211 protein-coding genes, 1 tRNA gene and 2 riboswitches (2 of these 214 only partly in view) are annotated in these 230,686 nt (G+C 50.0%); of the genes, 101 read left to right on the top strand and 111 right to left on the bottom strand.

Features of this window, described 5'->3' with window-relative positions; all coding sequences use genetic code 11:
* The 7 genes from ubiB to tatC all read left to right on the top strand — a co-directional run.
* Positions 1-183 carry the 3' end of a ubiquinone biosynthesis regulatory protein kinase UbiB gene (gene ubiB / locus MK185_14200; GenBank protein ID MCH2041776.1) on the top strand. It extends 1,470 nt beyond the left edge of the window, so the window shows 183 of its 1,653 coding nt (coding positions 1,471-1,653); its start codon lies beyond the left edge, outside the window; its stop codon occupies positions 181-183.
* Between the two features lie 167 nt (positions 184-350).
* Entirely contained in the window at positions 351-731 is a 381-nt protein-coding gene (gene hisI, locus MK185_14205; GenBank protein MCH2041777.1) for a phosphoribosyl-AMP cyclohydrolase, read from the top strand.
* Positions 732-773: 42 nt separating this feature from the next.
* Positions 774-1,109, top strand: coding sequence for a phosphoribosyl-ATP diphosphatase (locus tag MK185_14210; GenBank protein ID MCH2041778.1), 336 nt, complete (start codon positions 774-776; stop codon positions 1,107-1,109).
* 14 nt (positions 1,110-1,123) lie between these two features.
* Positions 1,124-1,465: a histidine triad nucleotide-binding protein gene (locus MK185_14215; protein MCH2041779.1), complete on the top strand. Its 342-nt coding sequence runs from the start codon at positions 1,124-1,126 to the stop codon at positions 1,463-1,465.
* 45 nt (positions 1,466-1,510) lie between these two features.
* Positions 1,511-1,786, top strand: a complete 276-nt coding sequence (gene tatA / locus MK185_14220) for a Sec-independent protein translocase subunit TatA (GenBank protein MCH2041780.1) — start codon at positions 1,511-1,513, stop codon at positions 1,784-1,786.
* Positions 1,786-2,097 carry a Sec-independent protein translocase protein TatB gene (tatB, locus tag MK185_14225; protein MCH2041781.1) on the top strand — a complete coding sequence of 104 codons (312 nt, stop codon included), beginning with the start codon at positions 1,786-1,788 and terminating at the stop codon, positions 2,095-2,097. Before tatA ends, tatB begins: the two co-directional genes overlap by 1 nt.
* Positions 2,094-2,849 carry a twin-arginine translocase subunit TatC gene (gene tatC / locus MK185_14230; GenBank protein ID MCH2041782.1) on the top strand — a complete coding sequence of 252 codons (756 nt, stop codon included), beginning with the start codon at positions 2,094-2,096 and terminating at the stop codon, positions 2,847-2,849. The genes tatB and tatC overlap by 4 nt, the downstream gene beginning before the upstream one ends.
* Positions 2,850-2,939: 90 nt before the next feature.
* Here tatC and MK185_14235 read toward each other — a convergent pair whose 3' ends face one another.
* Together MK185_14235 and polA are read right to left on the bottom strand one after the other, a co-directional pair.
* Positions 2,940-3,950, bottom strand: coding sequence for a patatin-like phospholipase family protein (locus MK185_14235; GenBank protein ID MCH2041783.1), 1,011 nt, complete (start codon positions 3,948-3,950; stop codon positions 2,940-2,942).
* Positions 3,951-3,974: 24 nt separating this feature from the next.
* On the bottom strand, positions 3,975-6,761 hold the full coding sequence (gene polA / locus MK185_14240) for a DNA polymerase I (GenBank protein MCH2041784.1): 2,787 nt from the start codon (positions 6,759-6,761) through the stop codon (positions 3,975-3,977).
* A gap of 99 nt (positions 6,762-6,860) precedes the next feature.
* Between polA and MK185_14245 the strand changes: the two genes are divergently transcribed.
* Both MK185_14245 and MK185_14250 read left to right on the top strand, forming a co-directional pair.
* Entirely contained in the window at positions 6,861-7,145 is a 285-nt protein-coding gene (locus MK185_14245; protein ID MCH2041785.1) for a DUF2782 domain-containing protein, read from the top strand.
* A gap of 65 nt (positions 7,146-7,210) precedes the next feature.
* Entirely contained in the window at positions 7,211-8,149 is a 939-nt protein-coding gene (locus MK185_14250) for a homoserine kinase (protein MCH2041786.1), read from the top strand.
* Positions 8,150-8,242: 93 nt separating this feature from the next.
* On the opposite strand, the gene MK185_14255 is transcribed toward MK185_14250, so the two are convergent.
* Positions 8,243-8,644 carry a c-type cytochrome gene (locus tag MK185_14255; protein MCH2041787.1) on the bottom strand — a complete coding sequence of 134 codons (402 nt, stop codon included), beginning with the start codon at positions 8,642-8,644 and terminating at the stop codon, positions 8,243-8,245.
* 241 nt (positions 8,645-8,885) lie between these two features.
* On the opposite strand from MK185_14255, the gene MK185_14260 reads away from it, so the two are divergent.
* Positions 8,886-9,998, top strand: coding sequence for a transglycosylase SLT domain-containing protein (locus MK185_14260; GenBank protein MCH2041788.1), 1,113 nt, complete (start codon positions 8,886-8,888; stop codon positions 9,996-9,998).
* Here the strand turns inward: MK185_14260 and MK185_14265 are convergent.
* Positions 9,995-10,741 carry an ABC transporter substrate-binding protein gene (locus tag MK185_14265; GenBank protein MCH2041789.1) on the bottom strand — a complete coding sequence of 249 codons (747 nt, stop codon included), beginning with the start codon at positions 10,739-10,741 and terminating at the stop codon, positions 9,995-9,997. The genes MK185_14260 and MK185_14265 overlap by 4 nt on opposite strands.
* Before the next feature lie 107 nt (positions 10,742-10,848).
* Between MK185_14265 and MK185_14270 the strand changes: the two genes are divergently transcribed.
* The 4 genes from MK185_14270 to MK185_14285 all read left to right on the top strand — a co-directional run bounded on the left by MK185_14270 (position 10,849) and on the right by MK185_14285 (position 13,989).
* Positions 10,849-11,028 (top strand): YnbE family lipoprotein, encoded by a 180-nt coding sequence (locus MK185_14270; protein MCH2041790.1) that lies wholly within the window; start codon positions 10,849-10,851, stop codon positions 11,026-11,028.
* A 22-nt stretch (positions 11,029-11,050) separates the two neighbouring features.
* Positions 11,051-11,371 (top strand): YdbL family protein, encoded by a 321-nt coding sequence (locus MK185_14275; GenBank protein MCH2041791.1) that lies wholly within the window; start codon positions 11,051-11,053, stop codon positions 11,369-11,371.
* Between the two features lie 11 nt (positions 11,372-11,382).
* Positions 11,383-11,979, top strand: a complete 597-nt coding sequence (locus tag MK185_14280) for a LemA family protein (protein ID MCH2041792.1) — start codon at positions 11,383-11,385, stop codon at positions 11,977-11,979.
* Positions 11,980-12,042: 63 nt separating this feature from the next.
* Positions 12,043-13,989, top strand: coding sequence for a M48 family metallopeptidase (locus MK185_14285; GenBank protein MCH2041793.1), 1,947 nt, complete (start codon positions 12,043-12,045; stop codon positions 13,987-13,989).
* A gap of 53 nt (positions 13,990-14,042) precedes the next feature.
* Here the strand turns inward: MK185_14285 and MK185_14290 are convergent, their stop codons facing one another.
* The gene (locus MK185_14290) at positions 14,043-15,803 is read right to left on the bottom strand and encodes an ATP-binding cassette domain-containing protein (GenBank protein MCH2041794.1); all 1,761 of its coding nucleotides are present in this window, start codon (positions 15,801-15,803) and stop codon (positions 14,043-14,045) included.
* Positions 15,804-16,013: 210 nt separating this feature from the next.
* On the bottom strand, positions 16,014-16,463 hold the full coding sequence (locus tag MK185_14295; GenBank protein MCH2041795.1) for a hypothetical protein: 450 nt from the start codon (positions 16,461-16,463) through the stop codon (positions 16,014-16,016).
* A gap of 89 nt (positions 16,464-16,552) precedes the next feature.
* Positions 16,553-16,732: riboswitch (molybdenum cofactor riboswitch) on the top strand.
* On the opposite strand from MK185_14295, the gene moaA reads away from it, so the two are divergent.
* The 6 genes from moaA (at position 16,724) to moaE (ending at position 20,288) form a co-directional block, all read left to right on the top strand.
* Positions 16,724-17,809, top strand: a complete 1,086-nt coding sequence (gene moaA / locus MK185_14300; protein MCH2041796.1) for a GTP 3',8-cyclase MoaA — start codon at positions 16,724-16,726, stop codon at positions 17,807-17,809. (Overlaps the previous riboswitch by 9 nt.)
* Positions 17,810-17,825: 16 nt before the next feature.
* Entirely contained in the window at positions 17,826-18,434 is a 609-nt protein-coding gene (locus tag MK185_14305) for a molybdenum cofactor guanylyltransferase (protein MCH2041797.1), read from the top strand.
* Positions 18,435-18,498: 64 nt separating this feature from the next.
* Positions 18,499-19,044, top strand: a complete 546-nt coding sequence (gene moaB / locus MK185_14310; GenBank protein ID MCH2041798.1) for a molybdenum cofactor biosynthesis protein B — start codon at positions 18,499-18,501, stop codon at positions 19,042-19,044.
* Between the two features lie 33 nt (positions 19,045-19,077).
* Positions 19,078-19,557 (top strand): cyclic pyranopterin monophosphate synthase MoaC, encoded by a 480-nt coding sequence (gene moaC / locus MK185_14315; protein ID MCH2041799.1) that lies wholly within the window; start codon positions 19,078-19,080, stop codon positions 19,555-19,557.
* A 15-nt stretch (positions 19,558-19,572) separates the two neighbouring features.
* On the top strand, positions 19,573-19,821 hold the full coding sequence (locus MK185_14320) for a MoaD/ThiS family protein (protein MCH2041800.1): 249 nt from the start codon (positions 19,573-19,575) through the stop codon (positions 19,819-19,821).
* 14 nt (positions 19,822-19,835) lie between these two features.
* The gene (gene moaE / locus MK185_14325) at positions 19,836-20,288 is read left to right on the top strand and encodes a molybdopterin synthase catalytic subunit MoaE (protein MCH2041801.1); all 453 of its coding nucleotides are present in this window, start codon (positions 19,836-19,838) and stop codon (positions 20,286-20,288) included.
* A gap of 28 nt (positions 20,289-20,316) precedes the next feature.
* Here the strand turns inward: moaE and MK185_14330 are convergent, their stop codons facing one another.
* The 3 genes from MK185_14330 to yihA all read right to left on the bottom strand — a co-directional run bounded on the left by MK185_14330 (position 20,317) and on the right by yihA (position 24,010).
* Entirely contained in the window at positions 20,317-21,105 is a 789-nt protein-coding gene (locus MK185_14330; GenBank protein MCH2041802.1) for a crotonase/enoyl-CoA hydratase family protein, read from the bottom strand.
* A 29-nt stretch (positions 21,106-21,134) separates the two neighbouring features.
* A complete protein-coding gene (locus MK185_14335) occupies positions 21,135-22,937 on the bottom strand; it encodes an acyl-CoA dehydrogenase (protein MCH2041803.1) in 1,803 nt (600 codons plus the stop codon).
* Positions 22,938-23,347: 410 nt separating this feature from the next.
* On the bottom strand, positions 23,348-24,010 hold the full coding sequence (gene yihA, locus MK185_14340; protein MCH2041804.1) for a ribosome biogenesis GTP-binding protein YihA/YsxC: 663 nt from the start codon (positions 24,008-24,010) through the stop codon (positions 23,348-23,350).
* A gap of 133 nt (positions 24,011-24,143) precedes the next feature.
* On the opposite strand from yihA, the gene MK185_14345 reads away from it, so the two are divergent.
* From MK185_14345 to MK185_14400, 12 genes are all read left to right on the top strand, one after another.
* Positions 24,144-24,443: a c-type cytochrome gene (locus MK185_14345; GenBank protein MCH2041805.1), complete on the top strand. Its 300-nt coding sequence runs from the start codon at positions 24,144-24,146 to the stop codon at positions 24,441-24,443.
* 30 nt (positions 24,444-24,473) lie between these two features.
* A complete protein-coding gene (locus MK185_14350) occupies positions 24,474-25,076 on the top strand; it encodes a cytochrome c4 (protein ID MCH2041806.1) in 603 nt (200 codons plus the stop codon).
* A 259-nt stretch (positions 25,077-25,335) separates the two neighbouring features.
* Positions 25,336-25,980 (top strand): thiol:disulfide interchange protein DsbA/DsbL, encoded by a 645-nt coding sequence (locus tag MK185_14355; GenBank protein ID MCH2041807.1) that lies wholly within the window; start codon positions 25,336-25,338, stop codon positions 25,978-25,980.
* Between the two features lie 3 nt (positions 25,981-25,983).
* Positions 25,984-26,778, top strand: a complete 795-nt coding sequence (locus tag MK185_14360; protein MCH2041808.1) for an endonuclease/exonuclease/phosphatase family protein — start codon at positions 25,984-25,986, stop codon at positions 26,776-26,778.
* A 75-nt stretch (positions 26,779-26,853) separates the two neighbouring features.
* Positions 26,854-28,509 carry a diguanylate cyclase gene (locus MK185_14365; GenBank protein ID MCH2041809.1) on the top strand — a complete coding sequence of 552 codons (1,656 nt, stop codon included), beginning with the start codon at positions 26,854-26,856 and terminating at the stop codon, positions 28,507-28,509.
* A 179-nt stretch (positions 28,510-28,688) separates the two neighbouring features.
* A complete protein-coding gene (locus MK185_14370) occupies positions 28,689-29,465 on the top strand; it encodes a DeoR family transcriptional regulator (GenBank protein ID MCH2041810.1) in 777 nt (258 codons plus the stop codon).
* Between the two features lie 25 nt (positions 29,466-29,490).
* A complete protein-coding gene (glmS, locus tag MK185_14375; protein ID MCH2041811.1) occupies positions 29,491-31,305 on the top strand; it encodes a glutamine--fructose-6-phosphate transaminase (isomerizing) in 1,815 nt (604 codons plus the stop codon).
* A gap of 74 nt (positions 31,306-31,379) precedes the next feature.
* Positions 31,380-32,048, top strand: a complete 669-nt coding sequence (locus MK185_14380; GenBank protein ID MCH2041812.1) for a hypothetical protein — start codon at positions 31,380-31,382, stop codon at positions 32,046-32,048.
* 122 nt (positions 32,049-32,170) lie between these two features.
* Complete coding sequence (hemC, locus tag MK185_14385) at positions 32,171-33,112, top strand: hydroxymethylbilane synthase (protein ID MCH2041813.1); 942 nt, start codon at positions 32,171-32,173, stop codon at positions 33,110-33,112.
* A gap of 3 nt (positions 33,113-33,115) precedes the next feature.
* The gene (locus MK185_14390) at positions 33,116-33,883 is read left to right on the top strand and encodes a uroporphyrinogen-III synthase (GenBank protein ID MCH2041814.1); all 768 of its coding nucleotides are present in this window, start codon (positions 33,116-33,118) and stop codon (positions 33,881-33,883) included.
* Positions 33,884-33,937: 54 nt separating this feature from the next.
* On the top strand, positions 33,938-35,065 hold the full coding sequence (locus MK185_14395) for a uroporphyrinogen-III C-methyltransferase (protein MCH2041815.1): 1,128 nt from the start codon (positions 33,938-33,940) through the stop codon (positions 35,063-35,065).
* Positions 35,062-36,243: a heme biosynthesis protein HemY gene (locus MK185_14400; protein ID MCH2041816.1), complete on the top strand. Its 1,182-nt coding sequence runs from the start codon at positions 35,062-35,064 to the stop codon at positions 36,241-36,243. The genes MK185_14395 and MK185_14400 overlap by 4 nt, the downstream gene beginning before the upstream one ends.
* A gap of 57 nt (positions 36,244-36,300) precedes the next feature.
* Here MK185_14400 and MK185_14405 read toward each other — a convergent pair whose 3' ends face one another.
* Positions 36,301-37,344 (bottom strand): 2Fe-2S iron-sulfur cluster-binding protein, encoded by a 1,044-nt coding sequence (locus MK185_14405; protein MCH2041817.1) that lies wholly within the window; start codon positions 37,342-37,344, stop codon positions 36,301-36,303.
* On the bottom strand, positions 37,341-38,807 hold the full coding sequence (gene ubiD / locus MK185_14410) for a 4-hydroxy-3-polyprenylbenzoate decarboxylase (GenBank protein MCH2041818.1): 1,467 nt from the start codon (positions 38,805-38,807) through the stop codon (positions 37,341-37,343). Before ubiD ends, MK185_14405 begins: the two co-directional genes overlap by 4 nt.
* A gap of 122 nt (positions 38,808-38,929) precedes the next feature.
* On the opposite strand from ubiD, the gene MK185_14415 reads away from it, so the two are divergent.
* From MK185_14415 to MK185_14430, 4 genes are all read left to right on the top strand, one after another.
* Positions 38,930-39,334 carry a DUF423 domain-containing protein gene (locus MK185_14415; protein MCH2041819.1) on the top strand — a complete coding sequence of 135 codons (405 nt, stop codon included), beginning with the start codon at positions 38,930-38,932 and terminating at the stop codon, positions 39,332-39,334.
* Positions 39,335-39,440: 106 nt separating this feature from the next.
* Positions 39,441-40,148, top strand: coding sequence for a tRNA (guanosine(46)-N7)-methyltransferase TrmB (gene trmB, locus MK185_14420; GenBank protein MCH2041820.1), 708 nt, complete (start codon positions 39,441-39,443; stop codon positions 40,146-40,148).
* A 45-nt stretch (positions 40,149-40,193) separates the two neighbouring features.
* The gene (locus MK185_14425; GenBank protein MCH2041821.1) at positions 40,194-40,487 is read left to right on the top strand and encodes a PA4642 family protein; all 294 of its coding nucleotides are present in this window, start codon (positions 40,194-40,196) and stop codon (positions 40,485-40,487) included.
* 467 nt (positions 40,488-40,954) lie between these two features.
* Positions 40,955-42,646 (top strand): methyl-accepting chemotaxis protein, encoded by a 1,692-nt coding sequence (locus tag MK185_14430; GenBank protein ID MCH2041822.1) that lies wholly within the window; start codon positions 40,955-40,957, stop codon positions 42,644-42,646.
* A gap of 8 nt (positions 42,647-42,654) precedes the next feature.
* On the opposite strand, the gene MK185_14435 is transcribed toward MK185_14430, so the two are convergent.
* Both MK185_14435 and MK185_14440 read right to left on the bottom strand, forming a co-directional pair.
* Complete coding sequence (locus MK185_14435) at positions 42,655-43,434, bottom strand: MipA/OmpV family protein (GenBank protein MCH2041823.1); 780 nt, start codon at positions 43,432-43,434, stop codon at positions 42,655-42,657.
* Positions 43,431-43,793 carry a potassium channel family protein gene (locus MK185_14440; protein ID MCH2041824.1) on the bottom strand — a complete coding sequence of 121 codons (363 nt, stop codon included), beginning with the start codon at positions 43,791-43,793 and terminating at the stop codon, positions 43,431-43,433. The genes MK185_14435 and MK185_14440 overlap by 4 nt, the downstream gene beginning before the upstream one ends.
* Positions 43,794-44,240: 447 nt before the next feature.
* Between MK185_14440 and MK185_14445 the strand changes: the two genes are divergently transcribed.
* A complete protein-coding gene (locus tag MK185_14445) occupies positions 44,241-49,724 on the top strand; it encodes a glutamate synthase-related protein (protein MCH2041825.1) in 5,484 nt (1,827 codons plus the stop codon).
* Positions 49,725-49,778: 54 nt separating this feature from the next.
* Positions 49,779-51,587: a sulfite reductase flavoprotein subunit alpha gene (locus MK185_14450; protein ID MCH2041826.1), complete on the top strand. Its 1,809-nt coding sequence runs from the start codon at positions 49,779-49,781 to the stop codon at positions 51,585-51,587.
* A 223-nt stretch (positions 51,588-51,810) separates the two neighbouring features.
* On the opposite strand, the gene MK185_14455 is transcribed toward MK185_14450, so the two are convergent.
* Positions 51,811-52,179: a hypothetical protein gene (locus MK185_14455; protein ID MCH2041827.1), complete on the bottom strand. Its 369-nt coding sequence runs from the start codon at positions 52,177-52,179 to the stop codon at positions 51,811-51,813.
* A 312-nt stretch (positions 52,180-52,491) separates the two neighbouring features.
* Between MK185_14455 and MK185_14460 the strand changes: the two genes are divergently transcribed.
* A complete protein-coding gene (locus MK185_14460; GenBank protein MCH2041828.1) occupies positions 52,492-56,037 on the top strand; it encodes a hypothetical protein in 3,546 nt (1,181 codons plus the stop codon).
* A gap of 75 nt (positions 56,038-56,112) precedes the next feature.
* On the opposite strand, the gene MK185_14465 is transcribed toward MK185_14460, so the two are convergent.
* The gene (locus MK185_14465; protein MCH2041829.1) at positions 56,113-56,451 is read right to left on the bottom strand and encodes a hypothetical protein; all 339 of its coding nucleotides are present in this window, start codon (positions 56,449-56,451) and stop codon (positions 56,113-56,115) included.
* A 385-nt stretch (positions 56,452-56,836) separates the two neighbouring features.
* Positions 56,837-58,744 carry an ATP-binding cassette domain-containing protein gene (locus MK185_14470; GenBank protein ID MCH2041830.1) on the bottom strand — a complete coding sequence of 636 codons (1,908 nt, stop codon included), beginning with the start codon at positions 58,742-58,744 and terminating at the stop codon, positions 56,837-56,839.
* A 31-nt stretch (positions 58,745-58,775) separates the two neighbouring features.
* Between MK185_14470 and MK185_14475 the strand changes: the two genes are divergently transcribed.
* Positions 58,776-59,312 (top strand): TIGR02444 family protein, encoded by a 537-nt coding sequence (locus MK185_14475; protein ID MCH2041831.1) that lies wholly within the window; start codon positions 58,776-58,778, stop codon positions 59,310-59,312.
* Between the two features lie 16 nt (positions 59,313-59,328).
* Here the strand turns inward: MK185_14475 and MK185_14480 are convergent, their stop codons facing one another.
* Together MK185_14480 and MK185_14485 are read right to left on the bottom strand one after the other, a co-directional pair.
* Positions 59,329-60,474, bottom strand: a complete 1,146-nt coding sequence (locus tag MK185_14480) for a hypothetical protein (protein MCH2041832.1) — start codon at positions 60,472-60,474, stop codon at positions 59,329-59,331.
* 79 nt (positions 60,475-60,553) lie between these two features.
* Complete coding sequence (locus tag MK185_14485; protein ID MCH2041833.1) at positions 60,554-61,309, bottom strand: ParA family protein; 756 nt, start codon at positions 61,307-61,309, stop codon at positions 60,554-60,556.
* Between the two features lie 117 nt (positions 61,310-61,426).
* On the opposite strand from MK185_14485, the gene MK185_14490 reads away from it, so the two are divergent.
* Entirely contained in the window at positions 61,427-61,864 is a 438-nt protein-coding gene (locus MK185_14490) for a DUF4124 domain-containing protein (GenBank protein ID MCH2041834.1), read from the top strand.
* A 4-nt stretch (positions 61,865-61,868) separates the two neighbouring features.
* Here the strand turns inward: MK185_14490 and MK185_14495 are convergent, their stop codons facing one another.
* The 3 genes from MK185_14495 to MK185_14505 all read right to left on the bottom strand — a co-directional run bounded on the left by MK185_14495 (position 61,869) and on the right by MK185_14505 (position 64,157).
* The gene (locus MK185_14495) at positions 61,869-62,825 is read right to left on the bottom strand and encodes a PQQ-binding-like beta-propeller repeat protein (protein MCH2041835.1); all 957 of its coding nucleotides are present in this window, start codon (positions 62,823-62,825) and stop codon (positions 61,869-61,871) included.
* Positions 62,826-62,911: 86 nt separating this feature from the next.
* Entirely contained in the window at positions 62,912-63,391 is a 480-nt protein-coding gene (locus MK185_14500) for an Rsd/AlgQ family anti-sigma factor (GenBank protein MCH2041836.1), read from the bottom strand.
* Between the two features lie 220 nt (positions 63,392-63,611).
* Positions 63,612-64,157 (bottom strand): disulfide bond formation protein B, encoded by a 546-nt coding sequence (locus tag MK185_14505; GenBank protein MCH2041837.1) that lies wholly within the window; start codon positions 64,155-64,157, stop codon positions 63,612-63,614.
* 153 nt (positions 64,158-64,310) lie between these two features.
* On the opposite strand from MK185_14505, the gene MK185_14510 reads away from it, so the two are divergent.
* Positions 64,311-64,712 carry a flagellar basal body-associated FliL family protein gene (locus tag MK185_14510; protein ID MCH2041838.1) on the top strand — a complete coding sequence of 134 codons (402 nt, stop codon included), beginning with the start codon at positions 64,311-64,313 and terminating at the stop codon, positions 64,710-64,712.
* A 60-nt stretch (positions 64,713-64,772) separates the two neighbouring features.
* Here the strand turns inward: MK185_14510 and gshA are convergent, their stop codons facing one another.
* The 7 genes from gshA to yrfG form a co-directional block, all read right to left on the bottom strand.
* Entirely contained in the window at positions 64,773-66,374 is a 1,602-nt protein-coding gene (gshA, locus tag MK185_14515) for a glutamate--cysteine ligase (GenBank protein ID MCH2041839.1), read from the bottom strand.
* Positions 66,375-66,547: 173 nt separating this feature from the next.
* The gene (locus tag MK185_14520; GenBank protein ID MCH2041840.1) at positions 66,548-68,914 is read right to left on the bottom strand and encodes an RNA-binding transcriptional accessory protein; all 2,367 of its coding nucleotides are present in this window, start codon (positions 68,912-68,914) and stop codon (positions 66,548-66,550) included.
* A 222-nt stretch (positions 68,915-69,136) separates the two neighbouring features.
* Positions 69,137-70,645 carry a hypothetical protein gene (locus MK185_14525; protein MCH2041841.1) on the bottom strand — a complete coding sequence of 503 codons (1,509 nt, stop codon included), beginning with the start codon at positions 70,643-70,645 and terminating at the stop codon, positions 69,137-69,139.
* Positions 70,646-70,847: 202 nt separating this feature from the next.
* The gene (locus MK185_14530) at positions 70,848-72,386 is read right to left on the bottom strand and encodes a phosphoenolpyruvate carboxykinase (protein ID MCH2041842.1); all 1,539 of its coding nucleotides are present in this window, start codon (positions 72,384-72,386) and stop codon (positions 70,848-70,850) included.
* Between the two features lie 329 nt (positions 72,387-72,715).
* Positions 72,716-73,561, bottom strand: a complete 846-nt coding sequence (gene hslO, locus MK185_14535) for an Hsp33 family molecular chaperone HslO (protein ID MCH2041843.1) — start codon at positions 73,559-73,561, stop codon at positions 72,716-72,718.
* 186 nt (positions 73,562-73,747) lie between these two features.
* Positions 73,748-74,152, bottom strand: coding sequence for a ribosome-associated heat shock protein Hsp15 (gene hslR / locus MK185_14540; protein ID MCH2041844.1), 405 nt, complete (start codon positions 74,150-74,152; stop codon positions 73,748-73,750).
* A 143-nt stretch (positions 74,153-74,295) separates the two neighbouring features.
* A complete protein-coding gene (gene yrfG / locus MK185_14545) occupies positions 74,296-74,952 on the bottom strand; it encodes a GMP/IMP nucleotidase (GenBank protein MCH2041845.1) in 657 nt (218 codons plus the stop codon).
* A gap of 43 nt (positions 74,953-74,995) precedes the next feature.
* Between yrfG and nudE the strand changes: the two genes are divergently transcribed.
* A complete protein-coding gene (gene nudE / locus MK185_14550; GenBank protein MCH2041846.1) occupies positions 74,996-75,559 on the top strand; it encodes an ADP compounds hydrolase NudE in 564 nt (187 codons plus the stop codon).
* A gap of 19 nt (positions 75,560-75,578) precedes the next feature.
* Here nudE and MK185_14555 read toward each other — a convergent pair whose 3' ends face one another.
* The 4 genes from MK185_14555 to MK185_14570 form a co-directional block, all read right to left on the bottom strand.
* The gene (locus MK185_14555; GenBank protein MCH2041847.1) at positions 75,579-78,029 is read right to left on the bottom strand and encodes an ATP-binding protein; all 2,451 of its coding nucleotides are present in this window, start codon (positions 78,027-78,029) and stop codon (positions 75,579-75,581) included.
* A gap of 45 nt (positions 78,030-78,074) precedes the next feature.
* Positions 78,075-78,758: an LrgB family protein gene (locus MK185_14560; protein ID MCH2041848.1), complete on the bottom strand. Its 684-nt coding sequence runs from the start codon at positions 78,756-78,758 to the stop codon at positions 78,075-78,077.
* Positions 78,758-79,096 carry a CidA/LrgA family protein gene (locus MK185_14565; protein MCH2041849.1) on the bottom strand — a complete coding sequence of 113 codons (339 nt, stop codon included), beginning with the start codon at positions 79,094-79,096 and terminating at the stop codon, positions 78,758-78,760. Before MK185_14565 ends, MK185_14560 begins: the two co-directional genes overlap by 1 nt.
* Before the next feature lie 51 nt (positions 79,097-79,147).
* Positions 79,148-79,232 (bottom strand) — tRNA-Leu (locus tag MK185_14570).
* Positions 79,233-79,356: 124 nt separating this feature from the next.
* Between MK185_14570 and MK185_14575 the strand changes: the two genes are divergently transcribed.
* The 5 genes from MK185_14575 (at position 79,357) to MK185_14595 (ending at position 84,336) form a co-directional block, all read left to right on the top strand.
* Complete coding sequence (locus MK185_14575; GenBank protein MCH2041850.1) at positions 79,357-80,379, top strand: AI-2E family transporter; 1,023 nt, start codon at positions 79,357-79,359, stop codon at positions 80,377-80,379.
* Positions 80,380-80,462: 83 nt separating this feature from the next.
* Positions 80,463-80,747 (top strand): lipoprotein, encoded by a 285-nt coding sequence (locus MK185_14580; protein ID MCH2041851.1) that lies wholly within the window; start codon positions 80,463-80,465, stop codon positions 80,745-80,747.
* A 128-nt stretch (positions 80,748-80,875) separates the two neighbouring features.
* On the top strand, positions 80,876-81,568 hold the full coding sequence (locus tag MK185_14585; GenBank protein MCH2041852.1) for a response regulator: 693 nt from the start codon (positions 80,876-80,878) through the stop codon (positions 81,566-81,568).
* 20 nt (positions 81,569-81,588) lie between these two features.
* Entirely contained in the window at positions 81,589-82,923 is a 1,335-nt protein-coding gene (locus MK185_14590; protein MCH2041853.1) for an ATP-binding protein, read from the top strand.
* Between the two features lie 150 nt (positions 82,924-83,073).
* Positions 83,074-84,336 (top strand): malate dehydrogenase, encoded by a 1,263-nt coding sequence (locus MK185_14595; protein ID MCH2041854.1) that lies wholly within the window; start codon positions 83,074-83,076, stop codon positions 84,334-84,336.
* A gap of 111 nt (positions 84,337-84,447) precedes the next feature.
* Here the strand turns inward: MK185_14595 and MK185_14600 are convergent, their stop codons facing one another.
* The 3 genes from MK185_14600 to prlC form a co-directional block, all read right to left on the bottom strand.
* On the bottom strand, positions 84,448-85,218 hold the full coding sequence (locus tag MK185_14600) for a transporter substrate-binding domain-containing protein (GenBank protein MCH2041855.1): 771 nt from the start codon (positions 85,216-85,218) through the stop codon (positions 84,448-84,450).
* 322 nt (positions 85,219-85,540) lie between these two features.
* Positions 85,541-85,831, bottom strand: coding sequence for a YheV family putative metal-binding protein (locus MK185_14605; GenBank protein ID MCH2041856.1), 291 nt, complete (start codon positions 85,829-85,831; stop codon positions 85,541-85,543).
* On the bottom strand, positions 85,831-87,897 hold the full coding sequence (gene prlC, locus MK185_14610) for an oligopeptidase A (protein ID MCH2041857.1): 2,067 nt from the start codon (positions 87,895-87,897) through the stop codon (positions 85,831-85,833). The genes MK185_14605 and prlC overlap by 1 nt, the downstream gene beginning before the upstream one ends.
* A gap of 121 nt (positions 87,898-88,018) precedes the next feature.
* Between prlC and MK185_14615 the strand changes: the two genes are divergently transcribed.
* Positions 88,019-88,579: a gamma carbonic anhydrase family protein gene (locus MK185_14615; protein ID MCH2041858.1), complete on the top strand. Its 561-nt coding sequence runs from the start codon at positions 88,019-88,021 to the stop codon at positions 88,577-88,579.
* 65 nt (positions 88,580-88,644) lie between these two features.
* On the opposite strand, the gene MK185_14620 is transcribed toward MK185_14615, so the two are convergent.
* Positions 88,645-89,424 carry a hypothetical protein gene (locus MK185_14620; protein MCH2041859.1) on the bottom strand — a complete coding sequence of 260 codons (780 nt, stop codon included), beginning with the start codon at positions 89,422-89,424 and terminating at the stop codon, positions 88,645-88,647.
* Between the two features lie 208 nt (positions 89,425-89,632).
* Here MK185_14620 and MK185_14625 point away from each other — a divergent pair, with 208 nt between their 5' ends.
* The 3 genes from MK185_14625 to MK185_14635 all read left to right on the top strand — a co-directional run bounded on the left by MK185_14625 (position 89,633) and on the right by MK185_14635 (position 93,908).
* Positions 89,633-90,355 (top strand): YebC/PmpR family DNA-binding transcriptional regulator, encoded by a 723-nt coding sequence (locus MK185_14625; GenBank protein ID MCH2041860.1) that lies wholly within the window; start codon positions 89,633-89,635, stop codon positions 90,353-90,355.
* Positions 90,356-90,583: 228 nt separating this feature from the next.
* Positions 90,584-92,227: a choice-of-anchor I family protein gene (locus MK185_14630; protein ID MCH2041861.1), complete on the top strand. Its 1,644-nt coding sequence runs from the start codon at positions 90,584-90,586 to the stop codon at positions 92,225-92,227.
* 292 nt (positions 92,228-92,519) lie between these two features.
* Entirely contained in the window at positions 92,520-93,908 is a 1,389-nt protein-coding gene (locus MK185_14635; protein ID MCH2041862.1) for a purine permease, read from the top strand.
* A gap of 65 nt (positions 93,909-93,973) precedes the next feature.
* On the opposite strand, the gene MK185_14640 is transcribed toward MK185_14635, so the two are convergent.
* Positions 93,974-94,705 (bottom strand): LytTR family DNA-binding domain-containing protein, encoded by a 732-nt coding sequence (locus MK185_14640; protein ID MCH2041863.1) that lies wholly within the window; start codon positions 94,703-94,705, stop codon positions 93,974-93,976.
* Positions 94,705-95,787 (bottom strand): histidine kinase, encoded by a 1,083-nt coding sequence (locus tag MK185_14645; GenBank protein MCH2041864.1) that lies wholly within the window; start codon positions 95,785-95,787, stop codon positions 94,705-94,707. The genes MK185_14640 and MK185_14645 overlap by 1 nt, the downstream gene beginning before the upstream one ends.
* Positions 95,788-95,974: 187 nt before the next feature.
* On the opposite strand from MK185_14645, the gene argH reads away from it, so the two are divergent.
* Positions 95,975-97,372, top strand: a complete 1,398-nt coding sequence (gene argH / locus MK185_14650) for an argininosuccinate lyase (protein MCH2041865.1) — start codon at positions 95,975-95,977, stop codon at positions 97,370-97,372.
* Positions 97,373-97,463: 91 nt separating this feature from the next.
* On the opposite strand, the gene MK185_14655 is transcribed toward argH, so the two are convergent.
* Positions 97,464-97,751, bottom strand: coding sequence for an FUSC family protein (locus MK185_14655; protein ID MCH2041866.1), 288 nt, complete (start codon positions 97,749-97,751; stop codon positions 97,464-97,466).
* 205 nt (positions 97,752-97,956) lie between these two features.
* Here MK185_14655 and MK185_14660 point away from each other — a divergent pair, with 205 nt between their 5' ends.
* Both MK185_14660 and MK185_14665 read left to right on the top strand, forming a co-directional pair.
* Entirely contained in the window at positions 97,957-98,886 is a 930-nt protein-coding gene (locus MK185_14660; GenBank protein MCH2041867.1) for a histone deacetylase, read from the top strand.
* Positions 98,887-99,018: 132 nt separating this feature from the next.
* Positions 99,019-100,167, top strand: a complete 1,149-nt coding sequence (locus MK185_14665) for a hypothetical protein (GenBank protein ID MCH2041868.1) — start codon at positions 99,019-99,021, stop codon at positions 100,165-100,167.
* Here MK185_14665 and MK185_14670 read toward each other — a convergent pair.
* Complete coding sequence (locus MK185_14670; GenBank protein MCH2041869.1) at positions 100,158-101,186, bottom strand: LysR family transcriptional regulator; 1,029 nt, start codon at positions 101,184-101,186, stop codon at positions 100,158-100,160. The genes MK185_14665 and MK185_14670 overlap by 10 nt on opposite strands.
* Before the next feature lie 49 nt (positions 101,187-101,235).
* On the opposite strand from MK185_14670, the gene MK185_14675 reads away from it, so the two are divergent.
* The 3 genes from MK185_14675 to MK185_14685 all read left to right on the top strand — a co-directional run bounded on the left by MK185_14675 (position 101,236) and on the right by MK185_14685 (position 103,979).
* A complete protein-coding gene (locus tag MK185_14675) occupies positions 101,236-101,964 on the top strand; it encodes a spondin domain-containing protein (protein MCH2041870.1) in 729 nt (242 codons plus the stop codon).
* 94 nt (positions 101,965-102,058) lie between these two features.
* Positions 102,059-102,928, top strand: coding sequence for a crotonase/enoyl-CoA hydratase family protein (locus MK185_14680; protein ID MCH2041871.1), 870 nt, complete (start codon positions 102,059-102,061; stop codon positions 102,926-102,928).
* Positions 102,929-103,043: 115 nt separating this feature from the next.
* Positions 103,044-103,979 carry an exopolyphosphatase gene (locus tag MK185_14685; GenBank protein MCH2041872.1) on the top strand — a complete coding sequence of 312 codons (936 nt, stop codon included), beginning with the start codon at positions 103,044-103,046 and terminating at the stop codon, positions 103,977-103,979.
* Between the two features lie 110 nt (positions 103,980-104,089).
* Here MK185_14685 and MK185_14690 read toward each other — a convergent pair whose 3' ends face one another.
* The 24 genes from MK185_14690 to MK185_14805 all read right to left on the bottom strand — a co-directional run bounded on the left by MK185_14690 (position 104,090) and on the right by MK185_14805 (position 127,086).
* The gene (locus MK185_14690) at positions 104,090-104,410 is read right to left on the bottom strand and encodes a hypothetical protein (GenBank protein ID MCH2041873.1); all 321 of its coding nucleotides are present in this window, start codon (positions 104,408-104,410) and stop codon (positions 104,090-104,092) included.
* A gap of 110 nt (positions 104,411-104,520) precedes the next feature.
* Entirely contained in the window at positions 104,521-104,949 is a 429-nt protein-coding gene (locus tag MK185_14695) for a F0F1 ATP synthase subunit epsilon (GenBank protein ID MCH2041874.1), read from the bottom strand.
* Positions 104,950-105,010: 61 nt separating this feature from the next.
* On the bottom strand, positions 105,011-106,405 hold the full coding sequence (gene atpD, locus MK185_14700; protein MCH2041875.1) for a F0F1 ATP synthase subunit beta: 1,395 nt from the start codon (positions 106,403-106,405) through the stop codon (positions 105,011-105,013).
* Positions 106,406-106,443: 38 nt separating this feature from the next.
* Positions 106,444-107,304, bottom strand: coding sequence for a F0F1 ATP synthase subunit gamma (gene atpG / locus MK185_14705; GenBank protein ID MCH2041876.1), 861 nt, complete (start codon positions 107,302-107,304; stop codon positions 106,444-106,446).
* Positions 107,305-107,367: 63 nt separating this feature from the next.
* Entirely contained in the window at positions 107,368-108,906 is a 1,539-nt protein-coding gene (gene atpA, locus MK185_14710; protein ID MCH2041877.1) for a F0F1 ATP synthase subunit alpha, read from the bottom strand.
* Between the two features lie 15 nt (positions 108,907-108,921).
* Positions 108,922-109,458 (bottom strand): F0F1 ATP synthase subunit delta, encoded by a 537-nt coding sequence (locus tag MK185_14715; GenBank protein ID MCH2041878.1) that lies wholly within the window; start codon positions 109,456-109,458, stop codon positions 108,922-108,924.
* Positions 109,459-109,470: 12 nt separating this feature from the next.
* On the bottom strand, positions 109,471-109,941 hold the full coding sequence (locus MK185_14720; GenBank protein ID MCH2041879.1) for a F0F1 ATP synthase subunit B: 471 nt from the start codon (positions 109,939-109,941) through the stop codon (positions 109,471-109,473).
* A gap of 64 nt (positions 109,942-110,005) precedes the next feature.
* Positions 110,006-110,239, bottom strand: coding sequence for a F0F1 ATP synthase subunit C (atpE, locus tag MK185_14725; GenBank protein MCH2041880.1), 234 nt, complete (start codon positions 110,237-110,239; stop codon positions 110,006-110,008).
* A gap of 66 nt (positions 110,240-110,305) precedes the next feature.
* A complete protein-coding gene (gene atpB, locus MK185_14730) occupies positions 110,306-111,169 on the bottom strand; it encodes a F0F1 ATP synthase subunit A (GenBank protein ID MCH2041881.1) in 864 nt (287 codons plus the stop codon).
* A gap of 23 nt (positions 111,170-111,192) precedes the next feature.
* Entirely contained in the window at positions 111,193-111,525 is a 333-nt protein-coding gene (locus MK185_14735; protein MCH2041882.1) for an ATP synthase subunit I, read from the bottom strand.
* A 499-nt stretch (positions 111,526-112,024) separates the two neighbouring features.
* Complete coding sequence (locus MK185_14740) at positions 112,025-112,987, bottom strand: ParB/RepB/Spo0J family partition protein (protein ID MCH2041883.1); 963 nt, start codon at positions 112,985-112,987, stop codon at positions 112,025-112,027.
* A gap of 20 nt (positions 112,988-113,007) precedes the next feature.
* A complete protein-coding gene (locus MK185_14745) occupies positions 113,008-113,772 on the bottom strand; it encodes a ParA family protein (GenBank protein MCH2041884.1) in 765 nt (254 codons plus the stop codon).
* A gap of 26 nt (positions 113,773-113,798) precedes the next feature.
* The gene (gene rsmG, locus MK185_14750) at positions 113,799-114,440 is read right to left on the bottom strand and encodes a 16S rRNA (guanine(527)-N(7))-methyltransferase RsmG (GenBank protein MCH2041885.1); all 642 of its coding nucleotides are present in this window, start codon (positions 114,438-114,440) and stop codon (positions 113,799-113,801) included.
* A 154-nt stretch (positions 114,441-114,594) separates the two neighbouring features.
* Positions 114,595-115,389, bottom strand: a complete 795-nt coding sequence (locus MK185_14755) for an enoyl-CoA hydratase-related protein (GenBank protein ID MCH2041886.1) — start codon at positions 115,387-115,389, stop codon at positions 114,595-114,597.
* Positions 115,382-117,427 carry an acetoacetate--CoA ligase gene (locus MK185_14760; GenBank protein ID MCH2041887.1) on the bottom strand — a complete coding sequence of 682 codons (2,046 nt, stop codon included), beginning with the start codon at positions 117,425-117,427 and terminating at the stop codon, positions 115,382-115,384. The genes MK185_14755 and MK185_14760 overlap by 8 nt, the downstream gene beginning before the upstream one ends.
* 6 nt (positions 117,428-117,433) lie before the next feature.
* A complete protein-coding gene (locus MK185_14765) occupies positions 117,434-118,375 on the bottom strand; it encodes a hydroxymethylglutaryl-CoA lyase (protein ID MCH2041888.1) in 942 nt (313 codons plus the stop codon).
* 300 nt (positions 118,376-118,675) lie between these two features.
* Complete coding sequence (locus MK185_14770) at positions 118,676-120,667, bottom strand: acetyl/propionyl/methylcrotonyl-CoA carboxylase subunit alpha (GenBank protein ID MCH2041889.1); 1,992 nt, start codon at positions 120,665-120,667, stop codon at positions 118,676-118,678.
* A gap of 1 nt (position 120,668) precedes the next feature.
* Positions 120,669-121,472, bottom strand: coding sequence for an enoyl-CoA hydratase-related protein (locus MK185_14775; GenBank protein MCH2041890.1), 804 nt, complete (start codon positions 121,470-121,472; stop codon positions 120,669-120,671).
* A gap of 12 nt (positions 121,473-121,484) precedes the next feature.
* A complete protein-coding gene (locus tag MK185_14780) occupies positions 121,485-123,125 on the bottom strand; it encodes a methylcrotonoyl-CoA carboxylase (protein ID MCH2041891.1) in 1,641 nt (546 codons plus the stop codon).
* A 30-nt stretch (positions 123,126-123,155) separates the two neighbouring features.
* Positions 123,156-124,319: an isovaleryl-CoA dehydrogenase gene (locus tag MK185_14785; GenBank protein MCH2041892.1), complete on the bottom strand. Its 1,164-nt coding sequence runs from the start codon at positions 124,317-124,319 to the stop codon at positions 123,156-123,158.
* 102 nt (positions 124,320-124,421) lie between these two features.
* The gene (locus MK185_14790) at positions 124,422-124,799 is read right to left on the bottom strand and encodes a MerR family DNA-binding transcriptional regulator (GenBank protein ID MCH2041893.1); all 378 of its coding nucleotides are present in this window, start codon (positions 124,797-124,799) and stop codon (positions 124,422-124,424) included.
* A gap of 159 nt (positions 124,800-124,958) precedes the next feature.
* Complete coding sequence (locus MK185_14795; GenBank protein MCH2041894.1) at positions 124,959-126,533, bottom strand: PepSY domain-containing protein; 1,575 nt, start codon at positions 126,531-126,533, stop codon at positions 124,959-124,961.
* 12 nt (positions 126,534-126,545) lie between these two features.
* Entirely contained in the window at positions 126,546-126,833 is a 288-nt protein-coding gene (locus MK185_14800; GenBank protein ID MCH2041895.1) for a hypothetical protein, read from the bottom strand.
* Positions 126,826-127,086 (bottom strand): hypothetical protein, encoded by a 261-nt coding sequence (locus MK185_14805; protein ID MCH2041896.1) that lies wholly within the window; start codon positions 127,084-127,086, stop codon positions 126,826-126,828. The genes MK185_14800 and MK185_14805 overlap by 8 nt, the downstream gene beginning before the upstream one ends.
* Positions 127,087-127,250: 164 nt before the next feature.
* On the opposite strand from MK185_14805, the gene MK185_14810 reads away from it, so the two are divergent.
* The gene (locus tag MK185_14810) at positions 127,251-128,153 is read left to right on the top strand and encodes an AraC family transcriptional regulator (protein ID MCH2041897.1); all 903 of its coding nucleotides are present in this window, start codon (positions 127,251-127,253) and stop codon (positions 128,151-128,153) included.
* Positions 128,154-128,270: 117 nt separating this feature from the next.
* On the top strand, positions 128,271-130,316 hold the full coding sequence (locus MK185_14815; GenBank protein ID MCH2041898.1) for a TonB-dependent receptor: 2,046 nt from the start codon (positions 128,271-128,273) through the stop codon (positions 130,314-130,316).
* A 58-nt stretch (positions 130,317-130,374) separates the two neighbouring features.
* On the opposite strand, the gene mnmG is transcribed toward MK185_14815, so the two are convergent.
* Positions 130,375-132,273, bottom strand: coding sequence for a tRNA uridine-5-carboxymethylaminomethyl(34) synthesis enzyme MnmG (mnmG, locus tag MK185_14820; GenBank protein MCH2041899.1), 1,899 nt, complete (start codon positions 132,271-132,273; stop codon positions 130,375-130,377).
* 366 nt (positions 132,274-132,639) lie between these two features.
* On the bottom strand, positions 132,640-133,500 hold the full coding sequence (locus MK185_14825) for a hypothetical protein (GenBank protein MCH2041900.1): 861 nt from the start codon (positions 133,498-133,500) through the stop codon (positions 132,640-132,642).
* A 313-nt stretch (positions 133,501-133,813) separates the two neighbouring features.
* Between MK185_14825 and MK185_14830 the strand changes: the two genes are divergently transcribed.
* Positions 133,814-134,656 carry a metal-dependent hydrolase gene (locus tag MK185_14830; GenBank protein MCH2041901.1) on the top strand — a complete coding sequence of 281 codons (843 nt, stop codon included), beginning with the start codon at positions 133,814-133,816 and terminating at the stop codon, positions 134,654-134,656.
* An 88-nt stretch (positions 134,657-134,744) separates the two neighbouring features.
* Here MK185_14830 and mnmE read toward each other — a convergent pair whose 3' ends face one another.
* The 5 genes from mnmE to rpmH form a co-directional block, all read right to left on the bottom strand.
* Positions 134,745-136,142, bottom strand: coding sequence for a tRNA uridine-5-carboxymethylaminomethyl(34) synthesis GTPase MnmE (gene mnmE, locus MK185_14835; protein ID MCH2041902.1), 1,398 nt, complete (start codon positions 136,140-136,142; stop codon positions 134,745-134,747).
* A gap of 282 nt (positions 136,143-136,424) precedes the next feature.
* Complete coding sequence (yidC, locus tag MK185_14840) at positions 136,425-138,137, bottom strand: membrane protein insertase YidC (GenBank protein MCH2041903.1); 1,713 nt, start codon at positions 138,135-138,137, stop codon at positions 136,425-136,427.
* A gap of 2 nt (positions 138,138-138,139) precedes the next feature.
* Positions 138,140-138,436 (bottom strand): membrane protein insertion efficiency factor YidD, encoded by a 297-nt coding sequence (yidD, locus tag MK185_14845; GenBank protein ID MCH2041904.1) that lies wholly within the window; start codon positions 138,434-138,436, stop codon positions 138,140-138,142.
* Positions 138,396-138,788, bottom strand: coding sequence for a ribonuclease P protein component (gene rnpA / locus MK185_14850; protein ID MCH2041905.1), 393 nt, complete (start codon positions 138,786-138,788; stop codon positions 138,396-138,398). Before rnpA ends, yidD begins: the two co-directional genes overlap by 41 nt.
* 30 nt (positions 138,789-138,818) lie before the next feature.
* Entirely contained in the window at positions 138,819-138,953 is a 135-nt protein-coding gene (gene rpmH / locus MK185_14855) for a 50S ribosomal protein L34 (protein MCH2041906.1), read from the bottom strand.
* 514 nt (positions 138,954-139,467) lie between these two features.
* On the opposite strand from rpmH, the gene dnaA reads away from it, so the two are divergent.
* The 4 genes from dnaA (at position 139,468) to gyrB (ending at position 146,041) form a co-directional block, all read left to right on the top strand.
* Positions 139,468-141,096, top strand: coding sequence for a chromosomal replication initiator protein DnaA (dnaA, locus tag MK185_14860; GenBank protein MCH2041907.1), 1,629 nt, complete (start codon positions 139,468-139,470; stop codon positions 141,094-141,096).
* 16 nt (positions 141,097-141,112) lie between these two features.
* A complete protein-coding gene (dnaN, locus tag MK185_14865; protein ID MCH2041908.1) occupies positions 141,113-142,213 on the top strand; it encodes a DNA polymerase III subunit beta in 1,101 nt (366 codons plus the stop codon).
* Positions 142,214-142,225: 12 nt separating this feature from the next.
* Positions 142,226-143,311, top strand: a complete 1,086-nt coding sequence (gene recF, locus MK185_14870) for a DNA replication/repair protein RecF (protein MCH2041909.1) — start codon at positions 142,226-142,228, stop codon at positions 143,309-143,311.
* Positions 143,312-143,614: 303 nt separating this feature from the next.
* Positions 143,615-146,041 carry a DNA topoisomerase (ATP-hydrolyzing) subunit B gene (gyrB, locus tag MK185_14875; protein MCH2041910.1) on the top strand — a complete coding sequence of 809 codons (2,427 nt, stop codon included), beginning with the start codon at positions 143,615-143,617 and terminating at the stop codon, positions 146,039-146,041.
* Positions 146,042-146,263: 222 nt separating this feature from the next.
* On the opposite strand, the gene MK185_14880 is transcribed toward gyrB, so the two are convergent.
* The 3 genes from MK185_14880 to MK185_14890 are packed head-to-tail and all read right to left on the bottom strand — an operon-like array spanning position 146,264 to position 150,392.
* Positions 146,264-148,933: a LuxR C-terminal-related transcriptional regulator gene (locus MK185_14880; GenBank protein ID MCH2041911.1), complete on the bottom strand. Its 2,670-nt coding sequence runs from the start codon at positions 148,931-148,933 to the stop codon at positions 146,264-146,266.
* Positions 148,934-148,984: 51 nt separating this feature from the next.
* The gene (locus tag MK185_14885; protein ID MCH2041912.1) at positions 148,985-149,152 is read right to left on the bottom strand and encodes a rubredoxin; all 168 of its coding nucleotides are present in this window, start codon (positions 149,150-149,152) and stop codon (positions 148,985-148,987) included.
* Between the two features lie 37 nt (positions 149,153-149,189).
* The gene (locus MK185_14890; protein MCH2041913.1) at positions 149,190-150,392 is read right to left on the bottom strand and encodes an alkane 1-monooxygenase; all 1,203 of its coding nucleotides are present in this window, start codon (positions 150,390-150,392) and stop codon (positions 149,190-149,192) included.
* Positions 150,393-150,727: 335 nt separating this feature from the next.
* Here MK185_14890 and MK185_14895 point away from each other — a divergent pair, with 335 nt between their 5' ends.
* A complete protein-coding gene (locus tag MK185_14895; protein ID MCH2041914.1) occupies positions 150,728-151,624 on the top strand; it encodes a hypothetical protein in 897 nt (298 codons plus the stop codon).
* Positions 151,625-151,697: 73 nt separating this feature from the next.
* Here MK185_14895 and MK185_14900 read toward each other — a convergent pair whose 3' ends face one another.
* Positions 151,698-154,706, bottom strand: coding sequence for a hypothetical protein (locus MK185_14900; protein MCH2041915.1), 3,009 nt, complete (start codon positions 154,704-154,706; stop codon positions 151,698-151,700).
* 446 nt (positions 154,707-155,152) lie between these two features.
* On the opposite strand from MK185_14900, the gene MK185_14905 reads away from it, so the two are divergent.
* Positions 155,153-155,857 carry a GGDEF domain-containing protein gene (locus MK185_14905; protein MCH2041916.1) on the top strand — a complete coding sequence of 235 codons (705 nt, stop codon included), beginning with the start codon at positions 155,153-155,155 and terminating at the stop codon, positions 155,855-155,857.
* A 185-nt stretch (positions 155,858-156,042) separates the two neighbouring features.
* On the top strand, positions 156,043-157,362 hold the full coding sequence (locus MK185_14910; GenBank protein MCH2041917.1) for a sodium:proton antiporter: 1,320 nt from the start codon (positions 156,043-156,045) through the stop codon (positions 157,360-157,362).
* Between the two features lie 87 nt (positions 157,363-157,449).
* Here the strand turns inward: MK185_14910 and MK185_14915 are convergent, their stop codons facing one another.
* Positions 157,450-158,064, bottom strand: coding sequence for a hypothetical protein (locus tag MK185_14915; protein ID MCH2041918.1), 615 nt, complete (start codon positions 158,062-158,064; stop codon positions 157,450-157,452).
* A gap of 197 nt (positions 158,065-158,261) precedes the next feature.
* Between MK185_14915 and MK185_14920 the strand changes: the two genes are divergently transcribed.
* The 3 genes from MK185_14920 (at position 158,262) to MK185_14930 (ending at position 160,962) form a co-directional block, all read left to right on the top strand.
* Complete coding sequence (locus MK185_14920; GenBank protein MCH2041919.1) at positions 158,262-158,801, top strand: TetR/AcrR family transcriptional regulator; 540 nt, start codon at positions 158,262-158,264, stop codon at positions 158,799-158,801.
* A 199-nt stretch (positions 158,802-159,000) separates the two neighbouring features.
* Entirely contained in the window at positions 159,001-159,972 is a 972-nt protein-coding gene (locus tag MK185_14925; GenBank protein MCH2041920.1) for a triacylglycerol lipase, read from the top strand.
* Positions 159,973-159,978: 6 nt separating this feature from the next.
* Positions 159,979-160,962 (top strand): hypothetical protein, encoded by a 984-nt coding sequence (locus MK185_14930; GenBank protein ID MCH2041921.1) that lies wholly within the window; start codon positions 159,979-159,981, stop codon positions 160,960-160,962.
* A gap of 45 nt (positions 160,963-161,007) precedes the next feature.
* Here the strand turns inward: MK185_14930 and MK185_14935 are convergent, their stop codons facing one another.
* The 7 genes from MK185_14935 to MK185_14965 form a co-directional block, all read right to left on the bottom strand.
* Positions 161,008-161,826 carry a 1-acyl-sn-glycerol-3-phosphate acyltransferase gene (locus tag MK185_14935; GenBank protein MCH2041922.1) on the bottom strand — a complete coding sequence of 273 codons (819 nt, stop codon included), beginning with the start codon at positions 161,824-161,826 and terminating at the stop codon, positions 161,008-161,010.
* A 188-nt stretch (positions 161,827-162,014) separates the two neighbouring features.
* On the bottom strand, positions 162,015-162,569 hold the full coding sequence (gmhB, locus tag MK185_14940) for a D-glycero-beta-D-manno-heptose 1,7-bisphosphate 7-phosphatase (protein ID MCH2041923.1): 555 nt from the start codon (positions 162,567-162,569) through the stop codon (positions 162,015-162,017).
* A gap of 91 nt (positions 162,570-162,660) precedes the next feature.
* Positions 162,661-164,217, bottom strand: coding sequence for a hypothetical protein (locus MK185_14945; GenBank protein ID MCH2041924.1), 1,557 nt, complete (start codon positions 164,215-164,217; stop codon positions 162,661-162,663).
* Between the two features lie 790 nt (positions 164,218-165,007).
* Complete coding sequence (gene glyS / locus MK185_14950) at positions 165,008-167,074, bottom strand: glycine--tRNA ligase subunit beta (GenBank protein MCH2041925.1); 2,067 nt, start codon at positions 167,072-167,074, stop codon at positions 165,008-165,010.
* Positions 167,075-167,087: 13 nt separating this feature from the next.
* Positions 167,088-168,101, bottom strand: a complete 1,014-nt coding sequence (glyQ, locus tag MK185_14955; GenBank protein MCH2041926.1) for a glycine--tRNA ligase subunit alpha — start codon at positions 168,099-168,101, stop codon at positions 167,088-167,090.
* Positions 168,102-168,273: 172 nt separating this feature from the next.
* Complete coding sequence (locus MK185_14960; protein ID MCH2041927.1) at positions 168,274-168,924, bottom strand: HAMP domain-containing histidine kinase; 651 nt, start codon at positions 168,922-168,924, stop codon at positions 168,274-168,276.
* Positions 168,921-170,558 carry a response regulator gene (locus MK185_14965; protein ID MCH2041928.1) on the bottom strand — a complete coding sequence of 546 codons (1,638 nt, stop codon included), beginning with the start codon at positions 170,556-170,558 and terminating at the stop codon, positions 168,921-168,923. Before MK185_14965 ends, MK185_14960 begins: the two co-directional genes overlap by 4 nt.
* A 157-nt stretch (positions 170,559-170,715) precedes the next feature.
* Between MK185_14965 and MK185_14970 the strand changes: the two genes are divergently transcribed.
* Positions 170,716-171,624, top strand: coding sequence for a lysophospholipid acyltransferase family protein (locus tag MK185_14970; protein ID MCH2041929.1), 909 nt, complete (start codon positions 170,716-170,718; stop codon positions 171,622-171,624).
* An 83-nt stretch (positions 171,625-171,707) separates the two neighbouring features.
* Here MK185_14970 and MK185_14975 read toward each other — a convergent pair whose 3' ends face one another.
* The 5 genes from MK185_14975 to def form a co-directional block, all read right to left on the bottom strand.
* Positions 171,708-173,156 (bottom strand): TrkH family potassium uptake protein, encoded by a 1,449-nt coding sequence (locus tag MK185_14975; GenBank protein MCH2041930.1) that lies wholly within the window; start codon positions 173,154-173,156, stop codon positions 171,708-171,710.
* A complete protein-coding gene (gene trkA, locus MK185_14980) occupies positions 173,156-174,529 on the bottom strand; it encodes a Trk system potassium transporter TrkA (GenBank protein MCH2041931.1) in 1,374 nt (457 codons plus the stop codon). Before trkA ends, MK185_14975 begins: the two co-directional genes overlap by 1 nt.
* Positions 174,530-174,599: 70 nt before the next feature.
* Positions 174,600-175,976: a 16S rRNA (cytosine(967)-C(5))-methyltransferase RsmB gene (gene rsmB / locus MK185_14985; protein MCH2041932.1), complete on the bottom strand. Its 1,377-nt coding sequence runs from the start codon at positions 175,974-175,976 to the stop codon at positions 174,600-174,602.
* Positions 175,973-176,923: a methionyl-tRNA formyltransferase gene (fmt, locus tag MK185_14990; protein ID MCH2041933.1), complete on the bottom strand. Its 951-nt coding sequence runs from the start codon at positions 176,921-176,923 to the stop codon at positions 175,973-175,975. The genes rsmB and fmt overlap by 4 nt, the downstream gene beginning before the upstream one ends.
* Before the next feature lie 27 nt (positions 176,924-176,950).
* A complete protein-coding gene (gene def, locus MK185_14995) occupies positions 176,951-177,466 on the bottom strand; it encodes a peptide deformylase (GenBank protein ID MCH2041934.1) in 516 nt (171 codons plus the stop codon).
* A 140-nt stretch (positions 177,467-177,606) separates the two neighbouring features.
* Here def and MK185_15000 point away from each other — a divergent pair, with 140 nt between their 5' ends.
* The 5 genes from MK185_15000 to aroE all read left to right on the top strand — a co-directional run bounded on the left by MK185_15000 (position 177,607) and on the right by aroE (position 182,390).
* Positions 177,607-178,659, top strand: coding sequence for a LysM peptidoglycan-binding domain-containing protein (locus MK185_15000; protein MCH2041935.1), 1,053 nt, complete (start codon positions 177,607-177,609; stop codon positions 178,657-178,659).
* Between the two features lie 11 nt (positions 178,660-178,670).
* A complete protein-coding gene (gene dprA / locus MK185_15005; GenBank protein ID MCH2041936.1) occupies positions 178,671-179,861 on the top strand; it encodes a DNA-processing protein DprA in 1,191 nt (396 codons plus the stop codon).
* A 123-nt stretch (positions 179,862-179,984) separates the two neighbouring features.
* Complete coding sequence (locus tag MK185_15010) at positions 179,985-180,572, top strand: L-threonylcarbamoyladenylate synthase (GenBank protein ID MCH2041937.1); 588 nt, start codon at positions 179,985-179,987, stop codon at positions 180,570-180,572.
* 9 nt (positions 180,573-180,581) lie between these two features.
* A complete protein-coding gene (gene hemF / locus MK185_15015; protein MCH2041938.1) occupies positions 180,582-181,532 on the top strand; it encodes an oxygen-dependent coproporphyrinogen oxidase in 951 nt (316 codons plus the stop codon).
* Between the two features lie 33 nt (positions 181,533-181,565).
* Positions 181,566-182,390, top strand: coding sequence for a shikimate dehydrogenase (gene aroE / locus MK185_15020; protein ID MCH2041939.1), 825 nt, complete (start codon positions 181,566-181,568; stop codon positions 182,388-182,390).
* A 306-nt stretch (positions 182,391-182,696) separates the two neighbouring features.
* Here aroE and glnA read toward each other — a convergent pair whose 3' ends face one another.
* Positions 182,697-184,103, bottom strand: a complete 1,407-nt coding sequence (gene glnA, locus MK185_15025) for a glutamate--ammonia ligase (GenBank protein MCH2041940.1) — start codon at positions 184,101-184,103, stop codon at positions 182,697-182,699.
* Between the two features lie 430 nt (positions 184,104-184,533).
* Here glnA and typA point away from each other — a divergent pair, with 430 nt between their 5' ends.
* The 4 genes from typA (at position 184,534) to MK185_15045 (ending at position 190,100) form a co-directional block, all read left to right on the top strand.
* Positions 184,534-186,342, top strand: a complete 1,809-nt coding sequence (gene typA, locus MK185_15030; protein ID MCH2041941.1) for a translational GTPase TypA — start codon at positions 184,534-184,536, stop codon at positions 186,340-186,342.
* A gap of 257 nt (positions 186,343-186,599) precedes the next feature.
* Entirely contained in the window at positions 186,600-188,318 is a 1,719-nt protein-coding gene (locus MK185_15035; GenBank protein ID MCH2041942.1) for a hypothetical protein, read from the top strand.
* 49 nt (positions 188,319-188,367) lie between these two features.
* A complete protein-coding gene (locus MK185_15040; GenBank protein ID MCH2041943.1) occupies positions 188,368-188,991 on the top strand; it encodes a penicillin-binding protein activator LpoB in 624 nt (207 codons plus the stop codon).
* Positions 188,992-189,020: 29 nt separating this feature from the next.
* Positions 189,021-190,100: an LPP20 family lipoprotein gene (locus MK185_15045; protein MCH2041944.1), complete on the top strand. Its 1,080-nt coding sequence runs from the start codon at positions 189,021-189,023 to the stop codon at positions 190,098-190,100.
* Positions 190,101-190,202: 102 nt separating this feature from the next.
* Here MK185_15045 and MK185_15050 read toward each other — a convergent pair whose 3' ends face one another.
* The 3 genes from MK185_15050 to MK185_15060 all read right to left on the bottom strand — a co-directional run bounded on the left by MK185_15050 (position 190,203) and on the right by MK185_15060 (position 192,636).
* The gene (locus MK185_15050; protein MCH2041945.1) at positions 190,203-191,369 is read right to left on the bottom strand and encodes a dipeptidase; all 1,167 of its coding nucleotides are present in this window, start codon (positions 191,367-191,369) and stop codon (positions 190,203-190,205) included.
* A 122-nt stretch (positions 191,370-191,491) separates the two neighbouring features.
* Complete coding sequence (locus MK185_15055) at positions 191,492-192,067, bottom strand: YceI family protein (protein ID MCH2041946.1); 576 nt, start codon at positions 192,065-192,067, stop codon at positions 191,492-191,494.
* Between the two features lie 23 nt (positions 192,068-192,090).
* Positions 192,091-192,636 carry a cytochrome b gene (locus MK185_15060; GenBank protein ID MCH2041947.1) on the bottom strand — a complete coding sequence of 182 codons (546 nt, stop codon included), beginning with the start codon at positions 192,634-192,636 and terminating at the stop codon, positions 192,091-192,093.
* A gap of 129 nt (positions 192,637-192,765) precedes the next feature.
* Between MK185_15060 and MK185_15065 the strand changes: the two genes are divergently transcribed.
* The gene (locus MK185_15065; GenBank protein ID MCH2041948.1) at positions 192,766-193,659 is read left to right on the top strand and encodes a LysR family transcriptional regulator; all 894 of its coding nucleotides are present in this window, start codon (positions 192,766-192,768) and stop codon (positions 193,657-193,659) included.
* Positions 193,660-193,931: 272 nt separating this feature from the next.
* Here the strand turns inward: MK185_15065 and MK185_15070 are convergent, their stop codons facing one another.
* Entirely contained in the window at positions 193,932-194,561 is a 630-nt protein-coding gene (locus tag MK185_15070; GenBank protein ID MCH2041949.1) for a hypothetical protein, read from the bottom strand.
* A 278-nt stretch (positions 194,562-194,839) separates the two neighbouring features.
* On the bottom strand, positions 194,840-196,204 hold the full coding sequence (locus MK185_15075) for an MATE family efflux transporter (protein MCH2041950.1): 1,365 nt from the start codon (positions 196,202-196,204) through the stop codon (positions 194,840-194,842).
* Between the two features lie 55 nt (positions 196,205-196,259).
* Here MK185_15075 and MK185_15080 point away from each other — a divergent pair, with 55 nt between their 5' ends.
* Positions 196,260-196,877, top strand: coding sequence for an SCO family protein (locus MK185_15080; GenBank protein MCH2041951.1), 618 nt, complete (start codon positions 196,260-196,262; stop codon positions 196,875-196,877).
* Here the strand turns inward: MK185_15080 and MK185_15085 are convergent.
* From MK185_15085 to MK185_15095, 3 genes are read right to left on the bottom strand one after another with little or no spacing between them, the layout of a single operon-like run.
* A complete protein-coding gene (locus MK185_15085) occupies positions 196,867-197,673 on the bottom strand; it encodes a metal ABC transporter permease (GenBank protein ID MCH2041952.1) in 807 nt (268 codons plus the stop codon). The genes MK185_15080 and MK185_15085 overlap by 11 nt on opposite strands.
* Positions 197,666-198,439, bottom strand: coding sequence for a zinc ABC transporter ATP-binding protein ZnuC (gene znuC, locus MK185_15090; GenBank protein MCH2041953.1), 774 nt, complete (start codon positions 198,437-198,439; stop codon positions 197,666-197,668). Before znuC ends, MK185_15085 begins: the two co-directional genes overlap by 8 nt.
* 11 nt (positions 198,440-198,450) lie before the next feature.
* Entirely contained in the window at positions 198,451-198,957 is a 507-nt protein-coding gene (locus MK185_15095; GenBank protein ID MCH2041954.1) for a transcriptional repressor, read from the bottom strand.
* A 23-nt stretch (positions 198,958-198,980) separates the two neighbouring features.
* Between MK185_15095 and MK185_15100 the strand changes: the two genes are divergently transcribed.
* The 4 genes from MK185_15100 (at position 198,981) to glmU (ending at position 203,738) form a co-directional block, all read left to right on the top strand.
* Positions 198,981-199,838: a zinc ABC transporter substrate-binding protein gene (locus tag MK185_15100; protein MCH2041955.1), complete on the top strand. Its 858-nt coding sequence runs from the start codon at positions 198,981-198,983 to the stop codon at positions 199,836-199,838.
* 126 nt (positions 199,839-199,964) lie between these two features.
* Entirely contained in the window at positions 199,965-201,254 is a 1,290-nt protein-coding gene (gene egtB, locus MK185_15105; GenBank protein ID MCH2041956.1) for an ergothioneine biosynthesis protein EgtB, read from the top strand.
* A 45-nt stretch (positions 201,255-201,299) separates the two neighbouring features.
* Positions 201,300-202,277 carry an L-histidine N(alpha)-methyltransferase gene (gene egtD, locus MK185_15110; GenBank protein ID MCH2041957.1) on the top strand — a complete coding sequence of 326 codons (978 nt, stop codon included), beginning with the start codon at positions 201,300-201,302 and terminating at the stop codon, positions 202,275-202,277.
* An 87-nt stretch (positions 202,278-202,364) separates the two neighbouring features.
* On the top strand, positions 202,365-203,738 hold the full coding sequence (glmU, locus tag MK185_15115) for a bifunctional UDP-N-acetylglucosamine diphosphorylase/glucosamine-1-phosphate N-acetyltransferase GlmU (GenBank protein MCH2041958.1): 1,374 nt from the start codon (positions 202,365-202,367) through the stop codon (positions 203,736-203,738).
* Between the two features lie 56 nt (positions 203,739-203,794).
* On the opposite strand, the gene MK185_15120 is transcribed toward glmU, so the two are convergent.
* The gene (locus MK185_15120) at positions 203,795-204,232 is read right to left on the bottom strand and encodes a hypothetical protein (protein MCH2041959.1); all 438 of its coding nucleotides are present in this window, start codon (positions 204,230-204,232) and stop codon (positions 203,795-203,797) included.
* Positions 204,232-205,500 carry a hypothetical protein gene (locus tag MK185_15125; protein MCH2041960.1) on the bottom strand — a complete coding sequence of 423 codons (1,269 nt, stop codon included), beginning with the start codon at positions 205,498-205,500 and terminating at the stop codon, positions 204,232-204,234. The genes MK185_15120 and MK185_15125 overlap by 1 nt, the downstream gene beginning before the upstream one ends.
* Positions 205,501-205,730: 230 nt before the next feature.
* Between MK185_15125 and MK185_15130 the strand changes: the two genes are divergently transcribed.
* Positions 205,731-207,824, top strand: coding sequence for an EAL domain-containing protein (locus tag MK185_15130; GenBank protein MCH2041961.1), 2,094 nt, complete (start codon positions 205,731-205,733; stop codon positions 207,822-207,824).
* A gap of 28 nt (positions 207,825-207,852) precedes the next feature.
* Here MK185_15130 and MK185_15135 read toward each other — a convergent pair whose 3' ends face one another.
* The 4 genes from MK185_15135 to htpX all read right to left on the bottom strand — a co-directional run bounded on the left by MK185_15135 (position 207,853) and on the right by htpX (position 210,504).
* Positions 207,853-208,197, bottom strand: a complete 345-nt coding sequence (locus tag MK185_15135; GenBank protein ID MCH2041962.1) for an AzlD domain-containing protein — start codon at positions 208,195-208,197, stop codon at positions 207,853-207,855.
* Positions 208,190-208,924 carry an AzlC family ABC transporter permease gene (locus tag MK185_15140; GenBank protein MCH2041963.1) on the bottom strand — a complete coding sequence of 245 codons (735 nt, stop codon included), beginning with the start codon at positions 208,922-208,924 and terminating at the stop codon, positions 208,190-208,192. The genes MK185_15135 and MK185_15140 overlap by 8 nt, the downstream gene beginning before the upstream one ends.
* Positions 208,924-209,451, bottom strand: a complete 528-nt coding sequence (locus tag MK185_15145; protein MCH2041964.1) for an XRE family transcriptional regulator — start codon at positions 209,449-209,451, stop codon at positions 208,924-208,926. The genes MK185_15140 and MK185_15145 overlap by 1 nt, the downstream gene beginning before the upstream one ends.
* Positions 209,452-209,607: 156 nt before the next feature.
* On the bottom strand, positions 209,608-210,504 hold the full coding sequence (gene htpX / locus MK185_15150) for a protease HtpX (GenBank protein MCH2041965.1): 897 nt from the start codon (positions 210,502-210,504) through the stop codon (positions 209,608-209,610).
* A gap of 322 nt (positions 210,505-210,826) precedes the next feature.
* On the opposite strand from htpX, the gene MK185_15155 reads away from it, so the two are divergent.
* The 9 genes from MK185_15155 to MK185_15195 all read left to right on the top strand — a co-directional run bounded on the left by MK185_15155 (position 210,827) and on the right by MK185_15195 (position 217,758).
* On the top strand, positions 210,827-211,264 hold the full coding sequence (locus MK185_15155; GenBank protein MCH2041966.1) for a tetratricopeptide repeat protein: 438 nt from the start codon (positions 210,827-210,829) through the stop codon (positions 211,262-211,264).
* Complete coding sequence (locus MK185_15160) at positions 211,248-211,460, top strand: hypothetical protein (protein ID MCH2041967.1); 213 nt, start codon at positions 211,248-211,250, stop codon at positions 211,458-211,460. Before MK185_15155 ends, MK185_15160 begins: the two co-directional genes overlap by 17 nt.
* Entirely contained in the window at positions 211,460-211,960 is a 501-nt protein-coding gene (gene sodN / locus MK185_15165; GenBank protein ID MCH2041968.1) for a superoxide dismutase, Ni, read from the top strand. Before MK185_15160 ends, sodN begins: the two co-directional genes overlap by 1 nt.
* A 39-nt stretch (positions 211,961-211,999) precedes the next feature.
* Positions 212,000-212,275, top strand: a complete 276-nt coding sequence (locus tag MK185_15170) for a S24/S26 family peptidase (protein MCH2041969.1) — start codon at positions 212,000-212,002, stop codon at positions 212,273-212,275.
* A gap of 42 nt (positions 212,276-212,317) precedes the next feature.
* Positions 212,318-212,470: riboswitch (TPP riboswitch) on the top strand.
* 91 nt (positions 212,471-212,561) lie between these two features.
* Positions 212,562-214,646 (top strand): TonB-dependent receptor, encoded by a 2,085-nt coding sequence (locus MK185_15175; protein ID MCH2041970.1) that lies wholly within the window; start codon positions 212,562-212,564, stop codon positions 214,644-214,646.
* Between the two features lie 102 nt (positions 214,647-214,748).
* Complete coding sequence (locus MK185_15180; GenBank protein ID MCH2041971.1) at positions 214,749-215,015, top strand: hypothetical protein; 267 nt, start codon at positions 214,749-214,751, stop codon at positions 215,013-215,015.
* 12 nt (positions 215,016-215,027) lie between these two features.
* Positions 215,028-215,654 (top strand): nicotinamide riboside transporter PnuC, encoded by a 627-nt coding sequence (gene pnuC / locus MK185_15185; protein ID MCH2041972.1) that lies wholly within the window; start codon positions 215,028-215,030, stop codon positions 215,652-215,654.
* 73 nt (positions 215,655-215,727) lie between these two features.
* Positions 215,728-216,609 carry a choline kinase family protein gene (locus MK185_15190; protein ID MCH2041973.1) on the top strand — a complete coding sequence of 294 codons (882 nt, stop codon included), beginning with the start codon at positions 215,728-215,730 and terminating at the stop codon, positions 216,607-216,609.
* A 78-nt stretch (positions 216,610-216,687) separates the two neighbouring features.
* Positions 216,688-217,758: a patatin-like phospholipase family protein gene (locus tag MK185_15195; protein MCH2041974.1), complete on the top strand. Its 1,071-nt coding sequence runs from the start codon at positions 216,688-216,690 to the stop codon at positions 217,756-217,758.
* A gap of 156 nt (positions 217,759-217,914) precedes the next feature.
* Here the strand turns inward: MK185_15195 and MK185_15200 are convergent, their stop codons facing one another.
* The 8 genes from MK185_15200 to argE form a co-directional block, all read right to left on the bottom strand.
* Positions 217,915-219,468: a chalcone isomerase family protein gene (locus MK185_15200; protein ID MCH2041975.1), complete on the bottom strand. Its 1,554-nt coding sequence runs from the start codon at positions 219,466-219,468 to the stop codon at positions 217,915-217,917.
* A gap of 5 nt (positions 219,469-219,473) precedes the next feature.
* Entirely contained in the window at positions 219,474-219,896 is a 423-nt protein-coding gene (locus tag MK185_15205; protein MCH2041976.1) for a phosphate ABC transporter substrate-binding protein, read from the bottom strand.
* A gap of 26 nt (positions 219,897-219,922) precedes the next feature.
* Complete coding sequence (locus MK185_15210; protein MCH2041977.1) at positions 219,923-221,185, bottom strand: hypothetical protein; 1,263 nt, start codon at positions 221,183-221,185, stop codon at positions 219,923-219,925.
* A gap of 200 nt (positions 221,186-221,385) precedes the next feature.
* A complete protein-coding gene (locus tag MK185_15215; GenBank protein MCH2041978.1) occupies positions 221,386-222,276 on the bottom strand; it encodes a bile acid:sodium symporter family protein in 891 nt (296 codons plus the stop codon).
* 341 nt (positions 222,277-222,617) lie between these two features.
* Entirely contained in the window at positions 222,618-222,770 is a 153-nt protein-coding gene (gene ykgO / locus MK185_15220) for a type B 50S ribosomal protein L36 (protein MCH2041979.1), read from the bottom strand.
* 166 nt (positions 222,771-222,936) lie between these two features.
* The gene (locus tag MK185_15225; protein ID MCH2041980.1) at positions 222,937-223,725 is read right to left on the bottom strand and encodes a spermidine synthase; all 789 of its coding nucleotides are present in this window, start codon (positions 223,723-223,725) and stop codon (positions 222,937-222,939) included.
* Positions 223,722-225,020: an amino-acid N-acetyltransferase gene (argA, locus tag MK185_15230; protein ID MCH2041981.1), complete on the bottom strand. Its 1,299-nt coding sequence runs from the start codon at positions 225,018-225,020 to the stop codon at positions 223,722-223,724. The genes MK185_15225 and argA overlap by 4 nt, the downstream gene beginning before the upstream one ends.
* Before the next feature lie 150 nt (positions 225,021-225,170).
* Positions 225,171-226,352, bottom strand: a complete 1,182-nt coding sequence (argE, locus tag MK185_15235) for an acetylornithine deacetylase (GenBank protein MCH2041982.1) — start codon at positions 226,350-226,352, stop codon at positions 225,171-225,173.
* Between the two features lie 227 nt (positions 226,353-226,579).
* Here argE and MK185_15240 point away from each other — a divergent pair, with 227 nt between their 5' ends.
* The 4 genes from MK185_15240 to MK185_15255 all read left to right on the top strand — a co-directional run.
* Positions 226,580-228,019, top strand: coding sequence for a CYTH domain-containing protein (locus tag MK185_15240; protein MCH2041983.1), 1,440 nt, complete (start codon positions 226,580-226,582; stop codon positions 228,017-228,019).
* Positions 228,020-228,058: 39 nt separating this feature from the next.
* Complete coding sequence (locus MK185_15245) at positions 228,059-229,822, top strand: GspE/PulE family protein (GenBank protein ID MCH2041984.1); 1,764 nt, start codon at positions 228,059-228,061, stop codon at positions 229,820-229,822.
* Between the two features lie 180 nt (positions 229,823-230,002).
* Positions 230,003-230,518 (top strand): hypothetical protein, encoded by a 516-nt coding sequence (locus MK185_15250; protein ID MCH2041985.1) that lies wholly within the window; start codon positions 230,003-230,005, stop codon positions 230,516-230,518.
* Positions 230,519-230,590: 72 nt separating this feature from the next.
* On the top strand, positions 230,591-230,686 hold the start of the coding sequence (locus tag MK185_15255; protein ID MCH2041986.1) for a GFA family protein. Its footprint extends 369 nt past the window's final position; 96 of the gene's 465 nt are visible here — the first part of the coding sequence; the start codon lies at positions 230,591-230,593; the stop codon falls past the right edge of the window.

The raw sequence follows: 230,686 nt of genomic DNA on the forward strand, positions 1-230,686 counted from the left end.
CTCACTCAGCTGCGACTCGAACTGGAAAAACAAAGTCAGAAAAAACGTCATCATATTCTTGGTGGGCTGACCACCGGCCTGGGGTTGTTCCTGTGGTGGCAAACTTATGTCCTCGGGCTTCCTGAAATAGCAGGTCTGAGCGTGGCCGGTGCAGGCCTGTTGTGGCTGCTGATTAAATCCTGATGCCATACTCGGCTTAGCCGCTTGATTGTTATTCCATCATGCTGGCAGATAACTTCCGCATTTGATCGCCTTGGGGTATCCTGCATCACCTGATTTTCCTCTTTTGCTACCCATAATTAGCAAAAGAGCCTGCCGTAGTCGCTGCAGTAACAGAGCAAGAGAACACAATGAGCAACTGGTTAGATGCTGTGAAATGGGATAGCGATGGTTTAGTGCCAGCAATCGCCCAGGATCATAAAAGTGGTCGCATTCTGATGATGGCCTGGATGAACCGCGAGGCGCTGGAGCTGAGCGCACAGGAAAACCGCGCGATTTACTATTCCCGCTCGCGCCAGAAGCTATGGCGTAAAGGCGAGGAGTCCGGCCATGTCCAACAACTGCATGAACTGCGCCTCGATTGTGATGCTGATGTCATTGTGATGCAGGTTGAACAGGTTGGTGGCATTGCCTGCCATACTGGCAGAGAAAGCTGTTTTTATCAGGTGTATGAAAACGGCCAGTGGATTGCCACCGAACCGGTGTTAAAAGACCCGAAAGATATTTATTAAGCTAGAACCAACATTCACTGAGTTAATGAAACTGAAACAGCTATGAGCGATATTCTCTCTGCTTTGGGCGATATTCTGGAAGAGCGCAAAGGCGCCTCCAAAGATTCCTCTTATGTAGCCAGCCTTTATCACAAAGGCTTGAACAAGATACTGGAAAAAGTCGGCGAAGAAGCCACTGAAACCATTCTGGCCGCTAAAGACGCAGAAATCAGCGGCGATAACAAAGATGTGATCTACGAAACCGCCGATTTGTGGTTTCATAGTCTGGTAGCACTGGCGAAGCTGGATGAGCGCCCGGAAGTGGTGCTCGAAGAACTGGCGCGTCGTTTTGATATTTCCGGGCTGGAAGAAAAAGCGTCCCGTACAGCAAAAGATTAAAACAGTGGATTCGTATGAGCTCACTCACCGATTGTTTGTTCTGTAGCATTGTTGCCGAAGAGATTCCGGCCAAGATTGTATATCAGGATGAACGATTGATGGCGTTTCACGATATTGCCCCAAAGGCAGAAACCCATTTATTGGTGATTCCGAAGCGCCATATTGAGAATCTGAACGACCTCAGCCACAGAGATGCGGAACTGATGTCACACCTGATGCTGAAAATACCTGAAATTGCAGCGCAGCAGGGGTTAACGGGTTTCCGTACTGTCACCAACACAGGTATTGAAGGTGGCCAGGAAGTCTTTCATATGCATTTTCATATTCTCGGCGGTAAACGCCTGCCGGGATTTTAAACGATTGAATAAACTCATCAGAGTAGAAAAATAAGAGGTAATCCCATGCTAAGTGGTATCAGCATCTGGCAACTGTTAATCGTTCTGGCCATCGTCATCATGATTTTCGGTACGAAAAAACTGCGTTCACTGGGTGGTGACTTAGGTGGTGCGGTCAAAGGCTTTAAGAAAGCCATGAATGATGAACCCGCCGAGAAAAAAGACGAAGAAGCAAAAAACCTGACCCACGAGAAAGGTGAAGCGCTGGAAAAAGACGCGGATTTTACGGAAAAAGCCGCTGAGAAGACTGCCGAAAAGAACGATAAGCAAGATAAAGCCTGATGTTCGACATTGGTTTTCTTGAGCTGATGGTGGTTGCCATCCTGGGCCTTCTGGTACTGGGACCGGAGCGACTGCCTAAAGCGGCACGCAGCCTCGGGCTGATGATTGGTAAAGTGCGTCGTACCATGAGCAACATCCAGGACGATCTGGAGCGCCACGCTCGTACCGAAGAGTTGCGGGAAAAACTGAAAGACCCGTATGCAACCTTTATGGACGACGATCAAACAGAAAAAATGGCTGCCAGTGCGACTGAGAGCAAAAACGAAGACGCCAGCGACCAGCCAGCTGCTAACGAATCCAAACCTTCATGAGCGATCAGGAACAACCCCTCGTTACCCATTTGGTGGAATTGCGTAACCGCCTGCTGAAATCTGTTTTAGTGGTGCTGACGCTATTTCTGGGTATGTTTTATTTTGCCAACGATCTGTATCTGATCCTGGTTGAACCACTATCGACACTGCTGCCTGACACGGGCAACATGATTGCAACCGGTGTTGCATCCCCCTTTTTAGTCCCCTTTAAAATGACGCTGGTACTGGCCGTTTTATTATCAATACCGTTTATTCTGTTTCAGATCTGGTCGTTTATCGCCCCGGGTCTGTATCAACATGAAAAGCGATTTGGAATTCCTTTACTGATTTCTTCAGTGATTTTGTTTTATGCCGGTATCGCTTTCGCTTATTACGTGGTGCTGCCACTGGTGTTTGGTTTCTTTACCGCCGCCGGACCGGAAGGTATTTCATTTCTGCCGGATATCACCAATATCCTCAACTTTATTCTCAAGATATTTTTTGCCTTTGGTATCGCTTTTGAAATTCCGATTGCGACCTTCCTGATGGTATTAACCGGTATGACGACGGTAAAGTCTCTGGGCGAAAAGCGTCCGTATATCTTCCTCGGCTGTTTTGTTGTCGGCATGCTGGTAACACCGCCGGATGTAATCTCCCAAACGGTACTGGCGCTGCCGATGTACTTATTATTTGAAATTGGCGTATTGTTCTCGCGTACTGTAAAGAGTCGGGGCGACGATGAAGGAGAAGAAGAGAACTCCATCGCACCGTAAGCTAATTTATGTACCGATGAATGTCGCTACTGAAAAAGCCCGCTCAGTTGTACTGCAGCGGGCTTTTTTGTGGTCCGTTCCAATAACGAGTCAGACATGGATCGGTTTACCGCTTACAGGATCAATATAATCCAGCGATGGCCCCTGATACTGATTCAGAATCAGTTGCACGGTTTGCTCACCATACTGGTCAAACCAGAACTTACCGAGGTCACGAATACGCTGAATATTCTCTGAAGTGACACAATCCATCGCCTGAACCGGTGGATTAGCTAAACCCGGTTGCTTCACCAGCTCACTGTTCACCCGGATATAATTACCCGGCTTGCACAAAGTTAACGCCTGATAAGCAGCAATACGCTGGTCAGATAATATATCGATAATCTGTCCCTTTAATGCCCACTGAATAGCACCCCACTTCTGAGACACTTTACCGTTTAATGGCTCGGTTAAATAACCGGTACCAATCGACAACACCCGTAAGTCATCAACGGCGGTCTGAAACCATCTTTTGGCTTCGGCAATGGCACACATGGTCGGGTTATTAGCAATCACACCACCATCAATGAGCCAGGCCTGCTGATTATTAATATTCAGCTCGGCGGTTGGGAAATACGTCGGCGCTGCTGACGTCGCATCAACAACCTGTCGGCATGACATCGAACGATGTGCTGCATTGGTCGATTTAATGACAAGCGGTTTACGGTTATGTATGCCGTAAGTCACCACCAGAGCCGCTTTATCTGACCTAACATCGCCTAAATAGGCATCACCCAATATCTGATTTAATACATCGAGTTTACCGGCGCGGGTATATTTGGGTCGTAGAATACCGGGAACAAAAGGCCAGCGACTGCTTTTTGAGAATAACGTCTGCGCCGTATGACCACCATGCAACTCATCAATTTCTTCCATGCTTTTGTCGGTCGTTGCCAATGCCAAAGCGATGGTGCCACCAGCGCTGGTACCAGCAAAAAAATCGACTTCATCGCGCAGGTTTCTTCCCTCACGTTTTAGTTCTTTCTCCACACGGGTTAAGAACTCAGTGGTGGCGGCCCCACGAACGCCACCACCGTCGAGGGATAAAATCAGTTTAGTCATGCTACCTTCCCTGGCCAACGTTAATTAATGCGCCTGATCCCAGTTATCACCAATACCCGCGTCAACCAATAGCGGCACTTTTATTTCGGCCGCTTCCTGCATTTTCTGCTGCAATTCTGCGGCAAAGGCATCAGCCTGATCCTCACGTACTTCGAGAATCAGTTCATCGTGTACCTGCATCAACATCCGCGCATCAAAACCGGATTCAGGCAACCAATCAGCCACTTGAATCATTGCACGTTTGATAATGTCCGCAGCGGTTCCCTGCATCGGTGCATTAATCGCGGTACGTTCTGCGTGCTGGCGACGAGGTGCATTTTTGGCACGAATATCCGGCAGATATAGACGGCGGCCAAAGATGGTTTCAACGTAGCCTTTTTCTTTCGCCGTTTCGCGGGTGTTATCCATATAGGCCTGTACCCCAGGGTAACGCTGAAAATACAGATTCACATAGTCCTGCGCCTCACCACGACCAATACCCAGTTGTTTCGCCAGACCAAAAGCCGACATGCCGTAAATTAAACCGAAGTTAATCGCCTTGGCACTGCGACGCTGGTTATCGGTAACGTCATCTTCACTGACACCAAACACTTCAGCAGCCGTTGCACGGTGAACATCGCGGTTTTCATTGAAGGCATTTAATAAACCTTCATCACCGGATAAATGCGCCATAATACGCAGTTCAACCTGGCTATAATCTGCAGCCACCAGCTTATAACCTTCAGGGGCAATAAATGCCTGACGGATACGACGGCCTTCTTCACTTTTAATCGGAATATTCTGCAGGTTAGGGTCCGTGGAAGATAACCGTCCGGTCGCGGCAACCGCCTGATGATACGACGTATGTACCCGGCCTGAGCGACTATTAACCATTAATGGCAGTTTATCGGTATAGGTGCTTTTTAATTTCGCCAGCCCACGGTGTTCGATAATAATTCGTGGCAGTTCAAATTCTTCCGCCAGCTCCACCAGCACTTCTTCTGCTGTAGACGGTGCACCTTTAGGCGTTTTTTTACGAACCGGTAATTCCAGTTTTTCGAACAGGATAACGCCCAGCTGTTTTGGTGACGCCAAATTAAATACTTCGCCCGCCACATCGTGGGCCTGCTGCTCCAGTTGCTGCAGTTTCTGTTCAACCTCAGCACTTTGCTGGTGTAATAAATCGCCGTCGATTAAAGCACCGGTTTCTTCCATACCAAACAATACCGGCATGGCACCCATTTCGATATCGGTGAATACCTTACTCAGTGATTCTTCTCGCTGCAGTTTCGGCCACAAGGTCTGGTGCAGGCGCAAAGTGATATCGGCATCTTCTGCCGCATAAGGGCCAGCCACATCGATATGAATCTGATTGAAGGTTTTTTGTTTCGCACCTTTACCAGCAACGTCTTCAAAACTGATGCATTTATGCCCCAGATACTTCAATGCCAGGCTATCCATATCATGACGGGTTGCGACAGAATTCAACACATAAGATTCTAGCTGAGTATCAAACGCGACGCCTTTAAGCTGAATATCGTAATTAGCCAATACGTGCATATCGTATTTCATATGCTGGCCAACTTTTTTCTGGTTCTTATCTTCGAGAATCGGTTTTAGCTGCGTCAATACTGCGGCACGATCCAGCTGCGTTTTACCTTCCGGCAGACAATCATCATCGTGCGCTAAGGGTACATATGCGGCTTTTCCTGCTTCCACAGCAAAAGACACACCCACAATTTCAGCGTCTTTATAATTTAGCGACGTGGTTTCGGTATCGAAGGCAAATAATTCAGACGCTTTCAGCGTTTCCAGCCAGCGATCGAGTTCAGCCTGGTCAAAAATAACGTCGTAGTCGCCTTCTATTTTTTCCGGCAACACATCGTCATCACCATCAACAGCAACAGAAGCGCCAGTCGAAGCAGCAGAGCCACTGGTAGACGATTTATCAGCACCACCACTGAGTTCAGCCGTCCAGGCTTTGAATTCGAAGTGTTGGAAGATTTCCAGTAGCTTGTCGTGATCAGCTGCAGTGGCAACCCATTCCTGCAATGGTTTTTCTAATTCCACATCACATTTAATGGTCGCTAATTGTTTGGATAGAAATGCCTGCTCTTTATGTTCCTCCAAACGTGGCGCCAGCGTTTTTGCACCACGGAAACTTAAGGTTTTAACCTCATCCAGATTGGCATAAACATCTTCCAGACTGCCTAAACCGGCAATCAGGCCAACGGCCGTTTTTTCGCCCACTTTCGGCACACCAGGAATGTTATCGACTTTATCGCCCATCAACGCCAGATAATCGATAATAAATTCCGGACCAATACCAAACTTCTCTTTCACACCTTCTACGTCCATAAACGTGTCGGTCATGGTATTAATCAGAGAGACGTGTTCGTTCACCAGCTGGGCCATATCTTTATCGCCGGTGGACACAATCACTTCTCGTTTCAATTCGGTTGCCTGGGCTGCCAGCGTGCCAATCACGTCATCCGCTTCCACGCCATCGACGATTAATAATGGTAAACCCATGGCGTGAATGATGTTGTGGATCGGTTCGATCTGCTCACGCAGCTCTTCCGGCATCGGCGGACGGTTGGCTTTATATTCGCCATACATATCATTACGAAACGTTTTGCCCTTGGCATCAAACACCACCACTACTTCAGACTCTGGATAGTCCTTCTGCAACCGTTTGATCATACTGATCACACCTTTAATGGCATTGGTATACAGACCTTTGGAATTGGTCAGCAGGGGAATCGCATGGAAGGCTCGGAACAGGTAAGAGGAACCATCAACAAGAATGACAGGCTGAGACATGATATTCATCAAATCCTTAGTTAGTCTTTTATCAGAACGTATCGAATTGGTGTAAACAGGCCCGGCAACGCGATACACTGGCATTAATTCAAATGCGAGTAGTCTACCATGACGTTTACCAAAACACTGGCGCTTGCCACCGCTTTGTACGCATCCCTGTTCAGCCTGAATGTCATGGCTGCAGACCAGGCCGGAGAAACCGTCACCATCCGTAATGATGGCGATAACACCTACTATGAGTTTCGGGTGAACGGTAAAGTCAGCGAGATTAAAGTGGTGCCTAAAATCGGTAAACCGTATTACCTGATTCCGACCCACGAAGAAGATGGCGACTTTATGCGCAAAGATAACCCGGAGATGCGGGTACCGAGCTGGGTCATCTTTCGCTGGTAATCCCCCGCTGGCAGCCGTATCTGACGACCCCTTGTTGGGGTGCTTAAATAACGAAGTTTTAAAATATGTCCGTATATACCCCACTCACTCAGCCACAGGTTGAAGCTTTTATGTCGGCTTTTACACTGGGTGAACTGCAAGGCTACCAAGGCATCGAAGCTGGCGTAGAAAATACCAACTTCTTTGTGAACACCTCACAAGGTGAGTTTGTACTTACTTTGTTCGAGCAACATCAATACGACGAAGTGCGTGAGTTGGTCACCCTGGCCCATCACCTCGGCCAGGCTGGCCTTCAGGTACCGGCACCGTTAGAGGATAAGCAAGGACAGTGGTTACATACGCTGGAAAATAAACCGGCCATCTTGTGTAAACGCCTGCCCGGAGAACACATCGAACAACCAACAGAAGCCCACTGCTATGCCATTGGCGCCGCTCTGGCTGAGTTGCACCTGGCGGCACAGAGTCTTGAGCAAAGCCGCCCGGATGATCACGGTCTGGAGTGGGCCAGCACGATGCTGGATGAACTGGCGGACGATTTATCGGCAGCAGAACAATCATTGCTCGCCGACGAAGTACAGTGGCAGCAGGCCCATCAGACTCAATGGCAAAGACTGCCAACAGGCTGGATCCATGGCGACCTGTTCCACGACAACGCTTTATTTGTTGCCGGCAGCGATCAGGTCGGCGCAATACTCGATCTGTATCACGCCAGTTCCGGTGCATTACTGATGGATCTTGCCATCATCGCTAACGACTGGTGCTGCGATAAACAAGGCAACTGGATCGGCGACAAACAACAGTCTTTGCTCGACGGCTACAGCTCAGTGCGGCCATTGACGGAAGCCGAGCTGGCAGGCTGGAATCAGGCGTTGCGCGCTGGCGCGCTGCGTTGGTGGGTCGGTCGTCTTGCTAATCGTCGTAAGCAACAGCGCTCTGGTGCGAAAATGACTGCGATCAAAGATCCTGGTGAATACCAGGCTAAGCTGGAAAAGCACCGTATCTGACGCGTCAGACATTAATCCGGAAGACACAAAAAAGCCGCGGCAAACTCATCAGTTGTCGCGGCTTTTTTGTATCAGGTACGTATCCGGAGCGAATTAACGACCAGACATAAACTTGATCGCTGCCATCAATTCATCATCGGAGCAATCAGCACAGTTACCCTTAGGTGGCATCGCATTGATCCCTTTGATTGCCAACGCCAGAGACTCATCAATACCTTTCGCCAGACGTTCATCCCACGCCGCTTTGTCGCCGTTTTTCGGCGCGCCCAGAATACCAGCGCCATGACACGCAGTACATGCGCCGTTGTATACTTCTTCACCAGAGCGAGGGCCTGAAGCGACCACTGCAGCGCCGCCACACTCAGCACCAATACACACTTCGCCAACTGGCTTGATGCGTTCACGAATCTTGTCGATCTGAGCCTCGGTGGTAGCGAAGGTTTGCGCCGCTACCAAAGCAGCTGCAGCCATAATCAAAGCTTTCAGTTGTTTCACGGAAGTGTCCTCTCATAAGCCGCTGACGGCCAACACATTTTTTTAATCGTAAGGTTAAAATCGCCGGGCATTATAACGGCATTTTGTAGGGGTTTAAATTCTGATCGGAGAGAAACCACGGATCAGACTCAAAAGATCGGGAATTTGTCGACAAATTCTGTAATTGGATCTGGAGCAAGTGGTCAGCTGTGGTTAAGCTGGGTCGGGCAAGATAGCGAAACCAGTTAACAGGGAAGTGCAGATGAAACGCCGTCAATTACTGAAATTATTGCCCACCGCCAGTGCCATCCTGGCTCTTCAACCCGCCTTAAGCCGGGCTGAGAGCGAATTTGAGCGTTACAAACGTCAGCAGCAGGCGGGAGTGGACAAAATTAAAAATGAATGGAAGCGATATCGCAAAAATTACCTGCTTGCGTACCGTGACTACAAGCGCAAAATTGGTGCTGTTTGGGCCGATCCGGAGCTGTCGAACCGAACCGAGTGGGTCGACTACAGTGATAACCTGAAAACCAAGCGGGTAATAGACTTCAAGAGCAATGAAATACGTATTTCGTTCGCTAATACCGAAAGCGCCAAAGTCAGTGAGGATGCCATTCGCAAAGAGTTTGACAAGGTGATTCGTGCCACCATCGGTGACTCGTATCAGCGCGATCCGGTATTGACGCAGACGACCGGGCAGAAAGCCCCGCAAGCGCCTCAGACGGTGAGCCAGATCAGTCAGGATCAGGCCCAGACATTACTTGCTAAAGCCAAGCGCCAGCAACAGAAAACCCGCAAAGGCGATGTTGTCATCGTCACCATCCCATTAAAAGCCGATGCCGTGCCTGAGCGAGCACGCGGTTATCTGCCAACCGTGAAACAAGCAGCCAATAAGTGGGGCGTACCAGTGCCACTGGTTCTGGCTATCATGCAAACAGAATCCTCTTTTAACCCAATGGCGCGCAGCCACATTCCAGCCTTTGGCCTGATGCAGATTGTACCCGCCAGCGCCGGGCGTGATGCCAGCAAACATGCGTATGGTAGGGAGCGCTTACTGTCGGGTCAGGAGCTGTTCCAACCACAAACCAATATTGAGCTGGGATGTGCCTATCTCAACCTGCTCGATAAACGCTACCTGAGAGCGGTGAAAGATCCACAAAGCCGCCTTTACTGCGCGATTGCTGCCTACAACACCGGTGCTGGTAATGTTGCCCGTGCGTTTACCGGCAACACCTCGGTCAGCTCAGCTGCAAAAAAGATTAACCTGATGACACCACCTCAGGTATACGCGCACCTGCGCAAAAATCTGAAATACGAAGAGGCTCGCAACTACCTCTACAAAGTCACCAAGGTAATGCCAACGTACCAGGCTTAAGGGCGTTCTGACGGTGTGATAAAGCGGTTAATAATGGCTTCATAATGGCCGGATTCATGCAGATACTTAAGCCCGGCATCGAAGTCGTCGCGCCAGTCAGCGCGAACAAAAGCAACCTTGTAATGCGAGGGTGGAAACAGCTCAAAGCGTTGCACATCCGCATCGGTTGCAATGCGGACTTCCTGCTGACGATAGTAGTTAAAGATATTTTTATCCATAACCACCAGATCGATTCGCCCGGCATACAGCATAACGACCTGCTTCGCCTGCAAGGCTATCTCCTGATATTGTGGATTGTCACGGGCCATCGCGGCAAAATCGGCACCAAGATATTTACGGGCGTTCTGAAACGCAAGAATCGAATACGGTGCCAAATCCTCAATCCCAAAGATAGGAAAAGAACGTGACTTGAGGCTAATTGCCTGATTCTGATAGGTAATATGGGGCTGGGAGTAGAACACACCGTCACGGATACCAGAGTCTTCATTGACCGTCATCGCTGCATCGGTAAGCCCCTGCTCCAACATCGACAATACCCGCCAGAAAGGCACGTACACCGGCACCAGTTCATGGCCACGGTAAGCCAGCGACTCACGGACAATTTCCAACTCAATACCAGTATCCTGATCAGCGATGACATAAGGCGGTAACGCCAGACCAATCACCATAGAGATCTTTTCCGCAACAGCCGCAAACGGCGCGCAAAGCATTGCCATCAACATCAGAGTAAGGAACCGTTTCACAGCGCTTTCCTCCCATTTGCGATAAAGAGTAAACTTCCTCCAGTGTAGCTTGCATTGGCCAACAGTGCGGTTAGAGTTATGCTATTCATTACAGGAAACTGACGCTTATGAAAGCATCTTTGCTTGCTCTGCTTCTGATTGCGCCGCTTAGCGCGTGCACATTAAAAGTGGCAGCCCCGGAAAAACCCATCACCATTAACCTGAATGTAAAAATAGAACATGAAGTTCGGGTTAAAGTCGAAAAAGATCTGGAAAACCTGTTTGAAGAAGACAGCGATCTGTTCTGATAGCAGCATAAGGAATCACATTATGAAAAAAGTCACGTTGTTGGTCACTGCGCTGTTGCTCTCTGTCAGCAGCTGGGCGCTGGATCTGTCTCAGGCAAAAAGTCAAAACCTGGTTGGCGAAAAATCCAACGGTTACCTGGGGTTAATCGTCAGCAGTAATACCGCGGCAGCCGCTCTGGTTACCGACATTAACCGCAAGCGCAAAGCCAAGTATCAAAGCATTGCCAACAAGCAGAACACCCAACTGGCTAAGATCGAAAAAATTGCCGGTGAAAAATTAACCGCAAAAGCCAAAGCTGCAGGCCAGGCTTTTCAGAACGCCAGCGGCAGCTGGACCAAATAAGGAGTTCTAACATGGATATGAATACCATCATTGTGCTGGTTGTCATTGCTCTGTTGATTGTTTATGTCATCGGTATCTACAACAAGCTGGTGACTCTGAAAAATCGTTATGAAAATGGCTTTTCACAGATCGAAGTACAACTAAAGCGTCGTTATGACCTGATCCCGAATCTGGTTGAAACCGCGAAGGCTTATCTCAAGCACGAGAGTGAAACTTTGGAGGCCGTTGTTGCTGCGCGTAATGAAGCCGCAGCAGGTTTAAAAGCCGCCGCACAACACCCCGGCGCAGCAGACGCGATGCAGCAACTTGCCGGTGCAGAAGGTGTGCTAGCAAATGCCATGGGGAAACTGAATGTCACCATGGAGGCCTACCCGGATCTGAAAGCCAACCAGAATATGATGCAGGTGTCGGAAGAACTGAGCAGCACGGAAAATAAAATTGCCTTTGCCCGCCAGGCATTTAACGATGCCGTTACGGCATACAACACCTACCGCCAGTCTTTCCCGCCGGTATTCTTTGCCAGTAAATTTGGTCATCCGGTGGATGCCGAATTACTTGAGTTTGAAGACAGCGCTCAGATTCAGGCAGCGCCTAAAGTTTCTTTCTAACCTCTATTCCTCCCGGCTTCTGCCGGGAGATTATTCTTTGCTCCTGCTATTCAAGGTTTCCCTATGGATTTTTTCAGCCATCAGGATCAGGCAAGAAAACGCACTGGTCAGCTGGTCGTTTTATTCTCCTTCGCCGTAATTACATTGATCGTACTGCTGAATTTGCTGCTCGCTGCGGTATTTTGGTACAGCGACGGCCAATACATACGAAGTGGTGAGAATATTGTGCAGGCCATCCTTCACTATACGACACCAATGCTATGGGCACAGATTACGGGTGGTGTATTGGTGGTGATAGGGGGTGCCAGCCTGATTAAATGGCTGATGTTACGAGGTGGAGGAAAAACGATTGCAGAATCGTTAGGTGGACGGCTATTAACTCCAGATAGCCAGGAATTCTATGAAAAACGTCTGTTAAATGTCGTTGAAGAAATGGCCATCGCTGCCGGCATGCCGGTACCACCGGTATATGTTCTGCCAGATCACAGCATTAATGCTTTTGCAGCTGGCTACCAACCATCTGATGCCGTGATTGGTGTCACCAAAGGCTGTATGGAACAGTTAACCCGTAATCAGCTGCAAGGGGTAATCGCGCACGAATTCAGTCATATTTTTAATGGCGATATGCGTCTTAATATTCGCCTTATGGCAATTCTTTTTGGTATTTTATTTATCGGTATGATTGGCCGATTTATTTTTGAAGCCGCGTTACGTGGCGGTGGAAGCCGTCGCTCAAATAACGAAAAGAGTAATCCAATCCCCTTTCTGGCATTGGGTTTTGCTTTGATTATTATTGGTTATGGCGGCGTATTTTTTGGTAATTTAATTAAAGCTGCGGTCTCACGTCAGAGAGAATTTTTAGCCGACGCATCGGCAGTTCAGTTCACCCGTGATCCATCCAGTATCGGCGGTGCACTAAAAGTCATTGGACATGGTTCTGGTTCTGAAATTGCTTCACCGGAGCGAAATGAAACATCGCATTTATTTTTTGGTCAGGCACTACCATTTCGTTTTGGTTGGTTTCAGACACACCCTCCAATTGAAGAACGTATTCAGCGTGTTGATCAACATTGGGATGGTCAGTTCCTGGCGCCACAATCGCGTCAGCAGGCAGAGCAGGAATCTCCGGAGATTGCTCAACAAAGTAACCAGGCTGAAAAGTTCGCTGCGATTGCCGGAACCGTCGCTGCAGTCAGTTCTGTAATGAGCGATGCGCCAGACCAAATGCAAGCACAAACACACTCGTTAACTACCTCCAAACAAGCATTGCAAAAACTCACCGACGCGGCACATGAAACTTACAGTGCCAGAGCGCTGATTTTTGTCTTATTACTGGCCACCGATACACGCCTCGTACATGAGCAACAATTGGATATAATTCGTCAAAATCATGGCCAGGATTTATTCAAGAGTTGCTTACGCTTGCTGCAGCTAAGCAAAGAGATAAATGATAAAGAACGTCTGCCATTGGTGGAGAAGGCCATCCCGGCATTAAAACAATTATCGGCAGATCAATATCAGGACTTTCGCCGTACCATTGTTCAGCTAGCCAAAGCCGATGGTGAAATCGATATTTTTGAATGGTGTTTATATCGTCTGATTTTACGTTATCTCGAACCAACATTTGAGGAAGTAAAACCGGTTAAAGCAAAACACAGTAAGCCAGAAAAACTTTACCCGGAATTAGCCGTAGTGCTGTCATATCTGGCACATTATGGTCACGATTCACAGCAAGATGCTGTTCAAGCTTTCTCTGCGGCATTAGATGCGGCAGGTTTTGATGCAGAAAAACTCTCACTACAGAGTGTCGATAAGACAACATTAAAGCCTCTCAATCTGGCATTGGCCAAACTGACCGAAGCCTACCCTCACGTGAAAGGGCGCGCAATTAAAGGTATGGCTGCGTGCATAAATGCTGATGGTGAATTGCGCGGTGTTGAACTGGATTTGGTACGTACAATGGCAGCCATTCTGGAGAGCCCGGTGCCTGGATTATTTGATAAAACATGAACCTGTTAACATAGTGCAAATATCTGCCTTGTCTATTAAACGATAACACCAAATCAGGCATGTCCGGATGCGGGTGACATGGGTTCGTTATTAAACTGCAACTCTGCCAAACGTTTATACAAAGGCGAATCATGCAATAACTGCCGGTGGCTACCAATCGCCACCAGGCGGCCATGATCAAACACAGCAATACGATCAACGTGCGCTACGGTTGCGAGGCGATGAGCAATAATAAAGGTCGTTCGGTCTTTCATTAACTCATCCAGCGCCTGCCGCACCAGATGTTCACATTGAGCATCCAGTGCACTGGTGGCTTCGTCCAGCAGTAAAATTTCAGGGTCGCGCAATATTGCGCGGGCAATGGCCAGACGCTGCTTCTGACCACCAGATAATTTTACGCCTTGTTCACCAAGGAACGACTGATATTGCTCAGGTAATTGTTCGATAAACTCATCGGCATAAGCGGCTTTGGCTGCAGCAAGAATTTCCGTTTCGGTGGCATTGGGGTTACCGTATTTCAGGTTATCCCAGACGTTGGCACTGAATAATACGGGCTGTTGTGGCACCAGGGCAAACTGGCGTCGCAGCTCCTGCAGGTTCCAGTCTTTTATGCGTTTTCCATGTAATAAAATATCGCCCTGCTGGGGGTCGCGAAAACGCAGTAATAAATCAAACAAAGTAGATTTTCCCGCCCCAGAAGGTCCTACCAAGGCGATCCGTTCACCGGGTTTAACTTCTAAGGTCAAATCCACAATAGCCTGTCGATCCGGGCGGGATGGGTAGTGATAACCCACCTGTTGAAAGCTTAATAGTGACTCGGCTTCGCTTACAGTTGGCGTTGGTTCATTCTGTTCAGGCGATTGTATTTCCGCCTCGGTGGCTAATAACTCGCGGATACGTTCTGCCGCACCGGTAGCGCGTTGTACTTCGCCATAGACTTCGGTTACTGCCGCTAATGAGCCAGCCACCATAATGGCGTAAAACACGAAGGCAGCCAGCTCGCCACCAGACAGTTCACCCGCAATAACATCGCTGCCGCCGATGTACAACATACCCGCGACAGAACCCATCACTAGCATCATCACCAGCATAATTAAAAACGCCCGCTGGCGTATACGCCGTAACGCTACATCAAATGCCCCTTCGGCGGCATCGCCAAACTGTTGAGTGACAATATCCTCACGGGTAAAGGCCTGAACGACTTTAATATGCTGCAGACTTTCACCGGCCCAGGCGCCAACACTGGCGATTTTATCCTGACTGTCACGGGATAATTTTTTCACCTTCCGGCCAAAATAAATCATCGGAAAAACAATCAAAGGCACCGCAACCAAAACAATTAAACTGAGCTTTAAATTGCTGATAAACATCAGCGTGATGCCACCAATAAAGGTCAGCGCGTTTCGCAAAGCAAAAGAGAACGACGAACCAATCACAGTTTGTAACAACGTAGTATCAGTGGTTACCCGGCTCTGAATCTCACCGGCCAAATTATCTTCAAAGAAGCTCGGTGGCAGACTGACCAGATGCTGATACAGCTGCTTACGGATATCCGCCACCACCCGCTCCCCCAGCCAGGAAATCATAAAAAAACGAAAATAGGCACCGATCGAGACCAGCACCACCAATACGCCAAAGATACTCAGAGCATCTGCCAAACCCTCGGTAGATTGTGCGGCAAAACCATTATCGACCATTAGCCGTACGCCTTGGCCTAACCCCAGAGTCAAACCAGCAGTCATTACCAACGCCACAACAGCAATGGTTAAACGAAGTTTATAAGGGCGAACAAATTGCCAAAGCCAGCGCAGCATAGAGATCTTCTTATAGAAATAATGGTGTGGATAAGTGCCTGAAGGCTAGCGGCTACGTGGGCCGGGGGCAAGGTGATATCGGGTAATGCAGTGTTCCAGCACCCCTAGCTAAATTGAAGTAGGGCTGCAAAAGCAGCCCGCGTATAACCTATAGATAACTTCTGTCATCAAACTTATACATTTGAGTAGTTAGCGCTAACTGTAGAACAGTCAGCCTTTTTCCGGTGGTGTTGATGACTCTTCAATCTTCAGGTTCATGGCAACAACGCCAGGTATTCCAAATACTTTTTCAATCACACTTTCACATTGATACACAAAATGCTGGCCTTTAGCTGCCTCAAATTCGACTTTAGGCAGTGAATAATCCTCCCCTAAAGTGCAACGAAACTCCAATGTGTATTTTCCCGGTTGAATATAGGCTGTTTCCCATCTCACGTACTCAAGAAAGTCCTTTTCACCAATAACTTCCTTACCATCTTGGTCAATCACTCTTATTAAACGAGCACTTGGAATATTACTAAAAAGACTACCGTTATTAAGAGACGTTATTGAAAATAGCTCTTCTTCACTCTGCCCTTCATTCTTGTAGTAAGCGACCTTGGGAGCAACAGCGCACCCGACAAGCCCAATAGCTAAACCACACAGTATTAAGTTTTTCATATCCATTCCTAATAAAACTATCGATTGAGATTGTAACAGTAACCCCTGAACATTCTGAACCTTTCCCTTATCGCCCAATCTCACATAGAATGGTGTCTTAACGCCGAAGCTGCTCCGTCTAAGTTTGGTCTTCACATACCTCTGTGAGCCTGAATAGGACGTGTCAGCCGTGATGGCTCCAGACATACCGTCTGATAGCTGCATCACCAGGGTTCTGTGGGAAACCACCGGGCCTCCCGCATTTGGAAAGGTGTAGAGAGATGAATACATATACCCGGATTCCGGCCGTAGAGCTGGAACCTTATGGGTCGATTCCGCCTGCAGTTGGTTCCAGGTTAGAAGATCTGGACGCAACACGGCAGGCTCATGACACTCAATTCAAAGACACGCATGGTCGGCGGTTCAGCTACCTGCGCTTGTCAATCACCGATGTCTGCAACTTCCGTTGTGACTATTGCCTGCCCGATGGTTATCAATGTTCGGATAAAACCGAGCCGTTATCGCTGGAAGAAATCCGTCAGTTGGCCAAGACCTTTGCCGCCCACGGCACACGCAAAATTCGTATTACTGGCGGTGAACCGGTATTGCGCAAAGACCTGCCGCAAATTATTGCAGCGCTAAAGCAAACCCCCGGCATTGAAACCGTCGCGCTAACCACCAACGGCTATAAGATCAACCAGCATATCGATAGCTGGCAAGCCGCCGGACTCGATCAGCTCAATGTCAGCATCGACAGTTTAGACCCAAAAGTCTTCCAAACCATCACCGGCCACAACCGCCTACAGGAAATACTCAACGGCATAGATCGCGCGTTTGAGCTGGGCTTTACAGATGTGAAGGTGAATGCGGTTCTGCTGAAAAGCCATAATGGTGGTGAACTGCAAAGTTTCCTTAACTGGATTAAATTTACGCCGGTTACCCTGCGTTTTATTGAGCTGATGAAAACCGGACAAAATCCGGATTATTTCGCTAAACACCACCTCAGCGGTGAGCAGATCAAACAGCAGTTATTGGCAAATGGCTGGCAGCAAAAAATCCGTAGTAAAGACGCAGGCCCAGCTCAGGAATTCGATCACCCGGATTACCAAGGCAGCATCGGCCTGATTATGCCTTACAGCAAAAACTTCTGTTCCAGCTGCAACCGTCTGCGTATTTCTGCACTGGGCAAACTCCATTTATGTCTGTTTGGTGAGCAGGGTTACGATCTGCGCCATTTCATGACTGATGGTAAACAGGCCCAGCTGGAAACTGCCATCCAGGAATTATTACGCGATAAGAAAGCGACTCATTTCCTGCATGATGGTCAAACAGGAGCCATTCAGCATTTTGCTCAAATTGGCGGTTAACAAGTGCGGTTAATGCATGCCATTGGATAATCCAAGAATAGTTGCAGCGGTTCTCGCTGGCGGCCTGTCCCGCCGTATGGGTAAGGATAAAGCTCTGTTGCTGGATAACCAGCAGCGCAGCCAGCTGCAACGCGCTTGTACTGTGATTAAACCTTTTATTGCCGATGGGGTGATACAAAAGATGGTTGTTAGCCGAGCATTAAATTCGGTGGAACAACAACAATTGGGGTATGAATTTATTCCCGATTTAGTGGAACAGAAAGGGCCGCTGGGGGCGATTTATTCTCTGGTACAGTCATTAAAAAATCAGTGTGATTATTTGCTGTTATTACCTGTAGATTTACCGTTCTTTCAGCCAGATAATCTGAATACCTTGATTGATCAGGGGTTAAGAAAAGAGTCGGCCTGTTTTTATCAGGATCATTTTTTGCCGCTGTTTTTGCCAATTTCTGATCAGTTGATTCAGTACCTTGAGCGGCAGTTGAATAGTGAAGATGGCAATCTGAGAGTTCGTAGTTTATTAACCGAACTGGGTAGCCAGGCAATAAGTTACCACGAAGATGAAAAATTTCTGACCAACGCCAACACACCTGAACAGTGGCAAGCAATTCAGAAGCAGATTTAAATACCAAGCGACTGCGAAAAACAATCTGCTACAACGTCTACAGATATAATCAAAAGGAACCATCATGGCCAAAACATTTACCGACGAATTTATTCCTCTGAATATCGCCGTGCTAACCGTATCCGATAGCCGTACGGAAGAAAACGATACCAGTGGTCAGTTGCTGGTTGCTGAATTAACTAAACAAGGTCACCACCTGAGCGACAAACAAATCGTGATCGACGACGTGTATAAAATCCGTGCACAAATTGCCAACTGGATTGCCGACGAAACTACGCAAGCCATTCTGGTTACCGGCGGCACCGGGTTCACCGGTCGTGATTCCACACCAGAAGCCGTTACTCCCCTGTTTGATAAAACCATCGATGGCTTTGGCGAGTTGTTCCGCCAGATCTCCTACCAACAAATCGGCACCTCGACGGTCCAAAGCCGCGCTATTGCCGGTCTATCGAACAGCACCGTCATCTTCTGCATGCCAGGTTCAACCAACGCATGCCGCACAGCCTGGGACGAAATCATCGAAAGTCAGCTGAACAGTACCCATCGTCCCTGTAATTTTGTGCCACAACTGAAGCAAGCAGAACTGGCACCTTGTAAAACCCGCGGTTAAGCGACTAACTGAAACCAAAAGCAGTGAAATACCATGTCTGAATTTTCCCATGTGAATTCCAACGGCGAAGCCAATATGGTTGACGTCAGCGACAAACACGCCAGCGTGCGTGTCGCCCGTGCTGAAAGTTATGTGAATATGAGTGCAGAAACGCTGGCGAAAATTCTTGCCGGAGACCATCACAAAGGAGATGTTTTTTCCGTTGCCCGTATCGCGGGTATTCAGGCAGCGAAACAAACCAGCAATCTGATTCCGCTGTGTCATCCGCTGATGCTGTCCAAGGTCGCGGTGGAATTTCAGCCTGAACCTGAGTCAAACCGTGTTCGTATCGAATCCCTATGTAAATTAACCGGCCAGACTGGTGTTGAAATGGAAGCCTTAACAGCGGTTTCTGTAACGGCATTAACGTTGTTCGATATGTGTAAAGCGATCGACCCCGGTATGGAAATTTCTGGCGTCCGTGTACTGGAAAAGCAAGGCGGGAAAACCGGTCATTGGCAGGCTAACAATTAACGGGGTTTAAAAATTATGAAGGTGTTATTTTTTGCCCAATTGCGCGAACGCTTAAACTGCGACAATACCGATCTGGATATCGAATTACCCGTATTGGTTTGTGATTTACGTGAAGCCTTAATGACCCGATTTCCGGATCATGCGGATCTGCTAAAAGCGGGTAAAGCGCTGGTTGCGATCAACCAGGAATTAGTGAATGACGAAAAAGCGACGATTGCCACAGCCGACGAAGTCGCTTTTTTTCCACCAGTTACCGGCGGCTAATAGTGGAGAAAACCATGGATTATATTCGCGTACAGGAAGCCGATTTCGATGTTCAAGCCGAATACCAGGCCATGCGCAAAGATAATCGTGAAGATGGCGCTATTGTATTTTTTGTCGGCCAGGTACGGGAGATGAACCAGGGCTCAGAAGTCACTGGATTATTTCTGGAACACTATCCGGCAATGACAGAAAAGTCGCTACAGACCATCGTTGCACAAGCCCGCGAACGCTGGCCGGTATTAAACCGTATTCGCCTGATACACCGGGTGGGTCAGTTACACATATCGGATCAGATTGTGTTTGTTGCTGTCAGCAGCAGCCATCGCGAAGCGGCTTTTGAAGCCTGCCATTTTATGATGGATTTCCTGAAAAACCGCGCACCTTTCTGGAAGAAAGAAACCATCGGGGCCGGCGATCGCTGGGTAGAAGCGTTGCAGAAAGACAAAGATGCCTTAACAAAATGGTGAGCAGGCACCTTTGACTTTCACAGTGCAATTATTTGCCGCTAAACACAGCCTCTCGTCGCTCCAGAAACGACGCAACCCCTTCCCGTGCATCATCACTGGTCATTACAACTGACATGTCTTTAAACACTTCGCGAATAGCCGTTTGCTGATCCTGATAGCGTGCCATCTTGGAAGACTTGAGTGCAGCCTGAACACCTAAAGGTGCCGCTTTAGCAATTTTTGTTGCCAGCTCCCGGGCACGTTGATGTAACTTGTCCCCATCAACAATTTCCTGAATCAGGCCCCACTGTAACGCCAGATCGGCAGAGAACTCGTCACCGGTTAACAGATAACGCTGAGCATTACCCCAGCCAATCGCTTCCGGCAAACGAATAGTACCGCCACCACAAGGGTAAATTCCACGTTGCACCTCTAGCTGCGCGTAACGTGCATCAGGTGAGGCAATACGAATATCAGTGTTTAACAGCAGCTCCAGACCCGAGGTATAACAAATACCCTGAGTAGCAATGATCACTGGTTTGGTTAAACGTTCACCCTGTAAGCCATACGGATCAATTTCATTTTTTGCCAGATCAGGCATTTTTCCGGTGGCAAAAATAGGCGCCCATTGGTCAAGCTCTAAACCGGAAGTGAAATGTTTTCCGTTGGCCTGAATCACAGCAACCCGCAGCTCATTTTCATGTTGTAGCTGATACAACGTCTGAGCTAATAAATGATAAGAATCCGGATCCAGGGCGTTCAGTTTTTCCGGACGATTAAATGTAATGGTAACGATGTGCTCGCTGATATCGATCAATAATTTATTGTCTTCAGACATGACTCTGCTCCCTTAACGTACCGTAACAATCAGAACCAATCCGCCTGCATATCAAGACAGGTCGTATCAAATGAAGTTAAAAGCTTGGCTTGATGATCTATTTCCGCTAGTTCCCAATGAATAAAATATTGCGCGGCCTGTAATTTACCCGAAAGGAATTGCTGGTCTTCTTCGGTGTCGGAATCTGCAAACGTTGCAACGGCTTTATCGGCCATCTCCAACCATAACCAGCCGATAACCATTTTGCTCATCAGGTCGAGAAAAACAGCCGAGTTCGCCAGTGATAATTCCACTTCGCCTTTTTGCAACGACTGACCCAGCGTCATTACCGTTTGCATCAATGTATTCAGATGTTTCTGGTACAAGTCCGCCAATGGTTTTAACGCTGCTTTCTGTTGGGCTGATGCCAGCGTTGCCTGCACCCGGGCCATTAATAATTGCTGGCCTTTGCCATTGTGTTGCCACAGTTTCCGACCTAATAAATCCAGCGACTGAATACCATGAGTACCTTCATGAATGGGATTTAGCCGGTTATCGCGGTAACACTGCTCCACCGGATATTCCCGGGTATAACCCGCCCCAGCCAATACCTGAATAGCCAGGTCGTTAGCGCGCGGGCCGTAATAAGACGGGAACGATTTTACGATAGGTGTTAATAAATCAAGCAGAATAGCGCTGTCTTGTGCTGTATTTTCATCGGCTTCACCTTCCATTTCGTCCACCAGACGAGAAGCAAATAAGCACAACGCTAAAGCACCTTCGACATAACTTTTTTGTGCCAGCAACATACGTTTTACATCGGTATGCTCAACGATATTAATAGGCTTGGAATTCGGATCACGAGTCGTCGCACTGCGACCCTGCGGACGGTTACGGGCGTAATCAAGCGATTCAAGATAACCACGATAACCAATCATGGCACCACCTAAACCAACACCGATACGCGCTTCGTTCATCATCTTGAACATATACGACAGGCCTTTATTGGCCTCGCCAATTAAATAGCCGTGACAGTTATCGCTTTCACCAAAATTCAGCACAGTAGACGTAGTACCGCGATAACCCATCTTATGTAACAGCCCGGCCAGTTTGACGTCGTTACGTTCCGCCAGAGAGCCGTCTGGATGGGTGAGAAACTTCGGTACGATAAACAGCGAGATGCCTTTTACACCAACCGGCGCCCCTTCAATACGTGCCAGTACCAAATGCACGATGTTTTCAGTGATGTCCTGGTCGCCGCCAGAGATGTACATTTTCTGACCTTTGATGCGATAGCTGCCATCGTCCTGGGCAATGGCTTTGGTGGTCAGATCGCCCAGTGATGAACCAACATCCGGTTCTGTCAACGCCATCGTGCCAGAGAATCGACCATCAAACATCGGTGGTAGGAAGGTTGATTTTTGCTGCTCGCTACCAAAGGCATGAATCACATTAGCAGCTGCACTGGTTAAGAACGGATAGCCCGCGGTCGATGGGTTCGCTGCCATAAAATACGCGTTACATGCAGCGTGAACCAGCGATGGCAACTGCATACCACCATCAGCGAAGCTGTGGCGTGCCGACATCAGGCCAGATTCAGCAAAGTGCTTCCAGGCCTCTTTTACTTCCGGAATGGTAATGACTTTTTCACCATCGAACTGAGGTTCGTGTGCATCAGCTTTGGCGTTGTGTGGCAAAAAATAACTTTCTGCGATTTGTTCGGAAGTCTTAAGAATGCCGTCAAAGGTGGTGCGATCGTGATCTTTAAAACGTTCCAGTTCCGTCAGTTGTTCTGCGTTAAACACCCGATACAACAGAAACTCGAGATCTTTTGGATTTACCAGCTTGGACATGGAGGGCTCCGGATTTAGTCGTTTTATCTAGTATCAGTCGCAGAGCCGCGAATAAATATTGGCATTAATGCCTTACTAGAAGCAAAAAGTGACAACGCGATAGCCTGGAAGACAAAAAAAGACCCGATAGCCATTGGGGGCAAACTACCGGGTCAACTTCGGATCATTGGGGAAGTACCGAAGAAAAAGAACTACCTATGGAGAAGTGAATGGCATCGCACCAATCTGTTCCCAACGGGACTACTTTCACTATAGACACTGATTTCAGCTTTGCGCCAATCCGGTAAAAAACTTCATTGTTTTTTACAATGATGGAGTCAGTTTCAATAGCTGAGACTCACAAAAAAGGGCCAATCTCAAGATTGGCCCTTTGCAGTAAAGTTCGGTCTCAGTAGCGCCATCCAGAGTGATTATTCCGGGTCAGGAACACCTACCGACACATCATCAGCTTCCTCTTCGACCGGAGGCAGCAGCCAGCTATTCAGGCGCTGCTGCAGTAATTTCAGACCTTCACTGTTATGCGAAGAGAAAGTTTGAATGCTCACCAGATTACCCAGATCTTTTACCGCTTTTTTCACCTGCAAAAGAGTATTCTGCGCTGGACCACGTTTCAGTTTGTCAGCCTTAGTGAGCAAAATATGCACCGGCATTTGCTTCTCACGGGCCCAATCCAACATGGAATTGTCGAATTCTTTCAATGGATGGCGAATATCCATCAGCAACACCAAGCCCACCAGAGGATCACGCTTCTCCAGATAGTTGCCCAGCTCTTTTTGCCATTCATTTTTCTTGGCAACGGGAACCTTGGCAAAGCCATATCCCGGCAAATCCACCAGACACAGCGGCGTTTCACCCAGTTGAAAATAGTTAATCAGCTGAGTACGGCCAGGGGTTTTACTGGTGCGCGCCAGTTTTTTGTTTTGCGTCAGGGTGTTCAGGGCACTGGATTTACCAGCGTTAGAACGACCTGCAAATGCGACCTCGCGCAACACATCGGAAGGGCATTGGCTCAGTTTTGCCGCGCTCTTCACGAAGTGAGTATTGGTATAGGTCAATGATTCTTTATCTAACATGGGGTAAACGTAATGACCGTCCGGAAATTAATGTTATATAATACTGCGCCTTTGAATGACGCCCTCATTCTATCATAGGGCGGTGAGTTCGAGGCTAAGCTAATTAAAGCAAGCATAACGAGAGAGACTCACGATGAAAAAATTGGCTCTGATGACTGCCGCAGTAGCGGTAGTGAGCGCAAACGTTAACGCATTCGATGTAGACGCTAAGTATAAACAAGCGTGTGCAGCGTGCCACGCCATGGGCGTTGCAGGTGCTCCGAAAGCTTTTGATAAAGCTGCCTGGGAAGCACGTATCGCAACTGGTATGGACAAGTTAGTGGCCAGCGTTACGAATGGCAAAGGTGCAATGCCCCCGCGTGGCTTGTGCATGGACTGTACACCAGACCAGTACAAGCAGCTGATTAACTATATGGCTGCACCAAAGCAATAACACGAATTTACTTACAACCTGGACCTGATGATGAAAAACCTGTTGATTAGCCTGATCGTTTCTGCCGGATTGATGTCTGCTGCGCATGGCGGCGATATAGAAGCCGGTAAAGCAAAATCTGCTACGTGTGGTGCCTGTCACGGTGCTGATGGCAACAGCCTGGCGCCTACCTTCCCGAAAATTGCAGGTCAGGGCGAGCGTTATCTGAACAAACAGATCAAAGACATTCGTGACGGTGCTCGTCAGGTTCCTGAAATGACTGCTTTTGTTGCCGGCCTGAGCGACGAAGACATCGCTGATCTTTCAGCTTACTTCGCAGCACAGACGCCAACTGGTGGTGGTGCAAACGAAGCGCTGCTAGAAAAAGGTAAGCGCATCTACATGGCAGGTGTTGAAGAGAAAGGCATTCCGGCTTGTCTGGCGTGTCACGGTCCTGCCGGTGGCGGTGTCGAAGCAGCGGGCTTCCCACGCTTAGCGGGTCAGCACGAAGCTTACACCAAATCTCAGCTGAACAAGTTCAGCATGAACCAGCGTAACAACGATGGTGATACCCGCGTCATGCGTTCTATCGCTAAGCGTATGCACGCCACGGAGATCGAAGCAGTCTCGTCATACATCCAGGGTCTGCGTTAATTCCGTATCCTGCATAAAAAAAGCGGCTTCGGTCGCTTTTTTTATGCGCGCAGTACTTTCAGCACCAACTCAATCAACGATCTTGCGAACCCGCGTTCAGTCATTTGGACTCCTGTCACCGTCAGATTCGTTATTCATCCGGCAAAGCGGGGTGCGCCGCTTTACAGAGCTTTTCACTCCATGCTGTGGGCGCCTGAACGGCTTTTATGCAAGAATGCAGCTAACAAAAATCCACAACTACGAACAACTGGAGTAACCCATGTTTTCTCAGGTGAAGAAATGGATGCTGGCTGCCACCCTGATGGTTACAGCGTCATTGGCACAGGCTGCAGCATATGAAGCCGGTAAACATTACACCGTGCTGGCGCAACCCGTTCCGGTATTAGCCGATGGTAAAGTGCATGTAGAAGAAGCTTTCTGGTATGGCTGTTCTCACTGCTTTAACCTGGAAAGTATCCTCAAACCATGGAAAGCTGAGTTACCCGCTGACGTGATCTTCGAAGGGGTGCCTGCAATGTTCGGTCGCGCCTGGGTGGTACATGCTCAGATGTATTACGTTGCAGACGTGCTGGGTGTGCTGCCAAAAGTTCATGATGCCATCTTCCGTGCGATCCATATCGACAAGCAACGCCTGCTGGACCGAGACGATCAACGAGATTTTTTAGTCGAAAAAGCCGGCATCGCAGCCAAAGACTTCGATAAAGCCTACGAGTCGTTCACAGTGAAAAGCCGCATGAAGCAGGGCGACAAACGCATCCGCGCGTTCAAAATCAGTGGCGTTCCTGCCCTGATCGTACAGGGCAAATACGTGATATCGGCCAGTTCTGCCGGCGGTCAGGCAAAAATGGTCGAAGTCGCGGATTATCTGATCGAGAAAGAACGTCAGGCACTGAAAGCCAAATAATCGGTGAGTCTTTACTCATCGTTGCAGGACTTCGTGGCGGCGCCCAAAGCCGCCAACAGCCTGCGACTCCTTTCCTTTAATATGCAGGTCGGCATTCAGACCGCTGGCTTTCATCATTATCTGCTTAAGAGTTGGCAACATCTGTTGCCTAACAAACAACGCCAACACGCGCTGAATAACATTGCCAGGCTGGTACAACCATTTGATGTGGTGGCATTACAGGAAGCCGATGGCGGCAGTTGGCGCAGCCAACATCAGAATCAGGTTGGGTATCTGGCGCAACAAGCACGTTTCCCACACTGGTATCAGCAGATCAATCGTAACCTGGGCAAATTCGCACAACACAGTAATGGCGTGCTGTCGCGCTATCCGGCTGAAAAAATTGAACGTCATGCACTGCCCGGATTTTTGCCGGGCCGCGGTATGATGTTGTTGCGCTATGGCAGTGGTCCGGAGTCGCTGGTTATTGCAGTCACACACCTAGCGCTGGGCAAAACGACTCAGTTCAATCAACTCAACTATCTGGTCGAGGCCGTTGCCGACGCCAAACATCTGGTGATTATGGGTGACCTGAACCAGGAGGCAGAAATTCTGCTGCGCCAGAGTCCGCTGAATCGCCTCAATCTGCACCCGGTAAATAGCGGTCTGAAAACCTTTCCAAGCTGGCAGCCTCAGCGCGGGCTGGATCATATTCTGGTCAGCGACAGTATCGAGCTGTCGCGCATAGCGGTGATCAATCATCCGCAATCTGACCACCTGCCAGTCGCGGCTGAGATTCTACTTCCCCAGACAATCTAACGTCTTTATCAACAGCGCACATTGCCAAAGCTCTTCTATACTTAGCGGGCAACTTTCTTTCCATGGTGACGCAGTATGGCTCAGGCAGCAGGCTCCGACTCTGCCAATCGTTGGCGCGATAAATACCTCAATCTGATTGATGAACAAGAAAAGCTGAAACGCTCCAGTGCCCAGGATCTTGACCAATATCGCCGCGGCCTGGTTATGGTGTCATTACTGGCTGAGGGCCAGTCCAGCAGTATCGATACACCCCTGGCAAGCCTGCGTGAAGCCATCAAGCCCGGCGCAGAAGGTCATAACAGTGGCATGAGCAACGCAATGGACGAGCTAGAACGAGCCGTTCAGCGCTTTGAAGCCCAGAATACTGCCCAGGCGGAAGTGCTGTTAGGTCAGCTCAGCGATGCCGCAGCCAAACTGCTGCAATGCCCGTTACCGCGACCACTACTGAAACGCATCAAGCAGGTGCGGAGACAAGCCAAAACCGAGTTACAAAGCTGGTCGGGTTACATCGAGCAGTTGCAAAGCTGGATGCAAATCCTGGGGGAACTGGCAACGCTGGAGGGCCACGAGGAAGAGCAAAAAACGAAATGGTGGCAGCGCTGGTTCAAACCCAATCCGGAAGAGCCTGAGGTTGGCAGCGAAGTCAGCCTGGAGAACGCAGAAGCTCAGCCAGATAAGGAACCGGGCTTTTCCCATATCGCCCAGGAAGTATCTGATACGCTGATAAACCTGCTATCGCAACTGGTCATTCCAGATCGACTGGCCGACATTGCTACCGGTTTACAAACCCGTTTGGGCAAGGGACTGAACTGGTATGAACTGGTGCCCTTGCTGGAAGACACCGCCGAGTTTCTGATTGATTGTCTCGGCAGTGGGCAGCAGGAATTTGAACGTTTCTTACAGAATCTTGATCAGCGTTTGCAGGTTATCCAGGTGTTGGTTACTGACGCCAACACCGGACAAGCTGAACGAGAACAAGCACGCAAAGACCTTGATACCTTAGTCCGCGATCAGATCGCCGATATCCGCTCGGTCGTCACCGGCTCCGGCGACCTGGGTGAATTGGGGTCAAGCGTCAGTGATCATTTAACCCTGATCGTTCGTGCTATGGAGAAATACCAGACAGAAGAACGTGGCCGTGAGCAACGTCTGGCGGAAAAGCTTGATCTGCTGCAGACGCGACTGAATGAGATGGAACAGGAAGCCAGTAAGGCACGCCAGATCATCGAAGAACAGAAACGCCGCGCAACCCATGACGGGTTAACCGGTTTGCCAAATCGTGATGCTTACCAGCAGCGACTGGAAGAAGAGCTGAGCCGCAAAGCACGTTATGGTGGCCCGCTGACCATGGTGGTGGCCGACGTTGACTTCTTTAAACGCATCAATGATAACTACGGCCATTTGGCTGGCGATAAAGTATTGCAGCTGCTCGCCAAGGCCATGCGCAAATCGCTACGCGACGTCGATTTTATTGGCCGCTACGGGGGTGAAGAATTTGTCATCCTGATGCCAGAGACCAATGCGGAAGAAGCACTGGTCGCGACCGAAAAACTGCGCACCAAAGTCGAATCCAGCCCGTTTAACTTCCGTAAAGAGCGCGTCCCCATCACGATGTCGTTTGGCATCAGCGAATTTCAGACACTGGAGGATGGTGAAACCGTCTTCGAGCGAGCCGATAAAGCGCTTTATCAGGCAAAAGCAGAAGGTCGTAATCGCTGCATTGTCAGCTAACAAATCGGCTGCATGTACCACCGGTGGTAAGGTACGTTGGCCTGACAAATAACATCGGCCATACACTGTGATTTACATCGCATTGGCTATTTAAATCGTTGCCTTCTTCTTTCGTTTTGATAAAGTCTCTCCCACTCAAAACTTTCGATTCGAAACTTAACTATTAAAAACACAACAGCATGCCGAAACGAAACACTGTCCAGCGCCGTCAAGGCATACTGCAGCGCCTCAATGAACTGGGTGATGTTCAGGTGGATTCGCTGGCGCGTTATTTCGAAACATCAGAAGTTACGATTCGAAAAGACCTGGCGACACTGGAGAAAAGCGGCATGTTATTGCGTCGCTACGGCGGTGCCATTCCACTACCGCAGGAACTGATGCCAGAAAATCAGCATCAGCAACCACCGGAAACCTCACAGCGCAAGCAATCCATTGCCACCGCTGCGGCGGCCTGCATTCGCGATCATAACCGCATTATTATCGATTTTGGCAGTACCACAGCCACCATGATTCCCCGCCTGAACCAAAAGCAGGGCCTGGTGGTGATGACCAATTCGCTGATTGTCGCCAATGCGGTACGCGAATTGGAAAATGAGCCTACGCTGCTGATGACTGGCGGCACCTGGGATGCTCATTCCGAATCGTTTCAGGGACAAATCGCCGAGCAGGTACTGCAATCTTATGACTTCGATCAACTGTTCATTGGCTGTGATGGTATCGATCTGGAACGCGGCACCACCACGTTTAACGAATTATTAGGTCTGAGCCGGGTGATGGCTCAGTCGGCACGGGAAGTGATTGTGTTAGCGGAGGCCGATAAGGTAAATCGACGCATTCCTAACCTCGAGTTGCCGTGGTCGCAGGTCGACAAACTGATAACGGATGAACGTTTAACCGACGAGCATCGAAAACTCATAGAACAACATGGCGTGCAGGTGGTTTGCGCATCGCTGTAACAGATTACTTAATGGGACAAAAAGTATGTGTGGTATCGTTGGCGCAGTTGCGCAAAGGGATGTCGTTCAGATTTTATTAGAAGGCCTGAAGCGCCTGGAATACCGCGGTTATGACTCGGCCGGTGTTGCCGTTATCGGCGGCCAGGAACAGCTGGGGCGTCTGCGACGCTTAGGTAAGGTTCAGGCTCTGGCCGATGCCGTTGCAGAACAGCCACTGCCAGGTGGTACCGGTATCGCCCATACCCGTTGGGCCACCCACGGCGAACCGTCTGAAGCCAACGCCCATCCACACGTGTCTGGCGATATTGCGGTGGTACATAACGGCATTATCGAAAACCATGAAACCCTGCGTGATGAATTAAAAGCTCAGGGTTATGTGTTTACCTCACAAACCGACACCGAAGTAATCGCTCATATGGTTGAGCGCGAACTGCAGAATGCACCGTCACTGCTTGAAGCCGTCATGGCGACCCGAACCTTATTGGAAGGCGCCTATGGCATGGTCGTGATCAATCGCAAAGATCCGGAGCGCATGATTGTTGCCCGTTCCGGTTCACCGCTGGTGATTGGCTATGGTATCGGCGAACATTTTGTCGCTTCCGATCAGTTAGCGCTGTTACCGGTAACCCGCCGCTTTGCCTTCCTGGAAGAAGGTGATGTGGCTGAGATCACCCGCAACGACGTTCAGGTTTACGATCTGAAGAATCAAGCGGTTGAACGTGAAGTGAAAGAAAGCAACGTTGAACACGATGCCGGTGACAAAGGTGAGTTCCGTCATTACATGATGAAGGAAATTTACGAACAACCACAGGCCATCGCCAACACACTGGAAGGCCGCCTGGTTGGCGACCAGTTGAATCTTGATGCTCTGGGCGATCTGAGCGACATCGAACAGGTACAGATTATTGCGTGTGGCACCTCTTACCATGCTGGTATGACAGCACGCTACTGGATCGAAGAACTGGCGGGCGTTGCCTGCAGTATCGAAATTGCCTCCGAATTCCGCTATCGCAAATCCGTCGTTCGCCCCAATTCACTGCTGGTCACCATTTCTCAAAGCGGCGAAACCGCGGACACCCTCGCCGCCCTGCGTCTGGCAAAAGAACTAGGCTTCGCGAAATCGCTGACCATCTGTAACGTACCAGGCTCGTCACTGGTGCGAGAGTCCGACATGGCTTTGATGACCCGCGCCGGGGCTGAAATTGGCGTGGCTTCGACCAAAGCGTTCACCACCCAACTGGTCGGTTTATTGTTATTAACGGTGGCACTGGGTCGTGGCCAGGGATTGGATACCGAAGGCGAAAAACGCATCGCGGATGCACTGAAACGCCTGCCGGGTCTGATCGACAAATCGCTGCAAATGAATGCCGATATTGAAAAACTGGCGCAGCAGTTTGCTGAAAAGAACCACGCGCTGTTCCTCGGCCGTGGCGATCAATACCCGATCGCAATGGAAGGTGCGCTTAAGCTGAAAGAGATTTCTTATATTCACGCTGAAGCCTACGCCGCAGGTGAACTGAAGCATGGCCCACTGGCGTTGATCGATGCCGAAATGCCCATTGTTGTTGTCGCACCCAATAACGATCTGGTTGAAAAGCTGAAATCAAACATTGAAGAAGTACGTGCACGTGGTGGCGAACTCTACGTGTTCGCGGATGAGACAGCGGATATTCGCCCGGAGAGCAATATGCAGGTGATGGCGGTACCGCATTGCGACGATATTGTTGCCCCGATTTTGTATACCCTGCCGTTGCAGTTGCTGAGCTACCACGTTGCCGTTATCAAAGGCACCGACGTTGACCAGCCACGCAACCTGGCAAAATCGGTGACGGTGGAGTAACCCTTACACCATACTGGCTCAACAAGTCTGGCTTTTACCCGTACAATCAGCAGATGATTTGTACGGGTACCATTATGTTTAATACCAATAATAAGCGCATCACCACCTTTTTTCTGGCCTCTTTACTCACCGCTTGTGGCAGCGACTCAGATAAAACGGAGACCATCAGAGTGCCGACTATTCCAGCGAATTTCGGCGCTGAAAACAATCTGGCGATACTCGAAGGCACATGGCGTCAGGACTGCTCTTCGATATCCGGAAATTTAGCGAAACGCCAGCAGATTGAGTTTGGACAATCCTCCGTTACCCTGACCGTGCTGGATTACGACGATGCCAGCTGTTCCGCCACCAACCTCCGAACCCGTAATATTTTTATTGGCTCTTATCAGCTACTTCCCGTGACACAACTTCCAAACACCAATAACGACGTTACTCCGTTTGAAGTTATCTATACCCAATCTCTGTCAACGGCATTTACGGAGGGCGAGGTAAAACAGCGGAATAATGCCAGCAGCTGCGATAAGGAAGATTGGCAAAGCGGTATCGAAGTCGATGTCTCTGACTGGAAGGTCTGCTTCCCCTTATTTGATATCCCGTCCCGTCAGCATATTCGCTTTGTCCGTATTGAAGGCATCGCAGATAACAGCCCACGGTTGTTTCTGGATAACCAACTGCAAGGTTACCAGCCAAACGGTTATCCCAAAAAAATGGATATCTCATACTTCACCCGCGGTGATCTCTGATCGCCGACAAAACGGTTCGCAGCATTTCTGATCCCAGCCCAGCGCTGGTATTATGCCCGGTAATTTTTGATCGACGGCACTGAGGCTTCACTCCGTGCCGTGTTACCGAATGAAGGAAGTGTATGTCTGCCCCAACAACATTGCGTATTGCCACCCGTAAAAGCCCGCTGGCCATGTGGCAGGCGGAGCACATCAAAGCTCGTCTCGAAGCCCTGCACACAGGCCTGCAAGTTGAGCTGGTGACCTTCACCACCAAAGGCGACAAAATCCTCGATACACCACTGGCCAAAATCGGTGGAAAAGGCCTGTTCGTAAAAGAACTGGAAGTCGCCATGCTGGCGGGTGACGCCGATATCGCCGTACATTCCATGAAAGATGTCCCGATGGAGTTTCCAGAAGGCCTGGAGCTGGGAGTCATCTGTGAACGCGAAAATCCACACGATGCTTTTGTCTCTAACGCTTATAAGTCGCTTGATGAGTTGCCGCAGGGAGCAATTGTCGGAACTTCCAGCCTGCGTCGTCAGTGTCAGGTTCAGCAATTACGTCCGGACCTGCAAATCAAAAGCCTGCGTGGCAACGTGCAGACCCGTTTAGGCAAACTGGATGCAGGCGAGTTTGATGCCATCATACTGGCTGCTGCGGGTCTGCTGCGCATGGAAATGGACGATCGCATCGCCAGCTTTATTCCCGCCGAACAATCGCTGCCAGCAGGTGGCCAGGGTGCCCTTGGTATCGAATGGCGAGCCAATGACGAAGCGATCCATAATCTGATAAAACCTCTGGCCCATGCGGCAACCGAAGCCTGTGTGATGGCTGAACGTGCCCTGAATAAACGCCTGCAGGGAGGCTGTCAGGTGCCAATCGCGGCGTTTGCAGAGCTTGAAGGAGAGCAACTGAGCCTGCGTGGCTTAGTTGGCAGTGTGGATGGCCGGCAAATGCTGACAACACTGCAAAGCGGTGCCAGAGCCGATGCCGAAACGATTGGTATTGCAGCCGCAGAACATCTGCTGGAACAGGGTGCTGGTAAGATCCTGGCAGCAGTATACGGGCATGAGGTTAACTGATCAGTGACTGAGGCAAGTCGCGGCAAGCGGGTTATCGTCACCCGTCCGGTGGGCCAGGCAGATGAATTGGTTGCAGCCATTGAAGCACTGGATAAATCGCTGGAGATCGTCCACCAGCCGCTGATTGATATAGTGCCGGTCAGCGATGAGCAAAGTTCAGTTTTGCGCCAGCGCATGCTTGATATTGATCACTATCAGGCGGTGATTGCGATCAGCAAGAATGCCGCAGAAATTGGTTTGCAGTGGCTCGATAAGTATTGGCCACAGCCGCCGCTATACATTGACTGGTATGGCGTCGGTCCTACCACTGCCGATGAACTGAAGCGTGAATTACACCCGGTATTTATGCCGGAGCAGCGTTTTGATAGCGAAGGTTTATTGCAGCTGGACAGAATGCAGCAGGTTGACGGTCAGAGAATTCTCATCTGGCGCGGCATTGGTGGGCGCGAAACGCTGGCAACGGAACTGCGCCGGCGCGGTGCCCAGGTGGATTACGCCGAGTTATACGAACGACGTCAGATCAACTATTCGGCACCGCAGTGGCAACAGGCGCTGAAACATCAGCCGCTGTTATTACTGAGTAGCGGCCAGGCACTGGATATTGTTGAGCAGCAGGTAGACAATCTGGCTGGCCAGGTTGCAGCCATTCTGGTGCCCAGTGAACGGGTGGCAGCGAAAGCAAAAAATAAAGGTTATAAACAGGTGTTGGTAGCCACCAGCGCCCGTGATCAGGATGTACTGGCCCAGCTGCGGAACTGGGTTGGTCAGTGAAGACAAATCCGCACACACGATTCTGACTAACGATCTGTTTAAAGGAAAACCAGCGTGAGCAACGATACACCGATCGATAACCCAAACCCCACGCCAGAAAACAATCAGCCAAAGGCAAACGCTAGCAATAAACCAGCGAAGGCCGACACGGCACATCGCCGTGGTCCACACCCATTATCCTGGATCAACCTGGTGCTGATGGTGGGCCTGTTCGCCGTTGCTGGCTACGCCGGTTTCCTCGGTTGGCAACAGCAGCAAAAGACCAGCGGTGAAGTCGCGGTATTACGTGACCGCCTGGCGCAAGCACAAGCCAAAGCGGATGCCCTGGGGCAGCGCGAGCAGGATCTGTTGCAACAAGCGCAGAGCCTGACCAAATCAGCCAACAACCTGCAGCAGCAAGTGGCTCACAATACTGAACGCCTTGGCAAACTACCCGGTGCTGAACGACAAGACTGGTTATTAGCGGAAGCCGAATATCTGTTACGACTGGCTAATCAGCGCTTACAACTGGAACGCGACTGGGATGGTGCCGTCAGCATGCTAACTGCCGCGGATAACGTACTACTGGAAACCCGTAACCCGCGTATGAACAGAGTACGCAGTGAAATTGCCCGTGAGTTGCTGGCCCTGCGCGCGGTTCCGGCAATCGACAATGTGGGTGCGATCACCCGTCTGCAAGCGATGCAGGAACAGGTTACCAGCCTGCCATGGATGCCAGAAAAACTGGTCCTCGACCCGGTAACAGAACAACCAGTGGAAACGCTGGATAAACAAGAGTGGTACTGGCAACTGTGGCATGGCATCCGCGACAGCATCAGCAGCATGGTGCGTATTACCGAACGTGACGCGCCCATTGCGGCACCGCTGACGCCCGATCAACAGTACTATCTGCAACAGAATATGAACCTGATGCTGGAGCAGGCTCAGGTAGCGCTGCTGCGCGAGCAGGCAGAGCTGTATCAGAGCAGTCTGAAGCGTGTCTCCGATTGGCTGGATCAGTATCTGATGATCGAGGATGAACGCACCCGCGCCGCCCGTGCCGCACTAACGGAGTTGCAAAACTGGGATGTAAATCCAGCGGTTCCGGATATCAGCGAGTCTCTGGTTCAGTTGCGCAAACTGGTGGAGCAACAACGCCGGGGTAGCGTTGTTTCAAATGCCGCGGAGGAGAACGCCGCATGAGAATCTGGTTGCTGTTCTTATTAATCACCCTCATCGTTGGTTTATTAATCGGCACCGTGTTCAACATCGATTCTGGCTATGTATTGATGAGCTGGGATGTGTTCACCCTAGAGACCAGCCTGTGGTTTTTCCTGCTGATTCTGGCTGCGGCCTCGGCCGCTGTGTATTTGCTGATTCGTTCCAGCCTGCTGATTATTGGCAGCGACTGGCGCTTTAACGAGTGGCGTCGTCAACGTCGCAGCATTCGTGCTCGTCGCCAGACAACCCGCGGCTTCCTGGCTTTAGCACAAGGTCAGTGGCGCCGTGCAGAGCGCCAGTTACGAACCTCAGCAGAAGCGTCAGACACGCCGTTAATTAACTACCTGGCAGCCGCCCGTGCGGCATATGAGCAGGGCAAACCCGACGCCACCGATGAGCTGTTAAAAGCGGCCAGCCAAAGCACAAAAGGTTCTGAGCTGGCGGTGGGTATTACCCAGGTCCAGTTATTACAATCACGGGGGCAGAACGAGCAGGCGCTGGCCGTGTTATTACGTCTGCGCCAGCAAAACCCAAAGCATGCCTATGTGTTGAAGTTGCTGGTAAAAACCTATCAGGACCTGGAAGACTGGGTTGCACTGAACGATTTACTGCCAACCGTTAAGCGAGCATCAAAAATTCCAGCCGATAAGTTAAAACAACTGGAAGAGCGTGTTCAGCTGCAACTGCTGGATCGTACGGTAAAAGCGCACGGTATTCGCAGCGTGCAGGAATTAAAATCAACCTTCCACGACATGCCGCGCAATGCCCGTATTTCCCTGCCCATCGTCAAGCGTTATGTCGAATTGCTGTTAGAGCAAGGGGAAGAAAAACTGGCCGAGCAGGAGTTGCGTTCAGCAATGTCCAGCGTCTGGCACGATGAGCTGGTGTCCTTATACGGTCGCTTACACGGCGATACCGACAAGCAGTTGTTGTTTGCCGAGCACCAGCTGACAGAGCGACCGAACGATCCGATGCTATTGCTGGCATTGGGTCGTCTGGCGCTGCGTCAGCATAATCTGGAAAAAGCCCGTGAATATCTGAAAACCGGTCTGAAAATCAAAGGCATGCCAGAACTGCATGCCGCGATGGGCAAAGTGCTACTGGCCGAAGGCGAAGAAACTCTGGCTTGTGAACATTTTCAGCTGGCATTGGAGCGGTAAGGGTTAAACGTCCCGGATTAAAAAAGCCCGCAGAGCGCGGGCTTAAAAACGCATGATCTATTCAGGTCTGGGGGCGTAAGCAAACACATCGGAATGCATATTGGCCTGTGTTAAGCCGAGTTTTTCCAACTGATCGAGTGTGCCGTAAACCATATTTGGTGAACCACAGGCAAACATCTGTACCTGACTTAAGTCATCAAAATCTTCGTGAATCACCTGATAAATCCAACCTGCGCGGCCATTCCAGTCATCTGCGTGTTGTTCGATGATTGGGTGATAGTGAAAATTCTCGAAGTCACGTGCCCATTGCTGCGGTAAATCACTGAGATAAAACCCAATCGCTGCCCGATTAGACCAGTACAGGTGAATTTCTTGTTTTGGGTTAAGGGCCAGAGCGCCTTCAATCAGTGCTTTCATCTGGGAAAAACCACTGCCTGCGGCCACCATTAACAACGGCTGTTCTTTATGTCCGTCGAGGAAAGCCTGATTCAACAGGCAATCGCCACCGGGCAAGGTCGCACGAACCACCACCGCATTCTGCAGAAACTTCACCACGGCTTCTGCCGTTGGGCTGTTAGCTGCAATGTGTAATTCCAGACGACGACTGTCACCGCCAGTGATCGCACCCGGCGCCGATGCAATGGAGTACGGAAACTGTTTTGACTCGGCATGTTCATCTTCGACCTGCAGCATCAGGTACTGGCCGGGCCAATAATCGAACTTTTTACCCGCCGGAGCCATCAGCTCAACGCGGTAGATGTTGTCGGCCATTAACGTCACCGACGGAACCTGACAAGCCAGGGTCACTTCCGTTTTGTGATTAGGCGCAAAAACATCGTTCATAATAATCTCTATATCTGTCTTAGGTTTAGCGACACAGCATAATACCTGATTATCCTGCTCAAGTATGGACTGCCCCAGGGAATTGCCGAAATCAAACTCACCCGACTGGCGATCGCCCTGGCAAATATGGCAGATGCCGTTCTCACAGCTCACCGGTACAATCACCCCTTGGCGTAACGCGGCATCGGCGATGGCTTCGTCTTCGCGACATAAAACGGTGACGCCGTTTGGCTGGAAAGTGACCTTGTGGGTTTTCATCCGAGCCCAAGCTCATCCCAAATGGCATCCACCTTCTCTTTCACTTCCTGATCCATCACAATCGGCGTGCCCCACTCGCGGTCGGTTTCACCAGGCCATTTATTGGTTGCATCCATCCCCATCTTCGAACCTAAGCCCGATACCGGCGACGCAAAATCGAGGTAATCGATCGGCGTATTTTCAATCATGGTGGTATCACGCGCCGGGTCCATACGGGTAGTAATCGCCCACATCACATCTTCCCAATTGCGGGTATCCACATCGTCGTCCACCACAATCACAAACTTGGTGTACATAAACTGACGCAAGAACGACCAGACCCCCATCATCACCCGCTTGGCATGACCCGGGTACTGCTTCTTCATGCTCACCACGGCCATACGGTATGAACAACCTTCCGGTGGCAGATAAAAATCAACAATCTCCGGAAATTGCTTCTGCAGAATGGGCACAAACACCTCGTTCAGTGCCACACCAAGAATGGCTGGCTCATCCGGTGGACGACCGGTGTAAGTACTGTGATAAATCGGATCTTTGCGATGAGTAATGCGTTCAACCGTAAATACCGGAAACTCATCCACTTCGTTGTAATAACCTGTGTGGTCACCGAAGGGGCCTTCCGGCGCCATTTCTCCGGGATGAAGAACACCTTCAAGAACAATCTCAGCCGAAGCCGGCACCAGCAGATCATTCCCGATGCTTTTCACCAGTTCGGTTTTGCTGTCGCGCAATAAACCAGCGAAGGCGTATTCGCTTAAGGTATCGGGAACCGGCGTTACAGCTCCGAGAATGGTCGCCGGGTCGGCACCCAGAGCAACCGTCACCGGGAAAGGTTCACCCGGACGCTCCTGTTGCCACTCACGGAAATCCAACGCGCCGCCACGATGACTTAACCAACGCATAATCAACTTGTTTTTACCGATTACCTGCTGGCGATAAATACCCAGGTTATGACGGTCTTTATGCGGGCCTTTGGTAATCACCAATGGCCAGGTAATCAGCGGCGCAGCATCACCAGGCCAGCAATGTTGTACCGGGATTTTACTCAGATCGACATCATCGCCTTCCAGCACAACCTGCTGACAGGGTGCGTTTTTGATTTGCTTCGGCCCCATGCTCAGAACCTTTTTGAAAATCGGCAGCTTTGCCCAGGCGTCTTTCATGCCTTTGGGTGGCTCAGGTTCTTTAAGAAACGCCAGCAGCTTGCCCACTTCGCGTAACGCTTCGACGGAGTCTTCACCCATGCCCATTGCCACCCGTTCTGGTGTACCAAACAGGTTGGCCAGCACCGGCATATCGTGGCCTTTTGGGTTCTCGAACAATAACGCCGGGCCTTTGGCACGGAGCACACGATCGGAGATTTCAGTCATCTCCAGATAAGTATCCACCGGGTAGCTGATGCGTTTCAGCTCACCGCGTTTTTCCAGCATTTTGATAAAGTCGCGCAGATCTTTGTATTTCACTGCCTGCCTCTTATGTCTGATCCGGTTTTTCGCTGCCGCATTCTAACAGCTTCCGACTGGCTAGGCTGTATAACTGCTGTATAATCAGCGGCTTTCTGTGTTCCCCGGTTAAAACACCCTTTATGCAAGCACGAGCTACTCTGATTTCTGCTGCCATCGCTGGTTTTAGCGGCGTTGCTCTGGGCGCGTTTGGTGCTCATGGCCTGAAGACTGTGTTATCGGCCAAGATGCTGACCGTCTGGCAAACCGCCGTGCAGTATCATCTGGTACACGGCGCAGTGCTGCTAGCACTGGCAATTGCGCTGATGGCGTTGCCGAAAAGCGATATAAAGATCTGGCTGCAACGCTCATCTACCATGATGCTGGCGGGTCTTCTGCTATTCAGTGGCAGCTTGTATCTGTTGGCGCTGACGGACATCCGGTCGCTGGGGATGATTACCCCGATTGGTGGCCTCAGCTGGTTAATTGCCTGGGGGCTGATTGCGGTCGCTGCGTTTAAAATGCCAGTAAGCCATAACGAACATTAATTGAATTAAATTTCGACACCTGTACCCGAGAACTACCGTGACTGAAGAAAACCAGAACAACGATCTTCCACAAGAAGAAAGCACCTCTGCGGAAAACGAAGCAGCCCTGAGCCAGGAAGGTAAACCAGAAGGCAAAAAAGAATACCGCCGTGGTATTAAAAGCTTTGTTATTCGCGCCGGTCGCTTAACCAAAGGCCAGGAAGGTGCCTTGGAGCGCCAGTGGCCCATCATGGGCATGGAGCTGGAAGACGGTCCGATTGATCCCAAAGCCGTATTCGGCCGTGATGGTCATGTCGTCGTAGAAATTGGTTACGGTATGGGCCAGTCATTAGTTCAGATGGCACAAGCCGCACCAGAAAAAGACTTTATTGGTGTTGAAGTGCACCTGCCTGGCGTTGGCTCATTACTGAATCACGCGGAAGAAGCCGGTGTTACCAACCTGCGTACTTATAAAGATGACGCCATTGAAGTGCTGAAGCTGATTCCGGATAACAGCATCGATACCGTGCAGTTATTCTTTCCGGACCCATGGCACAAGAAGAAGCATCACAAGCGCCGTATAGTGAATGCCGAGTTCGCCCAGACCCTGCGTCGCATCTTAAAGCCGGGTGGCATCTTCCATATGGCCACCGACTGGCAGCCCTACAGCGAACATATGCTGGAAGTGATGGACGTGGCTGAAGGTTACGAAAACATTGCAGGCAAAGGTCAGTGTGTTGACCGTCCGGATCATCGTCCGTACACCAAGTTTGAAAAACGCGGTGAGCGTAAAGGACACGGTGTTTGGGATATTATGTACCGCAAAGTCAGCTAAGGCTGAATTAATTATAATTCTATAAATTAAAATCAGAGCAGAAACATGCAAAAGAAAGATAAAGAAAAAGTATTTGGCGGTGATTGGACTGAAGAACAACTGCGCGCATTTATCGACGTAGAAAGCCACGATGGTACCGAGGTCGACTACACCGCAGTCATCCGTGCATACCGTCATATGGTTCCGGCAACCTTCCAGCAATACATTAATCTGTTTGTTGCAGAGGGCCATAACCTGAACGCAAAAAACCTGGACGGCAACAGCCTGCTGACAACTATATCAAGTCACGTTCAGGGGGCTGAATACGCAGAGATTTTAAAAGCAGCTGGAGCTGAGTAACAGCAATATCAAAACTCATAGTAGGGGCTTATCGCCCCTACTTGACTCACAGACCTTCAGAATTTTTTCTCCTTATAATCATTCGCTTAAACGTAATCCCTTTAAAAAAATTTTAAGAAAAAACGATTATTCACCGTTAATAGCAATGAGCGTGATCATAACTGGCCGTATATGAAACGAGCCTTAACAAATCTGGTTTTCGTTCACATATTAAGCCAGCTGGTTGCAATGCCTGTTATATCAACTAGGTTATAAATTACCTCCTCCAGTTAAGCGCTCATTAAGTAGCCACAGCTGATCGATCAGTTTTTACGGATATAAAGGCTCTTAATGATTATTAAAAGACCAAAACTATCAACAGTGCGACGAGATCGTTCGCCCTGTCTTTTCTCATCTGTGACAAAGCTTCAGCTCTGTGTTTTTCCCAAGCTTATTTCACCAGCCCCACACATTGAAGGAACGGTCCTATGAGAAACCTGAAGATTGCCCATAAAATTTATTTGCTGGGTTTTTTGCAACTGGTACTACTGGGGTCCATCGCCGCTGTTGCACTCAGTCAGATGAATAAAATTGGAAAAGAGCTGGTTCAAATTTCCGAAGAAGACATTCCTCTGGCCAATAAACTTACCACGCTGACCGAACACCAATTGGAACAAGCACTATTATTTGAGCGCAGTTTATTGAAAGCCTCGCTGATCGAACAAGGACAAAACCAATACCGTAGCGACCTCGATATCAGCATCAACAAGTTACAAAAGCTGCAGAAAAAGATTAGTGCCGAAATCTCATATGTTGACAAATTTATCGCCAATGCAATTCCACTGCTGCACGATGACAAGGCACGCGGAGAGTTCGCCAGCCTGCAAACAGATCTGAAATCAGCCAATAGCTCATATATGAGTCTGATTGTCGAAATGAATAACCTCGTTAGCCAGGCACAGAGCAGCGGTGTCAGCTCCATCGGTACCCAGATCAAAGGCGTGGAAGACGCTGAAGATCAACTGGAGCAACAACTGCTGGCTATGCAACAGCGGATTCAGGCTTTTACACTGAACTCCGCTATAAAAGCGGAAAGGGACGAGCGTCAGGGGCAGCAGCTGATTGCTCTTATTACAGCCATTGCCATGCTGGCTGGTCTTATTCTTCCCTTTGTAATCAGCACAGCTATCGTTGCACCTGTTAAAGACCTGCGCCATCGGCTAATGGAGATGTCACAGGGAAACGGTAATCTGCGTCAGCAATTGGACGCCAGTGCCAAAGACGAGGTCGGCGACGTCGCCCGAGCCTTTAATCAATTTACCGGCGTATTGCGCACCATGATCCTGGGTACCAACACACAAGTTGAAGAACTGGATCAAGCGGCCAGCAAAACTCTGAAAGTCATGCGCACCACTCAGGAAAATGTTGATCGCCAGCGTGATGAAACCGATCAGATTGTGACGCTGGTTAACCAGATGAACACCACCATTGAAGAGGTTGCAAACAGCACATCCAGTGCTTCAGCAATTACCGGGCGAGTTCGTGATCGGGTCGAATTAGGACGAAACAGCGCGGCTGAAACACAAAGCGTTATTGAGAACCTGACGGAGGAAATTCAGCAAGCGTCTCTGGTTATTCAGTCATTGGTCACGGAAACCAATAGCATTGGCAGCGTATTAGAATCCATTCGCGGGATTGCCGAACAAACCAATTTATTAGCGTTAAATGCCGCCATCGAAGCCGCCCGAGCCGGGGACACTGGTCGCGGTTTTGCCGTTGTCGCCGACGAGGTCCGCTCTCTGGCACAACGCACACAATCATCCACGGAAGATATTCAGAATCTGGTGCAACGACTGCAAACGGAAGCACATAATGCCGTCAGCAGCATGGAAAAAGGCAATAAAATCAGTACCAAATGTCTGAACCACAGCTTGGAAACCAGCCAGATTTTTGAAGAAGCACGCGAGGCGGTTAACGAAATCAACGACTTCAATCAGCAAATTTCCAGCGCCACGGCACAGCAGGCCAGTGTTTCTAAAGAGGTGAGCAGTAACCTCAACACCATTGCCAAAATTGCAGAAGTAACCAGCCAGGGAGCCAAGGAAACGTCGGAGTCCAACGAGAACATCGCAACAAGACTGATGGATTTACACGCTAACCTGAACACATTTCACGTGTAGCGACGACGTTAGAATAAATAGACGAGGGCAACACCAAACACTAGGTTAGTGTTCTGACGTACCAGTGGGCTGTCGGCAAAGTCGGCTGCGGAAACATCCACATAACGAAGAAAACCAGCCGCCAGGTAATGATCCCGGATCAAAGCCAAACTGTAGCTGACACCGTAGCCGCCAAATCCGCTTCCTGCCGAGTATTGTGCCCGCTCGGTCGTTGCGAACTTCTGCTCTACGCCATAAAAGTAGTCGTGATAGGCTGCTGTCGCAGAGCGTACTTCAGTACTTAACTGTGAACGTACTTCCAGCTGCTTGCTGCGGTATGAATGACGCCAGTTTAACACCGGATTAAATGTTGCTCCCCGGAATGCCGCCGACGCGAAATCGGTACTGATTGCTGAACGCAACGGCAACACCAAAAACAGCGCGTTGTCGTTATTGCGGTCGCCGCGAAAATAATAATGCAACGCCGGGCCAGCCTCACCCAGGAAATCGACATCATCCATACCTTCACGGGCTTTATTATTGTCGCTCTCCACCCGGATTGCACCGCCAAAACTCAACTCCAACGACCAGTGTCCCGACTGCCATAAGTTCCCCTGAATCGCATTGCGGTCGATGCTCAGTTTTTCACTGCGGTAGCGAAGATAAGGGACAGGTAACACGTAGTCTTCAGCTTCATCACTGCCGAAATAATCCGGCACATGCGCATATCCAATACCAATACCGGCTTCCAGTTCGGCCTGAGAGAACACACTATGAAGCAGCAAGGACAGGAAGATGAATGTTCTCATCGGTCGGATTCAAATTCTTGTTTTAATTGTTCGATAACCTGTGGATCGGTGTGCAGCTCGAAGGCGGCATTGGTTGCTTCAATGGCAATGGCCACCCAAATACCGGTAAAGGTTAAACCAACAATGGCAATTACCAGTGAGATTAACCGCGACGGTGGCTGCAGCGGCCGGATATCACCATAGCCCACCGTGGTCGCGGTGATGAGGCCCCAATAGAAGGCATCAAACGCTTTCCAGTGTTCAATGCGGCCAACCAGCTGGCTCAACAACAAAACAATCACCGACAGAAAAACCAGTACCGGTGAAATCAGCCACAATGCTGCGGCAAACACTTCTATAAATGTCCAGGTAAAAGCCATACAATTTTATATCCATAAGGGAAGAGTGTTAACAATGACTGCGATACACCTCGCAGTCAGGGCTCAGAGCAGCTGCAACAGGGCCAACGATCAACTGAAAATACCAGAAATTACCGACGTTGCGGATAAACGCGCAACCAGAACAGATGAAAGCGCTATCACCGAAGCGCTTAAAACCGTACTTAACCAGGCATTGCGAAGTCACCAATCGGATCTTTTTCCATCGCAGGTCAATGGTCCATCACCTACAAAAATGAAAACAATTTTCATTTGCGATTAAGCGTTTCAATGTGTATCCTGCACGGCCCTTGTTTTCAGGTGGATATTTTTAAGGCGGTTAAGCAACCCTGATGCAGTTGTTAAAACTATATATATCAACCAGTTAGTCCCACTGGCCCAGCGTGTCTGAGGTTGGGGCTGAGCTGCCAGACGAGAGTTATATAGCCGATGCGTTATTTATTTGATCGGGATCTGGATTACTCAAGCTGTGGTGTTGGTTTTATCACCCACAAATACAGCCTCCAGACCCACGAACTGTTAGAACACGCCCATCAGGCGTTATGCAAAATTCCCCACCGCGGTGGGTTCAACGCCAAAGGCATTGGTGACGGTGCCGGTGTTAACGTTGATATTTCCCTTAATTTCTATCGCCACCTGACTGGCAACCCTGATCTGCAACCCGGTGAATTTGGCGTTGCTAACTTCTTTTATCCACGTGATGAAGCTCAGCACGATGAAGCTGAAAAGATTCTGCGTGAGGTGTTCGCCCAGTATAAGCTGGATATCCTGTTATGGCGCGATGTCGCGGTTAATCCGGATGCGCTGAATGAAGCCAGTGCCGCAGCCCAGCTGGTCATCCACCAGTTAGTGTTTGCCCGTCCGTCACACATTCAGGATCAGACCGCATTTGAAGTGCTGCTGAACGAAGCGCTGGAAGACATCGAGTATCCGGCCTTTAAGCGCCCGGAACTGGACGGTTTTTACCCATTGTCGATGAGTTCGCGCACACAAGTGTTCAAAGGTCGCCTGAACAGCTGGGAAGTGGTGCCGTACTTCCAAGACTTGAACGATCCTGAGCACCAGATTCATACCTTATTTTTCCACACCCGGTTCTCCACCAATACGGCACCGAACCCCATGTTCGCCCAGCCGTTCCGTCGTATGGCGCACAATGGTGAGTTGAACACCGACCGTAAGAACCGCCTCAGTGAAGATGCCATTGCCCGCTCCCACGGCAAAGACATCATCTTCCCGAAAGGCCAATCGGACTCTGCCCGTCTCGACCAGACCATGGCACGCCGCATTATCGAAGACCAGTTGGAAATCGATACCGCTGCGTTGGCGATGATGCCCCCGGCGTGGGAAAACGACGAGCGCTTGCCAGACAACGTGCGTGACATGCTGGAGTATTTCAGCCTGTACGAAGAGAAAAACGATGGTCCGGCAGCACTGATCTTTGGCGATGGAATCAAAGTCGGCGCCCGCCTTGACCGTTTGGGCTTGCGTCCACTGCGTAGCGTGGAAACACATGACTATCTGGCGGTGATGAGTGAAGCGGGTCAGATCGACTTCCCGGCCGACACCGTTATCCGCCGTGGCCGTATTGAAGCCGGTGGTATGATCGTATTCGACCACGAGCATCAGCGTATCGAATACACTCACGACGTCCTGGAGCGCTTAGCGCAACAAGCAGACTACTCGCAATTGCTGGCCGATGCCCACATCGACCTCGAGCAACTGCCGGAAAAATCCCTCGCCGATGTAACAATCAACAGCCCGTTGAACATTGCTGCCCGTCATGTGGCGTATAGCCTCAACCAGGAAAGCTTCAAGTTTATGCTCGATCCCATGCTGCAAAACAGCATGGAGAAGATTTCTGCCATGGGTTACGGCCTGGCACCCAACGCTCTGGCACGCGATGAAGGTGGCATGTCGCGTTACTTCAGTCAGCGCTTTGCTCAGGTTACCAATCCGCCGCTCGACAGCATCCGTGAAGCGGACGGCATGACTCTGCGCGTTGCGTTGGGTCGCAAACCTAATTTCTCTGATGGTTCCACCCGCCAACTGGTGGTACAGTCGCCAATTCTGCAGCCGCAACACATGCTGCAAATAGAAGAACAAAAAGCACTGCGGGTAGAACGCATCAACACTCTGTATCAGCCGGACTTCGGTAACGCCGAGCAGAATGAAGCCAATATGCTGGAAGCGCTGGAGCGGGTTTGTAGCCATGTAGAAGCCGCAGCGCGCAACAACTGGGATATCATTGTTCTCAGTGATCGCGAAGTGAGTCACCAGTACGCAGCCTTACCAGCCTTATTGGTTGTTTCAGCAGCCAACCAGCGCTTGATCAAACAAGGCCTGCGCTTCAATTCCAGTCTGGTTGTAGAAACCGGTCAGGCCTGCTCAACCCATGATATCGCCTGTATTCTCGGTTTTGGTGCTTCTGCAGTTTGTCCACTGAGTGTGTATTATCGCGCTCAGGAGTTGTACAGCGACGATGTCGCAGTCGCCCAAGCGGTGAACAACTTCCAGAAAGCGGTACAAAAAGCGCTGATGAAGACCATGGGCAAGTTTGGCCTGTGTACTGCCGAAAGTTACATCGGTGGTGAGTTCTTCGAAGCCAACTTTATCGATACCCAAGATCCGGTATTACACCGTATCTTCCCGAACATTCACTCGCCGGTTGGCGGTGCGCGGTTCGCCGATATCGCCGCCAATGCCACCCAATGGCATGGCCGGGTGGCCGAGGTTCAGGGTGAAAATGAAATACCGCTGTTAGGTCTGTTTAAAGAACGCAGCGACGGTGCTGGTCATAGCTTTGGCACCACCTCGGTGCGTGAATTTATCAACATGACCGAGGAGCCGATTCAGTACGCGGAAGAACAAGAGGAAGCACCGCTTCTCACTGTTCCTGAAGACGATGGCTACCGTAAGCTGGGCTTTGAAGCCTGCACCCCTGAACAAATCGATAACTTCGAGATCACCCCGGCTTACCGTACGTTCTGCAAAGAGATGTATGCCGAACGTGGTGCGCGCCCGGCGACTATTCGTGATGTATTAACCCTGCCGATCAATCTGGCCGTGTGTACGTCTGAAGCCGACTTTGTTGCTGAACTGAACCGGGTATCACTGCAAGGCAATGCGGTTTGTGCCTTTCAGGGCGCTGATATTGCCGTCAACGACGCCGAAAACAGCGTTGCGTTGACTCTGCATGACGCTGCCAACACCGATACTAACGCTCGTGCCGAAGCCCTGCTGAATGCCCTGCAACAGCGTTTGGGAGCAGACATAACGGCAGCCAAACACGATGGCAGCACCGTTCATCTGAGCGCTGAGAAAAAAACCTGGGACCTGCTGTCGCGCCTGCAAGCGGTGCCGAGTGCCATTGATTTGGCTGAAGTACAACCCGCTCATGAAATCACGCCGATGTTTGCCTCCGGTGCCATGAGCCATGGCGCGCTGGTCGCAAAGGCCCACGAGGCCGTGGCGCAAGGTACCAATATCGCCGGTGCCATGAGTAACTCCGGTGAAGGGGGTGAACACTCCCGCCGTTATAACACCGTGAAAGCCAGTAAGATCAAGCAGTTTGCTTCCGGTCGTTTTGGTGTTTGGGTCGGTTATCTGGCTGATCCGGCGTTGCAGGAAATTGAAATTAAAATCGCCCAGGGCGCTAAACCGGGTGAAGGTGGCCAATTACCGTCCGCCAAAGTGAACGTCGAAATTGCCGCCGCCCGTGGTGGCACACCGGGTGTGGAGCTGGTGTCTCCGCCACCGCATCACGATACCTACTCGATTGAAGATTTGGGTCAGCTGATCCACGACGCCAAAGCGGCGCGTGTTCGCGTAATTGTGAAACTGGTGTCCTCTGAAGGTGTCGGTACCATCGCGGTTGGTGTGGCGAAAGCCGGCGCCAACGTGATCAACATTGCCGGTAACACCGGTGGTACCGGTGCGGCTCAGGTCACCAGTCTGAAAAACACCGGCCGTGCGGCTGAAATTGGTATTGCTGAAGTGCATCAGGCACTGGCTGAAAACGGCCTGCGTGAGCGCGTTATCCTGCGTTGCTCCAACGCCCACCAGACCGGTCTCGATGTGGTGAAGTCCGCCATGTTAGGTGGTGACTCATTCGAGTTCGGTACCACCGCACTGATGATGCTGAAGTGTGTGATGGCGAAGAACTGTAACGTGAAATGTCCGGCGGGTCTGACGACCAACCCGGAGGTTTACGAAGGCGATCCACGTGCCCTGGCGCAGTACTTTATTAATCTGGCCCACGAAGTGCGTGAGATCCTGGCCAGCCTGGGTTACCGCAGCCTGCGTGAAATTCGTGGCCGCAGCGACCTGCTGCAGTTAGTGGATCACCCGGCGATGAACGGTCAGCTGGATATGAGTGCTATGTTGCGCCCGGCGGATGCGTTACACCTGCCGGATGCGGTTGCTCTGGAAGCCGACTTTACTCCGGACGACAGCTATATCGAGCAGGCGCTGGAGAAGTTCTTCGATCAGGCGGTTTCCAGCCTGAGCATCGAAGGCCCGAATCTGAACAACTGTAATAAAACCACCGGTGGCCAGTTCGCCATCGATGTGGAGCGTCACCTGAACTACGAGATGACCGACGCCCAACGTGCGGCTCATCCGGCGATTGACGTATTGGCCAATGGCCGTGTGATTCTGCGTGACGACAGTCTGCAGGTATCCAGTACAAACTCTGCCGGTCAGAGCTTCGGTGCGTTTAATAACTCGGGGATTACCCTGCGTCACAGCGGCACCTGTAACGACGGTGTTGGCAAAGGTTCCAGCGGTGGTCGAATTATCGTCACCAATGCAGGCGGCGGTATTCCTGCTGGAGACGGTGTCACCGGTGCTGCGGTATCCGATACCTGTGAAGACGAAGGCAACGTACTCGTGGGTAACTTCGCCCTGTTTGGCGCCACCGGCGGTGAACTGTTTGTAGAAGGCCAGGCCGGTGACCGTTTTGGGGTACGTAACTCCGGTGCGGTGGCAGTGGTTGAAGGCGTAGGTGACTTCTGCTGCGAATACATGACCAACGGCAGCATCATCAACCTCGGCAGCTACGGCAAAGGTTTCGGTAATGGTATGAGCGGTGGTACCGCTTACCAGTACGACCCAAGTGGTCTGATCGTGGAGCGCTGTTCCCACGATTCAGTGAAAGCGACGCGTTTGGCCGATGGTTCCGAGCTGATGCAGGGCCAGGAAATGGTACTGCGTCTGCACCTGGAGCAACACCTGCAGGCGACCGGTTCTGAGCTGACCAAACAATTACTGGATAACTGGCAACAAAGCCGCGAGCACTTCTTTGTGCTGATCCCGCTGGCACTGTACAGCTATCACTGTGGCGACCAGATTCTGGCCAAGTCCAACCGTAAAGCCATGGTTGAAGAATTGTCCCACGGCTGGGGACTGTGGCACCTGCGCCGTCTGGCCGAAGCCTACCGCCATGACAACACCATGTTTGATGGTCAGCTGCCGGGTTACGGCGACTGTGATACCGATCTGATCTGCCGTTATGCCAACGCTATGGGCGTGTTACGTCGTGCCCGCGAAGCAGCGGAGAAACACGAGCTGGTGAAATCCGGACGCGAAGATGTTGAAACCATTGCCCGTCACCTGCTGGTCAGCGAAGACCGCAAACTGCTGGAGCAACTGTTTAAAGACGTCAAAGAAGCCCTGTGTGAATACTCAGATGAAGCTCTCGCAGCCCTGCTGGCAGACAAACGCGTACGCGACTACAAAGAGTCACTGAGCAAACGCGAAGTCTGGGATACCCGTGCCTGGGGTACGGCGGTGTGGATCATGGCGCGTGATCATGACAACCACCGTGAACTGGCAGAATTCCCGGCATTAGAACAAGCACTGGCAAGCGTTTATGCCAATGTGCTGGCGGAAGTGATGGCAGTAAACGCCGCTTAAAAAGATTTAAAAACTATCGATGATTTTGCTCAGGCAAAAATCGGGGGAAACACTATGAACGATATGGTGAAGAAAAAGGACACTGCGCAGCAGGTTCCGTTTTTACCGCAGGATATACCGTTTAACGACGAACAACGTCAGTGGATGAGCGGCTTCCTGGCCGGTCTGCACAGCCGTATGCTGGTTCAGGCCAGTGCTGGCGGTGCTGCGGCGGCACCGACCGCGGCGGCACAAAAGCCACTGACGATTATGTTCGGTTCACAAACCGGTAACAGCGAAGCCGTTGCCGAAGAAGCTGCAGACGCAGCACGCGCGCAGGGACTGGCGCCTGTCGTACTGGATATGGAAGACGTCGATGTGGCACAACTGCCCGCGATGGAGCGTCTGCTGATTGTTACCAGTACCTACGGTGAAGGCGAAATGCCGGATAACGCCCAGGCACTATGGGATGCAGTCAGCGCCGACGATGCGCCAAAACTGGATAACACCTTCTTCTCGGTACTGGCCTTAGGTGACAACAACTACGATGGCTTCTGTGTTGCCGGTCAGATGTGGGATGAACGTCTGGAGCAGTTAGGCGCCCAGCGTATTGGCGATCGTGTTGACTGTGATGTCGATTTCGAAGCACCATCTCAGGCTTGGATTGAAGCCGTGGTTCCGGTTATCGCTGCCAAAGGTTCCGATGCCGGAGCTGCAGCACCAGCAGGAGGTGATGGCAATACTGCACCAAAAAAGGCGAAATCGAAGTACAGCCGCAGCAACCCGCTGGAAGCCGAACTGACCTGTAAAAAAGTACTCAGTGGCAAAGGCTCCAGCAAAGAAATTATGCATTTTGAATTTTCACTGGCAGGCAGTGGCGAGCGCTATAACGCCGGTGATGCACTGAATGTGATCGCTGAAAACCGCCCGGATCTGGTGGACGAAGTGGTTGCTCACTTTGGCGTTAAAACTGACGACAGCGTTTTGTGGAACGATGTACCGCATAAGCTCGGTCAACTGCTGACCGAAGGTCTGGAGATCCGTAATCCAAGTAAAGAGCTGATTGCTGAACTGGCGCAGCGTAACGGTGATGAAGAACTGACGCGTCTGCTGGAAAACGATGATAACGAAGCACTGAACGACTTCCTGTGGGGCAAAGACTGCGTTGACCTGCTGAAAGCCTATCCGTGTGAAATCAGCATCGAAGAATTCTGTGCTCTGTGTAAGGCGTTAGCGCCGCGTGCATATTCGATTTCTTCCAGCATCAATGCCCACGCAGAAGAAGTGCACCTGACCATCGGTAGCGTGCGTTACAACCAGGATGGCCGCGACCACAATGGCGTGTGCTCAACCTTCCTGGCGGACGTGGCAAACGAAGGTAACAAGATTAAGTGTTACTTCTCGCCCAACAAAAACTTCGCCGTGCCAGAAGATAACAACCTGCCAATGATCATGGTGGGCCCGGGTACCGGCATCGCACCATTCCGCGCCTTCCTGGAAGAACGTCAGGCACGTGGTGCTCAGGGTGATAACTGGTTGTTCTTCGGTGACCGCAATAAAGACAACGACTTTATCTACCGCGATGAAATCGAAGCTATGCAAGAGTCTGGTCTGCTGACCAAACTGGATCTGGCCTTCTCTCGTGACCAGGCTGAGAAAATCTACGTTCAGGATCGTATGCGTGAAAGCGGTGCGGAACTGTTCGCCTGGTTAGAGCGTGGTGGTTATTTCTACATCTGTGGTGATGCGTACCGTATGGCCAAAGACGTGGACGACGCCCTGCATCAGCTGATTGCCGAACACGGCAAACTGAGCCCGAACGATGCATCGGAGTATGTAGCGAAGTTGAAGAAGGAAAAGCGTTACGTACGTGACGTTTACTAAAATCTATCTACGTTGCTTCTGCTTTGTTAAAAACAGGTTCAATGTGCTCATTTATTATTTATAAACTGCGCGCTTTCACCTGTTTTTGCCTCGCATAAGCTGCCTCGAATACGATTTTAGCCAACTCGAAAAAGCACTGAGTAAAATAAAAAAGGCGTTTAACTCTCTTATTTTGAGAAAGTTAAACGCCTTTTTGTTTAAATTTTTTCTTGGTTTGTTTGCGTTACAACAAAGCCACTACTTTGCCTTCACCCACTTCATCACAAATATTCTGAATACGCTCTTCGGTAAGTCGTAATTCACGACGACAGCTGGCACGAATCACTTCCGGTCGTTCTGACTGTTGCGAGAAATCTTCCAACTTTTGCTTCAGCCAGAACAACACATCCAGCGGATTGTGCAACGCATAGGGACGTTCACACACCGCTTTTACGTCCAGCGCTGCCTGAATAAAGCTGCTGAACTGCGCTTGTGTCGCATCGTTGTTACGCAATGCAAAACCACACACCGTCAGGAGGGTATTGGCTTGTTCAAAATCACGTCGGAACTGATCCAACCTACGAATGCGGTGACCACGTTCAACTGGGTCCATTACGGCTCTCTTTACTTAAATGAGAATGATTTTCATTATATTAAAGGACTGAAATAAATCCAGTGATTTTCGCCATAAAATGAATCAACTACGGTCGCAGAGCGGGACGACCGCGGATACCACCACCACCGGAAGATATCCCCGGCGATCCGTTAACCATGGCCATACCAGTGGAGTTTTTTATTCGTTAATTCGGGCGATCAAAACCGCAATAACCGATCGGATTAAATAACTCACGCGGTCTCTGCTATCATCAAGTGACAATAATATCATCAAATATTCTGTTATGGTGATCTAGCAGTAAAGAGAGTTATGAATCAGTTCGATAAAGACATCCGTATTGCCGTTACCCTCGGCCAACCCGCTTCCGTTCAACAGGCATTGCAGCAGTATCAACAACATCTGAACGATGGTAGCGCCTTTCAGAACAACTGCTTTAATATCGAATTTGTGGCGCAATCCGAAACATGCGATAGCCACCAGCCTGAAGCCCAAAGACGTCTGCAATTCAGCGACATTAGCGATGAAACACTGCGCCAATACGCCTTGTTATCCTGGCGCATGGGGCCGGAAGACTGGAACTTCCTGAACCGCGAACCGATTGCCGACGACGATGAAATCTACGTATCCGAAGCGATTATTTTTGCCATTGCCCTGCAATACGATGAACTGCAGGCGGAGGTGATTCGCACCGCCGAGGCCATGGTGGATTATTCCCGCCGCATGAACGACACCGACTCGATCTGGGTCGACGATATGCGGGTCTTTGCCGCCGAAGCTTTATTTGTGCTTGGCTGCCACAATCCGCAGCACATTTATTTACTTGGCCAGTTCTTTATCCCGTACTGGGATGACGAACACGCCACCGGCTACAGCGATTACCTCAAGCATTTTGTCCACAGCCACGGCTGGAACGACGACGTTATCAAGGCTTACCTCTGGTGTGATAACGACAATATCCGCTATCAGATGTTTGGTATCGAATGGGAGTCCGACACGCATTACCAACCGCTGGGCGACTACTTACGTCAGCATCCACAACGGTATGAATGGTTTAAACAAGCACTGACCGAGCGCCTGCTGAGCCGTCCAATGCTGCTGGAAAGTGAAGATGTTGATGCCGACGAAGCGAACCCGGTACTCAGTCTGTATCTGACGTTACTGCCGCTGGAAGGCGATCTGTTTGAAGAAGATGATATGGAACAACATCGCCAACAGACCTTTATCAGCGCCAGCCTCGAAGATGAAGCGATGGATCTGCAACAGCAGATTGCTGCAAAAACCGACCAGCCGCTGGTGTATTATGCCCAGCGTAATATTGAGCGTCTTGAAGAAAGCGAGCGGGACAAAGATGAAGGCGATTTGCTGCGCAGCATCAAGCCGCTGGTTCTGGCGTTAACGGAAGGCGAAACACTGTGGCGCTATGTGGTGGATGGCAGCAACCCACAAGCCGTTAAAAAGCTCGCCGAAATCCCGCTGGTTTCCCACGCAAAACAGCATGCGAAGACGTTTTACAACCACTTTAAAGGCGAGCTGCTGTTTGGCGAAGAGAACAAAGACTTCATGGACGAACTCTGGTCGATCACCAGTGATTTGCTGTCGGAATTATTATGCGACGATGACGACGCGGCCTGCATCGCCGATGTGATGCCATCAACCGATCTGAACCAGCGTCAGCAACAATGCCTGCGCTTACTCGATATCTTTTATTACGCCCTTGGCCAGCGTGAATTCGACGATTTTATGCGTCGTATGGTGGTTGATCGTTATGAACTGATGTCGGCACGTGAATATTTCTTACGCTATACCCAGGTGCCCGCAAACGAAATCAACCTGCGCTTATTAACCGATGTCAGCGATCAGTTTAGCGATATGAACAACCGCTTATACCGCGCCAATTTCGAACACGCCGAGCGCTTAATGAGCAGTGATCGTGAGTTGGTCGACCCGAACCGTTGGCCAAAAGAAGACGATCGTTTTTCGGTTGGTCAGTACACTCTGATGGCTTATCAGCTGTACCGCGATTTCCGCAATAACTTCGCCGATGCCCATACCGAAACGCTGGCAGAGACACTCAATCAGCGCGACCACTGGCAGACGCTGTTCAATTATCTGCGCGAAAACATGAACATTCTCGGCAGCGGTATTTTTTCCGATCAGGGTATGGACGAGCAGCAGATCGCTCAGCTACTCGACTATTTCGCCAGCGAGCAACCTGAGCTGAGTCAGCAACAAGCCATCGGGCTGTTTGACGAGTTTGCCCATCGCGACGATTGTGTGCGCCGCGCCAGTCTGCGCATGAATTCCTTCAGCGAGCATCAGATTGGTTACCACTTCCTTAACGATCACGATGAAGACTATCAACGCTGTTTGCTGATTTGTTTCTGGCTGCGCCAGTTACCGCTGCCTTGCCGGATTCAGGCTGATCGTATCTGGCAACTGATGGTTACCATGGCACCGGTGCGGGTCGCACGATTGGTACTGCAGGCCGATTCTGACAGTAAATACCGCATTAGATTCGATAACGAATTGCAGGCCATTGATCATTACAAAGAACTGGAGCGCGCCGGTATTGAGCAAGGCTATTTGCTGGCGCTGGAAATGAGCCAGTGCAACCGCAATCACGATGAAGCCGTGGTGTTTTATCAGCACCGACTGAATATGCTGGCTCAGGTCGATAGCGACGACACATCCATGATAGGCAGCATGGAGCGCCAACGCGGGCAGCAACTGCAGCACGGATTACGCTACATCAACGAAGCGTTTAAAACCGAGGTTTACCAGTTGCTGGCACTGGAGCATCCACGTTTTGGTTATGCCCACAACGAAGAACTGCAGCACGACTTCCGCCGGGTGTTACAGCGCACCATCAAACTCAATATTAAGGATGTGGGCTGGAGCGTTTTGCTGGAAACTCTGCAGCAGGAATTTGCCGTACGTGATTACTCCAACTCCGCGCCGGAGCTGGCAGCAAAACCGGTTCAGATTCGTGCGGATTATCGCAAGCTGGAAGATTTTTATGCCTGTAATACCGACTGGCTGAACCTGTGGCTGATTCAGGATTGTGGCGATCATCTCAGCCTGGTAGGTGGTGCCGACATCAGCAGCCTTGGTGAACAGCCTATTGATCTCAGCCAACACTCCGGTGTCGCATTAGTGGTTGATGCCGATCAGGATGTGAATGCGCTGCTGCAGCGGGCGTATGAAATGACGGACCCGGATGTCCGTCAGCAGCACATCAGTGATGCCATTCTGGCGTATGTTGAAGGAGCGCCCAACGCCGACCTGTCCGACACCATCGCGTTACTGCAAAACACATTAGCCACCGACACACTGGAGCTGCAAGCACCAGAATACCGTATGACGGGTCTGGCCAACTTTATCTGGGTACTCGATCCGCCACGCCGTAATCGATTAACCCAGCTGTTCCTGAACACTAACTACCGCGGCTTTAAAATGTTCGAGCAAACGCTGGTTGGCGGCTATCTCGATAAGTTAGTGACCGAAGGCAAAATGCCGTTCGAAGAACGTTTGGGTTTGCACGAAGGCGATGAAGATTACGAAGAAGCAGCAACTGCCGGCCTGATTGTCTGGCTTGAGCAGATCGACATCTGCCCTGAACATTTATTGCTGTATTGCGTTAAGCACTCTGACAGTGAAGCTTGCCAGCAATGGCTTGTGGATTTCGCGACGCGTGGTGAGCTGAAAAAAGCGGCGAAATTCCTTAATGCAAAACACCGTACGGTATTGATGGAAATGCTGGGCGAACAGCAACAAACTCGTTCTTATCTGGGTGATTTTATTAAGGATAAATCACGTGCGGTACGTGATGTCATTACGCGTTATTTGCCGGGGTAAGAGTTTTGAAGCGTGGCACCTTCGGGTGCCACTGGGATGTATTCTGAAAGTCCTGCCTAATAACGTATTTAAACCTTAATAGACACTGACAGCTTTTATGTAACATTTACTCCAGCCTTCATTACCCTCATTAATCTGATAAAAAGGCCTAATTTTTGAACCAGATTTTAATGCAGAAAGTAATGCTGCATATGCATTGTTTGTATTGTCTCCATATAAATATCCACCTTTATTTTTGTAACAACCCGGCATTGCTGAGGAAAATTTGAAATCAACGTAAACTCGAGCAGAAGCTTCGGTTGGAACATATAGAGAATCGACTTCAGACATATTTCCTGTCTCAGGCTTTGCAAAAGCAGAGGAGCAAAAGAATAAGAGAAATAGCGTTTTTTTTGGGAACAGTATTTTATTCATCATCATTCCGTAGAAAATAAAATATCAATAAGACAGAGTTTTGATACTAGCCATTAGTTATAATAAAAACAATAGTAGGGGATGCTCTAGTCAGTTAAGTTCGTATACCTTGTTTAGTGTACCAGCACCTAATTATTTTCCGTACAGTAGGAAAAACCAGCAACTTAGAGCAATAGCTGTCGCTTCTTTTCCAACTCGAGAAAGTCAACGTTTTAAGCCAGTTTCAGATGATTAAATTGATCTGGACATGCCAAAACTACGAACAAGGAATGGGATTACAAAGACTGATCAGCGACCAGCCATTGAAGAAATACATTGGCATTAACCGTACTCCAAGGTAAATACGGAAAACCATAGAAAGAAAAATGCGGTTTAGTTCCTTCCCTTATTCCGCCTCTTCCAGCTGCTCCGTCAGCTCCATCCATTCCATTTCAATCTCTTCCAGCTGAGATTTTAAATCACCCTGCTGAGTTAACAGCTGCTGCAGTTCGTCTTTACGGCTGTCGGAATATAAGTCTGTGTCCGACATTTTTTCTTCGATGGTATCCAGCTGGGTTTGCAGTTTCTCCATCTGCTTCTCTGCGGCTTGCTGCTTTTTACGCAGCGGCGCTAAACGTTGGCGGCGCTCCGCTTCCAGTCGTTTCTGCTCTTTGCGATCCACTTTTACTTCAGCAGGCTTTGCGTCTTCTGAGCTGGCAGAATCACTTCCAGCAATCTGCTCATCTCGCTGCTGCAAGTACGTATGGTAGTCATCCAGATCGCCATCAAATTCCTGCACCTTGCCGTGATCCACCAGCCAGTATTCATCCACCGTGGCTTTTAATAAGTGACGATCGTGGCTCACAATTAAAATTGCGCCTTCGAAGTTTTGCAGCGCAACGGTTAACGCTTCGCGCATCTCGATATCCAGGTGGTTGGTTGGCTCATCGAGAATTAATAAGTTGGGTTTTTCCCAGGCAACACAGGCCAGAGCTAAACGCGCTTTTTCACCACCAGAAAACGGCTCAATCACTTCCAGTGCTTTATCACCGTGGAAACCAAAACCACCGAGAAAGTTACGGATCTCCTGCTCTGACGCCTGTGGTTTTAAGCGTTGCAGAATCAGGGCACCGGACGCTTTTACATCGAGAGATTCAAGCTGATGCTGAGCAAAGTAACCCAAGCGCAGATGCTCACCTTCGCTGCGTTCACCGTTCAGCATCTCAATGTCCCGGCACAGAGTTTTTAGCAGCGTCGATTTACCCGCACCGTTCGGACCTAATAAACCAATACGGTGACCCGGCACCAGAGAGATTTTTACTTGCGGTAGAATGGTAGTTTTCTCACTACCAGATACATAACCCAGGTCGGCATGATCAATCGCCAGCAACGGCGACGACATTTTTTCATAACAGGGGAATTCAAAACGGAACGGCGAATCCACATGTGCCGGAGCAATCAGCTCCATACGCTGTAATTCTTTTAAGCGGCTTTGTGCTTGTTTGGCTTTACTCGCCTTGGCCTTAAAGCGCGTCACAAAGGCTTCAATTTCTTTTACCCGGGTTTGCTGCTTTTCGTACACCGTTTGTTGCTGCGCCAGCTTCTCCGCACGAATTCGCTCATACGCGGAATAGTTACCCGGATACACGGTTAACTGCTGTTGATGTAAATGTACGATATGGTCAGCAACACCGTCGATAAAATCACGATCGTGGGAAATAAATAACAGCGTACCGGGGTAGTTCTTCAGCCACTGCTCCAGCCACAATGTTGCTTCTAAATCTAAGTGGTTGGTGGGCTCATCAAGTAACATCAGGTCCGACGGCATCATCAGCGCCTGAGCCAGGTTCAGACGAATACGCCAGCCACCGGAGAAGTCCTTTACCGGGCGTTTCAAGTCGTCTTGGGAAAAACCCAAACCATGCAGCAGTTGTTCGGCCTTAACCGGCACTTCATAACCTTTGTGCTGATCCATCTGATCGAGCCAGTGGGCCAGATCGTTATCGTCTTTGGCGTTACTGATTCCGGCTTCGATACGACGGTATTCACTGTCACCATCCATCGCATAATCCAGCGCGGAACGTTCGCTGGCTTCCACTTCCTGGCGCATATGTGAGATACGCCACTTTGATGGAATGTATAACTCACCGCCATCAATTTGCAGCTCGCCATTTAACAGCGCAAACAGGCTCGATTTACCCGCACCATTGGGGCCAATCAACGCCAGCTTCTGACCGTCGTGGACACGCAGATCCGCTTGTTTTAACAGCGGTTGAGTACCGCGCTGGAGAGAAACCTGATTAAATTCGATCATAACGCTACAAACTAAAGAAAGGACCACAACAATGGCGGCGCAGTGTGCCACAGAAGTCGATGATAACCCACTGTGGAACTTTGCTTTGGCGTTTTATGCCAGCAAAGACGCACAACAGTGTTTGTTAACGCTGCAGGATACCTGTCAGCAAGATACTTTGTTGGTTCTGACTGCGCTTTGGTTGGCAAGCGATGGTGAGAGTTGGCAACTAACCGATGGGCAACTGGAAGACTACCGCCGCTGGCGTACACAGGTAATCTGGTCGTTACGCACAGCCCGCAAAGCCATCACTAAAGATAGTGAGTTGCCAGGGCAACAAGCATTACGTCAGCAGATTCAGAAAGACGAAATACGAGCCGAGCAGATTGCTCTGCATCAACTGTATGGTTTGCATTCGTCAACGCATCAAAAGCAACAGTCAGAGACGATTGATCGTCAACAAACGCTGAACAATCTCTTCAAACAGGCCGAGCTAGGCCAACCTGAGTCAGGACATACAGCAGCCACAAAAAAAGAGGCTCTGGAGCCTCTTTTTAAACAACTGGCCGACTTATTGGTCAGCCAGTAAATCGTTTCCGCCTTGCTTAGTTAGCACCAAACAGGCTGGAACCTTCAGTGCTTTCTGCTGCCGGCTTCTCTTCCGCTGATTTCTCTTCAGCCTGGGGAGCCGCTTCCACCGCGGGTTCAACCACGGCTTCTGCTTTTACGTCTTCAACAACTGGTGCTGCTTCAACTGCCGGGGCTTCCGCTTTAGGTGCTTCAACCGGAGTTGCTACGTCAACTACCGGAGCTTCAACGACTTTGGTGTCTTCCACAGCCGTTGGCGCTTCAACAGTTTTTGGTGCCGCTTCTTTTTTCGCTACTGGCTTTTTCGCTGCTGCTTTTTTAGCGGCAGGCTTCTTAGCAACCACTTTTTTAGCGGCTGGTTTCTCGGCAGCTTTTGCAGGAGCTTTTTTAGCCACCGTTTTGGTTACTGCTTTCTTGGCTGCTGGCTTAGCCGCAGCTTTCTTCACAGGCGCTTTCTTCGCAGCAGCTTTTGCCGGAGCTTTTTTAGCGACAGCTTTAGTCGCTGCTTTCTTAGCGGCAGGTTTCACTTTTTCAGCAGCTGGCTTCTCAGCTACCTTTTTAGCAGGCGCTTTCTTCGCAGCGGCTTTTGCTGCTTTGGCTTGTGCTTTTTCCTGTTCAGCTTCAAACTTGGCAACGATTTTCGCCAGCGCAGTACGTTGCTTATCAGCCGCTTTCTGAGCTTTCAGCGTTTCTTTTGCTGCAACCAGTACTTCGCGAGCGGCTACTTTTTCTTCCTTTGCAGCTTCCAGCTTCACTTTAGCATTGTCTAATTGACGAACGGCTGCCGGAGTTTTCTTAATCTTTATCTTAGCGCTGACTTTTGCTTTGGCTTCGGTTGCTTTGGCAACTTTGGTATTTGCACGCTCTTGTACTGTTGTTGCTTTAGCCAGTGCTTTCTCGGCGTCAGTCAGCTCTTTAGCCTGGGCTTTTTCCAGTTTTACCTGTAAGGCTGCAATGTCTTTCTGCAGTTGTTGTACTGCAGTTAACGCAACACGCTTAGCTGCTGGCTTCTTAGCCGCAACTTTTTTAACTGGTGCTTTCTTAGCTACCGTTTTTTTAGAAACAGTTTTTGCAACGGCTTTTGCAGCTGTTTTACGTACAGGTGCTTTTTTGGTCGCTGGCTTTTTGGCAGCAGTTTTTGCAGTAGTCTTACGTGCAGGCATAGGAAGATTCCTCAGACATAGAAACGAATGCAAGCATTATACGATTTACGTTGAATTCATCTATGCATTTTAGATGAATTTATCGCGAAGCTTGTTGAGATTGGCGAATCTGGTCGATAGTCTGGTCTAACCAAGCAACCAGAGGCTGCCATTCGGCAATGTCTTTTTTATCTTTTTGATCAAAATCAACAATCCCTAAACCGTGTTCACTCGCACGTACGTAGAACTGAGTATCGCGCAGGGCGGTAATAAAAGGAATCTGCAAACTGTTGAGAAATTTCTCCAGCTTGGCGTAAATCAGAGTATTTTTACGAACCCGGTTGGCAATAACAGCAATCGGTTTTGGATGCATCCGGTAAGAGCGTGATAACAAGACGTCCCGGATAAAACCGGTCGCAGCACGAATATCAATCGCGGAAGGAATCACTGGTATCAACAATACGTCCGATTGTTGAATCAAATCGGATAATACGTTTCCAGCCAAACCTGCCGGCGTATCAATCACCACCCGAGAAGTATTAGCTGGCACGCGCAGTGACCAGGTTTTGGTCGATGTTTGTGGTGCATGCTTCTGATAGGCCGCCACCCCGGTAATCGTCGGCAGATGGACATCACGTGCCGCCAGCCAATCCATTGATGACCCCTGCGGATCGTAATCAATCAGTGCGGTCAGCTCACCGTTATGGGCAAAGTGACTGGCAACATTGGTTGCCAGCGTGGTTTTGCCACAGCCACCTTTGGCATTGGCAATCATCACACGCACAGGCGCAGTCATGCCTACGACGCGGGCATGTGGGCGGAAAGGGTTTTTATCGTGTGTCGATTCGTGAGCCACTAGCGCTCCTGCTTTGTTACCGTATGCATGATAGTCGATAATTATTTAAATCTGCCACGTTTAAGTAAAGCATAAGGTATACTTTTAGGCTGAGAAACAGCCCTCAAGGATGGAAATATGAAGTTAAAAATTGGCATGATGCTGGTTGTTCTTGGCGCTGCGGTTGCCACACCGTATTTTATACAGAGTCGTGGTGGTGATTTGCTGAAGAACTTTGATGCCGATCAAACGCTCGATATTTTATCGACGGAGAAAACCCGCCAGCAGTATCAGAAGTGGCAGGACGAGAAAGGTGTCTGGCATTTTGGGGATTCCATTCCGGAAGGTGTGGCAACGGAGGTGGTTAGCGTCGATACTGCGGCCAACGTGATTCGGAGTATTCAACTGGCGAAGCACAAGGAGCAAGTGCAGCAAGATAGTGAGCAAAGCAGCAATACCTCGCTGCCGTTTCCGGGAACAGTGTCAGCCGACAAAGTTGGCGAAATGCTGAACGACGCCCAAAATGTACAAAAGCTGCTCGACGATCGCGCGGCACAATTGAAAAAGCTGCCTTAACGCGTTACTTCAACTGATACAGCAAGCCATTTGATCCGGCGGCAATCCAACCGCTGCCGGATCGGGCAACGTCTTCCACCTGAACATTGTTACTGACCCATTTGTCTCTGGGTGCAGCTCGCCAGACATTTTTCCGTTGGCCAGTGCTGACATCCCACAATTCGATTTTCCCGGAACTGCTTCCGGTAATCAGCTGACTGGCCGAATGAACAAACCGGGCAGCACTGTAATGACCTCTAATTGAGGTGATTTCCTTCAACATCTTGGCCGATGAAACATCCCAGATTTTACCGCTGCCACCAAACTCTGAGGTGAACACGAAACGGCCGTCGTCTGATAACTGCACGGTGCGTACCTGGTTTTTATGAGCCAGAGTGTGCAGTAACTTGCCACTTTGCAGATTCCAGATTTTAACGCTGGAATCATCACTGGCGCTGGCCGCAATAACACCATCCTGAGCAATTGAAACGTCGTAGACTATGCCATCATGAGCGAGACGCTGGCGAATACCACCGTTTTTAATATCGAATAATGTGGCGGTGTAATCCTGCATTGCCAACAAAGCCAGATCGCCGTTCGCCGTTAACGCAATGTCTTCGATATCACCCGGCGCGTTCCAGAACCAAATGGCTTCACCCGTGTCTTTCTGCCACAGCACAATGGTTCGGTTGTCAGCTGTGGCGATGTAATTTCCGTCCGCAGAAAATGCGCTGGTAAGAATATTACTGTAGCCCTCTGCCTGATGATTCCAATCGTATCGGCGCTCCAGTGGACTGACGGACCACAAGCTTCCGCCATGATGCAAGCTGCCGACGATGGCACTGTTGCCATCGGCAGAAAATCGCACGGAATAAGCCCCTTGTACGGCAATTTCTTCAATTTTCTGAGGCGCTTTGGCGTCGTCACATGCGCTCAATAACAGAGCAGAGGAAAGTAATAGACTGCGGGTCAGCAATGACATGGATGTCGTCCCTGATAAACGGCTAATGCAATAAGGATTGCCCTAAGTGTAGACCGTCTATCAGGAGATAGCAGAAAAGACAGCGCTCAGGCTTCTTCAGCAACCTGGTCTTTGTGCACGTTGTGCAGTTGTTCGATCAGCTGATCTTCAAGTTCAAAACGCTCTTCCAGTATTTCGCCGATATTGGATAAATCCTGCGGCAGTTTACCGAGCAGTTCAAACGCACAATGCTGATCGTAGGTGTCGTTAAAATCGACACATTGACCGGTGAGCTTGTCGAGCTTAGGTACCAGCTCGATCGCCAGTTCAACACCACCATCATCAAATTCTTTGGCTTCGTTAATCAGCTGCTCGTAGATTTCAAAGTGACCGGCAGAGCAGTAGTCCATCATCACCTGGCAGAAACGACCAATATTCTTGGCCAGTGGCTCCTCAACCGACAGCGGTTTGCTGGCCGACAGGTTGCAATACAGCACGATCAGCTGCTGGCGCTCATTCAGCCAGGAATCAATCATTTTGTGAACGCCGCCCCAGCGCTCATGAGCATTTTGGCAGTTCTCTAACATAGGATTTTCTCCCGATCCTGTAACAGCCGAAGGGGCTGTTTTTTCTTATCTCGAAGAAACTATAGGCGCGATAAAAAGGCCGAATCAAGCGGCTTTTTTCACTTTTTTGACTTGCATTCGTAACAGGATGTGCTTGTCAGGGAGTTTTGCCAAAAGACGCCAGCAGCGGGGATGGTATTTGCGGGCGCCAGGGCATTCGATACGGTTTTACAAACCGATTTCAGCGGCTGTTAAAACGCTGCCTAATCGTATGAAAAGTGGCATAGGCAGCCGCCAGAACAAAACCCAGAAAGCACACGCGTGTCCACTCCGGCATACTCATGCCCCAGAGGCTCCAGACAATTTCTGCACAATTACCATCGCCATTTAACATCACACTGAGTAAGTCCGTTAATGGCAATGTCTCCATCAGGTAATCCATGCTTGGACCACAAGCCGGTACTTCCTCTTTTGGCAGGTTTTGCATCCAGATCTGATGATCCGCCAGCCAGGTGGCAAATATCGCAGAGCCGAGAGTAAACAATAACGCCAGCAGCAATGGCCACCGCTGATTGCGACAGAAGAATGCCAACAAAAAGCCAACACCAATCATTATCGTGCCCAGACGTTGTGCCATACACAAAGGGCAGGGGTCGAGGTACATCACGTATTCAAAATAATACGCCGCCGCCATAAGACCCGCACAGACCAGAAAACCCGCGAGGTAACCCCAATGCAGCCACCTTGGATTCGTAAACCAGTTACCCGTTGTTGGTAATGACGACACAAGATATCTCCGCTATCGGCAAAAAGATCAGTTATTAGTGCTGTCGAGTCTAACACAGCCTGCGACCTGAGTTATCTGGTCTAAGATCATAGTGACGTAAAGTTATTCGCGCATGCGTAAAGAAAGCGCACAGAGTATTCCAAGGAGATGCACATGTTACGTTTCACCCTGAGCTGGCTATTGGTGGTTTGTTCTTTTGGCGTTTATGCCGAAGGCGAAGCCGGTGGTGGTGGACCGGCACGTTATATTCACCTGGAACCTGCGTTTGTTGTGAACTACGGCAGCACCGGACGGATGAAGTACCTGAGAACTGAAATATCACTGAAAGTCAGCAGCGCTGAAGCAGCCGCGGCAGTAAGCCAGCACAAACCGTATATCCGCAATAATCTGGTGCTGTTATTGTCAGCTCAGGAAGCAGAAACCATGAACAGTGCTAAGGGTCGTGAATCATTACGCCTGGTTTGCCTGGATGAAGTCAGGGCGGTGATGAACCAGTTGGAAGAGGTGCCATCGGTCGATGATCTGTATTTTAATAACTTCGTTGTGCAGAACTGAATCGAAAACCACAGACACAAAAAAGGCGGCTTGATGAGGCCTTTTTTGTGTCTGTCAGGTTCAGCGCTGCAGATAATTCATCAGGTATTTATCAAAGGTAGTATCGTCAGAGTTTTCTAACGCCTGTTGCGCCACCAGCGACTGCTCAGCTTTTTTACTCCAGCTTTGCTTAACATCGTTACCCAATGGTTCGGATAAGGCCTTGCGGTGTTGCTGCGCCAGGTTGCGGGTCAATTGAGCAAACTCAATATCCTGCTCTTGTAACGCTGCCAGTACCTTAGCGGACGGCGTTAATGCGCTGTCGGCGAGCTTCAGTTTCTGCTGATTGAGTGCATCGGTATGGAACGTGTGGCCACGGGCTTTATCCATCTGCTGCGCCAGTTCCAACATGTCTTCCACCACATCCTGGCCCCACTGCTGCAACGAGATGTGTTCTTCACCACGCTCGAGCATCAGCCCCGGTCTGCGGCCTTCCGTTACCGCTTTTTTCTGGTTGCGTTCAATTCGACCGTATTCCGCATCATCCACATCGGGACTTGGCTGCAATAAACACCAGCTCAGGAAAACATCCATAAACTGCAGCTGCGGTACATCAAGACCCAGAGGCATAAACGGATTGAGGTCTGTACTGCGCACTTCAATGTATTCGACACCGTCGTTTGCCAGCGCTTCCAGAGGCTTCTCACCATTACGGGATACGCGTTTCGGGCGAATATCACTGTAGTACTCGTTTTCGATCTGCAGCAAATTGGTATTCAGCTGTTTATATTGGCCATGTTCGTCCTGCAGGCCCAGTGCTTCGTATGCCGCAACCGGATCACTTACGGCTTTGCCCAGCGTATCGACATAGCTGTCCAGCGTGTTGTAACACACGGTCAGATCTGACTGAGCGCTGTTCTGGTAACCCAGATCACTCATACGTAATGAGGTGGCGTAGGGTAAATATAAAGTGTGTTGTTTCAGCTTTTGCAGGCTGTGATCCTGCCCATCAAGGAAGGACTCACACAAGGCCGGAGAGGCACCAAACAGATAAAACAGTAACCAGGAATAGCGACGGAAGTTACGGATCAGACCGAAGTATTTCGCTGAAATATAATCCTGCAATTCTTTACCATTATTACCGGGATCGGGTTGACGCTGATGTTCAAACTCAAACAACACAGGCCAGAGTGCTTTTGGCATCGACACGTTGTAATGAATTCCTGAGATGCATTGCATCATTCGGCCGTAGCGATGCCATAGGCCGTGGCGGTATACATGCTTCAGCTTCCCCAGATTCGAATCGCCGTACTGCGCAATCGGGATACTCATCTCTCCCTGAATAATACAGGGCATGGAGTTCGGCCAGATCATTTCACCATCAAGCTGGCTGTAGGTGTAGCGGTGGGCAATTTCGAGATAGGCCAGTGCTTCGTGGGCGCTGTTAAATACCGGCGTAATAAACTCCAGTAACGCCTCAGAATAATCCGTCGTGATGCTTTCGTGTGTTAGCGCCGAACCCAGACCTTTAGGATGCGGCTTCTGACTGATCACCCCCTGATCAGAACAACGTAATCCTTCCTTTTCGATACCGCGCTGAATATTGGCCAGCAGAGAAAGGTGTTCAGGTTGGCTAAGCAGCGCCAGCGCTTGCTTCAGGCTAGGTGATTCAGAGTTGGCCAATGTCGCCTCGGTATCTTGTCAAATGTGCCGGGATTATAGGACAAAGGCGACAGGTGGGTAAGAGCGTCGGCGGAACAGCGTGTGGCTATAAATGGAACAGGCTTGTCTTCAGGGTCCGTCCTACACACCATCGTGCCGTAGGATCGAACCCTGTTCGCGATGCTTAAAAGTTCTTACTTCTTCTTAGCGTTGGCAAACGCCGCCGCCATTGCACCACCCATCGCACCTTGACTGCCACCAGAGTTACCGCCAAAGGAACGCTGCTGTGATCCACGATTACCCTGACGGCTACCACCTTTGCGCTCACCAGGTGTTTTCTCCTTAGTGCGCTCATTAGCATCGTCAGAAAGTCGCATCGACAGCCCGATACGCTTACGCGGCACATCCACTTCCATCACTTTCACTTTGACAATATCACCGGCCTTCACTACGTCACGCGGATCTTTCACAAAGGTATCTGACAGCGCAGAGATATGCACCAGACCATCCTGGTGAACACCAATATCCACAAAAGCACCAAAAGCCGCCACGTTGGTGATCACACCCTCGAGCACCATATTCGGCTTCAGGTCTTTGATCTCTTCTACACCGTCCTGGAACTGCGCAAATTTAAACTCAGGGCGCGGGTCACGACCCGGTTTATCCAGCTCTGCGATGATGTCTTTCACGGTAATTTCACCGACACTTTCGCCTGCAACATCAGAGGTAAACTGCGATGCATTGACCGACTTCAATGTCGCTGAATCGCCAATCAGGCTGGCAACATCTTTGCTGAATTCATGGGCGATCTTTTTCACGACCGGGTAGGATTCCGGGTGAACTGCCGACGCATCCAGTGGGTTTTTGCCATTCATGATACGCAGGAAGCCCGCCGCTTGTTCAAACGCCTTAGGTCCCAAACGTGCGACTTTTTTCAAATCCGAACGGGATTGGAAAGCGCCGTTTTCATCGCGATAAGCGACAATATTGTTGGCCAGCGTGGTATTTAACCCGGACACACGAGTCAGCAATGGTGCCGAAGCGGTATTCAGATCCACGCCCACCGAGTTCACACAATCTTCCACAACCGCATCCAGCGAGCGCGCTAATTGCGTCTGATTAACATCGTGCTGGTACTGGCCCACACCAATGGATTTGGGTTCGATCTTCACCAGTTCCGCCAGTGGATCTTGCAAACGACGCGCGATAGAAACCGCACCACGGATGGTCACGTCCAGATCCGGGAATTCTTTCGCCGCAAGCTCGGAAGCGGAGTACACCGAAGCGCCGGCCTCGTTGACCATCACCTTCTGCACATTTTTCAGTGCAGGCTGAGCTTTGATCATATCACCGACAAATTTGTCGGTTTCACGCGAGCCGGTACCGTTACCAATCGAGATCAGCTCAACGTTATGCTTGGCAATAAACGCGCTTAATACCGCCGCCGAACCCGCCAGATCGTTACGCGGAGGTGTTGGATAAATCGTTGCGTGATCCACTACTTTGCCGGTGGCATCGACAACCGCGACTTTTACCCCGGTGCGTAATCCTGGGTCGAGACCCATGGTCGCTTTGGTGCCTGCCGGGGCAGCCAGTAATAAATCTTTCAGATTTTCGCCGAATACTTTGATGGCTTGTTCTTCAGCGCTTTCACGCACGTTGCCCATCAACTCGGTTTCAAGATGGGTCAACAACTTGATACGCCAGGTCCACTTCACTACTTCCGCCAACCAGCGATCACCGGCACGGCCCTGGTTTTCGATACCCACATGGTCAGCAATAATGCTCTCACACGGGCTGGCAGATAATTTATCGTCCGGGTCACCCGTCACCAAAGAGAAGCTCAAAAAGCCTTCGTTACGACCACGCAGAATCGCCAAGGCACGGTGCGATGGCACGCCTTTTAACGCTTCATCATGTTCAAAATAATCAGAGAACTTGGCACCTTCGGCTTCTTTACCCGGCACCACACGAACAGACAAGGTCGCTTCATTAGTCATGAAACGGCGCAGGTTTGCCAGCAGGTTCGCGTCTTCAGCAAAGCGCTCCATCAGGATGTACTTGGCACCATCTAACGCCGCCTTGGTGTCGTCGATTTTATGTTCGCTATTCAAGAACGCCTGAGCTTCCGCTTCCGGATTCAGATTTGGATCGGCGATTAACTTCTCCGCTAACGGTTCCAGACCCGCTTCAATCGCAATCTGACCTTTAGTGCGACGCTTCGGTTTGTACGGCAGGTATAAATCTTCCAGACGTGTTTTGGTGTCTGCCCCCAGAATATCGCGTTTCAACTCATCACTGAGCTTGCCCTGATCATCAATGCTTTTCAGGATGGTGTCGCGACGATCTTCCATCTCACGTAAGTAACGCAGGCGCTCTTCTAGGGTACGCAACTGCCCATCATCCAGTGACCCCGTGACTTCCTTCCGGTAACGGGCGATAAACGGCACCGTTGCACCTTCATCTAATAGGGCAATGGCCGCAGCGACTTGCTGCGGGCGGATGGATAATTCTTCAGCAATGCGAGCGCCAATTTGAGTAGCGCGAGAATCGACAGACATATTTTTCTTATTACCTTGATAAACAGCTTGTAACAATCGATGGAATGATAAAACAGGAGGGGGAGTATAACGGAGAAATTAGGTTTCGGATAAAGCTCAGATCACAACCATACACGTCTTCATACAGGGCACGCAGCAAGTACGTCCCTGTATGCTCTGCTATCGCATCCCTGTGATAGAAGGCCGCGTAATAAAGACCTGTATGGTTATGATTACGAAGGATTAGTTCTTGCCCGAAACCTCACGGTTGTAGTTCAGACGTTTGGCTGCATCCAGCGTTAGCATCTGCATAAAAGCTTTGGTTTCAGCATCGGAGCCAACCGGTGCGCCGCCGCTGCCAGAACCACCGAAGACATTGGTTGGCACCTGACGTTTCGCAAAGGCTTCTGCCCACAGCTTCTGAATTTCGATTTCTGCGTCCAGTTTTTGTGCCAGGGCGTTATCCGCTTTCAGAATCACTTCTTTCTGGTAAGCCTCAGCGTCGGCCAACGTGCGCTGAGTTTCTGCTTCAATACGCGCTTTTTCCAGTTCAATCTGAGCCGTGTCTTTGGCAATTTCTGCTTGCTCTTTGAGTTTTTGAGAATTGGTCAGCGCCAGTTGTTTCTCAGTTTGTGCTTCCGTGGTGCGCTGGATTTGCTCTACCTTTGCCTTAGCCTGACGTTGCGCTACTTCACGCTCACCTTTAGCAATGGCCAACAAACGCTGTTCCTCTTCCTGAATTCGCTGCTCACGGGCGATCGCACGGTCTGCCGAAGCTTTTTGTTTTAACTGCATACGCTCAACAAACTTTTTATTCGGGCGCATGTCGGTAACACGAGCGTCTAATACCGTAATTCCGAAGTTGGTAAATTTCTGAGTTTTACGCCTTGGTGTACCTTCATCATCCAGTACTTTGTTAACGACAAATTCGATCTTAGTTTCGTCACCGTATTCCTGCTGGTTTTCACCTAAAGCAGCGTTTGCTGAAGACTTGGTTTTACGTGCGCTGCGTTTAATTTGCTCTTCACGACGCACCAGGTAAATACCACTGGACATCTGATTTTCAAATTCGGAATTAAATTCAGAACGACCACCGGAATAATATTCTTCCGCACTCATCAGGGATGCAGTTGCCTGAATGGTTTCTTTAAAGGCCGGAATTAATGCGGTACGTAATAAGTTCGCGGGGGAGCGATATTCATGCGCCAGTTTTAAGAACGATTCGGGATCTTCCGGAATGGAAAAACGCACCGTCGCTTCCGAGTCGGCGTCCACTTGATCGAGAAACATAATATTCATCGGTGGTAACGTCGCACTGGCATCAGAGTCGTCACTTTCTGCCTCCAGCTGTTCGCGACGACCGGCAACCGCCTGAACCGTCATGGCACGTTTCCAGGCATTGTAACGACCAAATAAATAGGTGTTATAGCCCACATCAGAAACCACTTTTTCTTCACCGGTGATGGTACGAACATGGTAGATAAAACCGGGTTCTGCGTAGAAGAAAATCTGATTAAAAGCACCAACCGCAAACGACAGAATAGCTGCGCTCACCAAAGTCGGAACGATTTGCACAGGAATATCGTAGGTGATTTCATCGAGACGTCCGCGAATCTCTTCCGGGCTTTTTCCTTGCCCTTCCAGTTCGGAGCGCATTCGCTCAATTTTCATTTTTTGTGATGAGCGTACGAAGCCTAATACGATGATGCTGGCGATGCATAAAACGCCAATCAAGATGCCCCAAAAAGCCATAATCTTTCCTTGTGTTCCTTAGCAAAAGAGGGGCGTTACTTTATATAGGTGTCAGTAAAGAGACAAGAGTGGTAAATAGATAAGCATCCAGGTAATAAAAAACCGCTTTTCCTTTACTGCTGACAGTAAGAAAAAGCGGTTTCTTTTTATTCGCTATAACGAATAACTGGCTGTATTACGTTCGTAACTAGTCCAGCCGATCTTAATCCAGCTTAGGCGCTGCAGCCTGAATGCCTTCAGAAACGTCGTATTTCTTGAAGTTTTCAACGAACTGGGCAGCCAGATTCTTAGCGGATGCAGTCCATGCCGCTTCGTCTTCCCATGCTGCGATTGGGTTCAGCAGCTTGGTGTCGACACCGTCTACAGACTTAGGCACATTCAGACCGAATACTGGCAGAGTTTCAGTGTCTGCGTCACGCAGAGCACCGCTTTGGATCGCGCTGATCACTGCACGAGTCGTCGGGATAGAGAAACGCTCACCACCGTTACCGTTCGCGCCACCGGTCCAACCAGTGTTTACCAGGTACACCTGAGAGTCGAATTCAGTCACACGCTTCATCAGCAGTTCCGCGTATTCACCTGCTGGACGTGGGAAGAATGGCGCACCGAAACAGGTAGAGAAGGTAGATTTCAGACCTTTAGACCCCCCCATCTCAGTAGAACCAACCAGAGCGGTGTAACCAGACAGGAAGTGGTATGCCGCCTGTTCTTTGCTCAGGATAGAAACCGGAGGCAGAACACCGGTCATATCACACGTCAGGAAGATAACAGCTTTAGGCTCGCCACCTTTGTTTTCGGCAACACGCTTCTCAACGTGCTCCAGCGGGTATGCACAACGGCCGTTCTCAGTCAGGCTGGTATCAGCGTAGTCTGCAGTGCGGTTGTCATCACCAATCACTACGTTTTCTACGATGGCGCCAAACTTAATCGCGTCCCAGATGATTGGCTCGTTCTTCTTAGACAAATCGATGGTTTTTGCGTAGCAACCGCCTTCGATGTTGAATACGGTGCCTTTGCCCCAACCGTGCTCGTCATCACCAATCAGGTAACGGCTTGGATCTGCAGACAGAGTGGTTTTACCAGTACCTGACAGACCAAAGAACAGGCAAGTATCGCCGTCTTCACCCACGTTGGCAGAACAGTGCATTGGCAGCACGTCTTTCTCTGGCAGCAGGAAGTTCTGTACAGAGAACATCGCTTTTTTCATTTCGCCCGCGTAACGCATACCGGCCAGCAGCACTTTGCGTTGTGCGAAGTTGATGATCACACAACCATCAGAGTTAGTGCCGTCACGTTCTGGTACACATTCGAAACCGGCACAGTTGAGAATCTGCCACTCTTCTTTATCAGCCGGATTGAAGCTTTCAGGACGGATAAATAGGTTACGACCGAACAGGTTCTGCCATGCCGTCTGAGTGGTCATTTTAACCGGCAGGTAGTGCGCCGGATCGGAGCCAACATGAACGGTCGATACGAAGCTGTCGTGCTGAGACAGGTATTCTTCTACCCGCTCCCACAGCGCATCAAACTTGTCAGCGTCAAATGGTCGGTTGATGTTGCCCCAGTCAATAGCGTCTTTGCTACTTGGTTCTTCAACAATGAAACGATCCATTGGAGAACGACCAGTGCGCTTACCAGTGGTAACAACCAGCGCGCCAGTGTCTTGCAGACGACCTTCGCCTCGTTGCAGTGCGTGTTCCACCAGTTGAGCTGAAGATAAGTTAGTGTAAACAGTGGTCATATCGGTGCCCTGTGGGTCCTCATGTGGTCTGTACGGCTTATGGCCATATCAAAGCTGTGTACCGTCCCTGATGCTGCTCTGCCTTAATGAACAGAAGGGGCGAATCCATAAATTTCTGGCGCGCGATTATGGCAGAAAATCGTACGAACGATAACCCTTGTCTTTTAGAGTCCCGCGCCCTGTCCTGTTTGGCCACCTGTTATTGACTGAAAAAACAGGCATTTGAGATCAACATAAAGGGCGGAAATATTCGCTATTCAGAATACTTCCGCCTTTGGTCTAACCCACCCCCGAAGTCAGGGAACGTAAGCGAGGCAGCTAGCTCTCGATCAATGAGGGTGACGCTGAGGGAATAACTCTTCCACCTGCTGACGATCAAAGGCGTAATGTTGCTGGCAGAATTCACAGCTGACTTCAATCTTGCCTGCTTCCTGCAAAATGGCATCCAGCTCGTCATAACCCAGCTGCGTCAGCGCTGTTGCCAGACGCGGCTTGGAGCAGGTGCAGAAAAACGTCAGTTCCTTAGGTTCGTAAACCCGGATTTGTTCTTCGTGGTACAAGCGATGCAGCAATACATCGGTATTCAGCTCCAGCAGTTCCTGCTGTTTGATGGTGCTGGCCAGATGCGTCAGGCGATCCCAGGCATCGGCATCACTGGTCTCTGCCGCCGGCATTTTCTGCAACATAAATCCAGCTGCGTTCTGACCATCGCATTCCAACCAGAAACGCGATGCCAGCTGTTCTGACTGCTCGAAGTAGTCTTCCATCGCCTTCGCGATATTGCCGCCTTCAATTCCGGTGATACCCTGATACTTCTGGCCTTTCTCCGGTTCAATGGTGATCACCAGCTGGCCGTCTTCAAAGCTCAGTTGCTCAGCATCAACGCTTTCATCGTAACGTGCGATAGCGCGCAACTCGCCTTTATCGCTGCTTTCAGCCTGTAATAAAGACACATTGCCAGGCAAACGTACTTGCAGCGTCAGGCGCCCGGCAAATTTCAGATTGGAACTCAGCAATGCCGTCGCAGCCATCAGTTGTCCCAGTTCAACCGCAATCACGGTTGGATAACTATGACGCTTTAACACATCGCGATAACTGGCCTTCAGATGCGTGATCTCGCCACGGATATCGGTCTGATCAAAACTGAAGCGTTGTAACTGGTCGGCACTGTTCATATTGTGAATCCCAAAAATCATCCGCCCTATGTTAGGGCTGCGATTCAGCAATTCAATGGTGGGACAGGATAATCGTCCAGAAATGGCCGCAGCGGCAGCAACCCGAGAGCCATTTCAACAGGGACTAAGACACTGTTAACTGCCTGACTCTCTGATTGACTCATGCATCCGCTGATGGTTCAACTGTCAGAATTCCTGATCCTGACGGAACCTCTCCATATCTCGGCGTTCTTTTTTGTTGGGTTTGTGGTCGGGTATAAACGCTGCCGATTTCATCACCCGGCGACGCTCAGCATTATCCATGCGCTTTTTGATACTCTCTGCAGTTTCTTCGTACAGTGTCTGGGCCTCCGGCGCGCCACGACGTTGATCAGAGATCGCCTTCACCACCACCGTCTTTTCATCAAAGCCCTGGCGCAAGGTAATACGAGCATCCAAATCAACTGTTTTGCTGACTTTGCAGCGCTGGCCATCATAGTGCACCTTGCCGCCTTCAATCGCCCCTTTGGCGATAGCACGGGTTTTATAAAAACGAGCGGCCCACAACCATTTATCTAACCGGACTTTACCGGAGGAGTTTTTGTCAGACATATTGCACTGGATGATGTTCAGCTGAAAACAGCTTGATTCTACCACAGTCGGGCTATCGGCCAGCAGCAATCCGGCGAATCGTTATATCTGCTGGCTGTTGGAAATCATGTCGTTCTAGCACGCGACGATGAATGCATATCGCCTTAAAGGCCAAGCTCGTCGAAGTGATGAACGCCAGGAAATTCACTGTCAGTATTCGGTGGTTGCTGGCTGTCCGGATGATAAATGGTCAGTAGCCAACGGATGCCCCAGACCTCAGCCGATTTCAATACGGCCTGACTGTCATCCACCAGCAGCGTGCGGTTTTTATCGAACGGTTCTTCGCGCGATAAATGATCCCAGAATGCCTGACTCTCTTTTGGCTCCTGATAGTCGTGCGAAGAAATCACCCGATCCACAAGCTGATCGAGATGAGTGTGTTCCATCTTCAAGTCCACACTGTCGCGATGTGCATTGGTCACAATTACGGTGCGTTTTCCCATCCGTTGCAGTGTTGCCAGAAAGTCTTTCACGTGCGGGCGAAAGCCAATCTTATGTTGCACATCGCGCTTTAACTCAGCAATTGGCAACCCGGTCAGTTGACTCCAGTGATCAAGACAATACCAGTTCAGTGTGCCTTTCAGGCTTACAAAACTCTTATTCAATTCCGCCAGCGCATCTTCTTCACTCATGTTGTGATGATCAGCGTAAGCCTTTGGCATATGGGTCAGCCAGAAGTACGTATCAAAGTGCAAATCCAATAACGTGCCATCCATATCCAGCAGCACGGTATCAATTTGTTGCCAATCGGGCAGGCTCATAAGAGTATACTCAGTTAAAATTTTAAAGCGTCACAGGTTTGATATGCATAAAAAACCCGAAATTCTGCATCGTTCTATGGTGGCACAAAGCCGTTTATTCCGCATCGAATCGTTTGATTTACGATTTTCTAATGGTGTTGAACGCACGTACGAACGTCTGGTTCCGGGAGGCTCAGGTGCGGTCATGATGGTTGCCTTGCTGGATGACGAAACAGTCGCGCTGATTCGTGAGTATGGCGGTGGTGTCGAAGATTACACATTAACATTGCCGAAAGGTGCGGTCGATCAGGGGGAAACCATGCGCGATGCCTGTAACCGCGAATTACAGGAAGAAATTGGCTTTGCCGCCCGCGAATTCATTCACCTGAAGAAAGTGAGTCTGTCGCCGAGCTATATGACTGGTGGCATCGACGTGGTTCTGGCGAAAGACTTATATCCATCACAACTGCAAGGTGATGAGCCAGAGCCGCTGGAACTGGTGGAGTGGAAGCTGGCGAATCTGCACGAATTGTACGGGCGTGACGACTTCAATGAGGGGCGTGCCATTGCTGCCCTGGCATTAGCGCAGGATTACCTGGCCGGGCGCTTCGAAGGCAAACTTCTTTAGCCCGAACATCATGGTGACATCAGCTTTTCAGCAACAGGCCTGCAATGACTTCGCGCAGAGCATCAAGCTTGATCGGTTTACTGATGAAACCATTCATTCCCGCAGCCAAACAACGGTTGCGGTCTTCCATCATCGCATTGGCGGTTAATGCAATGATGGGAACCTGGTTTTTCGGATAAGACAAATCTCGAATACGTTCAGTTGCCGCAATGCCGTCCAGTACTGGCATGTTCACATCCATCAAGATCAGGTTGTAATCTTTCTGCAGCACTTCGGCGACCGCTTGCTCGCCGTTCTCAACAATATGACAACACAGTCCTAAGCGCTGCAGCATCTTCTCAGCAATGCGCTGATTCACCTGATTGTCTTCGGCCAGTAACACCAAACCACTGAGCTTGCCGACATCTTTTGGCTCTTCAGCCGATGGAACGTTGCGGTCATCACTGGTTGCCAAGCCGGCGCTGTTTTGCTCGTCCGCCTGTAACGTTAACTGCAAGGTAAAATAGCTGCCCTGGCCGAGTTCAGAACGAACCTCAATATCCCCGCCCATCGCCTGTGCCAAATGGCGGCTGATGGTCAGTCCCAGTCCCGTGCCACCGTATTTGCGACTGGTGCTGGTATCAGCCTGACGAAAGGCCGAAAAAATCTGTTCAATTTTCTCCCTGGATACACCGATACCCGTGTCATTAACACAGATATTCAGACGATGACTATGATCGCTGATGACCTCACCTGACACTCTGATTTCAATTCGGCCCTGTTCAGTAAACTTCAGTGCGTTGCTCACCAGGTTGTTAATGATCTGCCGGATGCGCTTTGGATCACCTAACCAGCGTGCCGGCAAGGCAGAATCATATACATACACCAGACCCAGGCCGCGGCGCCGTGATGGTTCAGAGAACAACTGATACACATCGCGTAACAGCTTATTCAGATCAAAATCGATGCACTCGATTTCAAGGTTGCCCGACTCAATCTTCGAGAGATCGAGAATATCGTTAATGATATCAAGCAGTGCATTCGACGAGCTGTGGATAATTTCCAGGTAATTACGCTGCTCATCCTGCAACGGACTTTCCAGCAGCAGTTCCGCCGCTCCCAGGATGCCGTTCATCGGTGTCCGGATTTCATGGCTCATACTGGCGAGAAAAATCGATTTACTTTGATTTGCCGCCTCAGCCTGAGACAAGGTGTCGCGGATTCGTCGGTTGGCCGCCTCCAGCGCCGTACGATTCGCCACCGACTCGGAAATATCCAGACCCGCTAACACGACCTCCACACGACCGGTTCCCGGATCTTCTACTTTGGTGATGCGCCAGCTGATGATGGACTCTTTGCCTGAGGCAGAAATGACCGGACACTCAAGCGATAATGTTTCCCGGTCAGAAGTCAGCAATTCACGCCACATTCCCAGCAGGCGTGTGGCTTCGCTGTTCGGCAACAGACTGCGGATCGGATAACCGATCAACTGCGACTGCGGTAAATCGAGCATTGCCTGAGTTTGCTGATTAATGCGCTCGATGTTGCCGTACTTATCGCAAATCACCAGCAAGGTTTGCATTGAGTCAAAATAGGTTTTCACGCGCTGCTGCTCGTGACGCAACTCCAACTCCATATGGTGGCGCTTACTGATGTCATCGCCGGTAATCAGCCAACCGGTGTAACCTTCACGATACCAGGGTTTTACATGCAACGCCCAGCGACCCAATTCCTGATATTGGTCGAGCAGGCTACATTCGAAATCAATGGCGACATTATCTTCCTTCGACTGCTGCAGGTATCCACGAACCTTCTTCCAATCTTCATCGGCAACAATATCTTCGAGATTGCTGTGGTCTTGTGTGTTAAACAAATCCCAGAAAGCCGAATTGCCATCGGAAAAGTAGAAACTGTTGCCAACAAAAAACGCGATACCGGTCATATGATCAAGACCCAGTTCGCTGACTTTGCGGTCGCGTTGTTCAATCAACCAGCGTCTGCCAATCATGTACAGAACCAGCAATAACATCAGGTTCAGAACCGTCAGCCATAACCCCAGATTGATCGTATCGTGCAACAATGGTTCGCACGAAACGGCCATAAATAGTCCGTATCCCGAGTTAATACTGATGGCGACGATCTGATAATCACGGCGTCGCCAGCTGATACGCTCCTGCGTATCTCTGCCGTGCACGGCGTGTTGCAGTGCCTGCGCCGGAATCCGCGCGTTGTTCTCCCACAACACCTGCATTCCCTGAGGAGATTGACGCACATAGCGCAGGATATAGCCGTCAACTTCGAGCTCTGCGGCATTGAATTTAAAATCAGACGGTGAGTTTGTCAGCTGAGATGTGTAAGAGTTCGCTTTACGCAGCAGTTCATCCGCTTGTCGATCCAGCGCGCGCTGATAACTTAGCCCGGCCCCGACAATGGCGCTGAGCAAAATCAGTAACAGGGCCAATGGCCAGAAAAGCGAAACCTTGCGGCCCATGAAATATCCTTTGTGGGCAAGTCCGTTAACAATAGCGCTATATGGCTAAACAATCCATGGCAGCAGCAGCGCGTGCAGAGTGGCTGTCAGGGTCATTGCCATCGCGGCATACGCTGCCTGCTCTGACCCCAGTTCCAACGCCCGGGCAGTGCCAATGGCATGAGCACATACTCCCAGCGTTAAGCCGACCGTTTGTGCATCATCCAGACGCATCCTCTTTAATAAACCCGGTGCCATCGCAGCACCTAATATACCGGTCACAATGACTGAAGCAGATGCGATTGCCGCCATACCACCTACCTGTTCTGCAATTGCGATGGCAACCGGCGAGGTGATCGATTTCGTAGCGATGGTTTTAGCCAGCATTTCATCACCAACCCACCATTGGGTCAGCACCACAGCAACAGCCACAGTCGTGCCACTGCCAACAGTGACAGCCAGAAGAATACGCCGCCATTGATCTCGCATCGTGTGAATAAACTGATACAAGGGCACTGCCAACATAACGATGACGGGGCCGAGCATAATGTGGATCAGTTGACCGCCTTCCATGTACACCGAATACGGTGTGTTACTCAGCTCCAGCGTCGTCACTACCAGCGCAACACTGGATAAAATAGGCGGCAAAAACGGGCTGTTGCCAGTGGCGGCGTATACGCTCTGACCAATCACAAACGCGGCAATGGTCAGCGTCGCCCAGAATAAGGGGAGGCTCAGCAATTCGGTCATCACGACTTCTCCCCCCTACCGACGGTCATAATCAGCCCGGTAACCACAATGCCCGGCACCAGACTAATGGCCAAAATCACAAGCAACTCAAAGCCGAAGTCACTGATAATTTCTTTCTGCGTGATGATGCCGCTGCTGACTGGAATCAGGAATAAGGGTAACAACGGCGATAACGATTTGGTGGTTTGTTGCAGTGAATCCGGGGTCTTGCCGCGAATAACCAGAAACAGCAGCAGCAGCAACATACCAACAATGGCGTCTGGAACAGGCAGCGAGAACTGGCTTTGAAGGGCGCCACCAACAAGAAGAAATACAAACAGGAGGAGAAGACCAGGCATCTGATTCAACCTTGAGAGATTGTCCTCAAATCAGGACCCGTCGGGAAAAAGTGGTGCGGAAGGAGAGACTTGAACTCTCACACCTTACGGCACCAGAACCTAAATCTGGCGTGTCTACCAATTCCACCACTTCCGCATGACAGGGCGCGCATAATAATAAAGCACGGCGCGTTTGCCAAGCCCCTGATGCAATATTTTTACACTGCACAATACAAAGGCTTTTGCTAAGGTGGCGAAAATTGTTTTTGGATGACCCGATTATGACGCAGGAGCGTACCCGCCTCGCCAGCAATATCATTCTCACTGCCGCCGCGGCAGTGATTGTCATTGCCGGCGTTAAAAGCGCAGCCGCCGTACTGGTTCCTTTTTTACTGGCGATATTTATCGCCGTACTCAGTGCACCGATGATGCGCTGGTTAACTTCCTATCGAGTACCGGAGGTGGTTGCCCTGCTGATCCTGCTGTGCGGCTTTATTCTGGTGGGTACGATGCTGGCGACGTTTATCGGTAGTACTCTGAATTCCTTTTATCAGGATGTTCCCACTTATGAAGCCAAACTGAGTGGACTGGTACAGCAGGCCGTCACCTGGCTGCGTGATATGGGGGTTCAGGTGGCCGATAACATTGTGGCTGAATACGTAAATCCAGGCGCAGTCATGAAGATGGTAGGTACTGTCTTCAATGGCCTGGGTGGTGTTTTAACTAATACCTTCCTGATTCTGTTTACCGTGGTATTTATTCTGTTGGAGGCCAGCAGCTTCCCGGCCAAATTGAAACGTGCCTTTGGTGAACAGACGACCGCGTTTGTGCAGTTCGAGCGCTTCAGCAACTCAGTACAGCAGTACCTCGCTATCAAGTCTCTGGTCAGCCTCGGCACCGGTGCTACGATCGGTTTTATCCTGTGGATTATCGGTGTCGATTACTTTGCCCTGTGGGCACTGGTTGCTTTTCTGCTGAATTACATTCCTAACATTGGTTCTATTATTGCTGCCATCCCGGCCGTGCTGATTGCTCTGATCCAGCTGGGTGTTGGTGAAGCGGTTCTGGTCGGTGTCTCTTATGTGGTTGTAAACACGGTGTTTGGTAATGTGGTGGAACCCCGCCTGATGGGCCGTTCACTGGGGTTATCAACACTGGTGGTATTCCTGTCATTGGTTTTCTGGGGTTGGGTACTGGGCCCGGTTGGCATGCTACTATCGATACCTTTGACCATGGTGATGAAAATCGCACTGGAAAATCGTCCCCAGTCGCGCTGGATTGCCACCCTACTGGATCATGACTGAATCGGACATTGACCACCCTTGAGGGTCCTTCTAGATTGACGATGGCTGCTTGGCAGCCATCAATACAATAACAAGGAATCTCCATGAAAAAGCTGATTTTCTCCGCCCTGACAATTGCGCTGTTATCTGGCTGTTCAGGTCTGCGTACCACCGACGAAACCTTCTCCTCACACGCCGAGAACTTTAATTTACTGTTTATGCAATTCCCCGGTGGTGACACCCAAGAACGTGCCATGGCACTGGTTCCTCCAGGCGCAACCGTCACCACACTGATCTCTACACCAAACGATACGGACTCCCTGATTGGTGTTTTAAGCCGTTTATTAGGTGTCGACTACACCACAGTTAATGGTGAATTGAAAAAATAATCAGCGACTCCAGCCGCCCTGTGCGGCTGGCTTTTCGTATTTATTTCAACCTTCGTAAGGAAGGGTCAAAACCGCTGTTCTGGCGCAGGTTCTGGCGCTACTCTCCGTGCAGATACCCGGGAGATGTTATGTACCAGATTCTTTTAATTGATGACGACTTTGAACTTGGCGAATTGCTGCAGGAATACCTCGGCATGGAGGGCTTTGAGCTAACCACACGCCAGGATGGTGAATCCGGTCTGGAAGCGGCGATGTCCGGTGATTACGATCTGGTCCTCCTCGATGTTATGTTGCCAAAGATGAACGGCTTCGAGGTGTTAAAAGCGCTGCGTGAAAAGTCATCACTTCCCGTCATCATGCTCACCGCACGCGGCGAGAGCGTCGATCGGGTTCTCGGTCTTGAGCACGGCGCCGACGATTACATTCCCAAGCCTTACCACCATCATGAACTGGTTGCCCGAATCCGTGCGTTGTTCCGCCGAATCGAAATCAGTAGCGAATCTCCGGAAAAGTCAGACAATAAATACCAAGTCGGTGTCCTGAAGCTGGACCCGTCAACGCGTGTGGCCACCTGCGATGGCGTCGAACTGGCACTCACCGGTGCTGAATTTGGTGTTCTGCAGTGCCTGATGGACCACGTTGGCGAGCTGGTTGATAAAGACAGTTTGTCAATTGCCGCATTAGGGCGACCACTGATGGCGTATGATCGCTCGATTGATATGCACGTCAGTAACCTGCGCAAAAAGCTGGGCAAGCGTGATGACGACTCTGACTGGATCAAAACCGTGCGCGGTCGTGGTTACCAGCTGGTTAACGGCTGAACCACTGAGTACTCCTTGTTATGAGCTGGCACCGCACTCTTTTCTTTAAAATTTTCTTCTGGTTCTGGGCGGTGATCTTTCTCGCCATTTTTGCTGCTGTTTCTACCAGCCACTGGATTGCTAACGATTACGTTCGTGAAGCCAGTCAGCGAGAGCGGGTTCATCTGTTACGACTGATGGAACTCAAGCGTCCGATTATGGCGGAAGGTCGCAAACTGTGGCGCAAACTGCGCCCGGACTGGAATCTGGTCGCGGTTCCTGTGGATATGGTCAGCCAGCTGCCACACGACGTTGAAGAGTTCGTCGATACCGCCGCCGACATGCGCAAAATTCTGTGGGGCCAGGAAGACGATTTTCTGATGGTTGGTCCGATCCAGCGCGGAGACTATTTATACATTGGCATCCGCCGCCAACATTGGAGCAGCATCTGGGATGACGAGCAGCGCTGGATGGTGCCAATCGTATTTCTGGTGGTCGTTACCCTGTTGTGTATTGCTCTGGTCTGGAGCCTGACCCGGCCCATTCGCCGTCTGCAACGTACCGTGCGAAAACTGGGTAAAGGGGACTTCGACGTCTCTGAAATTAAATCCGATGCCAGCCGCTACGATGAAATTGGTGAGTTGTCCGGCGACGTCATCGATATGGCAGAAGCCTTAAATCGACTATTACAGAGCCACCAACAATTGTTGCGCGATGTTTCTCATGAGCTGCGCTCACCGCTGACGCGACTGCAAATCGCGCTGGGGATTGCTCGTAAAAAAGACCCCGAAGGTTCACTGCAAACCGAACACGATCGGATTGAGCGTGCTGTTGGTCAGGTCGATGGCTTAGTCGGACAAATTCTCGATCTCGCTCGTTTACAGCAACAAGACAGTAACCAGCTGCAACTGGACGGTCGTTCCGTTGCCAGTCAGCTCGACAACTGGATCAAAGATGCTGAAATCGAGATGGACGAAAAACAGATTCAGCTTCAAAGCCGGTTACCGGCGGAAGACATCGACTGCAACTGGGACTGGGTTCTGGTCGAGCGTGCCGTCGATAACATTCTGCGTAACGCCATTCGTTTTTCGCCACACGGCGGCAAGCTGGATGTCAGTAGCCATTTGACCAACGATGGCAGTATTGAAATTGCCATTCAGGATCAGGGGCCCGGCGTTCCGGAAGAAGACCTGAAACGAATTTTTGATCCGTTCACCCAGGTGGACTCCGCTCGCGATCATGCTTCCGGCGGTTATGGCATTGGCCTGGCTTTGGTTTACCGGATTATTGAATTACACGACGGAATCATTGAGGCTTCCAATCAATCACCCGGCCTGCGCATCACAATGCGTTTACCTCGTAAGAGGAATGACTGATTATCTCTGACAAATCTGGGTAAAAATCCTGTTTTTTTCTGGTAACAAGGGGGAGTTTTTGGTATTAAATACGCCCCCTTAACCTGGGTGTCTATTGGACTGAAGTGCACCTGGGGGTTTTTTACAATGCGACAAGACTGGACGAGTACTATGTCAGAAGATTTGAAACAAGCTGCTCTCGATTACCACGCGAATCCTAAGCCAGGTAAAATCAGCGTTCAGCTGACTACCCCTGCTAATTCCGCCCGCGACCTGTCTCTGGCTTACAGCCCAGGTGTTGCTGAGCCGGTAAAAGCCATCGCAGAAGATCCTGAGAACGCCTACAAGTACACCTCTAAAGGCAACATGGTTGCTGTTATCACAGACGGTACTGCGATTCTGGGTCTGGGTGACCTGGGTCCTCTGGCATCCAAGCCAGTGATGGAAGGTAAGTCTCTGCTGTTCAAACGTTTTGCTGGCGTAGATTCGTTCGACATCGAAGTTGAATCTGAAAGCCCACAAGCTTTCATCGACACGGTTCGTCGTATTGCTAACACTTTCGGCGGTATTAACCTGGAAGACATCAAAGCGCCTGAGTGTTTCGAAATCGAACGCACTCTGATCGAGCAATGTGACATTCCTGTATTCCACGATGATCAACACGGTACAGCAATCGTAACGGTTGCCGGTGTTCTGAACGCACTGGAAATTCAGGGCAAAAACATCGAAGACGCTACTATGGCTGTTTTGGGTGCCGGTGCTGCTGCTATCTCTTGTGCCAAGCTATTGATCCTGGCGGGCATGAAGCCACAAAACATCTTCATGTGTGACCGTAAAGGTGTTATCCACTCTGGCCGTGACGATCTGAACCAGTACAAGCAAGCATTCGCAGTTGATACCGACAAGCGTACCGTTGATGACGCTATCTCAGGTGCTGACATCTTCCTGGGTCTTTCTGGTCCGAACATGGTTAGCGGCGAACAAATCAAAACTATGGCTGATAACGCCATCGTATTTGCTTGTGCCAACCCTGTTCCAGAGATCATGCCTGAGATTGTTAACGAAGTTCGTCCGGACGCCATCATGGCAACAGGTCGTTCTGACTTCCCTAACCAGGTGAACAACGTATTAGGCTTCCCATTCATCTTCCGTGGTGCTCTTGACGTACGTGCTAAGCGCATCAACGAAGAAATGAAGCTGGCTGCTGCCAAAGCACTGGCTGCATTGGCTAAAGAGCCAGTAACTCAGGAAGTTCTGGATGCATACAAACTGGATGCTCTGGCATTCGGTAAAGACTACATCATCCCGAAAGCGACCGATTCTCGCTTGCTGGGTATCGTATCGACTGCCGTTGCGCAAGCTGCGATCGATACTGGTGTGGCGGCTGGCCCTCTGCCTGCAAACTACCCACTGAAGTCTATCGAAGACATCTGAGACAGATGATTCGACCTTGCAGCATCCATCATTGGTAGCAACAAGGTAAGCTTGAAAAAACCGCGACTCCGTTAATGAGTTCGCGGTTTTTTTATGGCCGTAAGATAACCGCTAACGGAACAGATAATCGGACAGTAATGCCTGGTAGGTACGCAATATCCGTTCATACCGACCGTTCTCACGGATTTTGGCAAACCCCTCATCAAACGCATTTTTCATGTCAGGATTATGGAATAACGCAAAATGGCGCGACTTCGGAAACAGATCGAAATACTCGTATTGTTGGCGATACACCTGACTCGATGGACTCTGACGGCGTAACTGGCTCAGGTAATAGCGAAAAATCGTTGAATCAATGACCAGCACTTGTTGGTCCTGACGAAACAGGTCCTCCACCTGTTCGATTTGTTGCACGTATTCACGATAGCCAACGGCTCGCTTGCTGGTCGCAGCAAAAGGTGGTGGCAGCAACTTAGTCGCCAATCGGTAAGCGCCCAAACGGTAATAGCGCAAATCGCGAATCGTCTCCAGCTGCACATCGCTGGCTTTCAACGCAACGGCCTGATTGTGCAATACCACCAATGGCAAATCAGAGATATAGGCGTTGGGGGCAAGATCTTGGTTGGCAACAAAAATTGCATCCAGTGCCTGCTCATTAAATGCGCTGACGATGTTTTCGTTGTTGTCGTATTCAATGTTCACACTGATCCCGACCTGATCCATCGCGGCACGAAACAAGTCAACCGCAATCCCGCGATCGGTAGCAGCGATAACATAGGGAGGCATCGAAATGCCCGCTCCCATGGTAATGGTTTGTTGTGCCTGCACTGCGAGCGTCCCTGTCAGCAAAATGCACAGCCCGAGCACTCGACTTAACAGCATACATATCACCCTCAATTGCCATTCTTTAAGCTTAGTGGATACAACGCATGAAATCTGTAAAAAATGCAGCAAGTCACAATGCGAGAACTGGCCGTATAAAGACCATAAAAAAACCCCACTAGCCATCCTGGTTAGCGGGGTTCTTTAAGAACCGGATAAATCCGGTCATATCAGGGTGCTGGATCGGCTTTGCTGATCAGTCGCTCTACAGAGTCGCAAGACTGGCACAACAGTACCGTAGCATTGTCGAGCAGATTACTGGGGTATTCGCTTGAACACAAGTTTAATTATGTAATGAGCAACACTCCGAAAAGTCTAATGATTACTCATTAGAATTATCTAAACCAATGATCTTCAATGGTTTTTCGTCGTCATCCAAGACGGCCTTTCCAACTGGAGTAACTCGTGTTGCAAGGCCCTCAGCCTGTTCCCGGCGAGCCTGATCTTCTGCGGCCTGCTCAGTGGAAGTCTGAATAAAGCCACAACTGATGCATTCACGCACCTCCTCATCGTCATCGTTGCGATAGATCACTGTGCGATCCATTTCAGAGCACTTAGGACAGACGACACCAGCGACAAAACGTCTTGGCTTTTTCGTTTGTTGGTATTCCATCAGGCGATTTCCTCCAACTCAATACCTGAGTGACGTAACAGGGGTTCTACCGATGGCTGACGGCCACGGAAGTTTGCAAACAACTCAGAGGCTTCGCGACTGCCACCCTGACTCAGAATTTCATTTAAGAAGTGCATTCCGGTATCTCGGTTAAAGATGCCGTCTTCTTCAAATTTCGAGAACGCATCCGCACTGAGCACTTCAGCCCACTTGTACGAGTAGTAACCTGCGGCGTAACCACCGGCAAAAATATGGCTGAAGCTGTGCTGGAAACGATTAAATTCAACCACCGGCACCACGGTGACCTGATCCCGTACCTGAGAAAGAATCTGATCCGGTGTGATTGGATTTTCGCGGCTGTATTCACGGTGCAAGCGGAAATCGAACAAAGCAAATTCCAGCTGGCGCATCATCATCATGGCACTCTGGAAGTTCTTCGCCGCCAGCAGTTTATCCAGCAATTCCTGCGGTAAGGGCTCGCCTTGTTGGTGATTGTCATCCGCTTCAAAACGACCAGAAATAAAGGCCAGTGCTTCCGGCTCGTAACACCAGTTTTCCAGGAACTGACTTGGCAGCTCGACGGCATCCCAGGCCACACCGTTAATACCACTGACGGCGCCCACATCAATCTGTGTCAGCATGTGGTGTAAGCCATGTCCAAACTCGTGGAACAAGGTGGTCAGCTCATCGTGAGTCAGCAATGCTGGCGTGTCACCTACCGCCGGGCTGAAGTTGCAAACCAAATAAGCCACCGGCAGCTGCAGGCCATCAACGGTCTGACGACGGATGCGACAGTCATCCATCCAGGCACCACCGCGTTTTTTCTCACGGGCATACAAGTCGAGATAGAAGGCTGCGATTTGTTGGCCGTCTTTTAATACATGGAAGAAGCGTACATCCGGGTGGTAAGTATCGAAGCTGGCTTGTTCTTCAAACTCGATGCCATACAAACGGGCAACCGTCTCAAACATCCCTTTAACCACGGTATCAATCGGCAGGTAAGGGCGGATATCTTCCTGCGAAATGGCGTAACGACTCTGACGTAATTTCTCGGCATAGTAAGTGATATCCCATGGCTCAAGTTTGATCACCTGATGTTCGTCACGGGCAAACTGTTCCAGTTCTTCAAACTCACGCTGTGCCTGCGGGCGCGCTTTAGCGGCCAGATCGTTCAGGAAATCGATCACTTCCTGAGCATTACCCGCCATTTTAGTGGCTACTGAATATTCGGCATAGTTATCAAAGCCCAGCAAACGCGCCAGCTCGTAACGCAGTGCCAGAATCTCTTCCATATTGGTGCTGTTATCAAACTCACCGGCATTCGGACCCTGCTCCGAAGCACGCGTCACAAACGCGGTGTATACTTCCTGACGTAACTCACGGCGGTCAGCGTACGTCATGATGGGCAGATAAGACGGAAAATCCAGCGTGACCTTGTATTTACCCTCTTCACCGGCCAGCTGTGCCAACAAGCCAACCGCACTTTCCGGTAAACCCGCCAGCAGTGCCGGGTCATCAATTTCTTTACTCCAGGCCTGAGTGGCATCCAGTACGTTTTCACCAAACTTGCTGGTTAGCTCCGATAAGCGCTGCTTAATTTCGCCATAACGGGCCTTTTTATCGCCTTCCAGATCCACCCCACTTAACCGGAAGTCGCGCAATGCGTGCTCAATGGTGGTTTGTTGCGCTGTGGATAAGGTAGCGAACTCGTCGCTGTTACGCAGCGCCTGATAGGCATCGAATAGATCGCGATTCTGACCCATTTCCGTGCTGTATTGGCTCAGTAAAGGTAAGCATGCGTTGTAAGCATCACGCAGTTCGTCGGTATTCAGCACTCCGTTTAAATGACCCACTGGCGACCAGGCTTTGGATAACTCATCGTCCCATTGCTCAATCGGTGCCACCAGCGAATTCCAGCTTGGTGTTGTGCCTTTCAGCTCAGTCAGTAACTGGTTAATTCGCTCGCGGTTCTGGTTCAGCCGCTGCTCCATTGCCGGAACCACCTGGTCGGCTTGGATGGACGAAAATGGCGGCAGCAGGTGTTCTTCTAACAGCGGGTTGCTCATATCAAAAGGTATCCGGGTGCTTAAATCTGTGAATACGAAATAAAAAGGTGAATAGCATTTGTTAATCAGATTGGGTCAAATAGCGGGTAATTCAAGCGCAGAACAACAGATGAGAGAGCGTATGGCTGAGATTAGCAGCAAAGTCGTCCGGAAATATCAGGGCACTGAACCGAAACTGGGCGAGCGGGTCTTCGTTGACCGCAGTGCCGTGGTCATTGGGGATGTTGAAATGGGCGACGACGTCTCAGTTTGGCCATTAACAGTGATTCGTGGCGATATGCACCACATACGCATTGGTGCCCGCACCAGTGTTCAGGATGGCTCGGTACTCCATATCACCCACGCCAGCGACTTTAACCCCGGTGGTTATCCACTGATCATTGGTGAAGACGTCACCATTGGCCACCAGGCAATGTTGCATGGCTGCACCATTGGTGACCGTGTTCTGGTTGGTATGAAGTCGATGATTATGGATGGCGCCGTGGTGGAAGATGAAGTCATCATTGCCGCCGGGGCCGTCGTCACACCCGGAAAGGTGCTGGAGAGCGGGTATGTCTACAAAGGTAACCCGGCAAAACAAGCCCGCCCGATTTCAGAGAAAGAACGCAAGTTCTTCACTTACAGCGCTGGCAACTATGTGCGTCTGAAAGATAAACATCTGGATGAAGGGTTTGATAACTAGCAGAACAAAAAAGCCGCACCCCGGCGTGTTGCAGGCGTGCGGCCTTGTTTCTGGCATCAGCGCATTTAATTGCCAGCAATCGCAGTGGCAGGCCCGACACAAGCATAACCGGCATGGTCTTCACAGGTTTCCAGCAAGGTGCGTTCGCCCAGACTGTTCCAGGTACTGATACTCACCGGATGGGCTTCGCCCGTGTTAATGCGGGCAGTGACGGCTTTACCACTCAAGTCGCTGCGGATCAGGGTTTTATATTTCTTTGAGGGCTGCCCCTGAGAATACTGAGTGCCCACCGATTCCTCGCGGCCTGCAGAATAATCCACCTCCAGCTCAGCACTGACTGGATCACTCCCTTCAAACTCAAGCGTGCAATCGGACAGCTGTCGGACGGTATAATTGCGGCGGTTGCCGTAGTCGTAACCGGGGCCGCCATCCAGTGTCAGTGTCCAGATTTCGATGCCATTGCTATTGGTGTAGTTAATGGTGCTGGTGAGTCCGTTACTGGTTGCACTCCAGCTTGGCCCCTGGTTTTCCCGGCCATCATCCTTGGCATCAACGACTTCAATCAGTGCTCGCCTTACATCCTGAAAACGGAATTCTGGGTCGGGAGCGGTAATCACAGGGACTTGCAGTGAATAACCAGGGTATTCCGGCATCGGAAAGGAGTAGCCCCGCCACTGACCTGCGCTGCAATCGCGTTTAGCCACATCACCGAGACTACTGCCACCACCCGGATTAGCACCACCACTGAGCGGGTCGGCATTGCCGGGGGTTGAGCCATCCGAGCTGGAACCGCCACCGCATGCCGCCAGTATAAGGGTCAGAGGTAAAACAGAGACAAGACGCACATCGTATTCCTTTTTTATTGATAATTAGATTATTTTATAGCATTCATCACCGGGAGAAAGGTTGTTGCTACTTTTTTGTGATAGCCCCCTCAATAAAACCGGTGCCATATCAACAGTACGACGCTCGCTCCCAACACAGACTCGCGCTACAATCAGCGCTGATTTTTAAACCCTATCTCTAAAGAACAAAACGGACAGACGATTTCCCATGGGCAGAGCGTATCAAAACCGTAAAGAGTCGATGGCTAAAACGGCCGCAGCAAAAACCAAGGTCTATTCCAAATATGGCCGTGAAATTTACATGACAGCCAAGGCCGGTGGTTCTGACCCATCTGGCAACCTGTCACTGCGCTCCCTGATCGACCGTGCTAAAAAAGACCAGGTTCCGTCTCACGTTATCGATAAAGCCATCGCCAAAGCAGAAGGTGGCGCGGGTGAAGATTTCCAGCCAGCGCTGTATGAAGGTCTGGCTCCGGGCGGCGCGATGGTGCTGATCAGCGCATTAACCGATAACCCGAACCGTACCTTTGGTGAAATCCGGGGTGTTTTCTCCAAGTGTAAAGCCAAGCTGGGTACCCAGGGCTCAGTGAGCCACAGCTTTGAACACTGTGCGATGTTTGTATTCCCGGGTGAAGACGAAGAAGCGGCACTGGAAGCGCTGATGATGGCCGACGTGGATGTGGGCGAAATCGAATGTGAAGACGGTATGATTTCCGTTCAGGTTCCGCCAACGGAGTTCTTCAAAACCAAAACCGCACTGACCGAAATGGATGAAAACATCGATTTCGAAATGCAGGAAATCACTTACCTGCCACACGCTGAGCACGAAATCGCTGCCGATAACGTTGAAGCCTTCGAGCGTTTCATCAATCTGATGAACGAACTGGAAGATGTGCAGGAAATCTACCACAACGGTAGTTACGCCAGCTAAGCACTGATTCGCACGCGCCAGTTTATAAAAGCCGTCAGCACCTTGTGCTGACGGCTTTTTTCGTTCGGCATTTAACCGCCAGGGAAGGGCGACACCTGCCACCAGCTGGTGCAATTTCGCCAATCCACCGAATTGTTACATAGCGCAATATAACAGTAATTTTTTTGTCATTTTCCGCTGCCAACCTCTGCAACCAATTTTAAGCAATCGGCTCAGCGGAATATCGACATGGGAAAAAAACTACTGGCTATGGCCATCAGCGGCGCTTTGTTAAGTGCTTGTGGCAGCGATGATAACAACAAAAACGCCAATAACGATGGCGCTCAGGGCGCCCCGGCAGCACCGGTAACGTCAAAAGCGACCGGCGCGATTACCAAGATTGGTCAGTATCAGTCGGGGATTTACGACGATGGCGGTGCTGAGATTGTCTCCTTTGACGCCAGCACAGATAAGTTGTTTGTAGTGAACTCCGGTGATGCCACCATCGACGTTCTTGATCTGAAAGATCCGGCTAACCCCCAAAAACTGACCACCATCGATGTTAAAGCAGCCAGCGTAAACGGCTTTACCGCAGGCGGAGCTAACAGCGTCGCGGTAAAAAATGGCAAGCTGGCAGTGGCGGTCGAAAACGACAACAAGCAGGGCAACGGCCAGGTTTACTTTTACAACAGCGATAGCCTGTCATTTATTGGTGCTGCAGCTACCGGTGCGCTGCCGGATATGGTCACTTTCACACCCAACGGCGACTATGTATTAAGTGCCAACGAAGGCGAGCCAAACGATGCCTACGACAACGATCCGGAAGGTTCTGTTTCCATCATCAAAGTCTCTGACCTGACGGTTCGAACCGCTGATTTTTCTGACTTTAACCAGGATAAACAAAGCCTGATTGAAAAGGGTGTTCGTATCGGCGGTCCTGCGGGTACTACCGTTGCTCAGGATCTGGAGCCAGAATACATCACCGTTGATCGCGACAATCAAACCGCTTACGTTGCTTTGCAGGAAAACAATGCGATTGCCGTGGTTAACATCGCAGATGCAGAGGTAACGTCGGTTTTGCCACTGGGCTATAAAGATCACAGCCAGGCCGGTAACGGCCTCGATGCCAATAAAAACGATGAAGCGGCCAACATCGAACTATTGCCGATACTGGGCATGTATCAGCCAGATTCAATCGCCAGCTTTATGGCAAACGACGGCAAAACCTACATCGTCACCGCTAACGAAGGGGATGGCCGCGACTACGATGGTTTTAAAGACGAAGCGGACCTGCAGGACCTGAACCTGGACGCAGCGGCCTTCAGTTCAGCCATGCGCACCCGGCTGGGTGACAAAGACGGCCTTGGTGACCTGACCGTTGCCAATAACATCGGCGACAGCGACAACGATGGCGACTTCGATAAAGTTTATGCCTACGGCGCTCGTTCTTTCTCCATCTGGAACAGCAGTATCCAACAGGTATTCGACTCCGGCGACCAGTTCGAACAAAAAGTAAAAGAAGTCGCCCCAGACAACTTCAACGCCAGTAACGATAAAAATAAAATCGACAACCGCAGTGACAACAAAGGTCCGGAGCCGGAAGGCCTGGCGCTGGCAACTCTGGGAGATGAGACGTTTGCATACATCGGTCTGGAACGTCAGGGTGGCATTATGGTGTACAACATCACCGATCCGGCAATGCCTGAATTTGTTCAGTACTTCAGTGACCGTAACTTCGCTGTAGAGGCGGATGAAAACAACGCTGCAGCTGCAGGTGATCTTGCACCAGAGGGGATGTTGTTTATCTCTGCGAGTGATAGTCCAAGTGGCAAACCATTGCTGGTTGTTGGTAATGAGGTCAGCGGCACGACTTCAGTTTACGAAATCCGTTAATCCTCGACTACCCAGTCAGTTAATCAAAGTTTCACCACTGACCGAAGCCGCTGCGGCATATCCGCTGCGGCTTTTTTGCACCAACAATAACCATTTGGTCAGCATCTGCCCCGATTCGGGGTGGATGCTATAAGCCAACACAGCAGAACATACCGGTCCATGCGTCTGTGTTCGTATTTTTTACCGCTAATTTTCAACAACTTAGCTTGTTCTCTAATTTTTTATAACCGGTTGGTCAGCTTATTGCTAACAGTAGCGCAGATAACAAACCCAAACCCTGTGGAGAATACTCATGTCGGATTCTGCGCCTTCCGAACTGCTATACGGCTTAAACGATAAACCGCCTGCCCCGGCTGCTTTTCTGGCAGCCCTGCAGCATATGCTTGCCAGCTTTGTTGGCATTATTACCCCGACTCTGATCATCGGTGGAGTGCTGGGATTAGGGGCAGAAATCCCATACCTGATCAGCATGGCGCTGATAGTATCCGGTGTTGGTACCTTTATTCAGGCACGCCGCTTTGGCCCGGTGGGCTCTGGGTTGGTCGCAATTCAAGGCACCAGCTTCGCGTTTCTTGGCGCAATCCTGGCTGCCGGTTTTATTGCCAAGAGCAAAGGGGGTGGCCCGGAAGAAATACTGTCGCTGATTTTCGGAGTGTGTTTTTTGGGTGCGTTCATCGAAATATTCCTCAGCCAGTTCCTTCACAAGCTGAAAACCATCATTAATCCGCTGGTCACTGGCATTGTGATCACCACCATCGGTTTCTATCTGATCAAAGTTGGGATGACAGATCTCGCCGGTGGTTTTAAAGCACCAGACTTTGGCAGCCCGGAAAATCTGACATTGGGTGGTTCGGTATTACTGCTGATTATCATCATGAACCAGAGCAATAACCCGATTCTGCGCTCAGGTGCGATCTTCTTTGGTCTGGTGGCTGGTTTTATTGCGGCCTTTTTTATGGGTAAGGTCGATTTTAGCAAACTGGCAGATATGGATTGGTTTGCACTGCCACTGCCGTTTAAATATGGCTTCTCATTCGATATTGAGGCCTTTATTCCGGTTGCTCTGATTTACCTGATCACTGCGATCGAATCATCAGGCGATCTGACCGCAACCTCGATGATTTCGCGTCAATCGATAAATGACGACGCGTACCGTCAGCGAATTCGTGGTGGGGTTTTGGCCGATGGATTTAACTCGATGATTGCCGCGGTATTTAATACCTTCCCGAACACTACCTTCAGTCAGAACAACGGTGTGATTCAACTGACCGGAATCGCCAGTCGTTATGTGGCATTCTGGGTTGCCGGAATCCTGATTGTGCTGGGTTTATGCCCGATGATTGGTGGAGTCTTCCAGCAATTGCCTAAACCCGTATTAGGTGGCGCAACACTGGTGATGTTTGGCACCATCGCTGCTGCGGGCATCCGCATTCTGGCAACCTTGGAACTGGATCGCCGCACCATGTTAATCATGGCAGTGTCGTTTGGTCTTGGCCTTGGGGTTGCTATGGTTCCGAACCTACTGCAGGAAATGCCAAAGCTGGTTCAGAACCTGTTTGGCTCTGCCGTAACGGTGAGTGGTTTGAGTGCCATCATTCTCAACACACTGCTTCCACGTCGCGATGCAGCAGCAGTCGATACAACCACAACCGACATCAATGGCGCTGAAACGACCGCCTGATCCACGATCTGCAACAGCATAAAAAGCCTGCATTATGCGGGCTTTTTGCTGCATACCAGCCAACATTAAAGCGCTTTCATCGCTTTGCGAACCGCAGGCAAATGGCGCCGGCTCACCGCAATGCCCTCTGATAATCCTTTCAGGAATAACTGATGGCCGCCTTCATCCAACGTCTCGAGACGTTCAATACGTGCCAACGACACTAACGCACTGCGATGCACACGCAGAAAGTGTGCACCAAATTCCTCTTCAAGTTGTTTCAGCGAATCATCTATCAGGGTTTCACCCTGGGTGTGATGAACGTTGACGTACTTTTGGTCGGCGTAAAAATAAAAGACATCGGTTAACGGTATCAGCTGCATACCGGTGTGAGTGCGCGCACTGATATGGGTACGACAGCCGCCCCGGTCTTCCTGCTCCTCCGGGAGTTGATCCAGCCATTGAGCCGTGCGTTGTAACGCCCGTCTCAGATCATCCTTGGCAATCGGCTTCATTAAATAGTCGATGGCCTTTACCCGGAACGCCTGCAATGCGTGCTCATCGTAAGCCGTACAAAATACCACCAGAGGAACCTGCTCAAACTGCTGTAATTCTTCAGCGACTTGTAATCCGGTTTTACCCGGCATCTGAATATCCAGTAGCACCAAATCACATTTATGCTGGCGCAACCAGGACAAGGCCGCTTCGCCGTCACCAGCTTCGGCAACCCATTCGAAATCGCTGTGTTCGAGCAATAATCGTTTCAGCCGTTCTCGCGCCAGTGGTTCGTCATCCACCAGCAATACACGATACCCCATTACTTAATCTCCCCATCTGGCTTTGCCTGCGGTAGATACAACTGCGCCATATAGTGCTGTCCTGAATCTTCAATTCGCAGCTCTGCTAACTGCGACTCGTCACTGATGGCCTCGAGACGTGCGCGAATATTCGCCTGCGCCATGTGATTCCCGTGATCGGTTACAACCGAAGAATCTTTTGAATTACGGATTTCTAACAACCAGCCAGCGGTTTTCTGAGTCAGAGTAATTGTGATAAAGCCGCCTGTAATCGAAGGCTGGATGCCATGGTAGACAGCGTTTTCCAGTAGCGGCTGCAGCAATAACTGCGGCACCTTTAATTCCGGTAGCTCCGGGGGCAATACAAAATTGACCGTCATACGATCGCCCAAACGTACCTGTTCAATATCGAGGTAGCGTCGCCCAAGCTCAATCTCCTGAGTAATCGGCACCAGTTTATCGTCGGCTTTTAAAACAGCCCGAAACAACTGTGCCAGATCCACCAGCATACGCTCAGCTTTATCCGGATCGATAACAATTAATGAGGCAACAGTATTCAGAGTGTTAAAAAAGAAGTGCGGACGAATATTGGCCTGCAATGCAGCCAGGCGCGACTTCAGCTCTGCCTGGGTTTTCAAGCGCCACTGACTTTGTACGTAAAAATAACGCAACGCCATCATTGCAAAAATAGCTGCAATCACCTGATTACGCAGCACCCACGGCCAATCAATACCGGGCCTGTCCATAGGCCAGATGTATTCCCCCAGCAGACTTACCGATACGGTTACTGCCTGTGTAATCAACATCGCAACCGCCGAAGCGCTGACGACATGCAGACGTGACATCAGTACCCGTAGCTGACAAAGGATCGCTACTGTTAACAACGCCACCCACTGTACAAACAGAGAGACAATCGCGAAGCGTTGCCAGGAAAAGCCGGGCAGTCCGGTCTCGATCAGGGTTAATGCCAAGACCAGCGCCTCACTGAGAATCAACAGAAACATCACCGCTCGGGTGTTACACAGGTCGGGCAGAAAAAACGCTTCTAGCAAGTCCTGCTGTTTTTCATGTTCGGCTTTTTTATCGTTATTGCTGAAAGCCACGGAGATCCCTGATTTCTGGTTGGAATAACGGCTTAGTCTCCGATGTGTCAGCAATTACCGCAAGGTATCTGTGACCAAATGGTGGTGAAACAGGGACAGAATGCGTAGTGGTTGGTTATAATCCGCCGCCATAACGCTGTCCGCCTGCCAAGAATGCAGGCGCCCGTCGAATAATTAGAGGTGTGATATGACTGATCAGAACCAAACCAACTCATCTTGGGGTGGCCGTTTTTCCGAACCAACAGACGCCTTTGTTGCGCGTTATACCGCTTCGGTGAACTTCGATCAGCGTATGTACGCTCAGGACATTCAAGGCTCTGTGGCACACGCAAAAATGCTGTGCAAAGTGGGCGTACTGAACGAGCAGGAGCGTGACGATATCCTGCGTGGTCTCGAAGAAGTTCGCCAGGAAATCGAAAGCGGCAACTTCAACTGGTCGGTTGAGCTGGAAGATGTCCATATGAACATCGAAGCCGCTCTGACCGCTAAGATCGGCATTACCGGTAAAAAGTTACACACCGGCCGTTCTCGCAACGACCAGGTGGCAACCGATATTCGTCTGTACATGCGAGATGAAATTGATGTGATTGCTGCCGAGCTGACCCGTTTGCAACAAGGCCTGATTGAGCTGGCAGAGAAAGAAGCCGACACCATTATGCCGGGGTTCACTCACCTGCAAACCGCGCAGCCGGTAACTTTCGGTCACCACTTGCTGGCCTGGAACGAAATGCTGGAGCGTGATTACGCACGCCTGATGGACTGCCGTAAGCGTATCAATATTCTGCCATTAGGCGCGGCGGCTCTGGCCGGTACCACGTATCCGATTGACCGCTTTTACACCGCTGAACTGCTGGGCTTTGATCGCCCGACAGAAAACAGCCTGGACTCCGTATCCGACCGTGACTTCGCCATCGAATTCACCAGCGCAGCGTCGCTGATTATGATGCACATGTCGCGCTTCTCCGAAGAGCTGGTGCTGTGGGCTTCGGCTCAATTCCAGTTCATCGATCTGCCAGATCGTTTCTGCACCGGCTCATCCATCATGCCGCAGAAGAAAAACCCGGATGTGCCTGAACTGGTTCGTGGTAAAACCGGTCGCGTGTATGGCCATATGATTTCTCTGCTGACGCTGATGAAGTCGCAGCCACTGGCGTACAACAAAGATAACCAGGAAGATAAAGAGCCGCTGTTCGATACCGTCGATACCCTGCGTGACTCCCTGCGTGCCTTCGCAGACATGGCGCCACACCTGCAGCCGAAGAAAGAATTCATGTACGAAGCTGCCAAGCGTGGTTTCTCCACCGCAACCGACCTGGCTGACTACGTTGTGCGCAAAGGTATTCCATTCCGTGATGCCCACGAGATTGTCGGTAAAGCCGTGGCTTATGGCATCGAGAGCAACAAAGACCTGAGCGATATGACACTGGCAGAGCTGCAACAGTTCTCCGATGAAATCACTGCGGATGTGTTCGATGTATTAACGCTGGAAGGTTCAGTAGCTGCTCGTGATCATATTGGTGGCACCGCACCGGATCAGGTGCGTGCGGCATCGGCTCGCGCGAAAGAAGCACTGGCTAAGCGTTAAGCACCCGCCCTCAAGAACAAAAAGCCCGTTATGGAGTGATCTGTAACGGGCCTTTTTATTGGGAGCTGATTCCGGTGTTCAGAACCAGGAATTAGCTACCAGTCTTCAACGCTGCATCTCTGCGCTTAAACCAGCTTGCCACATTCACCACTGTCACAAAGCGGAACACCAAAACCGCGTGGATAAAGCCAATAATGCCAGCCATGGCGTAATTACCAGCCGTCATCATATCCCACACCATGGCGGGTAAAACCAGAATCGGAAACCAGGCAAAAAAACGGTAAAACACTTTCTCAAAGCGTGATATCGCCGGGTTTTTATCTTCAACCGGCGCTTCGGTCACCACCTTCTGCTGTATCTTTTTACTCTTTTTCGCCATTAACCTGCTCCCGTGTGAGCGGATGCCGCGGCATCTGCTGTGTTATTTTTTATTCAACGGACAGCAGACCACAGCCTGCAGGTCAGTCACACTGGTCTTTAGTCGAAGATGGGCAAGCCGCCGGAACCGGTGCAATGCCCGACAAGATGCAATTTTTGCCAATGAACCGCACAATAACGACTTTGATACTCAACCGAGAGTTCACGTGTTACCACTGGTTTATCATTCGAATTATTCCTGCCCGTTTCCGGAAAACCATCGCTTTGTGATGTCTAAATTCCGCCGCCTGCACGCATATTGCGAACAGCAAGGATTAATCGGCAGCAGCAACCTGTTCCAGCCCGAATCCGTCAGCAAAGCAGTGATGAGCATTGCTCATGACATGGATTATCTGCAGATGATCAGTGAGCAGAATGACGACACCGATCCGGTTAATAAAAAAGCCTGGCGACGGATTGGCTTGCCCTGGAGTCAGGGTTTGGTTGATCGGACTTTCACGGCGCCCAATGGCACCCTGTTAACGGCGCAGTTGGCGTTGCAGTATGGTATGGCCAGTCACTTGGCCGGAGGTACTCACCATGCACATCGTAACTTTGGCTCTGGCTTTTGCCTGTTGAATGATCTGGCGTTTGCAGCGTTGTCCTTGCTGCACAATGGTGAGGCAAATAGGGTACTGATTTTCGATCTCGATGTGCATCAGGGCGATGGCACCGCTGCAATTCTGGCCAATGAACCCAGAGCCTTTACCTGTTCGATTCATTGCGAGAAGAACTTTCCGTTCCGTAAATCCGCCAGCGATCTCGACATCGGCCTGGATAAACACCTCAAAGATGATGACTACCTCAATGTTGTTGAAAGCACATTGAGGCAGCTACTGGACGAACTACAGCCGGATATTGTGCTGTACGACGCCGGAGCAGACGTCTGGATCGATGATGAGTTGGGTCATCTGGACATCAGCTGGGAAGGTGTGCAACAACGTGATGAACTGGTACTCAGCGCCTGCCTGCAGCGCCATATCCCAGTAGCAACAGTGATTGGTGGCGGCTACGACCAAAATCATAATCGTCTGGCAATGCGCCACGCAATTGTTGTCGAGTCAGCATCGCATTTGTTTCAACAGTATCTGGACTGATGCAACAACCTGACTTTTTTACACATAAGTGCAAGGGTTAAGCAAAGACTGAGTCCGGTCGTTTACAGTACAATTGTACCGTTTTACTGTATTCAACCATTGATCGACCAAACAATAATAAAGGTTAAAGCCGTGCAACTCTCTCGCCTTGCTCTTACCGTACTGATCCCCTCAATAATGGCTCTGACTGCGTGTTCGGACAACGACTCACCGACAAAGTCGGCTGCACAACCAGAAGAAACACCCCCGCCTGTCAGTGATGACAACGGCGGCGACAACAACGGTGGAACAAATCCAGGTCAGGATATTGATGAAGGTTGCTTGTATGCTGCGGCAGATTATCAGGAGCCGGAAGCACTTCCGATCCAGGAATACCTGGATATCTCTCTCCAAAGCGATACTTACCGTATTCAACAGGGGCAAGAAATGACTTCTGCTGATTCCGACCTGACCGGCACCTGGCTATTGACCCACAATGTTCAGAAGAAAACTTCGACCCGGTATACACAAAAGATCATCACAGACCATCACCGTATGGTGTTTGTCATTCGTGAACGAAATGGAACACTGGAATACGGCCAGTGTACCGGGGCGCAAATTGACGCTAAAACGCTGGCACCCGATTTTATTCCCATGGAAGCAGACTCCGTTGGCGATGAAGCTCGCTTACTGCTCAACCAGGCAGCCAGCTCTGTAAAAATGACGATAGATTCAAACACGTCTATGTCAGGTATCACCCTGAATGGTATCGACGACAGTGATCCCCGAACCCGGGTAGAGTATTCGGGCCAATACAGCAAGGCGGTGAAGATTTCGGCATCGACCAATCCATTTGGAACTCTGTCCCTGAGTGCTTTTGAACTTGCCAGCGATCACAACAATGTTGGCGTTTACTGCACGGTGCTGACACACACTTACGCCAGTACCTCACAGTGTTTGACCCCGGAGATCAGTCGCCGAAGCGACGTCTTTCTCGCCACCCGCGGTGACGGCAATGTGCGCACAGATTTTGGATTCAGTGCAACCAGCGGCAGTTCAAGTGAGCTGCTTATTTTCGGCTACCAGCAAGACAACGGCAGTTTTTACAAGAATTTTATCGCTGAAAAACTCACTGGCCTGCCAAATCAGGGGTCACCTGCTTCCAGCATCAACCTTGCTGTATCGAAGTCACGCATCTCAGGCAACGCCGCAATTCAGGGACTGGTGGGACTGAAACAAGAAATTGCGGGCAGCGCTAATGTCACTATGGATATTCAGGTACCGTTACAGATTCAGCCCTGATCATCGTTCATCACGCCAGGTAAGCAATCCAATATTTGTTGCTTTAACCACATTAAGGCCGGATCTCTGCTGCCCTTGCGGTGCCAGTAAAGGTGCATTTCAACAGCTGATGTCTCTAATGGCAGCGGCGTTATGCGAATACCACCGGCCAGTTCCATCTGACGCGCATAACTTAGCGGCAAGGTCACCAGTAAATCGGTTTCCTTGGCCACTTGCAGCGCCGCATAATAATTCTGACAGCGTAAGCTGATTTCTCGGTTCAGCCCTAGCCGGCTCAGTGCAAAATCCTCAACGCCAGGCCCCTCATTGCGACTGGATACCAAAATGTGACGCGCCTGTGCGTACTGTTCAATGTCCAGTTTCCGTTTCGTCAATTCATGATCTTGACGCATGGCAACCGCCAAACGCTCACAGCCCAGAGGCTGATGCTCAATGTCACTGTTCACGGGTAACAATACGTCAACCGCAAAATCGATCTGACCGCGGCTGAGTTGATTAATCATATCCCGGCGCGGTACCCGCATACTGCGCAGCTGAATGTGCGGTGCAGTACGCTGCAGGTGAACCATCAATGGCGGCAGCGCGGTAAACTCCATGACGTCGCGGGCGGCCAGAGTAAATACCCGACTGGCTTCGGCTGGCTCAAATGCCAGTCCCTCAGCCAATGTTGACTCCAGATCCTGCAGCGCTGACCGAACCCGGTGCACGATGGCTTTTGATAACGGTGTTGGCGCCATTCCTTTACCCGCGCGCTCAAATAAGGGGTCATCAAAGCGTTCCCGCAGACGCGCTAGCGCATGACTCACCGCTGGCTGTGACAGATGCAGTTGCTGCGCCGCTTTGGTCAGATTACCTTCCCGGTAGATTGCGTCGAACACCACAAACAAATTGAGATCGACTCGGGATAAATTAATTTCCTGCATTATTCGCTGAACCATAAATTCATATGCGCAATAGGTTATCAGTAATTCAAGCCACTGAGCAGAACGGTGAACCTTTATAAATCCGGAACTTTGCATCTCATCACGGTTCCAACACCGACACGACAAATACCGCTCAGGGGACATCATGATGGAAAATAAAATACAAAAGACACTCGCTATATCCGCCTTCGCCTTCACACTGGCGGCTTGCGGCAGTGACAGCAACGATAGCTCAACACCCAAAGTTGACCCAGGTAGTGGCACCGTTAGCTACACACTGACTTTTAAACAAAACTGGGATCAAACCACCTTTCCGACAAACTTCCCAAGCAATCCTCATTTCTCACCGTTAGTGGGCGCTACCCATAACAGCCAGGCTGTTATCTGGCGCCCGGCTGGCCAAGGTGGGGCAGAGACGACGGCTGGTCTGGAAGTTGTTGCAGAAACCGGTTCAACAGCCACCTTGATCGCTGAACTGACTTCGGCCAAAGAAGCTGATGGCCATATTGATGCTATTTTCGCCCGCAGCGGTGGAGCAATTTCACCAGGCACGCAAACCCAGACAATTAAGCTCAGTACTCAGTTTCCGCTGGTGTCAGCGGTCAGCATGATTGCTCCAAGCCCGGACTGGTTTGTGGGTATTCGTGACGTTAACCTTTACCCAAATGGCGAATGGCTGGATGAAGTCACCGTGGACCTTCGCCTTTATGATTCCGATACCGACCTCGGCCAAACCTTTACCGCGGCGAATCAAGACGGCGGAGATCGCAATATCCAGCTGGTTACCACACAGGCTAACGAAACTGACTTTAACAACGGCGTTCACCGTACCAGCGGGGCTTTTGTTGGTCAGATGATTCTTAAGCGGCAATAAACAGAAACATTTGTCGCTTTGACCTGAGGTCATGATCTCCCTATATTGACACTGTAAACATAACAATAAGTGCATAGACAAGGAATCCGAGATCATGACCCAATCTTCAGATAACAGCGACTTTGACTACAGTTGCTTTGCAATCGAAGTCAGCGACCAGATTGCCCATCTGCAATTCTGTCGGCCGACAGAGCTTAACTCCATGAACAAAGCCTTCTGGCTGGAACTGCCTCAAGCCATACGGGATATCGAAGCGAACTCAGATGCTCGGGTCATCGTTATTTCTTCGTCCGGTAAACATTTCTCGGCGGGAATGGATCTGGGGGTATTTTCAGATTCCAAAGCCGTTCCGATGTCCGGTGATCCCGGCCGCATGGCTGAAAATCTGCGTCGGGTTGTGCTGCAATTACAGGACAGCCTGAGTTCGCTGGAAAAAGTCCGACTGCCAGTATTAACTGCGGTTCAGGGAGGGTGCATTGGCGGAGCTCTGGATCTGGTGTGTGCCTCCGATATGCGTTACTGCACTGCGGACAGTTACTTCAACATCAAAGAAACCGAAATTGGTATGACCGCTGATGTCGGCACCCTGCAGCGCATGCCAAAACTGATGCCTGCCGGCATCGTTCGCGAACTGGCATACACCGGACGCAAGTTTCTGGCTGCTGAAGCCTTACAATTGGGTTTCGTTAACCAGGTGTTCGATACTCAGGAAGCGATGCTGGATGGTGTTATGACGATCGCCAAACAGATCGCTCAGAATTCACCGTTGGCCGTAACCGGCTGCAAAGAAATGCTGAATTACAGCCGTGATCACAGTGTTGAAGACAGCCTGAATTATATGGCGACCTGGCAAGCGGGGATGTTCCGCCCGAATGATCTGATGAAAAGCTTCCAGGCCAAAGCGACGAAACAAGCCGCCGTCTACGACGATCTGTTTCCACACAAAGACCTGTTCGAGCAATAAGTCAGGTAGCGAAGCTGCCAGTCGCTAAATCTCGTCTAAGCTAACAATATTCAACGCGGCCCGCCTTCCACTGCGGAGTAGCGTTTCATTTCTAGCAGGGATTATGGAGAGACACGTGGCTGAGCAGCAATTCCGATTGGTAACCCGCAGCGACTTTGATGGCCTGGTTTGTGCCGTTTTATTCAAAGAACTGGGCATGATCGACGACATCCTGTTCGTTCATCCGAAAGATATGCAAGACGGTAAAATCGATATCACCAGTCAGGATATCACCACCAATTTACCGTATGTCGAAGGCTGCCATCTCAGCTTCGACCACCATGCTTCTGAATTAAAACGTCGCGGCGATCACGCCTACGATAACCACATCATCGATGACAAAGCGCCATCAGCGGCGCGTGTGGTATACGATTATTACGGCGGTAAAGAACGCTTCCCGAAAATATCCAGTGACATGATGGAAGCTGTGGATAAATCTGACTCAGCGCAGTTCTCCAAAGAAGAAATTCTGAACCCGGAAGGTTGGGTGCTATTAAACTTCCTGATGGATTCCCGCACGGGTCTGGGTCGCTTCCGAGAATTCCGCATCAGCAACTACCAGCTGATGATGCAGCTAATCGACTACTGTCGTGACCACACCATCGAGCAGATTCTTGAATTACCCGATGTGAAAGAGCGGGTAGAACTGTTCTTCGATCATAAAGATAAATTCGAAGACCAGCTGCGTCGCTGCACCACAGTTCATAACAATCTGGTGGTGCTGGATCTGCGCGAGGAAGATCCGATCTTCGCCGGCAACCGCTTTATGATTTATGCCCTGTTCCCGGAAACCAATATTTCCATCCATGTGTTATGGGGCCTGAAAAAACAGAACACCGTATTTGCTATCGGCGGTTCGATCATCAACCGAACGCATAAGACTCACATTGGTGAACTGTGCTTAGAGCATGAAGGTGGTGGCCATCGTAATGCCGGTACCTGTCAGGTGGATAACGATGGGGCCGAAAGTGTTCTGACAAAGTTAATTCAGCGGATTAATGCGGACGGTTAACACTAAGTTGATCTGAAAAGCAGACATACAAAAACCGGCATAAGCCGGTTTTTGTATTTGCGTTAAAGCAGGAAAGCTAAATGCTTGCCCAGTTCTTCACAGTACTTTATTTAATATTTAACTTGGAACTGTGCCAAGGTATTGTGGTATCGACAAGCACCAGTCCATACATTAACTAAATTACCTGCTGCTGCTGCCGAAATAATTAACGATATTAGTTTTTTACCTTCTGTACTTTCGTCGTTATGTATTACCAGCCAATCCCCACCATCATCGCATTGAGTGGGGAACTTTTTATCGAACCGCACAACAATGGAATCGCTTCGATAATTAATTTGGACTATTTTGGCGTCTTTAATACCACTAGCGTAGCAATTAAAAGATATCATAGAAGTCAACGCCAGAAATATAAACAGTATAGATTTAGTCACACCAGAATCCTTTTTGAATGAGTTAATAAAAACCCGCACCGTAATAATACAGAGCGGGTTTTCTTTGTCTGTACTCCAGAGAGCCTGACATTCGCGTAATGCAGAAAAGCTTAGTGCTTGCCCAGTTTCTCGCGAATTTGCTGGATAGTACGCAGTTGTGCTGCGGCCTCGGCCAGCTGAGTAAGCGCACGAGAGTAATCAAAGTCTGCACCTTGATTTTCCATCGCTTGCAGAGCGTGTTTCTTAGCTTCCAGAGCCGCAGCTTCATCGATGTCACCAGCGCGAACAGCGGTGTCAGCCAGAACAGAAACGCAATTGGGCTGTACTTCCAGATAACCACCAGAGACGTAAACAACCTCTTCTTCGCCGCCTTGCTTAACAATGCGGACTGGACCAGGTTTCAGCGGAGTCAGCAGTGCTGTGTGACCAGGTTCAATACCCAGATCACCCAGTTCACCGTGAGCTACTACGCGTTCTACCAGGCCAGAGAACAGGTTCTCTTCGGCGCTGACGATATCGCAGTGGACGGTAATCGCCATAGTCGTATCCTCAGTTAGAGAGGCGACTCGTTACTCAGTGAGTATTGAGCCGCCAGCCCAATTACATGTTTTTCGCTTTCTCAACAGCTTCGTCGATGGTACCTACCATGTAGAACGCTTGTTCTGGCAGTTCATCGAATTCACCGTTCAGGATGCCTGAGAAACCACGGATGGTTTCTTTCAGAGACACGTATTTACCAGGCGCACCGGTGAAGATCTCTGCCACGTGGAATGGCTGAGACAGGAAACGCTCGATCTTACGTGCACGGGCAACCAGCTGCTTATCTTCGTCGGACAGTTCGTCCATACCCAGAATCGCAATGATGTCTTTCAGCTCTTTATAGCGCTGCAGTACACCCTGAACGCCACGAGCGATGTCGTAGTGTTCGTTACCGATAACCAGTGGATCCAGCTGACGAGAAGTAGACGCCAGTGGGTCGATCGCTGGGTAAATACCTTTAGAAGCGATGTCACGAGACAGAGATACGGTAGAGTCCAAGTGAGCGAACGTAGTCGCCGGGCTTGGGTCAGTCATATCATCCGCAGGTACGTATACCGCCTGGATAGAAGTAATGGAGCCAGTCTTCGTGGAGGTAATACGCTCCTGAAGTACGCCCATCTCTTCTGCCAGAGTTGGCTGGTAACCTACCGCTGAAGGCATACGGCCTAACAGTGCAGATACTTCGGTTCCCGCCAAGGTGTAACGGTAGATGTTGTCAACGAACAACAGTACGTCTTTACCTTCGTCACGGAACTTCTCAGCCATAGTCAGACCAGTCAGAGCAACACGCAGACGGTTACCCGGAGGCTCGTTCATCTGACCGTAAACCATTGCTACTTTAGAGTTTGGCTTGTTTTCCAGGTCTACAACACCGGATTCAGCCATCTCGTAGTAGAAGTCGTTACCTTCACGAGTACGCTCACCAACACCCGCGAATACAGACAGACCGGAGTGTGCCTTCGCAATGTTGTTAATCAGCTCCATCATGTTTACGGTTTTACCAACACCGGCACCACCGAACAGACCAACTTTACCACCCTTAGCGAATGGGCAAACCAGGTCAATTACCTTGATACCGGTTTCCAGCAGGTCAGTGGAGTTTGATTGCTCGTCGAAAGTCGGTGCTGCACGGTGAATAGAAGCAACTTCTTTCTCACCGATAGGACCACATTCGTCGATAGGACGGCCAAGCACGTCCATGATACGACCCAGAGTCTCAGTACCAACTGGCACAGAGATAGGACCGTTTGTGTTTGTTACAGGAAGGTCACGTTTCAGACCTTCTGTTGAGCCCATTGCAATAGTACGAACTACGCCGTCGCCCAGCTGCTGCTGAACTTCTAAAGTAGTTTCAGTACCATCAACGGTCAGGGCGTCGTAGACCTTAGGTACACTGTCGCGTGGAAATTCCACGTCGATAACGGCACCGATGATCTGTACGATAGATCCGCTCATTTTCGGTTCCTCTTAATCTTAAACCTTGAATCCCGGGCTTATACAGCCGCGGCACCGCTTACGATTTCTGAAATTTCCTGAGTAATTGCTGCCTGACGAGCCTTGTTGTAAAGCATGTTCAGGTCGTCAATCATACTGCCCGCGTTATCGGTAGCGTTCTTCATCGCTAACATACGTGCAGCCTGTTCACAGGCATTATTCTCAATTACACCTTGGTACACCTGGGATTCTACGTAGCGAATCAACAGGCCTTCGATAATCTCTTCAGGCGCTGGCTCGTAGATATAACCCCACTGGCGTTTCAGTGAATCGTCTTCTTTCGCCTTCAGAGGCAGTAACTGCACTGAAGTCGGCGTTTGGGTCATGGTGTTCACAAAACGGTTATAAACGATGAACAGACGATCGATCTTGCCTTCGTCATATGCGTCCAACATTACCTTAACCGATCCGATCAGGCTGGCTAACTCAGGAGCATCACCCAGATGGGCTTTAGCTGCTACTACGTTGCCGCCAAAACTGTTGAAAAACAGGCCGGCTTTTGCACCAACGGCACAAAAATCTACTTCTACGCCTTTGTTTTTCCAGTCCTGTGCTTCTTTAGCGACGGTCTTGAACATGTTGTTGTTCAGGCCACCACATAAGCCACGGTCGGAAGACACCACGATATAACCAACACGCTTGATTTCGCGGTCTTGCATATAACGGTGACGATATTCAGGTGCAGCATTCGCCAGGTTGCCAATCACATCACGGATTTTATCCGCGTATGGACGGCTCGCTTGCATGCGCATCTGAGCGCGACGCATTTTACTTACGGCAACTTTTTCCATTGCTGAAGTAATTTTCTGCGTGCTTTGAACACTCGATATCTGCTCTTTAATCTCTTTTCCGACTGCCATAAGACTGTCCTACGTTTCTTAGTGAATCCAGCTGGCAAAGCTCACACTATGCCAGCACCGGACTTACCAGGTCTGAGTGCTCTTGAATTTCTCAATCAACTCTTTCAGACCGGCAGCGATTTCATTGTTGTAGTCGCCTTTAACATTGATCTGTGCCATCAGCTCGGAGTACTCGCTGTTTGCATAGCTCAACAGGGCGGCTTCAAACGCCTGAATCTTGTTCACTTCAACGTCTTCCAGGAAGCCTTCAGTAGCAGCAAAGATAGACAGACCCATTTCAGCGGTCTTCATCGGAGCGTACTGACCTTGCTTCATCAGCTCGGTTACTGCACGGCCGTGTTCCAGCTGCTTACGGGTTGCATCATCCAGGTCAGAAGCGAACTGAGCGAATGCTGCCAGTTCACGGTACTGAGCCAGAGCCAGACGGATACCACCGCCCAGTTTCTTGATGATCTTAGTCTGTGCTGCACCACCTACACGAGATACCGAAATACCGGCGTTCATTGCAGGACGGATACCTGAGTTGAACAGGCTGGTCTCCAGGAAGATCTGACCGTCAGTAATAGAGATCACGTTGGTCGGTACGAATGCAGATACGTCACCACCTTGAGTCTCAATGATCGGCAGAGCAGTCAGGGAACCGGTTTTACCTTCAACACCACTGACGCTCTTAACGTAGTCAGCGTTTACGCGACATGCGCGTTCCAGCAGACGGGAGTGCAGGTAGAAAACGTCACCAGGATAAGCTTCACGGCCAGGAGGACGCTTCAGCAACAGGGAAATCTGACGATATGCCCATGCTTGCTTAGTCAGATCGTCATAAACGATCAGAGCGTCTTCACCACGATCCAGGAAGTATTCACCCATCGCACAGCCAGCGTAAGGAGCCAGGAACTGCATAGCAGCAGGATCGGCAGCGCCAGCAGCAACGATGATGGTGTGATCCATCGCGCCGTGTTCTTCTAATTTACGTACTACGTTAGCAATGGTTGACTGCTTCTGGCCAACGGCTACGTAGATACACTTAACACCAGTACCTTTCTGGTTGATGATCGCATCGATGGCCATTGCAGACTTACCAGTCTGACGGTCACCAATGATCAGCTCACGCTGACCACGGCCGATTGGCACCATGGAGTCAACGGCTTTGTAACCAGTTTCCAGTGGCTGGTCTACGCCTTGACGTGCAATTACGCCAGGTGCAACACGCTCAACCGGAGCAGTAGTGTCAGTTTCGATCGGACCTTTACCGTCGATTGGGTTACCCAGAGTGTCGACTACACGACCCAACAGAGCTTCGCCAGTCGGTACTTCTAAGATACGACCAGTACATTTAGCGGTCTGACCTTCGGCCAGAGTTTTGTATTCACCCAGTACAACAGCACCTACAGAGTCACGCTCCAGGTTCATTGCCAGGCCGTATACGCCGCCTTCAAATTCAATCATTTCACCGTACATGGCGTCAGCCAGACCGTGAATACGAACGATACCGTCAGATACAGATACGACGGTGCCCTCGTTCTGGGCTTGTGAAGTCACATCGAGACTTTCGATGCGTTTTTTGATGACTTCACTGATCTCAGATGGATTCAGTTGCTGCATGCATCGTCCCTCAAACTAGGAGTTCATCGCTTCGGCTAACTTGGACAATTTGCCAGTTAGCGAGCCGTCAATTACCAGGTCACCGGCACGAATGATCGCACCACCGATGATGGACTCATCGATTTCGCTGCTCATACGTACTTCGCACTTCAGCTTGGCCTTTAAAGACTCAGCCAGCTTATTTTGTTGTGCGTCGGTCATTTCAAACGCGGTAGTTACTACAACGTCTACCGTGTTTTCCAGTTGTGCCTTCAGCTCTTCAAACAGAGCTGCAACTTCTGGCAACAGCGCCAGGCGCTTGTTGTCTGCCAGAATGGCTACCAGGTTTTTGGCTGCTTCATTCAGCTTGTCGCCACATACGTTTAATAACGCTTGCGCTTGCTGTTCAGCGGTCAGAGAAGGGTGCACCAGGATCTTTGCCAGATCAGCGTCAGCTGCGAAAGCAGCCAACACGCTCAGGTCCGCAGACCAGGCATCCAATGCATTTTTCTCTTGTGCTTCAGCAAACGCAGCTTTTGCGTATGGCCGAGCGAGAGTTGTTAATTCAGCCATGCCAAACCTCGCTTACAATTCGTCAGCCAGTTGATTCAGCAGCTCTTCGTGAGCGGCAGCGTCAACAGACTTAGCAAGGATTTTGGCGGCGCCTGCTACTGCTAACTCAGATACCTGAGCACGCAGTGCTTCTTTCGCGCGGTTTGCTTCCTGAGCAACTTCTGCCTGAGCAGCAGCTACCAGACGCTCACCTTCAGCGCGTGCCTGTTCTTTGGCTTCGTCAACGATTTGGTTAGCACGCTTGCTAGCCTGCTCGATGATTTCAGCAGCTTTCTCTTTGCTCTCACGTAACTGATCAGCCGCTTTTGACTGAGCCAATTCCAGATCGCGAGCAGCGCGGTTTGCTGCATCCAGACCATCGGCGATTTTCTTTTCACGTTCTGTCATGGCGCTGGTCAGTGGTGGCCAGACGTATTTCATGCAGAACCAGACAAAAATCGCGAACGCAATCAATTGACCAAGAATAGTCAGATTTAAGTTCACAGCGATTTACCTCTTACGAATTCGTTGGATTCGGTGAAGAACACGATCTCAGATCGTGCTCACCTTAAGCAGCAGGTGCTACAACGAAGATCAGGTACATCGCGATACCAACACCGATCATAGGCACGGCGTCTAACAGGCCAGCCATCAGGAAGGTTTTGGTTTGCAGCTGAGGACCCAGCTCTGGCTGACGTGCAGTACCTTCCAGCAGCTTACCGCCCAGCAGAGCGAAGCCGATACCAGTACCCAGTGCACCCAGGCCAATCATGATTGCAGCAGCAATGTATACGAGTTCCATATGAGACTCCTAAAGGTTTAGTTAAGTAGTTAAATTAAGGGTTAAAATCGTCTGTTAATTACGCTGTTAGTGGTCTTCGTGAGCCTGACTCAGATATACAATCGTCAGAACCATGAAGATGAACGCTTGCAGCGGAATCACCAGAATATGGAAGATTGCCCACGGCACGTTTAATACCCACTGAAGGTAAAACGGCAGCAACGCAATCAGAATAAATACAACCTCACCCGCGTACATGTTACCGAACAGTCGCAGTGCCAGAGACAAAGGTTTAGTCAGCAGACCCAGAACTTCCAGGAACAGGTTGAACGGGATAGCAATCGGGTGATTGAACGGTGTCAGAGACAGCTCTTTCGCGAAGCCACCTACACCTTTAACTTTGATGCTGTAGTAGATAATCAGCAGGAATACGCCCAGAGACAGGCCCAGCGTACCGTTTGGATCGGCAGTCGGAACAATCTTGAAGAAAGGCAGGCCAGCCGCGTGGGCGATACCCGGAATGATATCAACCGGAATCCACTTCAGCGAGTTCATCAGGAATACCCAAACGAAGATCGTCAGGGCTAACGGAGCAACCAGCGGGTTACGACCGTGGAAGGTTTCTTTAACGGTGTTATCGACAAACTCAACCACCGTCTCAACGGCATTCTGCAGCTTACCCGGCACACCAGAAGTTGCTGCTTTAGCTGCTTTAGAGAAGATCCATGCGAACAGGATACCCATCAGTAAAGACCAGCCAATGGAGTCAACGTGAACGGCCATAAAGCCCATATCCTGAGCTTCTTTACCGCTCAGTGCCATGGTCCAGGTGTCCTGAGTCAGCTCAGTTTGGGTGCCGTCCTTATCGGTACGAACATAACCTGCTGGCAACTTGCCGTAGGTCAGATTGGTTAAGTGGTGCGAGATATACTCTTGGGAGTTACCAGCCATTGTTCACTCTCAATTCCAAAGGTTTAAAAATTAGTTATTCGTGCTGAGGCTAAGTGCCCCAGCTGCACTGTCATAAACGCAATAAACAATGCAGGAACATTCAATGGCTCAACTCGCACAAATATCACGCCAAAACTCAGTGCGGTGAGCATAAATTTCCAGGCTTCTCCCTGGTATAACGACTGAACCACCCGGTCAGCCATACGGGCACCTGAGTAGCGGAATGCTCGCCAAACAAAATAAGCGCTTGGGACAGCACAAGTCAGGCCTCCCAATAACGCCGATTTGGCGGCTACATCGCTGTGTAACCAGGCCACCAATGCAGAAAACAGCGTTAACCCAAACTGTACAAGCATCACTTTGTACACGGATTGGCGAGGAAAAATCGATGACACACTAGCCTCGCACTGTTCAAAAAATCTGCAACGCCCAAATTTAAGGCGCCGTGATTATATTGGCTCACCCTTTGGGCATCAACCGAAACCATGAGTAAAGGCTCGATAATTCGTCGTATTTGCGTGATATGTGTCATTCACAGGGTGAATGGGCGGACAAAAGTGACGGAAATAGTGCATTATCTGTTACACATCGGCCTGCACGCTCTATCAATCTCTACCAAGCCAGTTGTTCGTAGAAACCCCTTTTTTTATTAAAAATTCCGGTACCCTATATGTATGCCGCCATCTCAGACAGCTAAAACACATTCGTCCACTCAACGCCTAACCAAATGGCGACGAGTGGATAACGCCACGAAGACATTTTCAATGATGCCCAATGGCTAATCTCATCTTTTTATTGAATGAAAAAAGGAGCCATCAGGCTCCTTTTTAACTTCTGCGATTCGGAGAATCACACTCACTGAATATGGCGCAGAATCCCATCCAGCTCATCCAGGTTGGTGTAGTTAATCACCAACTGACCTTTGCCTTTAGCGCTGTGTTTAATCGCCACTTTCGCACCTAAACGGTCACCCAATAAACGTTCCAGGCGCTGAATATCCGGATTGGCTTTGGCCTGCTCCGGATTCTTATCACCACCGTTTTGCAGGTTACGCACCAGCGCTTCGGTCTGTCGTACCGTTAACACGCGGGTTACGACCTGGGCGGCGGCCTCGGACTGCTGGCCACCGTGCAGACCCAGCAGGGCACGAGCGTGACCCATCTCAATATCACCATGTTCCAGCAGACGTTTCACATCGTCATTGAGATTCATCAGACGCAGTAAATTGGCAACGGTAGCGCGGTTTTTACCGACGGCTTCGGCCACCTCCATTTGAGTTAGCTCAAATTCGTGTTGCAGCCGATGAAGCGCGATGGCTTCTTCCATCGGATTCAGGTCTTCACGCTGAATGTTTTCGATCAGCGCCATCGCAATGGCAGCTTCATCCGGCACATCCCGTATCAACGCCGGAACCGATTCCATCTGCGCCAGCTGGCAGGCACGCCAGCGCCGCTCACCAGCAATGATTTCGAAACGTGGCGCTTCGGGAGTACCCGCAGCAATCGGACGAACTACGATTGGCTGCATCAGACCCTGAGCTTTGATAGAGGCTGCCAGTTCTTCCAGCGCTTCCGGCTGGATGTCTTTACGCGGCTGATATTGTCCCGGCTGAATCCACTCCACCGGAAGATGGCGTAACGCTCCATCTTTAACAGACCCTTCCGTGTCAGCCGCAATAGGCTCGGCTGTGTCGGCAGCTGCGGTAGTATCAGTGACCGGTTCAATCGCAACCTCAGCAGGCTCAACCGCCACGGCGGCTTTTGAGCTGGCCATCAGGGCATCCAGCCCACGTCCTAATCCGCGTTTCTTTTTAGACATTCTTCTATCTTTCTACACAATTATTTATTTCGGCGATTCATTTCGCCGGCCAGCGCCAGATACGCTACCGCACCGCGGGAAGTCTTATCGTAAATAAGAGCAGGTAACCCATGGCTTGGCGCTTCCGCCAGCCGCACATTACGCGGAATGACCGTGCCATAAACCTTGTCTCCGAAATGCTCGGTCAACTGCGCCGACACATCCTGGGTCAGGCTGTTGCGCGGGTCATACATAGTGCGCAGCAGTCCCTCAATCTCCAGCTTCGGATTCATACTTTCTTTCAATGATTCAACGGTTTGCAACAGAGCGCTCAGGCCTTCCAGCGCATAATATTCACATTGCATCGGAATCAATACACCCTGAGCGGCAACCAGCGCATTCAGAGTCAGCATATTTAATGAGGGTGGGCAGTCGATCAGGATGTAATCGTAGTCTGGACGAACCTCACCCAAAGCATCACGCAAACGGCTTTCTTTACGACTGACATCCATCAGCTCAACTTCGGCAGCCACCAGATCACCATTGCCCGGCAATAAATCGTAGCCTGCAGGTTCCGCCTTTTGCAAAGCAGCAGCCGTGCGGCAACCACCGGTTAATACGTCGTACAGGGATAATTCCAGATCGTGCTTATCGATGCCGGAACCCATGGTGGCATTACCCTGAGGGTCCAGATCCACCAACAAAACACGACGCTTAGTGGCGACCAGAGATGCAGCCAGATTCACCGCTGTGGTGGTTTTACCCACACCACCTTTCTGATTGGCAATCGCCAGAATTTTACTCACAGGAATCTTCCTTTATGCAGCGCACGTTATTTCGGCAGGATTCTTAACAGATGACGCTCGCCATCAACACCCGGCACTTCCAGCCTGAAGCTTTCCACCACCTTAAAATCGCTGTCGATAGCAGCGATCTCATCATCCGGATACTGACCCTTCATAGCCATAAAACAGCCGTCGTCGGCACGCAGATGCTGGCACCAATGGGTCATATCGTACAAGGATGCGAAGGCGCGGCTGACAATCATATCGAAAGGCTTTGGAGGATGATACGCCTCAACCCGATCGTTCACTATGGTGACATTGTCGAGGCCCAGGGCGGTTTTTGCCATAAACAGAAAGCGGGTTTTTTTGCCGTTACTGTCGAGCAGCATAAACTCCTTGTCCGGGTTCATGATCGCCAACACAATGCCGGGCAACCCAGGGCCGGTGCCGATATCTGCGATCAGACTGGCTTCCTGCACGTAGCGATTCACCACCAGACTATCGAGCAGATGCAGCGGTACCATTTGTTGTGGATCGCGAATGGCCGTCAGGTTGTACGCCTTATTCCACTTCATAAACAGCGCCAGATAATCACTGAGCTTATTCAGCTGCTCAGACGATAAATCGACGTTCATCGCCTGAGCGCCGCGGGCGATTTGCTCGGTCAGTTGTTCAATGGGCACGGTCATGGAAATGTCGCTCGCAAGCTGTCAACGAAAAGCCGCGCATCTTAGCATAAAAGCGTTCTGAACAGAGGATTTGCCAATGCAAAGCTGAGTGATTACGGATTATGCTGCAGGACGACGTGGTGAAACCCGATATCGCTCTGTTACCGCGCAAATCCTACAATTTAAAACCCGACTCATGGTGCAGAATCCCCTGAATCTGTGCTGCGCTATCCAGCGCTTGCTCCAGGGTCTGGCTTTGTGCTTCATGGAATAAACGTTTGGTTTCACGTAAACAACGAGCATCGTTGGTTGCCATCTGACGTGCCAGACCTAACGCATGACCCACCAGCTGATCGGGTTCGACCAGGCGCGAAACCAGGCCCATGGCCAAGGCCTCATCGGCAGAAAATGCACGGCCGGTTAACGCCATTTCCAGCGCTTTTTGCATCCCGATACGCCGCGGTAATAACCAGGCGCCACCGTCACCCGGAATAATGCCCAACTTGATAAAGCTTTCGGAGAATGTCGCCTGATTGCTGGCAATCGCGATGTCACACATACACACCAAATCGTTGCCTGCGCCAACGGCCGGACCATTTACAGCCGCAATCACCGGCACTTGCAGGCGGGCAAACGCCAACGGAATTCGCTGAATAAACTGCTTATAGTTTTTCTGCAGTTGTTCTGCATCGCCCTCAAACATACCCGTGCGGTTTTTCATGGCTTTGATATTGCCACCGCCGGAGAAGACATCGCCGGCACCAGTGAAGACAGCAACTTTCACACGGTCATCTGCATTCAGTTGATCAACCATGGTATCAAAGGCGTCGATCACGTCGGCATCGGAAATCGCGTTTTTAATCTCTGGGCGATTCAGCGTCATTAAGGCAATGCTGTTATTACCAGCATCGTCCTGAATCCGTTCAATGATTAAAGGGTCTGTCTGGTTATCCACCTGATGGTCAGTCATAGGCTAGCTCCTCAATATCTTTAAAGTGCGCCAGTGCCTGTGGGTTGGCTAATGCATCGGTGTTTTTCACCGGGTCGCCGTGCACCGCATTGCGCACCGCCAGTTCCACCAGCTTGCCAGAAATGGTACGGGGTAATTCCGGTACCGCGATTACCTTAGCCGGAACATGGCGTGGGGTGCAGTTGGCGCGAATCTGCTGACGTATTTTCTGACGCAAGTCGTCAGTCATAACGGTGTTTTGCAAACCCGATGCCAGCGCTTCCTTAGATAAAACAACAAACAACACAACACGTACGTCGTCCCGCCATTGCTGACCAATCGCGAGACTTTCTATCACTTCATCCAGCTTCTCGACCTGCCGATAAATCTCGGCGGTACCAATACGCACACCGCCGGGATTTAACACCGCATCGCTGCGACCATGAATAATCAAGCCACGGTGTGGGGTTACCTCTGCATAGTCTCCATGGGCCCAAACATTCTGAAATTGATCAAAATAAGCGCTGTGGTATTTCAGACCGTATGCGATTTCCGAGCAGTCATCATTCCAGAAACCCACCGGCATCGAAGGGAAGGCCTGAGCACACACCAGTTCGCCTTTTTCGCCTGCTTTGGCCTTGCCACCGTCGTCATTCCAGGTCTGAACATCCATTCCCAGCCCAAAACACTGTAGCTCACCGCGATAAACGGGTAACAGCGGGCTGCCCAGCGCAAAACAGGAAATAATATCGGTGCCGCCAGAGATTGAGCATAACGCCAGGTCCGCATGGCCATTACGTTCAACAGCTACATCACGATACACATAATCGAAACTTTCATGCGCCAGCGGTGAGCCGGTGGAGAGCAGTGTGCGAACTTTATGATGATGAGAGGCAGCAGGCTTAATGCCGGCTTTTTCCAGCGCACTGATGTATTTGGCACTGGTACCAAAAATCGTCATGCCTTCCTGCTCGGCAATATTCCACATCACCTCAGGGTTGGCCTCCCCGTCCTGATGAAACGGTGATCCATCAAACAATAATAACGTCGCCCCTGTGGATAAACCCGATACCAGCCAGTTCCACATCATCCAGCCACAGGTGGTGAAATAGAACAGCACGTCAGCCGGTTTTACGTCGGTGTGCAGCAGCAGTTCTTTTTTGTGCTGCAGCAAAGTACCGCCAGCACCGTGCACAATGCATTTCGGCACGCCGGTGGTACCGGAGCTGTACATAATATAAAGCGGGTGATCGAAGGGCAGGGCTTCGAAATCGATATCACTGGAATCGTTGTTTAAAAAATCATTCCAAATAATCGACTGCTCGGGCTGAGAAAATTCATTATCTAAACCAACGTAAGGCACCGAGATCAATTGTTCGGCATTCAGATTCAGTGATTCAGCAATAGCCGCAACCCGTTCACCACAATCGATCTTTTTACCGGCATATAAATAGCCCTGAGTTGCCAGCAATAACTTAGGTTTGATCTGACCAAAACGATCCAGCACCCCCTGGATACCAAAGTCCGGCGAGCACGATGAGAACACCGCTCCGATGCTGGTTGCGGCCAACATAGTAATTACGGTTTGTGGGCAGTTGGGCATAAACGCAGCAACGCGATCTCCGGCAACAACGCCCACTGCACGCATGGCATGAGCCGCTTTAGCGACCTGCAAATACAGTTCGGCGTAGCTGATCTCAACACGGGTATCAGGGTCTTCATTGCGGAAAACCAGAGCGGCTTTATTCGCCAGATCAGGATTGTTGGCGGGCGCCAGCAGGTTCTCAGCGAAGTTCAATTTTGCACCGTCAAACCAGCGCGCACCGGGCATGTTATCGCCGTTGGTTAATACGCGGTTATAAAGCGTCTGGGCTTCTATCTGAGCGTAATGCCACAACAGAGACCAAAAGGCTTCGCGCTGTTCAATACTCCATTGATGCAGGTCTGCGTAGCTGTTCAGGTTTAGGGAATATTCGCTGTTGGCCCGCTCGAGGAAGGCCAGCATATTCGACGCTTGTTGCCGCTGCGGGCTGGCTTGCCACAATAAATCCTGAGTCATGTTGTTTTACCCACTTGCGCTTTGTGCCGCGATGGCCAAGCCGGCCTTACTGCCATTCGGACGGTTTAATTGTTCACTGATCCAGGCACCGGTTTGTGCCAACGACTGTAGATCAACACCCGAGTCGTAACCCAGGCCGTTAAGCATATATACCACGTCCTCGGTGGCGACATTACCGGAGGCGGCTACTCCGGTCGCTGTGGCACCGGCATACGGGCAACCGCCCAAACCAGCAACCGAGCTATCCACGGTACGAATACCCAGTTCCAGTGCGGCGTAGATATTGGCCAGCGCCTGGCCATAGGTATCGTGGAAATGCACTGCCAGCTGCGACATCGGTACATGCATCGCCAGGGTACGAATCAGTTGTTGAGTTTTGGCTGGCGTGCCAACACCAATAGTGTCGCCGAGAGAAATTTCATAGCAGCCCATATCCAGCAAAGCTTGGGCAACATCGACCACTTTATTCACATCCACTTCACCCTGATACGGGCAGCCCATCACGGTGGAAACATAACCGCGCACCGGTAAACCAACGGTACGGGCGTGATCCAGCACTGGACGAATTCGCTCCAGACTCTGCTGAACCGTGCAATTAATATTCTTTTGCGTGAAGGCATCTGAAGCAGCGGTGAATACCGCCACTTCATCGGCGTTAGCGGCTAACGCGCCTTCTAACCCTTGTAGGTTGGGTGTCAGCGCTGCGTATTTCACCGCGTTGTTGCGCTTAGGACTGGCCTTCAGTTGTTGCAGCACCTGATCGCTGCCCGCCATTTGCGGCACCCATTTTGGTGAGACAAAACTGCCCGATTCGATGGTCGTTAAACCACAAGCGGCCAGACGTTCGATCAGCTCAACCTTGAGTTTGACCGACAGTTCCTGCTTTTCATTTTGCAGGCCATCGCGGGCGCCTACTTCGACGATTTTTATTTTTTCTTTTTTCATCACTAGCAAACCTTATCTAGGTTTTACGCCGAGTGTGGCAGCCATAAGACTTTTTTACCGCCGCGAAAAGGGTACATCCATGCACTGATTCGCGGTCGCAACATCCTGTTGCTGCTTTAAAAAAGCCTTATGACTGCCGCACTCTTTTCCTTTATCCGAAACACGTTTCCGGTTAGTCCAAGAATATTGGATGGTTCCGTGATTTTTCAGAGCCAGCAACAGGATGTTGCGTGTGCATAGAGATCACAGGGATGTGGCTTTCTATGCACCGGCTGAAAAATTACGGTGCCATGCAAAATTCGTCTATTCCTCACCCTGAAGAGCAATCAACTCAGCACCTTCAAACACCTGATCACCAGTGCCGTAGAACACCTGCTTAACCACGCCGTCTTCGGCTGCGCGAATGCTGTGCTCCATCTTCATCGCTTCCATAACCATCAGCACCTGACCGGCTTCCACCTGATCACCGGCTGTGACGTTGACTTCCAGCACCTGACCCGACATCGGAGCGGTTAAACCACCATGGTCGTCACCAGCACCTTCGCCCAACCAGACATGGCGGGCGTAACGCTTGGTCGCTTTTTCCAGCCAGACGATGGCTTCGTCATCGGTAATTTTGACGTTATGGCGTTGAATTTTGCCATCCAGCTCGTAGCTTAAAACGCCGCTATTCAGGCTCAGGCCGTTAACCCTGTATGACTGGTCTTCGATGTCGATCTGAAGCGAACCATCCGCTTGATGCTGAACCTTGGCGACACAGGAATCACCGCTGGCGGTATTCAAATAAACCGTTTTGCGAGCATTCAGATTCATTCTGAAATGATCATGGATATTCCAGGGATCAGAGGACGTCGCAACCCCGGATTTTGCCTCGTGCGCCAGCTCTGCCAGTGCGCCCAATAACCAGTCCGGATCCTGCTCGGCATCCAGCTCATGACGATCAATAAAATCGGTCGATAGATCTGCTGCGATAAAGCCCGGCTCTGCCATTAAACGCGCGAGAAAATCACGGTTGTTTTTAACCCCATCGATTTCCAATTCAGTTAACGCTTGCTGCATGCGAACAATGGCGGCATTGCGATCGGCACCCCACACAATCAGCTTAGCGATCATCGGATCGTAATACGGCGATACGGTATCACCTTCGATCACACCACTATCAACCCGAATAGAGGAAGTCCTGTCAAAGTTACAGGCGGCAGGCCAGCGTAAACGGCTTAAATCACCAATCGCTGGCAAGAAGCCATTGTCGGCATCCTCGGCGTAAATCCGCACTTCGATTGCGTGGCCATGAACGCGCAACTGGTCCTGAGTCACCGGAAGGGTCTCACCCGCAGCCACACGCAGCTGCCATTCCACCAGATCCTGGTCAGTGACCATTTCGGTAACCGGATGCTCAACCTGCAGACGGGTGTTCATCTCCATAAAGAAGAAATCACCACGGCTATCGAGCAGGAATTCCACGGTACCGGCGCCAACGTAATTAATCTTATGGGCGGCGGCGAGGGCGGCTTCACCCATGCGGCGACGTAAATCTTCGTCGTCATTAAAACCCGGAGCCGGTGCCTCCTCAATCACCTTCTGGTGACGACGTTGCACCGAACAATCACGTTCAAACAGGTAAACACCGTTGCCGTGTTTATCGCAGAATACCTGCACTTCCACGTGACGTGGCTTCAGCAGATATTTTTCAATCAGCAGACGGTCATCGCCAAAAGACGATAACCCCTCACGACGGGCACTGACGATGTTTTCCAACACGTCGGCGGCTTTGTCCACCACCCGCATACCTTTACCACCGCCACCCGCGCTGGCTTTTAACAGCACCGGAAAGCCAATGCGTTCGGCTTCAGCGCACAACAAATCATCAGACTGGTCTTCACCGTGGTAGCCAGGCACCAGCGGCACTGCGCTATCAGATAACAGGGCTTTGGCGCTGGCTTTGTCACCCATGGCTTCGATAGAAGATGCCGATGGGCCAATAAATTCGATAGCGTTTTCAGTACAGGCACGGGAAAACGCCGCGTTTTCACTCAGGAATCCATAGCCCGGATGAATTGCCTGGGCGCCGGTTTGTTTTGCCGCTGCAATCACATTATCGATTTGCAGATAGCTTTGGCTGGCGGCCGCCGGGCCAACACACACGGCTTCATCAGCGGCTAATACATGTTGCGCGTGACGATCGGCTTCGGAATACAACGCCACGGTGCGAATACCCATGGCTTTAGCAGTACGCATCACCCGCAGGGCAATTTCGCCGCGGTTAGCAATCAGGATCTTACTGAACATAGTCATGTTATTTATCTCCTGTTGCGCTGTTTGTTACGGAATAAGCTGCAGCACGCTTTTCAAAAAATGCGGTTAAGCCTTCCTGACCTTCATCACCCACACGTAAACGAGCAATCAGTTCCGAGGTGTAGGCTTTTAACTCATCATCGATGGCTTTATTACTGACCTCTCGAATCAGTTGCTTGGTAGCGGCGATGGCTTGCGGGCCGTTATTCAGCAGATTTCTGATCCAGCCAGCCGTCACATCAGAGAGCGTTTCACGTGAAACAATTTGATGTATCAATCCGATTTCATATGCCTTTTCGGCATTAATAAGTTCAGCCGTTAAGAAATAACGACGCGCCTGACGTGCGCCCATCGCCGCAATCACATACGGACTGATGGTTGCCGGACTCAGACCCAGTTTCACTTCACTCAGACAGAAACGGGCATCATCCGATGCCACTACCATATCGCAGCAGCTGATCAGACCCAGGGCACCACCAAAAGCAGCACCTTGAACTTCAGCAATCGTGGGTTTTGGGAAGGAGTTCAGTTCATCCAGCAGATCAGCCAGACGGCCAGAGTCGGCCTGGTTTTCTGCCAGCGACGCTTGTTTCTGTGACTTCATCCAGTTCAGGTCACCACCGGCGCAAAAGTGTTTACCTTCGCCCTGCAATACCAGAACCCGCACGGCATCATCTGCCGCCAGGCTGGCCAGTGCCTGACGTAATTCGGAAACAGTTTCGGCATTAAAAGCGTTATGAACCTGTGGACGGTTCAGAGTTAAGCGGGCGATTTTCCCTGCAATATGAACGGTAATATTTTCCATAGTTCCGTACCCTTACATCCGAAACACGCCAAACTGCGTGTCCTCAATCGGTTTATTCAGACAAGCGGATAACGCCAAACCCAACACCCGGCGGCTATCAGCCGGATCAATAATGCCGTCGTCCCACAGGCGTGCGGAGCTGTAATACGGATGACCTTGTTTTTCATACGTATCGCGTATCGGTTGTTTAAATGCCTCGGCTTCGGCGTCTTTCCATTCCACACCTTTCTTGGCGAGAGCGTCTTTTTTCACCTGAGCCAGAACACCGGCGGCCTGTTCGCCGCCCATCACCGAAATACGGGCGTTGGGCCACATAAACATAAAGTTCGGATCATAAGCACGGCCACACATGCCATAGTTACCGGCACCAAAAGAGCCACCAATCACCAAGGTTAATTTAGGCACTCTGGCACACGCGACAGCGGTAACCATTTTGGCGCCATGACGGGCGATACCTTCGGCTTCGTATTTTGATCCAACCATAAAACCGGTGATGTTTTGCAGGAAGATCAGCGGAATCTTGCGCTGCGCGCACAACTCAATAAAGTGCGCCCCTTTTTGGGCAGCCTCACTGAACAGGATGCCGTTGTTGGCAACAATGCCCACCGGCATGCCGTATAGCCGGGCAAACCCTGTCACCAGCGTGGTGCCGTATCGCGCCTTAAATTCATCAAATTCAGAACCATCGACTAAACGGGCAATGACTTCACGTACGTCATACGGGAGGCGGGTATCCTGAGGGATCAGGCCATACAACTCTTCCGCCGGATACCGTGGTTCTTTAGTTGGGGACTCAACACTTTCGCGCTGATCCACAGCCGTGTTCTCAAAAGAATAGGGCTTCTGCCAGTTGAGACGACCTACGGCGTTACGCGCCAGCTGCAAACCGTGGGCATCGTTTTCCGCCAGATGATCGGCAACACCAGATTTCGTGGTGTGTAATTCGCCGCCACCCAGTTCTTCGGCGGTGACTTCTTCACCGATTGCCATCTTCACCAGCGGTGGGCCCGCCAGAAAAATGGTGCCTTGCTCACGCACGATAATGGCTTCGTCCGCCATGGCTGGCACATAAGCACCACCAGCGGTACAGGAACCCATTACTACCGCAATTTGTGGAATGCCGCAGGCCGACATGTTGGCCTGGTTAAAGAAGATGCGTCCGAAGTGTTCGCGGTCCGGAAATACTTCTTCCTGACGCGGCAGATTAGCACCGCCAGAATCGACAAGATAAATACACGGCAGACGGTTCTGCTCCGCAATGGCCTGGGCGCGCAGGTGTTTTTTCACGGTCAGCGGGTAATAGCTACCGCCTTTTACCGTGGCGTCGTTAGCGACAATCATACATTCCACACCATTCACCCGACCGATTCCGGCAACCGCTCCGGCGGCAGGGACGTGCTCACCGTCGTACACTTCAAACGCGGCCATCTGGCCAATTTCCAGAAAAGCACTGCCCGGATCAAGCAACTGCTGAATGCGTTCGCGCACCGGCAGTTTGCCGCGGCTGATGTGACGTTGCATCGACGCTTCACCACCGCCCTCACGGATGGTGGCGAGTTTATCGCGCAGGTCATCAACCAGCGACTGCATATGGGCGTGGTTGGCCTCGTAGTCGGGTGAGTGTGTATCCAGACGCGTCTGAATGATTGGCATAACGCTTACCTCGTTCTCGCAGTACCGGAGTTATTTCAGTTCTTCAAACATTTCACGGCCGATCAACATACGGCGGATCTCCGACGTACCGGCACCAATTTCATACAGCTTGGCATCGCGTAATAAACGACCCGTCGGGAAATCATTGATATAGCCGTTTCCACCCAGTAGTTGAATCGCATCCAGCGCCATTTGCGTGGCTTTTTCAGCGGTATAGAGAATCACGCCAGCCGCGTCTTTGCGGGTGGTTTCACCACGGTCACAAGCTGCAGCAACGTTGTAGAGATAAGAACGTGAAGCGTTCATATTGGTGTACATATCCGCCAGCTTGCCCTGTACCAGCTGGAACTGACCCAGCGATTTACCAAACTGCTGACGATCAACAATGTAAGGTTTCACAATATCCATACAGGCCATCATGATGCCGGTCGGGCCACCCGACAGCACCACACGCTCGTAATCCAGGCCACTCATCAGCACCTTCACACCCTGATTTAAACCACCGAGGATATTTTCTTCTGGTACTGCACAGTCTTCGAAAATCAGTTCACAGGTATTGGAGCCGCGCATACCGAGCTTGTCGAGGTGGGTGCCACGGCTGAACCCTTTAAAGTCGCGCTCAACAATAAACGCGGTAATACCGTGAGGGCCTTTTTCACTGTCGGTTTTGGCGTAGATCACATAAGTGTTGGCGTCCGGACCATTGGTAATCCACATCTTGCTGCCATTCAGAATGTACCTATCACCTTGTTTATCAGCGCGCAGCTTCATGCTAACCACATCAGAGCCGGCGTTTGGTTCACTCATTGCCAACGCACCAATGTGTTCACCGGATATCAGTTTTGGCAAGTACCTGGTCTTTTGCTCAGCGCTGCCGTTACGCGAAATCTGGTTTACGCACAGGTTTGAGTGGGCACCATAAGACAGGCCAACGGAGGCGGAAGCACGGGAAATTTCTTCCATCGCGACGACATGGGCCAGATAACCCATGTTGGCGCCGCCGTATTCTTCTTCTGCGGTGATACCCAGCAAACCCTGGTCACCAAAGCGCTTCCACATCTCATTTGGGAACCGGTTTTCCTTATCCACCTCAGCCGCAATGGGCGCCAGCTCGCTCTGAACGAAGCCGTTGACCTGGTCGCGCAACATGTCGATGGTTTCGCCTAAGCCGAAATTTAAATCGCTCATAGTCAAACTCCTGTTGGGTTAGCCCAAGTTTAAATTGTGATTTTTGTTTTTATTTTTCCCGCCGCGCTTATTCACGAGGCGGTTGATCAGGTGACAACGCAGCTAGTTTCAGGAAAGCGCTTCTCGTGCTTTCAGCTCCGCATCGTCCAAATCTTCCATCATGCGCTCGATATCATGTAACTGCTGACGCAAATGCGCACGACGGTCTTCAATCACCGCCAGCAGCTTTTCCAACTGCGGCCGGTTGGCATCGGGCGTTTCACCCGGGGCGTACATTTCAATCAGCTCTCGACTCTGGGCCAGCGACAAACCTAAACGTTTACCACGCAGAATCAGCTTGAGAGTTACCCGATCCTGGGGGGAATAAATCCGCGTCTGACCTTCACGTCGCGGCTGCAACATACCCTCAGCTTCGTAAAAACGAATGGTGCGGGTGGTGATATCAAACTCATCCGCTAAATCGCGGATGCTGTAGGTCTGGCTCATAGGTTTCTCTGGATAAGGTAATACAACCTAAAGATTACCTTTACGTTAACGTAAACATTAAGCGAAAGAAAGGGATGAGAACAGCACGAGAAACCGATAAAAAAGAGCGCGATGACAGAACTTCAGATGGCGCTTCCGCAAACGGGTCAGCGCTATCTTTCAGGCCGCTTTCGCCTGAGGGGCGCTGGCCATGTGGGATTGCCGAAGCTGGTTATCAGCTCGCGCCGATCGCAGAAAGATCAGCGCAAACAACAGAGCAATCATCTCCAGTAGCCAGGATTCGAAGGTATGACTGACTGGCAGACCCAGTGCCGGAATCATCCAGCCAATCAGAGACGTCAAAGGCATTAATAAACACAGAGAACCACACACAATCTTCAGTGTTTGTGCCAGCTGCTCGTTCGTGCGCCAGAATGCAAAGCCGACACATGCAAAGAACATCAGATAATAACTCCAGACATATAAGGCATTAATATCGCCATACGCAGAGAACCAGCGCCCTAACAACATGGAAAAAGCAATGCCTGCAATACAGCCATGGCTGACACCCAGCGTCAGTGCCGTCATATTACGCAGGATTTTCTCTGAATAGTTTTTTTGCTGACGGCGTTTTTCCAGCCATAACAAGTTGCCGCTGTAAAACAGGTAAGCACCGGCCAAACCCAATAGGAAATACACCCAACGCGTCCAATCACCGCCGTAACTGCCAAAATGTAAAGCAAAGAAGCTACTGACGACGCGGCCCCAAATACTGTCCGGTCCTGTAGGGCTGGTGTTGTAACCAACTGCTAACGTGAACGGATGAACAACCAGAAAATCGCCCTGTGGATTGACCATCAGACGATCGGGATTCTGCATCGCCATTCGTGCCATTGGCTGGGTGGTGTCCAAACCAAGCAGTTCAATACTTTGCAGCTGATAGTCCGGCAGTTCACGCTGGCCCAAATCAATAAACTGCTGCAGTGATGGCAGCTGCGACAACTGATACACCTCAGCATCAGGTGACTGGCGCTCAAAAAGTGGTTGGTCGTCATACACTGCCATCAACCCGCCATAAAACAGGTCGTGAAAAGCAAACACCACCACAGTCAACGCAATAATAATATGAAAGGGTAAACTGGCGACTCCGACCAGATTATGCGTATCCAGCAAGTAACGAAAACGTCCTCTTTTTTGCCGCAGAGCAAAAAAGCTTCGCACCAGCGTTGGTAACAGAAAGATCACACCAGAAATCAACGCCAGAAAATACGCTATGGCGGCAATCCCCAAAACATAAACACCCAAATAGGTATGACCCATTTCCCCAGCAATGCCAGCGGTACGATGCAATTCATCGATCAGCTTTGATAACTGATTCTTTTCTGACTGATGCAATAGCAGGTTGTCGCCATCAAGACTGGCATAACGCTTTAGAACCGTTTGCCCCAATTCTGAATCCGCTGTATCCCAGCTCATCGGTGGCTGCGAACCATCCAAGGTCAATACGAACCCCTTGGCCGCCGTCACATCTTTGGCCACAACCCGCTGAATCAGGTGGTCGGTTTTAACCGACGAGAGAACGGGCCAGTGGTCAGTTACTTGCTGCGTTCCCATGTCAGCCCAACGCTGAATGCTGCCCTGAAACATAGTTAAAGCACCCGCAAAAAACCCAATAAACAGCAGCAGTCCGGTCGTTATGCCAGTCCAGGTGTGCAGAGCCTGATAGGTGCGAACAATATCACTGCGAATCTTCACCCCCTGACTCCTTTAAGCCCAGACTCTGAGAACTGCGAACAGCCCCCAGCAAACAAGATTGGCCAGACCCAGCGTCAGTGCAGCACTTCGCCAGCTGATAAACAGATAGCTGAAGCTGAATACCGTCAACCAGATCGGTGTAATCATCCACATATTAAACTGCACCTTTACCCCGGCCCTCAGACCACCGGGGCCATACCAGGCAAACAATGCAATCAGGCCATAAGCCAATAGCAAGCTGCCGATTAAACCAATCAGGGTTTTCTGCCACCAGTGTGGCTGAATGCGTGGTTTATCCATGGTTTTTCCCTATGGCAGTTGACGCCAGAAATGCTAGCCAGGGGAGCAATATCGCCTGCAGCATTAATTGCATTAGCCAGAAAACCAAACTCGCAGATGTCATATCGATAACCGAAATCGACATCAGCGAGATCGCCAACAGTAAATATCCCAACCACCGCCATGACAATGACAGAGGCTTCGATAACAACTTCTGATGCTTATTGGTCAGATACAGAATCAAAATACTTAACGTTGTCGTGATGATACTCATGGATTTTGGTTCGCTGAAAAGATAGCCAATGATAATGATTTGCAATGAGGTCCAGGTACGGCAAAAATACACCCCAGCTACGGTAAAAATATCAATCTGCCAGTTGTGCCGATTTTTTATCTCATAGCCATCCGATTTCAGTCAGAACAGTCCGAAAACCAAGTATGAAGCCAACGCAAAACCTCTCTCGCCTTACCGATCCTTTGCCCGGAATGAAGGGCCATGTGATGCTGCATCAACTCCGCGAAGGCCTCATGCTGAAATACGAAGACCTGACCATCAGTCAGGCACAAAACTTCAGTATGTCGTTTGAGCCAGGTATCAGAATCGTCTTTGCATTAGATGGCGCTACTCATATCCGTATTGGTCGCAAAGAGATTAATTTTGCCAGTGACCGGCCATTTTCTGCGGCGATTTTTCCCGTGTTGGAAAACTCTCTCGGATACAAACGGTTTGACCAGGAATATAAGCGCGAACTGGTGCTAATACTGAGTCAGGGGTGGCTTGCGGAATCTTTTCCGGAACAGGATCTCGCGAGTATTGCCACCATTATGGAGGATCATTTACGGCCTTTTTACTTCTCCATTACGCCGCTGATCCACCAACATTTATTGCGCCTGTGTTGTGACGAATACGAGTCATTAAAACCACTGCAACAAGAAGTTCTGTGTCTCACTCTGATTCAGGAAACTCTGCAATTAGTGATGCCAACAAAGCAGCAAAACAGCAATGAACGGCTGACCCAGGTCGCCGACAAAGTGGATTTGCTGCTGCAGCAGGACGATAGCCAACAGCTGTCTATTAAACAAATTGCCCATCAGTGCCACAGCAACCCTTCGACGATTCAGCGCATATTTAAACAACGCCATGGAATCACACTCGGTGCTTATCGCCGCCGGCTGCAGCTGGAACAAGGCCATCAAGCTCTGAAAGCAGGTGCCAGTGTTATCGAAGCCGCGCAAATAGCGGGCTACAGCCATTTGCAGAGCTTTAGTGATGCTTTTCGGGACGAGTTTGGCTGCCTGCCCAAAGCGGTAAAAAGGGCTGTTTCGAAGGAGAATAAGTAGTTTCACGCTCCCGCACAAATGGTAATAGTTCTCATTTAACTTGCAAATATCTCTGTGCTAACGTCGCCGCCTCATTTTTAGCCAGACCGTTAACTCAGCAAATTAAAGCGAGGTGTTATGAATTACCAACCCCTGAAGCGCAACCTGTTATTGATTGCTATTGCCACAGCCGGAACCTCACAAGTTCAGGCTGAAGCGAATAATCAAATTACGCTGGATAATATCACCGTTGTCGGTGAGAAAACTGAGCGCACATTAAAAGACACTACGTCGTCAGTATCTGTTATTGGCGAAGAAGAACTCAGCAGCATGGAACACATCAGTGTCAGCAGCGCTATTGCCGAGGTGCCAAACGTTGTGGTGCTATCGGGCTCCAAACCTAACATCCGGGGTGTATCCGGTAATGGTTCCGCCACCGGCTTTAACTCCTTCACAGGGGGGGCCAAGGCGCGTGTTTCGCGGCTGGTCGATGGTGTTGCCGAACCTTTTGTTGCCGACCTGACCGGCGATACCGGTTTGTGGGATGTTGAACAAATTGAAGTGTTCCGCGGACCGCAATCAACGAACAATGGACGCAGCAGTATTGGTGGCAGTGTCTACATCAAAACTAACGACCCCACCTTCGACTGGGAAGGCAAGGCTCGTCTAGGTGTACGCAATCAGGATCAGTTAATCGATACTTCCGTTGTTGCATCCGGACCGATTATTGCCGATCAGCTGGCATTTCGTTTAGCAGCACAGCGTCTTGATGGCGATACCTACAACGATGGTGCCGAGTTCGATACACACACTTCCCGCTTTGACCTGAACGAGCTTAAAAACCAGACACTGCGCGGCAAGTTGCTGTTGCAACCCGATGCAATCAGCGGTTTTTCTGCGCTATTGAGCCACACCAGCACAGAAGAAGAAGGAGATGCCGGGCGTGAATACTTTATCGAAGATGACCTTTGGAACAAGTATGTTCCTCTGACTCAGCGCTACATGGATACCGAGTCAGACACCACCAGCCTGAAGCTGGATTACAGCATTAATGATCATACTTCGATCGATTTATTAGCGGCCAAAACCGACTTCAGCTGGGGCTTCAAAGAGTATAACGCCAGTCAGGCCAGCCAATCTGATGTCATCATGGAGCAGGACAACACCAGCATTGACAGCAAAATCCGTTATTACAACCCGGAAAGCATGGTGAACGGATTTATCGGACTTGCCTACTCCAAGCAAGAGCAAGAGTTCAGCAGCGCCGGCGCATTCAATTACAACGGTGATGACGAATCATCCTCTGCTGCGTTGTATTCCGAGATCAGCTTAGCGGCGACTGACAAGATTGAAATCACCGTTGGTGCTCGCCGCGAGCAGGATAAGCAAGAGCGGGTGTTCAGCATGAATGGCCAAACTGCCAAGCTGGATCGTGATAAGTCTATTATCCTGCCGAAACTGGTATTGCAGTACGAGGTCAGCACTGACACGGTAATCGCCCTCAGCAGTCGCAAAGGCTACAACCAGGGTGGTGGCGCTCTCGATTACCGTGCTGGCGAATATTACTACTTTGATGAAGAAAGCGTGATTGCACATGAAATCAGCAGCCGCAGTAGTCTGTTAGAGGGCAACCTGAATGTTCGAGCCAACCTGTTTTACAATAAATACGATGGCTACCAGGCAACCAATAGTCTGCGTCGTATTGCCAACGTAAACGAAGCAAAAACCTACGGTCTGGAGTTGGAAGCCAACTACCTGGTGAATGCCAACCTGCAACTGCGCAGCGGTGTTGGCCTGTTAGAAACCAAGATCGAGGATGCTGGCGATGAATATCCTGAGGTGGATGGTAATCGCCTTGATTCCGCTCCGGGCTTCAGTGCCAATATTGGTGCGCAATACTGGCTCACCCATGATCTGGATATCGATTTGTCTGCTCGTTACGTCGGTGAGTACTTCGGTGACATCAGCAACAGCAAAGAACGCACAGCCGGGGATTTTGTGATCGCCGGTCTCAAGCTTAATTACGACATCAATAATTGGCTGATCAGCGCTTTTGTCAGCAACTTGGCAAATAAAGAAGCGCGCACATCGCGTCAGCCAGCCAACCCGGCTCGCAATGACCCGGCTTACGCTTCGGTGATTGATCCACGTACTGTGGGTGCGTCAGTGACTTACAGTTTCTGATACAAATAAAAACGGCCGGGTTAACCGGCCGTTTTACATCAGATAAGAATTCTAGCGCTTAAGCAGTCATCTGATTGGCTAACTTGCGTTTCTTCAGGTGAATCAGAATCTGGCTGATCGCCGCCGGTGTAACACCGGAAATACGCGAAGCAACACCCAGAGTTTCTGGCTGCACCGTTTGCAGCTTCTGTTTTACTTCGTTGGATAAACCACCAATGGCGTCGTATTCCAGATCGGTCGGCAACTTGGTGTTTTCGTAACGACGCAGTTGTTCGATTTCTTCCAGCTGACGGGCGATATAGCCGTCATATTTAGCCTGGATTTCCACCTGTTCAGCCACCTGAACATCAGCTACGGATTCGCCTTTCAGATTGGCGACCTGTGAATAATTCAGACCCGGGCGCTTTAACAGATCGTGCAGATTATATTCACGGGCAATGGCCGCTTCGCCCATGTCTTCGAGTGTTTTCGCCTCGTCTGTACCAGCCTGAACCCAGGTGGTTTTAAGACGTTCGGCTTCGCGCTCGATGCCTTCTTTTTTGGCTGAAAAGGCGGCCCAGCGCGCATCGTCCACCAGTCCTAAATTACGACCCACTTCGGTCAGACGTAAGTCAGCGTTGTCCTCTCGCAACACCAGACGATACTCCGCTCGGCTGGTGAACATGCGGTATGGCTCCTTGGTGCCCATCGTGATCAGATCGTCGACCAGAACACCAATGTAAGATTGATCTCGACGGGGAATCCAAGCGTCTTTTTCCAGCGCTCGTAATGCCGCGTTAGTACCAGCCAACAGACCCTGGGCACCGGCTTCTTCATAACCAGTGGTGCCGTTGATCTGGCCAGCGAAGAACAGGTTGTTTACAAACTTGGTTTCCAGGCTGTGCTTCAGATCCTGCGGATTAAAATAATCGTACTCAATGGCGTAACCCGGACGAGTAATATGCGCGTTTTCGAAGCCTTTCATGCTGTGGATAAGATCCAGTTGCACATCAAATGGCAGCGAGGTGGAAATACCGTTGGGGTATAGCTCGTTGCTGTTGAGACCCTCTGGCTCAACAAAGATCTGATGGCTGTCTTTATCGGCGAAACGCATCACCTTATCTTCAATCGATGGGCAATAACGCGGACCCACGCCTTCGATCACACCGGCGTACATGGGTGAACGATCAAGATTGTTACGAATAATGTCGTGGGTCTGCTCATTGGTGTGCGTGATATAGCAACTCACTTGCTCCGGGTGCTCTTCCACAGAACCCATAAAGGACATCACGGGCAGCGGCGTATCACCCGGTTGTTCCTGCATCACGGAAAAATCGACACTGCGGCGATCGATACGTGCCGGTGTACCGGTTTTCAGACGACCGACGTTAAAGGGCATCTCACGCAGACGCTCAGCCAGAGCTATTGACGGTGGATCACCAGCACGACCACCTTTGTGGTTTTCCATACCGATGTGGATCAGTCCGCCCAGGAACGTCCCGGCGGTCAACACCACCGTGGTGGCGTGAATGCGCATATTCGTATTGGTCACCACACCACAAGCGGTCGAGCCGACGCCATCGCCCTGAACAATTAAGTCGTCACAAGAAGCCTGAAAGATATCCAGATTATCCTGATTCTCAACGATGGTACGAATGGCGGTGCGGTATAAGGCACGGTCAGCCTGGGCACGAGTCGCACGGACTGCTGGACCTTTGCGGCTGTTTAAAGTACGAAACTGAATACCAGCCTGATCAGTAGCGCGCGCCATCGCGCCGCCCAGAGCATCAATCTCTTTCACCAGGTGGCTTTTACCAATACCACCAATCGCCGGGTTGCAAGACATCACGCCCACAGTATCGGTATTGTGGGTTAATAATAGCGTCTTACAGCCTGTACGGGCTGCTGCTAAAGCTGCCTCTGTACCTGCGTGTCCGCCACCAACCACAATCACATCGTACCGAACCGGATAATCCACAACTCACCTCAAATCTTATTGTTTGCACTCAGCATTCTGCAGTTTCAGCACCAGCTGAGCGAAAAGGGCGCGCATTATATCAGGAGTCCAATCAATAGGGCATAGCATTGAACAATTTTTAACCATCAAACTTATACACGTTATCCACACCGGGTTTTTATCTGTGCTTATTTTTCCCCACAGATTGTTTCTATTCTTAACTTATATATAAAAAACATGGACTTAGATTGTTTATAAGTCTGTATACAATTGTAGATAAGTTGCTATCCCCAACGCAAAGCATCACGTTATTCATAAAAAAACCCAGGCTTTGCCCGGGTTTTACGCTGAAAAAACACAAGGTTTTCCACAAATTTAACGATCCGTTTACGTCGTTGGGGTTGGTGCCGGGGTCTCACCCCCATCGGTCGGCGTATCACTGCTGTCATCGGAACCCGAAGACGGTGCAGTAAATTGCATAAATAACTGGTCGTCGCCTTTTTTCAGGTAAAACTCCAGCTCTTCATCTTTATTAACGGCGGCATATCCCGTCGCCGCAGTGGTATTAAAGCCTTTGCAATTTTTGCGCTCACGCAGTGCCACCCGATAGAGGGCGAAATCTTTATCAATAATGGTGATATCACCACTGAAAGTACAACCACCTCCGCTGTCACCCAGGGCAATGCCTTCAAATACTGATTTATTAGTAGCTTGCTGTATGTATAACTCAAAGCCAGTGGCGGTCCACTTTCCCTGCAACGACGAGAGCGATGAATTGTTGGGCCAGGTACCGTCATTAGTCAGCAGAACAGTACCATTTTGCTGCGAGCTACCAGCACCACTGCTGAAATCTCCCACCAGAGTGTCCGATTTTGCTGCAACGGTAGTGAGTAGCGGCGACATTTCGTAATCCACCGCGCTGCCACCCTCAGCGACAAATTGTTTGGCCGCCGTATCTTCTTCAGAAAAAGCGCGGCCGGCTAAGGTGAATTTGCCTTCCAGTGTGTTTGCGTCAAACGTCACGGTACCGGCGAAGCCGTTTTTTTCGTCGAAGCCATACACGTCACCATTAAAAATCAGAAATCTTACCGCTCCTGCCTGATTAAACTGACCCGACCAGAAGCCGTTCAGGTCCTGAGTTTGGGAACTGATATTTTCGCCATCCTGATTGGTGACTGAATCTTTCTCATCATCTTCCGAAATGCAGGCGCTCAGCAATACAACAACGAATAGGGTTAGGTATTTCACAGAAACTCCACTAAAAACATTACTCTCTAAAGATAGCTATCGGCCGTATTTTTGCTGGCGTTAGAAGCAAATTCATAACAACCGCCACTGTCATTCTCATCAGGTTTCACCGGGTGTAATCTACCCTGAGCGGTGCATACGGATTGATTGTTATCATCTGCCGGCCAGACTGAGCAAAACTGACAAGTGGTTCCGTGTTCACAAACGCCATCTGAGCAAGCCGTGAAAGAGTGAGACTGTCTCGCTACAACCTGTGCCAGATGTTCATTCAGTACTAAGGTATTTAAACAACGTTAACCAGTGGACAGAAACCATGAGCAGCCGCGCCCAACAGATCAGTCGTAATATGGAAATCCCGGGTCGTAAGATGCATTTCGAATTCGATCTGAAACAACTGCCACGCTACTGGTACGACAACAACGCCTTTAAAAGTACCTATATGAATGCGCTGTCTTGCCTGTTTCCGGAGGGTGAGCGGATGTTTATCGATGCGGTGCGTGATAACAAAGATAAGGTCTCCGATCCGAAATTACTTGAGCAGATCAAAGGGTTTATCAAACAGGAAGCGATTCACGGCCACGAGCATCACCTGTTTAACGAATACCTCGATAGTATGGGTTACCCGGCGTCAAAAATTGAAGCATTTGAAAAGAAAGAAAAGCGCCTGATGCGGAAGTGGGTTCCTGCCATTGATCGTTTGGCCCTGACCTGCGCAGTTGAGCACTTTACAGCGATCATGGCGCATGACCTGCTGCAGCACCCGGAACGCTCAGACGGTGTGGATGAAAACTTTAAACAGCTGTGGCGCTGGCATGCGATTGAAGAAACCGAGCACAAAGCGGTTGCCTTTGATGTTTATCTGGCCGTTGGTGGTGGCTATTTACGTCGTATGTTAGCTATGGTCGTGGTGACCATTATGTTCTGCCTGCGCGCCAGCATCGTCCAGGGGATATTTTTATGGAAAGACGGAAAACTGTTCTCACCATCAACCTGGATTGATGGCTTTAAATTTTACTTTGGCAAAGACGGACTCACCCGCAGTATTTTTAAGAACTATCTTGACTACTATCGTACCGATTTCCATCCATGGGATCACGATAACCGCGAATACCTGGAAAGCTGGATTGAAGAAGCCCAGTCCTACAAAGCGGTTTAATGTTCTCTCAGAAATAATCATCGGAACGAATCAAAACGGGGCTGAGTGCCCCGTTTTTACTGCATATCGGAGTAGTTTCAGCAGTGGGTTATTTACCGATACAGAAGCTACCGAAGATCTCGCCCAACAAATCGTCCGCGGTGAATTCACCCGTGATTTCATTCAGTGCGTGTTGCGCCATACGCAGGTCTTCCGCCAGTAATTCACCTGCGGCCATACCTTCCAACTGCTGACGACCAAAATCCAACGCTTCCTGAGCACGATTCAGCGCATCAATATGACGACGACGAGCCAGGAAGCCACCTTCTGAAGCGGCTTCAAAACCCATCACATCTTTCAGGTGTTGTCTCAGGTCATCAACGCCCTGATTATGTTTGGCTGACAGTGTGATTGTCGCGAAATTCCCCGTTGTGGATAACCCCATGCTTTCTTCTGAAATATCCGCCTTATTACGGATCACGGTGAGGCGACCAGACGCCAGCAAAGAATCGGTTTCAGAGGCCAATCCTTGCTCATCGTAGAGAGCATGTAACAGGGCTTCCGGGTCCGTTTCAGTGGTGGTCGAATCGATCATCAGCAACACCCGATCAGCCTGCTCGATTTCCGCCCAGGCACGCTGAATTCCGATACGTTCCACTTCGTCCGGTGCATCGCGCAAACCCGCGGTATCTATGATGTGCAGCGGCATGCCGTCGATGTGAATATGCTCCTTGAGGACATCACGGGTGGTACCGGCAATATCAGTGACAATCGCTCGTTCCTGACCCGCTAAGGCGTTGAGTAGTGAGGACTTACCAGCGTTCGGGCGCCCGGCAATCACAACGTTCATTCCTTCGCGCAATAATGCCCCTTGATTAGCCTCCTGCAGTACGGATTTTAATTCACCGTCGACTGTGGATAACATCGTGGAAACTTTACCATCGGAGAGGAAATCAATCTCCTCTTCCGGAAAGTCGATGGCTGCCTCAACATACATACGCAAATGGATTAACTGATCAAGCAGGCTGTGTACTTTTTTCGAGAATTCACCCTGCATCGAACGCAGCGCGCAACGGGCGGCTTGCTCAGACGCTGAATCAATCAGATCAGCAATGGCTTCGGCCTGGGCAAGATCCATTTTGTCATTGAGGAAGGCGCGCTCAGAGAACTCACCGGGACGCGCCAGACGACAACCCAGCGCCACGACTTCTTTTAAAAGCAAATCCAGTACCACAGGGCCACCGTGACCCTGAAGCTCAAGCACATCCTCACCGGTAAACGAGTTCGGATTGGGAAAATACAAGGCGATACCTTCATCCAGCACCGTACCATCAGCCGCGGTAAATGAGCCATAGTGGGCATACCGTGGCTTAGGCGGGAAGCCGAGGATCTTTTCCGCCACCGTTAGTGCTAGCTCACCGGATACACGAATAATACCCACACCTCCACGCCCGGGAGCGGTAGCAACAGCGGTGATGGTGTCCTGGTGAATGGCATGTTCTGACATAAAAATTCGCTTTAAGTGTGCTGGTTTTGTCTGAATGACCCTCTATCGCAGAGAGGCGATAACCGGGCTTACATGGACGTATTAACAGCGTGCCGAGGGTCGGGTGAATGGCTAGGCACTCTACTATTGAGGTGCTTGTTCTGCAAAAGAAAAACCCCAGCAGGTTAGTTCAGCACACAACACGCCTGACAGACTTCCCTGTAGGCTTTCAAATAGCGTCCGTGCTATTTAATGTCGTGCAGCTAAAACACCCTGCTGGGGTTCTTCAGAGCTTGAGCAGATTTAGCTGTTCTCAATCTGCTTGGTGATCACATACTGTTGTGCAATCGACAGAATGTTGTTCACGACCCAGTACAGTACCAGACCAGCCGGGAACCACAGGAAGAACACAGTGAAGATAATAGGCATAAACTGCATCACACGCGCCTGCATTGGGTCTGGCGGTGTTGGGTTCAGCTTCATCTGAATAAACATAGAAGCACCCATGATCAGTGGCAGAATGAAGTATGGGTCCATGACCGACATATCTTCAATCCACAGGAAGAACGGCGCCTGACGCAGTTCTACCGATTCCATCAGCACCCAGTACAGGGCGATGAATACCGGCATCTGAACCAGAATGGGTAAACAGCCACCCAGTGGGTTGATCTTCTCTTTCTTGTACAGAGCCATCATTTCCTGGCCCAGCTTCTCACGGTTATCACCGTACTTCTCTTTGATCTCCTGCATCTTCGGCGCCACTTTACGCATGTTCGCCATTGAGCGGTAAGACGCAGCGGACAGCTTGAAGAACGCCAGCTTAATCAGGATGGTCAGAATAATAATGGCTACACCCCAGTTACCAACACCACCGCCTAAATCGATATCAAACCAGCCAAAAACGCTGATCTCACCAGACTGAATAAAGTTGAGAACTGAAAACAATGGCTTAGCTACCCACCATAACCAGCCATAGTCGATGGTCAGATCCAGATATTCAGCGATTTCTGCCAGGTGTTTCTGGTCTTTAGGACCAACATATAAAGAAGCACCCACTTCTCCAACAGATCCCGGAGCTACCGTGGTTGGCGCATCGTAGAAACCAAAGACGTTGCTACCTTTAACCGAACGGCCGTTGTAGGTATGTGGCTGATCCTGAGCCGGAATCCAGGCTGCCAGGAAGTAGTGCTGTAACATCGCTGCCCAACCACCTTGCTGAACTGACTTGTATGGCGCTTCAGTCAGATCGTCGAAACCGATTTTTTCGTAACGGTTTTCTTTGGTGGTCAGTGCCGCACCCAGGTAAGACTGCATACCCATGCTGTTTCCGGCAGACGGATCAGCCGAGTTATCACGTTTCAGCTGAGCATAAAACACGCCTTGCCAATTCTGATCAGAGGTGTTGTTGATACGGTAAGTGACATCGATCAGGTAATCGCCACGCCGGAAGGTAAAAATTTTCTCTACCGCCCCTTTGTCGGTTGCTGTACTCAGAACAACGGTCAACTCGGTAGCATCAGCACCCATCTCGTAATTGGTTTCTGCAACACTGTACAGTGCAGGACCTTTAGCATCGACGCCGTCTTTACCCAATAAACCACTTTGGGCGACATAAGTGCGACGGTTGTTTTCTTCCATCAGAACAAAAGGCACATCCTTTTGCTCGTTAGAAGCCGGATACGCTGGCAGCAGCACCTGCACCACTTCACCACCACGAGGATCAATAGTTACCTGCAACACATCGGTCTTGACCTGAACCAGCTGACCATCAGCTTTAGCCACATCAATTTGTTGTGGCACGACCTCTGGTGCATCCACCTGAGGGACATCAGCACCAGCTTCGACATTGGCTGCAGTGACTGCTTCAACCGGAACAGGGGCGTCCTGAGCGTCAGAGACCACCGCAATTGGCGCATTAACCTGAGTGTTCTGACCATAGTCATCATTCCAGGCAAGAATTAAAAAGTAAGTACTTATGGCTAAGCCAATAAATATAACCGTACGGCGGATATCCATGATCAGGCTTTCCGTTGACAACAGTGGGATTGAGGGTTGGATAAATCAGGTACCGGGTCCACACCATGGGAACCCCAGGGGTGGCACCGGAGCAATCGCTGCAAAGCTAACTTACCACCGCGTAAAGCACCGTATCGACGAATCGCTTCATCGGCATAAGCTGAGCAAGTCGGGTAATAGCGACAACGACTGGGAAATAATGGACTGATTGCGTAGCGATAGACTGCAACGAAGGCGAGCATAATTCGGGCGATAAAGTTAACGCCGCTGTTTGCGTTTGCCGTTGGATGGTCTGCCATGGGATGGGCGCTTCAATCTGAACCAAAGGGCGTCAATCATCTCACGTATTTGCTGGTTGTCCAGCTCAGTGACCCCGGAACGGGCAAGAATGACAAAGTCTGCAGCAGGCAATTGATGCTGGTTTAACCGGCAAGACTCGCGAACAAGTCGTTTAACCCGGTTTCGTTGCACCGCATGCTTGATTTGCTTTTTTGCCAATACAAAGCCAATTCGCGGATGATCAAGCCCATTTGCTGATGCAAGCACCAGCATTTGGGGAGTACTCCCGCGTAACTCAGTGTTATCAAATACTCGCTTGAACTCGGCCGGTTTTAATAACCGCAGTTGCCGGGAAAACTCAAACTCAGACATTGATCAAAGTTGTCGGGAGTAAGCGAACAATTAAGCAGTCAGAACGTGACGGCCTTTTGCACGACGACGAGCCAGAACCTGACGGCCGTTTTTAGTAGCCATACGAGCACGGAAACCGTGAGTACGTTTACGCTTTAATACGCTTGGTTGAAAAGTACGTTTCATAACACTGTCACTCTAGTTAAGTGAATAGCCAAATTTTTGAGGGCCGGAATTGTATGAGAAAGACAAACCAATAGCAATGGCGAATTTTTGCTCAATGGCATGAATTTTCTCAGAAACCGTTTTCCATGTTTTCGTTCACTCTGAATAAGAAAATATGAATGAATATGTATTGAAGAAAAGAAGAGAGTAGTTCGTTATATTTATTTCTTAAGGAGCTATTTTCTGTGGAAAACCCTAAAAAAACCATTATAAACAATAGTTTACATGAATCATAAGTCAGGTATTAGCTGCGCTTAAGCTTAGAATTAGCTGGGAAGATGCAGTGTATGAAACGGCTTGTTATGCACAGAGGGATGGTGTTGTCGCGATATCCTCAATTCCATGCGCAGTTTGTTAAGGCGCTTATCCACAAGAATTCCGGAGGAGCACGAATTTTCTGGTAATCTCTGTGGATAACCCTGGCTGCCTTGGGTACACTATGCGGCTCGCTTAAATATTGATAATTGAGGTAGCCGTGACAGGTTTGTGGCAAGACTGTCTGGGTCAGTTACAACACGAATTACCCGCACAGCAATACAACACATGGATACGACCACTGGTTGCCAGCACCCACGATAACGGTCAGCTGAGTTTGAGTGCGCCCAACCGTTTTGTAAAAGACTGGGTGAAAGACAAGTATCTGCAGCGCATTCAGGAAATCATGTCAGAACTGAATGGTGGGCTGATTACGCACGTTGACGTTGTTGTGGGTGAAGCGCGCCCGATGTTCCAGCGCCCGCAAATGGCCAGTCAGCCGCAGCGTGCGCCAGCTCCTCGTCCTCAGTCGGCTCCTGCTGCTGCGGCAAAAGAAGAGTTTGCCTTTGCTCAGCCTACGACAACCGCCGGAGCCGGGTTTGATGCCGACGATTTCTCACAGGTGGCTCAAACACCTTCAATGGCCGATAGCGCGCCACAGCAGGGTGATTTGTTAGCAGCCGATAATAGTAGCTTTAATACCGCACCTTCTGCTCCCTCTCAGGCGCCGGCATTTGCGCCGTTTAATCAGGGTAATCGGCAGTCTGCTGCACGCCAGCAGCCGGTAAAACCCAAGCGCGAAGTGCAGGTCGAAGGGGGGTTGCAGCATCAGAGCTTCCTGAACAACAACTTTACCTTTCAGAGCTTCGTTGAGGGTAAATCCAACCAACTTGCTCATGCAGCAGCCCGGCAGGTGGCAGAAAATGCCGGTGGCTCATACAACCCGCTTTTTATATACGGTGGTGTGGGTTTGGGTAAAACCCACTTGATGCACGCGGTAGGCAACTATCTGCAAAGCAAAGATCCGAACGCCAAAGTGCTGTACGTGCATTCAGAACGCTTCGTACAAGACATGGTAAAAGCGCTGCAGCTGAACGCAATCAACGAATTTAAACGATTCTATCGTGGTCTGGATGCGTTGCTGATTGACGATATCCAGTTTTTTGCCGGTAAAGAGCGTTCTCAGGAAGAGTTCTTTCACACCTTTAATGCCTTATTAGAAGGCGGTCAGCAAATGATTCTGACCTGTGATCGTTATCCGAAAGAGATTAATGGTCTGGAAGAGCGGCTAAAAAGCCGATTCGGCTGGGGCTTAACCGTTGCGGTTGAGCCACCGGAGCTGGAAACCCGGGTTGCGATCTTAATGAAGAAGGCCGAACAGAGTAATGTGCATCTTCCGGATGATGCCGCCTTCTTTATTGCTCAGAAAATTCGTTCTAACGTGCGTGAACTTGAAGGGGCATTAAAACGGGTGATTGCGAACTCGCATTTTACCGGCAGTGACATTACTCTTCCTTTTATTAAAGAATCGCTAAAAGACCTCTTGGCTCTGCAGGATAAGCAAGTCAGTATCGATAATATTCAGCGAATTGTGGCTGAGTATTACAAACTGAAGTTGTCTGATTTATTATCTAAGCGCCGCACGCGTTCCATCGCACGCCCTCGTCAGGTCGCGATGGCTTTGAGCAAAGAACTGACCAATCACAGCCTGCCGGAAATCGGTGCTGCGTTTGGTGGTCGAGACCACACGACAGTTTTGCACGCATGTCGTAAAATCAAAGAATTACAGGAAACGACTGCAGACGTTCGAGAAGATTACAAGAACTTACTGCGTTCACTGACAACCTAGATCTGAGTGGAGAACCATGAAATTCGTTATCTCTAGGGAAGCCCTTCTGCGCCCATTGCAACTGGTAGCCGGCGTGGTGGAAAAACGCCAAACGCTGCCGGTACTGTCCAACGTACTGTTGGAAGTCCAGGGTCAGCAGCTGTCTTTAACGGGTACAGATCTGGAAGTTGAACTGGTTGGCCGTGTCACTCTCGACGAAGTTGGCCAGGAAGGTGAGATTACCGTACCCGCGAAAAAGCTGATGGATATCTGTCGCTCTTTACCGGATGGTGCGGAGATCGCTATCGAACAGGATGATCAGCGCGTCAATTTGCGTTCTGGTCGCTCCCGTTTTACTTTATCGACGCTGCCAGCAACGGAATTCCCGAATGTGGAAAATATCTCTGGCGAGCAGCACTTTGTGCTGGAGCAAAACAAACTGCGTCGAGTGATCGACCGTACCAGCTTTGCTATGGCTCAGCAGGATGTGCGTTATTACCTCAATGGTATGTTGTTTGAAGTGACGGCTAACGGCTTGCGTACGGTATCGACCGATGGCCATCGTCTCGCGACCGCCATGGTCGAAATCGCGGGTCCGGATACCGCACAGCAAATCATTCTGCCACGAAAAGGTGTTCTGGAACTGGCCAAGTTGCTGACTGATCCAGAAGCCAGCGTTTCTCTGGCGCTGAGTACCAACCATCTGCGGGCAACGACTGAAAACTTCACCTTCACCTCGAAACTGGTGGACGGTAAGTTCCCGGATTATGGTCGTGTGATTCCTAAAAATGGCAGCAATGTCATGCTGGCGGATCGTCAGGAACTGCGTTCTGTGTTCGCTCGTACTGCCATTCTGTCGAATGAAAAGTACCGTGGCGTTCGTTTGGTACTGGAACCAGAACTGCTGAAAGTATTCGCCAATAACCCGGAACAGGAAGAAGCGGAAGAGTCGGTGGGGGTGGATTACAATGGTGATTCACTGGAAATGGGCTTCAACGTTTCTTACCTGCAGGACGTGATGAGCGTACTGGATACGCAGCAGGTGAAAATGACATTGTCTGATGCTAACTCTTCTGCGCTGTTAGAAGAGCCAGAAGGTGGCGATGCGATGTATGTTGTTATGCCAATGCGTCTATAGGGTTCGGACTCTATGCCAATTCGGCAATTAAAAGTCAGCGGCGTGCGCAATCTGCAGCCGCTGGAAATAACGCCCCACGAGGGCGTTAATTTTATCTACGGCAACAACGGTTGCGGTAAAACCAGTGTGTTGGAAGCCATTGCCCTGATGGCCTCTGGAAAATCCTTCCGGACCTCCAAAATCCAGCATGTGTTGAATCACGAGTCTGATCGCATCGAGATGTTTCTCGAAGTCGATGATGAAGAGCGTGGTTTGTGCACCATGGATAGCCTGCGGTTAAAAAGCGGCGATACCTTATTAAAACTGAACGGTTCTGTACTGACTTCTCAGGCGGAAGCTGCTCATTGGCTACCGGTCCAGATCATCGACCCGAATACCTTTAAATTGCTATCCGGCTCTCCGGAAGAGCGTCGCCAGTTTATCGACTGGGGAGTGTTCCACGTGGAACACAAGTTTATGGAGCAGTGGAAAACGTTCCGGAAGCAGCTGAAACAGCGCAACTCGGTGCTGAAGCAAAAAGAGCTGGAGTGGTTGCCAACCTGGACCACTGGTTTTATTGAAAGTGCCGAGGTGATCGATCAGCACCGCCAATCCTACCTGAAACGTTTTAAGCCGGAATTCGAACGTATCCTAAATCAACTCGACGACAGTATCGACGTGCAACTGGCTTACTACCGTGGCTGGGATAAAGACACGCCATTGGCGGATGTGCTGGAGAAACAGCAGGAGCGTGATTTAGTTATCGGTTACACCCAGTCAGGGCCTCACAGAGCCGAGTTACGCATTAAGGTGGGTAAGCAGTCGGCTGCAGAGTTTTTGTCCCGTGGGCAGCAAAAGACGGTGGTTTCCGCACTGAAGATTGCCCAAGGCGCCTTGTTCCAGCAGGAAAGCCAGCGTCGCACCATTTATCTGGTGGATGATCTGTCGTCTGAGCTGGATGAAAAACACCGGCATGCCCTATGCAAGTTGCTGGAAGATCTCGACTGCCAGGTTTTTATCACCAGCATCGATAAAGAGAAACTCACCGATGTCTGGCAACCCTCCACCAGTAAAATGTTCCACGTGGAACAGGGCGTGATAGTCGAAGAGCAGCCTTAAAAAGCAAGAACCCTTCATCATTTAAATAAGGCCTTATAAAACAATGAAGCACGGCTCTGAGGGGAGCTACCAGTTCGTCTCCGAAGGCGAATAAATCACATCTCTGTGTATACCCCTGCAAGTAACGCCAACAATATTCCTAAAGGGCTGTCACTCGGTGTAATCATCGGCATAACGAGGCTTGAAACCTGCGGTTAAACAAGCACATCCCCGCCAAATTTGTTACACTTATCCGCTTTGTTATGCCGGATTTCGAGCCAGGAAAACTCAGGCTGGAAGACTAAAAAGAACAGAGGAACACCAATGTCAGAGCAGAGTTACGACTCGTCGAGTATTAAGGTCCTGAAGGGACTGGATGCCGTACGGAAACGCCCCGGTATGTATATCGGTGACACCGACGACGGTACCGGTCTGCACCACATGGTGTTTGAGGTGGTAGATAACTCCATCGACGAAGCGTTAGCTGGTCACTGTGATACGGTAACCGTGGTTATCCATCCGGATAACTCAGTATCGGTCTCCGATAACGGTCGTGGTATTCCAACCGAAATGCACCCGGAAGAAGGGCGCTCAGCTGCTGAAGTTATTCTGACGGTATTACACGCTGGCGGTAAGTTCGACGATAACTCCTATAAAGTATCCGGCGGTCTGCACGGTGTTGGTGTTTCAGTGGTAAACGCTTTGTCTGAGAAGCTGAAGCTGACCATTCGCCGTGGCGGTAAAATCTACGAGCAGGAATACACCCACGGTGATCCTGACTACCCGCTGAAAGAAGTGGGCGTGTCTGAAACGAACGGCACTATGGTGACTTTCCTGCCTTCTAAGGAAACCTTCACCAAAACCGAATTCTCTTATGACTACCTGGCCAAACGCCTGCGTGAGCTGTCCTTCCTGAATTCCGGTGTGCGTATTCACCTGAAAGACGAACGGGTTGCTGACAAAGAAGATATCTTTGAATTTGAAGGTGGTTTGCGATCGTTCGTGGAATACCTGAACGAAGGCAAAAATGCCCTGAACGACGTCTTCCACTTCAACGCCGAGCGTGAAGATGGCATGGCAGTAGAAGTGGCGATGCAGTGGAACGACAGCTTCCAGGAGAGCATTCACTGCTACACCAACAACATTCCACAGCGGGATGGGGGTACCCATTTAGCGGGCTTCCGCGCGGCATTGACCCGCTCCCTGAACGGTTATATCACCGCTGAAGGCCTGGACAAGAAGAACAAGGTTGCCACCACGGGCGACGACGCTCGTGAAGGCTTAACCGCGATTATCTCGGTTAAAGTTCCAGACCCTAAGTTCAGCTCCCAGACCAAAGACAAGCTGGTTTCTTCTGAAGTGAAGCCTGCGGTTGAGCAGGAAATGGGTCGCCTGTTTAAGGAATACCTGGAAGAGAACCCTCAAGCGGCGAAAGAGCTGGTTGGCAAAATGATCGACGCTGCCCGTGCCCGTGAAGCGGCTCGTAAAGCGCGTGAGATGACCCGTCGCAAGGGCGCTCTGGATATCGCTGGTTTGCCTGGCAAGCTGGCTGATTGTCAGGAAAAAGACCCGGCACTTTCCGAAGTGTACCTGGTGGAGGGTGACTCGGCCGGCGGTTCCGCCAAACAGGGCCGAGACCGTCGTACCCAGGCGATTCTGCCGTTAAAAGGTAAGATCCTCAACGTAGAAAAAGCACGCTTCGATAAGATGTTATCGTCGGCCGAAGTAGGCACCCTGATTACCGCACTGGGTTGTGGCATTGGCCGTGAAGAATTTAACCCGGACAAGCTGCGTTACCACTCCATCATTATCATGACCGATGCCGACGTCGACGGTGCGCACATTCGTACGCTGCTGTTGACCTTTTTCTTCCGTCAAATGCCGGAAATCATCGAACGTGGTCACGTGTATATCGCCCAGCCACCGCTGTACAAAATTAAGCGTGGTAAGCAGGAACAGTACATCAAAGACGAAGCGGCGCTGGAAAGCTACCTGACCCACGTTGCTCTTGAGAAAGCGGCTCTGTACCCGAATGCCGACGCGCCGGCGATCTCTGATGAAGCCTTTGCCAAACTGGTTGATGACTACCGTAACGCACAAGACACGGTGACTCGTATGAGCAATCTTGTTCCACGTGAAGTATTACACGGGATGCTGTCTCTGCCACGTTTAACCGTGGAAGATCTCAGCAGCTCTGCCAAAGTGGAAGCGTGGGCGAGTAAGCTGGCTGAAAGCCTGCCAGATGCGGGCCGCAGTGGTTCTCACTTCGAAGTGACTTCCGGTGCTGATGCTGAGCGTGGCAACAACAAAGTCATCATCAATGTAATTACCCACGGTATTCCTAAAGAATACATCCTGGATCAGGAGTTCTTCTCCGGCTCTGGCTATCAGAAACTGGCTGCTATGAGCGAAGAGCTGTCTGGTTTGTTGGAAGCGGGCGCCTATATCCAACGCGGTGAAGGTGACCGTAACCGTCATGAAATCGAAGATTTCTGGGATGCGGTTCAATGGCTGCTGAACGAAGCGAAAAAAGGCTTCAACATCCAGCGCTATAAAGGACTGGGCGAGATGAACCCGGAACAGCTGTGGGAAACCACCATGGATCCGGAGGCTCGTCGTATGCTGCAAGTGAGCATCGAAGACGCCATTGGCGCGGATAAGATGTTTACCACCCTGATGGGGGATGACGTAGAACCACGCCGTGCGTTTATTGAAGCTAATGCGCTGAATGTATCGAATCTGGATTTCTGATTCTACAGCGATTATTTTTCAGTGACCGCTGAGTATTAAAAAAGGGAGCCGATGGCTTCCTTTTTTGTTTGTCTGTCCGGGTATATTTACCGTAACCTGCGGGAAGTTAATTAATGGTTCTGTAGGCAATAAATAGAAAATGGATTTTGATTTCTCAAATAGTTCTTATAACCCAAACTCTGAAGATAAGAATGAATCCCTGATGTTGCTGTGATCATTGATTTATGGATTATTGGTGCGGCCATCCTGTGGAATGTAACCCAACTGCTTGGCCTGATTAATGGCCTGTGTTCGGTTTTTTACTTTTAGCTTTTGATAAATGTTATGAAGGTGCCATTTAAAGGTTCCCTGAGAAATATGCATGACCTGCGCGAGTTGTTCAGTCGTATCACCGGATTCTGCCAGATTAATAACCTGAATTTCCTTTTTGGTTAGCTTTTCGAACAGTGCTTCGTCACTTCTTTGGTTATACAGTATTCGGGTTACTTTAAGATAGAATGCCTTGATATCAGGGCTGATGAGAGCACTGAAGTCGTTATTTATAAATAGGTCTTTCAGTTCGGCGCTATAGTTTGAAAAGATGGCGATATAATTTCGGGCACCACAGATGTTCAGTGCGTTAATCAGATTTACCTGCGCTTGCTGTTCCAGGTCGCGGCGGCTTTCGACAATCGTCAGTAATATATAAAACTCTGCCAATACCCGATAGCGACGGCCTGCCTGATAGCTCGCAATTCGTTTGGTTATAAATTCATGGGCGAGTGTCAGCTCATCATTACTGATTAATAATAATGCGTGAGCACGGTAACAGAATTTTGTTTGAGGTGATGTCAGGTCATGAATTTTGTAGGTTCGTGCATATTCATTCGCTTCAGTAATTTTTCCTTTTCTGATGAGAAGCATGATTAAATCATTAATAAGATTGTAAGCCAGTCTTGGCAGTTTATTACTGAGAGAATTTTGAATACGCGTTTTTAATTGACTGAAAATAACATCACTGTCCGTCCCATCGATAAGTTGCAATGCAATTTCAGTTTGATAGCCCGCAATCATAATATCCGTGTAACCGTAACCGTCGATTAGCCGGGTTTCTTGTGGAAAATATTGCCGTGCTTTTTCCAGTTCGAATTGTTCGTAATAAATTGCAGAAATCTGAACACACAGCATCGCCTGAATATCAACTTGGTAATCAAGGTGACGTCGACAAAATTCAAGCGCAGATAGCGCTTTATCCAATGCCTCTTGATGGAGTCCTTGCTTTGCCAGCAGCAATACATGCAAACAGTCAGTCCAGGCAATGCCATAATCGCTTTGGTAGGCTTCAAAACTTTTACGGGCGTCATTGAAAGCCTGTTCTGATGGCTCAAATTGTGAATACGACTTATGTACATACGCCAGGGCGAGGTACGCAATTCCCATTTCGAAATGGTAGTCTGGATGACGGATAAATTCCGGATGTTGTCGCCACTCGGTAAACCATGCATTGAGAGGTTGTTGAATATTCTCTAATCGGTCTTCTAAAAATGCTGTGACGTACGACAAGAGCGGCGCTTGCCGCAATGCATTGTATTTGTAGCGCTGATTGGTTTTTCCCTCAACTGCAATCGTGGCTAATAGTGTTTGAGTGTTGCCGGCTAATAAGAATTTTTTGGTTAGTACCAGACATAGAATGTAAGCGGATGCCAGGTCTGGGTTCTTCTCCAGGTAGCTTTCAGGCATTCTTTGCAAATATTGCAGCAGACTCTGATGATAGCCACGATGTTTAGCCTGGTCTGCGTATTTAACTAACCACGCTTCTGCCTGGCGGTAATCTTCAATATCTAAAATCACGTCGAGACTGGCTGCAATTAATCCCTGCTTGAAAAGCCAGCAAGCGGCCGTTCGTTTAATTGCGTGAATTTGGTGCTGATCAAAGTGCTGATCAATCTGGCTGTTAAGAAACACATGGAACAGAGGATGGAACTGGTACCAGTGATGCCCTTGCTGATGATAGCTGCTGATGAAAGTTTGTTCCGTTAATAATCCCGATAGTTGACCGAGCGGCGACTTACCTGACAGCTGTTTAATTACAAACTCGACTTGCGGATGGGTAAAGCGATCAACACAACTTGTGGCAACCAGGATAATCTGCATTTCTTTGCTGACGGTTGCCATGATGCGATGATAGAAAAATTGATAAAACTCTGTTGTTTTAAGACGATCCACTGTTTGTAATGCGTCATATCCCTGAGTCAGTAGGGTCTTCGCTTTTGTCAGTGATTTTAACCACCCCTGGCAAGTCATCAGAAGTGTTTGATTGGCATCAAGATTGGCATCAATTTCCAATAAGCTGGCGGCAGTAGTGTTATCAACCAGGAAATGCTCCGTGGTCAGATAATGAATCTGATTGTTAACCATCAGCTGATCAAAATTCAGCAATAGCCGCCTGTTACTGCTGATGATAAATCTGATGTTGTTGTTCGTATTGCCCACAAACTGATGCAGGATGTTGAGTGTGATGTTGTTTTCAATTAAATGCATGTCCTGAAAAGCAAACATCAGCATTTTTTTTTGCGGCAGGGCCTGGCTCAATAAATAGGCAAGCTGGGTGTGTTCCGCATTAAGGATTTTTTGCTGCTCGTAAGCCGATAACGAGTGACCCGACGCCTGGAAGTTTTTAATCAGATGATCAAAGAATGCTTTTGGATCGCCGGAGCACGAACCGCAGTCGATAAAGATGCACTGTTGCTGATAATGGCTGCGCAGATCCATTAATAATTGTGATTTACCAAAACCCTCAGGGGCTTGCATGATCACCAGTTTTTTTTGTTCAAGCTGATCAATACAACCCTGAAAAACACCCTGCAAGTGCGAAGAGGAAGCATTATTATCGGGTTTTGCACGATCGGCCATAAACAGTGCACCAATATGAAAGCGGCCATGAACACGTTCATGGCCTGAAGTCTAAGATTCTATTTTAGTAAAATCGGGTTTATCACTGACGAAACAAACCGGGCATGAAAAGTCGTGCGGTAACGACTCAAACGTTGTCCCCGGCGGGAACCCTTCGTGCTCGGCGCCTTCTGCTTCATCATAAACGTAGTTGCAATTATTGCATTGGAATTTTTCCACCAGAGTTCCTCCATCGGACTGTTATTCAGGTTGCCGTTCAAGCCTGAATAGCGGTTGATGATTGACATGGTTGATGATACTTCGCAAAAAGCTTGTCTTTATTATCTGCATCCATATTCACTTTCGTCATATCGCCCTTGGCCCAGTCAGCGACTTTGGGATCCATTAAGCGGTACCACAGTGGTGGAAACATTGAGAGCAGCATCATCCCTGGGTAGCCAGCCGGCATTTGTGGCGCTTCCGGGTAATCGCGCAGAAGTTGATAAGGGCGCGCCGGGTTTGCATGGTGATCGGAGTGTCGTTGCAGGTGAAGTGACACCAGGTTCGATACCATAAAGTTGCTGTTCCATGAATGATGTGGCTGACAACGCTCGTAGCGACCATTCTCCAATTTCTGACGCAGCAAACCATAATGTTCAATGTAGTTGGCCATGGTGAGTTGAAACCAGCCGTAGAAGGCCGTAACAATCAGAAAAGGAATTGCTGATAAACCCGAGGCATAGACAATAGCGGAGAAGCCGGCAAGCGTTATCAACCAGGAATGGATAATTTCATTATCGGTTGACCAAAACCCTTTCCCTTTCCGTTCTAAGCGCTCTTTCTCAAGTGTCATCGCGCGGAAAAAGGCACCTGGCAGTTCACGTAGCGCAAATTTGTATAAATTTTCACCCATGCGGGATGAGGCTGGATCCTCAGGAGTCGCGACGTGTTTGTGGTGACCCTTGTTGTGTTCAATATTGAAGTGACCATAGCCAGAGCATGCAATCACGGCTTTGGCAGCCCAAACCTGAGCACGCTGGTTAATACGGTGACCCAGCTCATGGCTCATGACTAAGCCGACTGAATGCATCGCGCCAATACTGAGAACGGCCCCCAGATAGTGATACCAAGCTGGTGCAAGTTGAGTAACCGCATAGGTAATCGTCGCTAAGGCTAACCAATGACCGACCGTTGCGGCATACATCACCCACACGTAGAAAGGGTCGTTTTCCATTTGTGCCTGTTGGCGCTCGCTGGGGTTATTTCCATCGGGTCCAACAATGGCGTCCACAATCGGTACTGCGAGGAAATTGATGGCAGCCCCCCACCACAGCCACATGGGATTTTGTTGAGCGTAAGCCAGGTAACCAAAAAAAACACCCAGCGCTGGGACCAGTAATGTAATGGAATAGCCGTATTTTTTGGCGGTAAACCATAAGTCACTTTTTACTTCTTGCGGTTCTGTCAGTTGTACGGTCATCAGGCACCTGTCCTTTATTTTTATTTACTGTGTCATTGCAGTGTAGGTAAAAAATATGGCCAAAAAACCTACCGAAAGTTAGGTTTTTAGGTTTTATTGTCATGAAGTAGGGACAGCGGTCTCTGTGACTGTATTTGCTAAACCGGCTAACACGCTTGATGCCTGTCAGAGCATCGAGAGCTGACCGTGCCGCTCGAGAGGCCAATCAGGCTGTGCTTGCCCATCATTATGACGGGCAGAACTTTCTGGCATAATTTGCGCAGCTCTGTTCTTCATGTTTGTCAGCAAGCGGTCGTCAAAATGAAGGGAATTCTTACAATCAAATAGGGAATGATATGAACCAACTATTGAGGCGAATCTCTACGACTGTTTTGGTGACCGCGTCTGGCACCGTGCTGGCAAAGGGTGTTGAAGTGGATTTGCAGATGAATGACGATGGAAAAGTCGTCCCATACACCCAATTTGCGCATCCATGGAGTGACAACTGGTACTCCGGTATTCGTTATCGCACCATTTCTATAGAAGAAGAAAATACTTCTGAAATTCTGAGCCGCAACACCACGGCACTCGAAGAACAGTACAAGCGTCTCGATATGATTGGCTATTACTCGGAAAGCCGTTCGGGTGATTTTGACGTGTCCTTTGCTATTGAACGTATCGATATCGATCGCCGTGAAACCGGATTTGGGGAGTTAAATACCGGTTCGGCCATACAAACGGATAACCGTGTCGATGTGAACGTGACTCGTCTGATTCTGGCCGGTTCATACACGATGAAAAGCGATTTTATCGATTTGGATGCTGAGTTTAACCTGGCCCCTGTTGGCGATCTTGACGTCGATCAGGACACGTTCATCCAAACCAACGGAGAAGCGCTGGTTGCTTCTCAAACAGGTGATGGTGATCTTGGACTGTCTTACAGTGCCAAACTGTCTGGTCTGGTGAAGTCGGGTTATGGAATCGATGTTGCGCTGAATGCAGAGTATGAATTCTTACCGCTGGAGTATGACCTTGATATCGTACAGGCTGATTTGTCGGGCTTTCAGTCTGTAACGATCGATCAGGATCAGACAACCAGCCGGTTCAGCGTTCGTATTTTGTTGCCTGCGTTTAATGAAGATGGTCGTCCGGTGTTGGGCTTTAGCCGCGAAATTATTGCCACGAAAGAGGATGACAAAACGGCGACCGATGCTGTTAATTATCTGGTGGTTGGTTTCGATCAACGCTTCTGATTACCCAGCTTTAATATAAAAAACGCCGGCAAATGTCGGCGTTTTTTATGGCGGGTGTTTTGAAGAGGGCGGTCTATTCCACCGTGATCTCAACGTTGTCGTTGAATACGGTGCCATCTTGCGTTGTCATCGCTACATTAATGGTCGCAGTATGACCGGCTGGTGTATCAGCGGCAGCGGTGACAATGTAGTCGCCGCCTTCATTGCGCGACAGGTAGTTTGCATGGTTTGCATTATTGCCATCGGAATCCAGAGCCAGGTTGGGCGTCAGGTCGAAATCGGATGTTGCTCCATTGGCGACATGCACAGTGACATGAGGGTCATTGCTACTCAAGGCAACCGAGACATTGTTAACTGCCTTATTACCTTTATTAAGTAATGCCATTTCAAAACGCACGGCTTCGCCTGAGTTAAAGACACTGTCTCCATTTCCGGAGGACTCTCCGTACCGGCTGAGTTGATCGTAAAATGGAGAAATCCCTGCCACTTCAAGGTCAACAATATCCCGTCCAATTTCAACGGTGAATACATCGGTCCAGACATTACCGTATTTATCCGTCATTCTGAGGTTAACCGTGGCTTTATGGCCAATAGGAGCATTGGGCGCAGCAAAAATATAATATTCGCCGCGACGTCGACTCAAATATTGGGAGGATCCAGATACGTTATCGTTATTGTCTTCCTTCGTTCCGGCCGCAATTGAATTGATCGTCCGGTAGCTTGCTGAGAACCAGTTTACAGCACTGATATAAGTATCTGTTGTGGATAAATCAATCAATACATCCTGAGTGCTGGATGTTCCTGTATTTTTAATTGCCACAGAGAAACCAGCCGTCTCACCAGCACTCAATACAGAATTATTGTTGCCGGATAAGATTGAGTTATAGGGCGTGTCGTATAAAGCAGAAATAGCTTCGAATTCGAGATTCGCTGCCGTCGCTGCCACCGTCATTTTAAAGTCATCACGCCATTGGTTGCCAAACAGGTCAGTAAACGTTGCTGTAAATGTCGCCTCATGACCGGGTGGAGTATCTCCACTGACAGAAATTCTGAAATCAGCTGCGGATGTTTTTTGTAAAAAATCAGATTCGTTATTGTCGTTTCCCTCGGTGTCAATAACCGTTGCCGCGCCCAGTGCGAAACGACGGTCAGCATCGCTGTCATCAATCGTGATGTAGGGGTCCTGAGTGCTGATCGTCGTCAGAACAGACTCGGTATTTACTGTGCCTGTATTGGCGATTGCCAGACTGAAACGAACCGTTTCACCTGGGTTCAAAGTACCGTCATCGTTGCCACGAGTCGTACTGCTGTCACGATCGTAAAATGGAGAAATATCACTCACTACAATCTGTGCAGCAATTTGTTCAACGGTGATGGTGAAACTGTCTTGCCACTGGTTACCGTAGTCATCTTCCATCGTCATATTCACGGTGGCTTGGTGCCCGACTGGGGTATCTGCGGCAATTTTTGCACTGAAGTCAGCGGAGCTGGAGAGCTCTCCATAGCGACGATGGCCTTCTGTGAAGCCATCGCTATCAGAAACACCGCGTGCAGGAATATCAAACGACTGTTCCCGCACATTTGATATTGTGACGAAACTGTCGTCACTGCTAAGTGTTATATTTAACCCCTTAATACCGCTAAAGCCCTTATTGCGAACGGCCAGATCAAATCGAATATTCTCGTTTGTGTTAAAAACCTGGTCGCCGTTGCCACTGGTTTCGTTAGGATATGCCACACGATCATAAATGGCCGTAATGGCGTAAAACTCTGGCGCAGTATCTTGTAACGCCTGATCCGATTGCGGCATGGAAACCCGGTAATAATCAATATCCCCGACATGCAAAAATGCAGTAATTGCGTCGCCCGGCGGGATTATTTCAGCTTCTGTTTCGGTATCATTGGGCTCAAAAGCGGCGGTATCAGTGAAGTCTGCTAACGATTGTGTCGCGGTGTTGATCGCAATGCTGTAGGGCGTCTCATTACTGATGCTCGTGTTAGCCATCACCAGCTGATATTCCTGCCCCGGCAAATAGGGTAAAGCAATCGTTGAACGTGATGCATTAAACGGAAGCAGTTCGTGGCCAGGTAAAATCACGTAGCCCGCAACACTGGAAAATTCTGATTGCACATTGATTTTGATATCGCGTTTATAAACGTCAATATTCATCGTATCCTGCCACTCGCGACCATTGATGTCGCGAATTCGAGACGAAATACCGATGGTTTCTTTTGCCTGAGTTAAATAATTAAACCGAATGGTTATTGGGAAACTAATTGACCGACCCGGATCAATCGATTGTGAGCGAGTATCGATTTCACAACTTGCAATCAATTCATGCTGACAGTCAAAGAAGTAGCTGAGGCCTGTACCCCTTACGGAGCCAATATTATAAATTTTGACGTTACCGCGTAATTCTTCGAGGTTTCCATACGCTCTGGGCAAATTCAGTTCTGACTTGAAATTGTAGCCATCGGCATCCGCAATATGCAGTACACCCGCATCGGTGCCCAGGCCGCTGACATCAACCGATCCATCAAAGGTTTCGTTATCTTTAGAGATGGATACATCGTATTCGCCCGTTGGAATATCAGCATCAAACTGACCATCATCATCGGTTGTCGTTTCTACTGTGACGTCAGGGTTATTGACGTTTTGCAAAATAACATCAATACCACCGATCCCTGAAAGTCCCTGAGTTCGATAGCCGTTACGGGTAGCAAATGTTGATAGCGGTTGAGAGTTGCTGGATACCTGACTGACTAAACCTGTTAGCCGACTGGCGCTGTTCCCTGACCGCAATGCAAACCGGTCAATGTTATCGCCTTTGTCGATTTTGATCAGGCCATCACCCACTTCAAGAACTTCGAAGTCATTGTAACGATTGAGGTAAAACTCCCGGCTGCTGTCGATATATACCCATTCACCAATAAGATCATTCGCTGCTTCGAACTGTCCCTCTGGCGGAGTATCGTTGCGCTTTTCATTCGTTGAGTCTGAGTCTTCACCACCGCCGCAAGCGGTTAGCACAAGCGCTAGAATTGTAAGGCTGGCTGCCAGCTTGTGAGATAAGATATTCATAGCGATCCTTGCAAATAATGACTTGAAGCGACGATGTTATCACACGGAAAAGAGCCAATCACAACATGTAACAGAACGCTAATTTTAATCTTGATAAGTTCTGAGTGATAAGCAATCGCAGCAAAGAAGTGACAATAATGCCATCCATTTATGCGCCATCAATACTTCAGATTGCCCGGTACCGGAGTGGATTCGGAAGTGCTTCCGGCAAGGTGACTGAACTAAAGCGAGCTTTATTACTAAATTGTTACAAAAATAGTGGGATATTAGGTAACAAATACCCACTATTTCAGACCGCTCACGGCGGCTGACTGGTTATACTCCATATATACCCGCTTTCAGGGAAATTCATCATCGTTAGTTTTCTGTTTGTTTTTGGTCTGTTTGGGCTGTTACTCAGTCTGGGTCCGTTGACCGATATATGCCGTCACCGCACCGGACAGCAGATGGGCTGGCGCGTGCTGTTTTTTATGGTATTGGGTTTTATCGGTGGCTACCTGTATGTCCTCTATTACATGCTGACGGAAAAGGTATTACCCGGCATCGGCCTGATCATTGCGGGGGTGTTTGCTGGTGGTGGTTGGTTTGTGTTTATGGTGACGCGCATGAGTCTGGCGAGCCTCAACAAAATTCAGATCATTGCTGAGAAGTACGCTGAACAGTCGCTGCACGATTCGTTGACGGGCTTGCCTAATCGCAAAAGTCTGTTTATCACGCTCGATAACACCATCGCAGCAGCCGGTCGTCACGCTGATCCTTTTGCTGTCATGGTGATGGATCTGAATAACTTCAAAGACATTAACGATACGCTCGGGCATGCGGCCGGCGATGATGCACTGACCACAATTACGCCAAGATTACAGCAACAATTACGAACATCAGATACTTTGTGCCGCATGGGCGGTGATGAATTTGCCGTCATTCTGCCAAAAACGGAGGCGGAGAAAGCGGTTTTGGTGGCGAAAAAGCTACTCGAGGCCTGTCAGCAACCCATGATGTTGAAGCATCAGGAGGTTACCCTTGGGGTCAGTATCGGGATCGCTGTTTGGCCAAGTCACGGCCGCGATGGCCCGGAGCTACTGCAGCAAGCTGACATTGCCATGTACCGTGCCAAGAAACAGGGCCTTGGTTATGCAGAGGCGCTGATTTAGGAACCTTACGACTAAACCATCCACAGCCTGTTCGCGGCTGTCGTTTTTTTCCTGCGTCCACCGTAGCTGACCCGATCTGAATCATTCCTTTTCTTGCGGTTTATGGTACTTTGCGCGCCGTCTTGTCTGAATGGTCAGCATCGTGTCGCAGACCATACAGACGCCCTGTTTCCCGGAGTAAAAATATGAATGCAGTAATTATTGCTGTGCTACTGATGCTGGCTTTAAGCCTGGCGCGGATGCACGTGATGCTGTCGATGATTGTTGCCGCATTTGTTGGCGGCTTAATTGGTGGTCTGGATACCTCAGCCACATTGGAAGCATTTAACAAAGGTATCGGTGGTGGTGCAGGTATCGCCCTGAGCTATGCGCTGTTGGGTGGTTTCGCCGTCGCAATTTCGTTGTCAGGCTTGCCCAATCTGCTGGCAGATAAAATCCTGACCAAAATCGGTAAGAGTGATGAAGCTGCGAGTGAGTGGCTGGGTCATGGCTTGCTATTTATGCTGATGCTGGTGGCGATTTCGTCGCAGAATCTGATTCCGATTCATATCGCGTTCATTCCGATTCTGATTCCTCCGCTTTTGTTAGTAATGACTCGCTTACAGCTTGATCGCCGTCTGGTCGCTTGTGTGCTGACCTTTGGTTTAGTGACGCCCTATATGTTTCTGCCAGTAGGCTTCGGTAGCATCTACCTCAACGACATTTTACTGGGCAAAGTGGCCGCTGCGGGTCTGGATGTTGAAGGTATTTCCGTTGTAAAAGCGATGGCGATTCCAGCATTGGGCATGGTGTCCGGGTTGTTGATTGCAGCGTTTTTCAGCTACCGTGGCAAGCGTGTTTATGACATCAGCAAGGTCGAAAAAACCGAGCATACCGAGCAGGGCTATAGCGCCAAATCGTTGTGGGTTGCGGCTGCAGCAATAGTGCTGGCATTTGCGCTGCAGCTCTACACCGGATCGATGGTTCTGGGCGCAATGGCAGGCTTCTTATTATTCTCCGCAACCGGTGTGATTCGTTGGAATGAATCTGATGGCGTGTTGGTTGACGGCATGAAAATGATGGCATCGATTGGCTTTATTATGATCGCTGCGTCGGGTTTCTCTGAAGTCCTGAAAACCACCGGTCATATCGACTTGCTGGTGAACGGTGCGTCTGACTGGCTGGCCGGCAACCAAGCGTTGGCGGCGATGATGTTGTTGGTGGTCGGCTTGCTGTTAACCATGGGGATCGGCTCATCGTTCTCAACCATTCCGATTATTGCTGCGATCTATGTACCGTTGTGTTTACAGATGGGCTTCAGCCCGCTGGCGATAGTAGCACTGGTTGGGACCGCTGGTGCACTGGGTGATGCGGGTTCGCCAGCATCGGATTCCACGCTGGGCCCAACCGCGGGTCTGAATGCCGACGGTCAGCATAATCACATGCGTGATACTGTGATTCCAACCTTCCTGCACTTTAACCTGCCGTTGCTTGCTGCCGGTTGGGTAGCAGCGATGGTGTTGTAACCGGCTATTGAATCGGACGAAATTGCAACAGAATAACCTTAACGTGTCCGGTGCTGCGCCGTATTAGCTGGCGCAACACCGATTTAATCAGTATGAGGGGCGGTAAGGTTCTTCGCGCACGCCGTGAGACAGCACCAGTTTGATCATATAAATCGGCGCTAACCATTCCAATCCAGGCGGGGCAATAAACACAACTTGTCCGATGATAATCGACAACATCACTATCATAAGTGCTACCGGACGGTGCAAATACAATGGCAGTTTATGGATTAATAGAACTGCCGCCATCATTACGCCATACCAGAAGAAACCATAGCTCCAGCCAATATCGAAAAATAACGGCGCGGCGAAGATCTGAACATGTATCGCAGGGAAGACCAGTTTGTTACCAACCAGTTTGCCCAGCCAGTTCATTGGTAATTGCTGATCTGTGTGCAGGAAGCGTTTCATTGAACCTAGTGAATTGGTTAGTACACCACCGATCATGTCCAGTGCAAGGAAGCTTGCCACCACAATTTGAAATACGCTCCAGCCGAGATCTTGCCACGATAAAAAATACAAAAGTACCGGCACAAGTAAGGCTGGATAGTTGGCAATAAAACGTTCTGCCGCAGTCGGCTGGTAGCCAACAGTGAAACCAAAATCTCCGGCACATTGCCAGTCGATCTGTGCACCTTTTATGGTGATCTGATCATTTGCCATGGTGAACTCCTGAAGTATTAAGACCAGTTAACGGTGATTGCAAACTATTAAATAGTCCGATTGGTCTATTTAATGTACTAAAGGTTCTTTTGTCAATTATTTCGACCGGATGGTCTATTTAAGACGCATTGGGTGATTAGCTTGAGTTTAAATAGACCGTATGGTCTATTGCACGACTTGCTGGTTGGAAGAGTGTTATGCCAAAAATAATCGACAGAGACGCTTATCGCGCAGAGCTTGCTGGTAAAGCCATCGCCGTTTTTACCGAACACGGTTATAACGGCTTGGGAATGCGAGGTATTGCTGAAGCCATTGGTGTATCCAAAAGTGCGCTTTATCATTATTTCCCTACCAAAAAGGATCTGTTTTCTGCCTGTACTGAGCTAGTGACTCAGGAACAGAATTTATATGGGAATGGCATTGATGCGGCCGTCCCCGAAACTCCCGATCAGAAGGTTCTGACACTGCTCGCAAATCTGGATGCGCGTTTTCGCGGCGAACTGGTACTGATGCTCGATTACACCAGAGAGCGCAGTGCGCAGGATATCGCCGGTGATGCTTTGTTAAGGAAGGCGGATAACCGGTTTATTGGTGAATTGGCGAAGGTGGTCGGTTCTGCCAAGGCAACCCAGGCTTATGCTCTGGTCATGGGTGGGCTGATGACGCGCCTACTGAACGGTCAGCAAACCTCATTGGAAGAAATCGCCGACTGGATTCTGACGTTGTCCAAAGGTTGAAGTGCCAGATGTGACCGATTCTCTCTGGTAGGCACTCATAAAGTCGTTATACGGCATTTTTCTGATTAATAACTGAACAATGGTTTAAGTGAAGTACACCCGTACCATTAACTCCAGATGGCCCGTTTGGCCATGTTGTCAGCTTTTTTCGCTCCCTATACTTCCCCGCGTTAAATAAAAATAAAAACCGGAAATCAAAATGAAAAAATCTATCTCCAATGTATTGGCGGCCGGTCTGTTGACGGCTTCTTCTGTGATGGCTCTGAATGCTCAGGCAATGTCTGAACAGCCAGAACCGTCTGGTTATACCCAAACCAAACACCCGATTATGCTGGTACAAGGCATTCTGGCGTTTGACTCCATTGCCGGTGTTGAATACTGGTACAAAGTCACTGAGAAATTAGAAGGCGAAGGTGCAACGGTTTATACCGCGCACATCAACGCGTTTAACAACTCCGTTGAACGTGGCGAGCAGCTTATTAAAGAGCTGGATAACATTCGTGCAACCAATCCAGAGATAGAGAAGTTTAATCTCGTCGCACACAGCCAGGGTGGTCTGACTTCCCGTTATGTGATGAGTGTCCGCCCGGACCTGGTGGCCTCTGTAACAACCATGGGCTCACCACACACGGGGGCACCCATCGCAGATGTTCTGAATAAGGTTTTCCCGGAAGATACCCTGCTGGGTACTGCGTATGAAGTGGTTGCAGATGCCGCTGGCACCCTGATTGATAAGTTATCGGGCGATGATGTAGGCATGGGCGATGCCCGCTCCCTGACGGCGGAATTTACGACCGCCGGGGCGGCTGCATTTAATGCTCAGTACCCGCTGGGTTTACCGACCGAAAACTGCGGCGAAGGGCCAGCATCTGTCACCGTTAATGGCCATGATGTGCGCTTGTATTCCTGGGGTGGTGCGGACAGTTTTACCAACGTAGCGGATCCTCTGGATTATTTGTTTGGTACCGTTGGACTGCTGTTTGGCGGTGAGAACAGTGACGGTATTACTGGCAGCTGTGCCAGCCACTTTGGCACTGTGATTCGTGATGACTATAAGATGAACCATGGCGATCTGATTAATCAGGTACTGGGTTTGCATTCGTTATTCAGCACGGACCCACTGTCTTTGTACCGTACACATGCTAATCGTCTCAAGCAGGCTGGCCTGTAATTCGGTATGAAATGGCAGCAGGTTATGGTTGTTTCGGCCGCAGCGTTATTATGCGTTGCGGCCGGAGTGGTGTTGCAGAACCCGGAAGTCGAACGTCAGCAAGTTCAGCAACCAGACGACCCTGAACCTTTTACTATTGAGCCGGTGCTGGCTATAGAAGTTGAAAGGCTCAACCAACCCCAAGCATTGCCAGCGTCATTGGCAGGAACATCTCATGGCGTAAAGCTGCTCACCCGTCATGATGAACTATTGGTTACCGCCTCTCTGAGAGATTTATTCGATTATTATCTCAGCTCGTTAGGGGAGGCGTCTGTAGATGCGGTGCAGCAGCTCATACAAGTGGAATTGCAGCGTCAGCTACAGGGACCGGCGCTGCAGGATGCGCTGAACATCTTGACGAATTATCTCAGTTACAAACAGGCATTACGCACGTTTGAGCAGGACTATCAGGCAGATCCGGACCATACCCGGCAACAACAACTGGTTTATATGCAGGAACGTCAGCAGGCGTTAATTGCATTGCAAGATCGTGAATTGGGGAGCAGGGTGGCTGCTGTCTTTTTTGCTTTTGACCGCCAGATGGACGACAACACGCTGGCCCGCGCAGCCATTCTCAATTCTGATTTAACCGCAGAAGGCAAAGAGCAGGCACTGATCAATCTCCAAGCTGAGCAACCGATTCAGCAACAATTGCAACAGCAACGCGACCACCAGCAGCGCCGTCTTCTCGAAATTGATCAGGCTGAATTGACCGCTGAAGAAAAGTATCTTCAGCGAGCCGAAACGGTGGGCGAGGGTGCGGCTCAGCGACTGGCACAGCTCGACCAGCAACGTGCGCAATGGCAACAGCGTGTTAATGAGTTCCGCCAGGAGCTACAACAACTGAAGCCGATCTTAGCGGAGGAAGATTATCAGCAGCAATATCAGCAATTGCTGGAACAGAAATTCGAACCCCACGAACGACTTCGGGCAAAAGCGCTGGTTCAATAACGGCCTGAGTATTACCTGCGATTGGCGAAGCGCCGTCATTATGCTCTAGAACCGTTTACCGCTGTTTTCAGCGTCAATCTTATCGCCAGCGAATTTGTTGCTTGAAATGCGATCGACCTCACTGTTAATCCAATGTTCCGACCAGGCATTTATTTCATTTGTTGTGAGTTCTGAGGTTTCGATTGCCGGACTGATGACTACCCTGATCGTCCCTGGCTTTTTCACCCAATGGTCATTGGGCCAATGTTCACCAGAGTTGTGTGCAATGGCGAGAACCGGAGCGTTTGCTTTACTTGCAAGCATGGCACCGCCTTTCGAGAAGTCTTTATGTTTTCCCGGTGGAATGCGTGTACCTTCGGGAAAAACCAATACGTGAATACCGTCATTAAGACGTTCAGTACCTTGTTGAATAACTTGTTTTAAGGCGTTGGTCTTTTGCTTCCGATCAATAAAAATCGGATGGATCAGGTTGAGTGCCCAACCAAAAAATGGCAGATACAGCAGCTCTTTCTTAACAACCTGAACGTGCGGTGCAATCGCGGTTGGGAGAAAGAAGGTTTCCCAGGTACTCTGATGTTTGCTCAGCAATACATAACCGCGTCCGTCTCTGGGGATATTTTCCAGACCTTTTACCTGCCAGCGAATGCCACATATAAGCCGTGCAGACCAGACTGCGACCTGGCAATAAAAAACCAGCACAAAGTAATTACGTATCTTCAGTGGCAGGAATATTCCTATGACAAAACAAACCAGGCACCAGACCATCGTGAATGTTGCCAGCCAGAGGTAAAACACCAGTGTTCTGAACATGTGACCGACCAACACCGGAGTGCATGATGCTGATACTGGACTGGCTGCTTTCATAGTGATTCCACGTATCGAATAGTTTTTGTTCGGACAGATGTTTATATCACTTTAATCGGAATAATCCGTTGCCGTAAATTCTTATCAGTATTTCCTGGGAATACTCCGCTCTTATTCAAATAAAACGACGCGTTGTTTTACTTTTGCGCGAGTTTCAGACGCAGCCAGCGTAGAAACATCATTTGTGCTTATGCCTTATTCTGACTCAGCAGAAATTGAGCGAACTCCGATAAGTCAGTAAACACCTTACTACCTGCTAATTCCTGGTCAGCCAGTAATTTAGATAGTGTCTGTTCACCTTTGCCGGTTTTAACCAGGGCAACATTACAGTTAGCTGCAGCTCCTGCTTGCAGATCCCGTAACGAGTCACCCACCATCCAGGCGCCTTTCGCCGAAACATTCAGTGCTTTTTCGATCTGATGGATTAAACCCGGTAACGGTTTACGGCAATCACAATGATCGTCCGGACCATGCGGACACCAGGCGATATGAGCAAATTGCCCACCTTCAGCTTCGACCAGTGACGTCATCTTTTCATGCATGGCATCGAGATCGGCCTGAGAGAAGTATTTGCGCGCTAAACCACTCTGATTGGTTGCCACGGCAACTTTAAAGCCCGCTTTGCATAAATCAGCAATGGCTTTGGCACTGCCAGGAATCGGAATCCATTCATCGACGGATTTTACGTATGCATCCGAGTCCTGATTAATAACGCCGTCGCGGTCGAGGATAATCAAAGGCATGAAGAATATTCAGTTGCTAGAAAGGGGTGGTGATTATAAACAAAAAAAGGGGATCCTTAGTAAGGAATCCCCTCGATCTGAGTTGCTTGCTTTACGCCTGCTTACGACGACGTAAGAATGGAGTAGCCAGAAGTAACAGTGCGAAAGCGCCGCCGGAAGAACTGCTGGAGGAGGTTGTGGTTGACGTAGGAGCAGAACTATCGGAATCAGAGCTGACATTAATAGCAAGATTCTGGAAGGCAGTATTTTCACAAGCGATAGCATCACATACCCGATATTGAACACTATCAACGGTATCATTAACCGTAATGGTTACATTAGTAGTCAGATCCTGGTTTGCTGCTAAAGAGCTTAGATCGCAGCTAAGAGTTGTTACATTGTTGTTTATGCTGGTACTTGAGCATTGTTTTTCTCCGGTTCCAATGGAGAAAAAGTCCGCCAACGAACCATTAACGAGTGTGATAGCGTTCACCGGGACTTTCAACTCCAGTTTTGGTGTACCGGTATCTGTACCATTATTGGTTACTGTTACCTCAAACGTTTTGGGCTGGCCAGAGATAAAATCAGAAGCACCTCGAATATTTGTGCTGTAGTCGGTATTTAGTGCAGTAGTAAATGCAACAGGTTTACTCCATGGGGTGAAAATTTCTGCTCTATCCGTATTCTGGCTTTGGTCGTTTAACGCTTGTCTATGAATCAGATGATATTGTGTACCCGGATCGAGAGTTTCGTTTTCGTTCAATTGATATGACAATAAAGCGCTACCACTTTCTTCGTCATGTACAATACTCCTTTTAATAATAGGAGTATCAAAAGCTTCTATTCCAGTGTTACTTAAGCTTTGAATTCTGATGGCGTCACCTGAGTCGTTAGCGCTACATAATAGTGACCATTCAGACTCATTATTATTTTGATAAATCTCTTTCCACTTGGGCAGCGATTTCATATTTTCTGCTGGCATGAGTGTATTGTTAAGACGCATTTGACAACCAACTAAACCACCCTGCTGATCAAATAGCACATGGCTTATATCTGAAATTGAGCTACGAATACCGATAGCCCCGCTATCCGAAATAACAGCCTGCATTACGAAATCAATTTCATTGTTGTCAGCACTGATATAAAGTGGCCAGTTGATGACAATGGCGTTATTGAACGTTTTTACTTTTATCAGCTCGTTATCACCACCTAGACTTATTTTTTCTGCTGCTGCAGCAAGACCCGATATAATGCCCAGTATGTCGCCGTTTGAATTTCGCAGCTCTACCTCGGCATTATTTTTTACTCGTATAGTCGTTACTTTCTCATTGTCTATTTCGAGATCGATATTAACTGCTAGGTCGCTATACAAGAGACCACCATAAGTGAGTCCATTCTCAGAGTCGTAATAACCGCCCAACAATTCAACAGACTCAATTGGCTCGTAAATCATCCAGTCTGTTTGAATTATTTCGAAACTGGTAGTGGCAGCGCCGCTGTCACTTTCAACGGCATTCAACATATTTGCAGTTAATAATGGGGCTGTAGATACACTAACTGCTTCATCTGTCGGGGCTGTGATATCGGGGAGATCAGGAATGAGGGTTGACGCTATAGCGTTGCAGGACAGCATTCCAGCTAAGGCAGCGATAAAGATATTGTGTTTCACGATGACTTCCTTTTTCAAGATTACGAATTGGCAGTGATTGTAATTAAAAATGGTCAAATATGACAATGATCTGTAATATTAATTCAATCAAATATATTCTCACTTCCAATGTCTGTTCGAATTTAGCCTTCTGCTAGTATTATTTCAAACTTTACGAGAAGGTCATTTAATCGACTGCTTCAAGGATAGCTGTCCGGGGATACGTACTATCGGAGTTATCAATCAGAATTTATGCAATAAATGAAGTTGTATATTCGATTGATGTGATACTAACTCTATCATTGTTAAAGCGACATTTAAGCTGAAGATATTTCGAAATAACAATTTACGGAAACAGAAAAAACATCAGATATTTGTATTGCCTAGTTGCTGTTTAGCCTTTGATAAGGACGGTTCTAATTTCTCCAGATACGCACTGTAATCATTAATGATAATTGAGTTGATAGAAGTGTCAGCTGCTCATTCATGAGTTCTTTTGACATTGATTATAATTTTCACTGGATTGCCAACCGTATTCGGTTTCACGCCAGAGAAAATTATAATAGCGTTCATCACGACGATTATGGTTTTATACTAATAAAAAATGTCAGGAATTTTCAGAAATTTAAATACAAATCTTACAGATTGAGCACATGATCCCTGTATTTATAAAGAGTTATCATCCGTTGCCTTCCTCGGAGCCGAAAAATTAGCATTTATTCAGCTCCCGTTTCATAACTAACAGTTGGCAGGTTATCGAACATCAATTCTAAATTAGAAGGGGGGAGCAATTTGTTGCTCCCCTGAGTTATCAACCCTGCTGCAGTAACGAAACATCCGCAATCGCAATAAACAGCCCTTGCAGCTGTTTCAGTAACGCAAGACGGTTATTCTTAACCGCTTCATCATCCGCCATAACCATCACGTTATCGAAGAAAGCATCGACTGAATCACGCAGGCCGGCAAGAGCAGCTAATGCTTCTTTGTATTTCGCATCCGCTAATAATGGCTGCACTTCAGTTTGCTTTTCAGCAACCTGAGCCGCCATTACTTTTTCTGCGTCTTCACTTAGCAGATTGGCATCAACTTCAGCAGTGACTGCCTCGCCACCGTTCTTCGCCAGAATATTGGAGACACGCTTATTGGCTGCTGCCAGTGCCTGCGCTTCTTCCATGGCAGAGAAACTGTTTACGGCTTGTACGCGGTTATTGATATCCAATGCGTTGCTTAAACCTAAAGCACGAACAGACTGGAATACTTCGGCAGAAATGCCTTCGTCTTTATACCAGGCCGAGAAACGCTCCAGCATATACTCGATCAGAGTCGCTTTGGTTTCTGCTTTTGGAGCAGTTTCCCAATTCGCGTCAAGTGCCCAATCAATTAACTGGCCTAAATCGATATCGACTTCTTTTTCCACCAGAATACGCAGCACGCCCAAAGACGCACGACGCAATGCGAACGGATCTTTAGAGCCGGTTGGGATTTGACCTAAACCAAACAGACCAACCAGGCTGTCGATGCGATCTGCCAGTGCAACACATAAACCCGCTTGAGTAGCAGGCAGTTCGTCACCCGCGAATGCAGGCATATATTGTTCCTGCATGGCTGCCGCAACGTCTGCGTGCTCACCATCGCCCTGCGCGTAATAAGTACCAGCGATACCCTGCAAATCGGTGAATTCATAAACCATGTCGGTCAATAAATCGGTTTTACACAGCTTGGCTGCGCGTTGCGCTAACGCATTATCAGCACCAATAGCAGTGGCCACTTTATTTGCCAATGCGCCAATACGATCGGTTTTCGCTTTTAAGGTACCCAGCTTGTTAACCCAAACAATGGTATCCAGTTTTTCGTAACGGCTTTCGAGGGTTTTCTTACGGTCGGTATCCCAGAAGAACGCAGCATCCGCCAGACGTGGGCGAATCACTTTTTCGTTACCTTCGATCACCTGTTTCGGATCTTTCGATTCGATATTGGTCAGGGTGATAAAGATTGGTTTCAGCTTGCCGTCTTTGTCTTCCACGTGGAAATACTTCTGGTGTTCTTTCATTGAAGAAACCAGTGCTTCACTCGGGACGCGCAGGAAGTCTTCATCGAAGTTACCCGCCAAAGCAGTAGGCCACTCGTTCAGGCCCGTTACTTCGTCCAACAAGTCTTCGTCGATGATGGCGATACCACCGACTTCTTCACCTTTGGCAGTAACTTGCTGTCGAATTAATTCTTTACGCTCGTTGTAATCCACAATGACGAAAGCGTCGCGCATCGCTTGCTGGTAATCAGCGCTGGAATTAATCGTGATTTCTTTATTGGCGTGGAACCGGTGCCCACGGGACTGATTGCCCGATTTAGCGCCCAGGATTTCTGCTTCAACAACCTGCTCGCCGAACAGCATGACTAACCACTGTACCGGACGCACAAACTCGTTACGGCTTGAGCCCCAACGCATGCGCTTGGCGATGGGTAACTTATCCAGCGATGTCTGAACTATGCCTTCCAGCAGTTCAGTGGTCGCTTTTCCTTCGATACGACGAGAAACTTTTAATTTGCCGTTTTCTTCGGTGGCGTCAGCCAGATCGATTCCGGCTTTTTTAGCGAAACCTTCAGCGGCTTTGGTTGGCTTACCATCGGCATCGAATGCGATTTTTGCCGGTGGTCCCCACAGTACGTCATCGCGATCGTCCTGTTTTTCAGCCAGATTATTTACCACGACCGTCAGACGACGAGGTGATGCAAACGATATCACGTCAGTACCGTTGGCCAGACCGGCTTCTTTCAGGCCATCTTCTATGCCAGCGGTAAAGGCATCGCTTAATTTTTTCAGTTGAGTTGGTGGTAATTCTTCAGTACCCAATTCCACCAGAAAGTTACGTGTAGTCATTGCCAATTCCCCCTTATGCCTTGTTTTTCTTGGCTTCTTTCGCTGCTTTTTTAGCAGCCTTCTCTGCGGCTTCTTTTTCTGCAGCGGCGGCTAATGCCAGCACTTCTTTACGCAGATCTTCAGGAGCCAGAGGGAACTCAAGAGCACGACGGGATTGGAAGTACGCTTCAGCAACGGAACGAGCCAAAGTACGTACGCGCAGAATATAACCCTGACGCTCGGTCACGGAAATCGCGTGACGGGCATCCAGCATATTGAATGCGTGGGATGCTTTTAAAACCTTTTCATAAGCAGGCAGAGCCAAACCTGCTTCGATCAGACGAGCACAGTCTTTTTCGTGCTGTTCGAACGCCTGGAATAAGAAATCAACATCCGCGTGTTCGAAGTTGTAGGCCGACATTTCCACTTCGTTCTGATGGAACACATCGCCGTACGTGACGGGCTTGCCATCCGGGCCGTAACACCAAACCAGATCGTAGATGGAATCCACTTCCTGCAGGTACATAGCAATACGTTCCAGGCCATAAGTGATCTCACCGGTTACCGGGTAACACTCCAGGCCACCCACTTGCTGGAAGTAGGTGAACTGAGTCACTTCCATGCCATTCAACCACACTTCCCAGCCAAGACCCCAGGCGCCGAGTGTTGGCGATTCCCAGTTATCCTCTACGAAACGGACGTCATGAACATTAGTATCGATGCCCATCACACGTAGGGATTCCAGATACTTGTCCTGAATATCCAGTGGCGATGGTTTCATCACTACCTGAAACTGGTAGTAGTGCTGCAAACGGTTAGGGTTCTCACCATAACGGCCATCCGTTGGACGACGACACGGCTGAACATAGGCTGAGTTCCAGGACTCAGGACCAATCGCACGTAAGAAGGTCGCGGTGTGAAAGGTGCCGGCGCCCACTTCCATATCAATCGGTTGGTTGATAACACAGCCCTGTTCGGACCAGAACTCTTGCAGGGCAGCAATCAGGCCCTGGAAGGTTTTAATATCGTGGCGGCTTTGTTCAGACACTGCTCGACCTTCTTTGTTTCGGAATTGGGTTGGTTGATCTGCGATCATTCAGTTGGTTGTACCAGACTGGTGTGGCAGAAAAACGAAAGGCGGGGATTATAGCCTTATCTGGCGCTTGCTGATAGGGCCGGACTCAGGCGCGCTCTGGGTTCCTGAACATCACGGTTGCCTGTCACGGTAAAAATAATCGCACCTGAGCTCCGGCCACTTTCTGATTGTGCAGCGGACGGTTGGCGGTGGTGACGGTGCCGTGGTGTTCGCCTCGTTGATGGTGCTGAGCGATCAGTTGAACAAAGTAGATACCTAGGCCGCTCGGGCCTTTTTTGGTGCTGCCCCTCTGGCCATCCAGTACCTCTTCCGGGAAGCCCGGGCCGTTGTCGCTGACTTCAATCATCGTGCCATTGTCTGAATCGTCAGCGGTGATGTTAATTTCTGTGGCACCCGCCTGGGCACTGTTGGTAATCAGAGTCACCAGTGCCAGCTGAATCAGGGTTTCGCTGTAAAAGCCCTGACAATCGTCATCGACTTTATTGTGAAACGTAATCCCGGGAAACTGCAGGCTGGTGGCTTCAATGGCATCGTTTACCGTATCGCGCGGCCAGGCATCGTCCATGGGAAACTGGCCATTCTCGTGAAAGCGGTACAGGGTAATAAGCTGCAATGAGTCGTTTTTCAGGCGATTGGTTCGCTGCAAAATCGGCTCGAGTTCTTTTTGATACTGCTGCGGTATCCGGCTCATGGCATCCTGCTCAAAATCGAGCAAAGATTGCAGCTGGTTTTTCAGGTCGTGCACAACCGCCGCCAGCAATTGTTCAAACTTCATATTGCTGCGGCTCTCTTCATCCGGGAGTAGGTTTGTTTCAGCTTGTTGTAGCGGGAAAAACGTTCATCGGCTTTGCCGATTTCACCGATGCGTTTGAACAGCTGATAGCAGTCTTTCAATTGGCCGACATCGACCTGATTTTCCTCCATAAAGCTGACTTTGGCCTGGATGGTGTTGAGCAACACACTGACACCCGCTTCTTCATAGCTGGTGGCGTTATCAAAGGCTTCAATGGCTTCTTCATAAAGTCCCTTTTCATAAGCTTGTACGCCACGTGCATTTAACTCCGTGGTGTATTCGCGAATGGCGACTTCGTTCAGCTCGCCTTGCAGTTTGTCCAGGCGGCTAGTTTCCTGATCATCCAGACCCTCGGTTTTGAGCTTATTCATCATATCTTTGGCTTTTACATGCTGGCCGGTATCGATATAGGCTTCGGTCATCAGCAGGCGTTGTTCGACGTCGGGCTTTTTAATCTGCGACAATAATTCTTCGGCACGTTTTGCAGACGAATTCATGCCATCCTGATTCTCGGTACGCAGATGGGTTTTGCCTTCAACAATGCTGGTTTCAAACATCACTTCAATCTGACCGGCATAATCCTGGCGCAGTTCTTCAATCGCCTTCAAAGCTTTGCTGACCTTGCTTTTGTTCTCACGGCTGGCATCGGTGCCCATGCTGTGTTGCGCAGCGTGAACAAAGTTGAGGTAGTTCTTGGATGTTTTATAGCATGAGTGACGACCAAGACGAATCGCCTGTTCGAAGGCGTTTTCTGCCACGCTGTAGTTCTCATTCTGATAAGCCAGCTTGCCCAGTTCAATCTGACGTAATACCGCTTTGGGAGAGATGGCCACGGCTTTTTCCAGCTGTTGCTGCGCGGCTTTGAGCTTGCCTGTTTTGAGTAATATGCGCGCTGCCCAGTCATAACACTGAACGTACATCGGGTGTTTTTGCAGATTTTGTTTCAACAGCGCCAGGGCGCTTTGTGGATCTCCCAGATGATGTAAGCAAATGGATTGACCCAGGCGTGCCCAGGATACCGAGCGGGTATTCAGCAGGGTTGAATACACTTTTATGGCATCGTTATAGCGATGCTGGCGCATGTACAGCTTGCCGAGAATACGGGTGACCGGCATCAGAAGTTTGCTGTTTTCCTGCAACAACTTCTCTGCCATGGCAATGGCACGATCAGTATCGTCGGCATCAATGGCGGTATTAATCGGGTTGAGCTGCTGTTTTATGCGTAAAATTCGGGTCAGGCGCTCGCGCAGCATGTTCAGAGTAAATGGTTTGGTGATATACGCATCCGGTTCGTATTCCAGTGCCCCCATCACCATATCAACGGCATTCTCTCCGGTAACCAGTATAAACAAGGACGTTGCTCGCAGGCGGTTGGAGTAGCGCGCTTCCTCCAGCACTTGCTGCCCGTCTCGACCCTTACCGAGGTTATAGTCTGAGAACACAATATCGTAATCGTATGCCGTCAGTAACTCTGAGGCTTCTTTGCCATCCGTCGCTGTATCGATGTGCTCGCACCCCAGAAGTGTAGTCATCTTCTTTAGCGCACTTCGAGCTTCTACCAGGTCATCAACGATGAGAATTCGTTTGGATTTAAGTGTTTGTTCCAGATTGATCATAGGCCACCTGAGCTTTGTCCATTGAGTTTAGCAAAGTACTGATATTTCGCTGGTTAAAGAGCAGCGGTTATTGGTTGGGATGGCCATTGCCGGAATACACTTGCGCCACGGGCTTGAGGCCGTAAACTGCGTGCAAACAAGAAAACCGAGGTGAAGTGTGAAGTCGTTGTTTGGTTATCTGGCGATTGGTTTGATTAAGTTGCTGGGAAAGGTCTCGTTAGCATCTGCGCAGAAACTGGGGATACGCATTGGTGGCTATTTGTTGTCACGTCGTAGTCGTAGCCGTGAAGTCGCACGCGTTAATCTGTCACTGGTTTATCCTGAGAAAAGTGAGGCTGAGCGCGCCGAGCTGCTGCGCAACAGTCTGATCGAAAGTGGAAAAACCCTGGCTGAGACCGGTCCTATGTGGGGTTATGATCCTGAGATCACCACCGGCCTGATTAATCAGGTTCATGGTGAAGAGTTGTACGACGAGCTGATGCGCTATGACGGTGGTAAGTTGTTGCTGGCCCCACACCTTGGCAATTGGGAAATTATTAATAACTACTGCGCTAAGCGTCGTCACGACATCACCATCATGTATCGTCCGGCGAAGTTACCGAGCTTTAATAGCTGGATGGTTAACCGTCGTGAGACTATTGGTTGTAAATTGGTGCCAACCACCCGTGCCGGTGTGATGGGCCTTTTTACGACACTGAGCAACGGTGAGATGGTGGGTTTTCTGCCGGATCAGGAGCCGCGTGTTCAAAGTGGTGTTTTCGCTGACTTTATGGGTCATCCAACCCTGACACCCAAACTTCCCTATGAAATGCTGCAGAAAACCGGAGCGCGTGCTCTTTATGCGTTTGCTAAACGGTTACCGGATGCCAGGGGCTTTGATATCTATTTCGTAAAACCGGATGAAGATCTGTATTCCGAAGATGTTGAAGTGTCGGCGAATTCCATGAACCGCGGTATTGCAGAGTGTATTGCGATTTGTCCGGAGCAATACCAGTGGAGTTATAAACGCTTTAAGCGTCAGCCGGAAGGGATGCCAAACCCTTATCGCGAGGCTAATGTCCCGTAATTGAACGATCAGACGCAAAACCCGTTACAGGCGGGTTGTGACGTCTGATTTTATGTCGGGGGCTTCTCTGTATTTTCTGGTTATCAGCTACGCCAGAATGCCGGACTGATCAACACCAGCAGGGTGAAAATCTCAAGCCGTCCAAGTAGCATGGTCAGCGACAGGATCCACTTGGCGGCATCGCTGAGATCGCCATAATGAGCCGAAACATCACCCAGTCCCGGGCCAAGATTGTTGAGGCAGGCACCCACAGCAGAGAAAGCGGTGACGTGATCCATCCCTGTTGCCAGTAAGGCCAGCATCATCACCATGTACGTGCCGACATACAGAGCGAAAAATCCCCATACGGCTTCCAGTACCCGTTCGGCCACCGGTTGTTTTCCCAGCTTTACTGGAATAATGGCATTTGGGTGGATCAGTCGCAGAATCTCACGAATGCCTTGTTTGTAGATTAATAACACCCGAATCACCTTCATACCGCCACCGGTCGAGCCGGCACAACCGCCGATAAAGGCCATCATAAATAACAGAACGGGCAGGAAAACCGGCCATACAGAAAAGTCTGCGGTGCCGAAGCCCGTTGTTGTGGCGATTGAAACCAGCTCGAAAATGCCATAGCGAACTGAGTCTTCCCAGTTGTAGGTATTCGTCAGATACAGTGCTGGTACCGTCAGCAAGATGCCGCCACCAATCATGATAAAGAAGAACTTCAGCTCAGAATCTGCGAAAAAGTGGCCCAGCGAGCGATTACGCCAGGCATAGAAATGCAACGCAAAATTGAGGGACGACACCAGCATAAACAACACGGCAATCATCTCGATGGCCGGGCTGTCGAAATATCCCAGTGAGGCATCGTGGGTGGAGAAACCACCAATGGCGACGGTGGCAAAGCTGTGGCAGATGGCGTCAAATAAACTCATACCGGCCAGCCAGTAACCCAGTGCACAGGCAACGGTTAACATCAGATAGATGTACCATAACGCCTTGGCGGTTTCGGTAATACGGGGGGTCAGCTTAGAGTCTTTTAGCGGCCCCGGGGTTTCAGCCCGGAACAGCTGCATCCCACCAATGCCGAGCATCGGCAGCACCGCAACCGCCAATACAATAATTCCCATACCACCGAGCCATTGCAGTTGTTGACGGTACCACAGGATCGATTTTGGCAGGTCATCGATGCCGGTCATGATGGTGGCACCGGTGGTGGTCCAGCCTGACAGCGATTCAAAGAATGCATCGGTGAAGCTGAGGCCAGGGTTATCGGCCAGCATCAACGGGAAGGTTCCGGATATTGCCAGCACCAGCCAGAATAATACGGTAATCAGAAAGCCATCACGGGTTCTTAATTCGTGACGAATATGACGCACTGGCAGCCAGCTCATAAAACCAATACCAAAGGTTAGCAGCAATGCCATAGCAAAAGCCTGGGTAGCACCATCGCTGTACCACATGGAGATCAGTAATGGCGGTAGCGTCGTCAGGCTGAACAGCATCAAAAAGATGCCTAGCACCCGTGCGATAACATTAAAGTGCATCAGAAGAACCCTAAGCCAACCTGGAACAAACGCTCAACATCCGGAATATGACGCTTATCCATCACGAACAGGATGACGTGATCGTCGGATTCCACCACCAGTTTGGAGGTTGCCATAATGACTTCGTCGCCGCGCACAATCGCACCAATGGTGGTTCCCGGCGGCAGTGGAATATCGTGAATCGGACGACCAACCACTTTTGACGAGCTCTGGTCACCGTGGGCGATGGCCTCAATGGCTTCGGCAGCACCGCGACGCAGGGAGTGAACATTAACCACATCACCACGGCGAACGTGGGTCAGCAGCGAGCCAATGGTGGCTTGTTGCGGCGAGATGGCCACATCAATCATGCCACCCTGAACCAGATCGACGTAGGCGGATTTATTAATCAGCGTCATCACCTTGCGGGCGCCAGAGCGTTTTGCCAACAGCGATGACATGATATTGGTTTCGTCGTCGTTGGTCAGGGCGCAGAAAACATCGGTATTCTCGATGTTTTCCTCTTCCAACAGGCTTTTATCGGTGGCGGAACCCAGCAGCACAACGGTTCGGTTCAGGTTTTCGCTGAGAAATTGTGCCCGTTCCTTATGAAACTCGATCAGCTTCACCTGGTAGTCTTTTTCCAGCTGTTTCGCCAGGCGATAGCCAATATTACCGCCACCGGCGATAACAATTCGCTTGTAGGAATCTTCCGCCCGACGTAATTCACTCATCACTTTTTTAATGTGGTGTTTTGCCGCGACGAAGAAAACTTCGTCATCGGCTTCCACTACGGTTGAGCCGGTTGGCTCAATCGCCTGTCCCCGACGAAAAATCGCGGCCACACGAGCGTTGGTCTCAGGCAGATGAGTCTTCAGAGTTTTTACATCCTGGCCAACCAGCGGACCGCCGTAGTAGGCCTTAACTGCAACCAGCTGCACTTTGCGATTAGCAAAGTCGAGTACCTGTAATGCACCCGGATACTGCAGCAAGCGGCTGATGTAGTTGGTAACCACTTGCTCAGGAGAAATCAGAACGTCTATCGGGAAGGCGTCGTTGTTAAACAGGTCGCGCTGTTTCAGGTAAGCGGCCGAACGAATCCGGGAGATTTTGGTGGGCGTACGAAACAGGGTGTAAGCGATCTGACAGGCCACCATATTGGTTTCGTCAGAGTTCGTGACTGCAACCAGCATATCGGCATCGTCAGCGCCAGCATCGGCGAGAATCTGTGGATACGAACCTCGGCCATAAACCGTTTTAATATCGATTCGGTCCTGCAGCTCCCGCAAACGCGCGGCATCGGTATCAATAACCGTAATATCGTTTTGTTCGTTGGCCAGGTTCTCAGCGAGAGTACCACCAACCTGACCTGCGCCTAAGATAATAATCTTCATAAAGCACATCCCTGTTTTCTACCCTGTTGGGCAGTCTGTGGCTGTATGTGGCTCTGTCTCATCGCACTTTTTAACCCTTCACCAATAAGGCATAAAAGAAACCATCATGGCCATTCTCTTGCGGGAACAGCTGACGCCCGGCATTACAGGCGACTCCCGGAAGATTGTCCATAGCTGACAGGATATTCTCCAGTGGCCGGTGAGAAATATCCTGTCCTGCCTCAAGCTTAGCTGCGATAAAGCGCTCAACCTGATCGTTATTTTCCTGTGGCAATACCGAACAGGTTGCGTACAGCAAACGACCTCCGGGTTTTAGCAAATCCCAGGCGGTATTCAGCAGGGTTTGCTGCACATCAGCCAGTTGTTCAATATCGTCGCGCCGACGTAGTAATTTGATATCCGGATGGCGGCGGATCACGCCGGTTGCCGAACAGGGCGCATCCAACAAAACTGCATCATATTGTTCACCTTCCCACCAGGCGTCGGTATCTGCCATATCGGCGCAAACAACACTGGCTGATAGACCAGTACTATTGGAAAACAGACCAAGACGTTCCAGATTCTCTTCGACTCGTTCCAGACGTGATGCTTCCAGATCTAAGGCGGTGACATCGCAGTCAGCCGCTTCCAGTAGAGCGCAGGTTTTACCGCCCGGTGCGGCGCAGGCATCGAGTACCCTTTCGCCTTGCTGCGGTGCCAGAAGCAACGAAGCCAGCTGTGCGGCTTCATCCTGAACGCTGATATCGCCATCAGCGAATCCAGGCAGTTGAGTGACATCACAGGATTGCGCTAAATAGATGCCAAACGGAGCAAACTCTGCGGCGATGGCTTCAATACCTGCCTGCTGCAATCGCTCAAGATACGCTTCGCGGCTGCCGTGGCGCTGGTTAACTCGCAGACATAATGGTGGACGCTGATTGTTCTGCCCGAATACCTGTTGCCAGTCATCTGGCCAGGCTTTCTGCATCATTTTCATCAGCCATTTAGGATGGCTGGTGGCCGTTACCGGATTATTGTCCAGAGGAGCGGTCAGTTCCTGATACTCGCGTCCATAGCGTCGCAGGCAAGCATTAATTACCGACTTAGCGTACCCCTTACCCATTTCTTCACAGACATCGACCGTGGCATGAACCGCAGCATGGGGTGCTTTTTTCTGCACCTCCAGCTGGTACAAGCCGACAATCATTAATGCCTGCAGATCCTGATCTTCGTCACCAAACGGTGTTTTTAACAATATTTTGGTGATGGCATTGAGGCGCTGAAAGTAGCGACAACTGCCGAGTGCCATATCGCGCAAAAAACCGCGGTCGTCGTCGATGACCCGCTCTTCCAACTGTGGCAGCAGCTGATTCAGAGATTGCCCCTGCATCACCTGATGCAAAGCCTGGACAGCGGCGTAGCGAGCGGAAATCTGACTGCTTGAGGCTTTGCCGTATAAACTGCTCACAGTTCCGACGCCAGTACGTAATGAGACTGAAATAAGTTTGGCTGGCCGTTTATGACATCGGCGACCATCATCGCTTTTTTACCAGCCAGCTGGATTTGCTCCAGGCGCAATACCCCTTCGGCGCAGGCGACTTCGATACCGTCTGAGGACACATGTGCAATCGTACCGGGTTGCAGCTGAGTAACTTTTTCCAGCGGCGTTGCCCGGAGTACCCGGATTCTTTCGTTACCAAGCAAAGTGAAAGCCACCGGAAACGGGTTAAAGGCACGCACCCGCAACGCCAGATCGTCGGCATTCTGAGACCAATCCAGCAGGGCTTCTTCTTTTTTCAGTTTATGGGCGTAATTGGCCTGGGCGTCGTTTTGCTTCTCTGGTTGCAATTCACCCGCTTCGAGTTGTGCCAGCGTGGCCAGTAACGATTGTGGGCCAAGGGCAGCAAGGCGATCATGCAGACTGCCACCCGTATCATCGAGCGTAATACCGGTCGTGATCTTATGCAGCATATCGCCGGTATCAAGGCCGGCATCCATTTGCATGATGGTGATACCGGTCATTTTATCACCCGCCTCGATGCAGCGCTGAATCGGTGCGGCACCCCGCCAGCGAGGGAGCAGTGAAGCATGAACATTCAGGCAGCCGTGTTTGGGAGCGTCTAATACTGGCTGCGGTAATAACAAGCCGTAGGCGACAACAATCATCACATCGGCGTTGAGTGCTTCCAGCTGCTTCACATCGTCGTGGTGTTTGAAGTTGACCGGCTGGTACACATCAATGTTGTGTTCCAGAGCGACCTGTTTTACCGGGCTCGGTTGCAGCTTCTTACCACGGCCAGCCGGACGATCAGGCTGGCTGTATACGGCGATCACTTCATGTTCGCTATCAATCAGCGAACTCAGGTGAAGCGCTGCAAAATCCGGCGTGCCGGCAAATACAATTTTTAAGGGCATGGGTTTCTCTGGCTATCGCTGGATGGTTTATTTGCGGCGCGCTTCAAGCTTGTGTTTTTTGTCGAGCTTGTCTTTGATGCGTTTGCGCTTCAGGGGCGAAACGTAGTCCACCATTAACTTACCTTCCAGGTGATCTTCTTCGTGTTGAATACACACTGCCAGAAGACCTGTGCACTCCATCTCGAACGGCTTACCGTCACGATCCAGCGCTTTCACCAGACAGTGTTCAATACGGGTCACTTCTTCATAGAAGCCGGGTACTGACAGACAACCTTCCTGCATGGTTTCGGGGTCACCTTCTAACACGGTGATTTCCGGGTTGATAAATACCAGCGGCTCGGTTTTGTCTTCGGACACATCGATGGTGATGATGCGCTCGTGGATATCCACCTGAGTTGCCGCCAGTCCGATCCCCGGTGCGTCGTACATGGTTTCGAACATATCGTCGATGATGGTGCGAATACGGTCATCCACTTGCGCCACAGGCTTTGCCACTGTGCGTAAACGTTGATCCGGGAATTCAAGAATTGGAAGTAATGCCATAAAGAATCTGTACTTAAAAAGCCACTGCGGTTATTAACGGGTTATAGAAACTGCTTATAGATAACTACGGCGTTCGCTTGCTACACTGCGGACAGTGAACTGCATATGTCGCCAAAGACTAATAATAAAGGGAATAGAGGATGAGCAAAACCTTCAAACGCTTTCTCCTTGCCGGTTTAGTGACGGTTTCTGCAACCGCCGCGGCAATTGATGTAAAGCCTGACGCCCCTAAGCGTTATGTTGTAGAAGAAGGTGATACCTTATGGAGCATCGCAGAGCGTTATGCCGACGATGCCTGGAATTGGCCGGAAATCTGGTATCAGAACAACCAGATTAAGAACCCTCACCTGATTTTTCCGGGCGACGAGATTGGTCTTGTCACCATTAATGGTGAAACCAAAGCAACGGTTATCAAGCGTGGTATGGCCAGCCGCACCGTTAAGTTATCCCCAGGCTTAGTAAAAATGCAGCCAACCGCGAGGGTAGAATCGATTGAATCTGCCATCCCGGCAATTCCCCTGGACGCAATCCGTGGTTTCCTGCGGGACCACCGTGTTGTTGAACAACAGACGCTATCGAAAGCCCCCCGTGTAATCGCCGGATCGAACGGACATATTCTGATGGGTGCCGGTGAAACCGTATATGCCCGTGGTGATTTCTCTGATGCCGAAGCCGCTTATGGTGTTTTCCGTCAAGGTCAGGTTTACGTTGATCCCACCAGCGATGAAGTACTTGGTGCAGAAGCACTGGATATCGGTTTGGCACGAGTTGATGCGCTGGACGGTGATATTGCAACCATGACGCTGGATCGTACGAATCAGCAGGTATCTGTGGGTGATCGTTTATTGACCACAGAAGATCGTGAATTAATCGCTCGTTATTACCCTAAGCCGCCAGCCGTTGATGTTAAAGGTCAGGTATTGGCTGTGTCCGGCGGCGTGAGTCAGGTTGGTCAATACGATGTGGTTGTGCTGAATCGGGGTGAACGTGACAAGTTAGTGCCGGGATCGGTACTGGTGATCGAAAAAACCGGCGCGATCGTTTATGACCGGATTGCCGGAGAAGACGTGCGTTTACCCAATACACGTGCTGGTACACTGATGGTATTCCGTACGTTTGATAAGTTGTCTTACGCATTGGTGATGCGCGCAACCAGTCCATTGCGGGTGGGTGACCACTTCGCCACTCCGTAACAGGAGGCAATATGATGCTCAGGGAAGAGCTGGTAAAAGCCTGGTGGAAACTCACAAAACTGCCGGGTGTTGGCAGTGTCACAATCGGTGATATCCGCCAGCAACTCTCTCATCCAAACGACCTGTTGAACTGCACTCCGCAGCAGCTGGTTTCTATGGGATTAAAACCCGAAGCTGCCCAGCGCTGGTGCGATGATCGCTCCCTGTTACAAGGTTTCGAAAAACTGCAGGCTTGGTGTCAGTTTAACGATTACGGTGTCTTACTGGCGGGTGTAGAACCTTATCCTGAAGCGTTGGCTGTTCTGCGAGATGCGCCGACCATTCTGTATTATCACGGCAATGTCGATTGCCTGAAAAAGCCAATGGTTGCGATGGTCGGCAGTCGAAAGCCGACTCAGTATGGCGCGCAATGGGCACAACAAACCGCATCTGAATTGTCAGCAGCAGGCGTCACAGTGGTCAGTGGTCTGGCGATGGGGATTGACGGTCATGTGCATCAAGGTGCGATTCATGGTGGTGGCAGCACCATTGCTGTGATGGGTAGCGGTCCAGACGTGATTTACCCACAGCGACACCTTGGGTTGGCACAAATGATTATGCAAGATGGCTTATTGCTGTCTGAATTTATGCCAGGCACCGAACCTCAATCACGACACTTTCCATCCCGCAATCGCATCATCAGTGGTTTGAGCCTTGCCACTGTGGTGGTTGAAGCCGCCATTAAGAGTGGCTCGCTGATAACCGCACGTCAGGCGGCAGAGCAGGGACGTGACGTGTTCGCCTTGCCCGGACTGGTGACGAATCCGACGAGCCAGGGATGCCACCAGTTGATCCGCGAGGGTGCCTACCTGGTTCAGAATACTCAGGATATTTTGGACGAACTGGGACTGGCAACAACAAGCTCCTCGGAGCAGGCCAATTTGCCGTTGGCAGGCCGGCCGGTCTCTGCCAGGCAATCTCGTATTATTGCTCCGGAGGCAGAGGACGTTGCGCAACCTCGGTCTGTTGTTCCGGAAACTGTCGGTGAATCGCTGGAACCTGTGCCGGATCTTGTTACGCATATTGATTTTCAGGCAACCAGTGCAGATATCATCGCGATTCGCAGCGACCTGTCGATGGTGGAGCTATTACCGGCGCTGATGGAGCTGGAACTTGATGGCTGGATTGCACAGGCACCCGGTGGGTATCAGCGACTGAAATAGCGCTTTTGTCGCTGCCAATCACGCTTCCTTTCATTCCTGCGCTTGTCGCTGCCAAAGCCTTGCGGTAGTGTTCCGCCTTTGTACTGAACCCCGTGCAGTTTTTAACCTGATAGCAGATACGATATGAATCCCTGGCACTTAGAACAAGCGCGCCGCTGCGTCGAGCAGGGCGGTGTCATTGCCTACCCGACCGAGGCAGTTTGGGGCCTAGGCTGTGATCCGACCAATGATGAGGCGATTCAGCGCATTCTCGATATCAAGCAACGACCATGGCAGAAAGGCATGCTGGTGGTTGCTGCGTCATTGGATCAGCTGGATGACTATCTGCTGCCGTTATCCGGCGACGATTTCAACCTGGTGAATGCCACCTGGCCGGGACCGGTAACCTGGGTTCTGCCCTGTGAAGAATCAGTTTCGCCATTATTGAGAGGCGAGACCCGCAATGATCAGCCGACGCTGGCGGTTCGTATCAGCGCTCACCCTATGGTGCGGGCATTGTGTGAAAAAGCCGGGCCTCTGGTATCCACCTCTGCTAATCCTGCCGGGCGCGAGCCCGCCCGCTCGGTGGTGCAGCTGCGGCAATACTTCAAGCCAGCTACGATAAAAACCTTTGGTGGCAAACAAGTGGTCGATTTTATTCTGCCGGGCAATCTTGGCGGTCAGAAACAACCTTCAGAAATTCGCACGCTGGACGGCCAGCGACTGCGATAAGGAATTTTTATGAGTCATAGCAGCACTGTGGATGTAGCAGCGGTAAAAGCGTATTTCCTCGATCTGCAGGATCGGATTTGTGCCGCGTTAGAGGCGCAGGATGGTCAGGCACAGTTCGTTGAAGACGCCTGGGACCGCGATCCGAGTGACAGTGCGCTGGCGCTGACCGGGGGCGGCCGAACTCGTGTAATTGCTGATGGTGCGGTGATCGAAAAAGGCGGTGTCAACTTCTCGCACGTGAAAGGCCCACAGCTGCCTGCATCCGCCACTGCCAGTCGCCCGGAATTAGCGGGCCGCAGCTTTCAGGCATTGGGTGTCTCTCTGGTTATTCACCCGAACAATCCCTATGTACCGACGTCACATGCCAATGTGCGGTTATTTATCGCAGAGAAAGAAGGTGAAGAGCCAGTCTGGTGGATGGGCGGTGGTTTCGACCTGACGCCCTTCTATCCTTATGAAGAAGACGTGGTTCACTGGCACCAGACTGCGAAAGATTTGTGTGAACCTTTCGGTGCCGAGGCGTTTCCTAAGTACAAGAAATGGTGTGATGAATACTTCTTTCTGAAGCATCGTAACGAAACCCGCGGTGTCGGTGGCTTGTTCTTCGATGATCTGAACGAATGGGAGGGCGAGCTTAACTTTGAAAAGAGTTTCGCATTTATGCAGGCTGTGGGCGATGGGTACATTGATGCCTATGTCCCGATCGTTGCCAGACGCAAAGACGAGCCTTTTGGTGAACGTGAGCGCAAATTTCAGCTTTATCGCCGTGGCCGTTACGTCGAATTTAACCTGGTGTTTGATCGTGGCACCATATTTGGTCTGCAAACCGGTGGTCGCACTGAATCGATTCTGATGTCGCTGCCTCCGGTTGCGCATTGGGATTACGACTGGCAGCCCGAACCCGGTAGCCCGGAAGCTCGCTTGTACGAAGAGTTTCTGCCTCACAAAGATTGGGTGTAAGAAACATTAGGTGTAACAACGCAGAGGACAATAATGACCGATTTGTACGCGGTAATGGGCAATCCGATTGGCCATAGTAAATCGCCCCAGATACATACAGCGTTTGCTAAAATTACCGATCAAAATATGTTGTATTCAGCGATTTTGGTGCCACTGGATGGCTTCGATGCTGCTGTTGATGACTTCTTTCGTCGTGGCGGTAAAGGCCTGAACATTACAGTGCCTTTTAAAGAGGATGCCTGGCGTTACGCCGATAAGTTTTCTGCTCGTGCTCAGCGCGCCGAAGCAGTAAATACCCTGCAGAAGCTTGAGGACGGCACTGTATTGGCCGACAACACCGATGGCGTTGGTATGGTGCGCGACATTATGGTGAATCAGGGCGTTGTTATCGAAGGTAAGCGCGTGTTGATTCTTGGCGCCGGTGGAGCCGTACGCGGTATTCTACAGCCGGTGCTGGAGCAGAAACCTGCCAGCATCACCCTGGCTAATCGCACCGTGAGCAAGGCCGAGGCACTGGCAAACGACTTTGCGGATTTGGGCGACATCACGGTATCTGGTTTTGCTGACGCTTCCGGTGAATTCGATTTGATTATTAACGGTACCTCCGCCAGCCTGGCGGGTGAACTGCCTCCGGTTCCGGCGTGTTGTATTTCCTCTGATACCGTCAGCTACGACATGATGTACGGCGCCGAAACCACGGTATTTAACCAGTGGGCACTGGATCACGGTGCGGCTAAAGCCATTGATGGCTTGGGTATGTTAGTCGAGCAGGCTGCTGAAGCCTTTTTATTATGGCGTGAAGTGCGGCCGGCAACGGAAGGTGTAATGAGTGCTATCCGGGAAGATCGCCGACGCTAGCGCCTTTCGCTTAAAACCGAAGAATCAGAAACCGCCTTACTGGAAACAGAAGGCGGTTTTTTTAAGGTGGATCTGACTTATGCGCACCAAAATAGAGCAGTTGTACTCCCGCCACAAAAAAGGCCGCATAAAGCGGCCTTTTTCGTACTCGATAATCCGAAGATTATATAGAGTAGTACATGTCGAATTCTTCCGGGCTGACTTGATGGGTGTGCTCACCGGGCACATACGAAGCCATATCTCTATCAATCAGCCACAAAAAAAGGCCGCATAAAGCGACCTTTTTCGCACTCGATAATCCGAAGATTATACAGAGTAGTACATGTCGAACTCTTCCGGGTGAGTCGTGTGCTCAACGCGGTATACATCTTCCATTTTCAGGTCAATGTAAGCTTCGATCATGTCTTTAGTGAACACGTCGCCCTGAGTCAGGAAGTCTGAGTCTGCCGCCAGGGAATCCAGAGCTTCACGCAGGCTACCAGCAACCTGTGGAATTGCAGCAGCTTCTTCAGCTGGCAGATCGTACAGGTCTTTGTCAGCCGCATCGCCAGGGTGGATCTTGTTCTGAACACCGTCCAGGCCAGCCATCAGGATAGCTGCGAAGGCCAGGTATGGGTTAGCAGTCGGATCCGGGAAGCGAGCTTCAATACGCTTACCTTTAGGGCTTGCAACGTATGGAATACGGATAGAAGCAGAACGGTTACGAGCAGAATATGCCAGCATTACCGGAGCTTCGAAGCCTGGGATCAGACGCTTGTAAGAGTTGGTAGACGGGTTGGTGAAAGCATTCAGCGCTTTAGCGTGCTTAATGATACCACCGATGTAGAACAGAGCTGTTTCGCTCAGGCCAGCATAGCCGTCACCAGCGAATTGGTTTTCGCCATCTTTCCAGAAAGAAGTGTGAACGTGCATACCAGAACCGTTATCACCAACAACTGGCTTAGGCATAAAGGTAGCAGACTTGCCGTAAGCAGCAGCAACGTTGTGAACAACGTATTTCAGCATTTGAACTTCGTCAGCTTTCTTAACCAGCGTGTTGAACTTAACGCCAATCTCGTTCTGACAAGCAGTAGCTACTTCGTGGTGGTGAACTTCAACGTCCAGGCCAATCGCTTCCATGGTGTTACACATAGCAGCACGGATGTCGTGAGAGCTATCAACTGGTGGAACCGGGAAGTAACCGCCCTTAACGCCTGGACGGTGGCCCAGGTTGCCGCCTTCCATTACAGCTTCAGTGTTCCAAGCTGCTTCGTCAGAGTTGATCTTGTAGAAGCAACCAGACATGTCCGCGCCCCAGCGAACGTCATCAAAGATGAAGAATTCTGGCTCAGGACCGAAGAAAGCTGTATCGCCCAAACCGGTAGACTGCAGGTAAGCTTCAGCGCGCTTAGCAACAGAACGTGGATCACGCTCGTAACCTTGCATAGTTGAAGGCTCGATGATGTCACAACGCAGAACCAGAGTAGCGTCTTCAGTGAACGGATCCAGGAAAGGCGTGCTGTCGTCTGGCAGCAGAATCATGTCGGATTCGTTAATACCTTTCCAACCAGCGATGGAGGAACCATCAAACATTTGGCCAGTTTCGAAGAAATCTTCGTCTACGTAACGAGCAGGGATAGAAACGTGCTGCTCTTTACCTTTAGTATCGGTGAAACGCAGGTCAACCCAGCGTACATCATTTTCTTTGATCAAATTCAGAGTGTTCTCTGACATCTTATTATCTCCAGATGCTGGTTCAATTTGATACGAGGTTCTCACCTCGGCTGTTGTGCTAAAACTTAGATGAATACCCTTGAGCAATTAGTGTGCCACTCATTAACATGCTGCAGGCCGCACAAAATCTGGGCCTTCAGTGTGACGAGCAATCAAGGGCGCACCAAAAAAATACATAGCCAAAATACAATGCACCAAAATAATGCAAAAAAGCGCTGAGGCCTGCGGTATTCCATAAAAGCTTGCACAGTATAGGTTCACATAGGGGATTGCGTATACGAAAAAACACCAAAATACAGACATAAAATTGATATGCCGCAGCAGGCTGAACTCAGGTATAATCGCGCCTCATTTTTTATGGTGTTGATGCGTCCTGTTATACAGGACCCAGGTTTGCAGCAACGCCCTCACTTTAAGACAGGCTACTGCTGTGATCGATAACTTAAGAAACATCGCCATCATCGCCCACGTTGACCATGGTAAAACGACCCTGGTTGACAAGCTGCTGGAACAATCCGGGACTCTGGATCGTAACCAGGGCGGCGAGCGTGTGATGGACTCCAACGACCAGGAAAAAGAGCGTGGTATTACCATTCTGGCGAAAAACACCGCCATTAAGTGGAACGACTACCGCATTAACATCGTAGACACCCCTGGACACGCCGATTTCGGTGGTGAAGTAGAGCGTGTGATGTCGATGGTTGATTCCGTATGTCTGTTAGTAGACGCGGTTGACGGGCCAATGCCTCAGACTCGTTTCGTAACTCAGAAAGCGTTCGAACGTGGCCTGCGTCCTATTGTTGTCATCAACAAAATCGACCGTCCAGGCGCACGCCCTGACTGGGTAATGGACGAGATCTTCGATTTGTTTGACCGTTTAGGGGCGACCGAAGAGCAGCTCGACTTCCCGGTTATCTACGCTTCTGCTCTGAATGGTATCGCTGGCGATGATCCGGACAACATGGCCGACGACATGTCGCCACTGTTCCAGATGATTGTTGATCACGTTGAAGCACCAAAAGTTGAGCTGGACGGCCCGTTCCAGATGCAGGTTTCAGCACTGGACTACGACAGCTTCGTTGGTGTCATCGGTGTTGGCCGCATCACCCGTGGTAAGCTGAAGCCAGGTACTGACATCCAGCTGATCACGGCTGAAGGTAATACCCGCAAAGGTCGTATTCAGCAGGTCAAAGGTTTCCACGGTCTGAACCGTGTCGATGTCGAAGAAGCCGCTGCTGGCGACATCGTTTGTATTTCCGGTATCGATGGTCTGAACATTTCAGACACCTTATGTGATCCAAACAATGTTGAAGCACTGACACCGTTGAGTGTTGATGAGCCAACCGTATCCATGACCTTCCAGGTGAACAACTCGCCGTTTGCCGGTAAAGAAGGTAAATACGTGACCTCGCGTAACATCAAAGACCGTCTGGATCAGGAACTGATCCACAACGTTGCTCTGCGTGTTGAGCCTGGCGATTCTCCTGAGAAATTCAAAGTATCTGGCCGTGGTGAATTACACCTGTCAGTACTGATCGAAACCATGCGTCGTGAAGGTTTCGAAATGGCGATTGGTAAGCCAGAAGTCGTTCAGAAAGAAGTGGACGGCGAACTGCAAGAGCCATACGAGCAAGTGGTTATCGACATCGAAGACGAGCACCAGGGTTCGGTAATGGAAGAGATGGGTAACCGTCGTGCGGAAATGACCAACATGGTTCCGGATGGCAAAGGCCGTACTCGTCTTGAATTCATTATGCCAGCACGTGGCCTGATTGGTTTCCGTAACCAGTTTATGACCATGACATCCGGCTCCGGTATCCTGACCAATGTATTCGATCACTATGGTCCGGTTCAGGCTGCGCTGGGATCTACCCGTCATAACGGTGTGCTGGTTTCCATGGTTGCCGGTAAGGTGCTGGGTTATGCCTTGTTCACTCTGCAGGATCGTGGTCGTCTGTTCGTTGAGCCTGCAGTTGAAGTATACGAAGGCATGATTGTTGGTCTGCACAGCCGTGATAACGACCTGGTGGTTAACCCTACTAAGGCCAAGCAGCTGACCAACGTTCGTGCGTCGGGTACCGATGAAGCGATCAACCTGACTCCGCCAGTACGTCATACGCTGGAACAGGCGCTGGAATTCATCGAAGACGATGAGTTGGTAGAGGTAACACCAGAAAGCATCCGTCTGCGTAAGAAGCTGTTAAAAGAGAACGAACGTAAGCGCGCGAAAAACAAGTAAGCGCTCATTTTCGGCTCAATAAAAAACCCGCACTGGTAACCCAGTGCGGGTTTTTTATTATCCGCCAATCATCAGGATGGATAAAAACAGGCGTATGCAGGCACAATACCGCTTTGGCCCGTATTTTTGTGAACGCTGCATCAATATGTGTGCGCTTTGTTAATAGTCAAATGTAAAATCGCTGGCTAAACTAGCCCGTCATTCGAATATCAGCTGGAGGCACTGGAGCAGCCAGCCAAGCAAGGAGCTTATTCAGCATGAAACGACCACAGCGTTCTGCTCTGGTACGCGCTGCCATTTCTGGTGTATGTGCGGCATTTATTTCTGGTTGTGCCACTTATGGTGCAGGGGTCAATCAGGCCATTACTCAGGTTCAGCAAGGCGATCTTGTTGGTTCTGAGGCCTCGTTCAAAAAGGCGCTAAAACCGGTCGGTAACGACGCACTGTTATACCACATGGAACTCGGTGTGATTAAACATCTGCAAGGTGATTATGCGAGCAGTAACCAATTACTGAATAAGGCGGAACGCATAGCCGAAGACCTGGAAACAACCAGTATTACCAGCTCACTGGCAGTGATGATGTCGAACCCGCGTCAGGGTCCTTACGGTGGCGCAGACTTCGAAAAGATGTTCATCAACTATTACAAAGCGATGAACTACTTTGGCCTGGCGCAAAGTGCCACAACACGCAATGAACGGCTGGATGCTTTAGATGGTGCACGCATTGAATCGCGTCGTCTGATTATCCGTCTTAACGATCTCAATAGCCGCAAAGGCACCTACGCCCAGCAGAAAGATAAAGATCAACAGACCTTTACCCAATTGCTGAAAATTTTCGAGAAGCTGCAAGGCAATCTGATCGATATGGATCAGCTGGAATACCGCGATGATGCGATGGCGCATTATCTCACCGGTATCAGCTTTGAAATGAACGGCGAATACGATGACGCCCGTATCAGCTATCAGAAGGCGGCGAAATCCTACGAGGACGGTTTTGTTAAGCAGTTCCGCCTGGACGACGATATGACGTCCCAGGCCTGGTTCGACGTCGTTCGCATGATGCGTAAAATGGGTGATCAAAATGATGCGCGTCGGCTGGCGAAACGTAAACTGAGCAAAAAGCAGCGCGCCGAGCTGGATAAATGGGATGATACAGCTCAGCTGATTGTGGTTGAAGATAAAGGTCTGGCACCGCATCGCAAAGAAATGAACCTTGAACTGTCGGTTAACCCGACATTGCAGGCGCTGGAAATTCGCCCGTATTTATTCCAGAACGACAATGCCCAGCTTGCCTGGTTTTATGTGTTGTACGCTGATAAAGGCATTCTCGATGCCGTAGCTAACTATCTGGATGCAACCGAAGTGGGCTTTGTCTTTAACAGCTTCACCAAAACGGTAACGCTAGGACCACTGTGGGATACTGCTGAAGATCTGGGTTTGATTCAGGCGATTGGCAACTCCATGCGTATCACCATCCCTTATTACGACCCGATCAAAAAGATGGGCGAGACTGAGCTGATGGTGGGCGATAAAAGCTACAACCTGATCAAGTCTTCCAACCCGGCGCAGATGGGTTTGCAGGAGCAAATCGTCAACTCCGGTTTTGATATCCAGATGGCGCTGGCCCGCTCTGCGTTAAAAGCCTTAACGGCGGCAAAAGTCGGTGATGTGGGTGGGCAATACGGTGGCCTGTTAGCCACGGTCGGTAAATTAACCGCCCAACTGACCGATGCTGCCGAAACCCGTAACTGGTTACTATTGCCCAGCGATGTGCGTATCCGCCGGCTTGCGCTGGAGCCGGGTCAACACCAGCTGACTCTGGATTCGACGTTAGAATACGGTTTGCATCATCGGGAGCAGAAAAATATTGATCTGAAGTCAGGTGAGATTCATCTCTGGCAGGTACGCTCTTTGGCACCCGTTGCCGGAGCACCATCCAGCGCTGTAAAAAGTCTGGTTCAAACCGGCAACTAAACTATTATCCAACTATCTAAAAAGCTAACGCATAAAAAGGAACGAAATTATGCTGAAACAAGTCTCGACTCTGTCTGCCATTGCTAAAGTAACTGCGGCTACCTTGTTAGGCGCTTCCGTTCTGCTGTCTGCAGGCTGCGCGACTAAGGTTTCGCGCATCTCTGCCAGCGAAGAAGTCGCGCTGTCTGATCGCTGGAACGCCAAGGACTCTGAGCTGGTTGCCAATGAAATGATCGAAGACATGCTGTCTTTCCCATGGGCGCGTGATTTCGAAATGGATAACAGCCGTCGTCCAACCGTCATCATTTCCCGTATCCGCAACAAATCTCATGAGCATATCGCAATCGATACTTTCACTAACGACATTAAGCGCGCCATCATTCGCTCTGGTCGAGCCGATTTTGTTGCCGGTGGCGAAGAGCGTGAAGCGATACGTGAAGAACGCCGTGATCAGGAACTGAATGCCCGTAACGCTGCAGCGCAGGGTCAGGAAAACGCAGCCGATTTTGCTCTGTCTGGTGCTGTGAATTCCATTGTTGATCAGGTCGGTGATGATCGTGTGACCTTTTATCAGGTTGATATGAAATTGATCGACATGGAATCGAACCGTGAAGTATGGAATGGTCAGAAGAAGATCCAGAAGCTGCAGGAAAAATCTTCTTTCGGTTTCTAACTCCGCTTCAGAAAAAGGAATAACAGACAATGACTAGACTTCTGTTGCGTAACCGGGCTTTGTTAAAACACTCGCTGCAGAAAACGCTGGTGTTGGTGATTGCAGCCAGTGTCACGGTTGCCTGTATGCCACAAAACAGTAGACCTCAATCGGCTGATGCAACAAATCGTATGAGCCAGAGCGGTTCACCTTCCTGGTTGACCAATACCCCGGAAATGCCGGGTATGGCTTATGGTGTTGGCTCGATAGAAGTGTATGGCAACAAAACCGAGGCATTGAAGCGCGCGGGTGAATTGGCCCGTGTTGATCTGGTGAGTCAGCTGAAGGTGACTGTGTCGGGTGATTTCAGTTCCGATATCACAGAACGCAGCGGCACTAACCGTGAAAGCGAAGTACAGAAGGTTATTCGCAATCACGTCCGTAGCCAGGTGCCTCCGGTTGAGCTGGATGAAGCTCAGATTGTTAAAACCCACATCGATGGCAAATACGCGTATGCCTTAGCAGAGCTGGATCGTTCAAAGGTCGCTGCACGCTTGCGTCGTGACGTGCTGGAAGTGGATGATCAGCTGCAACAGATTGCAGCCAAACAGCCTCAGGGCAATCGCTTGCAACAACTGCAGCCGCTGTTACCGGCGCTGACGTTGTTCGCTAAACGCGATCGTATCGGCGAGCGTCTTGCTCTGGTCAGTATGGATCGCCGCAAGCCTCGTCTGGATTCAGACCTGGTGGCATTGCAGGATCGTATCAACACTCTGATCGACCGGCTGCAGGTAACGATCAGCTTGCAGGACTCCGGTGCACAGGAAATTGGCGGCGGTATTATCGAAGCGTTAACCGACCAGGGCCTGCGAGTTGCAGACTCAGGTGCGGATCTGGTGTTTGAGGTGAATGCCGCTCTGACCGGTAAAGAACAACGTGGCAGTTTTTACGTGTTTGCCGATAGTCGGGTGACCATTCGTGACGGCGCCGGCCGGGCATTAAGCTCGTTCAGTAAGCAGGCGAAAGGTGTTTCCGGGCTGGAAGATGTGGCTCGTCAGAAAGCGGCTCGTAACGTTGCTAAAATGTTAGGTCAGGAACTGGCCGTGGCCCTGGTTGATAAAATTAACTGAGGCTTCCGTTCGCCAATGACCGCATAAAAAACGCCACGTGACGCATGTGTTACGTGGCGTTTTTTATGACCGTTTATTTCGTAGAAATCAGTGCTGGCATGGCTACTGTGGCAGATTCTGCTGTAAGAAGCGGACCATATTGCCACCCATCACGGCACGAATATCTTCCACCGAATAACCGGCTTTTAGCATCTCATCCGTCAGCACTGCCAGCTCGGATGCATCAAACGGTGTAGTTACGGCGCCATCAAAATCCGAACCCAGAGCAATATGTTCCACGCCTAGTAAATCAATGCCATAACTGATGGCTTTGACGATATTTTTGGGATTGGCTGTGCACACTGCAGCATCCCAATAACCGATACCAATAATGCCGCCGCCCTCTGCGATTTGGGTCATGAGCTGATCGCTGATATTTCGATGAGTCGGACAATGGCCATGCAGACCGGTATGGCTGACAATTAATGGTGAATCGGTCAAAGTCAGAACATCTTCGACTACCTGGGGGGAGGAGTGGGAAACATCGATCATAATACCGAGAAGATCCATTTCCCTGACGGCTTGTTTGCCAAATGTGGTCAGACCTTCGTTCGAATGACCGTGCAGAGAGCCGCCCAGTTTATTATCGAAAAAGTGTTGCAGACTCATCATTCGGAAGCCGGCATCGTAGAGTTTCTGAATATTATCCAGGTCACCTTCAAGCGCGTGCGAGCCTTCGCTGCCGATTAAACCACCGAGAATCTTTGTGCCATTTTCTTTCTTCTGTAGCAGGGCGTTCAGCTCTCGCTGATTACGCACCAGCATAAATTGCTCAGGATTGTCTTCTGCCAATTGCTGCAACCGCGAAGCCTGATATAAAGCGCGCTCGGTAAGATTCTGCCAGGTATTAACAGGCCACCCCTGGGCGATCGCGAGTGCGGTGATGTTATCGAAAGCGTCTTCGCTGTTGCTTTGGTAATTCTGTCCAGCTGGTGATTTAGTCACCGTGGTAAACATCTGTAGAGCAACATTACCCTCCAGGTAGCGGGGTAAATCGCCATGGCCACGATTGTGTCGGTCGTTTAAATCGCGCTGCCACAGCGTGGTGTCGGCATGCCAATCGCCAATGATTAAATGTGAATGCAGTTTCTTTGCTTCGGCAGAAATGGTGTAGGGTGCGTGGGCAGTTACGCCGTTTTGTTTTTGTTCTATCTGAGAACTGATAAATTCGCAGCCGCTTAACAGCCAACTGGTGGATAGCAATAACAGTGGTTTAATCAGTGTGTGCATAACTCAGACTCATTCAGGCTTGGTCTGAGATTAATAAAGTTATCGGCAAAGAAAAAGCCCGCAGTGGTTAAGCCGCGGGCTTTTTTTGTGAAGCTTTTGTTCAGTGATTGGTACAACAGACCTTACTGACGGATACCTTCGATAAACAGACCAATTTCTACGTGAGTAGATGCCGGACCTAAATTGTAAGTGATGCCGTAGTCAGACAGCTTCAGTGTGGTTTTACCTTCGAAACCAACACGGTAGCCACCCCATGGGTCTTTACCTTCACCAATTTTCGTTACCGGGAAAGTGATCGATTTGGTTACACCGTGCAGAGTGAAATCACCGGTGACTTCCGCTTCGGTATCGCTGATAGCTTTGAAACTGGTGCTCTGGAACGTGGATTTAGGGTATTTGGAAACATCCAGAAAATCAGAGTTTTTCAGATGCTTATCACGTTCCGCGTGGTTGGAATCGATGCTGGCGGTATCAATCTCAACCAGAATTGAGGATTTCTCCGGAGCGCCTGCGTCGTACTCAAACTGTCCTTCAAAAGTGTTGAATCGGCCCAGTAACCAGCTGTATCCCAGGTGTTGAATTTTAAATTGGATAAACGCGTGCGCACCTTTGGTGTCGATGTCATAAGTGGCTGCCTGAGTCAGCGGAGCCAGAGTTGCCGCGGCGGTCACGCCCAGAGCCAATAGTAGTTTTTTCATGTGTGCTTCCTTTGTTAGTGAATTCAGTTCGCTTTTAACATACGCACCAGGGTGCGATCTTTATCAATCACATGGTGTTTCACTGCTGCAGCTGCATGCAATGCCACCAAACCCATCAGGCTCCAGGCCAGACCCCAATGAATAACGCCCGCGACGTCTTCCTGATTATCCATCATTAAGCTCGCTGGAACTTCGAACCAGCCAAAAACCTCAATCGCGCGGCCATCGGCGGTGGAAATTAAATAACCGCTGACAAAAAGCGCCAGCATTAACAAATACAGCAAAATGTGGGCTAAGTGAGCAACCTTATGTTCCCAGACTTTATTTCCCAACTCTTCTGGTCGGGTATTCAGTATGCGCCACGCCAGACGTCCACCCCAGGCTAACGCCAGCAAAATACCGGCACCCTTGTGTAAATCAAGAGAATCGCGGTACCACGTATCGTAGTAGGTAAGCTCGACCATATACAGCCCTAAGCCAAACAGGCCAAAAATTGCCAGAGCCATCAACCAGTGGAGAGCAATACTGATCCAGCCATAGCCTTCTGCACTGTTTTTGAATTGCGCCATCGCTTCTACCTGAGATTCATACTGAACGAGATGGCCTTACCTTAACGCCAACCGATTGTTTAAAAAATAGCTTTATATTGACAACTATTGTGCGAATATGAACAAGTAAAGTTCTGTATGGAATCATCAGTGAGCAGTCTTAACTGGGACGACATCCGCGTCGCCTATACCGTGGCCGAAAGTGGCAGCCTCAGTGCCGCTGGCCAGTTGTTGGGTATGACCCATTCAACCGTTTTGCGCCGGGTCAATCAGCTGGAACAGCAGTTGGGTCAGCGTCTTTTTATTCGGCATCAGCGAGGTTACCGCCTTACCGAGGCAGGCCATTTGTTGCTGGATAAAGGAAAGCCCGTCGCAGCAGATATTCAGATGTTGCAGAACAGCCTGATGATGCTTGGCAGTTCACCGTCCGGTACGATTCGTATCTCAACGGTATCTGATTTTTCACAGTTTCTGGCACCGTTGATTGCCGGCTTTCGTCAGCAATATCCGCAAATCCGGGTAGAAACGATGGCAACGGATGAAATTCTGTCGCTCAGCCGTGGTGATATTCATGCCGCATTGCGGATTGGTTCCCAGCCAGCGGAGCCTGATCTGATCGCCAAGCCACTGATAAAAATTGGCCTGAATTATTTTGCGTCGGAAGGTTACATAGAGCGTTTCGGGTTACCTCAGAGTACCGCGGATGTTGGTCGCCATTTATGGATTCTGCCTACGGGTGACAAGCATCAGATTCCGGCGATTAACGACTTGTATGAAAAGCTGGATGCCGAACAAATCGTGTTTCAGAGCAACAGTTTTAACGATATTTATTACGCCGTGTTGCAGGGCATGGGGATCGGTCCGTTTGAATCATTACACCGCCCGAATCTGCTGAGTGAAGGTTTACGCCGGGTGGATTTCGGCCTCAACTTCGAAGCCGAGCCGCTGTGGTTGGTGTACCACAAAGATATGAAAGACAGCGTTAGAATTCGGGCGTTGCAGGAGTATTTAGTAAGGGCGTTGCCAGAGTTGGCGGGGCAGTAGTTCAAGCTATCTGTATTGCTGTAACAGCGTTAAAAATATCCTCAAAATGCTCATTTATAACTATAAACTCCGCTTTTTCAGATATTTTTGCCTTGTTTCAGCTGCTTCGATGACACTTGCACTGAATTAGCAAAGATAGTGAGTAGGATGGATATTTTTTCAAAGCAGCAACAGGATGTTGCGCTGGCCCGGCAGGATTAGGGATGGCCCTTCGGGGCGGCGGCTGAAAAGATATCCGTTGTATGAACGGACATCTTTCCGGTTTCATTAAATCACGCAAACTGACTGGCCAGGCCCATCTCAGAAGACATGCACGGCACCTGACGGCAGATATGCACCAGGTTGTCGGCTTCTTTACGGCTCATAAAGGCTTTGAAGTCTTCGCTCTGGTAAGCCGGAGTAAACAGGTGCTCAACCGCCTGTTCTACTAATTCATCCAGATCATTCGCAAACGGCTCGCCGATCAAGGTATGGATAATGATGTTCGACATGGTCATATCCATTGGGATCAGCGGCTGACCTACTTTAAAGATGTAGGTCTCATTCACCTCTTCAAACAGACGCATTGCCAGATAGGCTTCGCCCATGATGGCGGCAAGACCGCCCTCTTTATTCATTTCCTGCGGTGGTGTTGTAAAGAACTCGCTGGCTACGCGAATCACCGGTTGAACATAATCTATCAGGCCCACTTCCAGGGCGGCAGACTGCAGTGCATCAAGCATGGTTGGTACGTCTTCAATGTAACGCACAACAAAATCGTAGAGTTTTTCTAATGGCTGGTCTTCCGATACCTGAACCACACGAGCGACCTGTTCAAGGCGGCTGTTCAATGCCTGATGTAACTGTTGGCTATTGGCTTCCTCTGCAATTGCGGAGTTAATAAGGTTTTGAATTGCTTCCATGTTCCTGCCTTCTTTTGTCCGTTGCTGAGTCAAAGGTCTGGCGAATTTTTCAGTAAAAATTCTGACCTGTTTTGTCCTGAGTTGTCACATGCGGAATAGCTTACAAGCTTTGTTTTAATCCGCAATGGATAAAACCGACATCAATCAGACGGATTTGATCTAAAAAACTGATTTTTAAAAAATATAATAAAATCAGTAAGTTAAGGCGTCATTTAGTGCTGACGAAAGAAAGTATAGTAAACATTGACGCTCTCGCTAGGAAAAGCGGGTGACTTTCTTCACATTTTTATAAAAAGTTCAGGTTTTTTATAAAGCGTCAAAAATTCGTTGCCCATAAAGGCAGCTCGAGCCAGCGTGAACGCGTAGAAGGCCCACCACAAGCCGAAGTTGGTATCGGTTTGCGTCAAGGTTTCGCTAAACAGCCACCAAAGCGGGTAAAACACCAGTAATACGGCCGCAATCATGGCATTTCTCATGATTTCACTCTGACCTGATCCGACCATGACACCGTCCAGCCAATAACTCGGCATACCCACCAGCGGCAGTAGAAACAAGAACCAGCGGTATTGATCAAGCACCGGCAATAACTGCGGATTATCGGTTAATAAATGGAACAACTGTTGACCAAAAAGCCAGAACAGCAAACATAAAGTCAGTGCCGTTAAGAAAGAGTTAAGGCCTGTTAAACGAATTGCCTGCCTCACTGGCTGTGTTTGTTTTGCTCCCAATGACTGCCCTACCAGAACTTCCGCTGCATGGGCAAAGCCATCCAGCGCGTTGGCGATGAGCAACAGCAGACTGATCAGTACTGCGTTAGCTGCCAGAATCAGTTCGCCCTGTTGTGCACCTTGTGCGGTGAAAAAAGCGAACGTTGATAACAGCATCAGAGTGCGAACAAACAGATGTTGGTTAATGCTCAGCATTGGCTTCAGCTGCAACCAATCGGGGCGTTTACCCAGCCCGGCAAAGCCTTGCTGGATGGCAAACACCAGGCCTAATATCAGCGCACTGTATTCCGCGACGACGGTCCCGAGTGCCACGCCGTCGGCCGTCATATCCAGCTGGAAAACGAACAGATAATTCAACGCTGCATTGATGATGTTGCTGACGGTAAGCAGTATCAGTGGGATTCGGGTTTTGCCTAAACCAATAAACCAGCCGAGTAACACGTATTGACCCAGCACCGCCGGCGTTGCCCATACACGGATCATTAAATAGTCGAGTGCGCCTTGCTGAATAACCGGATTGTCTGCCATCAGTGGTAAAGCCAATGGCCACAACATAAAGCCAAGTAACATGACTGCCGGAATCAGCGGCAATAACATCCATAAACCCAGCTGTAACTGGCGTAGCCGCTGGTCATTGTCGGCGTTTACTTGTCTGGCGCCGCTGGCGCGTGCGGTGAGCGCGGTTGTGCCCATACGCAAGAAGCTGAAGCTCCAGAACAACAGGATAAACAGCTGGCTGCCCACCGCTACCGCACCCAGGTGTACCGCATCATCCAGGTGACCGAGAATGGCAGTATCGACCAGACCCAGCAGTGGCACCGTGATATTACTGAGCATAATGGGCCAGGCCAGAGACCAGATGCGACCTTGTGTCGCAGCAACAGATGTTTGATTAGCCGGTGCGGCAGATGCCATCGCTGTTATACTCCGCAACCATGATTAACAGGGTTTTGATTGTTGGGATGATGTTATGAAAGGCGTGATTTTACTGTTCCTGGTTTCCCTTGCAGCTTTTTTTGGCGGCGTTGGCACTTCAGTGCAACAGCAGCGCGCGGCGGATGCTATCTGGCAACAGGAAGGTGTGATGTTATTTCCCAAATCCTTGCCTATCAGTCAGTTTGAATTTATTACTCAGAATGGCGACAGCATTACTAACCAGGATCTGACCGATCGTTGGAAACTGATCTTTTTTGGTTACACCTTTTGCCCGGATATCTGCCCAACCACACTGGCAGATCTGAGTCGTAGCTGGAAAAAACTGGCGCCGGAGGTGCAGGACAAGCTGCAGGTGATTCTGGTCTCGGTCGATCCGGCGCGGGATACAGTTGAGTCGATGAAGCCTTATATGGACTATTTTAATCCGGCGTTCCTGGCGTTCACTGGTAATGAAGACTCACTAAAAACCATTACGCCAGAACTGCACGCGTTTTACGCCAAAGTAGAGCGGGAAGAGGGCATGGCCTATCTGATGGATCACACCGCCAATATCGCTCTGGTCAGCCCGGACTGGAGATATCAGGGCTACATCGCTCCGCCACATTGGCCGAAACGTATGAAGCCGCTTCTCGAGCACCTGGTTAAGCGATAGCCTTTTTGGGACTGATCAAGCTCAGGGTAAACAATCCCGCAGCGGCGACAACCACGCTCGGACCCGTTGGCGTATCCCACTGAAAAGACGCCCAGATGCCGAGTAACACCGAACTGATTCCACTGGCAGCGGCGATCAACACCATTTGTTGTGGTGTACGGGCAAAACTCCGGGCAGTAGCTGCAGGCACGACTAATAGAGCGCTGACTAATAAAATACCAACAATCTTCATTGCCAGCGCGACAACCATAGCCAGCATCAGCACCAATAACAGGTTCAGTCGCTTAACTGGATAGCCATCAATTTCGGCCAGCTCGGGACTGACGGTACTGGCCAGCAAGCCTCGCCAGTTCAATGCCATTAAGCCCCCAATCACCATGACGCTGGCACTTACCCAGGCCAGGTCGGATATTTCGACGGCTAACAGATCGCCGAATAAGTAGCTCATTAAGTCAACCCGGACGCCGTCGGCCAGACTCAGGGCGACCAATCCAATCGCTAACGTACTGTGGGAAACAATACCCAATAACGTATCGGAAGAGAGGTTAGAACGATTTTGCAGCGGCATCAGCAGCAGTGCCAGAAGCACACAGCTAAGCGCCAATGCCACCGTCAGATTGATATCGGTCAGTACGCCCAGAGTGATACCCAGTAAAGCTCCGTGGGCCAACGTGTCGCCGAAAAACGCCATTCTGCGCCAAACCACAAAGCTGCCTAACGGACCTGTGATGGTCGCCAACAAAACTCCGGTGAGCAAGGGCACGAGCCACCAAATGTCTGTGAATAGCTCATTCATGACTGTGCTCCTTGCCGCTGTTGTCATGGCCGGACTGGTGTTCAACTTGGCCATCGAGGCAATGGTGATGGTCATGTTGATGCGTGTAATGTGCAATAGCCGGGCGCTGGCCAAACAGATTGATATAAGCCGGATCAACGCTGACCTGTTCGGGATGACCGGAGCAGCAAATATGGCCATTCAGACAAATCACTTCATCGGTGGCAGCCATTACCAAGTGCAGATCATGAGACACCATCACCACGGCACAGCCCAGTTCGTCGCGCAGCTGTGGAATCAGCTTGTAGAGCTCCAGCTGGCCTTGCACATCTACTCCTTGCACCGGTTCATCCAGCACCAGTAATTGCGGTTTTCTCAACAGAGCGCGGGCAAGCAGCACCCGTTGCCATTCGCCCCCTGACAAACCGTGTACCGACAGGGCATGTAGGCCCTGAATCTTGAGTCGTTCAAGCCAGTAATTGATTTGCTGCGTATCGGCGCCAGGGGCGAGTCGCAGGAAACCGTCCACAGTTAGCGGGAGGCGCGCATCCAGGTTGAGCTTTTGCGGCATATAACCCACACGCAATTTGGGTTGGCGCACGATATCACCACGGTCTGCTTGCTCCAGACCCAGCAGCACTTTGATCAGCGTCGATTTGCCACAGCCATTGGGACCAATGAGTGTGATGATGCGCCCCGCATCAACTTCCAGGCTGATGTTGTCGAGCACCACTTTGTGAGTGCGTTTAAGGTGCAGATGACTGGCGCGTAGCAGAGGAGTGCTCATGAGGGAATCGCTTACTTATTGGCCTGACACCGTGGGCATAACCCCATCAATTCAGTCGTTTGTTGTTGCACCACAACCCCGAGCATTTCTTCCACCTGATTGGCAACCACCTGAATCTGATTTGCCTGCAGTTCCTGGGCTTCGCCGCATTCGTTGCAGACAAAAAAGCAACTTGGATGTTGATCACCCGGGTGGGAACAACCAACGAAAGCGTTGAGCGAATTAATACGATGTACCAGTCCCAGCTCGAGTAAAAAATCCAGCGCACGATATACCGTTGGTGGTGCGGAATTAAATCCCTCGGCTGCCAGCGTTTCCAGCAGATCGTAGGCGCCAACGGGTTTATGACTTTGCCAGACCAACTCCAGAACCCGCTGTCGAATGGGTGTCAGGCGTGCGCCTTCGGTGGCGCAAAGATCCTGAGCCCGCTTGAGGGCACTGTCAACGCAGTCATGGTGATCATGCTGGTTGTAGACATTGGTTGGTTGCTGACTACAGGAATGGTCTTTTTGAGTCATGATTCGCGGCATAATAGGTTATAATGTTGCAATTCTACGATACTAACCGCCCTGAACAAATGACCTACACCTTCCGGCTGCTGTTTTTTTCTCTGTTTATGTTGCCAGTGATGAGTTCCGCGGATGAAACCAAGGTTCTTGCCAGCGTTCACCCTTTGGCCTTAATTGCCGCTTCGGTTGCTGACAATCTCGATACTCTGGTGCCACAGAGTACCACTCCGCATGATTTCGCCTTCCGTCCTTCAGATATTCGTAAGGTGAAGGATGCTGATATTATTTTCTGGTCGGGTGCTGAAAGCGAGCCGTATCTGGCGCGGTTCGAAAAACGCTGGCCGGATAAAGTCTGGATTGATATTTCTGCCCCCGTTCATCAGCCAGGAACCTCGGATGATCACAACCATGATGCGCATTGGTGGCTGGCGCCAGAGCTTGCAATTACCGCGCAACAGGCGCTGGCACAGGCGCTGAATAAGGAGTCGCAATTTGAGCAGCAACTGCGCGCACAGTTGAAACTCAGTCGACAGCAGTTGCTGCCGGTTAAGCAGTTGGGCTTTTTCGTTTTTCATCGCGCTTATGACCATTGGGTAAATTACTTCGGCCTGAATCAACTCGGGTCGTTCACCCTATCGCCGGAGCAGAAACCCGGGCTTAAACGGCTCAATGCCATGCGTGAGCAGCTTGCCAGCGGCGATGTGCGCTGTATTTTTACCGAGCCGCAGTTTGAACCTAAGTTGGTCAGCTCGGTGACTCGTGGTCTTGATATCCCAGCCGGCGAACTGGATCCTCTGGGCATTCATATTTCTGTGACAAAACATGGCTATGCTGAGTTTGTACGCGATCTGACCCAGCGTTTTGTCAGTTGCCTGGCGGCCGGTAAATAATCCGATAATCTTATAAAATCTGTTTTTTGGCGGATTGCGACTAAGAATATCTGCGGTCTTGTTATTCTTTTTGGGCAGCGGCAGAGTGGGTGAGAGGAATGTCTCAACTACCGTCAAGGAGTCCATATGGAGCAGGCTCGGCAAGTCGTCAAACCGGCAGACCCGTTGTACGGTTATTACACCGCTGTCCGTGATCAGAGTTTGATGTTGTGCCGTCCACTTCAACATGCAGATTACGAACTTCAGGCTGCTGAATTCACCAGCCCGGCAAAGTGGCATCTGGCGCATACCAGCTGGTTCTTTGAAACCTTTCTACTGAAATCCAACCTCCCTCATTATCGCGAATTCCATCCCCGGTTTGGGCACCTGTTCAACAGTTATTACAACGGCATCGGTCAACCGTACCAACGTTCTCAGCGTGGCCTGTTGTCCCGGCCGACGCTGGAAGAGGTGCTGGAATATCGACATTACGTTGACCAACATATGCAGCAATTGTTGGGGCGTGAAGACCTGCGTCCACTGATTGAGTTGGGATTGAATCATGAGCAGCAACATCAGGAGTTAATGCTCACCGATCTGCAATATTGCTGGTCGTTTAATCCTTTGTGTCCGGTTTACAACCCTGCAACCGTCAGTCCGTGTGCAGACGCAGGCGGACAGGTGAACCAATGGCTCGACTTTGACGGTGGTATCTACAAATTTGGTCATAAGCCGCATCATGGTTTCGCTTTTGATAACGAAGGGCCGCAGCACGAGGCGCTGGTTCAGGACTTTGCTCTGGCGAAGCGCTTGATAACGAATCGAGAGTACCTGGAATTCATGGCGGACGCAGGTTACCAGAATCCGGAATTCTGGTTATCGGATGGCTGGGCCTGGGTTCAGCAACAGCAGATTCGTGCGCCCTTGTACTGGCAGCCATCGGAAGAATCCGATGGCGTCGGAGGCTACGCCAGTTTCAGTCTGAACGGATTTGCACCGTTGGTGCCGGATGCCCCTGTGACTCACGTTTCGTTCTATGAAGCGGATGCTTATGCGCGCTGGGCCGGAGCAAGGCTGCCCAGTGAATTTGAATGGGAAGTCAGTGCCAGGCAAACAGACTGGGGTATCGGTAACTTCGTCGATAGTCGTTATTACCGTCCACAGGCGGTTTCTGACCTGACTCCAACTCATGCTAATGGCCTGCAACAGCAATTTGGTGATTGCTGGGAGTGGACCGCCAGCCCCTATCAGCCTTATCCGGGCTATCAACCAGCCGCCGGAGCGGTGGGCGAATATAACGGCAAGTTTATGTGCAATCAGATGGTATTGAGAGGCGGCTCTTGCGCCACTCCGGCAGGCCACATTCGTCCGACCTACCGGAACTTCTTTTACCCCCATGAGCGTTGGCAATTCACCGGTATTCGTTTAGCAGGGTAACTGCTCAGCATAACAACAACGACACGAAAACAACCCGGAGATGGTATGAAACAGGGAATCAACCAACATCAGAATCTGCAGCTGTTTGATGCTCACCCAGCCGTTGCTGATGTGAAATCCGAAGTGCTGGCCGGTTTGGCGAAGTCTCAGAAAACCTTACCCGCGAAATTCTTTTACGATCAGCGTGGTTCCCGATTGTTTGAGGCCATCACGCAGTTACCGGAATACTATCTGACCCGCACTGAAATCGGTTTGCTGCGACAACACGGTAATGAAATTGCCGAACTGGTAGGGCAGGGCTCCGTTTTGATGGAATATGGCAGTGGCGCCAGTATAAAAATACGGCTGCTGTTGGAAGCGTTACAGCCCGATTGTTATGTCCCGATGGATATCAGTAAAGACTTTCTGATTGCATCGGCAAATAAGTTGCTCGACGATTATCCCTGGTTAAGCATTTACGCTGGCTGTGTTGATTACTCACAACCATTGCAGCTGCCCAAGACTCTGGCAGAAGCACCACACAAACTGGGCTTTTTTCCAGGCTCCAGTATGGGAAATTTCACACCGGCGGAATCGCAGGCTTTTTTGCGGCGTGCAAGGACGACATTGGGTAATGGAGGACGATTCCTGCTGGGTATTGATTTGGCAAAAGAGGAAGCTGTTCTGCATGCTGCTTATAACGATTGCCAGGGTGTCACCGCGAGTTTTAACAAAAATATTTTACGTCACCTGAACCACACCTTACAGGCCAGCTTCAGTGAGGAGTTGTTCGATCATCAGGCTCGTTTTAATCGCAGTCATTCTCGGGTTGAAATGCATCTGGTCAGTAAAATTGACCAGATGGTACACGTCGCCGGCACCACCATCGTGTTGCGTAAAGGTGAAAGTTTACACACTGAAAATTCGTACAAATACCGCATGGAGTCGTTGCAATGGATGGCGCGTCAGGCAGGTTTTGAGATAGAAAAGCGCTGGATAGATGATAACGAATATTTTGCCCTGGTGATGCTGAAAGCCGGTTAAGTAGTTCTGAATAAAACCACGCAGTGACTGGACAGAGCGTAGTGGCGGGCTAAAATGACCGCCACTTTTATTTGTTCAGGACTCACCATGACACTGGCAGTCGTCACCCTAGCCGCGGGCAAAGGCTCGCGCATGAAATCAGATCTTCCTAAAGTACTTCACCCGCTAGCGGGTCAGCCAATGCTGGCACACGTTCTTGCCAGCGCTTCACCATTGGGGGAGGCGCAGCAGCATGTCGTAATAGGGCACGGTGCTGAAAAAGTGCAGCAGCAGATTACCGATTTTGATGTCAAATGGGCGATGCAGACTGAGCAAAAAGGCACCGGCCATGCGGTCGCACAGGCGATGCCAGATGTTGATCCACAATCGACTGTGCTGGTGTTGTATGGCGATGTGCCATTAATCCGTACCGAAACTCTGCAAAAACTGTTGGATGAAACCCATTGCGACAAGAGTGCTGGTGGTTTGGCGCTGTTGACCGTTGAACTGGATGATCCAACGGGTTATGGCCGTATTGTGCGTGATAGCGCCGGTAATATTCAGGAAATTGTTGAACACAAAGATGCCAGTGCAGAGCAACATAAAATCCGTGAAGTGAACACCGGCATCCTGGCGGTTTCGGCTGAGCTTTTGAATGAATGGTTACCAAAATTATCGGCAGAGAATGCTCAGGGCGAATACTACCTGACCGACATCATTGCCATGGCCGTTGATAATGGCGTTGCCGTGCGTGCCATTCACCCACAAGATGAATACGAAGTGCAGGGTGTGAATGACCGTCTGCAACTGGCTGAACTGGAGCGCGTTTTTCAGCGCCAGCAAGCGGATGAACTGATGCGTCAGGGCGTATCCCTGGCCGACCCGGCGCGCATTGATGTGCGAGGTAGCCTCAGAGTTGGCTCCGATGTGCGTATTGATGTTGGTTGTGTTTTTGAAGGCGGCGTTGAGCTGGCGGATGGCGTTGAAATTGGTCCTTACTGTGTGATCAAAAATTCAGTGCTGGGTGCCGGAACACAGGTTGAATCGCACTCGTTGATTGATCAGGCTCAGGTTGCTGCTGCTTGCACTGTTGGTCCGTTTGCGCGTTTACGTCCTGGCTCCGATCTGGCTGATGGCGCTAAGGTAGGCAATTTCTGTGAAGTAAAAAAATCGGTGATTGGTAAGGGCTCCAAAGTCAATCACCTCACTTATATCGGTGACGCTGAAATTGGCGAAAATGCCAACATTGGTGCTGGCACCATTACCTGTAATTACGATGGCGTAAATAAATTCAAAACCGAAATCGGCGACAATGCCTTTATTGGTTCTAACTCGTCCCTCGTGGCTCCGGTTAAAGTTGGCGCTGGTGCAACGGTTGCTGCAGGTTCTGTGATCACAAAAGAAGTCGCCGACGAGGAGCTGGCGGTTGCCCGTGGCAAGCAACGCAATGTTTCTGGCTGGCAGCGTCCGGTAAAAAAATAATGGGTATGGTTGTTTGATGAACACAATGCCGCAGTGTCTTTTCTGCGGTATTTTTATCAGGGGCAGCGAAATACCACGTTAAGACGCGCTGGTACGGGCATATCCGAAGGTAAATATCCGATGCTGTCCGGGTTAGTGAGCAGCTGTTGCAGCAGTGTCTGCTCGTCGCGCATCTCCTTGGGCGGGGTCATTCGGCCGGTGAACTTCATCTGTGCCCAATAAGACTGAATGCGTGACTCCGGTAAACCAATGACCTGAGTATTGAACTGTGATCGTAAGCGATTCTGTGGCGGCAGCGCCAACGGCTTTAAATCATAGCCAAGCGATGCCCCCATATATAGATTGCGCACCTGTTCGCGGCTCAGCGGCTGTTTGAGTTCTTCACTGGCACTCACCAATATCAGACCTTCAGAACGGCTCTGTGTGCTTGCCAAGATCAGAGTCAGAGTCAGTGCGATCATGAGCAAGTAATGAAGCTGGCGGCAAATGAGCATCAGAAAACCCACTCCCAGCTTGCCTGAAAGAGTGTGGCGTCATATTTCCGGTTCAGGTCTGTGGGCATGCCGTTGGTGTAGCGGTTTCCGAAAAAACCGCTACGCGGCGAGGTTTCTTTGAGATAACTGACTTCTGTTTTTAGCGCCATGTTCAACCGAAAATCCCAGCGTACGCCCAGGGTGTAACTGTCGAGACTGCCATCTGGTGCGGAATCGAATAGTCCGAAGTATTGCAGCGAAGTGGTTTCAAGTGCAGTTAATGGCTGCTGTTGATCAAGCTTTTGCAGGGCTGTTTGATATACTCCACGTAACTCCTGTTGCGGTTTGATGTCGCTGTAAGCACTGGCGCCGTATGTCAAATGAAGGGTCAAGTCTTGCCATATATACCCGGCAGTAAAATAGTACCCATCGAGTGATGACGCCAGATCGAGTTCAGTTTCGGCATATACCCACTCAGCGCTAAAAAATTTTGTGAGATCGTCGTAACGGATGGCAGTCTCATAGAAACTGCTGCGGCCGTGATTATCGAGCGAATTGGCACTGTTGATGAAACCCGCCTGCTCAAGCGCTTGTTGAATCGGCATCAACTGTGGAACATCCGACTTGTTATAGCCAGTGTTATAAGACAATCTCAGTGACATTTGCTGGTGATGCAGTTGCGCCGTTATGCCAACGATGTCCTCGACGTCTGCCGATATATCGACCTTACTGCCAGCCTGAATGACTTCACCGTCAAAATAACCGTAATAGCCCTCAAGGTATAACGCGTGCACCCGTCCTGCATGGCTGTAGCTTGAACTGATGCCGGTAAATGTTGTGGCCAGATAATTGTTGTAGACCTGCAGCGGTGGTGTTATCCAGGGGTAGGAATAGCCAACGTCAATGCTATCGCTGTAAGCAAAAATAGGCATGCGAAGTTTACCTGCACGAAACTGCCAGCTGTTATTCGGCTTATAAGAGATGTACAGCCATTCCGTTCCGGATTTTTTTTCCGCATTACTGTGAGCAATAAATTGTCCGGTTAATGCCAGTTGATCGTTCAAGCGGAAGGTTGGTTGCAGTGCGAATAGTGATTGTTGCTTAAGGGTTATTTCATCTTCGTAGCCATTCAGTCGCGCTTCTGAGTCATTCAGATAACCGGCGATGACCTGAGTGAACCCAGACAGATCGAAGTGTTCATTAATTTCGTGGGCAAATAAGTGATGACTGCCGCTAGCAGCTACCACCAGTGCCAGAGCATGGCAAATTTTCCGTAATCCCTGGATCATGACGATTATCCTGAATCCCGAGTTATTTTTGTCATCAAGAAAGTATAGAACAGTGTTAGCCGAAAGCGTCGTGATTGGGGTAACATGAAGCGATACTTAGGGATGAAGTATGAAATTTTGATCAACTCATGTTCCCGATAGTTATCTCAACTAGTCTGACAAATACCAAAATGAACACGCGTCCATCATGGAGCGGCAATCACAACTCAATTTCAGGGAGGGTCGCCTGAGTGCCGATTAAGAGTTTGCGCACGGCCATCATGCTGCTTAGCCTGCTGTTTATGGGTGGTATTGCGTGGTCCGTTTTATCATTGGCTTTGATGGAACACCGCCAGTTGTATGCGGGGTATGCCGAGGGTGATCTGGATGCATTAACGGATAATATGGCCGCTGATCTGGTTGCTGTTGTCAATCAACCGGATGAGTTTTTTCAGCTAAAGACCCTGTTATTGAAACTTGATCCTTATGACCATGTTAAAGGTGCTGCTGTTTTTAATACAAACGGCGAGTTAATCGACTTTTATATTGGTAGCTCGCAACAGCAAGTCAGTGAAGAATACCGTATTCAATTCAGCGACTGGCAATTGCATGAGCCGGGCCTGTATTACGAAGACGGTAATCTGATTGCGGTAAAGCTGATCGGGGATCCGGCATTTAATCTGGGTTTCCTGGTGGTGGTAAACGATTTTCAGGGACCACTGGATGTCAGCACCAACAGTCTGTTAATCAGTACTTTACCAACAGCATTAATCGCCATCTTAGGTCTGATGATGGTATTCGCTTTTTTTGGCAATCGTTGGTTAGCGCCACTGACTCAGCTGTCTGCTTTTGCCAGGCGGGTTCAGCGCAGTCGGGACTACAGTTTGACGATTCCGGTTGGTGGCCATTATGAAGTCTTGGAACTGACCCAGGACATCAACAATATGATGGATGTCATTCGTCGAGAGTCCGAAATCAATCTCGATTCTGTGACCTTGCTAGAAAAGCGGCGTAAGGAAATGGAATACCTTGCTAATTACGACAGCCTTACCGGTCTGATGAATCGGAAATTCTTTATCGGCAAGATGAATGATCTGCTGAGTGCAGCTAAAGATCATGGCAAGCAGTATGATTTGATGTTTGTAGGTCTGGACGGTTTTAAAGGGGTTAATGATTCGTTTGGTCATGAAATTGGTGATATGTTGCTGACCGGTGTTGCCGAGCGGTTGCTTACCCATGTCCCGGATAATGCACTGGTTTCACGCCATGGTGGTGACGAATTTTTGATTTTGCTTGAAGGGATCGAAGATAAGAACCGGTTGGATGCTCTGGCAGGTGCGATCGTCAGCGGACTGGCTCAAAAATTTACCCTGAGCTCCTGGGAGGTGCGGATCAGCGCCAGTATTGGTATTGCTCAGCACTGCGAGAATTATGGTGATGTGCGGGAACTTATCCGCGACGCCGATATTGCTATGTTTGATGCCAAGCGTGACGGAAAATCGCGATTCAGCTTTTTTGAGCCGCAGATGATGGCGGATCATCAGCGACGAATTGATATTGCTAACGCCATCAGCCATGCGCTAGACGACAACGAATTCAGTATAAATTATCAGCCAAAAGTCGCGCCGGATGGCACGCCGCTGGGTGCTGAAGCCCTTATTCGCTGGCACAGCTCGACGTTGGGTTTTGTGTCTCCGGCAGAATTTATTCCGATTGCGGAACAGTCCGGTAAGGTGACCAACATCACTCAGTGGGTGGTCCAGCACGTATGTCAGGACATTCGCGATGTGTTTATTCCACTGGGTATTGATAAGCCGATATCGATTAATTTATCCGCTACCGATCTCAAGAAGTATCACCTCGTAGGGGTCATAAAAGGTGCTTTCCGTAAGTACCAGATTCCTGCCGGCATGATCGAATTTGAAGTGACCGAGCATTCCTATCTCGACAATCTCGAAATTGCTAATAAGTTTTTTGCAGAAATCACGGCACTGGGTTGTCCGGTGGCACTGGATGATTTTGGCACCGGTTATTCATCGTTGAGTTATCTCACCAAAATTCCGATTGATGTGCTGAAAATCGACAAACAGTTTGTCGATAACATCGGCACCTCGGAGCGCGATGATGCGCTGGTATTAACCATCATCGAGATGGCAAAGCGCCTTGGAATGGTATTGTGTGCGGAAGGGGTCGAAACGGAGCAACAGCTGAACTTCCTTGGCGATAATGGGTGCCAGATTATTCAGGGTTATTACTTTGCCAAACCGATGATGGGCCGGGATTACATCAAGTTTGTTCAGGCCCACAATCAATCAGGTTGCCCTCAGGCTGCTGTGGAAGTCTGAGGTTCAGCTGCTCAGATACTTCAGCTCATCAGAGATTCCAGCCCATCGTCAGGCCAAACGCGCCGACCCCCGCCAGAATCGGTAACCCCATGGAACGCTTGGTGTACCAAACGAGTAATGTCACGATTACACCGATCAGCGTTGCTAACCAGGTCGTCGCGGTCTGTGTCGCAGGCACCATCGAGCTGCCAGCCAGTGCTGCAACCACGCATGGACCCACTACACCTAGCCAGGTTGGCATGCCATCGACAGAATCGTTGCTGTCGTGTTGGGCTTGCGATAAATGGCGCTGCATCCACACTAGCGGTATGGCGCGCATAGCAAAGGTGCCTGCTGCAGTGATCGCTAATGCAGCCCACATAACATCAGTCATGGCTATTTCTCCGGTTTAATTGAAGAGTATTCACGGCATAAAACAGCAACACGCCAAGCAGTGCTGCTAAAGGAATAGCACTGTTGACCCAGCCGAAAACCTGCAGCAATAGCGCTGAAAGCAGGGTCGAACCAAGAGTAATGAACCATATCCAGGAATTCAGTTTGGGCAGCAGCAACACCAAAAACAATGCCGGCAGGGCGAATGGCAGCACATCTGCCAGTAGCGGCCAATAAGTGATCAACTGGGCGCCGCTCAATACGCCTGCGGCACTTCCAGCTACCCAGCTGAACCAGGCCAGCAGCATCGCGCCGCTAAACCAGTCCTGGCGTTGCTGCTCGGGTATTTGTGGCAAACGGCTGAGTGCTAACGCAAATATCTGATCCGTCAGGCCGTGCATCAACCAGAATCCGGTGCGATTGCGGGGCAACCAGGGCGCGATATTGGGACCATACACAAGATGCCGTGCATTTATCAGCAATGTCATGGTGACAACTAACCACAGGGGGGCGCCTGAGGCGACCATGGCAACGAACAGAAATTGCGACGCACCCGCGTAAATCACGGTGGAAATAAACACTGTTTCCCAAAGTGAAAAACCTGCCTGTGTTGCGATCATACCGAACGAAATAGCCACCGGAACATAGCCACCCAGCAGCGGAATCGCGTCTCGTATACCTACCCAGAAGGGTCGCTGCAGATGGCTTTGAGGTACGGATGCTGTCATCAGCTGGCCTCCTGGTCGTTATAGATCACGATCATCAGGCAGCTGGCACCTTGGTCACCGGACCGATAAAAGTGTGGCTGTTGCGCGCTGAAGGTATAGCTCTGACCTGCGGTTAAGCAAACGCTGTCATCGTTTGTGCCGACTTCCAGTTGGCCCCGAATCATGGTTATGGTTTCGGTGGTACCTGGCAGGTGGGGTGCCGAATTGTGCTGTTTGTTCGCAGCACAATTCATCGTATAGGCGTCGACATTGGGCGATTCTCTGCCCTGATCCAGTAACCGAACCTGAAAGTCATCGTCACCTATGGTCAGATCAATCGGTGCAACCAAGTTGCCAAACGGTACCTTCAGCTGCAGCGCAATACGCCACATAGTATCGAGTGTCGGATTGCTTTTACCCTGTTCAATCTTCGATAAATTGGACTTGGCAATGCCGGCGTCTGCTGCCAGTTGTGATAACGAAATGCCCTGAGCCAAACGCAATTGCTGCAGATGCTGACCAAGGGTTTGAAGCGGAGATTCAGCCATAGCTAACCTGAGTGTTCGTTAAAAGAAACGTTTCTTATATCGAACGTTCTATATATGAAACGACGCTGAGTCAAGCAAAGGATGGTACAGCTTGGAAATGACAGGCATAAAAAAGCCCCTGGCAGTCGCGCTGTCAGGGGCTTTCCAAAACTTGAGTTAACCGCCGTAACGCTGTTTCAGAGCGTTGATACGGTCATCCAGCGGAGGGTGGCTGGCCATCAGCGCGGACAAACCACCGGCTTCACCACGAATACCAAAGGCAGTTAATTCACCACTCAGGTCACTTGGCTGGTCGTAGGTTTGCTTCAGAGCAGCCAGTGCGCTGGCCATGGCAGCCGGGCTTACCAGCTCAGCACCGGCCTGGTCGGCACGGTATTCACGACGGCGGCTGAACCATGCCACCATCATCGAAGCGACGATACCTAGAATCATATCCATCACCATAGTGATCGCGATACGGGCAAAAAAGCCTAAGCCGCCTTCGCCGTTTTCATCGCGGGTGAAGGAGTCAATGATCGACACAATGATGCGAGCGAAGAACATCACAAAGGTATTTAACACGCCCTGCATCAGCGCCAGAGTCACCATATCGCCGTTGGCTACGTGGCCGATTTCGTGGCCCAGTACGGCTTTCACTTGTTCTTTATCCATGCGCTGTAACAAGCCGGTAGACACCGCCACCAGGGCATCGTTTTTGTTGGCGCCGGTAGCAAAGGCGTTTGGCGCATCCGAGTGAAAGATCCCCACTTCCGGCATACCAATACCGGCTTTGTCAGCCAGTTCTTTTACTGTAGAAACAATCCACTGTTCACCGGAGTTTTGTGGTTGATCAATGATCTGTACACGCATGGACTTTTTCGCCATCCACTTCGACATCATTAAGGAGATTAACGAACCACCCATACCGAATACACCACAGAAAATCAGCAGTGATAACAGGTTAATACCGCCGCCAGCCTGCATATAGTTACCCAAGCCGGTAACACTCAGGACGATACCCAACACCAACATAATCGCCAGGTTAGTACCAACAAATAATAAGACACGCATCATCTGCTCAGTCCTCTCATCTCAATTTTTATAAGGGATTAAATTCACGATTGTTCTGACAGCAAAGATGGCGTTTTTTGTGCAATTTTCAAGGTGAACAACGGAGTAAATCTGTCAGGAAGGGTCATTAACAGCACCCTCTTATACCGGTGCAGGTGATGATCAAAACCGGTGAGCGTTCGCTGCTGAATTGCCTGTTTAAACCGTTACTCGACCGCACTCAAACCGCACTGGCGGAGGAATAACCCCTGCTTTTGTAATGTTGCAAATGAAAATGATTCGCAATAATATCGTTGGGCGGAATTCTAATGAGGCGAGAAGGTCAATGGATCAATGGAAGTTGCATATTCAAAGTGGCAATAGTCACTTTCTTGAAAAGCGCTACCTTGAAGCAGAACAGGACTACAACAAGGCCATTTTGCGTGCCCGGAAAATCTTCTCTGCCTGGTTTAATCGTCAACAGGTCGTTGCGGCACTGGTTGTGAGCTATCACAATCAGGCGGACGTTTATAACGCTCAGAAACTATTTAGCAAAAGTGAAGATATGTTGCGCGAGGGGTATGAATTTCTGCAACATGCTGCAGCAAAGCAGCCTGTTGATGATGCCCTGATGAGTGGCTTGCGTTGCAGTTATACGCAGCTTCTCAAGCACATTAAATCGCACGGCAGTCGCAACAACTATGTGCCGCCACCTTTTGACTTCCGCATGCCTTCGACGTCCCACCCTGAAATAGAGGTTACTCAAAATGTCCCGACTCGTTAAAGCCGGACTGGCTCTTGGCCTTTCTGTTGCGTCTGCTACCAGCATGGCGCACGTTGGTCATGACCACAGCAGCTGGGAAAGCCCGCTGATGCACGCACTGTTCTACGGCTCTATTGCTTTTGCTGGTGCCGCTGCGGTGTATTTTTCGCTGAAGAAAAAAGCAGTCAAACAAGAACAACAAGGAGATAAGGAATAATGTTACATAACGTACTTTCTCAACTGGATAAGCTGATGACGTTTGAGCGTGCCGACGCTCACTGCGATATCCCATGCAAAATTTACGACCCTCAGATCGCTCAGGTAGCGGCGCTGAGCGTGATTCGTTTCGTTGACCTGATTCAGGAAATTGCAGCGAAAGATGAACTGACCGTTGCCGACCAGGCTCAGTTGTCTCGCCTGGTACGTGAAAAAGAAATTCACGCGGCCAAAGTAAAAGATGAAGTCCGCACCATGTGGGGCGATTACTTTAAGCAGCCGCAGTTCGAAAAATACCCGAACACTAACGAGCTGGTGCACAGCATCATGCTGGCCGGTTCAGCGTGCAAACAGCACATCACCCGTGAACCTGCAGAAAAGCTGCTGGCGCTGGTGAATGAATTCGCTGCCAGCTTCTGGGCAACCAAAGGTGTTGATACCTTTACTGCTACCTGCCCTTATCCGCCAGAAGAGCAGGTGGTGTATCCGAAACTGGGTTAATTATCCATGATTCGGATTCATAAAGTCAGGGGACAGAGCATGTCCCCGTCTTATAACGACGGCGATTTTGTGATCAGCCGTCGTAATTTCTTACGTCGCTATCAGCTCGATGATGTGGTGGTTGTGCGTCACCCAACGCTGGGTGTGATTATTAAACGTATTGCCGCAATCAGTACCGACTATGAGTTTTGGTTGCAGGGTGATAATCCCGCCAGTACCAACAGTGCTGCCATGGGCTGGCTGCCAGCCGGTTGTATTCTTGGCAAAGTTTTCTGGCATGTACCTTCAGAGGTGCAACCGTCTGCGAAAGTCTGACACACGGGGCTTTCGACAATGTCTGCTTTGGCAGTATGATGTAACTATCCCAGGGGGTGGCCTGCCGTTAGTTTGGCCTGAGATGCTGAGGTTTTTCCAAAAACGTTTTCAAGTGAGTGATACGTTTGGTTAAACAGCAAACTCCTTGAACCTGATCCGGTTAATACCGGCGTAGGAATGGGGAAGCTAAGGCTAATTGCAGTTTGTTGTATAGCCAGGGAAGCTGATCAGTTTTCTTCACGCTCGACATTACCGGGTCTCTCGTTTTTATAAACAGGAAGACCTGATGAAACCAGTTTTTAATTCCGCCTTTTTATTGTCGCCACTGGCGCTGGCTATTTCTCTCAGCGCACATGCTGAAACTGAAACCAAAGAGCTTGATGCTGTTACCGTGACGGCTGACTTCCGTCAGACCGAGGTGCAGAGCATTCCTGAGGCGGTCACCGTTGTCGGGGAAGCCCAGATTGAACAACGTAATGGTGTGTACCTGGATGAGGTTCTGGCTCTTGCACCAAACATAAACTCAGCGTCTGGTTCTTCACGTGGTAAGTATTTCCAGATTCGTGGTATTGGTGAACGCAGTCAGTTTGTTGAGCCTTTAAACCCATCAGTTGGTACTTACATCGACGGTCTGGACTTTACCGGTTTTGCCGGTGCTGCAACGTTATTGGATGTGCAGCAGGTTGAGGTATTACGTGGTTCTCAGGGCACACGTTTTGGTGCTAACTCACTGGCTGGTGTGATTAATATCCGCTCCAATGAACCAACTGCGGAAAGCCAGGGTTATGTTAAAGCCTATCTTGAAGATTATAACGGTCGTGGAATCCAGGCTGCGCATGGCGGTTCAGTCGCGCCTAACCTGCAATATCGTGTGGCGCTGGGCCACAGCCAAAGCGATGGTTTTATTAAAAACACTACGCTGGACAAAAAAAACACCAATAACATCGACGAACTGACTTCTAAACTGAAGCTGCGTTGGTTGGCATCAGAGGATCTGACTCTGGATCTGACGGCGTTATATGTTGACGTAGATAACGGCTACGATGCATTTAACTTCGATGAGAATCGTAAAACCCGATCCAATGAGCCAGGGCATGATCGCCAGGAAAGCAAAGCGCTGGCCTTAGACAGCGACTGGAAAATGAACGATGCAGTGAATATGGAAGCCAGCCTGACCGCCAGCAGCAGTGACATCGAATATGGCTATGACGAAGACTGGACTGGTAAAACGCTGAACCCGGATTACCAGGTGTTTGACAATTACCAGCGTGATGTTGATCGTAATTCTGCTGAGGTTCGCTGGTTATCCGGCAATGAAGGTCGCTTAGGTAGCAGTGACTGGCTGGTGGGTTTATATCATCAGCAATCTCAGGTGGACTTAACCCGCAACCGTACCGGTAAAAGCGAATTCACCAGCGAATATAAAACCGAGTCGACGTCAGCTTATGTCGAAATTAATACGCCATTAACGGAAAACCTGATGTTGTCTTATGGTGGTCGTGCAGAGAGCTGGTTTGCCGATTATAAAGACAGTAAAAAACTGGCAGGTGATAATAATGAAAGCTTATACGGTGGCAAAATTGCGCTCGAATACATCACCGACGATGCCGACCTGGTTTATGCCAGCCTGACCCGTGGTTACAAGGCGGGTGGCTTTAATGGTACAGAAGATCTGCCGAACGAAAGTGACCGTTCGTTTGATACGGAATACCAATGGAACTATGAAATTGGTACCAAACTGGATTCTCATTACGGCCGTTTCCAGAATCGTATCGCGGTGTTTTACATCGATCGTAAAGACCTGCAATTAAAATCTTCTACACCGAAAAGTGATGGTAACGGCGGTACTGAATTTATCGACTTTATTACTAATGCCGGTAAAGGCTTCAGCTATGGTCTGGAGTGGGAAGCGCTGGCGAAACCCATGGCGCAACTGGAGCTGACGCTGAGTCTGGGATTGTTAAAAACCGAGGTCACCGAGCACAAAAATCCAAACAAGGATGAGTTCTCCCTGAAAGGTCGTGAGACGGCTCATGCTCCGGAATACACCTACGCGACTGCGGCGAAATACCTGTTCACCGATAACTGGTATGCCCGTGTTGAAGTTGAAGGCCGTGATGACTTCTATTATTCCGATTCTCACAACTTCCAGTCGAATGAATACGACGTTGTGAATGCGCGCGTCGGTTATCAGGCAGCCAAGTGGGAAGTGGCTCTGTACGGTAAAAATCTGACCAATGAAAAATATGGCGTTCGGGGTTTTGCCGGCTGGGATGCTGATCCCCGTACCGGCCCTGGCTTTGATGAAAAACAGTTTGAGCAGCTAGCTGCACCTGCGGTTGTGGGTATCGCAACCCGGGTTAATTTCTGATTTCAGCATTACTCACCAATATGACTCCGCAACCGTCTGTCGCATCCATGCGGCAGACGGTTGCTGATTCTTTCTTCGCACAGATGTTACAAAGAGGCATATATGGAACTTTCCGTAGAAATCAGTAAATACCCACTCGCTGACAACTACATTCCGGCGATTAAAGATTTTATCGGACGTCTGCAGGCCACCGATGGATTATCCGTTGTGTGTAACACCATGAGCACCCAGGTGTTTGGTGACTATGACCTGGTGATGAGTACCTTAAATACTGAAATAAAACGCTCTTTCGAACAGTTCGGTAAGACGATTTTTGTTTGCAAATTTATTGGTGCCAATTTAGATCCTGCTCTTAAGCCACACGGCTGAACCGGAATTCTTATGAACGATATTTTCTCCGTAATATTCGATGCAGCACAAGCAGCCAGCATTTGGGAAATCATTGCTTTTACATTTGGCATTGCCTATCTGCTGTTAGCGATCAAACAAAACCCTTTGTGCTGGTACGCCGGTTTTATTAACACTGGCATTCTTGCCTGGTTGTTCTGGGATGTCAGCCTGGTCATGGAATCAGCACTGCATGTTTATTATTTAATAATCGCTGTTTATGGCTGGTGGGCGTGGCGTCATGGCAACGATGACGCCACGGAAGATTTGCCCATTCAGCAATGGAGCATGAAGCAACATTTAACCGCAGCTGCTGTGATTGTGGCTATGACAATCGTCAGCGGTACGTTGTTATCCGACACCACCGCAGCAGTTCCGTTTCTGGATTCCTTTACCACCTGGGGCGCAGTGATCACCACCTGGATGGTAACACGCAAAGTATTAGAGAACTGGCTGTACTGGCAGCTGTTTAACAGTTGTGCGATTTACCTGTATTGGCAGGCCGAGCTTTACCTTGCTGCTCTGCAGATGGCGATCTTTTTGGGCCTTGCGGTGATTGGCTGGTTTAATTGGAAACGCGATTTTGCTGAGCAAAATCGTGCTCCAGCGCAGCCAGCTTGAATTGGCTCTCTGAGACTAAACCCGATGTTGCCGATCAGAATGTTGTTCTCACGGCACACAGCAGGCACTCTGTATGTTTTATAAAACGTCATCTGCAGGGCGCCGTATGTTACATCTGTTAGAAGATTGGGCTAAATGGAACGTTTGTGATCGCCGCCCTGATGTTGGCCAGGTCGAACCTTTGCCAGGCGGCTTGACCAATCAGAGCTTTATCCTGCATCTGGAGAGTGGCGATTATGTGCTGCGGCTGGAAGCCGGCAACAGCGATGAACTGGATATTCATCGCGATGTTGAATATCTGGTGCATCAACAAGCCGCTGTGCTCGGACTGGTGCCTAAGATTCTCTATCGCCGCCGAGACCCGGATAAATACTGGATTCGACAGTATCTCAAGGGCGAAATGGTGCGCCGTGAAACCATCACTGACAGCGTGCTGGATGAAATGGCGCAACGGCTTCATAGGTTGCATCAGGTGTATGCCGACGAGCGTATTCCGGAGTTATCCATTTCGGCTAAAGCGCAGCGCTACTGGCTGGCGATTCAGCAACACGCCAACGGCCAGTTATCTGCAGAGCTGGATGCGCTTTTCCCGCGATTACAAAGACTCTTGTCGCGCGCCCCTGACGATGCCCTGTGTATTTGTCATATGGACCCAACGTTGAGTAACTGGATCAAAACCGCAAATGGACTGCAGCTGGTTGACTGGGAATACGCCGCGCTCGGCCACCCGCTTTGGGATTTGGCGGTACTGGTGCAGGATGCCAAGCTTGACGATCTGCAACAGCAACGGTTGTTAAGTCGGTATTTTGCCGATGGAGGTTTTGATCGTCATGCCTGGCGACACGCACAAACCCAAATGAAATACATTGCTGCATTATGGTATGGAGCGCAGGGTATCTGGAGTTTACGCGATCTGGAGGCGTATTTAGTGACACTGGCAGCCGTTGATTTGTGATGGCCTGACGACACTTACCACCCTGTTTTTTTGCCACAGTTTTCCTACACTGACGCAATCAATCATCAGGACGTAATTGTGGCTAATTTCCCGCTGAAAATTTTTGCCGGTAGCGAAGCGCTGGCGCACATCCGCCAACAAGGTTTAACAGCCGACGATATCGAAATGGTTTTGGGTGCCTCTGGCGGTCCCAAATGGCTATCACTGGCAGCGTTGGATCGCTATTTACTGAGCGAATGGTTTGCTGATCGGGAAAAACCGCTGCATGTCATGGGCACATCCGCTGGTGCCTGGCGCATGGCCTGCTACGCTCAGAACGATTCTTTGGCTGCTCACGCGCGTTTTCAGAAAGCCTACATTGAACAGAACTATTCCGATAAACCCACGGCCGAAGAAGTGGCAGCAGGCTGTACTCATATTCTCGAACAGGTGCTCGAGAATCATGGTGCCAGGCAGATCATTAATCATCCCCGGATACGTTATCACACCCTGGCGGCGCGCTGCCGTGGTCTGACTGCAAGCGATCATAAACACATTCAGTCTATTGGCCTGGCGGGGGCGATGCTCGCCAATCTGGTTTCCCGCGGGGCGATGCGCGGTCTGATTGAGCGAACGTTTTTCCATCACCCGGAAAAACCACCGATTGACCATTTTCCCCAGTTACCGGCAGCCCATGTGACATTAACCGAACAGAATCTTAAACCGGCACTGCTGGCTACTGGTGCAATTCCACTGGTGATTTCAGGGGTGAAAAATATTCCTGGTGCTGCCCGTGGTACCTATCGCGATGGTGGCGTAACCGACTACCAGTTTGATCTGCCGCTGTATCCGGAACAGGGTTTTGTGCTCTACCCGCACTATTTTGCCCGGGCACCGAAAGCCGGCTGGTTTGATAAAAAACTGCGCTGGCGCACGGCGTCCCGAGAGCATTACAAACGCACCATCATCGTTGCACCGAGTTGGGAATTTGCGGCCACCTTGCCGGGTGGGCGGATTCCGGATCTGCAGGATTTTTATGATTATAAATATCCGGAGCGACGTCAGCGCTGGGAAGCCGCGTTGCAACAATGTGAAGTATTAGGCGAAGCCTTCGCCGATCTTGATCAGAATAACCGTTGGGCGCAAGTGGCCGAGCCACTGCCTTGGTAGGGACTAACGCGCCGCTGCTGTTGGGCTGACCATTTCCATGGATTGTAGAAAGAGGTTGGCGGGTTTGCTTCGTCAGTGATCGTTGCGGCTTAAGCCAACTCTGACTTCAGCGTTGTGCCGCGATTTCAGTCAGGCACGGCATTTCCGCATTAGCCATCAGATTTTAAAATGGTAGCTGATAGGAACGATGATCGGTTTCCCGCCAGGAATTTCACCAAAGGGAGCGGCGCTGATGATGGCTTTTTCCAGAGATTTGTTGAGCTCTCTGTGGCGGTTGGCAACCGTTTGCGTGAGTTCTGCGACTTCCCCTGATTTGTCGAGTACCAGCTTATAACCGGTTTCACCGTGTTTTTTCAGAATGCGCGCTGCTTTGGGGTATACCAACTTACTGAGTATTTTTTCGCGCACCCGTTGTTTATAACGGGTTAAATCTTCCGCAAGGTTGGTGGCACCTGCCTGGCCTCTGAGGCTCGAAGGTAATTGTGGTTTGTTCTGTGTTGGCTGAGGTTTTCCTGCGAGGGAAAAGCGATAGCCCAAAGTATAAGTCCAGGGGGACCCCGTTAATGTCGCCGGAGGTTTTACCTGGCTACTGACAATACGACTGGCGCGCTCTACTTCTTCTAACAGCAACTCTGGTTGCTCGGTTAATTGGTGTTCACTATTAATAATTTCACCAGCGCTGTCCAATTTCAGAGTCAGTAACACTTCACCTTGTTGGCCGAATTGTTTGGCCCACGCTGGATAACGTATTTCCTGTTCCAATGCTCGCTGAAGTTGCCATTGGTACAAGTCCCGATAATAGGTTTGTTGTTGCTGCAAGATACGTTGTTTTTCTGCGGCGCTGTTTTGCGTTTGCTGTCGTTTTAGTTCTTCTGATTTTTTTTGCGCTGCCTGGGCAATACGCTGTTGCCGGATTTTTTCTTTTGCGGCTTTTTCTGCAGCTTGCCGTTTTCGCTGTTGTTCAATAAAGCGTTTTTCAGCTGCTGCTTTTTCTCGCTTGGCTTGCAATAACTGTTGTTGTTTTTTACGCGCTAGTTCTTTGGCTTGTTGTGCCTTGAGTTCTTTCTGCTTAAGACGCTGCTGCTCTTGCCGGTCTTTTTCACGCCAGGCCGATAATAGCTTTAATCGATTATCGGGAATCTGATGATTCTGCAATTGTTGTTGCAGGGCGGCGCTTGTGGACATTTTCAGAAGTTGTCCTCGGAACTCACGAGAGGGTGGGAACTTCCCGATCCAGGTGTTGAGCAAATAACGAAATAATGCTCGATCGCGGGTACTGATCGCCAATTCATCATTCAGGAACACTTCGGTTCCCTTGGCTGATGAGCGAATAATGATTTCATCACCCGGTTGCAAATCGTCCTTAGGCAACCGGATGAATGCCATCAATGCATTACTGCTGTCGGGGTTGCTGGGCAACACCTCATTATTAATTGAGATTTTTGCCTGCCACAGTTTTTGCCAGTTACGCGGTTTCCAACGGCTGGTCACCAGCAAACGCATCTGTTTATCTGCCGTTGAGGAACTTACCGCACTGGCAGAATTATCTTTCTGCTCAAGATACAGCGCCGCCTGGTAGTAGTCGCGAGTCAGGTGACTGTAGATGGCACTACCATTTAACTGCAGTTCCGTTGCCCATGCGCTGCCTGCGACAACGAACAGTCCAGTTGCAGTAATGAATTGAGCAAACCAACGGAGTAAAAATAACATCAGATTTATTTGAAACTGTGAATAACTACAACACTCGGATCAACATCAAAGCTATTAATGTATCCAACGGCGTGTTTGCTGGCTGCCACTTTTGCTTTCATCTCAGTACTGTCTTTGACGCGTTTGGGCGGTTGTTGCTTACCCGAAAAAACGCGACGTGACCAATAGCTGTTCAGTTGGCTCTCTGTTTTATCCAGATAGCGTTGGCTGAACTCCATTCGAGCTTTATCGCCTTTGGGTAAGTCATATGCAATGGCCTTACTACCATCCGGAAAATTACCAGACTTTCCGAGGAAAATTCTTTTGATTTCGTCCTCTTCAAGGCCAGTATATGTATTGGGGTTATTGATGCTGACAATTACCACCACCTCAGCACGAGCGCCGAAGCTGATGGCCAATAACAGGCATAGGGTGCCGAATAACTTCATCTGCTTACTACTCCAGTCAGCCGTAATTAAAACACCAGCTGCAGCGCAGCACGGTAAAGGTTGGCAGAGCGGCCTGCAACGCCACGGTTGGTTTCTTCATCGTGATGGGTCGCTTCAAATTTTAATGCGGTTGCGGCGTCCATGTCGTATCGGATACCAACCGTAACGCTTTTATCTTCGCCCTCCAGTTTTAATAATTTTTGCAGGTCGCCCTTACTGTTTGTTGGTACCCGATCTCGGGACGTTGAGTAAGTTGCATGCAAAGTGACATCACCAAATCGTTGCGCTACACCGCCCAGCCAGGCAAAGTTATCGACTAATAAACCCGAATCGTATTTAAGGTGAGTTGCTTCCAGTACCAGGCTGAAATCACCGTTATCGTAAGTACTGGCAACGTTGAAGTAGCGAGCCAGCTTTTTGTCCAAATCGAATTTATCAATCACATCCGCAGAGAAACCATTACCATTTCCCACAAAACGTGCCATCGCCTGAGCTGTATCAACGCGGCGATAACCCGCGGCACTGTAGGTTGCCAAAATGGCCTCGGTACCTAAAGCGCTGGCTTCAGCGGGTGTCGAAGCCTGAGCTGCCGCAGCTTGATAGGCTGCAAGCGCATCATTATCAACCGCCGGATCAGAGCGTAAATCCAGATTCATCTCGGTTTGTTGATAACCGAGACGGTGGGTGAAATCACCGCTGAATAATGTTAATGATATGCCGTTAATACGATTGAGTTGAGATTCATAGTTTTCACCGAATAAATCGATGTCTTTATTGCGGCGACCGCTGTTGACCTGAACCTGAGCATCGCTGTCACCCAGACTGAAACGATGGGTGATATCAACACCGTCATAGTCATCGAAAGGAATTGAATAAACGTCAGAGGTTGGCCGCACCCAGTTATAAGCGTAACCAACATCCAGAAATTCCGAGTAATAGAAGAACGGAATACGCAGTCTGCCCGCACGTAAATCCGTATTTTCATTTAATGCATGAGAAATAAAGGCCAGTGATGTATCAACATGGAAGTCATTCTCGCCGTCAGCGATTATCTGAACCGTTGCACTGGTTCTCTCGGATAATGGCTTGCTGACTTGCAGCCCCAGCATGGTGTCATTTTCAAAGAAAGTGGGGTCGCCGTCTTCATAGGTTTCAATTGTGGTGTATGCCTGGTCTTTATAATAAACACCCAGGTTAACAAAGCCGTAGACACTGAAGTCATTATCTTCAACCGCTGACACCGGTATCGACATCGCTGTGACGATCGACACTGTTAATAACTTACGCATTATCGCACTCGCTGGAATTACCTCTGCAAACAGGCGGCGGATTGTAGCCTATATAGGCTTTTAGTCGTATGGCAAATCACGAAAAACGTCAGAAAACCGGCTGATTTTTTTCATGATCCAGTAAGATAAGATTTTTTAACACCCGTTCTTTGGTCATTAGCTGTTGATTTTCTTAACATCTACTGTTGATGCTCTTAACATCAACTCGGAGTGTGTTTGCGGCCCTTTGTTTCTTGCTTATCTTTTTTCAGGACAAAATACGTAAATGCCGTTGCTGTAACAAACATAAGCAAACTGTAGATACTGGGGGCAATCGACATTTCTGCGCTTTGCAGAATCGCGGTGGTTATTAATAACGTCAGTGTGCCGTTTTGCAGACCAACCTCTAAACAAACGGTGCGAGCCTGAGTCTCACTATTCAGCAACCATTTTCCAAGACTGTACCCCAGTAGCATGGTCATCAGGTTGAGCGTTAATGCAGCAGGGCCTGAGATAATTGCGAAATCAATGAGCTTATCCCCGAGATTGATGCAGATACTGAGAATCACAGCGCCAAGCACCGCCATTGAAAACTTGCTGATATATGGTTCTGCTTTAATGGCAAAGTTGTGCCACTTGGAACGGATCGCCATCCCCACAATGACTGGTATGACAGTAATCACAATCAACTGGACCCAGGTTTTTACCAGTGGCAGCTCAAATACCTTATCGCTGTCGGAATAATAGTTAATCGCCCAGGCACCTAATAATGGAATGGTAAACGGTGTGATAAAACCAATTACTGCGGTCAGCGATACCGATAATCCGACATCACCTCGTGCCAGAAAAGAGTAAAGATTCGATGTGCTACCACCTGGGCATAATGACAATAAAAACAGGCCAATCGCCACTTCACCGGTTAAACCAAACGCTGCGATAACAATCATTGCGACCAACGGTAATAACGCCATCTGAGCACATGCGCCAACTAAAAACCCTTTGGGCTGCTTAAATACACGGCGGAAATCATTCAGCGTTAGACTGAGACCTACACCGGCCATGATAAGAATTAAGGCGATTGGCAAGCCAATTTTGACCAGTGTCTCGAACATCGTTGAGTACTCGTTATTGTTGTTTGGAAAAGAGCCAAATTACCGGATGAGGCAGACAGCAGCAAGTTTGCCGTTGATATCGGATTATGGGTGCATCATCAATTGTCTTTCAGGTACGCAACGACTGAGTGAAGGGGAGGTTGTTGATGGTTCTGATATTATTGTTGGTCTGTTTATCGTTTCATCAAACTATACCTAACGAATGCTCGATGAGCGTTATCGTAAGTGGTTATTAGATTGCCTCGAATATTGTGAGCATTTATTCCCGTGAACATGCCCGGGTATCAGGTATACAAAACCCTGACACACTAAGCGCGTGGTGCTGCCAGGGTTTTATCGGATCAGGAATTAATTTTTCTTTTCTTCGGTTTCCCCTGAACCGCCTTCAGGCGCGGATTGGATTTACAAATAACAAACAAGCGGCCACGACGTCTGACTACCTGGCAGTCTGGTTGACGAGATTTGGCCGTTTTCAGTGAATTCACAACTTTCATTTTTGATTACCTTAATGCGTTGACTGTCCGTAAGTAAGACATCGCTTTGAACCCCACGTTATGGGATTACCGCAAGGATGATTTTAAGATGTTATAACATAACAATAGAAAGGTAAAGGCAATTGATAATCGTTATTGTTTGAGCATTGAATTCGGGAATTGGTGGTTATTGATGCCGATAAAACGGCTTGCAAAAACTCCAGGGGTTAAACCCAAACTGTGGCTGTAATTCTTTGCAACGTTTCTGAGCCTGATTTTTCTCCAGGGCAGGCCGACGCGAAGCCCACAGAATCCAGTTGCCATCGTGCGTTGTTGCCTGCATAACGGTTGGAAATAAACGCTTAATCAGCTGCAGCAATGGCTCATCTTGGCGGTGCTCTTTCCACAGGTTCAGCACCAGCCAACCATTATCCGCTAATACGCTGGCACTTTGCTGTAAAAAATCCTGCTGTTGCTGCACCGGGTTCAGGCCATCAGCCAAGTATAAATCTGAGAATAATAAATCGGTTTTTAAGCCCGCTGAAATCAACTTTGTCAGATAGTCGCTGGCACAGCTGACATGCACTTTCAGGCGTTTATCCCGTGGCAAGGCAAAATACTGAAACGCAACCTGAGCAACGGCCGGGCGTAACTCAACCGCGTGTATCTGAGCATCAGGCAGTTGCTGCCACAGGGTTGAGGTTAATGAGCCTCCACCCAGCCCCAACACTGTCGCCGACGTTAATGCCGATAGGTCCTGACACTGCGTCAGTACCGTAAACATCGATCGCAGATAGTCATGCTGTAACTGGAAAGGGGCGGATTTGAGCTGGCAGCTTTGTTCGTCGGTGGTACCAAAACTGAGATAACGTTTAGTGCCGTCGTCAAACACCTGAATCGGACCGTGGTCATCAAAACGGCGATGAACTTCACGGCCCAGTAATTCGTTGGCGACTAATAAGGTTTGCGGGTTCACAGGTTTTTGAAAAACACTTTGGAATTACGTTGCAGATTGTAAGCCTGCTGCTTTTCCTGAGGTAATTCGCTGACATCGCCTGCAACAAAACCTTGCTCAACAAACCAATGAGCCGTGCGTGTGGTTAACACAAACAGCTGCTGATAATGACGCCGTCTGGCTTGTTGCTCAATTTGTTCCAGCAGACGCTGGCCACGATTGCCGCCACGATAATCATTGTGTACAGCCACACAAGCCAGTTCCGCCTGTTTGTCGGAGTACGGATACAGTGCAGCGCAAGCTGTGATTAAACCGTCGCGTTCAATCACATAAAAACGCTGAATTTCGGTTTCCAGTAATTCACGCGACCGACGCACCAGTACGCCCTGATCTTCTAGTGGTTTTAATAACTGCAGAATACCGGCAACGTCATCGATATTGGCTGCCCGTAATTGATCGTAAGCTTCCTGACTGATTAGGGTACCGTCACCCTCGCGGGTAAATAATTCCTGCAATAAGGCGCCATCTTCAGCGTAACTTAACAATTGCGCTCGAGGCACACCTTGCTTTACGGCGTTTAAGGCAGCTTCAGCATGCGCCAGCGCGTCGCTTTCCAGCTCGGGCAATAATTCCTGTAACTGGGTGCTGGTTAGCTGGCGAATGATATTGTTGCGGGTATCGGTCAGACCGGCGTCTTTCCCCAGAATGAGTAATTTATCGGCACGCAGTGCAATGGCTGCTTGTTGGGCAACGTCCTCCACCGTCAGGTTAAACATTTCCCCACTGGGGGAATAACCGGCGCAAGATAGCAATACAATATTCCGCTGTTGCAGCAATTCACTGATGGCCTGGTGTTCCACCCGTCGCACTTCTCCGGTGTGCTGAAAATCGATACCGTCGATCACCCCTTTGGGTTTTGCTGTGACAAAATTACCGCTGATAACGCGAATCCGCGCGCCATGCATTGGCGAGCCGGGAACACCCACCGACAGCAGAGATTCGATATCCGACTTCACCATACCAATAGCCGCTTTGACCGCATTCAGGGCGGCGCTATCGGTAATGCGAAAACCATTGTGGAAGTCACTTTTAATCGACAGGGTTTTTAATACCGCATCAATTTGCGGGCGGGCTCCGTGCACCAGAACCAGTTGCACGCCGAGGCTGTTAAGCAGGGCGATATCCTGAATCACATTATTAAAGTTATCGTGGGCGATGGCATCACCCTCAAACATAATGACGAAGGTTTTACCGCGGTGCGCATTGATATACGGCGACGAATGGCGGAACCATTTGACGTAGTCGTTATTCTTCATTGGTGAAGTATCTAATGGCGTGTGGTTGTTACCACTTTGCTGCGGCTTGGTTTCGTCGTTCATGATGCTGATTCGGTTACGTTTCCTGATTAATCGCTGCGGTTTTTAGTAGTCAATAATGTGCTGGCGCTAAGTTTAACACCGCTGCCGTTATTGCAGGCAGAACTCTTTAATTAACTGGCTGATTAAATCCACGCAAGGCTGAATCTGGTCGTGGGCCAGGTACTCATCCACCTGATGAGCCTGATCAATGTTGCCCGGTCCCAGTACCAGAGTCTCGATCCCCAGTTCCTGCAGGAAAGGCGCTTCTGTGGCAAACGCCACCGCTTCACTTTTGGCCGAAGTTAAACGCTCGCAGGCTTGAACAATGGCGCTGGATTCTGCCGTTTCAAACGGATTAACGCCGGGAAACAGCGGTTCAACCTCCAGCTCCACTTCATGCGCCTGCGCCACCGGAGTCAGTCGGGTGCGGATTTCTTCACGCAGATCGTCATTGCTCATACCCGGTAGGGCACGCAGATCGAATGCCAGCTCGCAGCTGCCACAGATACGATTGGGATTGTCACCACCGTGAATACAACCGAGATTCATGGTTGGGCTCTGTACGGCAAAATGGGCATTCTGAAAATTCGCAGCCAGGTCTTTGCGGATGGTCATTAACTCACCCATAACCGAATGCATCGCGTCCATCGCACTGATGCCCAGCGCCGGATTTGATGAATGTCCGGCACGCCCGGTAATCCGCACGTTTTCCATCATGATGCCTTTGTGCATGCGGATGGGCCTCAGGCTAGTGGGCTCACCGACCACGGCGTAACGTTTTTTGTTGTCACTTTTAAGTGCATTCTGTTGCGTTAATGCTCGCGCACCGGACATCGAACTTTCCTCATCCGCGGTCGCCAGAACAATTAACGGCTGCTTAAACTCGGCGCCGCGAAATTGTTCCACCGCATCCAGCACCAGAGCGAAAAAGCCTTTCATATCGCAGGTGCCCAAACCGTAAAAACGATTGTCGCGTTCGGTTAAGGTAAAAGGGTCGGACTGCCACTTTTCCGGATTGCAGGGCACGGTGTCGGTATGACCACTTAATACTAAGCCGCCGCCCTGGCCGTTATCTTCGCCGAGGGTGGCCACCAGATTGGCTTTGCCGGGATGGTTCTCCAGCGGAAGAATCTGTACCCGAAAATCCAGTTCTTCCAGCCAGGTCGCCAGGCTGTTGATCACCGCCATATTGCTCTGATCGTATTCCGGTAACACCGAACTGATGCTGTTATGGCCGATCAGGGTACTGAATTTTTCTACCGTACCGGGAAGGCGGAATTGTGCTGCCACGTATAGCTCCTTGTTATGCTGCGTTGTACACCGATTCCCGGCGTCGCCAGCGATAAACAGCTATATTTTTCAGCCGCCGGATCCAAGGCACATCCCTGTGCCTGGGCTCCTTCCGCCACATCCTGTGGCTGCGTTGAAAAACATACCTGCTCACCGATGGCTTTAAGGCTTTGTAATTTTTAAACAGTTTTCTTGCGAATCATCGCTGTGCCCTTAACAATACCGCCATGACTACAGAAATCGAACTAAAACTGCGGCTTTGTCCGCAGAATCTTAATGACCAGAATAACCCTCTGGTGACCTTCCTTAATCAGAACGCGGAAGCCGATGGCGAAAAGCAGCTGAATAATCACTATTTCGATAGCGACGATGCGGCATTAGCCGCGGCAAAAGCAGCACTGCGTATTCGCCAGAAAGGCGATCGTTTTGAGCAGACGTTAAAAACCGCAGGCTCTTCCCAGGGCGGTATGCATCAGCGTCGTGAATGGAACTGGCCACTGACGGGCAATCAACTGGATGCTGACGTATTGGCCGATCCGGAAGTCCAGTCATTCTGGCCGAATGGTGTTGCGATCGATCAACTGAAGCCAGTATTCAGTACGCAGTTTAATCGTCGTGCCTGGCGCTGGACGCTGGAAGTTAATGGCAAAACGACCACCGCTGAAGTGGTTATTGATCAGGGTGACGTTCAGGCGAATGCCGACGGTGAGAGCAACACGCAACCCTTATGTGAGTTAGAGCTGGAATTGCTCGACGGCGATGTTGACGGTTTATGGGCGATGGCGCAGCAACTGAGTGAGCAGGCACCGTTGTGGCTGAGTGATATCAGCAAAGCCGAGCGTGGCTATCAATTAGCCAACATCGGTGTGCGTTGGGCAACCATTTATCCGCAGCTTAATGAACAACAATCCCTCGCTATGGCTGTACCACAGTGGCTGCAGCATCACCTGATCTTGTTTAAACGCACACTGGAAAAAACCATCTGGGAGGAAAACTCTCAGGCCGCATTGGAATGTTGGCAGCACTGGTTGGCGTTGCGTCACCTGCCGCAGTGGTGCGGAAAAATTATTAAGCGCAAACAAACCAAAGAGTTGCGAAATGCACTCGACCAGCTGCATGCGTGTCTGGAAGGGTTGTCAGCATTAACGACCGCACAGCGTTTCTTTAATGACGCCGAAGTGCGACAGCGCTGGCTATCGCAGGCGCAGCAACTGCGTAACGATAAGGCCCTGGCTCAGGCGTTATTGCAGATCGGTCACTGGAGCTACAAGCAGCTGCCACCATTAACACAGCTGGCCGAAGCCGCAGTGAATGTCAGTGGCGAAACGCTCAGTCATTATTTCCACCGTAGCTGGAAAGAAGCGCAGCAAGCCTTTGAAGGTCCTCACGAACATTGGCATGTGAATCAATGGGCCGAACTTCAGTCTCAGGTGTCGCGTTTACAACACCTGCATGCACTGCGTCGCCAGCTGCAACAAGGTGAGGAAAATGCGCCGTATCAACGCGAGCGACGGTTACTGTCTGATATGCTTAACGGGCAATCTCTGATACAAAGTCTGATTGCACAACCCGAGCTGTTAACGGTTGAACAGACCGAACAACTGACGGATGAACTGCCTTACGAATTCTGGGGCAGATGGCTTGAGCTCAACAGCGCCTTGCGTTAACGCTGAGTTCGGGCAATACAACGAGGAACAACAATAATGATGCAGGCCCAGGCGGATCGCCACCTAACCTTAGCCACCTTGCTGGAAGAACTTCGTCGTGACGACGTGTTGTCTAAGGAGGAGCATGAGAGCGGTTTGAGCATTCGCCGTAATCAGGGCGAGGAAAGTCTGCATCCGTTGACCATGGTGGCGCGCCAGAACTTTAGCGATGCCCGCAACGGTAAAGCGCTCACGGAAGAGGCATTGATGGAGTGGTTGGCAGCGGCGAACAACCTCGAGAGTTACAATATCGACCCACTCGAAATTGACGTCACTGCCATCACCGCACAGATGTCATACGCTTTCTCCGATCGCCATAAAATCCTGGCCGTAAAAGTCAGTAAAGAGGAAGTCGTGGTCGCCACTTCAGAACCCTTTGTTACGGGCTGGATGGCTGATCTGGAACACACCACCCGGCGAACGGTGACCCGGGTACTGGTGGCGCCATCGGATATTGATCGCTTCCGGGTTGAGTTCTACCAGTTGGCGAACTCGGTTAACCGGGCAGGCCAGGCCCACGGTGGTATCAGCTCGGTACAGAATCTGGAAGCTATGCTGGAGTTGGGCAAAGCCCAGGCGCCGGATGCCAACGACGAACACATCGTTAATATCGTCGATTGGCTACTGCAATACGCGTTTGATCAGCGCGCCAGTGATATTCACATTGAGCCGCGCCGGGAAGTGGGACATGTGCGCTTTCGTATTGATGGTGTATTGCACAATGTCTACGAATTTCCGGCTCAGGTTTCCCAGGCCGTTGTCGCACGGATTAAATCGTTGGGGCGAATGAACATCGCGGAGAAACGCCGCCCTCAGGACAGCCGTTTAAAGACCAAAACGCCATCTGGCGAAGAAGTAGAATTGCGTTTGTCGACGCTGCCAACCGCGTTTGGCGAGAAGATGGTGATGCGTGTATTCGACCCATCGGTTTTGGTGCGCAGCTTCTCCGACCTCGGCTTCAGTAAAGAAGATAAACGTCGCTGGGATCATATGACCAGCAACAACCACGGCATCGTGTTTGTTACCGGCCCAACCGGTTCCGGTAAAACCACCACGCTGTACACCACTCTGAAAACACTGGCGACCTCAGAGGTGAACGTATCCACCATCGAAGACCCGATCGAGATGGTGGAAGGCTCGTTTAACCAGATGCAGGTGAACCCGGCGATTGATCTGGCGTTTGCCGATGGGGTACGGGCATTGTTGCGTCAGGACCCGGATATCATCATGGTGGGCGAGGTGCGTGATCTGGAGACTGCCGAGATTGCGGTGCAGGCGGCGTTAACCGGCCACTTGGTGTTATCGACGTTACACACCAACGATGCACCCTCTGCTTTCACCCGGTTGCAGGAACTCGGCTTGCCGCCGTATCTGATTAAATCTTCTGTGCTGGGGGTGATGGCCCAGCGCCTGGTGCGGACGTTATGTCCGCACTGTAAAGTCGCTCATGACGTCGATGAAAAAGACTGGAAGCAGCTGACGTCTCCATGGTTAGTAAAAGCGCCCGAGAAAATTTATCGCGCTAATGGTTGTCTTGAATGTCGTGGCACCGGTTTCCTTGGCCGCATGGGCATTTACGAAGTGATGCCGATGAGCAACACGCTGGAAAGCCTGATTGATGACGCCACGGACCATGCCAAACTGCGCCAGGCCGCGATGAAAGAGGGGATGCACAGTCTGCGTTTGAGCGGGGCGCACAAAGTGGCGGCGGGGCTAACCACCATTAACGAGGTTATGCGGGTGGCTCCCTTGTCCAAAATGTAATTGAATCAAACGACCGGTTCTGTCCAAAATGTAACGAAGGCATTCTGGAAAAGCACCTCACGGACAGAAAATGTTGCCCTCTTCATAGTTTCGTAAGGCAACAGCGACTAAACTTAGCCGCAGTTAAAAGTATAAAGAAACAACATAACGTACAACATAAAGAGACGCTTGGTACTCAAGGTGGACAACACACAGGAAGAAGGGCCCGCAATACAACCGCCGGCCATTATTGATTTAGAGGCATCAGGCTTTGGCCGCGGTAGTTACCCGATCGAAGTCGGCTTCGCCTTGGAAGATCGTCAGGTACACAGTTTTCTGATTAAGCCCGCACCTGGCTGGACTCATTGGAGTGATGAAGCGGAAAAGATCCATGGAATCTCTCGTCAGCAGCTGGAAGAACATGGCCTGACGCCGCGTGAAATTGCGCTGAAAATGAACGAACTGCTGCGCGGTAAAACCCTGTACTCGGATGCCTGGAGTTTTGACTCATCGTGGATTGGCCGCATGTTCGATGAGGCTGAACTGGTACAGCGCTTCCGTATTGAAACGGTGAATAAACTGCTGACTCAGGAACAGATGGAAGCCTGGCATGACACGAAACAACATCTGTGGGATGAGCTGGATGTTGGCCGCCATCGCGCTGCCAACGATGTAAAAGTTCTGCAGGAGACCTTTATTCGCATTACGGCACGCTAACATGGCTTGTTGTTTCAGGGTAACTGCCACCTCAGTGACCCTGCACCATTTTCTTATCAGATAATAAAAACGATGACTGACTCTAAACCGACTCCCGATACGCCGATCAGCGGTGGCTGCCGTTGTGGCCAATGCCGTTTTACCGTCTCTCGCGGACCCCTGTTTGCG

Source organism: Saccharospirillaceae bacterium, from assembly GCA_022448365.1.
GTDB lineage: Bacteria > Pseudomonadota > Gammaproteobacteria > Pseudomonadales > Oceanobacteraceae > Bacterioplanoides.

Bases quoted from the DNA above. Each gene is read 5' to 3' on its own strand.
- argA (MCH2041981.1), bottom strand. From the start codon at position 225,020: ATGAAGAATAACGACTACGTCAAATGGTTCCGCCATTCGTCGCCGTAT.
- MK185_14590 (MCH2041853.1), top strand. From the start codon at position 81,589: ATGAGCTGGCACCGCACTCTTTTCTTTAAAATTTTCTTCTGGTTCTGG.
- MK185_14465 (MCH2041829.1), bottom strand. From the start codon at position 56,451: ATGAATAAAATACTGTTCCCAAAAAAAACGCTATTTCTCTTATTCTTT.
- MK185_15035 (MCH2041942.1), top strand. From the start codon at position 186,600: ATGAAACGACCACAGCGTTCTGCTCTGGTACGCGCTGCCATTTCTGGT.
- MK185_15240 (MCH2041983.1), top strand. From the start codon at position 226,580: ATGACTACAGAAATCGAACTAAAACTGCGGCTTTGTCCGCAGAATCTT.
- tatA (MCH2041780.1), top strand. From the start codon at position 1,511: ATGCTAAGTGGTATCAGCATCTGGCAACTGTTAATCGTTCTGGCCATC.
- htpX (MCH2041965.1), bottom strand. From the start codon at position 210,504: ATGATGCGTGTCTTATTATTTGTTGGTACTAACCTGGCGATTATGTTG.
- glyS (MCH2041925.1), bottom strand. From the start codon at position 167,074: ATGACTACACGTAACTTTCTGGTGGAATTGGGTACTGAAGAATTACCA.
- MK185_14880 (MCH2041911.1), bottom strand. From the start codon at position 148,933: ATGGCCGATCGTGCAAAACCCGATAATAATGCTTCCTCTTCGCACTTG.
- fmt (MCH2041933.1), bottom strand. From the start codon at position 176,923: ATGCCCTTAAAAATTGTATTTGCCGGCACGCCGGATTTTGCAGCGCTT.
- MK185_14345 (MCH2041805.1), top strand. From the start codon at position 24,144: ATGAAAAAATTGGCTCTGATGACTGCCGCAGTAGCGGTAGTGAGCGCA.
- MK185_14495 (MCH2041835.1), bottom strand. From the start codon at position 62,825: ATGTCATTGCTGACCCGCAGTCTATTACTTTCCTCTGCTCTGTTATTG.
- MK185_14770 (MCH2041889.1), bottom strand. From the start codon at position 120,667: ATGACTATGTTCAGTAAGATCCTGATTGCTAACCGCGGCGAAATTGCC.
- recF (MCH2041909.1), top strand. From the start codon at position 142,226: ATGCCAATTCGGCAATTAAAAGTCAGCGGCGTGCGCAATCTGCAGCCG.
- dprA (MCH2041936.1), top strand. From the start codon at position 178,671: ATGATGCTCAGGGAAGAGCTGGTAAAAGCCTGGTGGAAACTCACAAAA.
- MK185_14245 (MCH2041785.1), top strand. From the start codon at position 6,861: ATGACGTTTACCAAAACACTGGCGCTTGCCACCGCTTTGTACGCATCC.
- tatC (MCH2041782.1), top strand. From the start codon at position 2,094: ATGAGCGATCAGGAACAACCCCTCGTTACCCATTTGGTGGAATTGCGT.
- MK185_14475 (MCH2041831.1), top strand. From the start codon at position 58,776: ATGGCGGCGCAGTGTGCCACAGAAGTCGATGATAACCCACTGTGGAAC.
- MK185_14735 (MCH2041882.1), bottom strand. From the start codon at position 111,525: ATGCTTGTACAGTTTGGGTTAACGCTGTTTTCTGCATTGGTGGCCTGG.
- MK185_14500 (MCH2041836.1), bottom strand. From the start codon at position 63,391: ATGTTAGAGAACTGCCAAAATGCTCATGAGCGCTGGGGCGGCGTTCAC.
- MK185_14215 (MCH2041779.1), top strand. From the start codon at position 1,124: ATGAGCTCACTCACCGATTGTTTGTTCTGTAGCATTGTTGCCGAAGAG.
- moaB (MCH2041798.1), top strand. From the start codon at position 18,499: ATGGCCAAAACATTTACCGACGAATTTATTCCTCTGAATATCGCCGTG.
- MK185_15135 (MCH2041962.1), bottom strand. From the start codon at position 208,197: ATGACTGATGTTATGTGGGCTGCATTAGCGATCACTGCAGCAGGCACC.
- MK185_15000 (MCH2041935.1), top strand. From the start codon at position 177,607: ATGAGCAAAACCTTCAAACGCTTTCTCCTTGCCGGTTTAGTGACGGTT.
- MK185_14560 (MCH2041848.1), bottom strand. From the start codon at position 78,758: ATGACCGAATTGCTGAGCCTCCCCTTATTCTGGGCGACGCTGACCATT.
- MK185_15205 (MCH2041976.1), bottom strand. From the start codon at position 219,896: ATGAAGTTATTCGGCACCCTATGCCTGTTATTGGCCATCAGCTTCGGC.
- MK185_14350 (MCH2041806.1), top strand. From the start codon at position 24,474: ATGAAAAACCTGTTGATTAGCCTGATCGTTTCTGCCGGATTGATGTCT.
- MK185_14895 (MCH2041914.1), top strand. From the start codon at position 150,728: ATGAACCAACTATTGAGGCGAATCTCTACGACTGTTTTGGTGACCGCG.
- ykgO (MCH2041979.1), bottom strand. From the start codon at position 222,770: ATGAAAGTTGTGAATTCACTGAAAACGGCCAAATCTCGTCAACCAGAC.
- MK185_15155 (MCH2041966.1), top strand. From the start codon at position 210,827: ATGGATCAATGGAAGTTGCATATTCAAAGTGGCAATAGTCACTTTCTT.
- MK185_14595 (MCH2041854.1), top strand. From the start codon at position 83,074: ATGTCAGAAGATTTGAAACAAGCTGCTCTCGATTACCACGCGAATCCT.
- MK185_15050 (MCH2041945.1), bottom strand. From the start codon at position 191,369: ATGCACACACTGATTAAACCACTGTTATTGCTATCCACCAGTTGGCTG.
- glnA (MCH2041940.1), bottom strand. From the start codon at position 184,103: ATGTCAGAGAACACTCTGAATTTGATCAAAGAAAATGATGTACGCTGG.
- MK185_14425 (MCH2041821.1), top strand. From the start codon at position 40,194: ATGCAAAAGAAAGATAAAGAAAAAGTATTTGGCGGTGATTGGACTGAA.
- MK185_14565 (MCH2041849.1), bottom strand. From the start codon at position 79,096: ATGCCTGGTCTTCTCCTCCTGTTTGTATTTCTTCTTGTTGGTGGCGCC.
- atpB (MCH2041881.1), bottom strand. From the start codon at position 111,169: ATGGCTGGTAACTCCCAAGAGTATATCTCGCACCACTTAACCAATCTG.
- MK185_15215 (MCH2041978.1), bottom strand. From the start codon at position 222,276: ATGTTCGAGACACTGGTCAAAATTGGCTTGCCAATCGCCTTAATTCTT.
- MK185_14370 (MCH2041810.1), top strand. From the start codon at position 28,689: ATGCCGAAACGAAACACTGTCCAGCGCCGTCAAGGCATACTGCAGCGC.
- MK185_14415 (MCH2041819.1), top strand. From the start codon at position 38,930: ATGCAAGCACGAGCTACTCTGATTTCTGCTGCCATCGCTGGTTTTAGC.
- MK185_15060 (MCH2041947.1), bottom strand. From the start codon at position 192,636: ATGGCGCAATTCAAAAACAGTGCAGAAGGCTATGGCTGGATCAGTATT.
- MK185_15175 (MCH2041970.1), top strand. From the start codon at position 212,562: ATGAAACCAGTTTTTAATTCCGCCTTTTTATTGTCGCCACTGGCGCTG.
- argH (MCH2041865.1), top strand. From the start codon at position 95,975: ATGACTGATCAGAACCAAACCAACTCATCTTGGGGTGGCCGTTTTTCC.
- MK185_14285 (MCH2041793.1), top strand. From the start codon at position 12,043: ATGGATTTTTTCAGCCATCAGGATCAGGCAAGAAAACGCACTGGTCAG.
- MK185_14335 (MCH2041803.1), bottom strand. From the start codon at position 22,937: ATGTCCAAGCTGGTAAATCCAAAAGATCTCGAGTTTCTGTTGTATCGG.
- MK185_15125 (MCH2041960.1), bottom strand. From the start codon at position 205,500: ATGATCCAGGGATTACGGAAAATTTGCCATGCTCTGGCACTGGTGGTA.
- MK185_14320 (MCH2041800.1), top strand. From the start codon at position 19,573: ATGAAGGTGTTATTTTTTGCCCAATTGCGCGAACGCTTAAACTGCGAC.
- MK185_14440 (MCH2041824.1), bottom strand. From the start codon at position 43,793: ATGGCTTTTACCTGGACATTTATAGAAGTGTTTGCCGCAGCATTGTGG.
- tatB (MCH2041781.1), top strand. From the start codon at position 1,786: ATGTTCGACATTGGTTTTCTTGAGCTGATGGTGGTTGCCATCCTGGGC.
- MK185_14960 (MCH2041927.1), bottom strand. From the start codon at position 168,924: ATGAAGTTTGAACAATTGCTGGCGGCGGTTGTGCACGACCTGAAAAAC.
- MK185_14290 (MCH2041794.1), bottom strand. From the start codon at position 15,803: ATGCTGCGCTGGCTTTGGCAATTTGTTCGCCCTTATAAACTTCGTTTA.
- MK185_14815 (MCH2041898.1), top strand. From the start codon at position 128,271: ATGAATTACCAACCCCTGAAGCGCAACCTGTTATTGATTGCTATTGCC.
- MK185_14775 (MCH2041890.1), bottom strand. From the start codon at position 121,472: ATGGAAAATATTACCGTTCATATTGCAGGGAAAATCGCCCGCTTAACT.
- polA (MCH2041784.1), bottom strand. From the start codon at position 6,761: ATGAATATCATGTCTCAGCCTGTCATTCTTGTTGATGGTTCCTCTTAC.
- glmS (MCH2041811.1), top strand. From the start codon at position 29,491: ATGTGTGGTATCGTTGGCGCAGTTGCGCAAAGGGATGTCGTTCAGATT.
- MK185_14380 (MCH2041812.1), top strand. From the start codon at position 31,380: ATGTTTAATACCAATAATAAGCGCATCACCACCTTTTTTCTGGCCTCT.
- MK185_14460 (MCH2041828.1), top strand. From the start codon at position 52,492: ATGAATCAGTTCGATAAAGACATCCGTATTGCCGTTACCCTCGGCCAA.
- MK185_14790 (MCH2041893.1), bottom strand. From the start codon at position 124,799: ATGAGCCAGACCTACAGCATCCGCGATTTAGCGGATGAGTTTGATATC.
- MK185_14810 (MCH2041897.1), top strand. From the start codon at position 127,251: ATGAAGCCAACGCAAAACCTCTCTCGCCTTACCGATCCTTTGCCCGGA.
- MK185_14905 (MCH2041916.1), top strand. From the start codon at position 155,153: ATGGGCTGGCGCGTGCTGTTTTTTATGGTATTGGGTTTTATCGGTGGC.
- MK185_14920 (MCH2041919.1), top strand. From the start codon at position 158,262: ATGCCAAAAATAATCGACAGAGACGCTTATCGCGCAGAGCTTGCTGGT.
- MK185_14760 (MCH2041887.1), bottom strand. From the start codon at position 117,427: ATGACTCAGGATTTATTGTGGCAAGCCAGCCCGCAGCGGCAACAAGCG.
- MK185_14830 (MCH2041901.1), top strand. From the start codon at position 133,814: ATGAGCAGCCGCGCCCAACAGATCAGTCGTAATATGGAAATCCCGGGT.
- dnaN (MCH2041908.1), top strand. From the start codon at position 141,113: ATGAAATTCGTTATCTCTAGGGAAGCCCTTCTGCGCCCATTGCAACTG.
- atpE (MCH2041880.1), bottom strand. From the start codon at position 110,239: ATGGAACTCGTATACATTGCTGCTGCAATCATGATTGGCCTGGGTGCA.
- MK185_14520 (MCH2041840.1), bottom strand. From the start codon at position 68,914: ATGTCTGTCGATTCTCGCGCTACTCAAATTGGCGCTCGCATTGCTGAA.
- gyrB (MCH2041910.1), top strand. From the start codon at position 143,615: ATGTCAGAGCAGAGTTACGACTCGTCGAGTATTAAGGTCCTGAAGGGA.
- MK185_14600 (MCH2041855.1), bottom strand. From the start codon at position 85,218: ATGCTGTTAAGTCGAGTGCTCGGGCTGTGCATTTTGCTGACAGGGACG.
- MK185_15160 (MCH2041967.1), top strand. From the start codon at position 211,248: ATGTCCCGACTCGTTAAAGCCGGACTGGCTCTTGGCCTTTCTGTTGCG.
- MK185_15140 (MCH2041963.1), bottom strand. From the start codon at position 208,924: ATGACAGCATCCGTACCTCAAAGCCATCTGCAGCGACCCTTCTGGGTA.
- moaC (MCH2041799.1), top strand. From the start codon at position 19,078: ATGTCTGAATTTTCCCATGTGAATTCCAACGGCGAAGCCAATATGGTT.
- MK185_14295 (MCH2041795.1), bottom strand. From the start codon at position 16,463: ATGAAAAACTTAATACTGTGTGGTTTAGCTATTGGGCTTGTCGGGTGC.
- MK185_14400 (MCH2041816.1), top strand. From the start codon at position 35,062: ATGAGAATCTGGTTGCTGTTCTTATTAATCACCCTCATCGTTGGTTTA.
- MK185_15040 (MCH2041943.1), top strand. From the start codon at position 188,368: ATGCTGAAACAAGTCTCGACTCTGTCTGCCATTGCTAAAGTAACTGCG.
- MK185_14260 (MCH2041788.1), top strand. From the start codon at position 8,886: ATGAAACGCCGTCAATTACTGAAATTATTGCCCACCGCCAGTGCCATC.
- yidC (MCH2041903.1), bottom strand. From the start codon at position 138,137: ATGGATATCCGCCGTACGGTTATATTTATTGGCTTAGCCATAAGTACT.
- MK185_15070 (MCH2041949.1), bottom strand. From the start codon at position 194,561: ATGGAAGCAATTCAAAACCTTATTAACTCCGCAATTGCAGAGGAAGCC.
- MK185_14305 (MCH2041797.1), top strand. From the start codon at position 17,826: ATGCCATTGGATAATCCAAGAATAGTTGCAGCGGTTCTCGCTGGCGGC.
- yihA (MCH2041804.1), bottom strand. From the start codon at position 24,010: ATGTTAGATAAAGAATCATTGACCTATACCAATACTCACTTCGTGAAG.
- nudE (MCH2041846.1), top strand. From the start codon at position 74,996: ATGCATAAAAAACCCGAAATTCTGCATCGTTCTATGGTGGCACAAAGC.
- MK185_14910 (MCH2041917.1), top strand. From the start codon at position 156,043: ATGAATGCAGTAATTATTGCTGTGCTACTGATGCTGGCTTTAAGCCTG.
- rsmG (MCH2041885.1), bottom strand. From the start codon at position 114,440: ATGACCGTGCCCATTGAACAACTGACCGAGCAAATCGCCCGCGGCGCT.
- MK185_14900 (MCH2041915.1), bottom strand. From the start codon at position 154,706: ATGAATATCTTATCTCACAAGCTGGCAGCCAGCCTTACAATTCTAGCG.
- MK185_14490 (MCH2041834.1), top strand. From the start codon at position 61,427: ATGAAGTTAAAAATTGGCATGATGCTGGTTGTTCTTGGCGCTGCGGTT.
- hslO (MCH2041843.1), bottom strand. From the start codon at position 73,561: ATGAACAGTGCCGACCAGTTACAACGCTTCAGTTTTGATCAGACCGAT.
- MK185_14275 (MCH2041791.1), top strand. From the start codon at position 11,051: ATGAAAAAAGTCACGTTGTTGGTCACTGCGCTGTTGCTCTCTGTCAGC.
- egtD (MCH2041957.1), top strand. From the start codon at position 201,300: ATGAAACAGGGAATCAACCAACATCAGAATCTGCAGCTGTTTGATGCT.
- MK185_14655 (MCH2041866.1), bottom strand. From the start codon at position 97,751: ATGGCGAAAAAGAGTAAAAAGATACAGCAGAAGGTGGTGACCGAAGCG.
- MK185_14280 (MCH2041792.1), top strand. From the start codon at position 11,383: ATGGATATGAATACCATCATTGTGCTGGTTGTCATTGCTCTGTTGATT.
- MK185_14935 (MCH2041922.1), bottom strand. From the start codon at position 161,826: ATGAAAGCAGCCAGTCCAGTATCAGCATCATGCACTCCGGTGTTGGTC.
- MK185_14635 (MCH2041862.1), top strand. From the start codon at position 92,520: ATGTCGGATTCTGCGCCTTCCGAACTGCTATACGGCTTAAACGATAAA.
- MK185_14235 (MCH2041783.1), bottom strand. From the start codon at position 3,950: ATGACTAAACTGATTTTATCCCTCGACGGTGGTGGCGTTCGTGGGGCC.
- MK185_14525 (MCH2041841.1), bottom strand. From the start codon at position 70,645: ATGGCTTTTTGGGGCATCTTGATTGGCGTTTTATGCATCGCCAGCATC.
- MK185_14555 (MCH2041847.1), bottom strand. From the start codon at position 78,029: ATGGGCCGCAAGGTTTCGCTTTTCTGGCCATTGGCCCTGTTACTGATT.
- MK185_14915 (MCH2041918.1), bottom strand. From the start codon at position 158,064: ATGGCAAATGATCAGATCACCATAAAAGGTGCACAGATCGACTGGCAA.
- glmU (MCH2041958.1), top strand. From the start codon at position 202,365: ATGACACTGGCAGTCGTCACCCTAGCCGCGGGCAAAGGCTCGCGCATG.
- MK185_14580 (MCH2041851.1), top strand. From the start codon at position 80,463: ATGAAAAAGCTGATTTTCTCCGCCCTGACAATTGCGCTGTTATCTGGC.
- MK185_14780 (MCH2041891.1), bottom strand. From the start codon at position 123,125: ATGCCAATCATTCAGACGCGTCTGGATACACACTCACCCGACTACGAG.
- MK185_14585 (MCH2041852.1), top strand. From the start codon at position 80,876: ATGTACCAGATTCTTTTAATTGATGACGACTTTGAACTTGGCGAATTG.
- pnuC (MCH2041972.1), top strand. From the start codon at position 215,028: ATGAACGATATTTTCTCCGTAATATTCGATGCAGCACAAGCAGCCAGC.
- MK185_15145 (MCH2041964.1), bottom strand. From the start codon at position 209,451: ATGGCTGAATCTCCGCTTCAAACCCTTGGTCAGCATCTGCAGCAATTG.
- gmhB (MCH2041923.1), bottom strand. From the start codon at position 162,569: ATGCCTTTGATTATCCTCGACCGCGACGGCGTTATTAATCAGGACTCG.
- prlC (MCH2041857.1), bottom strand. From the start codon at position 87,897: ATGAGCAACCCGCTGTTAGAAGAACACCTGCTGCCGCCATTTTCGTCC.
- MK185_14210 (MCH2041778.1), top strand. From the start codon at position 774: ATGAGCGATATTCTCTCTGCTTTGGGCGATATTCTGGAAGAGCGCAAA.
- MK185_15210 (MCH2041977.1), bottom strand. From the start codon at position 221,185: ATGCGTAAGTTATTAACAGTGTCGATCGTCACAGCGATGTCGATACCG.
- MK185_14740 (MCH2041883.1), bottom strand. From the start codon at position 112,987: ATGTCTAAAAAGAAACGCGGATTAGGACGTGGGCTGGATGCCCTGATG.
- MK185_15120 (MCH2041959.1), bottom strand. From the start codon at position 204,232: ATGCTCATTTGCCGCCAGCTTCATTACTTGCTCATGATCGCACTGACT.
- yidD (MCH2041904.1), bottom strand. From the start codon at position 138,436: ATGGCAGACCATCCAACGGCAAACGCAAACAGCGGCGTTAACTTTATC.
- MK185_14800 (MCH2041895.1), bottom strand. From the start codon at position 126,833: ATGGATAAACCACGCATTCAGCCACACTGGTGGCAGAAAACCCTGATT.
- hisI (MCH2041777.1), top strand. From the start codon at position 351: ATGAGCAACTGGTTAGATGCTGTGAAATGGGATAGCGATGGTTTAGTG.
- MK185_14365 (MCH2041809.1), top strand. From the start codon at position 26,854: ATGGCTCAGGCAGCAGGCTCCGACTCTGCCAATCGTTGGCGCGATAAA.
- MK185_14470 (MCH2041830.1), bottom strand. From the start codon at position 58,744: ATGATCGAATTTAATCAGGTTTCTCTCCAGCGCGGTACTCAACCGCTG.
- MK185_14890 (MCH2041913.1), bottom strand. From the start codon at position 150,392: ATGACCGTACAACTGACAGAACCGCAAGAAGTAAAAAGTGACTTATGG.
- MK185_14675 (MCH2041870.1), top strand. From the start codon at position 101,236: ATGATGGAAAATAAAATACAAAAGACACTCGCTATATCCGCCTTCGCC.
- MK185_15045 (MCH2041944.1), top strand. From the start codon at position 189,021: ATGACTAGACTTCTGTTGCGTAACCGGGCTTTGTTAAAACACTCGCTG.
- MK185_14680 (MCH2041871.1), top strand. From the start codon at position 102,059: ATGACCCAATCTTCAGATAACAGCGACTTTGACTACAGTTGCTTTGCA.
- MK185_14640 (MCH2041863.1), bottom strand. From the start codon at position 94,705: ATGGGGTATCGTGTATTGCTGGTGGATGACGAACCACTGGCGCGAGAA.
- moaE (MCH2041801.1), top strand. From the start codon at position 19,836: ATGGATTATATTCGCGTACAGGAAGCCGATTTCGATGTTCAAGCCGAA.
- znuC (MCH2041953.1), bottom strand. From the start codon at position 198,439: ATGAGCACTCCTCTGCTACGCGCCAGTCATCTGCACCTTAAACGCACT.
- MK185_14250 (MCH2041786.1), top strand. From the start codon at position 7,211: ATGTCCGTATATACCCCACTCACTCAGCCACAGGTTGAAGCTTTTATG.
- rnpA (MCH2041905.1), bottom strand. From the start codon at position 138,788: ATGTCTGAGTTTGAGTTTTCCCGGCAACTGCGGTTATTAAAACCGGCC.
- MK185_14715 (MCH2041878.1), bottom strand. From the start codon at position 109,458: ATGGCTGAATTAACAACTCTCGCTCGGCCATACGCAAAAGCTGCGTTT.
- yrfG (MCH2041845.1), bottom strand. From the start codon at position 74,952: ATGAGCCTGCCCGATTGGCAACAAATTGATACCGTGCTGCTGGATATG.
- MK185_14615 (MCH2041858.1), top strand. From the start codon at position 88,019: ATGGCTGAGATTAGCAGCAAAGTCGTCCGGAAATATCAGGGCACTGAA.
- hslR (MCH2041844.1), bottom strand. From the start codon at position 74,152: ATGTCTGACAAAAACTCCTCCGGTAAAGTCCGGTTAGATAAATGGTTG.
- atpA (MCH2041877.1), bottom strand. From the start codon at position 108,906: ATGCAGCAACTGAATCCATCTGAGATCAGTGAAGTCATCAAAAAACGC.
- MK185_14965 (MCH2041928.1), bottom strand. From the start codon at position 170,558: ATGATCAATCTGGAACAAACACTTAAATCCAAACGAATTCTCATCGTT.
- MK185_15180 (MCH2041971.1), top strand. From the start codon at position 214,749: ATGGAACTTTCCGTAGAAATCAGTAAATACCCACTCGCTGACAACTAC.
- moaA (MCH2041796.1), top strand. From the start codon at position 16,724: ATGAATACATATACCCGGATTCCGGCCGTAGAGCTGGAACCTTATGGG.
- MK185_15075 (MCH2041950.1), bottom strand. From the start codon at position 196,204: ATGGCATCTGCCGCACCGGCTAATCAAACATCTGTTGCTGCGACACAA.
- MK185_15095 (MCH2041954.1), bottom strand. From the start codon at position 198,957: ATGACTCAAAAAGACCATTCCTGTAGTCAGCAACCAACCAATGTCTAC.
- mnmE (MCH2041902.1), bottom strand. From the start codon at position 136,142: ATGTCAGAACATGCCATTCACCAGGACACCATCACCGCTGTTGCTACC.
- MK185_14445 (MCH2041825.1), top strand. From the start codon at position 44,241: ATGCGTTATTTATTTGATCGGGATCTGGATTACTCAAGCTGTGGTGTT.
- MK185_15170 (MCH2041969.1), top strand. From the start codon at position 212,000: ATGTCCCCGTCTTATAACGACGGCGATTTTGTGATCAGCCGTCGTAAT.
- MK185_14695 (MCH2041874.1), bottom strand. From the start codon at position 104,949: ATGGCGATTACCGTCCACTGCGATATCGTCAGCGCCGAAGAGAACCTG.
- MK185_14435 (MCH2041823.1), bottom strand. From the start codon at position 43,434: ATGAGAACATTCATCTTCCTGTCCTTGCTGCTTCATAGTGTGTTCTCT.
- MK185_15010 (MCH2041937.1), top strand. From the start codon at position 179,985: ATGAATCCCTGGCACTTAGAACAAGCGCGCCGCTGCGTCGAGCAGGGC.
- hemF (MCH2041938.1), top strand. From the start codon at position 180,582: ATGAGTCATAGCAGCACTGTGGATGTAGCAGCGGTAAAAGCGTATTTC.
- MK185_14430 (MCH2041822.1), top strand. From the start codon at position 40,955: ATGAGAAACCTGAAGATTGCCCATAAAATTTATTTGCTGGGTTTTTTG.
- trkA (MCH2041931.1), bottom strand. From the start codon at position 174,529: ATGAAGATTATTATCTTAGGCGCAGGTCAGGTTGGTGGTACTCTCGCT.
- MK185_14625 (MCH2041860.1), top strand. From the start codon at position 89,633: ATGGGCAGAGCGTATCAAAACCGTAAAGAGTCGATGGCTAAAACGGCC.
- MK185_14755 (MCH2041886.1), bottom strand. From the start codon at position 115,389: ATGACTGACCATCAGGTGGATAACCAGACAGACCCTTTAATCATTGAA.
- MK185_14670 (MCH2041869.1), bottom strand. From the start codon at position 101,186: ATGCAAAGTTCCGGATTTATAAAGGTTCACCGTTCTGCTCAGTGGCTT.
- def (MCH2041934.1), bottom strand. From the start codon at position 177,466: ATGGCATTACTTCCAATTCTTGAATTCCCGGATCAACGTTTACGCACA.
- sodN (MCH2041968.1), top strand. From the start codon at position 211,460: ATGTTACATAACGTACTTTCTCAACTGGATAAGCTGATGACGTTTGAG.
- MK185_14270 (MCH2041790.1), top strand. From the start codon at position 10,849: ATGAAAGCATCTTTGCTTGCTCTGCTTCTGATTGCGCCGCTTAGCGCG.
- atpG (MCH2041876.1), bottom strand. From the start codon at position 107,304: ATGGCAGTCGGAAAAGAGATTAAAGAGCAGATATCGAGTGTTCAAAGC.
- MK185_14480 (MCH2041832.1), bottom strand. From the start codon at position 60,474: ATGCCTGCACGTAAGACTACTGCAAAAACTGCTGCCAAAAAGCCAGCG.
- aroE (MCH2041939.1), top strand. From the start codon at position 181,566: ATGACCGATTTGTACGCGGTAATGGGCAATCCGATTGGCCATAGTAAA.
- MK185_15200 (MCH2041975.1), bottom strand. From the start codon at position 219,468: ATGTTATTTTTACTCCGTTGGTTTGCTCAATTCATTACTGCAACTGGA.
- MK185_14355 (MCH2041807.1), top strand. From the start codon at position 25,336: ATGTTTTCTCAGGTGAAGAAATGGATGCTGGCTGCCACCCTGATGGTT.
- MK185_14975 (MCH2041930.1), bottom strand. From the start codon at position 173,156: ATGCACTTTAATGTTATCGCACGGGTGCTAGGCATCTTTTTGATGCTG.
- MK185_14575 (MCH2041850.1), top strand. From the start codon at position 79,357: ATGACGCAGGAGCGTACCCGCCTCGCCAGCAATATCATTCTCACTGCC.
- MK185_14405 (MCH2041817.1), bottom strand. From the start codon at position 37,344: ATGAAAACCCACAAGGTCACTTTCCAGCCAAACGGCGTCACCGTTTTA.
- MK185_14455 (MCH2041827.1), bottom strand. From the start codon at position 52,179: ATGGACCCAGTTGAACGTGGTCACCGCATTCGTAGGTTGGATCAGTTC.
- MK185_14330 (MCH2041802.1), bottom strand. From the start codon at position 21,105: ATGTCTGAAGACAATAAATTATTGATCGATATCAGCGAGCACATCGTT.
- MK185_14510 (MCH2041838.1), top strand. From the start codon at position 64,311: ATGTTACGTTTCACCCTGAGCTGGCTATTGGTGGTTTGTTCTTTTGGC.
- MK185_15190 (MCH2041973.1), top strand. From the start codon at position 215,728: ATGTTTTATAAAACGTCATCTGCAGGGCGCCGTATGTTACATCTGTTA.
- MK185_14805 (MCH2041896.1), bottom strand. From the start codon at position 127,086: ATGAGTATCATCACGACAACGTTAAGTATTTTGATTCTGTATCTGACC.
- MK185_14450 (MCH2041826.1), top strand. From the start codon at position 49,779: ATGAACGATATGGTGAAGAAAAAGGACACTGCGCAGCAGGTTCCGTTT.
- atpD (MCH2041875.1), bottom strand. From the start codon at position 106,405: ATGAGCGGATCTATCGTACAGATCATCGGTGCCGTTATCGACGTGGAA.
- MK185_14925 (MCH2041920.1), top strand. From the start codon at position 159,001: ATGAAAAAATCTATCTCCAATGTATTGGCGGCCGGTCTGTTGACGGCT.
- MK185_15055 (MCH2041946.1), bottom strand. From the start codon at position 192,067: ATGAAAAAACTACTATTGGCTCTGGGCGTGACCGCCGCGGCAACTCTG.
- MK185_15085 (MCH2041952.1), bottom strand. From the start codon at position 197,673: ATGAATGAGCTATTCACAGACATTTGGTGGCTCGTGCCCTTGCTCACC.
- MK185_15245 (MCH2041984.1), top strand. From the start codon at position 228,059: ATGCAGGCCCAGGCGGATCGCCACCTAACCTTAGCCACCTTGCTGGAA.
- MK185_14630 (MCH2041861.1), top strand. From the start codon at position 90,584: ATGGGAAAAAAACTACTGGCTATGGCCATCAGCGGCGCTTTGTTAAGT.
- MK185_14530 (MCH2041842.1), bottom strand. From the start codon at position 72,386: ATGACCACTGTTTACACTAACTTATCTTCAGCTCAACTGGTGGAACAC.
- MK185_15100 (MCH2041955.1), top strand. From the start codon at position 198,981: ATGTTGCAATTCTACGATACTAACCGCCCTGAACAAATGACCTACACC.
- MK185_15080 (MCH2041951.1), top strand. From the start codon at position 196,260: ATGAAAGGCGTGATTTTACTGTTCCTGGTTTCCCTTGCAGCTTTTTTT.
- egtB (MCH2041956.1), top strand. From the start codon at position 199,965: ATGGAGCAGGCTCGGCAAGTCGTCAAACCGGCAGACCCGTTGTACGGT.
- MK185_14605 (MCH2041856.1), bottom strand. From the start codon at position 85,831: ATGGAATACCAACAAACGAAAAAGCCAAGACGTTTTGTCGCTGGTGTC.
- rpmH (MCH2041906.1), bottom strand. From the start codon at position 138,953: ATGAAACGTACTTTTCAACCAAGCGTATTAAAGCGTAAACGTACTCAC.
- MK185_14930 (MCH2041921.1), top strand. From the start codon at position 159,979: ATGAAATGGCAGCAGGTTATGGTTGTTTCGGCCGCAGCGTTATTATGC.
- hemC (MCH2041813.1), top strand. From the start codon at position 32,171: ATGTCTGCCCCAACAACATTGCGTATTGCCACCCGTAAAAGCCCGCTG.